Here is a 224,047-nt window from a genome sequence, read left to right as displayed (position 1 = left end):
GCAGCCAGCGGGTGAGAAGACCCCGTCTCAGGGGGTAGATCGGCGGCGGCGCCCCCTGAGACGGTCCCAACCCCACTGCTCGGGGCAGATCGGCGGCGGCGTCCCGAGCAGTGGCCCACCCCTTTCCGAGGGGGCATGACCGGCGGCGGCGCCTCCTCGGAAAGGCCCTACGACCCCCGCAGCGACCTCACGCGCCGAGGTCGCTGCGGGGGTTTTCCGCGTTCAGCGCATCAGGCGAAACATGAGTGGGCGAAACTGCCTGCCGAGAAGGCTTCACGGTCGTCGCGGCGACGCTCTCCCGCGGCGAGCCGGTCTCCGGGGTGACCACCGGGTTCGAATGGGCGGGCGGGCCACTTCCGCCGGCTCCGGGAACAGCCGAACCGGTCAGGGCCACGGCGGCCAGCACACCGGCTGTGACGAGCGCGACACCGAACGAAAGGAACGGAAGGGGCAAACCAGAACGCACCCGGCAGAAGGTAGCGATGGAAAACGACGAATCTCCCGGAACGCCTCCAGCTTCCCTCGATCGAGTGGTAAAAGAATCGTCACCCACTGCGACAAAACTTACGATGGCGTAACCGACGGTGGCGTAACCACGGGTTCGTTGTGCATGCTAACTAGTCGCCTTCGGACGGGAGCCCGAAGGCAGTGGTTGGAACACGTGAGTCGCACGAGAAGGGGGATGTTGTGCTGCTGCGATGGAACAGTCTCGTATCCCTGGGGGACAGCTTCACCGAGGGCATGGACGACCCCGGCCCCGGAGACACCTACCTGGGCTGGGCGGACCGCCTGGCCGGCATGATCGCGCAGAGGGCGCCGGAGTTCCGGTACGCCAACCTCGCGGTGCGCGGCAAGATGCTGCAGGAGATCATCGACGACCAGGTGCCGCTGGCGATCTCGTTGAAACCGGACCTGGTCACGTTCTGCGGCGGCGGCAACGACATCATGCTGCCGAACAGCGACCCGGACGCGTTGGCGGAGGTCTACGAGGTGGCGGTGGCCGACCTCAGGGCCGCCGGGTGCGACGTGGTGATCTTCACGGGCTTCGACACCAGGACGACCCCGCTGCTCAGGAGCCTGCGGGGCAAGATCGCCATCTACAACACGCACCTGTGGTCGATCGCCGAGCGCTACCACTGCCGCATGGTCGACCTGTGGGCCATGCACCCGCTGCACGACCGTCGCGCGTGGAGCGCGGACCGGCTGCACCTCTCGCCGGAAGGGCACCAGCGGGTCGCGCTGAAGGCCGCCGAGGTGCTCGGGCTGATCGACGACCACTCGTGGAACGCGCCGTGGCCCGAGTTGCAGCAGGCTGACTGGGTCACCCAGCGCAAAGCGGACCTGAAATGGGCGCGAGAGCACGTGGTGCCGTGGATCGGCCGCACTCTCCGCGGTGAGTCGATGGGTGACGGACTGGCGCCGAAGAGGCCGGAACTGCTGCCGATGGCGCGGTGCAGCGACGAGAGCCACGTCACCAATTAGATCGGACAGCGAAAGGCCCGACCGGCATTCTCCCCCGAGTGCCGGTCGGGCCCTCCAGAAGCAGGCGCGCCTTACCCCCTCGGTAATCCCCCACTCGGCGGCCTGCTAGTCCAACATCCCATGCTTTGGGACCAGCCGACTAAACGTCCGCTAAACCTCGGACGACAGCGAGTCCAAAGCGGCTCTGACCTCGACCGCACGCGCGGAGTTGACCTGCGCGTACAACCGCAGCGCCTCCGTCAATTCCGCTGCCGCAGCAATCCATTCCGCCCGACGGAGCAACACGCCTCCGAGCACGTGCCGCCCGAATCCCTCCAGGTACGTCACCTCGGCGACGGCGGCCTGGTCGACGACCTGGCGGGCCAGCGCCTCCGCCTGGTCCAGCGCGCCGGCCACCAGGTGCAGTTCGGCCAGGTTGGCGAGACCGCGGATCAACGCCACGTTGTCGCCTGAGCGCCGGTACACCTCGACGGCGTGGGCCTGGTGCTGCAGCGCCACCTCCACGTGACCGCGGGCCTGTTCGACCTGCGCCACGTTGTTCAGGCCGTGCGCCTCACCGACGACATCGCCGGACTGCTGTGCGAGCTGCACCGACTCCCAGAAGTGCAGCAGCGCCTCGTCGTGCTGCTCCATGCGGAACAGGACGTCGGCGAGTTGGGCGAGCGTCAGCACGAGGTACTGGCGCTCGCCCAGCTCGGTCGCGATCCGGTGCGCGCGGCGAGCGTCCGGCAGCAGGACGGGACGTCCCAGCCGGGCGTTCGTCGTGTAGGTCGTGTCCAGCATCAGGACCTGGCCGAGGCGGCTCCCCGTCACCTCGGCCGCGGCCAGACCGAACCCGACCAGCGCCACCCACTCGCCGGTGAGTGCGCGCACGGTCGCATAGGTGTGCAGCAGCCGAACGAGCTGCCACACCTGGTCGTGCAGGCCTCTTTCCGCGGACGCGTGCACGAGCGCGACGATGTTCGGCCATTCCTGGTCGAACCAGTCGATCGGGTCGTCGAACGCGGGTAACGCGGTAGAACCGTTGTCCCCCAACGCGAAGTCCAGGCCGTCACGGGCAGGGCGGATGGCGCGGCGGACGTGGTCGCACGCCACCAGGTAGTAGTTCACCAGGCGCCGCAACGAGTCCAGGTCCGAACGGCCCGCTCCCCGCACGTACAGGCGCACCAGCTCGTGCATGGTGAAGCCGTCTGGCCACGGTTCGACCAGCAGGTTCACCCCGACGAGCTGGGTCAGCCGCGACCGGGCCGACTCGACCTGGATGCGGGTGAGCGCGGCGACGGCGTGAGGCGACATCCAGCGGCCGGGCGCGAGGCCGACGGACTGGAAGACCTCACCCAGTTCGGACGGCAGGTCGCGGGTCGACAGGTCCAGCGCCCGTGACACCCCCACCCCCGCTTCCGGCAGGTCGAGGCCGCGCATCCGCTGCCCGTCGTCGGCCAGCTCCCCCACCAGCTCCTCGACCGTCCACTCCGGACTGATCACGAGCTTCGCTGCGGCCACCCGCAACGCGAGCGGCAGCCCTCCGCACAGTTCGGCGAGCTTCTGCGAGGCCGCGGGGTCCTCGGCCGACAGCGGCTTGCCCAGCACGTCGTCGACGAGCGCACGCGCGGCCTCGTCGTCCAGCGGGCCGAGCTTGCGCACGCGGGCGCTGTTGGTGACGACCAGGCGTTCCATCTGGGACCGCGAGGTCACCAGCACCACCGAGCCGGAACCCGGCGGCAGCAACGGCTGGACCTGGTCGAACGCCGTCGCGTCGTCCAGCACCACCAGCACGCGGCGGCGGTTGAGCAGCGAGCGGTACAACCCGACGCGGTCCTCCACGCCGACCGGCACACCGTCCGCCGGCACGCCCATCGCCACCAGGAACCGGGTCAGCACCTCGCCCGGCTCGGTGTCGCCCAGCGAGGCGAACAGCACGCCGTGCGGGAACAGCTCGGAGTTCTCGTGCCCCCACGTGATCGCGAGGGCGCTCTTGCCGACGCCGGGCGCGCCGGTCAGCACGGCCACCGTCGTCGCGAGCAGGTTCCTGGCGGCCACGACGTTGTCCAGCCACGCCCGGTCGTCGTCGCGGCCGAACAGCCTGGACGTGGACGCGGGCAGCAACGCCGGCGCGACGATCCCCGCGCGGGGCGCGACGGGACGCGACTCGACCGGGCCGACCACGCTCAACGACGGGTCGTCGCGCAGCACCTGCTCGTGCAGCGACCGCAGCTGCGGGCCGGGATCGATGCCCAACTCCTCGACCGCGCGGCGCTGAAAGCGTTGGTAGGCCTCAAGAGCGTCGGCCCGCTGCCCGGAGCGGTACAGGGCGCGCATGCTGTGGGCCACCAGGCGTTCCCGGAACGGGTACTCGGTGCACAGCCCGCGCAGCTCGCCCACCAGCTCCAGGTGGCGGCCGAGCTCGAGCTCGCTGTCGATGCGCTCTTCCAGCGCCGCCAGCCGCAGCTCCTCCAGATCGGACGTCATCGGGTCGCCCGGCACGTCCGCGAGCACCGGCCCGCGCCACAGTCCCAGGGCCTCGCGCAGCAGGCCGGCCCTGATGGCGGCGGGCTTGCCCCGCGCGGACGCCACGAGCTGCCGGGCGCGGTGCAGGTCGAGACGCCACGGGTCGACGGTCAGCTGGTACCCGGTCGGGGTGGTGCGGATGGTCGCCGAACCCGCTGGATCGGACTCCTCCAGCATCTTGCGCAACCGCGAGACGTAGCCGTGCACGATCGTCCGCGCCGTGGCCGGAGGCGTGTCCGTCCACAGCGCGTCCACGATCTGGTCGATCGAGACAGGTCGGTTCGCCTCGACGACCAGCATGGCGAGCAACCCGCGCATGCCACGACGGCCCAGCTGGACGAGCCTTCCGTCCGCGAGCACCTGGAGTGGACCGAGCACGCCGAACTCGAGTCCGGTTTTGCTCCGCATGCCCCTCCTCCGGTGCGCTGACCTCGTCACTTCAGAAGGTGTGCCGGCCGGAGTCTCAGATACAAGTACGACCCAAGTTCGCGGGGACGCTACTGTTCACACGTGCCGCGAGATCGAAATACCGTGGTTGACCGCGGCGCCGGGTGTCTCCTCGGCGGCGCTCTCGGTGATGCGCTCGGTGCGCCCGTGCAGTATCTCGGCTGGGCCGACATCCAGCGCGAACACGGACCCGAGGGCGTGCTGGGGCCACCCAAGCCCGCGTTGTTCACCGACGACACCCAGCTGACCCTGTTCACCGCCGACGGTTACCTGCGCGCCTGGGTGCGTGGGAAACGCACCGGCGACTGGGAACCGTCCCAGATGGTCTGGCACAGCTACCGGCGCTGGCTGATCACCCAGCAGCAACCGGCCCCCGAGCGGGGTGCCGTCGGGCTGCTCGCCGACGAACGCCTCTACGAGAGCCGCTCACCGGGCCTGACGTGCCTGCGCGCGCTCGCCGCCGAGACACCGTCCACTCCGGAGAACCCGCACAACGAGTCCTCCGGCTGCAACGGCGTCACGCGCACCGCACCGGCTGGCTTCGCCCCGTCCGCGGCGATCGCGTACGACCTGGGCTGCCGGTTCGCCGCGCTGACGCACGGCGGCACGGGCGGCTGGGTGTCCGGTGGCGCGCTGGCGCTGCTGGTCCACCTGCTCGCCGTGAAGGCCAGGCCGTTGCGCGAGGCGATCGACCAGGTGATCGGCCGCGTGCTGCGCGACGACACCTACACGGCCACGGTGCTCACTCGCGCCGTGGTGCTGGCGGACGAGCACGACGGTTCGTCGCCCGTGCGCGTCGACCGGCTCGGCAGCGGCTGGACCGGCCCGGAGGCGCTGGCGATCGCGGTCTACACCGTGCTCACGCACCCGAAGCCGGCGCAGTTCGTGGACGCGATGCGCGCCGCCGCCAACCACTCCGGCGGCAGCGATGCCACGGCGGCGTTGACGGGCAACGTGCTCGGCGCGCTGCACGGCACCGACGCGATCCCCCGCGACTGGCTGATGGGGCTCGAGATGGTGGACGTGCTGGACGCGATGGGCCGTGATCTGGGCATGTCCGCGGTGAACCTGGACTTCAACGAGGACCGCTACGCGTAGTCGAAACAGAGAAGGCCTGCCGCGGTGCGTCCCGAATTCGCGCCACAGCAGGCCTTCTCGCACGAGTAGTTGGTCGACAGCAGGCCGGGTCTTGCCCCGAGCGCGAGCTCCGATCCAGCTCTAGATCAACGAAATCATGCCCCGGAGTCAACGCTCCGTTGGGCGAGCATGTTAACAGATGTGTACGGGAAGTCCAGGGCTCGAGAAGACGCGACGATCTTCGTCGACGATGAAGACCTCGCAGTCCTCCTGCTCGGCCGCCCACTCGATTCCGTCCCTGCCCAGCGCAAACGCTGCTGTGGCAGTGGTATCCGCGATCGCGAGGTCGGCGGAGAAAACGGTGACCGAAAGAATTCCCGAGACCGGTTGACCGGTGCGGCCGTCGAGGATGTGCTGGCCGCGTTCGTACAACGCTGACGTGGCAACGGCTCCGTCGCGCACGCCGAGCACGACGCTGAGCTGGTCGGCGAGATCGGGATGCCGAACGCCGACGCGCCAAGGCTTTCCTGGCTCGGGCTCGCCTGCCGTCACCACGTCGCCGCCGGCGTTCACGCAGAACGTCGTGGCACCGCCCTCGCGCAGCAGGTCCGCCGCCCGTTGCACGGCCCAGCCCTTCACCACCGCGCACGGGTCGAGACCACGTCCCGGCACCCGTGCCGTGAACGCGCCGCCCGTCGACTCCTCGTACCAGTCGCACAACGACAGCACCTCGACCAGGTCCGGGGTGAGCTCTTCCCTGGTGAGCTCACCCCGGTCCAGCCGGGACACCTCGCTGTCGGGCTTGAACGGCGAGAACCGGGCGTCCGCCTCGCGCAGCCAGGAGAACGCCCGCTCGGCCAGCGCGGCGTCGCCGTCACGCAGGTCCACCGAGATCGGCAGCCCCATGATGTGCTCGACGCGCCGCACGGCCATCTTTACTGCGCCCCGTCGATGGCGGCCTGCAGCGACTGCTTGTAGCCGTCGGAGGTCGCGGTCGCGCCGGAGACCGTGTCGATGTCCGCGCTCTGCGCCTTCAGCGCCGACTGACGCAGCAGCGGCAGCGCCATCCTGGTCGGGTTGCTGTTGGGCGCCCGCAACGCCTTCACGTCGATGATCTTGGTGCCCTGGAACGTCACCTGCACCTGCACGGTGCCCTCGGACGTGTTGACCGCACGCCCGGACACGGTGCGGTTCTGGGCCTGCTGCTGCGTGGTCTGCTGTTGCTGCGTCGTGGTCTTGGGCGCGGCCCCGGTCGGCTTCGGCGCGGAGCCGGTGGTCTGCGGGGCGGTCTTCTGCTGGGTCTGCTGCTGTTGCGTCTGCTGCTGGGTCTGGGCAGGCGGCGCGGCGACCTCGCTGAGCTCGCCCTCGTGCGCGGCGCCCGGCGAGTAGACCCAGACCGGGACGAGGCCGGCCACGCTCAGTGCCAGAACGGGAATTGCCCTCTTCACGTCGTCGGACCCTCTCAGTTGGCCAGCGCGAAGCGCTCGGCGTGGATCTGGTTGCTGGGCACTCCCAGTTCGTCGAGGCTCTGGATCACCGTGTCGGTCATGCCGCCGGGGCCGCAGATGAAGACGTCGCGGTCCAGCACGTCGTGGACGAGCGCGGCGATGTTCTCCGGGCCGAGCAACGGGCCGTTCGCGGTGATGGTCTTCGAGGAACCGGTGACCAGGCGCAGCACCGCGCCCTTGGCCCGCACGAGGCCTTCGATCTCGCGCAGCAGCACCGCTTCGCGCGGGTCGCTGACCCGGTAGAGCACCACGACGTGGCCCTGGATCTCCTCCAGCAGCGCGCGGACCGGCGTGACGCCGACACCACCCGCGACGAGCAGCGCGTTGGGCTTGGTCTGGTGCATGGTCGTGAAGGCGCCGTACGGGCCCTCGGCGAACACGCGGGTGCCGACCTTGATGTTGCGGATGTCCGCGCTGCCCGTGCCCAGGGCCTTCGCGGTGAGCCGCAGGTACTTGCCGTTCGGCGCCGCGGACAGCGAGAACGGGTTGGCCTGCCACCAGCGGTCCTTGGTCAGGAAGCGCCACAGGAAGAACTGGCCCGCCTTGGCGCCGAGCTGGTCGAGGTCCTTGCCCTCGATGTAGACCGAGACGACGTTGTGCGCCTCGGGCACCACGGCGGCGACGTGGAACTGGTGCTTCCAGTTCCGGTAGAAGGGGAGCACCACGCGTCCGATCAGGACGGAGCCGAGCGCGAACGCCCAGAGGCCCCACCAGTAGCCGGTCGCGAGCGCGGACTTGCGGAACGTGCTGCCCACCGCGACCTGGTGCGAGAACGCGAGGAAGATCGCGACGTAGGTGTACAGGTGGATGAAGTGCCAGGTCTCGTAGGCCATCCGGCGCCGCGCGAAGCGAGCGGAGACGGTGCCGACGATCATGATGATGGCCCACGCCACCAGCGCGCGGAGGATGCCCTCGAGCTCGGTCGCCTGCCGGATGACCTCCGCGATCGGGCCGTCCGCGCCGGCGTTGCCGAACGCGATGAAGACCAGGTGCCCGATCAGCGTGAAGAAGATCGTGAATCCGACCCAGCGGTGCCACGAGGTGAGCTTGTCCATGCCCAGCCGCCGGTCGAGCCACGGCAGCCGCGCCACCAACAGCAGCTGGAACGCCATGGCGAGCGCGCCGTAGAGGCCGGCCAGCCGACCGAAGTTGACCAGCTTGTTCGAGCCGACACCCGCCGCGTTGAACAGGTACGTCACGAAGGCCGCGTTGGCCAGGAGGAACACGTACAGGCCGGCTTTGGCCAGCACCTTGTGCGGCGTCGCCCGGCCGGCCGGAGCCGGTCGCACGGGATGCTGCAGGGTGGTCGTCACGGCGGGCTCCTCGGTCAGGGCGGTCTCTGGCTGTCTACTTCGGTCGGTCTCGATCCTTGGCGTTCGAGCTGTGGCTCCGCTTTGCGCGCACTGTCGACTTCCTGTCGATCGAGCGCCGGAGCCACCGGGTGACGCACCATGAGCACGTGGACAAGGGGAACTCGGTTCGATTGCTCGTCGTAGATGACGAGCCGCACATCGCTGACCTGGTCGCGACGGTCGCCCGGTACGAGGGCTGGCAGGCCGCGACAGCGCTCAACGGTGAGGAGGCGCTGAGAGAGGCCGCCGAGTTCCAGCCGGACATCGTCGTGCTCGACCTCATGCTGCCTGACCTGGACGGATTCACCGTTCTTGATCGGATGCGGGCGGCCGGCGCGATGGTCCCTGTGGTCTTCTTGACGGCTCGTGACGGCACCGCGGACCGTGTGGCGGGACTCACCCGAGGCGGCGACGACTACCTCGTAAAACCTTTCTCGGTGGAGGAGCTGATGGCCCGTCTTCGGGCCGTGCTGCGCCGCTCGACGGGTCCGTCGTGGAAACGTTCGGTCCTGAAAGTGTCCGATCTGGTGATGGACGAGGACACGCGCGAGGTCCGCCGCGGCGGCAAGCTCGTGACGCTGACGCCGACCGAGTACGAGCTGCTGCGCTACCTGATGCGGCGCTCGCCGGCCGTGCTGACGAAGGCGCAGATCCTCGACCACGTGTGGGAGTACGACTTCGGCGGCCGTTCCAACGTGGTCGAACTGGTCATCTCCCACCTGCGCCGCAAGCTCGACGACGGCCGCGAGCCGTTGATCCACACCGTGCGCGGTGTGGGGTACGTGCTCCGCCGAGCAGCGGAGTGAGCCCCGCCGTGAAGCCCAAGCCCGTTCGCGACTGGCGGCTCGGCACCCGCCTCGCGCTGGGCCTCGGCGCGCTCGCGCTCACGGTGTTCGTGATCGTCGGCTGGGTCATGGTCACGTCCATGAAGGACTTCCTGGACCGCCGCCTGGACGACCAGATGGTGATCAGCCAGACGAGCGCGGTCAAGGAGATCGAGTACTACGGCAAGCTCACCAAGCTCCCGCCGGACTGGTTCGCGGTCGCGTACAAGGTCGAGAACGGCGAGCTGCGGCCCCAGCCGAGCGACCAGCAGCCGCCGGACAGCGAGGACCGCGAGGAGTTCGCCGCCCTCGCTCGGAAGGCGCTGACCGCCGACGAGTTCCAGACCGACTACCTGCGCGGCGAGGGCAAGTTCCGGGTGCGCGCCTGCCAGATCATCAAGAACGAGTGGGTGCTGGTCAGCGCGGCCCCGATGCACGACAGGGACGACACGATCTCGCAGCTCGTCACCGTGGGCGTGATCGCGTTCCTGGCTGCCCTGGTCACGTTGGTCGTGGGCGGCCAGGCGTTGATCCGCAAGGGCATGCAGCCGCTGTCGGACATGGCCGACACCGCGCACGACATCTCGTCGCACGACCTGACCGACTCCGGCGACCTCAGCGTGCGAGTGGACGGACGCGGCGGCGGCGTGGAGGTCGAGGAGCTGCGCGAGGCGTTCAACAAGATGCTCGCGCACATCGACACGTCACTGGCCGCGCGCACGGCCGCCGAACAACGCCTGCGCCGGTTCATCGCCGACGCCTCACACGAACTCCGCACACCGCTGACCTCGTTGCGCGGCTACGCGGACCTCTTCCGGTACGCGGCGGCCAACGAACCGGGCGAACGCGAGAAACACCTGGAGAAGCTGCGGTCGGAGGCGTCCCGCATGAGCGTGCTGCTCGACGACCTGTTGTTGTTGGCACGCCTGGACTCCGCGGCGACCGAACCACCGTTGCGCCCGGAGGAGCTGGACCTCTCGGTGATCGCGGAGGCGGCCGCGGACGCGTTCCGCGCGGGCAGGCCTTCGCAGCCGCTGGACGTGGACGCCGACACGGTGACCATGACCGCCGACCCGACGCGGTTGAGGCAGGTGCTCGACAACCTGCTGACCAACGCTGCCGTGCACACGCCCGCCGGCACCTCGGTGTCGTTGAAGGTGACGGCCGAGAACGGCTGGGCGGTGATCAGGGTGAGCGACACCGGCCCCGGCATCCCGGAGGCCGACCAGGCGCGGATCTTCGACAGGTTCTACCGCGTGGACGACTCGCGGACCCGCCAGCGCGGCGGCAGCGGCCTCGGACTGGCCGTGGTCCAGTCGCTGGTGGAGGCCCACGGCGGCACGATCGAGCTGACCAGCCGGCCGGGGTCGACGGTCTTCACGATCCGTCTCCCCCGCTACCCGCTCGGCTGAGCGCACGCGGGGCGCTTTCGTACTGACATGCAGTACGAAAGCGCCCCGCGTGCGGTGAGCGGCAGGCGTAGGCGGCGCTAGTCGGCCTGGGACGAGGGCGCCCACAGGTCGATGCCCGACTCGACGGCGTACTTGTCGATCTCCGCGAGCTCGTCGTCGGTCAGCGGCGCCGCCTGCAGTGCCGCGAGGTTCTGCTCCAGCTGCCCGACCGAGGACGCGCCGATCAACGCCGACGTGACCCGCGGGTCGCGGATCGTCCAGGTCAGCGCCAGCTGCGCCAGCGACTGCCCGCGCGACTTGGCGACCTCGTTGAGCGACCGGATGCGGCCGATGTTCTCCTCGGTCAGCAGGTCCGTAGACAACGACTTGCCCTGCGACGCGCGCGAGCCCTCGGGCACACCGTTGAGGTAGCGGTCGGTCAGCATGCCCTGAGCGAGCGGCGAGAACGCGATGCAGCCCGCGCCGACCTCCTCCAGCGTGTCCAGCAACTCCGGCTCGATCCAGCGGTTGAGCATCGAGTACGACGGCTGGTGGATCAGCAACGGCACACCGGCGCTCTTGAGCAGCTGCGCGGCCTCGCGGGTCTTGGCAGGCGAGTACGACGAGATGCCGACGTAGAGCGCCTTGCCCTGCTGCACCGCGGACACGAGCGCGCCCATCGTCTCTTCGAGCGGCGTCTCCGGGTCGAACCGGTGCGAGTAGAAGATGTCGACGTAGTCGAGCCCCATCCGCGTCAGCGACTGGTCGAGCGAGCTGAGCAGGTACTTGCGGCTGCCCCACTCCCCGTACGGCCCGGCCCACATGTCGTAGCCGGCCTTCGTCGAAATGACCAGCTCGTCCCGGTACGGCCTGAGATCATCCTTCAGGATCTGCCCGAACGTGATCTCCGCCGAGCCGTAGGGCGGACCGTAGTTGTTGGCGAGGTCGAAGTGCGTGACACCGAGGTCGAACGCCCTCCGCGCGATCCCGCGACCCGACTCGTAGGGCCGGTCGCCGCCGAAGTTGTGCCACAGGCCGAGCGAGATGGCGGGCAGCTTGAGCCCGCTGCGTCCCGTCCGCCGGTAAGTCATCTGGTCGTAGCGCGCGCTATCCGCGAGGTAGGACATGGTGCCCAGAATGTCACGTCCTAGTGGGACAGAGCAGGACATGATCCGCGCGGCCGAGGCCGGTGAGGTGCTGGACCTCTCACGGCGAGGGGACAACGTGGTGCCCGCCACGGCGATCCGCGACCTGGTGCGGTCGGGGGACGTCGACCCGCGCGGGCTCCTGCTGGTCGGAGCGCGCATCACCGGGGTGCTCGACCTCGACTTCGTCAACACCTCGACGGCCCTGCAACTGGACAACTGCCTCTTCGAGGAACCGCTCTCGCTCTACGACGCCGACCTGCCCGCCCTGTCGCTCGACGGGTCCACGCTTCCCGGGCTGAGGGCGGAGAACCTGCGCACCCGGCACCTCACGATGCGCGACACCCGCTGCACCGGGATGGTCGATCTCGAGAACGCGCGTGTCGACGGTTCGCTGCTCCTCGTCGGGGCCACCGCGAGACCGCTGCTGGCCTCCGGTCTGCACGTCAGCAGAAGGCTGATGGCCAGCCGGTTGCTCGCCGACCAGGTCTGGCTCAACGGCTGCGACATCGGTGGCGACCTGGTCCTCTTCGAGGCGGTGGTGGTCAACGAGTCGGGCACCGCCTTGTACGCCAACAACGCCAAGGTCGGCGGCGACGTCTACCTCGACGGCAGCTACGTGAGGTCAGGTGGCGACAGCGGCGCCGTGATGATGATCGACGCGACGGCCGGTTCCCTGTACATGAGGGGAGCGGTGCTGCGCACCGGCGACGACTGCGGGATCAGCCTCGACGGCAGCCGGTTCCAGGGCGACGTCTACCTCAGCGAGGGGTTCGACGCGCGGTCGAGGTTCTCCTCCGCCGCCACGGTCCAGGCGATCGACACCCGCATCGGTGGCAGCCTCGTCATCGAGGGCTCGGTGCGCAACGACGACGGACCGGCGTTGATCGTGCAGAAGACGGCGATCGCGGCCAGCCTGCTCGTCAGGAACGCGGTGATCGACGCGAACACCGCGCGGCCCGCGGTGGAGATCGACGACTGCGACGTCAGCGGCAACCTGACGTTCCGGCCGGAGAAGCTGGCCAACCGGGGCGACGGGTACGACCTCAGTCTGTCCAACACCAAGGTCGGCGACCTGCTCCAGTTCGACGTCGAGAGGCTGCTGAAGGCGGAGGTCTTCGCCGTCACGACGAGGGGCCTGACCTACCCGGAGCCTCCGGATGACACCGACGCGTGGCTGACCATGCTGCGGGAACACAACTTCCGGTACGAGGCCCAGCCTTACCAACAGCTCGCCGCCGTCCATCGCGCCGCCGGCCACGAGCACACCGCCCGCCGGGTCCTGATCGCCCAGCAACGGGACCTCCGCCGCCGCGGCGACCCCGGCAACAAGCTCTGGCACTGGTTCCTGGGCGTCACTCTCGGCTACGGCTACCGCCCCTCCAGGGCGGTGATTGGCCTACTCGTCACGTTCCTGCTGGCGCTTTGTCTCGTGTGGACAACCAACGCCTATAACGGCCTGACACCGGCCAAGGACCGCCCGGCCGACTCGTGTTCACCGGTGAACAGAATCAGTCTTGCGGCGGATCTCGCGATCCCTCTGGTGAAGCTCGGTGGCACACCGAGATGCGAACTGGCGAACGGACCAGCCGGGCAGTGGGCGACCGGAGCAGGCTGGGTCGTGCAGATCCTGGGTTGGTCGTTCGCCACGCTGAGTGTCGCGGGCTTTACCGGGCTCGTTCGCAAAAGCTGAGCGAGGCGCAGCCGAAATGAGACGAGGGTCCGCCCACCTGGGCGAACCCTCGTGTCCAATGGAGCCGGCGAGGGGAATCGAACCCCTAACCTTTCGCTTACAAGGCGTACGAGCACTAGCGCTGTACTTACCTGGTCAAACGCCAGCATACAGACAAGCGCAAGTGGCATGTGTGAGGGGTGAGATGTGGATCTTCAGAACCGCTGTTCACCCCCTGCGAGACAGGACCGAACAGACCGAGCCGTCCCTATGAAGACAACCGCACAGACCCGACCGTTTCGCAACTAAATTGCTCGACTGCCGATCTATCACCGCATATTGGTTAGCGATGACAACAATTATCTCCCTCACCCAAACGAGTTGCAGCACGCGAATCGTCAGACGTAAACGGATCTAGCCTGTGTTTTGCGTCACTAATTCGGGTCGATGTAGTCGCTACAAATGACCGTGATTCCAGATGAGGGTTGACTAACCGTGGCGTGCGCGCAAATAAGCACATCGTAGTCATTCGTATGCAGACGAAGCGAGCGCAGCACCCCGGATCTGAGTCATGGCCTCGGTCTTTTTGTTGCGTCACATGATCTTTGACGCTTCAACCACCTACGGCATCCACGATTACTCTGCGACAACCCGCCACCAGGCGGCGTCACATCAGCACAGCGTGTGGTGTCGACACTTCAACCCATTTGGCGTAGCCGCTGGCATGTGTGCGTGCGTCCACGGACCGTTTCGTCAGGTGTTCCCGTTAACGCAATCGTTGAACCGTGTCCAGATGCGGACGTAGTGTCGTGATCGTGAACGGGAACGTTCCGTGCACGAATCGACCTGGGGGGTTGAATGTCTGCGCACGTGCGTGTCCGCCCGGACGCGCTGGAGAGAATCGGGATCGCGCAAGGGCTCACGTCGCGGTACAAGCTCGCCAAGCGACTTGGCGTGTCTCCGTCAACCATTAGCCGAGTGCTGGACGGCGAACAGCTGCCCGGTAACGCGATGATCGCGCTCACCCTGGAGAAGCTCGAAGTCTCCTTTTACGACGTGTTCGAGATCGCGAGGACTAACAACGGGGCCGCAGCGTGAAGGCTTCAGCTGTACGCGTTGGCTCGTTTGAGCCTGGTTCTCGTGAATGGAATGCGGTTCGGTCAATGGGCCTGGGGGGCTCGGAGATCGCTGCGGTTATGAATCTCTCGCCGTATGAATCGGCGTTCTCTCTGTGGAATAGGAAACGCGGTCTGATCGCTCCGGCGCCGAGCAGTGACGCGATGCGCCGTGGTGACCGGCTCGAACCTGTGGTCGCCGAGTGGTTCGCCGAGCAGCATCCCGAGTACCGCGTGCGCCGTACGGGCATGTGGTCGAATCGTCAACGGCCGTGGCAGCTCGCGACGCCGGACCGGATGCTGACCGGGCTCCGCGAGCGCGCACTGCTGAAGGTCAAGACTGCGGCCGACCTGTTCGAGTGGGGCAGGCGCGGCACCGACGAGGTGCCCGGCTACGTCCGGTGTCAGGTCATGTGGCAGCTCGACGCGCTCGGCCTGGACCGGGCGCACGTCGCGGTGCTGACGACGCACCTGGAGTTCCGCGAGTACCTCGTCGAGTGGAACCTCACCGAGGCCGAGGCGCTGCGCGCCGCTGCCCGTGAGTTCCTCGACGCGGTCGACCGAGGTGTACGACCCGATATCGACGAGCACGCCGCGACGTACCGGGCTGTGCGGGAGCTGCACCCGGAGATCGACGACACCGAGGTCGAGATCGAGGCGGGGCTCGCCGAGCAGTACCGGGCTGCGGTCGCCGACTCCAAGCGTGCCGAGGCCGCGAAACTGCGAGTGACGTCCGAGGTGCTCGACGCGCTCGGACAGCACCGCCGGGCGCTGGTGAACGGTGAGTCGGTGGCGATCCGCGTACCGGGTCGCAACGGTGCGGCGCCCTCGCTGCGCCCCTCACCCGTGCGTGCGGGCGCCGCCGCGTGACCGCCGGCCTTGTTGCTGCGGGGGTGGTCGTCGCGTGCTGCGGCGACCACCTGCCCGCCGGCTGCTGCGCGGCCGTCGACTGCGTGCCCTGCTGCCCCGAGTGCCCGGCCTGTCCGACGCTCGCCCGGCTCGACCCCGCCGAGCGAGCCGTCGAGGTCGCCCGGCATCACCGCCTGCTCGCCGACCTCGGCGAGTGGGCTCGCTACCTCGACCACAACCCGCCGCCTTGGGAGGAACCTCGTGACTGATCAGCTTCAGCTCGGCCTCGCCGAACGGCACCGCGGGCAAGAGGCCAACCTCGCCGCCGCCGTGGCGGCGCACCGCCGCTACCGCGAGGCCGCCGAGGTCGTGCTCGACGAGTTGGTCGCCTCGGGTCAGCCGTTCACCGCCGAGGACATCCGGCGCGGCATCCCGAAGGGGATCGAGGCGCACTCGCCGAACGTGCTGCCGAGCCTGATCGGCACGTGGGCCGCCCGCCGGCGGATCGTGCCGTGCGGCGAGTACCGCAGCCGACGCCGTAGTCGGCGAGCGAGCCGTAACCGCGTCTGGGTCGCGAACCCGCAGTCGTCGGCCGCGTAGCCGCTCGCACCCCGCATCACCACGAAGTCCGTCGTCATCTTGCGGCGGGCGCGATGGCGCACGCCCGCGCTCGCCGCTTCCTGGGGGATTCACCGTGATCATCAGCTCTACCGGCGTGCCCGCCGAGCCGAGGCTGCTCGACGCGCTCGCCGTCGAGGCCGCTCTCGCCGCCCGCCGTCCGTTTGACCAGTTGGCGCCCGCCGAGGCCGCCGAGGTGGCGCGCATCCTGCGCCGCCGAGCAGCGGGCAACGGCATCGCTGCGCGGCACGTGCGAGGTGCGTCCGCATGAGCCGCGAACACGCGCGCATCCTCACGGCGATTTGGCGGGACGACGATTTCCGCGCCCTGTCGCCCGAGGCACAGCGGCTGTACTTCCTGCTGCTCTCGCAGCCGACGATCAATCAGGCCGGCGTCCTGGCACTCACGGTGAGCAGGTGGGCGCGCGGCTGCTCGGCGACCGACGTCGCCGACATCGAGGCCGCCCTCGCCGAGCTGGACCGCGCCCGGTTCGCCGTCGTCGACGCCGACACCGACGAGGTGCTCGTGCGCGCCTTCGTCCGGCGCGACGGCGTCGCCAAGCAACCGAACGTGCTCAAAGCCGCGTTCCGCCAGGCCCTCGCGGTCGAGTCACCGAAGCTGCGCGCCGTGCTTGCCGCCGAGCTGCGGCGCCTGGACCACGTGCACGCCGACGCGGTCGCCGACACCCTCGACGGAGGCACAGCCACCAACGCGGAACCCACGAGCTCACGTTCGAACCCACCCTCGACCACCCCCGATGAACACCCGTCGGAAGGGTTCGCCGAACCCTTCGCCGAAGGGTTCCCGTCAAACGCGGGGGTAGGGGGTAAGGGGAGTAGTCACCCAGACTTCCTACCAACTCAAGAAAAGCGTCACGCGCGCACGCGCACGCGAGGCGCCGGGGTCACTGCGGGCACCCTCGCCGCGACCGCCGTGCGTCCGGACGCCTACCGGCTCACCGCCGGGTGGCATCGCTCCGTCGGCACCCCGTACCCGACGAAAACGGTGCGGGCACTGGGAAAGCAGGTCGACGGGCTGCTCGCCGACCGCGCCGACCCGGACACCGTCACGGCCGCGCTCGACCTGTGGCACGGCCGCCCCGGCGCCGCGCCCGGTCTCCTGCCGCACCTGTACGCCGACGCGGTCAAGGTCCGGCACACCGACGCCCCGACCGCGCCCGCCGGACTGTCCAAGCGGGACGCCAAGGCCGCCGGGTGGTTCGCGCTCGCCGCCGAATTCGAGCACGAGGGCCAGGACGACGGGCACGTCGTCGACGGCACGCTGCTCATGCTCGACGGGCCTCGGCGATGACCCCCGCCGAGGTCGCCCGGCTGCTCGGCATCGCCTCGACGCTCGACAACAAGATCAGCGCCGGAAGCACGATGCAGGTCCGGACGTGGGCACACGTGCTCGACGACGTGCCGTACGCCGCCGCCGAGAACGCGCTGCGCGAGCACTACCGGCGCAGCACCGAGACCGTCATGCCGGCGGACATCGTCGAGTCGTGGCGCAACGCCCGGCGCGAGCACGCCGAGCGCGAGCACAGCGACGCACTGCGCGCCCGTGCCATCGAGCAGCGGCCCGAGGACCTCGTGCGCTCGATCCGCTCCGGCGTCGCCCGCGTCACCGCCGCGCTCGCCCTCACCCGTGGCGCCGACCCCGAGCACGTCGAGGCCGAGGCCGAGGCCCGTCGCGTGTACCTCGCCGTGGCCTGCCCGTGGTGCAAGGCCCATCCGGGCGCCCGCTGCACCGGGCCGAAAGGCAAGCCGCTCACCAAACAACCCGCACACGACGCCCGGCTCGCCGAGGCGTTCACGGCCGCGCGATGACTCACGACCTGGGGGACGACATGGACACGCACGGCGATTTCAGGGCGGCGGCGGCGACCGGTCGCGGGCCGCTCCGCGCGCACGCGCGAGACGACGCTCGGCCCGACGTCTGGCCGCCGCTAAAGCTCACTTATCGGGGGCCAGACGGAGCGGTTTCCGAGCCGCTCGACGAGGGGTTCGCGGGCGCCGAACTTGCCGACATAATCCGGCTTATCTCAGCGGGGTCCCCTGGTGACGGGCCGGCGATCGGCTCGTTGTTCTCCGGGTTCGGCGGGCTCGACCTCGGCGTGCAGTCCGTGCTCGGCGGCGCCCTGGCGTGGCACGCGGAGAACGATCCGGACGCCGCCGCCGTGCTGGCCCATCGCTGGCCCGGTGTGCCCAACCTCGGTGACATCACGGCCGTGGACTGGGAGCAGGTCGAGCGCGTCGCCGTTCTCCTCGGCGGGTGGCCCTGCCAGGACTTGAGCGTTGCGGGGATGCGCCTCGGCCTGCGCCCCGGCACCCGTTCGGGGCTGTGGTCCCAGATGGTCTACGCCGCGAGCGTCCTGCGCCCTCGGCTGATCGTCGCCGAGAACGTGCGAGGAGTCCTGAGTGCACGAGGTCATAGCCAGGTGGAACCCTGCCCGTGGTGCCTGGGAGACGACGCAGGCCCAGCTATGCGGGCACTCGGCGTTGTTCTCGCGGACCTGGCCGACCTCGGGTACGACGCGGCGTGGTGTGGCCTACGCGCTGCCGACGTGGGCGCCCCTCACGAGCGCTTCCGGGTCTTCGTCGTTGCTGCCGACGCCGACCTCGTCGGATCGCTTCGGACCGGGCCACCACGGGGACGGGAGCCCGAACCTGCGCACGATGGTGCAGCTCCTGCCGACCGCGAGCGCCACGCCCTACGGCACCAACCAGTCGCCGACGCCCGGCGCCGCGGTGCGCCCGTCGCTGGAGACGATCGCCCGCGAGTTCGCCGCGCCGACGCCGCTTCTGCCGACTCCGCGCACGGGGACCAAGCGCACCGGCCTGAGGTGGGCGCAGCGTCCGGCGGAGCAGGGCGGCGCCTCGGGGGCGAGCCTGGAACAGGCTCTCGAACTGGCCGTCGGGACGCTGCCGCACGAGTTCGCGAGCTGGGACGAGGTGCCGGCCGCGTGGATTTCGGCGGCTACGAACCGGCCATCAGGCGATGGGAACAGCACCTCGGACGAGTCGCCCCTGCGCCCACTGTGGACGGACGGCGAGCCGACCGGGTCCTGAACCCGGCGTTCGTCGAGTGGATGCAAGGCCTGCCGGCTGGGTGGGTGACCGATGTACCCGGCATCTCGCGCAGTGCCGCGCTGCGGATTCTCGGTAATGGCGTTGTGCCGCAACAGGTTTCTGCTGCGTTGCCGTGGCTGCTGACCGCGCTCGCCGAACCGGTGGGCGAGGCCGCGTGATGACCGACGAGACCCGCGACGCGCTCGCCGGCGTGGCCGAGACCCTCGACCGCGCGCTCACCCACCACCAGGCCCGCGACCGCCACGACGCCGAGGTCGCCCTCGCCCGCCTGGTCGCCTACTCCCCGATCACGCAAGCGCTCGACGACGCGCTCGACACCGTGCGGAGGCTGCTCGATGCTGCCCCGGCTGCCTGAGTGGCAGACCCGAGCGGCCTGCAAGGGCCGCGTTGACCTCGACTTCATCGAGCCGAAGTCGCCCGCCGAGGACACCGAATGTCGGACGCTGTGCGCCTCATGCCCGGTACGCGAGCAGTGCCTCGCGACCGCGTTCGCGACCGGCGAAGCCTGGGGGCTGTGGGGTGGACTCGACGCCGAGGAACGCCTGCGCATCGCCGAACGCGACGGGCACGAGCTGCCCGCAGTGCTCCCCGCACACGGCACGAACCCCCGCTACGCCAAGCACGGTTGCCGATGCGACCTATGCCGCAAGGCGCACACCGACTACGAGCGGGGACGCCGCAACCTGCGACGCCGCCGCGTGAGCGATCCGTGGGTGCACCCGATCGTCCTGGCCGAGCCGCTCCGTACGGGTCGTCGCTGGACCGGAGCGGATCAGTACGTGTTGCCGCTGCCCGGTCTTCCGCACCTCGGCCAGGTCGAGGCCGTCGCCGACGCGGTCGCCGTCGCGGCGTGAACGGTGATCTTGCGGTGCGCGATTGCCGCCGCCGCAGGCCGTTGATCGGCAACGTCGTTCGCTGGGGATGCACGAGGGGGAGCCATGAGCACGGACTACGAGCAGCGCGCCTACCACGCTCTTGTTCGGGGAGCGGCACAGTTCGCCGACCCGGTGAACTGCCGCGAGACCCACCCGCACGACGACGCGGTCGAGTGCACGCTGCGGCGGGCACACATGGAGATCGAGCGGACGCCGCACCGGGACGAGAACGGCGTCGAGTGGTTCGCGGCGTACTGCCGCTGTGCGTTCAACATCAACAGCGTTGAGCCGTGCACCGACTGCGGCGGCACTCGCCGGCTGCTGCTCGACCGCCTGCCCGACGACGACCCCGAGGACCATGTGCCGAACGCGACCAGCTCGTGAGCTTGCGCAACGACGCGCCCCGACCGCAGTATCGAACACATGGTCGACGCCCAAGCGGAGCGGCCCTCACCGCTGTGGCGCGTGTGTGAGCCGCCCGAACTGGTGTGGGTCGACGTTGCCGAGGTCCTCAAGCGAGTGTTGGGGCAGTCCGTCGGAACACCGACGAGCCTGATCGCACACCGGGGCGTCAGCCCGCGAGCATTGGCCGTGAGCAAGGGGCAGGGCTTCGCGACGGGCGAGGTGCACCGGTGGCTACGAGCCGCCAACAACTCGTGGTTGGGCTTGGTTGTGTACCAACCGGGTGTGCCGTTCTTCGGCGAGGAGTGGGTGCGCCACTGGGTCGCTCGTGACTTCCTTCGCCCCAGGGGCGAGGGCGACGACACGCCGCCGTTCTGATCGCTTCGCGGCTACCGATAGAGATGACTAAGTTGCCTGCCGATCAAGTTAGACAACTCCATCTCTAACCCCAATCTGCAAGTTAGCGGACAGACATCATGACGTCTGTCTAGCCTTCATAGCTGGTCAAATGCCGTGTAATAGTATCGCGGGTAACTTGACCTCATGACATCATGCCATTAATAGGTGCGGTAGTGTGATGACCACTCAGGCGGTTGCCCGTAACGTTTCCGCTCTGAGCAACAGGGGCAGCGACCGGGCATCTCTCGGCCGAGGTGTTGCATCACCTCGACCGTGACCGGTCACCGCCCCCGTCAGGAAAGCGCTCATGCTGCTAGGCCACCGGCGGGTAGCCGCCCTGTCCTAGCAGCATGAAGCCCTGCAATACCAGGGCGCCCGCCAGGACCAGCGCGAGCCGCACTGTTCGGTGCACCTCGGCGCACCGGCAACCCTTGCCCTTGCCTCCCATTCAACCTCCCTCCCTCTTCGTGATCTGACGACCGCAGATTAGTGACGTGGCCTCACAGCCGCGAACCCGGGGTCCCTTCCGGGGTTTCGTGCGCACGAAACCCCGGAACGTTTCGAGTTACGCGTAACTCGAAACTCTGGAGGTCCTCCTCTCAATTGACGCAGAGCAACGCAGGACAACGCAGGACAACGCAGAGCGCCCACTCTAAAGGCCTGGCCCAACCAGCGCGAATCTGCTGGAAAAAAGTTTCCCGGACTCCGAATACCGGACGTGAGCCCGGTGACATTGCCGGGCGACGGTCACAGAGTGATCACCTGTACCTCGCCGACCTGCGACCATCCGACCGACCCCGAGGCCTACGTGTGCGGGGTGTGCCTCGGCCGGCTCGACGGCGACCTCGCCGACGTGGCCGACCTCGCCGAGGAACTCGACACGACGATCGCCCGCCAGGCGCGAACCGGTATGCCGGTCGGTTCGCGCAGTGCCGAGGTGGGGCTGCCGTACAACGACGGCGCCGCCGAGGTCGGCCGCGACCTGCGCTCGGTGCTGTCGACCTGGGTTCGTGAGCTGTGGGAGACGCACGGGCCGCGCCGCGTGGTCATCACCGCGGACAAGAGCAGGACGACCGAGCTGGACCCGCTGGACCTCGACGACACCCTCGCGGAGATAGCCGCCTGGTTGCGGCGGCACCCGTCGTGGATCGAGTACCACCATGCCGGCGGCGAGCTGTTCGACGAGATCACCGACGCCGTCGAGCGCGTGCGCCGAGCGGTCGACCTGGCGCCGGCGCGGATCTACTGCGGGCCGTGTCCGGACTGCGAGGCCGATCTCTACGCGCGACCGGACCGCGAGACGGTGCGGTGCCGCGAGTGCGAGACCCGCCACGAGGTCGAGACGCTGCGGGGCGCGTTGCTCGACGCCGCGCGCGGGCACCTCGGCACGGCCGCCGAGATCGCCCGCGCGTTGCCGAGGCTGCTCGGCCGCGACCTGTCGGCGAACACGCTGCGCACGTGGGCGCGCAACGGCAAGCTCACCCGACGCGCGCCGGACGCGCAGGGCCGGCCCCGGTACCTGGTCGGCGAGGTGATCGACGTCGCGCTCGCTACGCCCGTGCGTTCGCGTGTCACCCGCGCCGAGCCCTCGTGTGCCTAAACTGCGAAACCGCAGCGGGTGAACTGTGCCCATCCCCCGGCACAACGGCCCCGAGACCCTCCTCCCCCGGTCTCGGGGCCGTCGCATGTCTGGCCGCAGGCGAGGTGATTTCCCTTGCCGCACAACCCGGTCACCGACGCCGACCGCGACCGCGTGCGCGAGCTGCACGGCGAGAGCAAGAGCCGCAACGACATCGCCCGCGTGACCGGGCGCTCGGCGTCGACGGTGACCGTGATTGCCCGCGAGCTGGGTCTGTCGTTCGACCGCAGCAAGACGGCCGCCGCGACGCAGGCCCGGCAGATCGACAACCGCGCCCGCCGCACGGAGATCACCAGCAGGCTCTACGGCCGCGCCGAGCAGGTGCTCGCCCGCCTGGAGTCCCCCGGCTACAAGTACACGGCGACCACGGTGCATGGCATCGAGACCAAGACGCTCGACCACGTGCCCGCGCAGGACGAGAAGTCACTAGCGAGCGCGTTGTCGACGCACCTTGCTGCTGCCGCACGGCTCGAAGCGATCGACGCTGAGAAGGGCAGCGAGGGCGCCAAGAGCATGTTGAGCGGGCTCGCTATCGCGTTGGGAATCCGTACCAGCTACTCCGAAGAGCAGTCTTGATCAGCTCCACGCAACGCCCTCTGTGCGATGCGGAACCTTTCGTCGAATGCTTCCGCCGACTCATGTCCCCTGAGGAGTTCGGACTGCGCTTCGCCTGAAAGCTCCATGATCACCTTCGCTGCGACGAGCGTGAAGGGCTCCGGATTACCCGAAGAGAACAGCAAGGCAATCGTCGTGTTGATCAGCGAGTTGAGCGCGAGGCTTGCCGGATCAGCTAGGCCCACACCTGCATATCCGGTCTCAAGGTAGAGCCTTCCGTCGCGATCTTCACTGTTGAGTCGCCACCCCTTCGAGTCGGCATGCACCTCGTGGCTAGCCCACTTGTAGTGACCACGAAGATGCGCCAGGTTAGCTATTTCTTCAAGTTCATGAAACTTGGGATTTCGATCACCAAACAGAACGGCCGCCCAGCCATTATCTCCGCAATACGCACTTCCGTAAAGATCACGGAGTTCGTTTCGTTCTCGTGTGATTTCGGCGACCTCTTCGTCGGCTAGCTTTTCCTCGCCGATCTGGTGCGCCTTTTCCTGAAAAACGATCATGTCCTTGTAGTTGATGACTACATCGTGCAGCAGGTAGCGCTCGGCGAGGTCCGCGTACTCCGGCCGGCCGCCGTAGTCTGCCAGCACCGCAGACGTCACTGCTAGTTCGTGGAGCGTCCGAGATCGCGCGAGCGCCCCCTGCGCAAGGCCGACCTTGCACAGATGAAATACCTCAAGCGCAGTTCGACAGGCTCGCGCGTGCAGGCCTGCCAGAGACTCGATGAGCGTGAGATTCAGTTCTTCGTCGTCTTCGTCCACTTCGGAGAGGTAGGTTCCGCCGGCTTCCTCTGCGGCGACCACCACTGCATAGTAGAGGTCGAGCCCTCGACCCCAATGCTTCCGTAGCTTGCGCTCGAACTTGCGGTGCCGCCGACGATGGGCACGCAGCATTGACGGAGTCGACTTGAATAGTCCATCAGTCCAAATCGGCGTAGTTGAGTCAATCGCAGCGCCCATCAACTCCGAGATGATCTTCTCGATTTCCTCACTACTGCGACCGGCTGCCCGTGCGCGCTCGATCCCCTCGGCGAGCGTCGCATAGACCGTCGAGTTGAAACCATCGCCCGCTCGTTCTCGCTGCACGCCAAAGAGCGTACGACCGGGACCGGTGATCAGCGAGGGAAATACTCCGACACGCCAGCGGGGGTGTGTCTGTGCACGACCTTCCGCTGTCACTCAAACAGCTTGAGTCGCTGCGGGAGTCTTCGACCCGCGTATCGATCTGGTCCGGCGCCATCCGCAGCGGCAAGACCATCGCGAGCCTGCTGCGCTGGTTGATCTACGTCGCGAACGCGCCGCGTGGTGGTCAGCTCGTGGTCGTCGGCCGCACGCGGGACAGCGTGGCGCGCAACGTGTTCGCGCCGCTGCAAGACCCGTCGCTGTTCGGTCCGATCGCCGATCTCGTGCACTACACGCCGGGGGCGCCTACCGCGCGCATCCTCGACCGCGTCGTGTACGTGCTCGGCGCGAGCGACTCGAAAGCCGAGAAGGTGCTGCGCGGCCTGACGTGCTGCGGCGCCTACGTCGACGAGCTGACCGTCATCTCCGAAGAGTTCTTCGTGCAGTTGCTCGGCCGGATGAGCGTCCCCGGCGCGCAGCTGTTCGCAACGACGAACCCCGATTCGCCGGCCCATTGGGTGCGACGCCGCTACCTCGACCGGCTCGGCTCCCTGCCTGACTGGCGGTCGTTCGCGTTCACCCTCGACGACAACCCGGCGCTGACCGAGGACTACAAGACGTCGATCCGCCGCGAGTACACGGGCCTGTGGTTCCGACGGTTCGTGCTCGGCGAGTGGGTCGCAGCAGAGGGCGCCGTGTTCGACATGTGGTCGCCGGCCGAGCACGTCGTGCCGTGGGCCGAGCTGCCCGACATGGCGCGGCTGCTCGCCGTCGGGATCGACTACGGCACCACGAACCCGACGTCGGCGATCCTGCTCGGCGAGGGCGTCGACGATCGGTTGTACCTGGTCGACGAGTGGCGCCACGACCCCGCGCACGCGCGCACACGGCTCACCGACGCGCAGCTGTCCGCCGGGTTGCGCGACTGGCTCACCGTGCCGCACCTGCCGCGCCCGAACGTGCTGCGTCCGCAGTGGATCGTCGCCGACCCGTCGGCCGCGTCGCTGCGGGTCCAGCTCCACAACGACGGCGTCACCACGGCCGCTGCCGACAACGACGTCGCATATGGCATTCGCGTCGTGTCGAGCCTGCTCGCCGAGAAGCGGCTGCGGGTCGCCGACCGGTGTACCGGGTTCATCGCCGAGGCACCCGGCTACGCCTGGGACGACAAGGCGACGACCAAGGGCGAGGACCGCCCGATCAAGGTCGCCGACCACAGCCTCGACGCCGGGCGCTACGCCATCACCACCACGGAAAACCTTTGGCGCGCAACGCTTGCGCTCGCCGCGTGACCAACCGAAAGGAGGTCACGCCATGCGCGACCAGTGGCCCCCGAAGCCGTTCGACATCGCCGCGAGCAAGATGCGCGAGTGGAACGCTTGGTACGTCGGCAAAGCCGAGGACCTCGCCGCCCACTACGGCAACGGCCCGGTTGTCCACTCGCGCCCGTCTCAGTACCGGGGCGGCCTGGTCGGCGCGGTGAGCCGCTTCTTTTGGGGGCGCCCGGTCTCACCGCGGGGCCAGCAGCGGACCCGCGTGCACATCCCGCTCGCCTCGGACCTCGCGACCATGTCGGCCGACCTGCTGTTCGCCGAGCCGCCGCGCGTGCGCGTCGAGAACTCCAGCGCGCAGGCACGGCTCGACCAGATCATCAACACCCCGAACACCCACAGCGCACTCCTGGAGGCCGCCGAGGTCGCCGCCGCGCTCGGCGGGGCGTACTTGCGGGTGGTGTGGGACGGCGACGTTCGCCCGCACGCGATGCTCGACGCGGTCGACGCCGACGCCGCAGTGCCCGAGTGGCGTTGGAAGACGCTGCACGCGGTCACGTTCTGGCAGACCGTCGCGCACTCCGACGGTGCCGAGGTGCTGCGCCACCTCGAACGGCACGAGGCCGGCCGGATCGTGCACGCCCTGCACCTCGGGACCGAGGATGAGCTCGGCCGGGCGATCCCGCTCACCGAGCACCCCTCGACGGAGTGGGCCGCCGAGCTGGTCGACGCCGACGGGGCGATCGAGACCGGTACCCGGCGGCTGACCGCGACGTACTGCCCGAACATCCGGCCGTCGCGCGAGTGGCGGTCGTTGCCGGCGCTGCGTCCGTTGGGGCGCAGCGATTTCGACGGCGTCGAGCCGCTGTTCGACGTGCTCGACGAGGTGTACTCGTCTTGGGTCCGCGACGTCCGGCTTGCCCGCGCGCGGCTGATCGTGCCGGCGGGGTTCCTGCAACCGCTCGGCCCCGGTCAGGGCGCGATGTTCGACGACGATCAGGAGATTTATAGCGAGTTGAACATGCTCACCGGCCGCAGCGAGTCCAAGCCGATCACGGCGACGCAGTTCGAGATCAGGGTCGCCGAGCACAAGGCCACGGCCGAGCAGATCACGCACGACATCCTGCGGGCCGCCGGCTACTCGCCGTCCAGCTTCGGCGAGACCAACGGCCGCGCGACCGGCGTCACCGCGACCGAGGTCGTCGACCGGCGCGAGCTGTCGGAGACCACCCGCGACAAGAAGTCGCGTTACTGGTCGGCCGCGCTCGCGCCGATCACCGCGGCCTTGCTCGACGTCGACCGGCACGTGTTCGGCACGCCCGGCGTCGCCCTCGACGAGGACCCGGTCGTGAGCTTCGGCGACCAGGCGCAAGCCGACGTCGGCGACCTCGCACGCACCGCGCAGGCGTTGCTCGCCGCCGAGGCCGCCTCGACCGACGTGCGGGTGCGGATCGTGCACCCCGACTGGGACGACGACCAGGTCGACGCCGAGGTCGCCCGGATCTTTACCGAGACCGGCCGCAATGTCCCCGACCCCGCCACTTGGCGCGGTCCGCAGGACGGGGGCGCTGATGGCCTGGGAACCGCCGCCTGACGCAGACCCGCGCGACGTCGTCGAGCAGCTCGCCCGCGACATCCTCGCCGTGTTCACCGAGGCCGAGGCACGGCTGCTCGCCGACATCGCCCGCCGCGCCCGCACTGCTGGTTCGGTAAATGACGAACTCCTGCAGAAGGGTTCGGCAGTGCGCGAGGTCCGTCTCGCCGTCGAGCGGATGCTCACCCAGCTACGCGCCGAGTCGGGCTCGGCCGCCGCCGAGGCGGTGCTCGCCGCCTGGAAGGCGGGCGCCGCCGCAGGCCTCGCGCAGCTCGCCGACGCTGGCGCGCTCGACCGCTCCCAGCTCGCCGCGCTGCGCGACGTCATCCCCGGAATGGACGCCGCCGTGCTGCTCGCGGCCGACCTGACGTCGCGCCTCGACGCCCTGTACCTGCGGGTGCTGCGGTGGGCGCAGGACGCCTACCAAGTCGCGGTAGCCGCAGCGGCGCCGTTGCAGTTGCTCGGCATGGCGACGACCCGCTCGGCGCAGCGCTCCGCCTGGGATCGCTTGGCCTCGCAGGGCGTGACCGGGTTCGTCGACCGGTCCGGCCGTGCGTGGAACCTGGCGAGCTACACCGAGATGGCTGTACGCACGGCGACCGCACGGGCGTGGAACGACGGGCACCTCGCGCGCATGGAGCAGCTCGGCGTCGAGCTGGTCACCGTCTCGAACACCACCGACGGGTGCGAGCTGTGCTCTGTGTGGCAAGGGAAAATCCTTGCCAGGGACGGCGACGCAGGCCCGCGCACCGTCGAGAACGAACTCACCGGCGAGCCCGTCGAGGTCGACGTCGCCGCCACCGTGGAGCAGGCCCGCGCCGCCGGCCTGTTCCACCCCAACTGTCGGCACACCCTGCTCCCGTACCTGCCCGGCGTGACCCGGCTCGCCGAACCGGCCGAGCACGACCAGGCCGCCGAGGACGAACGCGAGCACCTGCGCGAGCTGGAACGCAAGGTACGGCGCGAGAAGCGCAAGGAGGCCGGCGCGCTCGACGACACCGACGCGCGCAAGGCACAGGCCCGTATCCGCGAGCTGCAAGCCGAGATCCGCGAGCACGTCGACGCCACCGGGGTGAACCGCAAGCGCTACCGCGAGCAGACCAACCTCGGCCACGGCACCGCGGGCACCGCCCGCGCCCGCCGCAAGGCCGTCGATGAGCAGCTCGTCGAGGACACCGTCGAGCAGGCGCGCCTCGACGCGGTCGCGGCCGAGCAGGCACGGCGACGCGTGCAGGAACGCCTCGCCGCCGAACAGGCCGAGCAGCAGGCGCGCGAGCAGCTCGCCGCCGAACTGGCCGAACTTACCGACGACGATCTCGACGCCCGGCTCGCCGAGGTCGCCGACGACGAGACGGGCGTCGACGCGGTGCTCGCCGAGATGGACCGCCGCCAGGCCGAGGCCAACGCCGCGCAGGCCCGCCGTGAACGCGACCGGGAACGACGCGAGCAGCAGCGCGAGCAACGCCGCGCCGAGCAGCTCGCCGTGTACGAACGCCTTGTCGCCGACGGCATGGACGACGAACAGGCGTGGGCGCGGGCCACCGGCACGACGGTCGAGCGACTGCACCGTGAGGACGCAATCAGGCGGCTACGGGCCGACGGCTACACCGGTCGCGGGTTCGACGAGTTGGCCCGTGCTGCGTATCGCGACTACGTCGCCGAACAGTTCTGGCAGGCCGAGGCCGATACGAACGGCTACCTGCTCAACAACGCCGGCGAGGCCGCAGGCATCGACCCGCGCGAGCTGTTCACGGGACCCGTCGGCCGTGCGCGCAAGTGGGCATCCGATGAGCTGCTCGGCTGGTGGGACGACCACGGCCGCATGTCGTTCGACGAGTACGCCGCATGGCTGCTCGGCAACGCCGCCATCGCCCGCGACGCCGGGCGCCGCACTGGCGGGGAGGACTGGTTGCAGTGACCCGCGCCGCCGATGTCCTCGCCGCCTACGACGCCGGACGGCTCGCCGCCGAGCAACGCCGACCGGCCGCGAACCCCTACCGCACGGCCGAGGGGGCAACTCGAGCTCCCGCTCGATCGCTCGCAATCGCCTGGCGGGCTGGATTCCGACGAGTGACGGTGTCCTACCCGGTCGACTACTCGGCTTGATCGGGTTGTTCCAGCGCGTCGACCTTGTACGGGTCCTCGCCCGTATAGAACCGGATGGGCTTGCTCTGGATCGACTTCCCGTTGCCGAGGTCGACCACCACTCGGCACTGCATCTCGCTGCTACCGATTCGCTGAAGTGCGGTGTGCATCGCAACTTGGACCTTGTTCAGCGGCAACACCACGTTGTGCGGTGGAGCACCAACATCGAGGCGGGCAGGCAGTGCACCCTCCAGCGGCGCCGGCGGCACGTACTGCATCCCGCCAGGCCCCACGAATCGAAGACCGCTCAACCCGACTGCCAACCGCCCTTTGCTGTAGACGGTCACGATCAGCACAGGTTCGATGCCCCCGGTGCTTAGGGGCACGTCGTAGACGTTGATGCCTTCCTTCGCCTGATCTCGCGGCACGGGCAACGTCAGCGCTTCACGTCCGCTGCGGCTGTAGACACCAGTACCCACACGCACCGACACGCTGCTACCACTCATCCGCCAGGCAGCGACGTTCCACAGTAGCGAGGCGCCACCACTGGCGGCACCGAAGATCGCAAGGGTTTCTGTAAGAGCCACAACAAGAACGTAGACGTTCGCCGCTCTGGATTCGACGCTCCGTACCCATCCGGGTGAGCTGCTCACATCACGGAATTCCCTGCTGTGCAACGAAATGTGGGGGGTATACACACATACCCCCCACATTTCGTGGTGCGCAGGTGTTTCCGCGTCGCGGCGATCTCTCGTTCTGTCACCTGTTCAGGAGGTCTGCCCATGTCCGCACCCGTCTCAACCGAGACCAGCGAGGGTGCCCCGAGCGAAACGGCGTCGGAGTCCACCGCCGCCCCGACCACACCACCCGACGACGGCACCGGCTCGGCAACCGCGCCGCAGGAGCAGACCGCGCCCGACGTCGACGCGCTGCGCGCCGAGTTGGCCGACTGGCGTAGCAAGGCCGAGGGGCAGCAGGGCGTCGTCGACAAGATCGCCGCCGCGCTCGGTATCGGCACCGCGGGCACCCCGCCCACCGTCGAGCAGGTCACCGAGCAGCTCACCACGGCGCAGACCGAGGCGCGCGAGCGCGCGGTCGACCTGGCCGTGTTCCGTGCCGCGCCCGCCGCGAACGCCGACCCCGACGCGCTGCTCGACTCGACCGCGTTCCGACGCCGCGTCGCCGACCTCGACCCCACCGACGCGAAGTTCGGCGAGCAGGTCGCCGCCGCCATCGCCGACGCGGTGAAGGCAAACCCAAGGCTCGCAACAACTCCCGCCACACCGCAGCGCAGCGGCGGAGAGATCACCGGCGGCTCGCCGACCACATCCGACGACCTCGGCTCGCTCTCGGTCGAGGACTACATCACCCGCACCCGGAAGAGGGGTAACTGACCTTGCCCAACCAGCTTCTCACCGTGGACGTGATCGCCCGCGAAGCGATCGCGACCCTGTACGAACAGACCGTCATGGCCGGGCTCGTGCACCGCGACTACGAAAGCGACTTCACCGGTAACTCGGGCGACACGATCACGATCCGCAAGCCCGCCGTGTTCCAGGTCAACGAGTTCAACCGGCAGACCGGAATCCAGTTGCAGGAGGCCCGCGAGACCTCGACCACGCTCACCCTGGACAAGGTCCCTGACGTGTCGTTCGCGGTCACGTCCGAGGACTGGACGATGCGCATCACCGACTTCCGCGAGCAGTTCCTCGCGCCCGCGATGGAGGCCATTGCGCAGTACGCCGACCGGCTCGTGCTCGGTCTGCGCGCCGACATCACACAGACCGTCGAGTACAACGCGGCGGCACCGAACCCGTCGGATGTGCTCGTGGACGCCGGGCTGATCCTCAACAGCGCGAATGTGCCGACCGCCGAGCGTCGGGCGGTCGAAAGCCCCACCTTGACGGCACTGCTCCAGAAAGACCCGCTGTTCGTTCAGGCACAGCAGGTCGGCGACGACGGGACCGCGTTGCGCGAGGCCTCGATCGGCCGCAAGCGCGGTTTCGACAACTACATGAGCCAGAACATCAAGGACGACGTTTCGGTCGCGTTCCGGCGCGAGGCGTTCGCCCTGGCAACCCGCACGATGGCGCTGCCGCGAGGCATCGGCGCCGGGCAGGGCGCCGTCGTGAACTACAAGGGCCTCGGCCTGCGGGTGATCTACGGCTACGACATGAGCAAGAAGCAGGACGTCGTCAGCATCGACGCGCTCATGGGCGTCAAGACCCTGGACCCCAAGCGCGCCGTCCTGATCAAGCGCAAGGCGGGCGCCTGATGCTGTCCTACCGCAACCGCCGCACCGGCGAGGTGCACGTGCCCGAACCGGGCTCGTGGATGGCCGACCGGCTCGACGGGCTCCCCGAGGTGTGGGAGCCCGTCGAGTCCGTTGAGGGCACCCTGCCCCCGGCGAAACCGGCGCGCAGCGCCCGCAAGTCCGAATGGGTCGACTACGCCCTGACGCGCGGCTACACCCGCGAGGACGCCGAGAGCCTCTCGCGCGACGACCTCGCCCGGCTGCTCGACGACCCCGACGCCGAGGCGTAGACGCGGTGCGCGTGTACGCCACCGTGGACGAACTACGTGACTACGCCGGCGCCCGCGTAGTCACCGACGACTCGCCGCGTCTGCTCGCCCGCGCCTCGGAACTGGTCGACTTGCACCTGCTCGCCGCCGTGTACGCGGTCGACGCGCAGGGCTACCCGACCGACGCCGAGGAACGCGACGCACTGCGCCGGGCAACCTGCGCCGTCGTGGAATGGTGGGGTGAGACCGGCGACCCGGTCGGCGCCGCCGGGCAGTACAGCGAGTCGCAGATCGGCACCGTGCGGCTCAAGCGCGCCGACCCCTCCGTGCCGTCCGACATCGCCCCCAACGCGGTCCGCATCCTCACCACCGCGGGCCTGCTCACGCAGGCCCCGCACGCCCCGGACCGGTGGGTCACCGGCTACGGAAAACCGCAGTGACACAACAGATTGCGGGGTGATGCGTGCACATCCCCGCCGTGCTGCCCCCGCACACCGTCACCGTTCGCCCGTACCTCGGCACCGGCGCCTACGGCGACGTCTGGGGCGACCCGGTCGTCGTCCGCGAGGTGTTCGTCGAGGACCGGCGCCGCCTGGTCCGCAACCAGTCCGGCGAAGAGGTCGTGAGCGAGTCGACCGTGCGCACGCGACCGGGCGTGCGCATCCCGGTCGGCTCGAAAGTCACCGTCTGGCAAGGAACATCGCTCGAACGCACCGCCCGCGTGATCACCACGAACTCGTTCGACCACCCGGCGAGCTGGTCGCACATCGAGGTCGCACTCGCGTAACTGGGCGACACGCCGAGAAACTTACCTTCGGTAAGGGTCGATAATACGACAGTAACGGGTAATGTCATCGTCGGCTTAGTGTCTGCTCCACCTTCCAACTTCGGATGGGAGTCGCAGCCCGCAGGCTTTGGAGCAGAGCAGATGACAGTTTTGGACGCGAGCTATTACAAGAGTGGAGATCTCGTAACAGCCCCCTGGGGAAATACCCAAATCTCGGGGCGCGTAATCGGGTACGTTCCAGTTCTTGACCGTAAGCGCAACAGTAACATTTTTAACGAATGGCTGGAGTGGACCAGGAAGACCGGCAGGCCCATCGGGTCACCGCCGGAACATCTGTGCACCTTCCGCGTGAAAGTCACGTTGAACCGGCCAAGTCTCGCCATCCTTCCCCGTTATCGCATGGCCACACAGGGAATGCCGACCTTGCAGGCATTCTCTGCGGACGAACTGCACCTCGTGACCCACGATCCACAGTGGAACCCCTACGCCGTCAAGCCATACGCCATTGCAGAGCACCTGAAGGCGTGGGGCACATACTTGACCGGCCAGTACTACGATCCTGGCGATCCCGTGTGGGTATGGGAAGACCGAGACTGGCACGCCGCGTCTGTGGTCAACGTGAACCGATGGGTATCCGTTCGGTTCGAAAACGGTTTCGTCGACAGCAAGGGCAACCGATCCAAGAGCTACAGAACGTACCAAGTATGGCCCGTCATCAGTGAATCATCCGCACAGGCAAAAGCAACATTTGAGCGCAGTGCACTGAACGACTTCGGCACGCAGTCACCGATGTAGATAGACGCCCCTCGCTTTCACTTTGAAACGGGGGTGGGCGTGGCGGTCGAAATCAGCGGGAACGGTGGGGTCCGCGTCGAGTGGAACGGCGCGGCCGTCACCGAGCAGACCCGGCAGGGCGCCGCGCGCGGCCTGGCGCTCGGCGCCGAGCACGTGCGCGGTGTGTCGGTGGACCTGGCGCCGCTGGACACGGCTGCGCTGCGGAACTCGGCGACGGCGAGCCACGACCCCGACATGCTCACCGCCGCCGTTTCCTACGACACCCCTTACGCCGCAAGGCAGCACGAGGAACTCGATTACCACCACCGCACCGGCGGACCGAAGTACCTCGAACGCGCACTCGTGTCCGAGGCCGATCTCGTCGCCCGTCTGGTGCAGGCGCAGATACGCAAGGCGCTCGGCACGTGAGCTGGACGCGCACTCTCGCGCACGGGCTCGCCGAGCATCTCGCGGCCGCGGGCATCGCCGCCTACCGCCCGACCGGTATCTACCGCGACGACGAGGTCGGGATCGTCATCGGCACCGTTCCCGCCACGCCGGCGCGCGTCCTGGTGCTCTCCCCGTATCCCCTCGTCGACGACGTCGACCAGGCCGACAGTGTGCTCGGCCTGCAAGTCCGTGCCCGCAGCGGCGGAGCGGACCCGCGCGAGGTCCTCGACCGGCTCGATGACGTGTTCGACCTGCTGCACGGCGCGACGCACCTCGACCTCGGCGGCGCCCTGGTCCACTTCGCGATGCGCACCTCGTCGGTGCCGATGAGTCGCGACCAGTCCGGCCGTTACGAGCACGCCGACACCTACCAACTCACCGCCCACAGGCCCACACGACACCGTAGCTAGGAGGCCGCCTAGTGGCTCTACGTTCTTTGCTGGCAAAGGATTGGACGCTTGAAGTCGATACCCGCACCGCCGGTGCGACCGCGCCGCAGTGGACGCGCATCGGTGGCTTGACCAGCTTCACCGAGACCACCGACGACAACACCGAAGACGACGGCTCGTTCGACGATGACGGCTGGGGTAGTTCCGTTGTAACGCAACGAACCTGGTCGATCGAGGCCGAGGGCAAGCGCAAGCGCACCGACGCGCAGGTATTCACCCCGGACCCTGGACAGGAGGCCGTCCGCAAGGCCGCGCGCGTCGTCGGGTTCGCCGCGAACCTGCACGTTCGCTGGTACCGCAAGGACGGCTCACCCGACGCCAACGAGGGCACCGCCACAGTGTCCGGCTTCACCAAGGGCGGCGGCAAGACCGACCTTGAGCCGTTCAACTTCACGTTGAACGGCCAGGGTCCCCCGGTGGAGATCCCCAACCCCGCAACCAACCCGGCGGGCGCGAGCGTCGCCGAGTCAGGCAAGGAGGTCGCCTGATGGCGTTCGTTGATCTGTCCGAGGTGCTCGACGCTGATTTGTCGTTGCCCTACAAGGGAAAGACCTACGTCGTGCCGCCGGTGGACGCCGAGACCGGTCTGCGGTTTCAGCGGCTCGCCGCCGTGGCGGCGCAGGCCGCGAAAGCCGCCGAGGCGGGCGAGCCGTTCAACCCGAACGAGGTCGCTCTCAACGATGACGACGAGGCCGATCTGTTCGAGCGGGCGCTCGGCCCGGTCTACGAGGAGATGCTCGCCGACCGGGTGCCGTGGCCCGTGTTGAAGGTGGCCGGCATGACGGCGTGGCTCGATGCCGCGTTCAACCGGGAGACCGCAGAGGCGTACTGGAACGCGGCAGGCTCCCCAAACCAGACGGCCGGGAATCGGGCGACGCGTCGAGCGGCGGACCGATCGACCCGGCGACAGGGCTCCGCGAGTGGTACGACCCGGACCCGCTCGACCACGACGAAGGCGACGGCCACACGTGGGCGGAAGTCCTAGAACGCTGGCAGCTCGTCGAGGCTGACCTGCACGAGGTCTACGGCGTCGACGTCGAGTCCGGCATTCTCGCCGCCCGGTCGTGGCGGTGGCTGCGTGTCCGCGTTGCCGGGCTGCTGTCCTGCGAGTCGAGGCTCGCCCGCGCGTTCGCACCCCCTGAACGACAGCCGCGCCACCGGTAGGCGCTGATCAGCCGTCGGGGGTGATGCCCCCTGGCGCTCACCATCGGCGAGTTGGTCGGGTTCCTCAAGATCGACGGAAGCGGCTGGAACCGGGGCCTGGCCCAGAGCCGAGGCGACCTCGACAAGTTCAGCCGCGACGCCAACGGCAGGTTGCGCGACCTGCGCGGGCGGTTCGTCGCCGAGGGCGAGGCCTCGGGCAAGGGGTTCGGTGCCGGCCTGGGCCGGTTGCGCGAGTACGCCGACAAGGTTGAGGACGTTGGCAACCGGGCGGGCGCCTCGTTCGGGCGCCTCGCGCTGTCCATGTCCAACGTGGCGACGGCGTCGTCGGTCGTGCACGGGGTCGTGCCGATCGTGGCCTCGCTCGGCGGTGCCCTGGCGCTTCTGCCGGCGGTCGGTGTCGCGGTCGGTGTCGGCATGTTCGCCGCCAAGGTCGGTATGGACGGGTTCGGCGACGCCATGTCGTCGATGGACGACCCGGAGAAGTTCGCGCAGAGCCTCGACAAGCTCTCGCCGGCGGCACGCTCGACCGCGCTCGCCGTGCGCGACCTCGCGCCGGCGTGGAAGGCCGTCAAGCAGGAGACGCAAGAGAACCTGTTCGACGGCCTGGCCGACGACGTGCGGGCGCTCGGCGGCGGCTACCTGCCGGTGCTGAAATCCGGGCTCTCGGGCATCACCGCGGAGTTCAACACCGCCGCGCGCGGGACGGCCGGGTTCCTCGCCGAGGCCAACCAGGTTCAGACCGTCTCGGGGATCTTCGGGCAGGTCCGGACGTCGATCGGCAACACCACGACCGTGGTGCAGCCGCTCGTGTCGATCCTGCTCGACCTGGTCGCCGTCGGTACGACGTTCCTGCCGGGCATGACCGAAGGGTTCGGCTCGGCCACGCAGTCGGCCGCCGAATTCGTCAGCGCGGCAAGGGAAAGCGGGCGGCTCGGCGAGTGGATCGGCGCCGGTATGTCCACTTTGGATCAGCTCGGCGACGTGTTCGGCAACCTGTTCGGCATCGTGCGGGCCGTCTACGGCGCGTTGGACACCGGCGGGGCGAGCCTGCTCGACACTCTGACGCGGGTCACGGGCATGGTGCGCGGGTTTCTGGAGTCGTTCGAGGGGCAGCAGGCGCTCGCGTCTCTCGCGTCGCTGCTGGGCACCGTGTCGGGCGTAGTCACCGGCGTGGTGATGACCGCGCTGCGGCAGTTGGCGCCGGTGGTCGTCGCGCTGGTGCCCGGTTTCGCGCAGCTCGCGACGCAGCTCGGTTCGGTGCTGACCGCAGCGCTGATCGTCGCTACGCCGTTGCTGCTGGACCTGGCGACGTTCCTCTCGGAAAACATGGTGTGGCTCGGACCGCTGGCAATCGGGCTTTACGCTGCGGCACAAGCGTTTCAGGTCGTCGGCGTCGCCGTGCGCGTGCTGAACGTGCTCATGATGATCAACCCGTGGGCGCTGCTGGTCGCGGCCACGATCGCTCTGGTCGTGCTGATCGTGACCAACTGGGACACGATCGTGCAGGCCGTCGGTGTCGCCTGGGACTGGCTGGTGTCCGCCGGACGCACCGCGTGGGAATGGATCGTCAACGCGGTACAGACGGCCGTCGACTACCTGCTGTGGCTGTTCCTCAACTGGAGCCTTCCGGGCCTGATCATCAAGCACTGGGACACCATCGTTGCCGGGGTCCGGCTCGCGGTGCAGTGGGTGCTCGACGCGGTCGGCTGGCTGGGTTCGTTGCCCGGCAAGGTGGGTGCGTGGTTCGGGCAGGTCAAGGACTGGATCGTTCAGAAGTGGTCCGAGGCGGTCGACTGGCTGCGGGGCATCCCGCAGCGCGTCCTCGGCGCGCTCGGCGATCTTGGTCGGCTGCTGCACGACACCGGCGTGAACATCATCCGAGGCCTGCTCGGCGGCTTCTCGTCGATGGCGGGCGCCATCCGCGACAAGCTGCTCGGGATGGTCAAATCGGCGTGGGGGTCGGTGCTGGACTTCTTCGGCATCCGCTCGCCGTCGCGCCTGGCCGCCGAGGCAGGCGTGCACGTCGGCGAGGGACTCGTCGTTGGTCTGGCCCGCATGTCGAGTGCGGTGGACCGCGCTTTCCTTGACATGGCGGCACTTCCGCCGATTCCCAAGGTCGTCATCCCGGCGCCTCGGCTCGCGACGCCCACCGGTCCGGGCTCGGGGTCGCTGGACCCGTTCGACGGCCGCCGCGCCGCCGGTCCGGTGGTGCACGTGACCAACCACTACCCGCAGGCCGAACCGACCTCGACCACGGTCAACCGGTCATTGCAGTACGCGGGTGCGCTGGGGGTGATCTGACCTGGCGACGTACACAGTGGACGGCGTCCCGCTCGATCACCCCGCTGGCTGTTGGAAGCTGCTCACCGGGACGCAGGTCCGCCCGCTGCCCGGTGTGCGGGCCGCGTCCGTGGCCGTGCCCGGTCGTCCGGGTGTCCTGCCGATCCTCGGCGAGGACGTCGAGGCGACCACGATCGGCCTGCACCTTGGCGTGCACGGTGTCGGCCCGGACGGCGTCGACCGTGGCGCCGCCGGCCTCGACGCCAACCTGCAAGCCCTGTATGCGCTGTTCGGGGTGCGGCACCGGTTGCTCGACGTCCGGTATCGCGCTGCGCCGGGCGTGGCCGAGGTCGCCGCCGAGGCCGCGGTGCTCACCGCGTCCGAACCGCAGGTGTGGATCGGCGCCGCTCGCGCCCGGCTCGCCGTGGTGCTGCGCGTGCCCGGCGTGTACTGGCGCGATTCGACGGCGTCCGCCTGGACCACGCGCACGATCGGCGCAGTTCAACGCGTGGACATCCTCGACGGAGCGACCGCGCCTGTCCTCGACGCCGTCCTGCGGATCATCGGCCCCATCACCGACCTGCGCCTCACCGACACCGCCACCGGCGGATGGGTCGGCTACCCCGGCGCCCTGCCGACCGGCCGGGCGCTGCGGGTGCACTGCGGACGGATGGACGCGCACGAAGCACCGTCGGTGTCCTTCGACGGCACCGAAGCGAACGCGACCGGACGCGTCGTCACCGGTGGCCCCGGCTCCAGCTCGCGGTTCCTCGCGCTCACGCCTCGGCCGGTGACATCGGCACACGACCGTGGTGTGCAGGTGCTCATCGAGGGCACAGGCACCACCGAGGCAACGCTCGTCGAGCTGCGAGCGAGGAAGGCGTACCTGTGAGCTTCGACGTGCGGCTTGTTGCGCACACGCCGAACGGTCCGCGTCTCGGCGTGCTGCCGACGCCTCTCTCGCTCGATGTGGCCGTGCCGCTCGACGACGTCGGCTCGCTGCGGCTGTCCTACGCGCTCGGCGCACCCGGCGCCGCCCTGCTCGCGAACCCAATCGAGGTCGCCGTCGAGGCCTACGACCCTTCTGCAGGAGGTTGGTCGGAGATCCTCGGCGGGCGATTCCTGCGCATCAAACGCACGGGCAACGCGGTCGATCCGACCGGGACGCGGTCGTTCGAGCTGCCCGCCTACGCGTGGATGCTGCGCAAGGCCCGGTTGTTCCCCTCCCAGCACGACAACGCCGAGGGCAAGCGCCCGTTTGCCTCCGCCACGGCGGGCGCCGTCGTCGCGACGCTGCTCGCCGAGGCCAAGGCCCGTGGCGTGCTGCCCGGTCTCGCGGTCGACTTCACGCCGAGCACCGACAGCGCCGGGCAGCCGTGGGCGAAGGTGCTCACCATCGCCTACGAGCCTGGTATCGACGTGCTCGCCGTGCTGGACAACCTGGCCGAGCAGGGCGTCGTCGACTGGGTCATGAACGGCCGCACGCTGCGGATGTTCAACGCCGACACCGTGCTCGCCCGCGACCTCGCCGCCGGCGACGCCCCGGTCGACCTGCGCCTCGGCCGCGACGTCACCGACGCACCCGACGAGGGCACGTTCGAGGGCCTCGCGAGCGCCGTCTACGTCAAAGGCGAGGGCACCGCCCGGCTCGAACTCACCAACCCCAATGCCCCAACCCCTTGGGGCCGTTGGGAAAGCTTCATTACCCAAGGCGGTGTGCGCGACGAGGGCACCATGCGGCTGCTCGCGCAGGCCGAACTCGACCGCACCGGCCGCGAACGCGTGCAGATCACCCGCGCCGTGTCGTTCGACGCCGCGAAGTGGTTGCCACTGCGGGATTACCGGCCCGGCGACTATGTGCTCGCGCCCGGCGACGGCGGCTCGCTCGCGTCGCTGCGGGTCCGGCAGATCACCCTCACCCGCGACCAGGCGGGCACGCTCGGCGGCAACCTCGTCTTGAACGACCGGTTCCTCGAACGTGAGCTCAGGCTCGCCAAGCGCACCGCGGGCATCGTCGGAGGCTCGACCGCGAGCGGCGGCTCGGGCACCCGACCAGCGCCGGAAGGCCCGGACCCGCGCGACCCCGCCGCACCGGCCGGGCTGATCGTCTCGACCTCGGCCTACCTCGATTCCGACGGCGCCGCGCGCGGCCAGATCACCGCCACGTGGGGCACCGTCGACAAGGCCACCGACGGCACGGCGATCGAGGTCGCCGGCTACGAGCTGTACCAGCGCCCGAACGTCGCCGGGCTCACCTGGTCCAAGCTCACCGACACCCAGCACCCCGACAACACGGCGACCAGCTCGCCCTACGACGTCGACACCGAATGGGCGTTCAAGGTCCGCGCTGTCAGCCGCGCCGGCGTCATCGGCCCGTGGTCGAACACCTACGCCGTCACCATCGCCGCCGACGCCGAGGCACCACCTCGGCCGTCGGTACCACGCCTGTCGACCAGGCTCGGCGTGATCCATGTCGACTGGGACGGCAAGGGCGCCGCCGGCGAGGTCATGCCGCCCGACTTCGCGCACGTCGACGTGTGGATGCAGCCGAGCAGCGACGCCCCACTGTGGACGGACACCTGGTCCTACAGCGACAACAAGCTCGACCCCGCGTTGTGGACGGTCCTGCAATCGTCGAGCGGTGGCACTCCCGGATACTCGTTGGCGGGCAACAGGTTGACCGTCACCGGCGGCTCGGACCTGGTGGCCACGCGCGACACCGGCGCCCGTGACTACACGGTCACCGCCGCTGATCTCCGCCTGGGACCGGAGTACCGCGCCGGGGTCTACGCCCGGTACGCGCCCGGACCTTCGCAGGAGTGGCCGTACAGGGAACGCGCCGTGTACGTGCTGGGGCGCCGCAACAGTGACACCGCGCTCATGCTCTACATCGACGCCGCGACCAGCAACCGCGAGGTGCCGCTGACGCTGCCCGCCGGGACGACGCTCGACTCGCTCACGCTCGCCCTGGCGGTGCGCGGCCGTGCCGTTGAGGTGTTCGTCAACGGTGCCTCCGTGCACACCGCCACGCTCACCGAGTCCGAGGTCGCCGAGCTGGACGGCACGGCCGCCGGGGTCTACCTGGAGTGGCGGCAGTCCTCCGTCGGGCAGCTCACCGTCACCCCGCCGGCCGTCACCGCCCCGGTGAGGGTCGGGCAGTTGGAAGGTGCCGGCGGCATCGTCGTCACCGACCAGCCGTACAACCAGGGCCGCCGCTTCCACCTCATCGCCGCCGACCGCAGCGGCAACACCTCGGCCGCGTCCGACCCGGCGACGATCAGCACGCGCCCGCTCGTGCCGCCCGACCTCGTCGGCAAACCGATCTACGGCGACAAGATCGTCGCCAACAGCATCACCGCCGATCAGCTCGCCGTCGGCTCGATCACCGCCGGAGCCATCCGCGCCGGGGCCATCACCGCCGGCAAGCTCGCCGCCGACGCTATCGACGGCAAGACCATCACCGGCGCCACGATCCGCACCTCGGACGACGACCCGCGCGTGCAGCTCGACGAGGACGGCATTCACGCATGGAACTCCGCGGGCACTCGCACCGTCGAGATTTCCGGGGCCACCGGCGCCGCCGACATCGCCGGCACCCTGCGCACCGGAACGAGCGGTGTCCGGGCGATCGTCACGTCGAGCGCGTTCGGCGGCTACCCCGGCATCCACTTCACCGGCCTGTCCGGGACGCCGGGGTTCGAGCCCACCGTGCACGCACGTGAAGACGGCACCCTGTGGGCGCTGTCCGCCGAGCAGACCGGCAACAGCTCGGGCCGCGTCGACCTGATCATGCGCAAGGGCGGCTCTTGGTTCCTGGGCAAGCAGTTCGGCGACGCGAACGCCTCGGCGAGCCTGAACGCCGAGGGCGGCGGAAAGCTGTTCATCGACGGCGTGATGCCCCGAGGCATGTCCGCCACGCGCATGATCGGCGTCGGTCTCCTCCACATCGCGCCCGGCGCGTTCTCCGTGCGGATCGACTACGGCGCAACGATCACCCTCGGCAGCCCAGTCCCGCACTGCTCGCTGATCACCGGCGCGCCGCAGGACGGCGTCACCTGGGGAGTCAGCCGCTACGACAACCGGGGCTTTCAGTTCAACTGGTCTCGCGGCGCCGAGATCGACATCCATTGGCTAGCCGTGAGGAGTGCCTGAATGCGCGTCGAGATCATCGGCACCGAGATCACCGACGAACCGGGCCTCGGCCCGTCCTACCGGATCACACAGCGAACCGACCTCGGGATCGAGCTGTACGTGCTGCCCCGCTCGGCCATCGCCGCCGACCTGGAGCTGTACGGCGTCGACGACCCGCTGCTCGTGCTCGACTGGCGCCTGCACGGCTACCGGGGCGAGCCGCTCCCGCCGGGCACGATCGAGGCCTCGCTCTACACAGCCGCCGAGGCGCAGCAGGCCCGCGTGTTCGCCCTGTACGCGCGAGCGCACCTCGGCGGCGCCACCGTCGGCACCGACACCGAGATCACCGACGACCTGCGAGCCAAGATCACGCAAGAGATCGAGCAGGCCGAGACCGACGTCGACGACCTCACCGCCAAGGCCCGCCGGATGCGCGCCGACGAGATCGACGCCATTCGCGCCACCGTGACCATCGTCGACGACCTCGGCCTCGCCGAGCTGCGCGTCCGCGTGCTCGCCGACGCCGCACACATCGACGTCGACCGCGACATCGTGCGCCGGCAGCTCGCGCCGAGCCTGCACACCGCCACCTAACCCGAACCCGCCGACCAACCGCCGCACATCCGTGCGCCGGCCGATGTCGCGCGCCCATCCGCAGTCCCGACCGGAGAGGAACGCATGACCGCACCGACCCCCGACACCGGCGACGTCGTCGGCCCCGACGCCCCCGACCTCACGCCCGACCCGATCACCGACCCGACGCACCCCGACTACGTCGAGCCGTTCGCCGACGCCACCCCCGCCACCGAGGAGGCCTGAGCATGGGCATCTACGTCGGATACGAGGGAGCGAAGTCCTGCACCGGCGGACCCACCAGCGGCGCACAGGCGCTCATGTCGTGGTTCCTCGGCGCCTACCGCGCACAGGGCGGCTACAACCTCGGCATCTACAACTGCGCGACCATCCCCGGCAGCAACACGACCAGCCTGCACGGCGAGGGCCGTGCGACCGACCTCGGCGTGCCCGTCGGCGCCGGATGGGCGCAGGTGCTCGCCGACAAGCTGATCAACAGCTCGGCCGAGCTGGGCGTGCAGTGCGTCATCTACAACCGGCGCATCTGGTCCGGCTCCTACCCCAACGCCGGGTGGCGCCCGTACAACGGCACGCACCCGCACCACGATCACCTGCACGTCGAACTCTCGTGGAACTCCGCGCGCACCCTCACCGCGCAGCGCGTACAGCAGGTCCTCGGCGGTGGCGGTAGTGCTCCGACGCCGCCGGCACCCGGTCAGCGTCCGACGATCCGCCGAGGCTCGACCGGTCCCGCCGTGAGCGAAGTGCAGCGCATCCTCAACGCCTGGTACCCGACCCTGCCCGCGCTCGGCGTCGACGGCGATTTCGGGCCGCTCACCGACGCTCGCGTGCGCTACATGCAGGGCCGCGCCGGCCTCGCTGTCGACGGTGTCGTCGGGCCGGCGACCTGGCGCCGCCTGCTCGGCGGATGACCGCCATGCGCACCGCGGCCTTCGCCGCGCTCGGCTTGGCCCTCGTACTGCTCGGCGCGCACGCCTGGCGCCGCGTCGGCGAGATCGAGGAACTGATCCGCGCCGCCGAGGAAGAACTCGCACACCGCGACTGACCCGAAACCACCGAGCTCACGTTCGCGCTCGGCAAACCCCACCCCCTACAGGAGGACCATGTCCGACACCGTCATCGCCTGGCTTCGCACCGTCGTCCCCGGCGCCTGGGCCGCGCTCATCACCGGCCTGGTGAGCATCGGCGCACCGGCCTACCTCAGCAACGCACTCGGCAACGCGACCAACCTCGTCGTCCTGCCGATCGTCCTCGGCGTCGTGTACCCGTTACTGCGGAAGATCGAGGCGAGCCTGCCCGACTGGCTGACCCGCATCCTGCTCGGCTCCGCACAGCCACCGAGCTACCACGGGAAGCACGAGACCCCGTAACGACGAACGCCCCGCGCCTTCACAGGCGCGGGGCGTTCTTCTCGTAGGTGGGGTCAGGCCGAGGCGAGCAGTCCGTCTGCCCACTGGCGAGCCGCGTCTGCCATCTGCTGTTTCCACGGCTGCGGGTCGCTGGTCGCGATGTCCGTCCACATGTCGACGTTGGCGCGAGCGAACACGCCGACCGCAGTGCGGGGCGCAGACGCCCACGCGCGCGTGCGGCTCACGAGCTGCTCGGCCTGCGCGGCGGTGTGCCCGGCAGCGATCAGCCGAAGGGCGAGACAGCACGGGTCGATCCATGCGGCGCCACGCGTCGGCCAGGCCCAATCGACCATCCGGGCTGTGCCGTCAGCGGTGATCAGGATGTTGTCCGGGTTGTAGTCGGTGTGCAGCAACGTCTCGCCGCCGAGCAGCTCGGCCTCGGCGTCGTCGAGGTAGCCGCGCCACCGTTGGCGCGCGTCCTTCAGCGGGAGGTCCGGCACCGGAAGCGCGGCCAGGGTGTCCACCGCCGCTAGGACGGCAAGGAGGTCCGTCGAGCCAGGGGAGTAGTTCGGGTGATGGCCCTCGACGAACTCGAACGCGAGCACGTCCCAGCCCTCGGCGTCATCGAGTCGCCACAACAGGGCGGGGGCCAGTGGCTGAACGTACGGGTTGATCGTCGCTTCCCGTTGCTGCGCAACGACTCCGGAATGATCGGTCCGGATTCCCTTCACGAACACCTGCCCGCTAGAGGTCTCCAGCACTGCGGCGAGAGCGGAATTCATCCCCTGTGACAGTGTCCGTGCCGCCGTGATCTGCCCGACCTGCTCGCCGATCGCGTCGCGCAGACCGGCGGCCAGGCTGTCCCACTCGATGCGTTCTTGCATGATCCTCAACCATCGTCGTCCGCCCCTGAACGGGAGCGAGGCTAGCCGACATGACAAAGGTGGCCGGACGCGATGCGCGTCCGGCCACCCGATTTGGCGACTACCCGATCAGTACGGGTTGTCGTCCGATGCCTCGCAGTTGCAGCGCGCGAAGGCGCCGAGCGCCTCGACGTCGTCGAGCATCACGACAGCGTCGGGTGCGATGCGTGGCGCGACGGTCATCTGCGCCGCCGCGTCCGTCTCCTCCTGCGTCTCGTCGACCTCTCGGTCGGGAGCAGCCGAGGGAGGCAGCAGTTCCAGCATCACCACGGACATGTGAAATCACCTCCCCCCGTGTTGGCAGTAGCGCTCAAGGGGGGCGTTCGCCTTCTGGTACAGCTTTGCCAGAGGGCGGCACGTGAAGCAGCTCCCCGACAACTTGCACCCCGAGCAGCCACCTGTACGCCCCATCAGCGAATCGGCGACCCCGGCAAGTTGGCGCAGCGCATCGAGGCCGTGCTCGACGAGCGAGAACTGTGCGTCGCGGCCGACCTTGCAAATGCTCGCCCGGCCGAACGGGTCCACGTGGAAATGCGTGTGTCCAGCACCGCATCCGGTGAACGGCTTGCGAGTGCGCAGAAACTCGGATGACTGCGACGGCAACGTTTCCGCGCCCCCGTAGATAGTGGGCGAGATGTTCGAGTACACGTGATAGGGCACGCCGAGGTCCTCGGCGAACGCCTTCATCTCGTCGAGTTCGTGCGCGTTCCGATCCGTCATCACGAGGTTGAATCGCAACGGCAGCCCGTGCGCGCGTGCCGCCTCGATGCCCTTCGTGAACTTCGCGTGCGAACCGGACCGTTGAGTGACGTCGTCGTACACACTGGCGCTCGCGCCGTAGACGCTGACGGTGATCCGGTAGGGACGCCTTTCGGTGAGCAGATCGAGGATCGGCGAGGCGTGCAGAGCAGAACCATTCGTCGACAGGGTGATCATCATCCCGAAGTCCCATGCGGTCTTGTAGACCTGCGGGAACAGCTTGTCGACCGTCGGCTCGCCGCCGGTGATCTGGAACCACAGCGCCCCGGAGTCACGGACCGTGTGCAGCATCTGCTCACGCTCCGGCCAGGCAAGCCCCTCGAATGTCTTCGTTCCGAGGTAGCAGTGCGGGCACTCGTAGTTGCACCCGAGATTCACCTCGTAAGAGGCACGGCCGTACCCGAGCGGCGACGGCTCACGCACCTTGACCACCTGCGGGAGCGGCTCGTTGGTGAGATCGAGGTCCCAGCGCTTACGTGCGGCGTCGACGAGCCACTGCGGACACGAGGCGTCCGGACGCGCCGACTCGACGAGCAGCTGGTCGAACAGTTCGGAGCCGATTTGGACGGCCCCCTGGTCGTCCGGTTTCACCACAACGAAGTCAGTCAGAAACGGACTCGCGATGAGCGTGTGCATCAACGTCCCCCATCGTGGGCGTCAGGAGTCCCATGCGCCTCAATCACGTTGAGCTGCAACGCAGTCGGGACACGCATGTTCTGGATCGGTCGGCACTTTCGGCGAGACGGTTGGTACGAATGGCTCGCGATCACACAACGGGGTGACCACTCGACCAGCGATCGACCGTGCTCGGTGCAGATCACCGGTGCGAATTGACGCGCTATGCCAGCGATCGTCAGCAGCGCGGAGCTTGGCAGCCATGCTCTACGCCGCAACCAGTTCAGGCAGCGTCCACACCGACGCCGGAGGTTCTCGCGGCGGCTCAGGCAGCCTCGGGAACGGCCGCTCTGGAGAGATCGGCCGAGTCGTATCGACCAACACCTGTACCTCGGCCCTCATCCGGTCTTCCAGGGCTCCGACCGAAACAGTCCCTTTGCTTGCCCCGGCATGTCGCCCGTACGCCCCGGTGACGACCCACCAAAGAACGAGTGCAGCCACCGACAACACGCCGAGCACGTACACAGCGGTAAAGAGCAGAGCATCACCGAACACGTCGAATCTCCTTGCGTAGTTGGGGTTTCATCTCTGCCGCTACCTCAGGCGATCGGCTGGAGGGGTCCACAGGAAGCGCTGTTCGAACGCAGCGACGAGCGGTTCGAATGGCGTAGGGCGGACAGGCCCCCCGCCTGTCGGCATAAAGGGGTTGTCCCACACCCGCTGTGGAGGCAGGCGCGTCGCAACCGCGTAGTCATCGTGAAAGACGGCCACAACGTCGAGGTACTGCCGGTTCGGGTCCCAGCGCCAGAACTGCAACGCGTGGTCGACACCGTCGCGATCAAGCATGGGCAAGACGTCGAAGCCGACAGCCCGGAGGCGTCCGACACTTCCGTTCGAAGTCACCGCGATTTCCTTCGCTTGGCGTGCGTCACTGCCGGCGCAGGCCACTGCGTCGGTGGAAGCGGAACCGGCGACCGCGTCCGTGTTCCCGTCGCCGGTTCCGCTTGCTCACCATCCCGAACCTGACGGCCGAGTGCAAGCAATCCGAGCAATCTTGCGCATACTTGCCCCGGTTGGCTTACCCGTCGACTACAGAGAGCAGCAACCAAAGCACGAGGTCACTCGGTGTGGCGTTGACTCTGGGAGAGATTGCGCAACAAGATGCAAGCAAGCGCGCAATCTCTGGAGGAAGCATGAAACTGGAGTTCCTCGGCACGACCAGCAACAGCGGGTCCTGCCCGACCTTGTTCCTGACTGACCGCGGTACTGCCGTCGTGCAGGGGTACGTCGTCACTGACCCCGAGGCCATCGCGATGGCTCAAGCACGCGAGGGCGGGCTGCCTGACGGGGAGATGCTCGTCGAGATCCCGGTCGAGTTGCTGAAGTTCGCCCCTCAGGGTGTGTGATGCCTGACCTGATCAGCGGCGAGGCGTTCAGCGCCCTGTTTCGCGAGTTCAACAGTTCGGCGTGGCGTTGGGAGGCGCAGGGGACCTACAACCAGCCTGATGAAGTCGAGCCCTGGCAGCGGTGGCGGGACGGTGTCCCTGTTCTCGAAGACCTCGACTGGCTGCGCCCCTGGCTCAACGACATCCGGGCTGCAACCGAGAGCGGCAAGGTGTTCCAACGGGTCCGGATGCTCACGGAGCCGTTGACGGAGTACCTGCGTTGGCAGATGGAGGTGACTCCGGCCAACCTCGCGGCTGGAGAAGAAATCTGGCTGCTCACGCAGGCTGCGGCGTCGCGCCTCGGGCTGCCTACGCACGACTTTTGGATCTTCGATCGGGTGAAGGTCGCAGTACTCCACTACGGGGCACAAGGCCTCGTAGGCGCGGAGATCGTGACCGAACCCGCTACGGTGGCGCGGTACGAGCAATGGCGCAAGATTGCTTGCGCCGAGGCAGTCTCGTACGAGGATTTCGTCAAGACCTAGCCACCCACGAGGAGCCCGTGAGCACGCCAGAGGAGCGCCGCGCCGAGTTCGCCGACGAACTTAAGCGAGTGCGGGTTGAAGTCGCCAAGCTGAACGGCAAGGACTTCGCCGCTCGGCTCGGTTGGGGTGCGACAAAGGTCTCGAAGATCGAGAACAAGCGGCAACCTCCCACTGACGCCGATGTCCTCACCTGGATGACCGGGGCGGGGGCATCGGCTTCTGAGGTCGAGCACATGCGCTCGTGGCTGCGCGGCATCGTCATGGACGAGGCGTCATGGAAAACCCAGCTTCGTAAGGGACACAGCGCCAGGCAGACCTACAGCAAGCACGTCGAGGCGTCGGCGAGGCGCATCCGAGTGTTCGAGTTGGTCATCGTGCCGGGACTCGTGCAGATCGCCGAATATGCGCGCCACGTTTTCGACACCGCCGCCGCGTTCCAGCAAGTGCCGATCGACACTGAAGAGGCACTCAGCATCCGCATGGAACGGCAGCACGCTCTGTACGACAACGCGAAAGAGATCGAGCTACTCATCTGCGAGTCGGCTCTGCTCTACTACGTTTGCCCACCGACCGTGATGGTCGCGCAGATCGACCGATTGCTCGCGTTGCTCGGTCTTCGTCCACGGTTCGGGATCATCCCGTTGGGTACTCGCCTTCCGGTCGTGCCGCCTAATGGCTTCTGGATCGTCGGCGAGCGGGTGCTGATCGAGACCGTCGACACGGAGATCAACACCGAGACACCCTCCGACATCGAGACCTACAACCGTCTTATGGATGAGTTGTGGACCGTGGCGGCGGAAGGCGACGAGGCTCGCAAGATCCTCGTTCGTTGCTCGGAAGCCGCAGCAGCCGCCGCCACGGCTGTCAGCGTCTCGCCACAGGAGGTAACCAGCTAAATGGACCGTGTGCAGTACAAAAAGTCGAGCTACAGCGGCGGGAGCCCTGAGGCGTGCGTCGAGGTCGGGTTCGGTTCCTCAGGTGTGTTCGTGCGTGACTCGACGGCCCCAGAGTCGGGCCGGGTGCCGTTCAGTCGTTCTGCCTGGGCCGGCTTCCTCGCATCCCCCAGCGTCGCGGAGCACGAAGTCACCACCATCTGATGCGTCCGCCGAGTTCGTCGAGGCTCGGCGGTTCGCTTCATCGACCAAACGTCATCACGGGTCGGTCCGAGAGCCCCTCTGGCGCGATTTCGCGCTGAGGAAGGCCATCCGGGTGTAGTGCTCGCGTTCAAGAGCCTGTGCGCGCTCCTCGACCATCTCAGGCGGCAGCACGCCGTCAGGGTCCGCCAGGACCCGAAACCGGTTCTTAGCCGCCTTCCGGGCTGCGTCGGTACGGGCCGTACGGTTTGTCGTGTTGGCCCATGACGCGTATGCGCCGAGCTTGGCGCGCAAAGTGCGCTGCGCTGGTGTCAGTTCATCACTCACTGCACCAGCACAGCGCACCTGTGTCACCTGGGTAGCTCACTACTTTCGGCTAGACCCGATCGCCGAGCCCCATCGAGCGGTGCGACGAGTGCGCCCGCTCGTCTGCCGCACTGGCTCCGTAGCGTCGCAGCATTTGATCCGACTTCCACCCCATAATCCTCATGAGGTCCGTTTCGTTTCCGCCCTTGAGCTGCCAAGTGTGCGCGAACGTGTGCCGCAGCCGATGCGCGAACATGTTCTCGACTCCAGCCTGCTGACCGCGCCGTTTGATCATTTGTTTGATCCCGTCCGCAGTCATCGGCCCGCGCAAGCCGAGCCAAAGTTCCGGCTTGCCCGCGTGCTTGTGCTTGGCTCGTGCCTTCAGGTAGCGGGTGATCGCTGTGCCGGTCTTGGGACCGAACGGGATCGAACGCTGCCTACGTCCCTTGCCGAGCACGCGAATCACGTCGACATCGAGGTCGAGGTCGTCGAGGTTGATCACCGCTTCGGAAAGGCGGGCCGCCGTATCGAAGTACAGGCGGATGATTGCGGTATCTCGGACCGATTCGAAGTCCTTGCCCTTGCAGACGTCGAGCAGCTTCGTCACGCCTCCGTCGGTGACGATCGGCACGGGCTTCTCAGGCAGGTCAGGCGCCTTCGTGCGATCCATCGGCGAACGGTCCATCTCCTCTTCGGAGTCGACCATCCACTTGAAGAAGGTCCGCAGGGCTCGGTAGTTGGTGTGCCCGTTCGGCGCCGACGTCTTCTCGATCAGGGCCGCGATGAATTGGTTGATGTGGTCCGGCGTGGTCTCGTCAGCCTCGAACGGCTCGCCTTGCGAGTAGGCCCACTCCGCAAGCTGACGCACCGCGTAGATGTAGATACGGATCGTGTTGTCCGACTTGTTCTGAGCCTTCAGTGCACGGTGCCACCCACGCGCGTGCAGTCCCCAGCCACCAGCGGGGAAGACGATCGACTTAGCCACGCTCAAAGCCTCCAAGCGGAGTGTCACTGAGCGCTGTGCTTGGAACCGCCTTGAGCGAGGGTGCTCCCTGACCAGCCGTCGTTGCTGGTCAGGGAGCAAGAAGAGCCGGCGAGGGGAATCGAACCCCTAACCTTTCGCTTACAAGGCGAGTGCTCTGCCAATTGAGCTACGCCGGCCGGCTCGTGTTCGCGAACATCGTAAGCGCCCGTTGCGGGTGCTACCTGCGGCGAACGGTCTGCTCTCAGTGTGATCGGATTGCTCCGACCGGAGTCAGACCAACCAACCGAGTGGATCAATGCGTCGGAGTGACCGCCTTGACCAGGTCAGGAGGGTAACCAACGGACAGTGATCATGTCCTCCTTTTCGGGTCGCCCGATCGGAGGTGGCAGACGACACAGCAACAGTCGAAGAGCCTGTCACGATCACACGACGGAGGTGCCTGAGATTTCCACGAACAGCCTGCACGGCCCCGCTCTTCCCGATGACACCACGGTTCACCTGGTACTCGATCTCGCCCTGAAGATCGGTGAGGTCCAAATGGCCAGCGGGGCCGGTGCGGCCGATGTGACAGCCACGATTCTCTCGGTCACCGAGAGCTACGGACTTCCGCACACCGAAGTCGACGTGATCTACACCTCTATCAGCGTGTCCTGTCACCGCGGCACAGAGGCGTTGCCGATCACCTCGATCCGCGTCGTCCGGCAGCGCGGTCTCGACTACACGCGACTCGCGGACGTCGAACACCTCGTGCGCAATCTCGGGCCTATCGAGGAAGCGCACGCACGGCTCGAAGACATCACGAACGCAAAGCACCCATATCCCCGTTGGGTCGCCACTGCCGCGTGGGGCGGAATGGCCGCCGCGGTCGCGTTCCTCGTAGGCGGCGGACTGGTTCTCGCACTCACCGCCGCGGTCATCACCGCCGTGGTCGACCGGGTCGGGCGGTTGCTCAACCGCCGGAACCTGCCGTTCTTCTTCCAGCAACTCGTCGGCGGTGCGCTCGGCACGGGTGCGGCGCTGGCCATCTACTCGACCGGGTTGCTGCCCGTGCGGCCGAGCCTGCTCGTCGCCGTCGGGATCGTCGTGCTGCTGTCCGGGCTCGCGCTGGTGAGCACCGTGCAGGACGCGATCTCCGGCTACAACGTCACCGCCGCGGGCCGCACGGTCGAGACGGTGCTGCTCAGCGCGGGCCTGATCGCGGGTGTAGCGCTGGCGATCCGCGCGGCCGTCCACTTCGGACTGGACATCCGGCTCAGCGACCCGTTGCCCGCGCTGATCTCCGCGGTGCCGATGCAGTTCGCGGCCGGCGCGGCGACGAGCGCGTTCTTCGCGCTCGCCTGTTACGCCCGGCCCCGCGCGCTCGTCGCCGCCGCCATCTCCGGCGCGATCGGCACGGCCGCCTACGGCCTCATGACGAGCCTCGGGCTGGACGCGCTGCTCAGTTCCGCCGTGGCCGCCGCGATCACCGGGTTCGGCGGCGCGACGATGACCCGCCGGCTGCGCATCCCGACGCTCGTCGTCGTGCAGGCAGGCGTCGTCCCGCTGCTGCCCGGCTGGACCACCTACCGGGGCCTGTTCCAGCTCACCGCCGAGGGCGATCCGGCCGGTTTGAGCACTCTCGTGTTCGCGAGTGGTATTGCTCTCGCTCTGGCCGGAGGTGTCGTGTTCGGCGAGTACCTGGCCCAGCCCGTGCGCACCGGACTGGGCCGTCTGGAGCGCAAGTTCGCAGGTCCACGCATGTCCGGGCCGCTCAAACCCACCAAGCGTCGTTTGGAGTGAAACTCGCTGTGACGGGGGTTACACGGCACGCCGACAGCACGCGTCCGCACTAGCCTCAGATCCGTGAGTATGGACATTGGCGAGAACGGGGCGGAATTCGTAGTCGTGGCCAACCGGCTGCCGGTTGACCTGGAGCGCTTGCCCGACGGAACCGAGCGGTGGAAACACAGCCCTGGCGGTCTCGTCAGCGCGCTCGAACCGTTCCTCCGCTCACACAGCGGCGCCTGGGTCGGCTGGCCCGGCGTCGCGGACACCGAGGTGCCGCCGTTCGAGGACGACGGCCTGCTGCTGCACCCCGTGGAGCTGTCGGCCAAGGAGGTCGAGGACTACTACGAGGGCTTCTCCAACGGCACGCTCTGGCCGCTCTACCACGACGTCGTGGCGCAGCCCGCGTTCCACCGGCACTGGTGGAACGCCTACGTGAAGGTCAACCAGCGCTTCGCCGACGCGACGGCGAAGGTCGCCGCCCAGGGCGCGACGGTGTGGGTGCAGGACTACCAGTTGCAGCTCGTCCCGGCGATGCTGCGCGAGCAGCGGCCCGACCTCAAGATCGGCTTCTTCCTGCACATCCCGTTCCCGCCGGTCGAGCTGTTCATGCAGCTCCCGTGGCGCACGGAGATCATCCGCGGCCTGCTCGGCGCCGACCTGGTGGGCTTCCACCGGCCCGGCGGCGCGCAGAACTTCCTCTGGCTGGCCCGCCGACTCGTCGGCCTGGAGCCGAGCCGCGGCACCGTGGGTGTCAGGACCCGGCCAGGTGTCGTGCAGGTCGGCGACCGCACCGTGCGCGTCGGCGCGTTCCCCATCTCGATCGACAGCGCGGGGCTCGACGCGGTCGCCCGGCGCAAGGAGACGCAGGCCCGCGCGAAGCAGATTCGAGCGGACCTGGGCAACCCCAAGCGCATCCTGCTGGGCGTGGACCGTCTCGACTACACGAAGGGCATCGACGTCAGGATCCGCGCTCTGTACGAGCTGATCGCGGACGGGCGCCTGGACCCGGAGGACGTCGCGATGGTGCAGCTCGCGACCCCCAGCCGGGAGCGCGTGGACCACTACGTGACGATGCGCAAGGACATCGAGCAGTCCGTCGGCCGGATCAACGGCGAGTTCGGGCGGGTCGGCAAACCCGTCGTGCACTACCTGCACCAGTCGGTGAACCGCGAGGAGCTCGTCGCGTTCATGAGCGCGGCGGACGTCATGGTCGTCACGCCCGTTCGGGACGGAATGAACCTCGTGTGCAAGGAGTACGTGGCCTGCCGATATGATCTTGGTGGAGCTCTGGTGCTCAGCGAGTTCGCCGGCGCTGCCGCAGAACTGACCAGTGCGTTCCTGGTGAACCCCCATGATCTGGACGGTGTCAAGAACGCTCTGCAGGCCGCCCTCGACATCGATCCTGCTGAAGGCCGCCGTAGGATGCGCGCGCTGCGCCGCCAAGTCCTCACCCACGACGTTGATCGCTGGGCAAGGTCGTTCCTGGAGGCGTTGGGCACGCAGACCTCGGTCTGAATCCTTTCAGATCCCACTGACCCATCGAGTGCTCCAGGAGGGGCGTTGACCGCCGAGGCCCTCCCCGCCGAACTGCGCCGCGCGATCGTGCAGCTGGCCAGGACCCCACGACTGCTGGTCGCCAGCGACTACGACGGAACACTCGCGCCGATCGTGGCCGACCCGGAGGCGGCTCGCCCGCTTCCGGAGTCGGTGAACGCACTGCGTTCGCTCGCGAGCCTGCACGAGACCACGTCCGCTGTGATCTCCGGTCGCGCGCTGCGCGACCTTGCCACCCTTTCCCGCCTGCCTGGCGAGGTCCACCTGGTGGGCTCGCACGGCTCCGAGTTCGACGTCGGCTTCGTCCACGCGCTGGACGCGAACGCCAAGGCGTTGCTGCGGCGCATCGAAGCCGAGCTCGAAGAGATCGCCGACGGCCAAGAAGGCGTCCAGCTCGAGGTCAAGCCCGCCTCCGTCGCGGTGCACGTGCGCCGCGCCGCGAGCGAGGCCATCGGGGAGGCCGTGCTCACCGCGGTCCGCTCCGGCCCGTGCACCTGGGAAGGTGTGCAGGTCACCGAGGGCAAGGCCGTCATCGAGCTCGCCGTCGTCGAGACCGACAAGGGCCACGCCCTCGACATCCTGCGCCACCAGGTCGGCGCCACCGCGGCGATCTTCCTGGGCGACGACGTGACGGACGAGAAGGCGTTCGCGCGCCTGTCCGGTCCCGACCTCGGCATCCGCGTGGGTCCCGGCGAGTCGCTGGCCCAGCACTACGTGAGCGACCCGTCCGACGTGGCGACGGTGCTGGCGTTCCTCCTGGAGGAGCGCCGCGCGTGGCTGCACGGCGACCAGGCCGTGCCGATCGAGCGCCTGACCATGCTCGCGAACGAGCGTTCGGTGGCGCTGGTGACGCCGGACGCCAAGGTCAACTGGCTGTGCCACCCCGAACCGGACTCCGCGGCGATCTTCGCGGACCTGCTCGGTGGCCCCGCCGCCGGCCACTTCTCGATCAAGCCGGAGCACGGGTCGCTGCCACTGGGCCAGCGCTACCTGCCGGGCACGATGATCGTGGAGACCCGGTGGTCGCGGCTCCTGGTGACGGACTACCTGGAGCACGACCTCGCCTCGCACCGCACGGACCTCGTCCGCCGGATCTCCGGCTCGACGAACGCGGTGATCACGTTCGCGCCGCGCCCGGAGTTCGGGCAGGTGCCGGTGCGGCTGCTGCGCGAGCGCGACGGCCTGCGCGTCGTCGGCACGTCGGACCCGATGGTGCTGCGCTCCCCCGGTGTCGACTGGGAGATCACCTCGGACGGCGTGCAGGAAACGGCACGCGCCGTCGTCCGGCCGCGTGAGGGCGCGCCGGTGTTGCTGGAGCTGCGCTGCGGCACCGACGACATCTCCGAGCACGCCCAGGCCGAGTCGGTGCGGCGTGACCGCGCCGCCGGCTACTGGTCGGACTGGGCGGCGGGGCTGCACCTGCCGAAGGTGCAGACCGACCTGGTGCTGCGTTCGGCGTTGACGCTGCGCGGCCTGGTGCACAAGGACTCCGGCTCGATCATGGCCGCGGCCACGACGTCGCTGCCGGAAGAGCTCGGCGGCGTCCGCAACTGGGACTACCGCTACTGCTGGCTGCGCGACGGCGCGATGACCGCCGCCGCGCTGGTGTCGGTGGGCTCCTACGCGGAGGCCGACGGCTTCCTGGCGTGGCTGCACGGCGTCCTGGAGACCATCCCGGGCCCGGAGCGGCTGCACCCGCTGTACACGCTGCACGGCACCCAGCTGGGCGCCGAGGCCGTCATCGAGTCGCTGCCCGGCTACGCGGGCTCCCGTCCGGTCCGCGTGGGCAACCTCGCGAACCAGCAGGTGCAGCTCGACGTGTTCGGCCCGGTCGTCGACCTGGTCGTGCAACTGGCCACCGCGCGCGGTTCACTCTCGGACGCCGACTGGTCGATGGCAGGGGCGATGGCCGAGGCCGTCTCGCGGCGCTGGCACGAACCCGACCACGGCATCTGGGAGGAGCGGCACGCGCCGCGCCACCACGTGTACTCGAAGGTCATGTGCTGGCTGACGATCGACCGCGCGATCAAGCTCGGCGAACAGTTCGGCCGTGAGCTCGACCCGTCGTGGGTGACGCTGCGCGACACCATCGCCACCGACGTGCTCAAGAACGGCTGGAACGACGAGGTCCAGTCCTTCACCACGGCCTACGACGGCGACGACCTCGACGCCGCCTCGCTGTTCGTGGGTCTGTCGGGCCTGATCGACCCGACCGACGAGCGCTTCCAGTCGACCGTCACGGCCATCGAGGCGGAGCTTCGGTCCGGTTCCACCGTGTACCGCTACCGCCGCGACGACGGCCTGCCGGGCGACGAGGGCGGCTTCCACCTGTGCGCCGCATGGATGATCGAGTCGTACCTGCTCACCGGCCGTCGCACCGAGGCCGAGGAGCTGTTCGGCCAGATCGTCGCGGCCGCGGGCCCCACCGGCCTGCTGCCGGAGGAGTACGACCCGATCGCGGAACGCTCGCTGGGCAACCACCCGCAGGCGTACTCGCACCTGGGCCTGATCCGCTGCGCCCAGCTGCTCTCGCAGTGATCTCGTAGTTCTGGTGCCGCCGCGGTCCTCCTAGGGCCGCGGCGGTGTCATTTCCAGGATCTCTGCTGTGCCCTGGTCCTCGCCGTACTGCTGGTGGGTGATCCGGTCACCCGCGTTGAGGTGGTCCCAGCCGCTCATCAGGAACGGCCGCAACCGCACGCGCGCGGTCTGCCCCGCCTCCAGCCTCGGCCGGCCCTCGATCCACATGGCCGCGACACCTCGGTGTCCGCCGAGGACCCACACTGGCCTCGTCCCCTGCTGCGGCACGGTCTCCGCCGTGGGGTAGAGCGTCAACTCGGCCAGCACGCCCCCGCTCAACGCCTCCCCGCGCCGCCAGTGGAACCAGGCGGGGTCGCACCCGATCTGCACGGCGGCTTCGGCCAGCAGGTCCCAGTAGCGAGCCGTCTGCCAGACGTGGCCCTCGAAGTCACCGAGAGCGTCGAACGCCGGCTGCACCCTGCCGCGCGCAACGTGCTCGTCGATGTCTTCACGCGTGACCCCGGCAGCAGTGCGCAGGCCCGGCGGCACCTCGGCGATGGCGAGCCGCAGGACGTCGTCCAGCTCGTCGATGTCGCCGTCGGACAGCATCTCGAGACCCCGCATGAGGTCGTACTGGACGTTGTCCGCGTGCCCATTCCGCATGAGCCGGTCCGCCTCGTCCCGCGACACCTCGAACGCCAGCACCACCGCGCTGAGGATGTCCTCCTTCGACATCTCGCTCTCGAGAAGCCGCCGGACGATGACCCGCTCCTCGACACCGTCCAGGTGCCAGGCCCGCAGCTGATAAAAGTTGATCACTCATGCCTCCCCTGAGGCGTGAGTATTCAGGGCCGAGGCGGCACCTTCTCGATGATTTTCGCCGTCCCCGGCGAGCTGCCGAGCAACGCGATCGTGTCGCCGCGGATGAGATGCGCCCACGCAGGCGGCACGAACGGCCTCAACCTCGCCGTCGCCCGTTCACCCGGCCCCAGCACGGGCTTGGACTCGATCCACAGCGCGGCCACCCGCTGATGCTTGCCCGTGACGTCCCACATCGGGCGTTCTCCCCTGGCCTGCAACGGTTCCGCGTCGACGTCCAGCACCAGCTCCACCCGTAACAGGCCCTGGATCGACTCCACGCAACGCCACTGGAACCAGGCCTCGTCCTGGTCCATCTGGGTCGCGGCCTCGGCCAGCAGGGCCCAGTAGCGCGGTGTCTGCCAGGTGTGGCCGTCGAAGTCGCCCAGGAGTTGGAGCACCAGCTCCCACTCTTCGAGGTCCAGGTAGTCGGGCAGATCTGCGCTCTGCACCTCCGGGGGCACCATGGCCGCCGCGAACCGCAGTAACTCGCCGATCTCGCTGTCGTGTCTCCCCAACACCCGCGTATTCGATCACGGGCCGTGGAGGCGGATGCGTTGGGCCGCTCGGGAGGTCTGGGGGCGCGGCCGGTGGGGTCGTTCCGAGTGGGGGTAGGGCCGCTCTGGGTGGGGTGAGGCCGCTCTGGGTGTGTGGGGGCGCTCCGCAGGTGTGTGGGGCGGCTCCGCGCCACTGCAGGCATCATCGCGCACGACGACACGTCGCACGCCACCCCGGACGACCGCGCGCCACCGCGCTCACCCCGCGCGGACACCACGCGTCGCCCGCGCCACCGGCAACACCACATCCCTTGGCGCGGCAGCGACTCGGCCGGCGTCTCCCGCGTCACCGCACTCGCCCCAGTGCCACCGCGTCCCCTGACGCGGCAGCGGCTCAGTCGTCCTCGCCCTCCCCGGCCCCGCCCTTGTCGCCACCCTTGCTGCTGCCCCTGCGGTTCAGCCCCAGCAACTCCAGCGCCGACACCAGGTCGTTCGCCACCAGCGCCCGCACCCCGTCCGGCAGCGGCCCGTGGTCCGGCGGCACCAGTGCCTTCTTGAAGCCGAGCCGCGCCGCCTCGCTGAGGCGTTTGCCGACCCCATTGACGCGCCGGATCTCGCCGGCGAGGCCGACCTCGCCCAGCACCACCAGGTCGGCGGGGAGCGCGATCTCGCGTTCCGCCGAGGCCACGGCCAGCACCACGGCGAGGTCCGCGGCCGGCTCGATCAGGCGCATGCCGCCCACGGTGGCGGTGAAGACGTCCTTCTGGAACAGGTTGACCTTGCCTCGCTTCTCCAGCACCGCCAGCGCCATCGAGATCCGGGCCGAGTCGAGGCCGCTCACCGCGCGGCGGGGAGCGGGCAGGTTCGTCTTGGCCACCAACGCCTGCACCTCGCCGAGCATCGGCCGCTTGCCCTCGACGATCACCGTGACGCAGGTGCCCTCGACGGCCTTCTCGCGCCGCGTGAGGAACAGGCCGGACGGGTCCGGGACGCACGCGATGCCGTCGTCGCGCAGCTCGAAGCACCCCACCTCGTCGGCTGCGCCGTAGCGGTTCTTGATGCCGCGCAGCAGCCTCAGGCTGGAGTGACGATCGCCCTCGAACTGCAGCACCACGTCCACCAGGTGCTCCAGAACCCTGGGCCCCGCAACGGATCCGTCCTTCGTGACGTGTCCTACCAGGACAACCGGTAGGCCGCGTTCCTTGGCCATCGCGATCAGTCCTGATGCGACGGTCCGGACCTGAGTGACGCCGCCGGGCACGCCCTCGACGCTCACCGTCGACATGGTCTGGATGGAGTCGACGATCAACATCGACGGCTTCACCTGGTCCACCTGACCGAGCAGCGCGCTGAGCTCGCTCTCGGCCGCCAGGTACATCTCGCCGTGGAGGTTGCCGGTGCGTTCGGCGCGCAGGCGCACCTGGCCCGCGGACTCCTCGCCCGTCACGTAGAGGCAACGGCCGTGCGACTCGGCCCAGCGGTGCGCCGTCTCCAGCAGCAGCGTCGACTTGCCGACGCCTGGCTCGCCGGCGAGCAGCACGACGGCACCCGGCACCAGGCCGCCGCCCAGCACCCGGTCGAACTCGCTGACACCCGTCGAGAGCGCCCGTGCCGACTCGATGTCGACCTCGCCGATCGGCCGGGCGGCCGAGGTCGGCGCGCCCGCCACCACGCGCGTCACGGACGCGGTGCCTCGTTCCTCGATGCTGCCCCACGCCTGGCACTCGGGGCAGCGGCCGAACCACTTCGCCACCTCGTGCCCGCACTCGGCACAACGGAAGATCGGCCGCGCTGTCTTCGCCACGGACCGAACGTTAGAGCACGGCACCGACAGAAACGTGCGCCGCAGGTCAGAGCCCATCCGACAGAAACTTCAAGATTTTTCGGGCCGGTTTGTCGATCCGCGGGGAGGCCCGTTCGACGCATTAGTGGAAGGACACACAAACCTGGAGGACACCGTGAGCACCGCAACCGTTTCCGCGACGCAGACCCGCAAGTTCGCCCTCGGCCGCTACGCCACCGTCGTCACCCGCGTGCTGACCGGCCTGCTGTTCGCCACGACCGGTCTGAACGGCTTCATCATGTTCATGCCCGCCCCGGATCCGAGCACGATGGCACCCGCCGGCGTGGCGTTCAACACCGCGCTCTACGCGACCGGGTACATGGTCCAGCTGTTGTCCGGCGTCCAGCTCGTCTCGGGACTCCTGCTGATCGCCGGCCGGTTCGTGCCGCTGGCGCTGGCCCTGCTCGCCCCGGTGGTCGTGAACATCTTCCTGTTCCACGTCTTCCTGGAGCCGAGCGGCCTGGTCATGGGACTGCTCGTCGTCGCAGCCGAGATCGGCCTGGCGTGGGCCTACCGCGACAAGTTCGCCCCGATGCTCAAGGCCTCCTGACCGAACCCGGCCTGAGAACGCAGAACGCCGCCCCCGGCAAGCCGGGGGCGGCGTTCTGCACGTCTCAGAGGCTCAGTGGCCCGAGTCGTGGCCTTCGCTCACGCGCTTGTGCTCGGAGGGCCCCACGGGCACCTCCAGCGTCACCGAGCCGGCCTTCTCGAAGAGGAACGTGACCTTGATGGTCTGGGCCGCCACCACTTCGCGGTTCAGCTTCTTGAGGGTGCAGCGGATCTCCAGCACCTCGAGGTCCGGGTCCACCGCGGCCGACGACGAGGTCGGTGCGACGGACGAACCCGACGGCCGGCCGCTCGACGACGCGCCCGAGGACGGGGCCACCGAGGAGGACGACACGCCCGACGACGGGGCACCGGATGACGGCGGCACCGACGAGGACGGGTTCGACGACGGCGCGCCCGAGGTCGGCACGACCGAGGACGAGGCGGACGACGACGGCGCGGAGCTCTTCGTCGGCGCCTTCGAGGCGTCGTACTCGGCCCGCAGCGCGTAGCGCGCCGGGATCTCCTTCGAGCCGACGACCTCCGCTTCGGACTCCGAGGCCTCCGACTTGACCGACAGCAGCTTGTCCGGGGTCGCCCCCGTGTTCGCGATGACGAACGTCAGCGGCGCGTCGGCACCATCCGCGTACCTGTTGCCGTCCGACGGGAAGGCGAGCATCACGTTGCGCACCGCGATCGGGCCCGCGTTGCCGCTCGCACCGTCGACGGCGGCGACCTGGGTGTCGGTCTGGGTGACCTGACCGGCGCTGCAGCCGACCGCCACCAGGCCGAGGCCTGCGGCCAGCGCTGCCGTCACGATCATCCGGCGAGACACTCCTGAGTTCACGGCTCCAGCGTCCTTCCTAGGGAACAACCACCAGGCAAGGAGCCTAACCGGGACCCGAATCGAGGACGCGACGGGATGCCAGTCGATCTTCGATGGGACGTACCTTGCACGCGAACAGGTGGTTTGTCAACCCCCCGCATGGCCCTGACCAGCACTAACGGATCATCGAGCAGCGATCGAAGGGTTGCTGGACGTGTTAGGATGGAGGCATCGAAAGGGGCAGAGGACACATGGTTTTCAAGGTCGGAGAGACCGTCGTCTACCCGCACCACGGTGCCGCTCTCATCGAAGCAATCGAGACCCGCGTGATCAAGGGCGAGGAGAAGAAGTACCTCGTTCTCAAGGTAGCGCAGGGCGACCTCACCGTTCGGGTTCCCGCTGACAACGCCGAAATCGTAGGCGTGCGTGACGTTGTCGGCCAGGAAGGGCTCGACAAGGTTTTCGAGGTCTTGCGTGCTCCCCACACCGAGGAGCCGACCAACTGGTCTCGGCGGTACAAGGCCAACCTTGAGAAGCTCGCCTCCGGCGACGTGAACAAGGTTGCGGAAGTGGTGCGCGACCTCTGGCGGCGCGAAAAGGATCGCGGGCTTTCCGCCGGCGAGAAGCGGATGCTGGCGAAGGCGCGGCAGATACTGGTCAGCGAGCTGGCGCTGGCCGAGGGCACCGACGAGGACAAGGCCGAGGTTCTCCTCGACGAAGTTCTCGCCACTGCCTCGTAGTTCTCAAAAGACAAACAACTGAGCATCGGATCTAGTCGCGAACATGAGTGTTGTCGCGCTCGTGCCCGCGGCGGGGCGCGGTGAGCGTCTGGGCTACGGGATGCCCAAGGCGCTCGTGCCGGTCAACGGTGTCCCGCTGTTGACCCGTGCCGTGCGTGGCCTGTTCGAGTCAGGCCAGGTGCAGCACGTAGTCATCGCCGCCCCACCGTCCGATGTGGACCAAGTGCACAACGCAACCGCCTCGCTGGCTCCGGCCGGCGGGGCGGTGCACGTGCTTTCAGGGGGTGCCGAGCGCACCGACTCGGTACGACTCGCCCTCGAACACGCGCTCCGCGTGATTCCGGACACCTCGATCGTGCTGGTCCACGACGCTGCTCGTGCCTTCACCCCTCCCGAGGTCATCGCCGCCGTCGTGGCCGCTGTGCGCGGTGGGCACGACGCCGTCATCCCGGTGCTTCCGGTCGCCGACACGATCAAGCAGGTGGACGAGGTCGGAGTGGTCGTCTCCACACCTGATCGAGCAGCGCTGCGGGTCGTGCAGACCCCGCAGGGTTTTCGCGCCGAGACTCTCAAAGCCGCCTATTGCTCCGGTATTGCCGCAACTGACGACGCTGGTCTCGTTGAGAAGAACGGCGTCGCGGTCCACACGGTTCCCGGCCACGCGCACGCCATGAAGATCACCACGCCGTTCGACCTCGCGGTCGCGGAAGCACTGTTCAGCGGAGGCCAGTAGTGAGGATCGGCCAAGGGGTCGACGTCCACCCGATCGAGTCAGGCCGGGAGTGCTGGATCGCTGGTCTGCTGTGGGAGGGCGTCGACGGTTGCGCCGGCCACTCCGACGGTGACGTGGCCTCGCACGCCCTGTGCGACGCGCTGCTGTCCGCGGCGGGCCTGGGTGACCTGGGAGCCGTCTTCGGCACGTCGGATCCGCGCTGGTCGGGCGCGCACGGCGTGGTCCTGCTCACGGAGGTGCGCCGCCTGGTCGAGGAGGCCGGCTTCCGTGTGGGGAATGCCACAGTGCAGGTCATCGGCAACGAGCCGCGCATCGGCAAGCGCCGCGAAGAGGCCCAGAAAACGCTTTCCGACGCCGTCGGCGGCCCCGTCTCGGTCGCCGGCACCACCACGGACGGCCTCGGTCTCACAGGGCGAAACGAGGGCATCGCAGCGATCGCGACAGCTCTGCTCCTCCCCGTAGCCTGACGAACATGGCCACGCTTTCAGATTCACAGCGCGAACTGCTGGACAGCCCGAACTACGCCACGGTGGCGACGCTGACCAAGGACGGCAGCCCGCAGACCTCGGTCGTCTGGATCAAGCGCGACGGCGACGACGTCCTGTTCTCCACGGTCGTCGGCCGCGCGAAGGAACGCCACCTGCAGAACGACCCGCGGGTGAGCATCACCGTCATCAACAAGGACAACCCGTACCAGTACAGCGAGTTCCGCGGTGACGCGTCGCTGACCACCGAGGGCGGTCCCGAGCTCATCAACGAGCTCTCGCACAAGTACCTCGGCAAGGACTACCCGGGCGACGCCGGCACGGACAACGTCCGCGTCATCGTCCGCGTGAAGGTCGCCAAGACCACGGGCAACGCCTAACTGGGCTGCCTCTGCGCAGGCACCCTGAGCACGGCACGTCCGCCGTCGAGGTCCACGAGGCTTCGCGGCGGCGCGCCGTCCCCCTCCTCGTCGCGCAGCTGCCGTTCCTCCTTGCGGAACTCGAGCTCCTCGCGCTTGCCCGCCTCGAACGTCGCACCGAGCTCGCCGATGCCCGCGGTGGCCATCGGGGTGCCCTTCTTCTTGTTCCGCACGAACCGTTCGACCACGGCGAGCAGGAACAGGCCGGCCACCAACGCGGGCAACGACATCGCGAACAGGAACCCCAGGCTCATACCGGGACAACTCCCCGCACAGCGGTGTGGTTCCCGCCACTAACATGCGCCTCGTGCCCAAGTACGACGTGTGCCTCTCCTTCGCCGGCGAAGACCGCCCCTACGTCGACGAGGTGGCCCGCCACCTCACCGAGCTGGGCGTGACCCGCTTCTACGACACCGACGAGCAAGCCGATCTGTGGGGCAAGAACCTGGTCGAGCACCTCGACCAGATCTACCGCCACGACTCGCGCTACTGCGTGATGTTCGTGTCGGAGTCCTACGCCAGGAAGATGTGGACCAAGCACGAGCGGCAGTCCGCGTTCGACCGCGCGCTGATCTCCGACACGGAGTACGTGCTGCCCGTCCGGTTCGACGACACCGAGCTGCCCGCGCTGCGGGCCGGTACCGGTTACCTCGACCTGCGCCGCCTCACCCCGCGCGAGCTGGCCGAGATGATCGCGAAGAAGGTCGGGACCGCGGTCAGCGCGCCGGCGGCGGGCTGGGAGTACCAGCTGTTCTCGGACACCGTGGCGCTGCACATGCGCAACCTCACGGACAAGCGGAACAGCCACGAGATGGGCTTCGCCTCGTCCGGCCGCACGATCACCTCGGACACCGACGCGCTGGACTACTTCACGGCGCGTTCGCGGACGTTCGACGGGATCATCAACGGCATCGCGGAGCTGCTCTCGCCCGGCAAGCAGCAGTGGGCGTTCGGCCCGGCGGGTCGGCCCGGTGACAAGGACAAGATCCGCCTGCTGGCGAACCGCTTCGTGGAGGAGTACGAGAACCTGCTCGACTGGTCGGCCGACCTGCGCGGCACGACGACGCCGGACGCGTTCACCACCCTCTACGCCACCGCCGCGCAGCTCGCCGACCAGCCGCTCAAGCAGATCGAGCAGTTCGTCGAGGAGTTCACGACGGCCAGCGAACGCGGGGCCGGCAACCTCCACCTCAACCTGTCCTACGACATGTCGCCGGTCGAGGCGGAGCTCAAAAAGGTCCAGACCACCTAGCCGTCCGGCACGTAGAGTCGGGAGCGTGACGACCCACGCCGCGCTCTTCGACTTCTCCGGCACGCTGTTCCGGCTCGAACACCCCGAGCTGGAGTCCAACGGTGACCTGATGCGTGCACTCACCGCGCCGGTCGGCATCGCCGACGGCATGGACCCCGAGCTCGTCGACGGCTGGCTGCGCCGCGACCTCGACCCCGACGTGCACCGCTGGGTCCACGTGAAGGTGCTGAAGGACGCACTCGTGCCCGACGCCGAGGCGCTCTACGACCAGCTGCTGCACCCTGGGTCCTGGATGCCCTACCCGGACACCAAGGCGACGCTGGAGCACCTGAAGGACGTCCCCGTCGCGGTCGTCAGCAACATCGGCTGGGACATCCGCACCGTGTTCGAGCTGCACGGCCTGACGCACCTCGTGGACGAGTTCGTGCTCTCCTACGAGGAGGGCGTCATCAAGCCGGACCCGAAGATCTTCACCACCGCGTGCGAACGGCTGGGCGTCGATCCCCGCAATGCCGTAATGGTCGGCGACAGCGCGGAGGCGGACGGCGGCGCGGAGGCGATCGGTTGCTCCTTCCGGCTCGTCAACCCGGTTCCGACGAGTGACCGGCCCAATGCTCTTTTGGATGTGGCCCGTACCATTCCCGTGTGAGCCTCCACATCTACGACACCGCGAGCCGGTCCATGCGGGAGTTCCACCCGCAGGTCAACGGAACGGCGTCGATCTACGTGTGTGGGGCGACCGTGCAGGGCGTGCCGCACATCGGGCACGTCCGCAGCGGCCTGAACTTCGACGTCCTGCGCCGCTGGCTCGCCCGTGACGGTGCCGACGTCACGCTGGTCCGCAACGTCACCGACATCGACGACAAGATCCTCACCAAGGCCGCCGACCACGGCAGGCCCTGGTGGGAGTGGGCGTACACGCACGAGCGCGCCTTCGAGGACGCCTACGACGCGCTCGGCTGCCTGCCGCCGTCGTACGCGCCGCGCGCCACCGGCCACGTCACGCAGATGGTCGAGCTGATGCAGCGGCTGATCGACAAGGGCCACGCCTACGACGTCGACGGCGACGTCTACTTCGACGTGCGCTCGTTCCCCGAGTACGGCGCGCTGTCCGGGCAGAAGCTCGACGGCGTGGAGCAGGGTGAGACGGCGGTGCGCGGCAAGCGCGACCCGCGCGACTTCACGCTGTGGAAGGCCGCGAAGCCCGGTGAGCCGTCCTGGCCGACCCCGTGGGGCGACGGCAGGCCCGGCTGGCACCTGGAGTGCTCGGCGATGGCCACGACGTACCTCGGCAGCACGTTCGACATCCACGGCGGCGGGCTCGACCTGATCTTCCCGCACCACGAGAACGAGCAGGCCCAGTCCCGCGCGGCCGGCGACGGCTTCGCGAACTACTGGATGCACAACTACTGGGTGACGCTGGCCGGCGAGAAGATGGCCAAGTCGCTCGGCAACACCGTCTCCATCCCCGCGATGCTGGAACTGGTCCGCGCTCAGGAGCTGCGGTACTACCTGGTCTCGCCGCACTACCGGTCGCACATCGAGTACTCGGAAGAGGCGTTGCAGGAGGCGGTGACGTCCTACGGGCGCATCGAGTCGTTCCTGCGCCGCGTCGCGGAACGCGTGGGCCCGATCGAGCTGCGCGGCGACATGTGTCCGGACTTCGTGGTCGCGATGGACAACGACCTGAACACGCCCCAAGCCGTGGCGGCGCTGCACAACAAGGTGCGCCAGGGCAACACGGCACTCGCCGACGGCGACCACGAGACGGCCCGTGCGGCCGCCGAGTGCGTGCGCCGGATGGCTGACATCCTCGGCGTCGACCCGTTGTCGCCGAAGTGGAACGACGCGTCGTCTGCCGATCTCGGCATGCGCCAGGCGTTGACCACCCTGGTGGATCGACTTCTCGTCGAACGCCAAGAAGCCCGCAAGAGCAGGGATTTCGCGCGCTCTGACGCGTTGCGCGACCAGCTGCACGACGCGGGCATCGCCGTCGAGGACACCCCCGACGGTCCGCAGTGGACTTTGAAGGACGACTGACTTCCGTGGCTGGCAATTCCAAGCGCAAGGGCGCGATGCGCAATCCGGGCTCCAAGAAGGGCGCGGTCGTCGGCTCCGGCGGGCAGAAGTCCAAGGGCCTGCAGGGCAAGGGCCCGACCCCGAAGGCCAACGAGCGCCCGAACCACCCCGCGTACAAGCGGGCCAAGGTCGCGGCGAAGACCGACGCGGTCAGGACCCAGCGCCGGCAGACGAAGGAGAAGGCCACCGCGGAGACCGTGGCGGGCCGCAACCCCGTCGTCGAGTGTCTGCGCGCGGGTACTCCCGCGACGGCGCTGTACGTGGCTCTGGGCATCGACGCGGACGACCGCGTGGCCGAGGCCGTGCGCCTGGCGGCCGACCGGGGCATCTCCGTGCTGGAGGTGGCCCGCGGCGAGCTCGACCGGATCACCGGCGGTGCGATGCACCAGGGCCTCGGCCTGCAGGTGCCGCCGTTCGAGTACGCGACCCCGAACGAGCTGCTCGAGCTGGCCCAGCGAGCCACCACGCCGCCGTTGCTGGTGGCGCTGGACGGCGTGACGGACCCGCGCAACCTGGGTGCCGTCGTGCGCTCCGCCGCCGCGTTCGGCGCGCAGGGCGTCGTGGTGCCGCAGCGGCGCAGCGCGTCGATGACGGCGGTCGCCTGGCGCACCAGCGCCGGCACGGCCGCCAAGATCCCGATCGCGATGGCCACGAACCTCACCCGCACGCTGCGCGACTGGGCCGAGGCCGGGCTGATGATCGTGGGCCTCGACGCGGACGGTGACGTCGACGTCGACGGTCTGGAACTCGCGACGGGCCCGCTCGTCGTCGTGGTGGGCTCTGAGGGCCGCGGGCTCGGCCGTCTGGTCAAGGAGACGTGCGACCAGACCGTGTCGATCCCGATGGCCAAGGGCGTCGAGTCGCTCAACGCGTCCGTCGCGTCCGGTGTCGTGCTCGCCGAGATCGCGCGCCGCCGCCGCATCGACGCCAAGGGCTGAGCCGACTGACCGTCTTGTCTGACGGTTGCCTGACGTTATCGGCTAGTTCGCGACGCTAAGCGCGGCCATAACCGACGTTAGTGATCGTTTTCCTCGCCTGCGAAACCGGTTTCGTTACGCGGGCGAGGAAACAGGATCTCCACACTTGCCAGAACTTCGCGACTGATCGGGATGACAAACGGCGTGGCCTATTCCGCGCCACTCCCGAGCGCGGGTACCTTCGTCCCGGATCGCATTTCGCCTGTTCCGAGGCGCAGGAGTCGGACCAGGTTGCACCGGTTGGCGGAGCAGAGGGCGCCCGTTTGGCACCAGCTGACACACAACGTGACCATTTGGGATCCAATCAGGCGAACCCGAGGTCAACTGTGAAGAAGATCAGCTCTACGTTTCGCTATTGTAACTACTTTAGGTAACCGCTCTGCTCCGTTTAGGTACACACTGTGGTAGGACAGACGTTGAACGGTCAGGCAGCTTCTACCGTGATTGTCGATAGGAATTGATTACCACCGGCGGGGGCGACGTGACTCGGCGTAGAGCGAATCGAGACGTGCCGATTCGCCACGCCCCGGGAGCGACTCGCCGGGGCACCGCATGACCGCCCGCGGTAGCCTCCGCGAGCTCGTCGGTTTGCGTGAGTTCCGCGCCATGTGGATCGGTTCGACCGTTTCGACCGCCGGTGACCAACTCGCCGCGGTCGCATTATCACTGCTGGTATTCGAGCGAACACGATCCGTCGCCGCGACGGCCCTCACCTGGTCGCTGACCCTGTTCCCGCCACTGATTTCGGGCCCGTTGCTCGGCTGGGTCGCCGACCGGTTCCCCCGGCGCACGGTAATGGTGACGACGGCCTGGTTGCAGGCCGCGCTCATGGCCGCGATGGCCATTCCCGGCATGCCGCTGTGGGCCATGATCGTGCTGCTCGTGGTGGTCCTGGCGATCTCCTCGCCGTACCTCGCGGCCCAGGAGGCGAGCCTCCCGCACGTGCTGCCGCCGAACCGTTACGACGACGGTGTGGCGCTCTTCGGCACGTCCGTCGACATAGCCCAGATGGCCGGTCTCGCCGCCGCCGGCTTCCTCGTCGCCCACACCAGCCCCGGCCTCGCGCTCGCGGTCAACGCGGGCACGTTCGTCGTCCTGGCGATCCTGGTGCAGACGTCCGTGAAGCACCGTCCCGCCGCGGACCCGCTGGGCCGCAAGAAGAAGGACGACGAAGAACCACGCGGCGTGCTGACCCTGATGGTGGCGGAACCGCGCCTGAGGACCCTGCTGGGCGTCCGTCTGCTGGCCGGCCTCGCGATGGTCCCGGAAGGCCTCGCGGTCCCGCTGGCGGCAAGCCTGAACGCCGTCTGGGCGGTCGGCCTGATCCTCGCCATCGAACCCGCCGCGAACGTGCTGGGCGTGGCACTGCTCTTCCGTCTCGTCCGGGATCCGGCGAAGCGGGAACGGCTGATCGGCCCGCTGGCGATCCTGTCGCTGGCGCCGTTGATCATGTTCGCTTTCAACCCGAACCTGACCTGGACGATCGTTTTGCTGGTGATTGCCGGTATAGGCGGGGCTTATCACACACCCGCTCGTTCGGCCTGGATGCGGCTGCTACCGGACCAGTACCGCGGAAGGGCCTATGGCATTGGGCGTGCGGCGTTGCGCTCGAGCCAGGGCGGCGGAATGGCGCTGGCCGGTGTCGTCGCCCATTCGATCGGTTCGGTGACGGCCACGATCGCCGGAGCGGGCGGCATCGGCCTGCTGCTGGCGACACAAGCTACCTTCGCCTGGCGACGTGCTCGAGGTCGCAACGACACGAAGGCGGTGGCAATCTGAAACAGAACGGTCACCAATAGCGATATCCGTCGTAGAGGCACCATGATGATCCAGGTGCACGATTGAAGCCGGGTAGAGGAAGGGTGGCGTTCAGAAGTCTCGGTTGCACATGGAAGGACACCTCCTCGTTGCGACGAGCGGCAGCGTGGTGGTCTACGACCTGGTCAGCGGCGGCTTAGCTCATGAAGTGCCATGAGCGTAGGGGGTCGTGGTGAAGAACAGTTTGACTGATCGCAGGCGATCGCGGGCACTCGGCTTGACTCCGATTCGCAACTGGGACCTTTGGACCGTTGCGCCCAGTGCGATCGCGTACTTTTTCGTGCTCGAAGCGGCCGTAGCCGTAGCCGCCATCTGGCTCCTGACGAGACTCACGAACGTCTCGGAGACGGACTGGCTCCGCTTCGCCGCGCTCATCGCCGCCATCACGATCCACCTGACCGTGGTGCGCAGAGCGGAAGAGGCGCGCCGCAACGAGGCCTCCGGCCCCCACATCGACCTGACCTCGGTCTGGACCTTCGCGGCAGCGGTGGCGCTCCCAGGCGGCCTGGCGGTGATCGCCACGATCTGGATGCGCATCCTGATCCAGCCGATCGCCCGCCGCCAGCCGTACCGCTTCGTCTTCGGCACCGCCTCCATGCTCGCCTCCACCCTGCTGTCGTGGGCACTGGTCCACCTTTCAGGTGTCTCCCTGGCGGCCACCGGAAACATCCCAACAGACCTGAGCCTCGTTCTGATCCTCGCGATAGCAGCCGTCGTCTACTGGCTCGTCCAGGTGATGACGGTCGCCGCGGCTTTCAAGATCGTCACTCCGAACTCGAAGGTCCTCGACTTCCTGGGCTCCAAAGTCGACAACATGCTCGAAATGAGCACCCTCGGCGCAGGCGTCATGCTCGGCATGCTGATGACGAGCCACTGGGTCGGCCCACTCCTGCTCGCAGTACCGGTGATCCTCGTCAACGCCCTCCTCTCCCGCGCAGGCGAACGCCGAACCCACCTGGAACGCCTTCTGCGGGAGCAGGAACAGCTCCACCAGCGCCTGGCAGCGGACGCCCACACCGACTACCGGACGGGCCTGCTCAACACCAACGGCCTCACCGAGTACGCGGGCCGCCTGGCAGAACGCTGCCGCCTGGACGGCGAACCGATGACCGTCCTGGTCATCGACCTCGACCACTTCAAGCGCATCAACGACACCTGGGGCCACCCGGCGGGCAACGCGGTCCTGGCAGAGGTCGGCCGAATCCTGCGCGAGAAGCTCCGCCCCGGTGACGTGGCGGGCCGCGACGGCGGCGAGGAGTTCGTGGTGGCGTTGAAGGACACCCCGGTGGCACAAGGCGTGACGATCGCCGAACGCATCCGCGAGGCCATCGGCTCCCTGGCCGTCCCCACCACGGACAAGCACCGCAACGTGGTCACCCTCTACGGCCGCGAGATCCAGCCCCCGGAACCGGAAGGCGAGTCGCTGCAGGCGATCTCGGCCTCCATCGGCGTGGCGGTGATCCCGGACAACGGCCCGGACATGGCCACCGCACAACACTCGGCGGACGCGGCGCTCTACAAGGCCAAGGAGAACGGCCGCAACCAGGTCCGGGTGGCGGGCCTGGACATCCCGCCGCGCCTGATGCCGGCACCACGCCAGGACGACGTGACCAAGCCGATCAGCTCGCGCACCGCCTGATCGAACGCGACACCGAAGGCGAGGCCGTCCTCAGCGCGCGGTCAGGTCGATGTGGGGTCCGTCAAACAGCCCGGCTCCGAACAGCCCCGACCCCACGACAAACCAGATAGATCACAAAACTCACAGCCGTGACCAGCGCAGAAACCGGCAACCCTGGCTGCAGCGACAACAAGATCCCACCAACAGCGGCAATCTCGGCAAAAACCACGGCCAAAACCGTGGCCCGCACCGGAGAAGCGGTGATCCGCATGGCCGCGGCAGCAGGCGTGATCATCAACGCCAGCACCAGCAAGGCCCCCACGACCTGCACGGACAGCGCGGTGGCCACGCCGACCAACACAGCGAACACCACGGACAACGCCCGAACCGGCACCCCACGGGACACAGCCACATCAGGGTCCACCGAAGCGAAGAACAACGGCCGATAAATAACGGCCAACACCACCAACACCACCACAGACGAGCCGACCAACAGCTTCAAATCCGTGGAGTCGACCCCGACGATCTGCCCGGTCAACAACCCGAACTTGTTGGAAGCACGCCCTTTGTAGAGCGCGAGCATCAAGATGCCCATCCCCAGCCCGAAAGCCAGGATGGCCCCGATGACGGAGTCCCGATCGCTCTCCCGCCGGGACAACACCCCGAGCAGCACAGCAGCGATGATCGACCCGGCCAGCGCGCCGTACCCAACGCTGACCCCGAGCAACAACGCCGCAGCACCACCGGTGAAGGCCAGCTCACTGGTCCCGTGCACCGCGAACGCCATCTTGCGGGTGACCACGAGCGGCCCGAGGACCCCGGCCACCAGCCCCAGCACAGCTGCAGCGATCAACGCGGTCTGAACGAAGTCCAGCTCGAGCAGGTCGAAGAAGCTCACGACGCGGCCTCCGCAGACAGGTGGTGCGTCTGCTCCTCACAAGCCCCGGCCCCGACGACCAGGATCTGGTCCCGCACCCGCACGACCTCGACCGGCGTTCGATACAACTCGGACAACGTCCGCGAGTTCATGACCTCCTCGGGAGTCCCGACCCGGAACCGCCCGCCAACGAGGTACAGCACCCGATCCACCAACGGCAGCACGGGATTCAGCTCGTGCGTCACGAAGAGCACAGCCGTGTCAGCCCCACGCCGCCGCTTGTCGATCAACTCCGACACGACCCGCTGGTTGGCGAGGTCCAACGACAGCAACGGCTCGTCACAGAGCAGCACCCCAGGATCGCCCACGAGCGCCTGCGCCACGCGCAACCGCTGCTGCTCCCCGCCGGACAACAGCCCAACAGGCGAGTCCGCATACCGAGTACCACCAACGGACTCGATCGCCGCGTCGACGCGGACACGGCGTTCCCGGCGCCCCCGGAACCCGATCCCCCACCGGTGCCCGTCCAGCCCCAGCCCGACGAGATCGCGGCCGCGCAACGTCATGGACTGGTCGAGCGCTCGCTGCTGCGGGACGTACCCGATGGCGTGGTTGCCGCCGGCGATCGTGACCGTGCCGGACGACAACGGCTGCAGACCGAGCAGCACGCGCATCAGGCTGGTCTTGCCGGAGCCGTTGGGCCCCAGGACCGCCAGGAACTCACCGGGCTCGACGTCGAGGTCGAGCCCGTCCCACAGCACTCTGTCCCCGTAGGACAGCCGGGCCCCGCGCAGCGAGATCGCGGTCATGCCTTGAGCGCCTGCGTGAGCGCGTCAACCTGCTTGCTCATCCAGTCAAGGTAGCCGGTCACGCCCTCGGGCAACGTCTCGGTGACCGCGACGACGGGAACACCGGCCGCGCGGGCCTTCTCGACCACGCCCTTGGTGACCTGGTTCTCGGTCTGGGTGTTCTCCACCAGCACGTTGACCTGCTTGCCCTCGACCAGCTGGTTCATCTCCGCGAGTGCGGCGGCCGGCACGTCCGCCTCCTCCTCGATGGCCTTGCTGAACGCCTCGGGCGTCACGTCCGCGGCGCCGGTCTCGTCGATCAGGTAGTGCGCGATCGGCTCGGTCGAGACGACCTTGCGGTCCTTGCCGATGCCGGCGACCTTCTTCTCCAGCTCCTCGAGCTTGGCGGTGAAGCCGGCGGTGTTGCTCTCGAACGTCTGCTTCTTGTCCGGCGCGATCGCGGCGAGCTCGTTCGCCGCGGCCTCGGCCACCGCCTGGACGGTGTGCAGGTCGTACCAGACGTGCTCGTTCACGCTGTGGTCGTGACCGTCGGCGTCGGGCGCCCCGGTCTGCGGCTCGGCGTGGTTGTCGCGCAGCGGGAAGGCCTCGATCTTCTTGGTGGCGTCGCTGGTGATCAGCTTCGCGAAGAAGTCGTCGTAGCCGCCGCCGTTGAACACGACCAGCTTGGCGTCCTTGACCAGCGCGGCGTCCGCGGGCTTGCTCTCGTACGAGTGCGGGTCGGCGCTCGGGTCGTCCAGCAGGGCCTTGACCTCGACCGCGTCGCCGCCGACGGCCTTGATGACGCTGCCCCACACGTTCGTGGAGGCGACGACCTGGATCTTGCCGTTGTCGGCGGACGGCGTGGTCGTGCCGCAGGCGGCCAGGCTCACGACGGCGAGCGCGCCGACCAGAGCGTTGCGGAGAGTCATCACGCCGTCCCTCGATCAGGTAATGGAAACCGTTGTCGAGTTCATCTTACGACACGAAAAAACCCCCGGCGTGACGGCCGGGGGCTTTTCGGGGTGTGACTCACGCCTCCAGGCGCTCGCCCGACTCGGGGTGGAACAGGTGGATCTCGGTGGTGTCGCGGACGGCCACCTTGACGTGCTGGCCCAGGGTCGGCGGCGTGCGGCCGTCGACGCGGACGACGAAGCGCTGCGAGGCGTCGCCGATCTTCACCGCACCGTGCACGAGCGCGTCGGCACCGAGCTCCTCGACCAGCTCGACGGTCATGTCCATGCCCTCCTCGCTCGACGGCACGATGCCGAGCGCCTCGGGACGGATGCCGAAGGTGACCTCGTCCAGACCACCGGCGGCGTCGAGCGCGGACCGGGTCAGCGGCACGATGATGCCGTCGAGCTTCGCGCCCTCCGACGTGATCGGCACGGTCTTGAGGTTCATGGCCGGCGAGCCGATGAAGCCCGCGACGAACGCGTTGGCCGGGCGGTCGTACAGCGCGCGAGGCGTGTCGCACTGCTGCAGCAGGCCGTCCTTGAGCACCGCGACGCGGTGACCCATCGTCATGGCCTCGACCTGGTCGTGCGTGACGTAGATCGTGGTGGTGCCGAGGCGCTGCTGGAGGGCGGCGATGTTCGCACGCGTCTCGACGCGCAGCTTGGCGTCCAGGTTGGACAGCGGCTCGTCCATGAGGAACACGGAGGGCTCGCGCACGATGGCGCGACCCATGGCGACACGCTGACGCTGACCACCGGAGAGCGCCTTCGGCTTGCGCTCCAGGTACTTCTGCAGGTCGAGCATCTTGGCGGCCTCTTCGACCTTCGCCTTGATCTCGGTCTTCGGCACACCGCGCAGCTTGAGCGCGAAGCCCATGTTCTCCGCGACGGTCATGTGCGGGTACAGCGCGTACGACTGGAACACCATGGCGATGTCCCGGCCCTTCGGCGGCACGTTCGTCACGTCCTTGCCGCCGATGTGGATGGCGCCCTCGTCGATGTCTTCAAGGCCCGCGAGCATGCGCAGCGCCGTCGACTTGCCGGAACCGGACGGGCCGACCAGCACCAGGAACTCGCCGTCGCTCACCTCGAGGGAGAGCTCGTCGACGGCCCGCACCGGCGGGTTGCCGGAGAAGATCCGCGAAGCCTTGACGTAGGACACCTCTGCCATGTGACGCACCTTTCACCGCTTGTCTGGGCGCGACGTTATGCATTGCAAGCGCTTACGGGAACAGACGTAAGCGCTTACGTTTCGCGGCGGCACAACGTAAGCGCTTGCGTTCCGGAGGGACCGATGAGTTCTCCGCGGCGCCCCGGTCCACCTCTGCACACACCGAACGCTGGAGGGGACCGATGGGCAACGTGCGAGCGCACTTCTCGATGTCACTGGACGGCTTCGTCGCCGATGTGGACAACGGTTTCGGCTGGCTGGCCCACACGACCGACCAGCCGGAGCTGGTCAACTCCTACGCCGAGCGCACGGGCGCCATCCTCGGCGGCCGCAACGGCTGGGACCAGATCCCCGACCCCGGTGCCGCGTACGGCGGCCAGTTCGTGGGGAAGCTCTTCATCCTGACCCACCACCCGGAGGACGCGACGCCCCACGACGGGGTCACGTTCCTGACGTGCGACGTGGCCGAGGCGGTGCAGATCGGGCTGGAGGCCGCGGACGGCAAGGACCTCGAGGTGTTCTCGCCGACCATCGCCCGTCAGCTGTTAGAGCGCGGGCTGCTCGACGAGATCGCCCTGCACATCGCCCCCGTGCTGCTGGGCGACGGCCTCAGGCTCTACGACAACCCCGGTGGGGCGCCGATCCACCTGCACCGGCTCGACACCGCGGACCCCCACTCGGAGGTGGACGTGCGGTATCGGCCGGTGCGGTAGACCGTCAGCCCTTCACGGCGCCGGACGCGAGGCCCTGCACCAGGAACTTCTGCACCAGGTAGAACACGATGATCGCGGGAATGGCGACCAGGATGGAGGCGGCGGCCAGGTGGCCCCACTCCGTCCTGTTCTGCTGCACGAACACCTGCAGCCCGACCGCCAGCGTCTTCGACTCGTCGGCGGCGGACAGGAAGGCGGACGCGAACGCCACCTCGCCCCAGGCCGTCAGGAACGCGTAGAACGACGTGACGGCGAGGCCCGGCTTGGCCAGCGGCAGGATCAGCCGCCAGAACACGCCGAACGGCGACAGCCCGTCCACGCGCCCGGCCTCGTCGATGTCCGCCGGCACCGTGTCGAAGTAGCCCTTCAACATGTAGGTGCAGAACGGGACCGCGGTCGTGCAGTAGACCAGCACGAGGCCGAACGAGGTTCCGTTGAGCCCCAAGGCGATCAGGATGTTGTACAGCGGCACGATCAGCACCGCGAACGGGAACATCTGCACCAGCAGGAACGACATCATCAGGCCGCGCTTGCCGGGGAACCGGAACCGCGACGCCGCGTACCCGGCGGTGGCCGAGATGAAGACGCCGATCACGGTCGTCATCAGCGCGATCAGCACGGAGTTGCCGAACCAGGCGAGGAAGTCGCCCTTCTCACCGGACAGCACGCGGGTGTAGTTGTCCAAAGAGGACTCGTTGAACAGCTTCGGGGTCGGCTCGACCGCGCGGGCGTCCGGCTTCAGAGAGGTGACGAACACCCAGAAGACCGGGAACACCGCGACGACCGACGCGACGATCAGCGTGGCGTGCAACGCGATCGAGGCACCGCGAGAGCGATCGGAACGACGGCGGACCGGACCTGCGGCCTGCACCATCTTCAAAGATGAAGCGTCGAGCGTCATCACCACACCTCGCCCTGCTTGCGCAGTGCACGCCGGTAGATCGTGGCGAACACCAACAGCACCGAAAGGATCAGCACGCCGTAGGTCGACGCGATGGCGTAGTCACGGGACGCGCCGGAGAAGAAGCGCTCGAACGCGTAGGTGACCAGGATCCGGGCGTTCGGGTTCGGGCCGGCGATCAGGTAGATCACCGGGAACATGTTGAACGTCCAGATGACGCCCAGCAGGACCACCGTCGACGACACGGAACGCAGGCCCGGCAACGTGACGTGCCGGAACCGTTGCCACGGCGTGGCGCCGTCGATCTCGGCGGCCTCGTAGAGATCGCCGGGAATCGACTGCAGGCCACCGAGAAGCGCCACCATCATGAACGGCACGCCGAGCCAGACGTTCACGATGATCACCGACACCAGCGCCCAGTTGGACTGGCCGAGCCACACCGGGTCCGGCAGGCCGACCGAGCGCAGGAGCTGGTTGATGATCCCGTACTGCGCGTTGAACATGTACTTCCACGCGAACGCGCTGATGAACCCAGGCACGGCCCACGGCAGGATCAGCAGCACGCGGTAGAACGTGCGGCCCTTCACCTGACGGTTCAGCAGCATCGCCAGGCCGAGACCGAGCGTGTAATGGAAGAACACGCACGAGAACGTCCAGATCAGCGTGCGGACCAGCGTGCTCCAGAACGCGCCGTACGACTCTCCGCCGGACAGCACGTTGAGGTAGTTCTTGAAGCCCACCACGTCATAGGTGGCCGGCCGCTCGAGGATCGGGTTGGCGATGTTGCCTTCGTTGATGTTCGTGAAGGTGAAGAACACGCCCTGTGCGAGCGGGTAGAGCACCAACACCGCGATGACCACCACGACCGGCAGCACCATCGCATACGCGTACCAGTACCTGTCCAGGAACCGACGCACCGAGACTCCCCTTCCGGCGAACGGCCGGGGTCGTGAAACCCCGGCCGCTCAACACGATCAGCCGATCGAGTACTCGGTGACGACCTTCTCCTTGTACGCCTTCGCGACGTCGTCAAGGGCGGTCTTGGCGTCCTTCTTGCCGGCCAGGAAGTCCGCGTAGCCGACCTTGAGCGGGTCGAAGAGCTCGCCGCCCTCGGGGATCCACGGACGCTCGTGCGCGACCTTGGTGACCGGCTCGAACGCGGCAACGACGGCGTTGCTCTTGACGTCGGCGTTCTGGTAGGCCGACTTGCGGGTCGGCAGCAGGCCCAGTTCCTTGGCGATGGTCGCCTGCGACTCGACCGACGCCATGCAGGTGATGAACTTGATCGACGACTGCTTCGCCTTGGTGCCCTGGCGGATCACGTAGTCGTGGCCACCCACCGGAGCGCTGCCCTTGCCCGCGGACGGGCCGGGGACGGCGGCGATGCCGAGGTTCGCCGGGTCGGTGAACGCGGCGCCCTTGAGGTAGTCGGCGACGGCCCACGGACCGTTGATGACCATGGCGGCCTCACCGGACGAGAACGCGGCCTGCATGTTCGAGTACGAGTTCGTCGCGTCGAGCGCCGTGGTGGCGGCCTTGGCGTCGAGCAGGCCCTTCGCGGTCTCCAACGCCTTCACGTTGGCGGCGGAGTTCACGACGATCTTCTTGGCGGACGCGTCGACCAGGTCGCCGCCCTCGCCGTAGATGAACGGCAGCGCGTAGTACGCGTCGTTGTTGAGGAAGAACGACTTCTCGCCACCCAGCTTGGCGGCGGCGGCCTTGAGCTCGTCCCACGTCTTCGGTGCCTCGACACCGGCGTCGGCGAGCTTCTTCTTGTTGTAGAGCAGCGCGAGCGAGTCGGTCACCTGCGGCACCGCGTAGGTCTTGCCCTCGTACTTCGTGGAGCCGAGCGGGGCCTCCAGGAAGTCCGACGTGTCCTTCGCGAGGTCGGTGTCGGACAGGTCGGCGACGTAGCTCAGCTTCGCGAGCTGCGGCACCCACGCGACCTCCGAGCGGAAGACGTCCGGGCCCTGACCACCCTGAGCTGCGGTCTTGTAGTTGTTGAGCGCGCCGTCGAACGCCTGCGTCTCAACCTTGACCTTGTAGCCGTCCTTGGTGGCGCAGCCTTCGGCGATCTTCTTGAAGACCGGGCTCTCGTTGGGACCACTGGTGTCCCAGAAGGTCACTTCGCCCGAGTCGGATCCGCTGTTGCTGCTCGATCCGCCGCTTCCGCAGGCGGTGAGCACGAGGGCGACACCCGTCGCCATGGCGGTCACGAGGGTTGTCCGTCGCATCGTTGCTGCCGTTCCCTCCAGCTGGGCCCCATCTCCCAGTGAGATGAGGGGTCTTGCAAGTTTTTGCGAGAATGTTGCGGGCGATTTCACTACCAGAACCATGGTCAGGTCAAGACGTCGACCGTAACCAAGCCGTAACGGCCCTGTCTTGCAAACGCGCGTTGCAAAATTTTTCCGAACGCGGCAGGCTTGCGCCGAACCCGATCTGAGCTGGGAGGCAACGTGTCCGGACTGTCCGAGATCGCGAGGGCAGCCGGGGTGTCCATCTCGACCGTGAGCCGTGTTCTCAACAGGCGCGCCGGTGTGAACGAGGAGACCCGGCAGCGCGTGCTGTCGGTACTCGCGGAGATGCCGTACACCCCGCGCGGCCTCGGTGCGTTGCAACGCACCGGCGTGATCGGCCTGCTCGTGCCGGAGCTCTCGAACCCGGTGTTCCCCGCGTTCGCCGAGGCGCTGGAGACGCGGGCCGCCCGCCTGGGCTACTCGTCGCTGCTGTGCAACACCCGCAGCGGTGCCCCGATGGGCGAGGAGGAGTACGTGCGGATGCTCCTGGCCCGCGGGGTCGAGGGCATGGTGTTCGTGTCACCGGAGATCACCAACGTCGAGGTGCCGCTCGGTCAGGCGCCGCGCCCGAGCTACTACGCGAAGCTCCTGGCGGACGGTGTCCACATGGTCTTCCTGAACGGTGCCACGCCCGCGCTGGACGTGCCCGACGTGACCGTGGACGAGCAGCTCGCGGGCTACATGGCGACCCGGCACCTGATCGAGCTGGGCCATCAACGGATCGGGTTCGTCTCCGGTCCTGCGCGCTCGTTGCCGTCCCGTCTGAAGCGCGCCGGCTGGGCCGCTGCCCTCGAAGAAGACCACCTGCCGGCGGGCTCGGAGTACGTCGCGCACGCGCCGTTCAGCGCGGAGGGTGGCGGTCAGGCCGTGGCACAGCTGCTCGACACGGTGCACCCGACGGCGGTGATCTGCTCGTCCGACCACATGGCGCTCGGCGTCATGCGCGAGGCACACCAGCGGGGGATCTCCGTACCCGGTGAACTCTCGGTCGTCGGGTTCGACGACATCCCGTTGGCTGCCTACTCCTCGCCCGCTTTGACGACGCTCGCCCAGCCGATCGAGGAGATGGCGGCGGCCGCGATCGACGAGCTCGTGCTGCGCCTGGACCCGGATCGCCGCAGGCAGGGGACCGACAACTACACCCGCGTCTTCCGGCCGCGGCTCGTCGCGAGGGAATCGTCTGCGCCTCCGAAATGAGATGGCCGATTGACCTAATTGGTCTGGACCAACTTCTGAACAAGGCAGATGGGTCAACCTGCGCGGATGCGTCATTTGAGGGACGCAGGTCACCCTGACTTCACGAATTGGTTCTGAACCGTTACGGTCCTTTCATGGCGCGGTCGATGCATGTGCGACGTCCGGCAACGTTGGCCTCTCTGGCCGCTGAGCTGGGCGTTTCCCGGACAACGGTGTCCAACGCGTACAACCGGCCCGACCAGCTCTCGCCCGAGCTGCGTCGGCGGGTGTTGGACACGGCCCGAAGGCTGGGTTATCCCGGCCCGGATCCTGTGGCGCGCTCGTTGCGCACGCGCAAGGCCGGTGCGGTGGGCCTGTTGCTCACCGAGAACCTCTCCTACGCGTTTCGCGACCCTGCCGCGATCGGGTTCCTGGAGGGCCTCGCGCTCGCGTGCGAGGACGCCGGGACCGGTCTGCTGCTGGTGCCCGCGAACCCCGAACGCGAGGACGTCGCGTCGGTCCACCGTGCCGGTGTCGACGGCTTCGTCGTCTACTCGGTGCCGGACGACGACCCGCACCTCGCCGCCGTGCTGGAACGCCCGGTGCCCACCGTCGTCTGCGACCAGCCGGACCTCGGCACCGTGGACCGCGTCGGCATCGACGACCGCGCCGCGATGTACGAGCTCGCGAAGCACCTCATCGGGCTGGGCCACCGGCGCATCGGCGTCGTGTGCATGCGTCTGGCGCGTGACCGCAACGACGGTTTCGTGACGCCGGACCGCCAGCACGCCGCGCACTTCCACGTGCAGCGCAACCGCCTGTCCGGTCTGGCGGAGGCCTTCAGCGAGGCCGGCGTCGACTGGTCGCAGGTGCCCGTGGTCGAGCGCTTCGACCACAACACGGCCTCCGGCGCGTCCGGCGCGGCCCAGGTCCTCGACCGCGACCCGCAGATCACCGCCCTGATCTGCACCTCGGACGTGCTGGCGCTGGGTGCGATGACCGAGGCGGGCCGCCGCGGCCTGCGCGTGCCGCACGACATCACGGTCACCGGGTTCGACGGCATCCGCGCCGGCGAGGAGGCCGGGCTCACGACCGTGCGTCAGCCGGTGCTGGAGAAGGGCAGGGCGGCGGGCAAGCTGCTGCTCGACACGAACGAGCGCACCCGGCCGCGGTCGGTGAACCTCGCGACCGAGCTGATCATCGGCAAGACGTCGGCGGCGCCGCGCGGTGGTGCCGAAGAGCGCTGGTTCGGGCCGTGAGGCCTAGTACTCGAGCCTGAAGACGACGGGTGAGCTGGCCTTCCCGGCCAGCTTCGCCACCAGCAGGTAGTCGCCGGGCCCGACCTTGGTGTGGGCCCCGCACCCCGGCTGCGAAGTGGACCCCGCCCACTTCGTGCCGTAGTTGAAGACCTCCTTGGGCTGCATCACGCGCGTCTCGTTGCCCGTGGCCGCGAGGCAGTGGTTGCTCGACCACAGCACCGTCGCTCCGTCGGCGGTCAACACGTTCAGCTCGCGGTGCTGGCGCCCGATGTCCTTGATGCACGGCACAGGTCCGGTGTTCAGCACGTCCATCGACAGTTCCGGCTGGTCACCGACCGTGTAGAACGGCTTGTTCGCCTTGGCCACAACCCCGATCACGTCGTCGGGGCAGGGCTGCGGCGGCCCGGGAGGCGGGGGCGGCGGGGCTTCCGGCGTCGGCGCGGGCGGCGGGGTCGTGGAGGAGGACGACGCGGCGGCCGGGCTCTCGGACATGCTCGGCGGCGGGTTCGAGGCGGACGCCGCGGCCGCGTTCGTGGGCTGGGCGGTCTCGGCGTCGGAGCCGAACATGCCGACGATCCAGATCACCAGCAGAAGTGTGACCAGGGCTGCCCCGATCGCGGCGAGGCGGCGGCGCCAGTACACCGTGGACGGCAGCGGACCTGTGGGCTCGATCACGAGCCCGAACGTAGCCCGACCAGGCCAGATCCAGCGGTAGGCGAGCATAGCTCGATCCGGTGAACGTGATATTGAGCGGAAACCCCTTGTGAACGTGCGCTAACTCCGGTTCCAATCGACGCGGGGTCCGCCGGTAGGCCATGGAGGTGTGTCACATGACCGCGATCGACGAACTGCTCAAGCGGAACTACGAGCTCGGGAACGTCGTTCCCGGAGATCGTTCTTCCGCCAAGCCGTCCCTGCAGGTGGCGATTCTGACCTGCATGGACTCGCGCATCCGGGTGTTCGAGATCTTCGGGTTGAAGCAGGGCGAGGCGCACGTGCTGCGCAACGCCGGTGGTGTCGTCACCGACGACGCCATCCGTTCGCTCGCGCTCAGCCAGCGCAAGCTCGGCACGCGCGAGGTGCTGCTCGTGCACCACACGAACTGCGGCCTGGAGATGGTGACCGAGGACGACTTCAAGGACGAGCTGGAGGCCGACACCGGTCTTCGCCCGACCTGGGCCGTCGAGGCGTTCAAGGTCGTCGAGCAGAGCGTGCGCGGGTCGATGGCGCGGCTGCGACGCAGCCCCTTCATCCCCTACACCGACAAGATCCGCGGGTTCGTCTACGACGTCCACACCGGCGAACTGCGCGAGGTGGACGCCGCAGCCACCGCCGCCGCCTGACCTTCTCCGCACGCGGGGACCTTTCGTACTGCATGAGAGTACGAAAGGTCCCCGCGTGCGTTTGCGACAATGGCGGGCGATGAATCACGAGTTGCTGCTGGGCTGGTGGGACACCGCGGCCCGCGATCTGCCGTGGCGCCGTCCCGACTGCACCGCCTGGGGTGTGCTGATCAGCGAGATCATGCTGCAGCAGACGCCGGTGTCCCGCGTCGAACCGATCTGGCACGAGTGGCTGGCGCGCTGGCCCGTGCCGTCCGCGATGGCCGCGTCCTCGCAGGGTGAGGTGCTGCGGATGTGGGGCAAGCTCGGCTACCCCCGCCGCGCGATGAGGCTGCACGAGGCCGCCACCGCCATCGCCCGCGACCACGGCGACGTGGTGCCGTCGGACATCGAGACGCTGGAGTCGTTGCCGGGCATCGGCAGTTACACGGCTCGTGCGGTGGCCACGTTCGCGTATGGGCAGAAGTGCGCTGTGGTCGATACGAACGTCCGGCGCGTGGTTGCGCGCGCGGTGCACGGCGCTGGTGACGCCGGGCCGCCGTCGACCAAGCGCGACCTGCGTGACGTCGAGGCGATCCTGCCCGAGTCGCAGGAGGACGCCGCGGTGTTCTCGGCGGCGTTGATGGAGCTCGGGGCGTTGATCTGCACGGCCAAGAACCAGAAGTGCGCCGACTGCCCGTTGTTCACCGAGTGCGCGTGGCAGCGCAACGGCCGGCCTGCCTACGCGGGGCCGGAGAAGAAGGTGCAGAAGTTCGCGGGCACCGACCGGCAGGTGCGCGGCAGACTGCTGGACGTCCTGCGGGGCGCGCCGGGCCCGGTGCCCAAGATCCAGCTCGACCTCGCCTGGAACGACGTCACGCAACGCGAGAAGTGCCTGGTCTCGCTGCTGGACGACGGCCTGGTCGAGCAGACGCGCGACGGCCTGTTCGCACTACCCGGGGAGCACTGAATGCACGCGCTGGTGGCGTTCTTCGACGGCGAGGCGGACAAGAAGGTCCGTGAGCTGCAGCAACGCGTCGGCGCGAAGCACAAGTACCCGCCGCACCTCACCTATGCCGTCGCGGGCACCATCGGCCAGAAGGTCCGCAAGGAGCTGCGCGAGGACCTCGAACGGCTGTGGATGCCCGACCTCTACCTGCACACCCTCAGCACGTTCTCGACCTCCGAGAACGTGCTGATGCTGGGCGCGGTGGTCGACACCGAATTGCTCGCGGTCCACTCCGCCATCCACGACGTGCTGGCGAGCAACGTGAAGAACCCGAGCGCCTACTACCTGCCGGGCAACTGGGTGCCGCACTGCACGCTCGTCCACGACATCGACGACGAGGCGATGAAGGCCGCGTTCGCCGCGATCTTCCCGGTCGAGCCGATCCGCGCGAAGGTCCGCGAGGTGTCGGTCGTCGACACTCAGACCGGCGAGATCGACGTGCTCAAGAAGGCCTCCACCGCGCCCCGGTAGACCCACGGCGCGCTGTCGTGCACGACGTGGCCGGCCTCCTCCACGTAGAGGTACTGGCCTCGGGATCGCCGGGCTGCTTCGGCCATCTGCCCTGGTAGCTGGCCGCCCTTGCCCGCCTCGATGACGAGCGACGGGCACTTCACCGCGTCGATGAAGTCCCAGTACGCCCGCGTGCCCCAGTGGCCTGCGATCTCGTAGAGGTCGTCCAGCTCGGCGATCAGGTGCCAGCCGTCCTCGCGTTCCTCGAAGTACTCGGCGAACAGCGGCGCGCCGAAGTACGACGTCACGTGACCGAGCGACTGGAAGGGCACCGGCCAGGCGTCGAAGAGCCACTTCCACTCGTCGATCGTCCTGCCCCTGTTGTCCGGGGCGAAGTCCTCGACCACAATCGCGCTGACCAGGTCCGGCCGGGTTGCCGCGAGACACCACGCGTGCAGCCCTCCCATGGAGTGCCCGATCACGACGGCGGGCCCGAGGTCCAGCTCCTCGATCGCCGCGGCGGCGTCGGCGACGAAGTCCTCGGTGCGGAACGGCCCCCGCCGCGGGTTTCGGCCGTGCCCGCGCTGGTCGATCCCGACGACGCGCCCGAACGGCCGCAGCCACTGCGCGACCGGCCACCAGGCGGTGGCCCTGCTCATCAGGCCGTGCAGGAGCAGAACCCCTTGACCCGTTCCGCCGAACTCCACGACCGACACAGGGATGATTAACGCATGAAGGCCCGCCCGTACCTGATCGCCCTGGTGTTGATCGTGCTCGTCGCAGGTCTGCTCGTCGTGTTCAGAACGCCGAGCAACGACCCGGCGAAGCAGCAGGAGACGTCACCGCAGGCAGCGGTGGAGGCCGGTGCGGGCGCGGGCGACGCGTACTACCCGACGGACGGCAACAGCGGCTACGACGTCACGCTCTACGACCTGGCGATCACCTACGACCCCGGCTCCAAGCGGCTCGACGGCGTCGCCTCCGTGACCGCGACGGCCTCCGCCGACCTGTCCCGGTTCAACCTCGACCTCGAGGGCCTGAAGGTCAGCGACGTGAAGGTCGGCGGCCAGCCGGCGAAGTTCACCCAGGAGGGCGACCACGAGCTGGTGATCACGCCGTCCGCGCCGCTCGCGAAGGGCAAGCCGTTCACCGCCATCGTCACCTACGGCGGCGTGCCCACCACGATCGACGACGCCTCGCTGGGCCGCAGCGGCTGGCAGATCTCGTCGACCGGCGGAGCGTTCGCCGCAGGTCAGCCCCACTCCGCGACGACGTGGTTCCCGGCCAACGACACCCCGCGCGACAAGGCGGCGCTGAAGGTCGCCGCCCGCGTCCCCGACGGCTGGACGGCGATCTCGAACGGCCTCGAGGGCCAGGTGACCCGCGACGGCGGCTGGACGACGTTCACCTGGTCGGAGGAGACGCCGCTCGCGACCTACCTGGCCACCGTCGCCATCGACAAGTTCGAGGTGGTGCGCTCCAAGCTGCCCAACGGCACGCCGGTCGTCGACGCGTACGCCCCCGGCACGTCCGCCGCCAAGAAGCCGATCCAGTCCCAGGGCCCGGAGGTCCTCGCGTACCTGGAGACGAAGTTCGGCCCGTACCCGCAGCGGGCGGCGGGCAGCATCTGGGTCGCCGACCAGATCGGGTTCTCGCTGGAGACCCAGACCAGGCCGATCTACGCCGCCTGGGCCGACCTGGAGACGGTCGTGCACGAGAACGCCCACCAGTGGTTCGGCGACTCGGTGTCGATCGAGAACTGGGCCGACATCTGCCTCAACGAGTGCCTCGCCTCCTACGCCCAGTGGCTGTGGCTGGAGAAGGAGGGCACCGACCTCGACCAGCGCTACCGCGACCAGATCGAGCAGCGGCGCGAACGGTCGGCGTTCTGGGCGCCGAAGCTCTACGACATGGGCAAGGGCAACGAGTTCCGCGGCGTCTACGACAAGGGCCTGCTGGGGATGCACGCGTTGCGCAAGCAGGTCGGCGACGAGGTGTTCTTCAAGGCGCTGCAGTCGTGGATGGCCGAGCACCGCGACGGGAACGCCTCGTGGCCGGAGTTCGAGGAGCACTTCAAGAAGGCCTCCGGACAGCCCCTGGACGGGTTCTTCAAGGCGTGGTTCCGCGAGTCGGGCATTCCCGACGATCAGTACCTCCTGCCTGTCGGTGTTCGTCGCTAGGCTGGTTGACATGGCAGTCGTGAAGATCAACGCGATCAAGGTTCCCGAGGGCAGTGGCCCCGAGCTGGAGAAGCGGTTCGCCGCCCGTCTGGGCGCGGTCGACAACCAGCCCGGCTTCCTCGGCTTCGAGCTCCTGCGCCCCGTCGCGGGCGAGGACCGCTACTTCGTCGTCACGCACTGGGAGACCGACGAGGCCTTCACCGCGTGGCGCGACGGCGAGGCCGGTGCGGCCGCTCACTCGGGTGAGCGCGCACGGCCCGTGTCGAGCGGTGCCGACCTGCTGGAGTTCGAGGTCGTGCTCGGGAGCAAGCCCAAGCAGTGATCGAGCAGTCCTACGATCGAGCCGCCGAGCTGATCACCGGCGCGGACGCCGTGCTCGTCTGCGCCGGTGCCGGCATGGGGGTGGACTCAGGCCTTCCCGACTTCCGCGGCACCGAGGGCTTCTGGCGGGCGTACCCGCCCTACGAGCGGCTCGGGCTGAAGTTCGAGGAGATCGCCGACCCGGTGCACTTCGCCGACGATCCCGCGCTGGCGTGGGGTTTCTACGGCCACCGGCTCGGCCTGTACCGCGCGACGGTGCCGCACGAGGGTTTCGCCGTGCTGCGGTCGTGGGGTGCGCGCGTCTTCACGTCCAATGTGGACGGTCAGTTCCAGAAGGCGGGCTTCGAGGACGTCGCGGAGGTCCACGGGTCGATCCACCACGCGCAGTGCGTGGAGCCGTGCACCGACGAGATCTGGGAGTGCACGTTCGACGTCACCGTCGACCCGTCGACGATGCGCGCGGTCGGTGCGCTGCCGTCGTGCCCGAACTGCGGCGGGCTGGCGCGGCCCAACATCCTGATGTTCGGCGACTGGGGCTGGGTGCCGCACCGCAGCCAGCAGCAACTGGATGCGCTGACCGAGTGGCGTCGTTCGCACCGCAGGCTCGCCGTGATCGAGATCGGAGCCGGCACCGCCGTGCCGACCGTGCGGCGTCAGGCCGAGCTGGCGAGCGCGGCCTCGGGTGCGTTGATCCGGATCAACACCCGCGAGCCCGACGTGCGGCACGGCCGCGGTGTGTCGCTTCCCGTGGGCGCCCTGGAGGCTCTCACAGCCTTGGCACGACGAACTGCGTGACGACGGCCCGGTGATCGCTGCCGGGCACGTCGAACACGTCCACGGTGTCCACCAGGACCTTCGAGTCCACCAGCACGTGGTCGATCGTGACGGGCAGCGGCCAGAACCCGCTGTTGGACGGCCAGGTGTGGATCAGGCCCTTGCCGACCTGGTCGGCGGCGTCGACGTAGCCCTTGTTCAGCAGCCGCGTGAGGCCGACGTGGTCGAGCGTGGCGTTGAAGTCGCCCGCGAGCACCCTGATCGCGCCGGTCGAGTCGGGCGCGGGCATCCCGGCGAGCTCACGCTGCCACGCCTCGGGTCCGTCGGTGACGACCGGCGGCAGCGGGTGCACCGAGACGACCTCGATGTCCTTGCCCGGCAGGTCCACGAGCGCCCCTGCCTGCCGCAACGTGGCCGGCGGCGTCAGGTTCCGCCGCGAGAGCGGGAACCTCGAGGCGAGCCCGCTGCCGGAACCGCCCGGCTCGTCCAGGAAGACCCGGTTGGGCAGCACCTGGTTCAGCCCGGCCCGGTCGAGATCGCTCACCATGTCGGGCGTCAGTTCCTGCATGGCGAGGATGTCGACACCGCGCCTCTTGACCTCCTGCACGATGAACTGGGCGTCCGCGATGCCGGTGAGCAGGTTCGCGGTCATCAGCCTGACCTGCTGGCCGACCCCGTTGGCCCGCGCGTCGGGGAACGCCCGCGGCGCCACGTTCGCGACCAGCACGATCCCCACCAGCGTCATCGTCAGCCCGATGACCCACCTCTTGCGGAACAGCGCCACCAACCCGATGAGCAGCCCCAGGACGGTGACGTACGGGGTCAGCGCCGTGGCGGCGATCATGTACCGCGACCCGTCGATGCCGAGCAGCCTGACCAGCGCCGCCGCGACGAACGCCATCGCGCACACGACCAGCAAGAACGTGGCGATACCGCTCCTGGCCGGCTTCACCTCGGTGATGGCCACGTCGTGCAGTGTGCCTGAGCGCGCGTCGGTCTCCGGTGTGGTGCCCACAGCTACAGGGACGGTCAGAGGTCCACTCCCGTTGCCTGCCGAAAATTGTCAGACCCCTCCGCCATGCTGAACCAGACCGACTCGGAGGGGAGCTCATGGGAGCGAAGGACTGGATGCTGTTCTACGCATCCGACGACGTCAGCAAGGTGCTGCGGTCGTCACCGAAGATCGACCGCGAGGCCACGGCTGCGTTCGTCGCGCGCCTGTACCCGTCCCACGACATTCGCCCGATCGAGGACGGCACCCTCGACTACGGCAACCCGCCGGAGGGAAAGGTCTACGCCGCCGTCTTCCCCGGTCTGTCGGTCATCTGCACCTGGGACGCCGCCGGCGACTCCTACACCGACCTGCCGGAGCACTTCGTCACCGAGGCCGCCGGCCGCACCCTCTACCTGCACGCGATGCACAGCGTCGTGGACTTCTTCTCCTACGCCATCTGGGAGCCGGACGGCACGCTGCGCCGCGCGTACAGCCTCTCGCCGGACTGCGGCGTGATCGCCGACGTCGGCACGCCCCTCCCGTTCGAGGAGCGCTACCGCGCCGGCGATCGAGAGTTCCTGGCGTCCCTCGACTCCGAGGACGAGTACCCGTTCCGCTTCCACCCGCTCGACCTGGCGGAGGCCGCCCTGCGCGAGCTGTTCGGCTTCAACTACGAGGGCGCGTACGAGGACGACGACCCGGAACTGGAGGAGGTCGTCCTGGCGGGTTATGCCGTGACGCCGCGCTGACTCAGGCCGTCGCTGCCGGATGCCTCGGCCGTGCCCCTGGCATCCGCTCCAGCAGTCCGACGATCGTGTCGGTCAGGTTCACGACGTGCCCCAGGTCGACGGGTCCGCTGAACACCGCGTAGACGAACCCCGCCTCGAACGTCAGCCGCATGTGCTGGCCGGCGAGGGGAAGCTTCGGCTGCTGGTTCGACAGCCACTTGAGGGCTTCGGGATCGAGCAGGCGTTCCGCGGCAACAGGGTCTGTGCTGTTCGCCCAGAACTCCTCGTCCATCGGCGGGAGCAGCATCACCGGTTGCCACTCACGCTGCTCACGTTCCGCCGTCACCGGGCTCTGCGCGACCCAGCCCTGAAACCGCTGTTCCTGCAGGAAAGCGGACGACTGAGGACGCCCGGACATGCCGAACCTCAACGGTCGCAGAAACTTCGTGGGAGGCAGTCGAACAGTCGCGACCTCGATCCTGTGCTCCTGCTCCCAACGCACACCGGTGCCATTCACGACAGCCTTGCGCACGGAGGCCTCGGTCACCCGGACGTGCCAAGGTCCGCGTGGGAAGTCCAAGGCCACGTCGAACTGAGGTGTGGACCTTTGGAAGAGCTTGTTCCAGACACCGTCGACCTCGCTCGACAGAGGACCGCACAGGTCGGCGGACCATGCGGTCGCTCCCTCCGGCCCGGTGACGGTGCCACCGAGGTCACGGGCCACGGGGGCCAGCGCGGCGATCTGTTCTTCGCGCGCTTTCTGGTGCTTGCGGATCTGCCACCAGCGCCGCACGACGAGAGCCAGAACGATAAAACCGATCCAGCCCAGGAACCAGGGCGTCAGGATCACTTCAGTGAGAATTGCTCGCAGGGCGTCCATTGTCAGATGTCCAGGTATCCCTCGATGCGCTGCTTCTGCTGAGCAGTGCCCTCGTAGTCGCCGCCGATGCCGTCGTGGTCGTTCGCCTTCTGCACGGCTGCGCCGTTCCGGATCGCCTTGTCCTTGAACAGCTGTGCTTTCGCTTCATCGACGAGCGCACCGCCCATGGACTTCGTGAAGCCGTGCTGGACCCGCTCTCCGATCATCCCGTCCTTGCTCCACAGCTTGACGCCCCAGGACTTGTCGCCACCTGCCTTCAGCCCGTCGGCGACCACGCTGCCGACCTGCTTGTTCGCCATGGACCTCTTGAACGCCGTACCAACGTTCTTGAACCTGCTGCCCAGGTTGCGCAGGAATTCCATGATCTTGCTCAGCAACTGCCGCAACCTCGCGACGATGCGGGACACCCTGCTTCCCGTGGTGGCGACCCGGACGCCGGTCGCGGCACCGGCCGCCGCCGTCGACGACCCGAAGCTCGGCACTGCCGCTGCGAGGGCGGGAATCCAGATCATGATCAGCCAGGTGATCAGTTCGGTCAGAATCGCCTTGATCACGTCCTCGACGATCGTCATGACCATGCTGGACAGCTGCAGCAGCTGTGCCATCTCCCCAGCCTGACCCGCGACGCCCTCGATACCGTTGCCGAACTCGCCGAGCTTCGTGCTGGCGACCTCGGCCGCGTCGCCACCCCAGGTCTTGACGGTGTTCTGCAGTTCCTCGTCGAACTTCGTGCGCAGTTCCGCGACCCCCTTGGCGATGGCACCGAAGTTCTCCGAAGCCTGCTGGAGCGCGGGACCGTCGCCGCTGACCATGTGGATCGCGTCTTCGAGCGGCTGCACCACACTGATCAGGAAGTTCAGCCCTTGCCCGACGAGAAACCCGATCGGGTCGGTCGCGAAGCTGCTCGCCGCCGAGCCGATCGAACCGAGAAACGCCACTCCCTCCGAGGTGAGTGACGTCCACTCCCCGCCGCCGTCCTCGTTCGCCTTCTTCAGCGCATCGGACGTCTTCAGGTAACCGCCGTAGAACGGGGCCGCCTCGGCCATCTTCTGGCCGGTCGTCTTCTCCCCGACGGTGATCTTGACACCCCCGGCGCTGGTCTCCTTCTCCGCCACGTCGCCTCTACCGTCGTCCGTCGATCTCGATCTGGATGCCGTTGAAGATCGCCTTCAGGGCGTCTTCCTGATCCTGGTAACCCTGCGCGGTGCCGCGGAACTTGCCGGCACCGGAGTCGAGTCCGTTCTCCAGGTCCTTGAAGAGGTCTTTCAGGTCGTTCAACGTCTCCGTGTACGTCTGCTTGACGAAGAGGCCCACCACGCCCCACGACTTGTCGCCGACATCCGCCTGACCGACGAGACCCGCGATTCCACTCGCGGTGCCCTTGAAGCCGTCGAGCTTGCCCGCGAACTCCCGGAGCTCTTCCGGGTTGACGTCGAAGCCGCTCATCGGTCGTCCTCGTCGTACAGGTTCAGGAAACGGTCGCCCTTGGTGGACCGAGGACCTGCCTGCGGTCGCTGCTCCTGCTGCCAGGACTCACCGCGAAGGACGTTGCGGTCGGAGAAGTCCTCCTCCTGCTGCTCAGGTTCGGGCCTGCGCGGCGGTGCCGGCGGCCGGCCCCGGTTCGTTTCCGGTGTCTGCGGGATCGGGCGGACCGGCGGTGGCGGCACAGGCTGGGCAGGCGGCGCCGGGAGGGGTGGCTGCTGGGCGGAAGAGGGTTGCGGCGCGGTCTCTTCGGCGGTCAGCGTGCGAAGTTCCTCTTTGGACATGCCGAACAACTGCGCCTGGGTCTCGAGGACCTGTTCGGTCAGGTGCATGTCATCGCCCATCGCACCTTCGACGATTCCCGCCTGACGACGCGCCGCCTCGGCGACGGCTTTCTGCAACGTCGACAACAGCTCTGCCGCCAGCGCGTGCGGCGGTCTGCGCATCGCCAGGTCGGTCAACCTGATGTCCTTGACAGTGCCCGACGGCCCCGCGACCACCGTCACAGCACGATCAGCGGACGTGGCAACAGCTTCCAGCTCGGTCAACTGCTGCTGCATCTCGCCGATGTTGGCGAACTGCTGGTCGACACGCTGCATCTGAGACTGGAACCGCTCGAACTGAGCGATGAGCTGATCGAACTCGACCGACACCGCAATCCTCCCCACAAGATCCACGTTCGCCACGCCCAAGATCGGAGTGGTCAGCCAATATTGGCAGCGGCCAGGACATCAGGCGGCGAAACAGGCAAATCCACTCGACGGGGTGAGTCACAAGACGACAACGGCCCCCAGGCCGGAGCCTGGGGGCCGTTCTCACCTACTGCCTAGATCACTCCGACTCGGTCGCCGGGGCGTCCTGCGGCTCGGCGGCAGCCGCCGGGGCCGCGAGGTCGACGGGCGGGGAGTCCGGCACGCGGTTGGGCTTGGCCTCGCCGCGGAACACGAACTGCGCCTTGTCGTGCTGGTCGGACTCGCCGTCCCAGCCCTCGACGTCGGTGATGATGATCTGGCCCGGCTGGAGTTCGCCGAACAGGATCTTCTCCGACAGGGTGTCCTCGATCTCGCGCTGGATCGTCCGGCGCAGCGGGCGGGCGCCCAGCACCGGGTCGAAGCCGCGCTTCGCGAGCAGCATCTTCGCGCGATCCGTGAGCTCGATCGCCATGTCCTTGTTCTTCAGCTGCTGCTCGACGCGGGCGATCATCAGGTCCACCATCCGGATGATCTCGTCCTGAGTCAGCTGGTGGAAGACGATGATGTCGTCGATGCGGTTGAGGAACTCGGGCCGGAAGTGCTTCTTCAGCTCGTCGTTGACCTTGTTCTTCATGCGCTCGTAGTTGGACGCGCCGTCCTGACCCGAGGTGAAGCCGAGGCCGACGGCCTTGCTGATGTCCGACGTGCCGAGGTTCGACGTGAAGATGATGACGGTGTTCTTGAAGTCCACCGTCCGGCCCTGACCGTCGGTCAGGCGGCCGTCCTCCAACACCTGGAGCAGCGTGTTGTAGACCTCCTGGTGGGCCTTCTCGATCTCGTCGAAGAGCACGACGGAGAACGGCTTGCGGCGCACCTTCTCGGTGAGCTGGCCGCCCTCTTCGTACCCGACGTAACCGGGAGGGGCACCGAAGAGCCGCGACGCGGTGTACCGGTCGTGGAACTCGCCCATGTCGATCTGGATGAGCGCGTCGTCGTCGCCGAACAGGAAGTTCGCCAGCGCCTTCGAGAGCTCGGTCTTACCGACACCGGACGGGCCGGCGAAGATGAACGAGCCGGAGGGGCGCTTCGGGTCCTTCAGGCCGGCGCGGGTGCGGCGGATCGCCTTCGACACGGCCTTGACCGCGTCGACCTGGCCGATGATCCGCTTGTGCAGCTCGTCCTCCATGCGGAGCAGACGCGTGGTCTCCTCCTCGGTGAGCTTGAACACCGGGATGCCGGTCCAGTTGGCGAGGACCTCGGCGATCTGCTCGTCGTCGACCTCCGCGACGACGTCCAGGTCACCGTCCTTCCACTGCTTCTCCCGCTCGGCCTTCTGGCCCAGGAGCGTCTTCTCCGCGTCACGGAGCTTCGCCGCGCGCTCGAAGTCCTGCGCGTCGATCGCGGACTCCTTGTCGCGACGGACGTCCGCGATCTTCTCGTCGAACTCGCGCAGGTCTGGCGGCGCGGTCATCCGGCGGATGCGCATGCGAGCGCCCGCCTCGTCGATGAGGTCGATCGCCTTGTCCGGCAGGAACCGGTCGTTGATGTACCGGTCCGCCAGCGTGGCGGCGGCGACCAGCGCGGAGTCGGTGATCGAGACGCGGTGGTGCGCCTCGTACCGGTCGCGCAGGCCCTTGAGGATCTCGATCGTGTGCTCGAGCGACGGCTCGCCCACCTGGATCGGCTGGAAGCGGCGCTCCAGCGCGGGGTCCTTCTCGACGTGCTTGCGGTACTCGTCGAGGGTGGTGGCACCGATCGTCTGCAGCTCGCCACGAGCCAGCATCGGCTTGAGGATCGACGCGGCGTCGATCGCGCCCTCGGCGGCACCCGCACCGACGAGCGTGTGGATCTCGTCGATGAACAGGATGATGTCGCCGCGCGTGCGGATCTCCTTGAGGACCTTCTTCAGGCGCTCTTCGAAGTCACCGCGGTAGCGCGAGCCCGCGACCAGCGAGCCGAGGTCGAGCGTGTAGAGCTGCTTGTCCTTGAGCGTCTCGGGCACCTCGCCCTTGACGACCATCTGCGCCAGCCCCTCGACGACGGCGGTCTTGCCGACGCCGGGCTCGCCGATGAGGACGGGGTTGTTCTTGGTGCGGCGGGACAGCACCTGCATGACCCGCTCGATCTCCTTGGCGCGCCCGATCACCGGGTCGAGCTTGCCTTCACGGGCAGAGGCCGTGAGGTTGCGCCCGAACTGGTCGAGGACCAAGGAGGAGGACGGCGTGCCCTCGCCGCGACCGGTCGACTCGGTGGAACCCTTCTCCGTCGAGTAGCCGGACAGCAGCTGCAGCACCTGCTGCCGCACCCTGTTGAGGTCGGCCCCGAGCTTCACGAGGACCTGGGCTGCGACGCCCTCGCCCTCGCGGATCAGGCCGAGCAGGATGTGCTCGGTGCCGATGTAGTTGTGGCCGAGCTGAAGCGCCTCGCGCAGCGAGAGCTCCAGGACCTTCTTCGCACGGGGGGTGAAGGGGATGTGTCCACTCGGAGCCTGCTGGCCCTGGCCGATGATCTCTTCGACCTGCTGGCGGACGCCCTCCAGCGCAATCCCCAACGACTCGAGCGCCTTGGCGGCGACACCTTCACCCTCGTGGATCAGACCCAGGAGGATGTGCTCGGTGCCGATGTAGTTGTGGTTGAGCATCCGTGCCTCTTCTTGGGCAAGGACAACCACCCGCCTCGCGCGGTCGGTGAACCTTTCGAACATTCGCACTCCCTGACTGCTGCGTCGGCGGTCCTCGGCTCCCCCGATCTACCCTGGTGAGCGCGGCACCGTGGCTCCACTGTAGTGGGCGGTTCCGAGGCCTGTGGTTCCCATCAGCGGCCAGCCGCGTCCGGAGAACATTGACATCGGCATCAACGCAGGTCGGGACCAACGGATTCCACAGATCGGGCGATGTCCGCTGAACGCGAACAACCGACCATTGAGCGATACTCCTGTGATCGGGCCCACGTGCGGAGGCGACTGAGAGAGATCTTGGGTAAGGTTAGGCAAGCCTCATACGCATGAGATTGGACTTGCGCGTTGACCGTACCTGCGAGGGTCTCACAGCAGAACCCGCGTGCGCTCACGCCACTGGCCGAATCCATCGCCCGCCTGCAGACCGGTACCGAGATCGTGTTCGGCACGCCTGCCGGTGACTGGACGATCTGTTCGGACCTGCTGGCGGAGCCCACGCGCTTCGACCTGTGGCGCAAGGACCTCGCGGAGTGGATGGTCGAGCAGTACGGCGAGTCCGACGACAGGGCCACCGCCGGCTACGTCATGGGCTGGTACCTGCACGTGCCCGGCTACCTGGCGGGCCTGCTGTTCCACACCGCCCGCCGCGTCCCGACGCTCAGGCCGTCCGACATGGCGTTCCGCCTCAACACCGCGGGCCGCCCGCACCCGGACGGCACGGCCGTCCTGTCCGACGAGTTCGCCTGCCTGCCCGACGACCCGGCCTCGAACCACCCGGCCGCCACGGTCGTCGCCGACGAGGCGGCACTGGCCGCGATCCTGCGGGCCCGCTACGCCGCGCACGCCGCCCAGTTCGTCGCGTCGTTCGGCCAGGTGGTCCGCTTCGGCCGCCGCCAGCTCTGGGCCGCCGCGACCGACATGCTGGAGTACGGCCCGTGGGCCGCCGGCCGTCAGTTCGGCGACGAGAACGCGGGCGTCACGGACGCGGCGATGATCCTGCCGGAGAAGCTGGAGCCGTTCGTCTCCGCTTCGACGCTGCACTTCACCGACGAGGGCTGGAAGCGCAAGCGGAACAGCTGCTGCTTCCACTACGTGCTGCCCGACGCGGAGCCGTGCACGGCCTGCCCGCGCACCTGCTCCTGACGGGGACCAGTCCCGGGTCCGCTCCTGCGGATCGGGGGCGCGCTGGGGGCGATCTGCGGGACCGCGCTGGTGCTGCCGGGGCTGGTCGGCGTGGCGACCGTCCTGACCCCGATCGCCGCGCCGGCACTCGTGCTCCCCGCGGCCGCCTTCCCCGCGCTGAGACTGAGCCAGGGCGAGAGCGGACCGGTCCTCTGGTTCTTCGAACGCTCTACCTGGTGACCCCGCCACTGCTGGTCGCCTGGGGCCGGCTCGGTCCCTGTCCGCTCTGGCTACGGCAGCCGGTGGCGCGACCCCACCGGCACCACCAGCGGCGTCCCGGAGACCGGGTCCTCGACGACACGGGCGTCCAGCCCGAACACGTCCAGCAGCATCTGCTCGGTGAGCACCTCGGCCGGCGTCCCCTGCGACACGATCCGCCCGTCCCGCATGGCCACGATGGTGTCGGCGTACCGGGCAGCCAGGTTCAGGTCGTGCAGCACCATCACGATGGTGCGCCCCATCGAGGAGTGCAGTTCCTGCACCAGGTCCAGCACGTCGATCTGATGGGCCAGGTCCAGATAGGTCGTCGGCTCGTCCAACAGCAACAGGTCGGTGCCCTGCGCCAGCGCCATGGAGATCCAGGCCCGCTGCCGCTGCCCGCCGGACAGCTCGTCCACGGTCCGCTCGGCCAGGTCCAGGATCCCGGTCATCTCCAGCGCGGCGTCGACAGCGGCTGCGTCGTCCGACGACCACTGCCGGTACCAGGACTGGTGCGGATGCCGTCCCCGAGCAACCAGGTCGGCCACGGTCAGCCCCTCGGGAGCCGACGGGGCCTGGGGCAGCATCCCCAGCACCCGAGCGACGTCGCGGGTGGACATCCGGTCGATCTGCTTGCCGTCCAGCAACACCGCGCCGGACCGGGCGGGCAGCAACCGTCCGAGAGCCTTCAACAGGGTGGACTTGCCACACCCGTTCGGCCCGATCACCGCGGTCACCGTGCCACCGATGATCGACAGGTCGAGGGTGTCGACGACCTGCCGTTCCCCGTAGCCCACGCACAACGACGAAGCCTCAAGACGCACACTCATACCCGCGCCTCCCGGCGGCTTCGGATCAGCAGGAACATCAGATAGGGCGCGCCCAGCACCGCGGTCACGACGCCGACCGGCAGCTCCGTGCGGTAGATCGTCCGCGCGACCAGGTCCGACAGCATCACCAGTGCGCCGCCGATGACGACGGAGCCGAACAGCGGCGGTTGCGCGGTGCCGGACAGGCGCAGTGCGATCTGCGGTGACGCCAGCGCGACGAACGTGATCGGCCCGGCCGCGGCGGTGGCCACGGAGGCCAGCACGATCGCCACGATGATCAGGAACGACCGCGCGACGTTCACCCGCACGCCGAGGCCGCGCGAGGTCTGGTCGTCGAACTGCAGCGCGCCCAGCACGTGGCCGCCGATCAACGCCACGGGAACCAGCACCACCAGCGCCAACGCGACCGGCACGACGTGTTCCCAGCCGCGGCCGTTCAGGGATCCGGTGATCCACACCATCGCGCGGCCCGCGTCCTGCACGTCGCCGACGGTCAGCAGGTAGTGCGTGAAGTTGCCGGCCACGGCGGTGATGCCGATGCCGACCAGCACCATCCGGAAGCCCTCGATGCCCTGCCGCCACGCCAGCGCGTAGACCAGCAGGCCCGCGAACAGGCCACCCGCCAGACCCGCGAGCGGCACACCGATCGACGCCGCGCTGCCGGTCACCACGCCCAGCGAGCCCGCGAAGGTGATCACCGAGACCGCACCGGCACCGGCTCCCCAGGTCACGCCCAGGATGTCCGGCGAGGCCAGCGGGTTGCGGACGATGGCCTGGAAGATCGCGCCGGAGAGCCCCAGGGCACCGCCGACCAGCAGACCCGTCAGCGCTCGCGGCATCCGCAGCTCCATCACCACGAACTGGTCGCGGCGCGTGCCGCCGCCCAGCAGCGTGTCGACGACCTGGGCCACGGTCAGCGGGAAGTCGCCGATCATGATGTCGGCGACCAGCAGCGCGGCCAGCACGACCAGCGACGCCGCCACGACCAGCAACGGCCGGCGGCGCAGTTTGAACGAGGTCGCGCCGAGCCTCAGCGCGGGCGCCTCGGCGGCGGGGGTCCTCACCTCGGTCGTCAAATCTTCACCAGCTTCTTGCGCCGCACCAGGAAGATGAAGAACGGGGCGCCGATCAGGGCCAGCATCACGCCGACCTCCACTTCGGACGGCCGGGCGACCACCCTGCCGACGATGTCGGCGAACAGGATCAGGATCGCCCCGAGCAGCGCCGAGTACGGCAGGATCCAGCGGTAGTCAGGGCCGGTGAACGCGCGGGCGACGTGCGGCACCACGAGTCCCAGGAACCCGATCGGCCCGCACGCGGCGACGGCACCGCCCACCAGCAGCGTGATGGCGAAGATGCCCAGCGACCGCGTCCTGCTGACGTTGACGCCCAGCGACTTGGCCACGTCCTCGCCCAGCGACATGGCGTTGAGCCCCGGTGCGTTGAACGCCGCGATCGCCAGTCCGGCGAGCAGGAACGGCGCCACCTGCGCCAGCACCGTCAGGTCACGGCCGGCGATCGCGCCGACCTGCCAGAACCGGAACGCGTCGAGCGACTGCTGGTCGAGCAGCACGATCGCCGACACCAGGCCGTTCATCAACGCGCTCACCGCTGCGCCGGCCAGCGCCAGCGTCACCGGCGACGGGCCTCCCCTGCCGGCTGCCCCGAGCAGGAACACCACGACGCTCGCGATCATCGCCCCGGCGAACGCGAACCAGATGTAGCCGACCAGCGAACTGACGCCGAGCAGGAAGATCGAGAGCACTACCGCCAGCGCCGCGCCGTGCGTGACGCCGAGGATGCCGGGGTCCGCCAGCGGGTTGCGCGTGTGGCCCTGCATGAGCGCGCCACCGACGCCGAGCGCGATGCCCACCGCGATGCCGAGCAACGTCCGCGGGATCCGCAGCTCGCGGACCACCACGTCGTCCTCGACGCCGGTCGGCGTGAAGAGACCGTGCCACACCCCGGAAAGCGGGATCTCCTTCGAGCCGATCGCGATGCTCGCCAGACACACGGCGACCAGCACGACCAGCAGGAAGAGCAGGCCGAACGACCTACGACCCAAGGCCCACCCTCCTCGACACAGACAGGAGAGGTAAGCCTAACCGAACCCCCTGGTCGGACCGAGGTGCAGGGATACGGTTCTGGTCACATCAGCGGTCTCATCAGGAGAAGAACGACCGCGCGAGATCGTGAAAAAACATTCAGCAAACCCGTTGTCGGATCAACTAAAAAGTCAGCAGCAAGAGTGTTCGCGATCTCGTTTGGATCGCACCGTTCCACCTTCCGGACGCCTGCCGGTAGCCGATCAGTCACCCGAATAGCACGAAGGGGTTCCGGGAAGATTCCCCGGAACCCCTTCGTGTTTTACCGAATTTCAGCCCTGCTGGTGGTAGGCGTCGAGCACCTCGGCCGGGATGCGACCCCGGTCCGACACCTTCATGCCCTGCTTGCGGGCCCACTCGCGAATGGCCTGGTTCTGCTCACGATCCGCCGAAGCGGGGCGCGCCTTCACGCTGCCGGCCGGACGACCGGGACCAAGGCGCTTGCGACCACCCGCACGACGTGCACTTCCCACGAAGTCGGCAAGAGCGTCACGCAGTTTGCCCGCATTGCCCGAGGAAAGGTCGATGGTGTAGCTGACACCATCCAGTCCGAACTCGACGGTCTCCTCCGCGGTGGAACCGTCCAGATCGTCGACGAGGGTCACCGTGACCTTCTGCGCCATGCGTATCCTCCTGGACCCCGAATGCGCGGTCACCCGCGTCGCCAACTAAAGCCTTCTGCGACGCAGGTTAGCGCACAGGTGCGACATTGCACCTATCGACATCCGGAAAGTTACTCATTCAGGGCGAACGAGCGGGAACAAGATGGTCTCCCGGATACCCAGACCCGTGAGGGCCATCAGCAGCCGATCGATACCCATTCCGACGCCACCACTCGGTGGCATTCCGTACTCCAGTGATCGCAGAAAGTCTTCGTCGATCGGCATCGCCTCGTGGTCACCGGCCGCGCCAAGACGGGCCTGCGCTTCCAGGCGTTCGCGCTCGATGACCGGGTCCACCAGTTCGGAGTAACCGGTTCCGAGTTCGAATCCGCGCACGTACAGATCCCACTTTTCGGCCACACCCGGCTTGCTGCGGTGCTGCCTGGTCAGCGGGGACGTCTCCACCGGGTAGTCGCGCACGAACGTCGGCGCGTAGAGCGAGTCGCACACCAGGTGCTCCCACAGCTCCTCGACCAGCTTGCCGTGCCCGAACTTCGGGTTGACCTCGAGTTCGTGCCGGTCACAAAGCTTGCGCAGCGTCTCGGCCGGCGTCTCGGGGGTGATTTCCTCACCAACAGCTTCGGACAACGACTCGTAGATGCTCAGAGTCGTCCATTCACCCGAGAGGTCGTACTCGGTGCCGTCCGCCAGCGTGACGATCTGAGAACCGGTCACGGCTTCCGCCGCTTCCTGGATCAGCTCGCGGGTCAGTACGGCGTTCGAGTCGTACGTGGCGTACGCCTCGTAGTACTCCAGCATCGAAAACTCGGGCGAATGCGACGAGTCCACGCCCTCGTTGCGGAAGTTGCGGTTGATCTCGAAGACCTTCTCGATGCCACCGACGACGCAGCGCTTCAAGTACAGCTCCGGCGCGATGCGCAGGAACAGGTCGATGTCGAGCGCGTTCGAGTGCGTGATGAACGGACGCGCGCTGGCACCACCCTGCAGCGTCTGCAACATCGGCGTCTCGACTTCGAGGAATCCGCGCCGGTGGAACGAGTCGCGCAGTGAACGCACGACGTTCGCACGGGTCCGAACAGTATCGCGCGCCATCGGCCTGAGGATCAGGTCGACGTATCGCTGACGAATACGGGTTTCCTCGCCGAGTTCCTTGTGCGCGACCGGCAACGGACGCAGCGACTTCGACGTCAGCTGCCACCCGTCCGCCATCACGGAAAGCTCACCGCGACGCGAGCTGATGACCTCACCGCTCACGAAAACGTGGTCGCCGAGGTCGACGTCGGTCTTCCACTCGGAAAGCGCTTCTTCACCCACACCGGCGAGGCTCAGCATCGCCTGCAGTTCGGTGCCGTCGCCTTCGCGCAACGTCGCGAAGCACAGCTTTCCGGTGTTGCGCATGAACATCACGCGCCCGGTGACGCCGACCTGCTGACCGGTCTGGGTGTCGGGTTCGAGTTCGGGATGCGCGTCGCGAATCTCGCGCAGCGTGTGCGTGCGCGGAACTTCGACGGGATACGGCTCCTTACCGGAAGCGAGCAGCCGCGCACGCTTCTCCCGGCGCACGCGCATCTGCTCTGGCAGGTCTTCTTCGCTGGTCACGAGGTTTTGCTTCGGCTGCTCACTCACGCCGAGAAGGGTACGGAAGACCGTGAGCGCAAAGCGAACCGGATACCACTAAAACGCACGAAGATCCGCACGCGGCTCCGACCGGACCAACCCGCACAGCGGTCCCACTCACTAAGTTGGTGTGATGGATCTACACGCGAGGCGAGCGGACTCGTTCGGCGCGCAGGCGGAGGCCTACGCCGAACACCGGCCTGACTATCCCGTGGCGGCGATCCGGTGGGCACTGGAGCCACTGGGCACGACCGAGCAGCTCGACGTGCTCGACCTGGCCGCCGGCACCGGCAAGCTGACTGCGGGCCTGGTCTCGGAAGGCCACCGCGTGACCGCCGTCGAGCCCAACGAGCAGATGTTGTCCGAGCTCGTGCGCCGTGTGCACGGCGTGCGCGCGCTGCCCGGTCATGCCGAGCACATCCCCGTTCCGGACCAGACTCTCGACGCCGTGTTCGTCGGCACCGCGTTCCACTGGTTCGACCAGGAGAAGGCGCTGCCGGAGATCGCCCGCGTGCTGCGGCCCGGCGGCGTGCTGGCGGCCATGTGGGCCGAACCCGTCACGGACGTCGAGTGGGTCCGCGAACTGGAGCAGGTGTCGCTGAGCAGCGTCGAGTCCCAGCGGCACGACCCCGTCGCGGTCACGGCCCACCCGTCGTTCGCGCTGGAGGAGCGCGCCACCTTCCCGCACACCCACCGCCGGGACTCCCCGGAAGCAGCGGTCGCGTGGATCAACACGCACTCGCGCCTGCTCGTCATCGACGACGACGAACGGGCGGCGATCAACGACAAGATGCTGGCGTTCCTCCGCGAACGCCCGGAGACGTCGAACGGGCCGTTCGACGTCCCCCTGCGCGCGGAGGTCTTCCGGATGGTCCGCCTCAGCGAGTAGCGGACATGTTGCGCTCGAACACCATGCGCAACCCCAGCAGCGTCAGGTCGGGCACGTGGTGCGCGATCGTCGAGGACTCCGACACGACCAGCGGCGCGAGGCCACCGGTGGCGATCACCGTCACCGGTCCGGGGTCGGTCTGCTGGAGCTCCTCGGTGATCTTGCGGACGAGCCCGTCCACCTGGCCGACGAACCCGTAGACGATGCCGGACTGCAGGCACTCCACGGTGTTCTTGCCGATCACGTTGCGCGGCCTGACGAGCTCGACCTTGCGCAGCTGGGCGGCGCGGGAGGCGAGGGCGTCGACCGAGATCTCGATGCCCGGTGCCAGCGCGCCGCCGAGGAACTCGCCGCGCGACGAGATGACGTCGAGGTTCGTGGACGTGCCGAAGTCGACGACGATGCACGAGGTCGCGTAGAGGTGGTGCGCGGCCAGCGTGTTGATCACGCGGTCCGAGCCCACCTCCTTCGGGTTGTCGACGAGCAGCGGCACGCCGGTCTTCACGCCCGGCTCGACCAGGATCTTCGGCACCGCGTCGTAGTAGCGGCCGAGCATGACCCGCAGCTCGCGCAGCACCGCGGGCACGGTGGACAGCGCGGAGATGCCGGTGATCTTGTCGGCGTACTCGCCGAGCAGGCCGCGCATCGTCAGCGCGAGCTCGTCGGCGGTCATCCTGGCGTCGGTGCGCATCCGCCAGTCGCGCACGAGCGGGGCCGTGTCGCCGACCCCGTCGTACAGACCGAGCACGATGTTGGTGTTGCCGACGTCGATGGCGAGCAGCACGGGGCGATTCCTTAGTTCTCGGCCTGGATCAACGCGTCCAGCGCGGTCGCTTCAACGGTCTCAGAAGACGGCGCGCTCGTGGAGCCGTTCACCAGACCGGACCCCTCGGGGGCGTGCGCAGGGTCCGCACCGAGGTCGACGACCTTGTTGTCGGCGTCCACGAACACGACGCGCGGCTTGTAGGTGCGCGACTCGGCGTCGTCCATCTGCCCGTACGCGATCAGGATCACGATGTCGCCGGGGTGCACGAGGTGCGCCGCCGCGCCGTTGATGCCCAGCACGCCGGTACCGCGCTCGCCGGGGATGACGTAGGTCTCCAGCCGGGAGCCGTTGGTGACGTCGACGATGGCGACCTGCTCGCCCGCCAGCAGGTCGGCGGCCTCCATCAGGTCCTCGTCCACCGTCACCGAGCCGACGTAGTGCAGGTCCGCCTGCGTCACGGTGGCGCGGTGGATCTTGGACTTCAGCATCGTGCGGAACATGTCATTCCCCCTACTCGTCGCCTTCGCCGAGCAACACACCGATGTTGTCGATCAGGCGGGTCGAACCGACGCGGGCCGCGACCAGCAGCCTGGCGTCACCGTTCTCCGGCGCGGCACCGAGGTCGGTCCCGCGCAGCTCCAGGTAGTCCACCTCGACCTCGGGCGTCTGCGCCAGCACGTCGTGCGCGGCCTTGAGCACCGCGTCCGCGCCCTTCGACGACACGTGCGCGCCGGCGGTGAGCGCGGCGGACAGCGTCACGGCGTGATGGCGCTGTTCCGGGGTCAGGTAGGAGTTTCGCGACGACAACGCGAGGCCGTCGTACTCGCGGACGGTCGGCACGCCGACGACGTCGAGCGGGAAGTTGAGGTCCCGCGCCATTTTGTGGATGAGCTGCAGCTGCTGGTAGTCCTTCTGCCCGAACACCGCGTACGTGGGCTGCACGATGTTGAACAGCTTCGAGACGACCGTGAGCACGCCCGCGAAGTGGCCTGGCCGGACCGCTCCCTCGAGCTCGTCGCCCAGCGGGCCGGGGTGCACGGTCACCTGCGCGCCGGCCGGGTACATGTCCTCGACGGACGGCGCGAAGACGATGCCGACCCGTTCCTCGCGGCAGATGTCCACATCGGACTCGAACTGGCGCGGGTACTTCGCGAGGTCCTCGTTCGGCCCGAACTGCAACGGGTTCACGAAGATCGACACGACGACCACCGTGTTCTGCATGACCTGCGCCTCGCGGATCAGCTGCCGGTGGCCCGCGTGCAGGGCGCCCATCGTGGGCACCAGCGCGACGTTGCGGCCGGCGCTCCGCAGCGCCCTGATGACCCGGTTGAGCCGGGCCGGGTCGCGGTGCACCGTGACGTCGTCCGGGCGGTAGTCGTCCTTGGTCAGTGGCTTCGTCACGTCAGTCCTCAAGAGTGGTGCGAACGTCGTTGGCCGCGTCGGGCTTGAGCAGCCCGGAGTGTTCGGCCCGGTCGGCGGTGCGCCGGGCGAGCACGCGGTAGCTGGGCAGGGTTTCGGGTGCCTGCCCGGCGAGCACGTCGAGGTGCTTGCGCAAGGTACCCGTGTCGCCGCGGGCGACCGGACCGGTGAGGGCGCGGTCACCGTGGCGCAGCGCGTTGTCGAGCGCGGCGGACAGCAGGGGGCCGAGCAGGCGCTCGGCGTTGGCGACACCGGCGTTCGTGAGCAGGTCGGCTGCGTCGCGGACCAGCGTGATCAGGTGGTTCGCGCCGTGGGCCAGTGCCGCGTGGTAGAGCGGGCGGACGGCCTCGGGGACCCTGACCGGGTCGGCGTCCATCTCGACGACCAGGGCCTCGCCGACGCTCCAGGCCACCTCGTCGCCGTCCGCCGCCGTCACGCCGACGCACGCGGACGTCATCCGCAGCAGGTCTTCCGACCGGCCGGTGAACGTCATGACGGGGTGCAGCGCGAGCGTCAGGGCGCCCAGCTCGGCGGCGGGTTCGAGGACCTTCACGCCCTGCGCGCCACTGGTGTGCACGACGATCTGGCCCGCCCGCAGCGACTCGGTGGCGACGAGGCCCTTGACCAGGCCTTCCAGCTCGTCGTCCGGCACGGCCAGCAGCACCAGGTCGGCACGTGCGGCGACCTCGGTGGGATCGGCGATCGGAACGCCGGGCAGCAGCTCCTCCGCGCGGTTGAGGGAGGCCTGGGAGACGGCGGAGACGCCGGTCACCACGTGGCCCGTCCTGGCCAGCGCGGCGCCCAGCACGGAGCCGACGCGACCGGCCGAGATGACACCTACGGCAAGCCTCGCCGGACGTGGGGTCGCGTCCATGCGACTAACTCCTTCTGACGTTCCAGTCCCTGGTGCGGGTACCGGACGACGTCGCCGAGGGTAGTCCCGCGCTGGTTGGCATGTACCCGGTCGGTGACCGGACTCACCGGCGTGCGGCGGCCCTGGCGGCGTGCAGGCTGTCGAGCAGCACCCCGTGGCGCTGCTCCGCGCTCTGACCGGCGGTTCCCTGCTCGATGCGGTGCCGCAGGAAGGCCAGTTCGGTCACCGCGATCTGGTAGCTCTTCACGGCCTTGACCGACGCCTCGCCCGACTTGCGCTTCACCGCCCGCAGCCAGTTCCTGCGGCCGTTGAGGCTGGCCAGCAGGGCGACCTCGCTGTTGGCGATCCACTTGTTCTGCGCCATCGCCGCGAGCTGCCCCGCCACGATCCGCTGCTCCCTGCGCCGCTGCCACACCACGATCGCGACGGCGCCGGCGAACACCGGCACCATGATCAGGAAGTACAGGTTGATGAACTCGGCGCCGGTGCCGACGGTGGTCGAGAAGTTCCACAGCGAGTGCAGGCCGACGGCCGTGAGGTAGCCGCCGATCGGCGCGAGGATGCGCACGGTGGCGTTGCTCGTGGTCGCCGCGATGCCGACACCGATGCCCGTCATGGCCGTGAACAGCGGATGCGCGAACGGCGAGAGCACCCCGCGCAGCACGAACAGCGCGATCACGCCACCGCCCATGTTGCCGAGACCGTCCTCCAGGAAGACCCGGCCGAAGTACCAGATGTTCTCGGTGAACGCGAAGCCCGCGGCCGTGATGCCCGCGTAGACCATGCCGTCGACGACACCGTCGAACTCGTGGCGGCGCCGGACGAACACGGCGATGAGGAACACCGCCTTGGTCGCCTCCTCGACGATCGGGGCGCCCACGACGGCCGTGAACGTCGTGCCGTCGTTGGTGAGCAGGTCGCCGAGCACCCTGCTCGTCTGGTTGAACGCGAGCGAGCTGATCGTCGCTCCGCACGCGCCCCAGACGAACGCGAAGAGCAGCATCTTCGCCGGTTCCGGTTCCCAGCGGTCGATCCACAGGAACGCGGTCACCACGAAGGCGACGGGGATCAGTGCCGCTGCGGCACCGACCAGCAGCGGTTCGATGCCGATGCTCGACGTGCCCAGAGCGAACAGCACGAGGCCCGCCGCGGCGAGCGCGATCAGCGCCACGACGGGGAACAGGACGGTCCAGCGGCGCTGCTCGATGCGCTTCTTCGTCGGCGTCGGCGTGAGGTCGGCGTCGGTCACGGGAAATGACCTTAGATGCACACTTGTCCGATGTTCGACTGGGAAGCCGCTTGGCACGCCGCGTTGTACGGCCCCGGTGGCTTCTTCGCGCGCGGCGAGAAGCCGTCGTCGCACTTCCGGACGTCTCCCCTGGTCGGTCCGGAGCTGGCGACCGCGCTGCTGGAGCTGCTGTCGCGGGTGGACGCCGCGCTCGGATTTCCCCCGGTCGTGGACTTCGTGGACGTCGGGGCGGGCGGGGGTGAGCTGGCGTTCGCGGTGCGGTCGCTGGCGTCCGGTTCGCTCGGGGAACGGCTCCGGGTGACCGCGGTCGAGGTCGGTCCGCCCGTGGACCTGCCGGGGGTGCGGTGGACCACGTCCGTGCCGTCGTGCGCCGGCCTGCTGGTCGGGCACGAGTGGCTCGACGCGATCCCCTGCCCGGTGGTGCGAGGGCCTTCGTCCGATCCGTGGATCACGCGGTGGTGGCCGTCGCTGGAGGACGACGCGCTGGCCGAGGTCGGCGCGCCTCGTGACGCGGCGTGGGCCGCCGCGGTGGCGTCGGTGCGCGGGGCGGCGCTGGCGATCGACTACGGGCATCTGGTGTCCTCGCGGCACTTCTCGCTGACCGGCTACCGGGACGGGCGTCAGGTCGAGCCGGTCTTCGACGGCTCCTGCGACATCACCGCGCACGTCGCGCTGGACGCCTGTGCTGCCGCTGCCGGCGGGGACTTCGTGCTGGTGTCGCAGCGCGATGCGTTGGCGGCCTTGGGTTTGACGGCTGACGTGTCCGGCTCCGGCTGGGACTGGCTGGAGTCCGCCGCACGGGCAGGGCGGATCGCGGAGCTGCGTGCGCCCACCGGGTTGGGCGGGTTCGGGTGGCTGCTGCACGGGTGCGGGATCGCGGTATCGGACCTGCTGCCGGCGCTGCCGCCCTGGCGTCCGAATCCCGCCAGCTTTTCGGCAGGCTGACGACGATCGTTGGCGTCATGCGAATCCACTCCGTGTCGCCGTCCGCCTCGTTCTCCGATCCCGGCCGCGAGTACCGCGCCTCCGAGCCCGGCGTGCCGTTGCGCTGCTGCCTGCGGAAGTCGCTGGCCTCCGAGCCGGTGTGGCTGTTCCGCTACTCGCCCGAGTCCGGGAAGGGCCCGTACGCCGAGACCGGCCCGATCTTCACGCACGTCGACTGCCCCGGCGGCGCTGTGCCGGACCGTCTCCCTCTCGAGTTGCTGAGCAGTCCCCGGATCCTGCGTTCCTACAACGCCGCAGGTCAGATCCACGACGGCGAGGTCGTCGAGCCCGGCTCGTTCGACCGGGTCCTGGCCGGACTGCTGAACGATCCCGAGATCGAGTCGGTGCAGGTCCGCAGCGTGTCGCACGGCTGCTTCTTCTTCGCGGTCACCAGGTCCTGAGCCGCGTCCGTCCGCGTGAAACCATGCTCCGGTGAGCGAGCAGATCACCGTCGGCGTGGGTGCGGGCGCCCAGTACCTGGGCGTGGACCGCGTGATCGACCTGGGACCGCTGCACCCGTCGGCCCACGGCGCGTACCGCCTGCGCCTGACCGTCACACCGGACCTCGTGATCACCGCGGCCGAACCGCTCGTCGGCCACCTGCACCGCGGCGCCGAGAAGCTGTTCGAGGTGCGCGACTACCGCCAGGTCCTCACGCTCGCCAACCGCCACGACTGGCTCTCGGCCTTCTGCAACGAGCTCGCCGTGGCACTGGCCGTGGAACGCATGACGGGCATGGACGTCCCTGCCCGCGCCCAGTGGCTGCGCGCCCTGCTCTGCGAGCTGAACCGCCTGATGGCGCACATGGTCTTCCTGACCCCGTTGTCCCCCAACGCCTCCACGTACCGCGAGGGCGTGCAGTCCCTGATGGAGGAGGCGTCGGGCGGGCGCATCCACTTCATGTTCAACAGGATCGGCGGCCTGCGCGAGGACGTGCCGGCCGGCTGGACCGCACGGGTCGCCGAATTCCTGTCCACTGTGGATCTCGAACGGCTGCCGATCGACTTCGAACGGTTGCAGGGCCTCGGTGTGCTGCCGCACGAGGACGCGCTGGCGTACGGCGTGACCGGCCCGATCGGCCGGGCCAGCGGCGTGGACTTCGACCTGCGCCGCGACGACCCGCTGCCCGCCTACCGGGCGCTGGGCTTCACGCCCGTGGTCCGCACCGAGGGTGACGCGGCCGCGCGGGTGCGGTGCCTGCTCGACGAGGTCCGGAAGTCTGTGGAGCTGGCCTCGGCGTGCCTGGAGCAGCTGCCTCGGGGGCCGGTGAACCTGCGGCTGCCCAAGGCGGTCAAGGCTCCTGAGGGCTCGGTCTACACGCGGGTCGAGGCGCCGCTCGGCACCTCGGGCGTGCACCTGTCGTCGCGGGGCGAGAAGACACCGTGGCGGTTGAAGCTCCGCACGCCGTCGTTCAACAACGTTCAGGCGTTGTCGGCGTTGCTGCCCGGGACCGCGGTGGACGACCTGCCGGCGGTGCTGAGCTCGTTCGCCGTGATCGTCGGGGACATCGACAAGTAGCCGGTCCCGCGACTAGTCGTCGCGCCGACGCCGGCGACGAGGCGCGTCGCCCCCGCCGAGCGATGCCAGCAGCTCACTCACCGACTTGCCGTCCGCGTGCGCACCCGACGGGTCCTCCGGCGCGGCACGGCGGCCGGTGGAGACCGCGGGCAGCCGCGTCGAGGAGTCCTCGGCGACCCTGCGACCGGAGACCGGGGTCTCCTCGGCAGGGGAACGCCGTCCGGGCGTGACCGCGGGCAGCCGGGCCGAGGACTGCTCGGAGGCGGAGCGGCGGCCCACCGGGGGCAGCGACACCAGCGAGTCCTCGGAGGCAGTGCGGCGGGACGGCTCGGCGGAGCGGCGGCTGGGGGCCGGGGCGTCCGGCTTCAGCGTCTCCCACGAGCCGCTGTCCTGGACCGGAGCCGGGCGGTCGTCTGCCCGGCGGCGGCCACCGCCGGTCGACTGCAGTGACTTCGGGTCGATCATCTCGGTGCGCTCGGCCACGCGGGAGCGCGGTTCCGGCTTGCGGGCCTCCGCGGCCTTCGCGACGGCGGCAGGGGCCTTCGGGGGCTGTTCGGTGCGCGACAACGCCTCGGACCGCGAGAGCGCCTCGGTGCGCGACAACGCCTCCGTGCGCGACGGCGGCGTCTGGGCCGGGCGGGGCACTCGTTCGGTGCGGTGGACCTGCGCCTGCACCGGCTGGGCCTTCACGGTGGGCGGCGGGGCCTTCTGCGGCACGGGGGGTGCGGGGGTGGCGCCGCCGAGCCTGGCCGAGACGGCGGCCGCGGCGGACGGGCGGGGCTGCGGCCTGACCGGTTCCTGCTTCGCGGCCTTCACGGGCTCGCGGCGGACGACGGCGGGCTGCGGGCGCGGCGAGTTCCTGGCCGGCTCCGGGCGCACGGGCTCGGGGCGCAGCGGCTCGCGGCGCTGGGGCTGCATCTTGGCGTCGTGGGCGACGCGCTCGATCAGCTCGGTGCGCTCGGACGGCTTCTCCACCGAGCTGGACGACGTCACGGACGCGGTGATCGCGGGCTTGGCGTTGATGATCCGGTTGTCCTGGCCGGCGGCCAGCCTGGCGGCCTCTCCGCCCAACGAACGCAGGCGGGTCGACTCGGCGCGCAGGGCCACGCGTTCGACGAGGACGTCACCGCCCAGCAACGCCTGCAGGTTGTCGCGCAGCGCGTGGAGATCGGCGCGCAGGGCCTCGATGTCCGCGCGGGACTCCTCTTCGATGCGCTTGCGGGTCTCCGACTCGATCTCGAGCTCGTACTCCCGCCGAGCGGCCACCTCGCGCTCGAGTTCCAGCTCGTAAACGGACTGGAGATCGGCCACCTCGTCGTCGCGCTCCGTGACCTGTTTGCGGTACTTCGCGGCGAGGAAAGCTCCCACCAGAGCCGCCCACAAGGCGGCTACCACGGCCAGACGCAGCATGCGGGCCTCGTCGCTCAACACGAGCACAGCCGCGGCCACGAGGGCGAGCGCCAATGCCGCTACTAAGAGCAACCGCCCGGAGCCACGACCGTGATCATCCTGCTCGTCGTCGATCGACGCGCCTCGCCCGGTCATGGGCACTACGGTACCGCGTAGTTATGCGACTGAGACCTACGGCCGGGTATCTATTCGTTCCCGGAACTCTCTTTCGGCGTCTTGCAGCAGTGCTCGAGCCACAGCGCGGCCGCCGTCAGCGCGACCGCCGCGATCAACCCCACGACGGCCGCGACCAGGTCGTTCGAGGCCGCGGGAAACGAGTCGCGGACGGGGATGACGAAGATCAGCAACCCGGCCCAGGCACCGAACATCAAAGCGCCCAGAACGGACGAGGCCTTCGCCAGCGCGACCGCTCGGGCAGCCGTCAGCGGCTGCACCGGACGGGCCCCTTCGCGGCGCAGGATCCTGGCCCGCAACGAGAACGCGAACACGACCTCCACGACCGCGATGACGAACAGCGTCGAACCGGCCAGCACGGGCAACGGCGGCAACGAGTCGTACGTGAGCCGCAGCAGCAGATGCGCCAGCAGACCGCCGACGATCGCGACGGCCGCCAGGTCGCGGGGACTGGTGAACTTCACGATTCCATCCAACCCGAAAGCACGAGATCGTCGCGCCGATGCACGCCGTCAGCCGAGAAGTCCAGGCCCGCAACGGGTCCGTGGCCCGCGAGCACCGCGTCCGGTTCGACGTCGAGCCACGGGATGAGGACTGTTGCGCGCTCAAACGCCCCAGGATGCGGCAGAAGCAGTTCGGGGTGCCCGGAGGTCACCCCGTCCACCGAAACCACGTCCACGTCCAACGTGCGCGGTCCCCAGCGCTGCTCCCGCACGCGCCCGGCGGCGTTCTCCAGCGCCTGACCGCGGCGCAGCCAGCCCCACTCGTCCACTTCGTCCGAAGAGACGATCACGATGGCGTTCAAGAAGTCCGGCTGGTCCTCGACGCCCCACGCCGCCGTCTCGTACACCGGCGAAACGGCGACCACGTACGGCCGCAACCCGTCCACGACGGACTGCAGGAACCCCAGCCGGTCACCGAGGTTCGAGCCGATCGAGAGCACCGCGCGGGTCAACGGGCTTCCTTCGGCAGTGGTGCGGCGAGGCGGCGGGAACGGCGGATCGTCACCGACACGTCGTCGAAGCTCAGCGGGATCGGCGCGGACGGCTTGTGCACCGTCACCTCGACCGCGTGCAGCCGCGAGTCGGTCATCGCGGCGTCGGCGATCTTGCCCGCCACCGTCTCGATGAGGTCGTACGGCTCGCCACCGACGATCGCCGCGGCCATCTCGGCCAGTTCGCCGTAGTGGTAGGTCTCCTTGAGATCGTCCGTGCGGGACGCGGACGAGAGGTCCAGCCACAGCGTGACGTCCACGACGAACTCCTGGCCGTCGCGCTTCTCGTGCTCGAACACCCCGTGGTGGCCCCGCACCCGCAGGCCCGTCAACGCGATCCGGTCAGCCATGTCCCCGCCTCCACGCACCGGCGACGGCGACCGCGTCCAGCGTCCGGTCGACGTCGTGCACCCGCACACCCCACGCTCCGTTGAACGCGGCCAGAGCGGACACCGCCGCGGTCGCGTCCTCCCTGCCGTCCGGTGGACGGTTGCCGAGCAACGTGCCGAGGAAGCGTTTGCGCGACGCCCCCACCAGCACCGGGAAACCCAGGTCGACCAGTTCGTCCAGGCGCTGCAACAGCTCCCAGTTGTGGTCGCCGAGCTTCGCGAAGCCCAGTCCGGGGTCGAGCACGATCGACGACTCCGCGACGCCGGCGGCCAGCGCGGCCTCGACGCGTTCCAGCAGTTCCGAACGAACGTCCGTCACCACGTCGTCGTACGTCGCCAGCGCGTCCATCTCCGTGCTGTGCCCACGCCAGTGCATCAGCACGTACGGCACACCAGCGGCAGCGACGACCGCGGCCATCTCGGGATCGGCGAGGCCACCGGACACGTCGTTCACGATCGACGCGCCCGCCTCCAACGCCGCCGCGGCAACGGAAGCACGCATCGTGTCCACGCTGACGGGCACGCCCTCGCCGGTCAGCGCGCGGATCACCGGCACGATGCGGGCGATCTCCTCGGCGGGCTCGACGCGCCCGGCGCCCGGCCGGGTCGACTCACCGCCGACGTCGATCACGTCCGCACCGCGCTCGAACATCTCGACGCCGTGCGCCACCGCGTCACGCCGGTCGATGTAGCGGCCGCCGTCGGAGAACGAGTCGGGCGTCACGTTCAGCACGCCCATCACGACGCACCGGCCGGGCCGGGGCAGACCACTCACCGGATCCGGCCCCTGATCAGCTCGATGGCCTCCGCCCGCGACGAGGCGGACGTGCGCAACAACCCCCGCACCGCGGATGTCGTCGTGCGCGAACCGGGCTTGCGCACACCGCGCATGCCCATGCACAGGTGTTCGGCCTCCACGACCACGATCACGCCGCGCGGCTCCAGCCTGCGCACCAGCGCGTCCGCGACCTGGGACGTCAGCCGCTCCTGGACCTGCGGGCGCTTGGCGTACAGGTCGACGAGCCTGGCGAGCTTCGACAGCCCCGTCACGCGGCCGTGCTCGTTCGGGATGTACCCGACGTGCGCGACGCCGTGGAACGGCAGCAGGTGGTGCTCGCAGAAGCTGAACATCGGGATGTCCGTGACGAGGACGAGCTCCTCGTGGCTCTCGTCGAACGTCTTCGCGAGAACGCTGTCCGGGTCGGTGTAGAGACCGGCGAACAACTCCCGGTAAGCGCGCGCCACCCGTGCGGGTGTCTCGCGCAGGCCCTCCCGCTCCGGGTCCTCACCGCACGCGATCAGAAGTTCGCGCACCGCTGCCTCTGCCCGCGGCTGGTCGAAGACCCGCCGCGCGGAGACGCCGGCCTCCCCGTGGTGGGTGAGGCCGGCGTCTCCGTCGAGCTGATGGTGCTCGGTCACTGCCGCTCGTCCTGGTCCGGCTGCGCCTTCTTCGGCTCCCAGACGTTGTGCGGCTTGCCGCCGGGCACCGTCGCCGGGGTCCATCCGGGCGGGGCGCCGTAGTTCGGCGGACCCGCCTGGTTCGAGGGCTGGGCCGGCTGGTGCGACCCGTTCGAGCCGTTCGGCGACGGCAGGGCCTCCGTGGCCGGTTCCGCCGCGGCGGGCTCCGCCTGCTGCGGTTCCGGGTCGTCGTCGAGGGTGTCCTCGACGATCGGGGGCCACGGCTCGCCGCGTTCCCTGGCGAGCTCGCCAGGGGTCTTGATCGGCGGGATGTCGGACGGCTGGCGGTCACCGAAGTCGTTGAACTGGGTGATGCGCGGCCGCTTCTCGACGCGGGCGAAGATCCGCTCCAGTTCCTTCTGGTGCAGGGTCTCCTTCTCGATGAGCTCGAGCGTGAGGTCGTCGAGGACGTCGCGGTAGGTGACGAGCACCTCGTACGCCTCGGTGTGCGCGGCCTCGATGAGCTTGCGCACCTCCTCGTCGATCTCGTGCGCGACCTCCAGCGAGTAGTCCGCCTGGCGACCGGCCGAGCGACCGAGGAACGGCTCGCCCTGCTCCTGCCCGTACTTCACGGCGCCGAGCTTCGCGCTCATGCCGTACTCGGTGACCATCGCGCGGGCGATCTTCGTCGCCTGCTCGATGTCGTTGGACGCACCCGTCGTGGGCTCGTGGAAGACGAGCTCCTCCGCGGAACGGCCACCCAGTGCGAACACCAGTCGCGCGATCATCTCGGACCTGGTCATCAGGTCCTTGTCCTCTTCCGGCACCGACAGGGTGTGACCACCCGTGCGGCCGCGGGCGAGGATCGTGACCTTGTAGACCGGGTCGATGTCCGGCATCGCCCACGCGGCCAGGGCGTGCCCTGCCTCGTGGTACGCGGTGATCTTCTTCTCCTTCTCGGAGATGATCCGGCTCTTGCGGGCCGGACCGCCGATCACGCGGTCCACCGACTCCTCGAGGGCGGCTCCGTCGATCGTGTGACCGTTGTGCCGCGCCGTGAGCAGCGCCGCCTCGTTGATGACGTTCGCGAGGTCGGCACCGGAGAAACCGACGGTGCGCTTCGCGAGGCCGTCGAGGTCCGCGTCCGCGGCCAGCGGCTTGCCCTTCGAGTGCACCCGCAGGATCTGCTTGCGGCCCTTCAGGTCCGGTGCGGACACCGGGATCTGACGGTCGAAGCGGCCGGGACGCAGCAGGGCCGGGTCGAGGATGTCGGGACGGTTCGTCGCCGCGATCAGGATGATCCCGCCGCGCGAGTCGAAGCCGTCCATCTCGACGAGCAGCTGGTTCAGCGTCTGCTCGCGCTCGTCGTGACCGCCGCCGAGACCGGCGCCGCGGTGACGACCGACCGCGTCGATCTCGTCGACGAAGATGATGCACGGCGCGTTCTGCTTGGCCTGCTCGAACAGGTCGCGCACACGCGAGGCACCGACACCGACGAACATCTCGACGAAGTCCGAACCGGAGATCGAGTAGAACGGCACGCCCGCCTCGCCGGCGACGGCTCTGGCGAGCAGCGTCTTGCCGGTTCCCGGCGGGCCGTAGAGCAGCACGCCCTTCGGGATCTTCGCGCCGAGCGCCTGGTAGCGGCCGGGGTTCTGGAGGAAGTCCTTGATCTCTTCCAGTTCCTCCACGGCCTCTTCGGCACCGGCGACGTCGGCGAACGTCGTCTTGGGCATGTCCTTGGACAACTGCTTGGCCTTGGACTTGCCGAAGTTCAGAACGCGGTTACCGCCGCCCTGAGCGTTGTTCATCATCCACATGAGCAGCAGCAACAGCAGGCCGAGCGGCACGAGGTAGATCAAGATCTGCATCAGGATGGACTCCTGGCTGACCTTGGTCTCGACGGTCGGCTTGTTGCCGGCCTGGTCGAGGACGTTGAAGATCTCGTCCGTCGAGCTGGCCGGGAACTGCGTGATCAGGCGGTTGCTGCCCTCGAAGGTCGTGCCATCGGTGAGGGTGAGCCGGAGACGCTGCTCCTTGTCCTCGATCGTGGCTTCCTTGACCTTGCCGTCCCTCACCTGTTGCAGTGCTTGGGACGTCTTGACCGGGTGGTACCCCCGTGAGTCGTCGAAGAGCACGGTGAAGACGAAATAGAGCAGCAACACCGCAGCGATCCACAGCAGCGGGTTGCGAAGCAGGCGCTTGCGGTCCATGCACTTACGGCCGGGGGCGGCCTCGACCCTCCCTGACTTGCGCGTCGGGCAGTGGAAGACCCACATACCGCGTCCGACCAGCCTACCGCTCGCTGGCCGGGTACTGAGCAACCAACGGGTGAGGGCGGTTCGTGGTTCCCGCGGGTGACCCCCACCACGCATGTTCACGCAGTTTGGTTCATCCGGAACAAATACGGCCGTCCAGACGAGTGACGCAGGTCACGCTGTCTCATTACGTTTGGGGGTCACATGTCATCCTCATTCATCCCCTGAGTGTTCCCCCGCCACTCGAAAGAGTGAACACGTGACCGAAGGTAAGTAACTGTATGTCAGCACGTCATACGTCCCCCGGATTGTTCCGGCGGGTTGCCCTCCCCGTGGGGGCCCTGCTCGGAGTGGTCGCGGCGGCAGGCGTCACGGTCGTGGCACTGCGTGTCACCAGCGGCGCCGACTGCTCCGGCGCGCTGCCGTTGAAGGTCGCCGTCACACCAGCCGCGCTCGACGTGGTGAACGCGGCAGCACAGGACTACCAGCGGTCACAACCTGTCGTGAACGGCCGCTGCGTCCAGGTCCAGGTCGAGTCGCGCAACGCGGCCGACGTGGCGAACGAGCTGCCGACCGCGCAGATCAACCCCCACTCCCTCTGGATCCCCGACTCCTCGATGTGGGCCGCGGAGGCCCAGCGCCAGGCCGCTGAGACCGGCCCGGAGGCCCCGAAACTGGACATCAAGCCCTCGCTGGCGTCCAGCCCGCTCGTGATGGCCGGTTCCGAGCAGGCGATGTCCAAGATCGGCTTCCCGGTCACGCCCGTCTCGTGGGCCAAGGTCGTCGACCCGAAGGTCCAGATCTCGATGAGCGACCCGACGATGACGTCGGAGGGCCTCGCCTCGCTGTTCGTGATCCGCACCCTGCTGGGCAACCCGGACGGAACGCCCAAGCCCGAGCTCGTCGGCACACTGCTGCGCGTCGGCCGCAGCGCCGTGCCGTCGGTCCGCGACTCGTTCGGCAAGGTCACGACGGACGCGGACAAGGCGCCGCTGTTCGCCGCCACCGAGCAGTCCGTCGTGGCGAACAACCGCTCGGTCAAGGACAACGCCGTCCTGGGCGCCCCGCCCAAGGAGGGCACGCTGTCCTTCGACTACCCGCTCGTCAGGGTCTCCCGCCCGAACGAGCCGCAGGGCATCGGCGAGGCGGCCGCGGAGTTCGAGAAGATGCTGCGCTCCGGCGAGACCTCGAAGCGCTTCGGCGAGGCGGGCTTCCGCACCGCCGGCGGCGCCGCCCCCGCGAAGTGGTCGACCGACGTCGAGGGCGTGCAGGCGGGCGACGTGAAGCTGATCGAGACCCCCGGCGCAGACCAGGTCTCCGAGCTCCTGCGCACCTGGGGCGCCATCAGCCTCGACATGCGCATGCTGACCGTCATCGACGTCTCCGGCTCGATGATCGAGAAGAGCGGCAACGGCAAGACCCGCGTCGAAGCCGCCACCGAGGCGTCCATGACCGCGCTCTCGATGCTCCCGGACACGACCGCGATCGGCCTGTGGGCGTTCTCCACCGACAAGAAGCCGCCGAACGACTGGATCGAGCTCGTCCCGATCGGCCCGCTCGGCGAACCCCTGGCGGGCGTGACCCGCCGCAAGCGCCTGGAGGCGGGCGCCTCGCAGCTGCCCGGCCTGGTGGGCGGCGGCACGGCCCTGAACGACACGACCCTGGCGGCCTACCGCCACGTGCTGCAGGGCTACGACGCCTCGAAGGTCAACTCGGTCGTCCTCATGACCGACGGCCGCAACGACGACATCTCGTCGATCGACACGGGCGCGCTGATCGAGACCCTGAAGCGGGAGTCCGACCCCGCGAAGCCGGTGCCGATCATCATGGTCGGGCTCGGCGACGAGGTCGACATGGACGCTCTGCGGGCGATCTCCGCGGCCACCGGCGGCAAGGCGTACCAGGCGCCGAACCCCGAGGACATCCGCGGCGTGCTGCTGGACGCGGTGTCGCAGCGGCGGTGCCGTCCGAACTGCTGACCGCACAACGCACGCGGGGCGCTTTCGTACTCTCATGCAGTACGAAAGCGCCCCGCGTGCGTTTGGGAGACAGGTCGATCAGAAGGTCAGTTCGAGTAGACCTTCGGGTCCAGCGTGCCGATGTAGGGCAGGTCGCGGTACCGCTCCGCGTAGTCCAGCCCGTACCCGACGACGAACTCGTTGGGAATGTCGAAACCGATGTACTTCACCGGCACCTCGACCTTCACCGCGTCGGGCTTGCGCAGCAGCGTGCACACCTGCAGCGACTTGGGCTTGCGCGACTGCAGGTTCTTGAGCAGCCACGACAGCGTCAGCCCAGAGTCGATGATGTCCTCGACGATCACCACGTTGCGGTCGGCGATGTCTCGGTCCAGGTCCTTCAGGATCCGCACCACGCCCGAGGACGAGGTCGAGGATCCGTAGGACGAAACGGCCATGAATTCGAGCTGCACCGGAACGGGCAGCGCGCGGGCAAGGTCGGCCATGAACATCACGGCGCCCTTGAGCACAGTGATCAGCACGAGGTCGGAGTCACCTTCTGGGTGATCAGCCGCGACCTGCTTGGCGAGTTCGGTGACCTTGTCGCTGATCTCCTGCTCGGTGATGAGCACGGATGCGATGTCGCCGTCGTACACGGACAGGTCCCCTCTGCTTAAGACTGTGGTTCCACAACGAGCCTGCCATGCGCGCGCCGCACGACAAAGCCGCCAGGTAGCCAGACACCGCCCTGACCGCGCCATTCACTCACCAGTGCGTCAACACGTCGCAGGTGCGAATCGGACAGTTCAGGCACGCCTTCGTCGATCAGCCACGCCCTGAGCACTCTGCGCCTCAACGCGACCGGCAGCTCGGAGATGTCGTCAACGGCACAGCAGTCGCCGGCGAACGCCTCCGCGAGCGCGTCGAGTGCGTCACAGTCCTCGCGCAGCTGGGCGGCCGTGCGCGCCAGCGACGACGCGACGCCGCCCTGCAGCACGGACTCCAGCAACGGCAGCACCTCGGTGCGCAGCCGCACACGCGTGAACGACGGGTCGGCGTTGTGCGGGTCCTCCCACGCCTCGATGCCCTGCTCCGCGCAGGCGGCACGGGTGACCGCCCGCGACACGCCGAGCAGCGGACGCCCCCACGGCGCGTCGAACACGCGCATCCCGGCGATCGAACGCGGACCGGACCCGCGGCCCAGGCCCAGCAGCACCGTCTCGGCCTGGTCGTCGAGCGTGTGGCCGAGCAGCACGACGCCGGACGACGGCCTGAGAGCCGCGTAGCGGGCGTTGCGGGCCGCTGCCTCGGGACCACCGGGCCCCTGCACCTGCACGGCCTCCACGCGAGCTACAAGCCCGAACGACGAGCACTGCCGAGCCGCCCGCGCGGCGACGTCAGCAGAACCCGGCTGGAGCTGGTGGTCGACGACGACCGCGGACGCGCCGGGCACCAGCCGTCCCACGCAGGCGGCCAGCGCCAGCGAGTCGGCACCGCCCGAGACGGCGACGGTCACGGCGTCCGGCCGCACCTCGTCCAGGAAACGGCGGACGGCCACCCTGATCTCGGCGACCGGTCCGTTCACGGCGACACGCGACGCAGCCAGCTCATGGGCTCGGCGATCTCGGCGCGGGTCGGCAACGTCTCGGCGGAGGTCCAGATCGAGTTGAAGCCGTCCATCCCGACCCGCTCCACGACGTACGAGGTGAACTCCGCGCCCTCCTCGTACTGGCGCACCTTCGCCTCGACGCCGAGCACCGTGCGCAGGATCCGGTCGAGCAGACCGCCGCCCTTGCGTCGTGCGCTGAAGCGGCTGCGGATCGTGGAGACGGTCGGCACGACCGAGGGACCGACGGCGTCCATCACGTGGTCGGCGTGGCCTTCGAGCAAAGTGGACAGTGCGATCAGCCGGTCCAGCACGGCCTTCTGCTGCGGCGACTGGATGAGCTCGATCAGCCCCATCGGGCCGTCGCCCGCACGCAGCTTGTTCCGGAAGTCGCGGATGAGGTCCGGCAGGGGTGCGCGCTCTTCGTCCATTGAGGACAGCAGCGCGGTGACCTGGTCGGAGAAGTACCTGCGCAGCCACGGCACGCCGGTGAACTGCAGGCGGTGCGTGCACTCGTGCAGGCACACCCACATGCGGAAGTCGTCGCCCGGCACGTCCAGGGCCTGTTGCGCGCCAACGATGTTCGGCGCCACCAGCAGCAAACGGCCGGCGAGCTGGTCGTTCGGACTGAACGGGTCGTACTGGCCGAGGACGCGTGAGGACAGGAACGCCAGCACGACGCCCGCCTGCACACCGGCCGTGCCGGCCAGGATCCCCGCCATCGGGCCGGTCGGACGCGGCATCGCGGGCCCCGTCAGCGCGGCGAGACCCTGTGCCGCGGCCGCGACCCACGCCGGTCTGTCGACGACCTCGCCCGGCAGCAGCGGCAGGCCCTGACCGAGCCCGGTCAGCTCGCGGACGTGCACCTCCGCCTGCGGCGCGAGCTCGCGAAGCCTGCCGACGACGTGGTCAGCCTCGTCCTTGCCGATCACCGGTCCCGGCCGGACGAGCCGCGTGGCGGTCGAGACCGCCAGCTCCCAGTCCACCGGGCCGAGCTCTGCCTCCGTCGCCCCGTTCACAGTTCCGACGCTACCTGCGCACGGGCGGCTACGAACAGCCACAACCCCGCAACGCAGCGGCCAGCACGTCCAGCGCGGGCCGGACCTCGCTCTCCGCTGGACGGCTGCTCGCGGACATGAACGAGAACACGAGCACCCGTCCGTCCACGTCGACGACCATGCCGGCGAGCGCGTTGACCCCGGTGAGCGTGCCGGTCTTGGCCCGCACCCAGCCCTTGCCCGGCGCCGCGGTCCCGCCGTACCGACCGGCGAGGGTGCCGCTGCCGCCCGCGACCGGCAGCGCGGTCAGCAACGGCCGCAGCTTCGCGGTGCGGGCGTCGTCCAAAGTGGGCTTGGCCGCCGCGCTGAGCACGTCGGTGAGCAGCTTGGCCGGGATCTTGTTCGTCGCGGACAACCCGCTGCCGTCGACGAAGGTCGCGGTCGTGAGGTCGAACCCGTTCTTGGTCAGCACGTCCCGCACGGCCTTCACGCCGCCCGCGAACGAGGGCTCGTTGCCGGTCTTGATCGCGATCTCGCGCGCGACCGCCTCGGTCAGCACGTTGTCCGAGATCTGCATCATGTTGTCGACGAGCTGCTCGATCGGCGCCGACTTGATCTCGCCGAGCACCGCCGCGCCCGCGGGGGCCGAGCCCGCCGTGGCTCCAGGGGCCCCGATGCGCTGGGCGAACGCGTCCGCCGCCGCCTGGGCAGGGCTGCCGGTGCGCACGCCGTTGACGTTGGACTGGTCGACCCGGCCGCCGTCGAGCATGAACGGCACGATCGGCGCGACCGAGCCGCCCGCGATGTCCGCGGACTCCCACTGCGGCCCGAGCGCCTCACCGGTGTACCGGCTGAGGTCGAACTGGACCTTGGTGACCGGTCCCTTCGCCTTGACCTGGCCGACCAGGTCGTCGAGCGTCGCGGCGCCGGGGTAGACCGACTTGCCGGGTGTGCCGGAGATCGTCGGGTCACCACCGCCGACGATCACCACGGTGCCGGGCTCCGCGCCCTGGACGACCTTGGTGCTCAGCTGGTCGGTCCGCTCGAGGCTGAGCAGGGCCGCGGCGGCCGTGAGGATCTTGAGGCTCGACGCGGGGGTCGCGGGCGTGGTGTCGCCCTGCTGCCACAGCGCCGTGCCGCTGGCCGGGTCGATGACGCTGCCGGTGAGCGTGCCCAGCACGCCGTTGGCCGCCGGTCCGGCCAGCGCCTGCTTCACGCCGGCGGCGGTCGGTGCCGGTGCTCCCGCAGTGACGGGTTTGACCAGCGGCTGGACGTTCGCGGGAGCGGCGGGCGGCTTGGTCTCGATCGCCTTGGTGCCGCCGAACTCCTGGACCGCGTAGAGCGTGGCGCCGGCCAGCGCCGCGACGACGAGCAGGCTCAGCACCGCGAAGAGCGGCTTGCGGCTCCTGCGCGGCTCGTCGGTGGCGAGACGGTCCTCCGGTTCCTCCTCGTAGCCGGTGACGGGGAGGTCCTGGCGCTGCGGCTGCGGCTCCGGCCGGGCAGGCGGGGGCGGCGGCACGGGACGAGGCTGCTCCTGGCGCGGTTGCTCCTGGCGCGGCGGTTCCTGGCGCTGGAGCTGGTCGACGCGCTTGCTCTGCTCTGGCCGCGCCTGTTCCGGACGCGCCTGCGGCTGACGCTGCTCAGGCCGCGCGGGCTGCTGGTCCGGCCGCCCCTTCTGGTCGAACCAGGACGGCTCGGAGTGCGGCAGCTGGTCGACGCGCGCGGTCTTGGCGTTCGGGACCGAGAGCTCCGAGGTGCGCTGGTCCGGCCGCGGCACGACGCGGGTCTGCTCGCCCTTCGGCTCGATCCGCACCGGGACCGCCCGAGGTTGGCCGACTTCTGGACCAATCGCCCCGTGAGACTTCCCACCACCGCTCCCGCCGGAAGGGCCGCCGGAACCGCCGGAAGCGGTCGTTGGCACACCCGACGGGGAATGTCCGGCGCCCGCACCGTTCGGGGCGGAACGGACCGGCGACGAGCGCAGCGGCTCCTGAGTGGACGGTGCCGACAGCACGGCGGCGAGCGGGAAACGCATCGTCGGCTGGTCGACGCTCGGGCGGTTGACCTGCACCGTTGACTGCGAGGCAGCGGCGACCGACTCGGCGTCGTCGTCCTCGGTCGGCCACTGGGGGTCGTCCGGCAAGAGAGCCTCCGTCAGCTCGGTACGGGCAATCTCACACCCACCAACCACCGCTCCGATGAGGGTTGACAAGGCGTTGTGGTCCACACTAGTGGGCATCACGAATGGGCTACATGAGCGAGGACCAGTGGAATTCGACGTCCTGATCGAGATCCCCAAGGGCGTGCGCAACAAGTACGAGGTGGACCACAAGAGTGGCCGCATCCGCCTCGACCGCACGTTGTTCACGTCGACGCAGTACCCGGCCGACTACGGGTTCATCGAGAACACCCTGGGTGAGGACGGCGACCCGCTGGACGCCCTCGTCCTCGTCCAGGAGCCGACGTTCCCCGGCTGCCTGATCGCGGCCCGCGCGATCGGCATGTTCCGCATGACCGACGAGAAGGGCGGCGACGACAAGGTTCTGTGCGTCCCGGCCTACGACCCGCGTCACGAGCACCTGCGGGACATCCACCACCTGGCGGAGTTCGACCGCCTGGAGATCCAGCACTTCTTCGAGGTCTACAAGGACCTGGAGCCCGGCAAGAGCGTCGAGGGCGCGAGCTGGGTGGGCCGCACCGAGGCCGAGGCCGAGGTCAAGCGCTCCTACCAGCGTCTGAAGGACGCCGAGGCGCGCGGCGAGACGTTCCACTGAGAACGCACCGCTGAGAACGACGAAAAGAGGGGCCGCGCTGAGCGGCCCCTCTTTCTCGCTACCTGTGGAGACTCAGACCGCGATGGCCTCGGCGTCGGCCACGCGCTCCAGGCCGGACCTGGTCGACAGCGGCTTCTCGCGCAGGAACCACACGAGGACGAACGCCGCGATCATCACGATGCCGCCGGTCAGGAAGACCGTGTCGATCGCGCTGGAGAACCCGTCGAGGAACGGCTTCGCCAGCACCGGGTCGAGGCCGTTGAGGAACTCGGTGTTGTTGATGTCCACACCGGCCCCGCCGCCGCCCTGCAGCATCTTCGCGAACTCCGGGTTCTGCCCCAGAGCGATCTTGAACGCGTCGGTCTGCGCCGCGGCCCGCAGGCCTTCCGCGATCTTGTCGCCGACCGTGGTGAACAGGATCGACAGGAACACCGCGGTACCGACGGTGCCACCGATCTGGCGGAAGAACGTCGCGGAGGCGGTCGCCACACCCATGTCACGCGGCTCGGCGTCGTTCTGGATCGCCAGCAGCAGCGTCTGCATGCACTGGCCGAGGCCCGCACCCATGATGAACATGTAGATCATGACCAGCCAGCTCGGCGTGTCCGTGCCGATGGTGCTGAGCAGGAACAGCGCGACCGCCATCAGTCCGGCGCCGATGATCGGGAACACCTTGTAGCGCCCGGTCTTCGACGTGACCTTGCCGGCGATCGCGGTGGCCGACATGATGCCGAACGTCATCGGCAGCAGCATCAGGCCCGACACGGTCGGCGTGACGCCCTTGACGATCTGCAGGTACAGCGGGATGGAGACCATGCCGCCGAACATGCCGATGCCGAGCACGAAGTTGATCGTGTTGCCCAGCGAGAACGTCTGGTTGCGGAACATCCGGATCGGCAGCAACGCCTCGTCGCCCATGCGGTTCTCGACCCACACGAACGCCACCAGGCCCAGCACACCGATCACGTACATGGCGATCGACGTCACGGACGCCCAGCCCCACTCGCGGCCCTGTTCGGCCACGATCAGCAGCGGCACCAGGCCGACGGTCAGCGCGATGGCGCCACCGAAGTCGATGCGGTGGTTGACCCGCTGGTGCGGGATGTTCAGCACGCGGGCGACGACGAACAGCGCGAGCAGCGCGATCGGCACGTTCACGAGGAACACCCAGCGCCATCCGGTGACACCGAGGAACGAGCTCATCCCGGCGAACACGCCGCCGATGACCGGCCCGAGCACGCTGGCCGAACCGAACACGGCCATGAAGTAGGCGGAGTACTTGCTGCGCTCACGCGGCGAGATGATGTCCGCCATGATCGCGAACGCGAGCGACATCAGACCGCCGGCGCCGAGACCCTGCACCGCGCGGAACGCGGCCAGCTCGTACATCGACGTCGCGATGCCCGAGAGCAGCGAACCCACCAGGAACAGCGAGATCGCCGCGAGGTACATCGGCTTGCGCCCGTAGATGTCCGACAGCTTGCCGTACAACGGGGTCGTGATGGTCGCGGTGATCAGGTAGGCGGTGGTCGCCCACGCCTGCAACGTCTGTCCGTGCAACTGGTCCGCGATGGTCTTCATGGCGCTGGCGACGATCATCTGGTCCAGCGCCGCGAGGAACATGCCCAGCAGCAGGCCGGACAGGATCGTCATGATCTGGCGATGCGTCAGGGAGACCCCTGGCGTGGGTGTCGCATCGGTCGTGGTTGACATTTCTAGACTTCCCCTCCTGCGCGGGTCCCCGTCCCGCGTTCGGTCAAAAGCGCCGGAATCGTGCGCTCGTAGTCCTGGACGAAGCGTTCGAACAGGTCCGCGAAGCCCTTGAGGTCTTCATCGGCCCAGTCCGCGAACACCTGCTGGATCGCCTCGTTGCGTTGCCGGCGTCGGTTCAGGATCAGCTCGCGGCCCGCTTCGGTGACCGCGAGAACGCTGGCCCGGCCGTCCGCCGGATCAGCACGCCTCTCGACGAGCCCGTCCTTCACCAGTCCGGCCACCTGCCGGCTGATCGTGGACGGGTCGGAGAGCACCGCCTCCGCGAGCGCACTCGAGCGGCACTCTCCGAGTCCGGAGAGCGTCGCGAGGAGCACGAAGGCGGACTTGTCCATGCCCTGCTTCGCCATCTGGTGGGCGACCTGGGCGTGCATCTTGTTCATGCGCACCATCGCCATCCCGACTCGGTCCGCGAGCTCGTGCTCGGGATCGATGCCGGCTCCGAGGCACCTGCCCGGATCGACCATCTGACACCTCGTTGCTTGTATCACCCAACTAGTTGCTCGGTACAAGCATCCATCTCGGTCCACCGAAACGCAAGTGAGTTCCGAGTCTCACTCCACAGTGGAGTGGTACGGGCGCGCCGAGTAGTTGTTACCGATGGGTAGCCGCCTGGGTTACTCGCCGGTAGCATCCGTCTCATGAGCCAAGACGTGTCTTTCATCGCCGACGCCATGAAGCAGGCGGTGCCCTACGTGAAGACCACGGGCATCGAGTTCGAGGAGGTCTCGGCCAGCCGCATCGTCGCGTCGCTGCCGGACACCCCGGAGCTGCACAACCACATCGGCGGCCCGCACGCCGCGATGATGTTCGGCCTCGGCGAGTCCGCGTCCGGCGCCGTCGTGATGGCCGCGTTCGCCGCGCACCTCGGCAAGGCCACGCCGCTCGCCGTCCGCGCGGAGATCGCCTACAAGAAGATCGCGATGGGCCCGCTGCGCGCGGAGGCCGTGCTGGGACGCTCCGCGGACGAGGTGCTGGCCGAACTGGAGGCCGGTACGCGGCCCGAGTTCCCGGTCACCATCACGATCACCAACGCCGAGGGCGTGACCACCGGCGAGATGACCGTCGTCTGGACTTTGAAGCCCGTGCGCTGAACTGGGCGTCTCCGTATTTCAGTTCGGAATCCCGGTGAACCGATCCGATCGAAATACGTAACCTTGGCCACACCGCGTCGCGGGTGCAGTATGCGGGGTTATGTCGGGGTGGAGAAGTGTGGGCGGGGTCGTGCTGGTCCTGCTCACCGCGGGTTGCGCCGCGCAGGTACAGCAGTCGAGGCCCGTCGCCGTGGAGAAACCTGCCGACGACGTGCCGGTGACGGCGTCCTCGTCGTCGGCGGCGATCCCACCGGCCCAGCTGGGCATCAGCGTGGCGTCGATCGTCGACGGCCGTTCGGTGATGCTCTCCGACGGCTCGAAAGCCGAGGTCAGCGGCCTCGCGCAGCCGGGACCGTGCTGGGCTGAGGCCTCCGGCGCGTTCGCGAAGGCGATGCTGCTGGGCCAGCAGGTGCGCTTCGACCGCACGACCGGCGCGCTCAGCCTCGCGGACGGCACCGACTACGCGTTGCTGGCGCTGGGCAACGGTGCCGGACGCACCGCGGGCGCCCCGACGCCGGGACAGCGTGAGGCCGAGGGGGCCGCGCAGCGCGTTCCGATGGGGCTGTGGGGAGCGCCGTGCGGGGGCAAGGACACCCTCGAGACCTCCACTCCCCCGCCGCCTCCGCCTCCACCGCCGCCCGTGACGACCACGACGACGAAGCCGCCGGCCCCGCCCAAGCCGAAGCCCGTCTTCTTCGCGAGCTGCGACGAGGCCCGCAGGGCAGGCGCGGCACCGCTCTACTGGGGCCAGCCCGGCTACCGCGTCGAGCTCGACGAGAACCGCAACGGCATCGCCTGCGAGTCGCGCTACCGCTGACCGGCGGGCAATAACCTCTACGGCATGAAGCTGGACAGCGCTGCCGTCGTCTACACCCCCGGCGAGGCCGGGGCCATCGCGAAGCGGGCGGAAGACCGGGGCTACGACGGGTTCTGGCTCGCCGAGACCAAGCACGACCCGTTCCTCGCGCTGGCCGGTGCCGCCGCGGCGACCGAGCGGATCGAGCTCGGCACGGCGATCGCGGTGGCGTTCGCGCGCAACCCGATGACCGTCGCCACCACGGCGAACGACCTGCGGCTGCTGTCGAACGGCCGCTTCAACCTCGGCCTTGGCTCGCAGGTCGAGGCCCACATCACCAAGCGCTTCTCGATGCCGTGGAGCAAGCCGGCCGCGCGCATGCGCGAGTTCGTGCTGGCGATCCGCGCGATCTGGCACGCCTGGGAGACCGGTGAACGGCTGGCGTTCCGCGGCGAGTTCTACAAGCACACGCTGATGACGCCGTTCTTCGACCCAGGCCCGAACCCGCACGGCACCGCGCCGATCTACCTCGCCGGCGTCGGCGGGCTGATGACCGAGGTGGCGGGCGAGGTCGCGGACGGCTTCCTGTGCCACAACTTCACGACCGAGCGGTACCTGCGCGAGGTGACGCTGCCCGCGTTGGAACGCGGCCGCGCGAAGGCCGGGAAGACGCTGGAGGGCTTCGAGATCAGCGGCCCGGTGTTCGCCGCGACGAACGACGAGGAGGTCGCGGACGTCAAGCGGCAGATCGCGTTCTACGGGTCGACGCCCGCGTACCGGCCGGTGCTGGAGCTGCACGGCTGGGGCGCGCTGCACGAGGAGCTGCACCGCATGTCACGGCGGCAGCAGTGGGCGGAGATGAGCGAACTGATCACGGACGAGGTGCTGGCCGAGTTCTGCGTCCTCGGCACACCGGAGACCGTCACGGACGCGCTCCTGGCGCGCTACGGCGACGTCGTCACCCGGATCTCGCCGTCAGGGGACGTGGTTCAGCGACCCGGGAAGTGACTCAGGCCGTGGCGGGCCAGCTCGGCGTGGAAACCGTCGAGCTCGGCGCGCACCCTGGCGACACCCCTCTTGCGGATCCACCTGCGTCTGCCGACGTTGGCGGCGGTCAAAGCGAACGGTAGGGCCAGCACGGTCAGGACCAGCATCCAGATCACGTCGTCTCCTCAGGGGGTTGCGAACAAGCAACGACCAATCGAGACGTTGCTTACGGTACCGGCTCGAACGCCACCCAGGTGGAGCAAAGTCACCGACAGCAACCCGGTTCTTGACTAATTTTGTTTTCGGTGTGACGCTGGCGCCATGTTCGAAGTGGCGGTGATCGAGGATCCTTCCGCGGCCGAGGTGTCGCTGGACCCGGTGCGGGCGCGGCTGCTCGCGGAGCTGGTGGAGCCCGGATCGGCGACGATGCTCGCCGCGAAGGTCGGGCTGCCCAGGCAGAAGGTGAACTACCACCTGCGCACGCTGGAGCAGCACGGCCTGGTGGAGCTCGTCGAGGAACGGCGCAAGGGCAACGTGAACGAGCGCCTCATGCAGGCGACCGCCGCGTCCTACGTCATCTCCCCGACGGCGCTCGCGGCCGTGCAGCCCGACCCGGCGCGCTCGCCCGATCGGTTGTCCGCGCGGTGGCTGCTGGCCGTCTCGGCCAGGCTGGTGCGCGACGTCGGCACGTTGCTCACGGGCGCGACGAAGGCGAAGAAACGGCTCGCGACCTTCGCGCTGGACGGCGAGGTCCGCTTCGCCACCGCGGCGGACCGCGCGGCGTTCGCCGAGGAGCTCGCGGGGTTCATGACGCAGCTGGTCGCCAAGTACCACGACGAACAGGCAGAAGGAGGGCGTCCGCACCGAGTCGTCGTCGCCCTGCACCCGAGCGTGATCGCGTCCAAGGAGGAAGAGTCGTGACCCACGAGTTCGAGATCAGCAAGGAAGTCGAGGTCGACGGGACCCCGGAACAGGTCTGGGAGGCCATCGCCACCGGACCGGGCATCGACTCGTGGTTCATGGGCCCGCACACCGTCGACGGGCGCGTGGGCGGCCGCATGACGCTCGACCTGGGCTTCTTCCAGGAGTCCTCGACGATCACCGCGTGGGAGCCCGGCAAGCACCTCGCCTACTCGAGCGACAAGGGCGAGGACGGCACGTTCCACGCGATGGAGTACCTGATCGAGGCCCGTGACCAGGGCACGACCGTGCTGCGGTTCGTGCACACCGGCATCCTCGCCGACGGCTGGGGCGACGAGTTCGTCGACCAGCAGTCGAAGGGCTGGGACATGTACCTGTTCACGATGGCCGAGTACGTCAAGCACTTCGCGGGCAGGCCGGGGACCTACGTGTTCGGCCAGTGGCCGGAACAGCCCGAAGGCGCGAACAACTGGCCGGTGCTGTTGAAGGCGCTCGGCATCCCGGCGGACGCGAAGGTCGGTGACGAGGTGACCATGGAGCCGTTCGGCATCACCGGCGTCGTCGACTACGTCGTCCACCACGACCTGCACAACTTCCTCGGCGTGCGCGGCCCCGAAGGCATCTACCGCTTCCACGGCACCAACGCCATCGGTCACCACGTCTTCGGTGACGCGACCGGCCAGGCCGAGAAGTGGCAGGCGTTCCTGACTCAGACGCTGGGCGGGCAGACCTCGTAGACGTAGTCCGTGTGCCCGTACGGCACCACGTTCCGGTCGCGGCGGATCACCGAGACTCGTCCGCCGCGATCGGCGCAGGACTTCTGGAAACCCTCGTCGGTGTACTCGATCTGGAAGAAGTCGTTGCCGAACGCCTCCGCGTAGGACCCGCACTGGTTCTGGGCCTGGCAGTCCTCGGTGATCGCGAAGTCGAAGCCGATCTCCTTCTTGCCGGCGCTGCCCAGTTCGGCGGTGTTCTTCTGCGCGACGGCGAGACCCTGTTCGTGCGCGAACCTGACGAACGCCTTCATGAACTCCTTGGTGGCGTTGAGGTCGAACGCACCCTCGACCTTCGTGTAGGAGTCGAGGTTGTCCGGCTCGACGCCCTTGAACATGGACGTCTTGCAGTCCTTGATCCACTTCTTCTGGATCTCGAGGATCCTGGCGCGCTTCTCACCGGTGGAGATGTCGAGGATGCCCTCCTCCCACTCCGGGTCGATCGCGACCTCGCCGTTCGCCTTCTTGACCAGCAGGTCGGCGTGGTTCTTCCGCCACCAGTCCAGGCCGCCCTCGGCCTCGTTCGGCTGCGTCTGCAGGGCGTTGAGGTAGCAGATGTTGTAGCGCCGGCCGTCGATGATCTTGCTGCGGTCGCGCACGACGATCTTGACCGGCACGTCCGGCTGGTAGGCGCCGCCGAGCTGGTAGTCGAGCTGCCCTCCGGCGGGCGGTAACTCACGTGGCGGCAGGTCCGGCTCGCTCGAGCAGGAGGTGACCAGCAGGAGCAGGGCGGCCACCGCCGCGGCGGTTTTCATGCGCGGCAGTCTGTCACTCGCGGAATAGCGCAGGCGTAACACCCAGGAGACTCCATCGCTCATAAATGAGATTTAGCTTCCGGCATGTGAAAAATCGGTCGCTCTTCCTGCAACTCCTCGTGGCCGTGGTCGCCGGCGTGCTGGTCGGCCACTTCTTCCGGGCGTTCGGCGCCGACCTGAAGCCGATCGGCGACGGCTTCATCAAACTGATCAAGATGGTGATCGCACCACTGATCTTCTGCGTGGTGGCCACGGGCATCGCGAAGGTCGGGGACCTGCGCGCGGTAGGCCGCATCGGCCTGAAGGCGCTGATCTACTTCGAGGTCGTGTCGACGGCCGCGCTCGCGTTCGGCCTGCTCGTCGGCAACGTCGTGCGGCCCGGCGACGGCATGGACGTCGATCCGTCCACATTGGACGCCTCCGCGGTGGACGCGAAGACGCAGGGCGGTCACCTCCCGGGCGTCGTCCAGTTCCTGCTCGACCTCATCCCCTCCAGTGTGGTGGACGCGCTGGCGCGCAACGCGTTGCTTCAGGTGCTGCTGTTCTCGGTGCTGTTCGGCTGCGCGCTCGCCCAGCTCGGCGAACGCGGCAAACCCGTGGTGGACCTGATCGAACGCGTCAACCTGGTGTTCTTCGCCGTCCTGGGCTACATCATGAAACTGGCGCCCCTCGGCGCGTTCGGCGCGATGGCGTTCCTCGTCGGCCAGTACGGACTCGGCTCGCTGCGCACGTACGCGTGGCTGATCCTGGCGTCCTACGGCGCCGCACTGCTGTTCTGCGCTTTGCTCGGCGTGATCGCGTGGGTGTTCGCACGCGTCAACATCCTGCAGTTCCTGCGCTACGCCAAGGAAGAGTTCCTGCTGGCACTCGGCACCGCGTCGTCGGAAGCCGTGCTGCCGCGGATGATGGTGAAGCTGCAACGCGCGGGCTGCGCCCCCACGTCCGTAGGCCTCGTGCTGCCGACCGGGTACTCGTTCAACCTCGACGGCGCCTCGATCTATCTGTCCCTGGCCACGGTGTTCTTGGCGCAGGCACTCAACATCCCGCTCGACCTCGGCGACCAGCTCACGATCGTGCTGGTGCTCGTGCTGACCTCCAAGGGCATGGCGGGCGTACCCGGCTCGGCGTTCCTGGCCCTCTCCGCCACCGTCGCCGCGGTCGGCTCGATCCCCGCCGCCGCGGTCGCGTTGCTGCTGGGCGCCGACCGGATCATGGACTCGATGCGGGTCTTCACGAACCTGCTGGGCAACTGCGTGGCGACGTTCGTGGTGTCGCGCTGGGAAGGCATGCTCGACTCCGAACAGATGCGCGCGGTCCTCAGCGGCCAGGAAGTGGTGGAGGACGCCGAAAGCCGGGTCTAGTTACGCCGTTGGGCGGCCATCACCTGTTGCCACGCGGGTATGCAGTTCTCATGCGGTGGCTATTGCTGATCATCCTGCTGACCGGCTGTTCCGCGCTCCCCCTGGCACCCCCCGGCCCGCAGGTGGACCGGGTCCCGGCGGGCACCCTCGACGCCGTCACCGCGCGCACGTCGCTCGCGGCCCTGCCCGTCGCCGCCCCAGGCCGCCTGGACGGTTACGTGCGCGACTGCTCGGACGGCAAGGCGTGCGTGTTCGGCCAGCCCTGGTTCGACACCGACGGCGACGGCTGCGACCAGCGAAGCCAGGTCCTGGCCCGCGACCTGACCGAGGTGGAGCGCAAACCGGGCCGCTGCGGTGTCCAGGCGGGCAACCTCGACGACCCGTACACGGGCACGCGGGTCAGCGGTACGTCGAAGATCCAGATCGACCACGTGGTGCCGCTGGCCGAGATGTGGCGCAGCGGTGCCGCGGCGTGGGCTCCCGAGCAACGCCTGGCCGCGGCCAACGACCTGCGCAACCTCGTGGCGGTGTCGGGGAAGGTGAACCAGTCGAAGAGCGACAAGACGCCCGACGAGTGGATGCCGCCCAATGCCGGGTACGCGTGTTCGTACGGGCGGATCTATGTGACGGTGAAGGCCGCTTATGCGCTTTCCGTGGCGCCGGCGGAACGTGCGGCGCTGGAGCAGGCACTCACCACGTGCGGTTAGCGGCCCTCGGGACGCTGATGCGCGAGTTCGAGGACATTGCCGTTCTGGTCGGTGACCTCGGCGTGGAAACTGCAGTTCTCGACGTAGACGACCAGGTTCTCCACCCCTTCCGCCCGATCCGCGTCGGTCGCGTGGGTGGAAACGTGGAAGGCGAGCTCGTCACCGACGTAATCGGTGCGGATGCGGAGCCCTTCCCCGCGCCGCAGCCAGTAGTCGTAAGCGAGCGGTTCCAGCCAGACGACGAGCCACTCCGTGGAGTCGTTCTGCACTTCCATGACGGCCATGGCACCAGCGTAGATATGCGGAAGGGCCAGGTCAGCGAATGACCTGGCCCTTCCGTCTCACCGAGCCGCCTATCGGAATCGAACCGATGACCTGCTCATTACGAGTTTCCCAGTGTTCGTGTTGAGTGCTGACGGGTAGTACCGCACCGGTCTGATTGATCCTGTTCAGGCCGGTGCGACTGCCGTCCGGTGCCGTTGACGATCAGCTCGTTTCGGAGCGTTCGGGCACACAATGGGCACACTTTGCGAGCCCCTATCTCGTCCCCGCTGACCAGCACGGATGCCGCCCCGCAGACGGCGAACCAGAGTGCGATTCCTCGGAAGTCGATCGGTCGTACCGTTGTCTCGACCGCGTGCAGCAACGACCGGAAGACACCGGCTGCCGGTCTGACTACGGCGTCCACAGGATCGGCCCGGTCGCCTTCACGAGCCGAGGCGCGAGGCGATCGCCAGGAGCAGGAACGCCCAGCAGCTCTTGAACCACATGCGCCAGTGAACCTGTGCGCTCCCACACGATGCCGGGCGGCTCATCCCCATCGGTGCGCAACGCCATCGCGTCGTCCTCATCGCGAACGCGGACGGCGTCGATCCATCCGCCTGGCCAGACTCGGTAGCCGTCGACCTGTGTTGGCACGCCCTCGACCTCGTCGCGGTGGACGAAGGTCCAGCCCGCATCTCTGATCGCAATGAGCGCAGCAAGTGTCGGAAAGGCGCGGATCGCCGCGTCGTCGCTCATGCGGCATCACTCGACGCCCGGACGCGAACACCCGTCGCCACAACCAGTTCGGGCAATGGGTCGCCGTTCACGCGGTGGACCACGCGCTGCCCGGTGAATGCTCGTCGACCGTGCAACCAGCGGTGGTTGTCCAGGACGTAGCCCTGCCCGGCAGTCAGCCTGATCTCGAACGCGTGGCGGTCGATCACGTTCCGCAGCACTGGAATCCAGCGGTCGACCTCGGGCGCGAACTGAGCAAGCTCGTCGAGCCGAAGTCTGACAGCGATCCGGCCGCCGCCGTTGTCGCTGAAGATCGAGCTGAGGTACCCAGCCGCGCCGCCGAACAAGACGGAGCGCGGAGTACTCAAGGCGGTGAGCGCTTCAGGCTCCGACTCGGCGAGATCGTCGTACACGGCCTGACCGTCGATGAGCACGCACTCGCCGCCGGCCGTCGCAGCCTGCGAGCAGCTCATCATCAGCAGCGCGGGCGGATGCGGAACGCCTGAGCGATCGGTGTGCGGGTTGAGCGCACAAGCGCTGAAGCCTGCGAATCCGCTGCGCACGATCGACTCACCAAGGTCAGCGATCGTGGTGACGCCATCAGGTCCGCTGTCCCGGTGCGGCACGACGATGGCGATCGACTGCGCGAGCCTGAGCAGGTCCTGGGGGCCGTCGAGACCGTCGACTACAGCGAGTCCCTGCTCAGCGATCAGCTCGACCAGGTTGGCGGAGTCCGCGTTGACGCGATACGGCTCGATCATGGCGTCTACCTCCCGAAACGACTCGTCTACGGGATCAGCAGAACGCTGTTCTGTCCATCACGTCCAGTGACAGGTTGTCAACACCGCGTCGCCTCGGCATGGTGGGTTCCGGTGCTACTTTGCCGTTGAGCAGCCTGCCCGCGAATCACGGAGGACACCTCGATGAGCCAGCTTGCCTACCCCGTCTCGATCAAGGGCGTGGTGGTCCGCGACGGCAAGGTGTTGCTGCTGAAGAACGAGCGGGAGGAGTGGGAGTTGCCGGGCGGCCGTATCGAGCCCGGAGAGACGCCGGAAGAGTGCGTTGCCCGCGAGATCACCGAAGAGACGCAGTGGAAGGTGACGACCGGGCCGATCCTCGACACGTGGATGTACTACATCAACGTTGCCGAGAAGAACGTGTTCATCGTGACCTACGGATGCCACCCGGTCGGCGACAGCGAACCCGTGCTTTCCCACGAGCACAAGGAAATCGGCTTGTTCACGGAGGACGAGGTGCCGGGCTTGAACATGCCAGAGGGCTACAAGCGCTCGATTGCGACGTGGTTTGAGCGGCTGCGCGCGGACGCGGTCAGGTAAGCCATGACGAGCAGGCGGTGCGATGCGTGCGGAGCCGGGTTGAGTCGGCTCGCCGTCGAACCGATCTGCCCAACGTGTCACGCGAGCGCGCGCCACGCCGCACCGTCCGCGCCCGCTCGTCAACTCATGCCCGCGGTGTGGCTGTGGTCAGCTCCCGAAGCGACGGCTGCACTCAGAAGTCGTGATCTGCCAACGATCCTGCGCGTGTACCGCAGTTTGAACAAGCTGAGTCAGGAACGGCTCGCCGCTCTGCTCGGTTACGACAAGACCTACGTGTCGATGATCGAGACCGGTCGCCGGAACATCAGCGACGTGGCCACTCGGCGGCACATCGCGCGGACGCTCGGGCTGCCGATGCACGCGCTCGGCGTGACCGACAACGACGATGCCGACTTCGCCGCGATGATCCAGTTCGGTGACTCGACCATCCGCCTTGCCGAGATCGCACGCCAGTCAGGCAGGGCCGTCGATGCCGTCAACGAACTGTGGCCGCTGGTCGCACGGCTTGAGGCACGAGCCGCCGAGGGACGGGCCGAACGGGACACGATGATCCTGCTCGGGCAGGGCCGTGCCGCACTCGGCGTCTCGCTCGGCACGGTGCTGCCGGAGGAACGGCTGACGGCTGCCGCCCGCTGGACGGGCAAGGCCTTGGTAATCGCTGAGTACCTCGGCGACCGGGCATTCCTCGCTCATGCGCTGCGGATGCACGGGAACGAGCTGCGCAAGGCTGACCACATCGGCGCAGCCATCGCGCGACTCGGTCGAGCTGTTGCCATGTCCGAGGATCGGGAGGGACAGGGAGCCGCGTTCGCGCTTCTCGCTCGTGCCGCAGGCGAACACGGTGACCCGGACCTGTTCGACCTAGCGATCAACGGGTACCGCGAACGACTCGACGACGGTGGCGGCCGAAGCATGCTGTTCAACCCGTTCACCTTCCGGGAGATCGAGTTGCGCGGCCTGATCTCGACTGGCAGAACCGCCAACGCGGTCCGGATCATGCAGACGCATATGCCGAATGCGGCACCAGTCGCCCCGCAATGGCACATCATCGAGCGAGTCACCGCCGGACAGGTTCTGCTTGCAGCCCGACAGCGAGACGGCGCAGAAGACGCCTTGCGCACCGCGCTCCTTGCCGCTGAGACCTACCGCCTGCCGCACCAGATACAGCGGACAATCCGCGCTGCCGACGATGGTGGACTCATCGAAATCAGCACGAGTGGGCAACTGGCACTACAACGCCTCAACGCCCTTCTTACACCGGGCTGATGAGCTTCGGCCGAGTCGATCTCAGCGGATGACGGTCAGTAACGCGTTGCTGGTCTCACACCGATACAGGGCATGCCTGGCAGCCAGATGTGACACCACTTGCGACTGCGAAAAGAGTTCCGCATGCGCCGATTCACGCTGCCCTTCATCGCGCTAGGCGCAGTAGCCGCTCTGTCCGCCTGCGGCGCTGCAAGCCCTTCGTCTGAACCGTCCCGATCATCAACGGCGGTAACGACCACGACGACTTCCGCTGCACCGCTTCCACCAGTGATCGACACCGCCAAGTACGTAGGCGTCACTGCGAACACAGCGGTCGCCGAGATCCAAAACTCGGCTACTACGTCTACGTGACGCATGCGACCAAGAAGTCGAACCTCTTCCAGATTTCGACTACTGGGACGCTCCCCGAGTCCCTGAACAAGTGGGTCGTGAGTTCGATCGAGGCCAACCGCAGCGCCCAATCGACTGCGACCGTCTGGGTCAAACCTGGAGAACTCACACCAGCGGAGAAGGTCGATGACGCAGTGGAGATTGCGGGACTCAGCTCTGCTGTAGGCAGCACGTACCGAACAGCATCCGCATGGGTGCTCGACGTGTGCAAGAGCATGACTACCCCGGCCCAGTACGTGACCGCGTCGGAGTTCCTCCAGGGACAGATCAACGAGGACGCGAAGAGTCTGGAGATCTTCAAGATCGGCATTCCCCTTTTGTGTCCTGAACACCAAGGCGCACTGAACGACGTGCTCGAAGGGAATGTGCCGTTCGGCAGTGGAACGTACGAGATCGGCACTGGCAAGGGAAAGATCAAGCCCGGTAAGTACCGCACCACTCGCAGTGTCGATGACTGCTACTGGGAGCGGACGCAACCGGACGGCGAGATCATCGACAACAACTTCGTCACCCACGCGCAGTCGATCACAGTCACAGTCGCACCCTCGGACGGCAGTTTCACGACACAACGATGTGGAACATGGCAGCTGGTGAGGTAGGGCTCGCAGCCATCGACACCACCCCCACGCCAAGAAAGGCCGGAAACGGTGCACGCGGGGCCTCTGCCGACCGGTCGGGTCCGGTCGCGTTCGGATCACCATTCAGCTCATCCAGATCAGCTCTCGGCACCTGATCCGAACGGTTTCAACGGTGATCCGGATGGCGCGGGCTGCAAGGCGAACGTCCACACCGAGCCCTGCCCGAAGCCCTGCCGGGTGGTCGCGATGCCCGCGCGCTTGCGAGCATGCTTGAGCGTCGCCTCTGCGATCCCGTCGGGCGCGGGCGGCCTTGACAATGTCGGAGGTCTACGAGCAGCGCTGAACGACGCGATCGCGCAGCAGATCATCACGTTCAACCCGGCCGCTCACGTCGAGATCGAGCCAGGCAAGCGTCCCAAGGCTCTGGTGTGAACTGCTGAACGCGTCGAGTAGTGGCAACGAAGGACTAGAAGCCGTCACCGGTCATGGTCTGGACGCCGGAGCAGACGGGCGAGTTCCTCGACCTGGTGCACGAGGACAGGCTGTACGGGCTGTATCACCTGATCGCATTCCGAGGACTGCGTCGAGGCGAGGGGTGCGGGCTGCGCTGGTCAGACGTCGACCTCGACGCGAAGACGGCGACGGTCGCGACTCAGGTTCGTGCTCGACAGGTGGAACGTCGAGGAGGGAGACCCGAAGGCGTTCAGCAGTGCGCGAGTCGTCGCGCTGGACGCTGAGACGGTCAAGGTCCTGCGGATGCATAGGGCGCAGCAGGCAGCCGAGCGGTTGGAGTGGGGCGAGGCCTGGGCCAACACGGGCCGTGGGTTCACCGAGGCCAACGGGACGCTGCTGTACCCGGCAAGGTGCCCAGACGTTCGAGAAGAACGTGCGGACGTCGAGCCTGCCGCCGATCCGGCTGCACGACCTGCGGCACGGTGCCGCGACGCTCGCGCTCGCAGGCAGTGCGGACATGAAGACCGTGTAGGAGACACTCGTCCATCAGCATCACGTCGGACATTTACACGAGCGTTCTTCCCAGGGGCGCTCACCGCGCCGCCGAAGCAGCGGCCAAGCTCGTCTCGCGTAGATCCACCGGAACCGATGGGCACACTTCGGCCACACGAGGCCCAGAGCAGCGCAGCTCTACAACTCGTCACGAACCTGGGAACAAAGAAAGACCCAGGTCAGGAAGCCTGACCTGGGTCTTATCTCACCGAGCCGCCTATCGGAATCGAACCGATGACCTGCTCATTACGAGTGAGCTGCTCTGGCCGACTGAGCTAAGGCGGCGAGATGCGATAACTATAACCGACCCGCAACCGCGTTACTCACGGGGGTCGGCTTCGTTGTACGGACCGTGACCGATGTCACGACCTCCCCACCGCCGAGGAGTGGTCAATGCGCCGATCGTTGTCCGTGCCGCTGGCTGGCCTGTTGCTCGCGCTCGTCGCGGCACCCGCGCTCGCGCAGCCTCCGACCACTCCGGTGCCGGGGCCACGCGATCCGAACCAGCCTCCGGCATCGGCGCCGAACGGGCCTCAGCCCCTCGCGCACGCGGTAGGTGATGCCGGTACCGGGCTCAGCGTCATCCGGCTCGGGCCGCAGGGGGTGCCCACGAACACGATCCTGCCCGGGCTCGGCGAGCAGTTGCCGAAGCAGTCGGTCACCGAGTTCGGGGTGGGGCTGGCGAGCGCGCAGGTCAACACCGAGGCGTTCCTGAGCACGGAGCGGGTGGTCACGCAGGCCAACCCGTTCGGGTTCGCGGTGGCCGGGCGGTCGCCGCAGTCGCCGGGGACGCTGGTGCAGACGGCGATTCCGGACAACCCGCAGCCGACGAACGGTGGGCTGCCGATTCCGGAGACGCCGCTCGCGAAGCTCAAGCTGCTCAACGGCAGTGTGCACGCGCGGTGGGACGAGAAGCTCGGGCCGTGCATCAGTCCGCTGGCCACGGCGCGGACGTCGCTGGCCGGGCTCGAAGTGCTGAGCGCGTTGCCGGCCGAGGTGCCGTTGCCGGTGAAGACCAGCCTGATCAGCATCCCGGACACGTTCGAGGCGAGCTCGGTGGTCAAGCTCGTGGACCTGCCCGGCAGCAAGAACAAGGCGGTCGAGTCCACCTCGACGATGCGGGCGGTCAGCGTGGAGCTGGCCGGGGGCATCAAGATCGACGTCGCCAGCCCGCCGACGCTGAAGGCCATGGCCACAGGGGACGAGAAGACGTCCACGATCACGTACACCGCGCCGGTGCTCAAGGTCAGCCAGAACGGCAAGGAGCTCGGCACGCTGGACGCCGCTCACCCGACGCTGGACATCCCGTTGTTGCTGGACCTGGTCGTGATCAAGCTGCAGATCGCGGGGCTGAGCGAGAAGAAGGCGGCCTTCACGGGCAACGGGTTCAGCGGCTTCCAGCTCGGGGCCACGGCCAGGATGCTCGACGTGCAGGTGCTGCCGACGGACAAGCTGAAGCTGCCGAACCTGCCCACGGCGCTCGCGCAGATCTCGCTGGGCGAGCAGATCGTGCGGGCCGCGGCGCCGCAGGGTGGCGTGATCTGCGGAACCAGTCAGCCGCCGACGACCGTGCCGCAGCAGCCCGGCGCGCCGGCGGCGCCACCCCGCGGGGCGCCGCCGCTGGCCTACACGAACGCCGCGTACCAGTCGATCCCGCTGTTCTGGACCGGCACGGCGTTGCTGCTCGCGGGCGTGGTGATCTTCGCCGCGCTGCCCGCTAGGGCACCATCCAGCCGAGCACAGGGGTCGACCCGGTCGCCGTGACGGAGCTGCGGTGAGCTTCTCTCTAGAAGGCAAGACGGCGCTGGTGACCGGTGCTCGCACGGGCATCGGCGCGGCGATCGCCCGCGGCCTGCACGACGCGGGCGCCCAGTTGATCCTCGTCGGCCGCGGCGACCTCTCCGACGTGGCACCGGCCCTGGCCACGGTCTCCGTGGACCTGGCGCTACCGGAGTCGGTCGAACCCGCGCTGGCACCGGTACTGGCCGAGCACCGCGTCGACGTCCTCGTGAACAACGCCGGCACCATCCACCGGGGCGCCGCCGTGGACGTGTCGCTGTCCGACTGGCAGCGGATCATGGCGGTCAACCTCGACTCGGCGTTCGAGATCTCGAAGCTCTGCGGCCGGCAGATGATCGCCAACGGCGGCGGCAAGGTCGTGAACATCGCGTCGCTGCTGTCCTTCCAGGGCGGGATCCTCGTCTCGGCCTACACCGCCTCCAAGCACGCGCTGGTCGGCATGACCAAGCTGCTCGCGAACGAGTGGGCGGGGTCGAACGTGCAGGTCAACGCCATCGCCCCCGGCTACATCGAGACGAACAACACCGCACCCCTGCGCGCGGACCCCGACCGCGAACCGGCGATCCGCGAGCGGATCCCGGCAGGCCGCTGGGGCACGCCGGAAGATCTGGTGGGCCCGGCGGTGTTCCTTTCGTCCGCCGCGTCCGATTATGTGACCGGACACGTTCTGGTCGTGGATGGAGGCTGGCTGGCGAGATGACCGATACCGCCGTCGAAAAAACGCTCGCCGTGCTGGAGGCCCTGGCCGACCACACGCGCATCACGGACATCGCGCGGGTGACCGGCCTGCCGAAGTCGACGGTCCACCGCCTGCTGCAGGCGATGGTGGACCGCGGCTTCGCGACCATGGGATCGGACGGGTACCTGACCGGCCCGCGGGTCCTGGCCCTGGCAGGCAAGGTCCTCCGCCCCCTCGACACGGTGGAGCGGGCACGGCCGGCCCTGCGCGCGCTGCAGGAGTCGACAGGCTGCACAGTGCACCTGGCCGTGCTGTTCGGCGACGAACTGGTCTACGTGGACAAGATCGAGGCCGACAAGCCGTACCGCATGGCGTCCCGCCTGGGCATGTCACTTCCTGCCCACGGCACCGCCATCGGCAAGGCCGTGCTGGCCTCGCTCTCCACGTCCGAGCTGGACGCCTTCCTCACCCGCACCGGCCTGCCGGGCAGGACACCGCACACGATCACCTCGGCGCCGCGGCTGAATGCCCAGCTCACGCGGGTCCGCCGCTCCCGGTTCGCCCTCGACGACGAGGAGAACGAGGTGGGTGTGCGTTGTGTGGGTTCGGCGATCCGGGACCACTCGGGAACCGTGATCGGCGGGCTGTCGGCGTCCTCACTGGCGATGGAGCACTCGCTGCCGGAGCTGATCGCGCTCGGACCGCGGGTGCTGCGGGCGGCGGACGAGGTGTCGGCGGCGCTCGGCTGGCTCTAGGCCTGGTGCAGGTCGAGCAGGCGGGCGATGTCGTGGAACCCGGCCGGGCACGCGGACAGCACGGCCTCGTGCCCTCCGGCGGTCCGCGCGTACTCCAGCAGGAAGCCGGGATCGATCAGGTCCGGGCTGTAGATGTGCGCCTCCACGACCACCCCTGCATCGCTCTCGCACCGGAAGTGCGGGTCGTGCCAGTGGATCCACCACGTCCGGCCGCCGGCCTCCACCACGTCCGGCCGCCGGCCTCCACCTCGTCCGGGGTGTCGTCGTCCACGTCAGGATTCGGCAGTGCGCCGACCACGGCACGTGCCACCGCGCGGAACTCCGCGATCAGTCGGTCCAGCTCGGGCCTGAGTCGCACCGCCGTCTCCGCGGTGACGGTCACACCGAAGTCACCCACGGTGCAGCGTCGTCACCATCGCCTCGACGGCGATCCGCGGCTTCACGTTGACCTCGATGGCCTCCCGGCACGCCAGCACGGCCTCGAGCCGTCGCAGGATCGACTCGGAGGACCAGGTGGCGGCCGCGGTCTTGGAGTCGCTGGCCCGATCCGGGTGCATCAACGCCACCTCGGACCCGGTCTTGGTCACCAGCGCGTCCCGGTAGAACCCGGCCAGGTCGACCAGTGCCATGTCGAGCGAGTCGCGCTGGGTCCGGGTGGCGCGGGACTTCTGCCGCTTCTCCAGGTCCTTCAACGCACCCTTGGCGCCGCGGGAGGCGGCCGCGGTGCCCTTGCCGGTGCCTCCGGCGCCCATCGCGGTCTCCAGGGCCTCGCGCTCCGACTCGTTGCGCGACTCGTTGGCGGTGGACGCGTCGTCCTCCGCCGCCTTGATCAGCTCGTCCGCGCAGGTGAAGACGTCGGCCGGCTTGCGCAGCGCCAGCGGGATCCGCAGCACGGCCTCGCGCCGGGCACGCGACAGCTCGTCGGCGGCCAGGCGCCGGGCGCGTCCCACGTGGCCGCCGCACACCGAGGCCGCCCACTGGGCCATCTCCGGCGAGACCCCGTCGACGGCCTCCAGTGCCGAGGCGATGGCGGAGGGCTTGGGCGACCCCAGCGACACGAGCCGGCAGCGGGAGCGGATGGTCACCGACACGTCGTCGGGGTGATCGGACGGTGCGCACAGCAGGAACACCGTGCGCTCCGGGGGTTCCTCGACGGCCTTCAGCAGGGCGTTGGCCGCGCCCTCGGTCAGGCGGTCGGCGTCCTCGATGATCACCACCTGCCACCGGCCGGAGGTGGGGCGGCGGGCGGAGATCTGGACCAGCGAACGCATCTCGGCGACGGAGATCGACAGACCCTCGGGCGCCACGACGCGGACGTCGGCGTGCGTGCCGTGCAACGTCGTGCGGCAGCCGTTGCACTCGCCGCAGCCCGGGCGGTCGTCCGTCACGCTGCACTGCAGCGCGCCGGCGAAGGCACGGGCGGTGGACGAACGGCCGGAGCCGGGCGGGCCGGTGAAGAGCCAGGCGTGGGTCATCACGCCGGGAGCCGGGGTGCCGCCCGCGACGATCATGGCCGCTGCCTCCGCGGACGCCGACAGGGTCGCCACCGCGTCGGGCTGGCCGACCACCTCGTCCCACACGCTCATGGGTGCAGTCTTCCAGCGGGCGGTCAGACCGCGGCTTCGGGGACCCGGCGGCTCCGGGTGGCGAGCAGGGGGATCACGGCGGAACGGACCCGGTCAGCCACCACGTCGGTGTCGCCCTCCGCCTCGACCACGACGTAGCGGTCGGGGTCTGCGGCGGCCATCTCGCTGAGCAGCCTCTGCACGCGCCAGTGGTGTTCGGGACCGATGCTCTTGCCGTCCGGCGTGGGGCGGTCCAGCAGGATCGTCAGGTCCGGGCGCAACCGGCCGGTGGCCCAGTCGACCAGGCCTTCGAGCTCCTGGTGTTCCAGCGAGCTGGTGGCGCTGAAGTGCGCGAGCGGCGAGTCGACGTAGCGCTCCATCACCACGATGGAGCCGCTGTCCAGAGCGGGGCGCACCTGCCGTTCGACGACATCGGCACGGACGGCGGCGGCTACGAGAGCTTGTGCACGCACGCCGGCCAACTCGACGGACGACAGCATCGTGCGCAGGCGGCGTTCGTCGTGTTCTGGGTCGGCGGCCAGCAGCACTTCGAGGCCCTCGGCGCGCAACGCGGCGGCCAGGCGGCGGGCCTGCACCGACGTGTCCTCGCGGGTGTCGCCCTCGACCGCGATCAGCATGCCCTTGGAGTGCCGGCGGCCGCGGATCGCCGCGAACAGCGACGACAGCACCGGCTCCTCACGCCGGTCGTCCATCTGCCGGTACGCGACGAGGCCCAGCACGATCGCGATCACGGCCCCGCCGACCATCACCGGACGGCTCGCGTCGACCTCCATCGGGTGGCCGAACACGCTGATCTGCCGCTTCTGCAGCAACGTGAGCAGCAGCGGCGCGCCGGCCGAGGCACCGAACAGCACGACCTTCAGCAACGTCTGGATCAGCGCGACCGTGCGGCCGCGCATGTCGTCCTCGACCTGCGAGCCCACGATCGTCAGACCCGTCAGGAACGCCACGCCCGCGCACGCGCCGACCAGCGCCACCGTCAGCAGCGCGATCCACAGGTGCGGAGCGAACGCGACCAGCGCGAGCGAGATGCCGGCGAGCACGATCGTGACGCCGAACAGGCGGTTGTAGGCGAGGCGCTGGGCGAGCCGCGGTGCCGTCGCCATGCCGACCGCGAGCCCGAGGAACACGGCCACGAACAGCAGGCCGAACGTCGAGGCGCCGCCCAGCAGCGACAACGCGTAGAGCTTGGCCGTGCCGATCACGACACCGGCCGCGGCGAACGCGCCGATCATGCCGATGAGCAGGCCGCGGACCAGCGGCGTCTTGCCGGCGAACCTCAGTCCGTCGCGGAACATCGCGATGAAGCCGAGCTTGTCCTCGTCGTCCTTCTTGCGGGTCGAGGAGACACGGCCGGAGAGCTCCGGCAGCCGGGTCGCGACCAGGATCGCCGAGGTGAAGTACAGCAGGCCGTTGATCACCACCGCGATCGTCGCGATGCTGAACTCCAGGTTCCCGCCCTGCAGGTTCAGGTACGCGGGGATGCCCGAGATCAGCGAGTAGAGGCCGAACCCGCTGATCGTGGAGATGCCGTAGGTCATCACCAGGCCGAGCTGGTTCGCCGACTCCACCTGGTCAGGGCGGCGCAGCAGGTTCGGGACCGCCGACTCCTTGGCCGGGATCCACAGCATCGCGCAGCAGCCGACCAGGAAGTTCGCGACGAAGAGCCAGATCGGCGAGCCGACCAGCGCGATCGAGATGAACAGCGAGCCGCGCAGGACGTCGCAGATGACCATGACCTTGCGGCGGTCGAACTTGTCCGCGAGCACACCACCGATGGGCGCGAAGAGGATGCCGGGCAGCAGCTGGGTGAGCACGACGAGCGGCAGCGCGAACGACTGCCACTCGTAGCTCTTCATCATCGTGGAGACCAGACCGGTCAACGCGAGCAGTGACAGCCAGTCACCAACGCTGCACAGGTAGGTGACGAGCCAGAGCCTCCGGAACGGCCTGATGGCGAGTACCGATCGAAGCCGGTGAACCGTGGACACGCTGGACTGGGCCTGCCCTGCCTGGCCTGCCTCGGTCACCGGTGTGTCCGCGTCCGAAATTTCAGTCACCCCTAAGTCGCCACTCCCGTGCGGTCAGCGTAACCGGATGTGGTGAGCCGGCACGCCGGACTCACAACACGGCTAGCTGAAGATCGCTCCGAGGATGCCGAGCAGGACGAGGACGAAGAACCCGATGACGAGCAGGCAGCCGATGAACGCGGCCACCCCGCTCGTCTGCGTTGCGGGCTGCTGCTGTTGCTGTTGCTGTTGCGGCGCAGACATTTGGTACGTCGGGGCGAACTGCTGGACCGCGTACTGATGTGCCGGCTGGGGCGCCCGCTGCGCCCGTCCACGCGGCCGCCGCTGTTCCTGCTGCATCTGCGACCAGACGGCCTGGCGCGCTTCCTCGGTGGGTGCCGGGGGTGTCGGCACCGCCACACGTGAGCTGAGTGACGTCCATTGAGGAGCGACGAAACTGTCAGCCGTCACCAGCCCCGCGAGGGGGTCGGGGTACAGCTTGGGAGGCGGCGGGGCCTGAGTCCCGTCCGGTCCGAACTCGTTGATCGGCACCGCCACCCCCTGCTCAGCTCTTGGACTTGGCCGGAGCCTTCTTGGCCGCGGGCTTCTTCGCCGCCGCCGGCTTCTTGGCAGGAGCCTTCTTCTTGACCGGCCCCTTGGCGCGCTTCTCCGCCAGCAGCTCGGCCGCGCGCTCGTCGGTGATCGACTCGACGCTGTCGGTCTTGCGCAGCGACGCGTTGGCCTCGCCGTCGGTGACGTACGGGCCGAAGCGGCCTTCCTTGATCACCATCGGCTTGCCGGACACCGGGTCGTTGCCCATCTCGCGCAACGGCGGCGCGGCGGCGGCACGGCCGCGCTTCTTCGGCTCGGAGTAGATCTTCAGCGCCTCTTCGAGCGTGACGGTGAAGATCTGCGACTCGTCGACCAGCGACCGCGAGTCCGTGCCCTTCTTCAGGTACGGGCCGTAGCGGCCGTTCTGCGCGGTGATCTCGGCACCCGTCTCCGGGTCCTTGCCGACCACGCGCGGCAGCGAGAGCAGCTTCAGCGCGTCGTCGATCGTGACCGTGTCCAGCGACATCGACTTGAACAGCGAGCCGGTGCGCGGCTTCGGGGCCTTCGCCTTCGACGACGTGCCGTTCTCCGCGGCCTCGGGCAGCACCTCGGTCACGTACGGGCCGAAGCGGCCTTCCTTGGCCACGATCTCGTTGCCCGAGACCGGGTCGGTGCCGAGCGAACGGCCCTCCTGCGGCGTCGAGAAGAGCTTCTCGGCGATCTCCGCGGACAGCTCGTCCGGCGCCAGGTCGTCCTGCACGTTCGCGCGCTGCGCGGCGCCGTCGACCTCGCGCTCGAGGTACGGCCCGAAGCGGCCGACGCGCACGACGACCGTGCGGCCCTCGGCGTCGCTGAACAGCGGGATCGAGTTGACCTCGCGCGGGTCGATGTCCTCGACACCCGTGCCGACCAGCTTCTTCAGACCGCCGGAACGGCCGATCGAGCCGTCGGGACCGACGCTGCCGCCGAAGTAGAAGCCGGACAGCCAGTTCGTGCGGCCCTGACGACCTGCGGCGATGCCGTCCAGCTCGTCTTCCAGCGCGGCGGTGAAGTCGTAGTCGACCAGGCGGCCGAAGTGGTTCTCCAGCAGCCCGACCACGGCGAACGCGACCCACGACGGGACGAGGGCGGCGCCCTTCTTCCACACGTAGCCGCGGTCCTGGATGGTGCTGATGATCGACGAGTAGGTGGAGGGACGGCCGATGCCGAGCTCCTCCATCGTCTTGATCAGCGACGGCTCGGTGTAGCGCGAGGGCGGCGAGGTGGTGTGACCGTCCGCGGACAGCTCCGCGATCGTCAGGTCCTGGTCCTTGACCAGCAGCGGCAGGCGCGACTCCGCGTCGTCCGACTCGCCACCGGCCTCGGCGTCGACGGTCTCGACGTAGGCCTTGAGGAAGCCGGCGAACGTGATCGTGCGACCGGACGCGGCGAACGTGACCTCCTGGCCAGTGCCCGCGCGGCCCTGGATGCGGATGCTGGTCGTGTTGCCCCGCGCGTCCGACATCTGGGAGGCGATCGTGCGCTGCCAGATCATCTCGTAGAGCTTGAACTCGTCCGAGTCGAGCTCGGCGGCCACCTGGCCAGGCGTGCGGAAGACCTCTCCCGCCGGCCTGATCGCCTCGTGGGCCTCCTGCGCGTTCTTGACCTTGCGCGTGTACTGGCGGGGCTGCGGCGAGACGTACTGGGCGCCGTAGAGGTCCGTGGCCTGCGTGCGGGCCGCGTTGATCGCGGTCTCCGACAGCGTCGTGCTGTCGGTACGCATGTAGGTGATGTAGCCGTTCTCGTACAGCTTCTGCGCCGTGCGCATCGTGCGGTCGGCGGAGAAGCGGAGCTTGCGGCCCGCCTCCTGCTGCAGCGTCGAGGTCATGAACGGCGCGTACGGCTTGCGCGTGTACGGCTTCTCCTCGACGGAGGCGACCTTGACCGGAGCGTTCTGCAGCCCGGCCGCGATGGCGCGTGCCTGCGCCTCGTCCAGCACGGTGACGTCGGCCTTGCCGGTGAGCTTGCCGTCCGAGCCGAAGTCGCGGCCCGTCGCGAGACGCGTGCCGTCGACGGCCACGAGACGCGCGCCGAACTGACGCGGCGTGGCGCTCTCACCGGCGTCCATCTGCGCGGAGATGTCCCAGTAGCTCGCGGAGACGAACTTCATCCGCTCGCGTTCGCGCTCCACGACCAGACGGGTCGCCACGGACTGCACGCGGCCTGCCGAGAGCTTCGGCATGACCTTCTTCCACAGCACCGGGCTGACCTCGTAGCCGTAGAGACGGTCGAGGATGCGGCGGGTCTCCTGCGCGTCGACCAGGTCCTGGTCGAGGTCGCGGGGGTTGGCCGCGGCGGCCTGGATCGCGGACTCGGTGATCTCGTGGAACACCATCCGGCGGACGGGGACCTTCGGCTTCAGCGTCTCCAGCAGGTGCCACGCGATGGCTTCACCTTCGCGGTCACCGTCTGTCGCGAGGTAGAGCTCGTCAACGTCCTTCAACGCTTCCTTGAGCTCGGTGACCAGCGACTTCTTGTCGGCGGAGATCACGTAGAGGGGCTCGAAGTCGTGGTCGACGTCCACGCCGAGCCTCGCCCAGGCCTGGCCCTTGAACTTCGCCGGAACGTCGGCGGCACCGCGCGGCAGGTCCCGGATGTGTCCCCTGGAGGACTCCACGACGAAGTTGCTGCCGAGGTAGGACGCGATCTTGCGCGCCTTGGTGGGCGACTCGACGATCACAAGCCGTCGAATGTTGCCGCCCTCTCCTCCGCTGCTCTTTTTCGTCCGTGTCGATCCAGCCACTCGCCGTCCCGCTCTCTTCCAAACCCGGTTCCCAGGCCCGCCAGTGTTGCCCAGCGTCGGCCGAAAAGCACACCATCCGTCATGTCTCCGCGACGCCCGTACGACGAGACAGAGTGACACAACCATGCCGGACGGCCCGCTCAGGCCGCCGGCCAGGTGCTCATCGCCACTCCCTGAGGAGGGCTTCCGACCAGCTCAGCGAGCCGTGCCAGCCGTCGTCGGCCGGTCACCCGCAACGCCGGAGCCCCTACCAGGGTGCACGGAAGTCCCGACGCGAGCAGCGCATTTTGCAATGGTGCGTGTGTCTGCGGTGCGTTGGGGTCCAAACCGAGCAGATAGGCGGACTCCATCCAGCTGCCCGCGGCCAGCGCCCAGACGCGCAGCACTGCTCCGTTCAGCTCGAAGTCCGGCGGCACGGTTTTGACAGATCCGTCCAGCCAGCGGGCAGCCAGTGGGGTGAGATCGGTGCGGAACGGCGTGCGGACGAAGTGCGTTCCGGCCTCGTTGACGCACAGTTCCGTGGTCACCCCGCGCTCGGCGCAGGCCTGCTTGAGGGGGCGCAGTCGCCAGTCGTCGAGCAGCTCGGTGTACACGCGGGCGGCTGTACCGCGCGCGAAGCTGACGGCCTGACCCGGCCCGCAGAGGAAGCCGGCTAGGTCCGCCTTGGCCGGGGTGCGTGCCTCGGCCGAGAAGAAGGACAGCTGCCCAACCACGGCCCACAGGGTAGAACAGACGTTCGACTGTTGCTAGTGGGACCAGTGTTTTGAACTGTGCTTTGAACGAGTAGGCAGCACAGGCAGGGTGTTGCCCATACGAGCGCCGGGGCGCCTACTGCTGGCCAAGGCCCGAGGCGCCTACGGCAGGCTGAACGCGGGACGCGCCTACTGCTGGCCGAGCTCCTGGCCCTTCGACTTGATCTCCGTGCACGGTCGCGACTTGCCCAGCTCCGCTGCGTACTTCGGCCGCTTCTGCAGTTCCTGGAAGGTCGCGCGGAGGTCCTCCGGCGTGGTCACCACGTTGGTGTCGGCCAGCACCTTCTCGGCGCCTTCGAGGAACTGGGCGTTGGGCTCCAGCGCCTGCACGGGAGCCTGCGCGGCGCCGTACGACCTCGCCGACTCCGCCACGAACTTGACCAGCTGCTCGTGCACGTTCTCCAGGTCGTCCTCGGGCGCGCCGAGCTCCTTCAGCTTCTTCTCCGCCGCGGCGAACGCGGTGGCGTTCGAGGTGACGAGTTTGACGTAGGCCGTCTTGACCGCGCTGACGTCCGCAGGGTCCTGTTTGCGCAGCTCCAGGCCCGCTTCCATGCCCGGGAGGACGCCGCCGCAGAACGCGTCCACCCACTGCCGCTGCGCGTCCGTGATCGGCTTGTCCTCGGCGGAACCACAGGCGGTCAGCACGACGGCACCGGTCAGCACAGCGAGCAGGCGTGTCCTCATCGACCTAGTTTCCCGGACCGCCGAACTGTACCCGTTCGGGCGATCCGGGAATCCCTATCTCTGCTGGTCAGGACGCAGGAGGCGAGGTCTGCAGGCTCTTGCAGCCGTCGGCCTTGCGCGCCACCTCGCCGAGGCCCGAGTCGTCGAACTTCTTCTGCACGGCGGCACCGGCCGCGTCCAGTTCGTTCGCCCTGGCGACCATCTCGGTGAAGGCGGTGACGGCCTGGGTCGCGTCGGCAGAGGAGTCCAGCTTCGACCTGGTGTCGGCGAGCAGCGTCTTGATCTGCCCCATGCCGTCCTGCGCGGCGGTGGCCAGCTCCTTCGACTTCGGGTGCGGGCCGTTCTCGAGCGCCTTGAGGTCCGCGATCGACTTGTCGACCGCGGTGACCTTGGTGCCGAGCCAGTCCGACAGGCCCGCCTTGAGCTTCGACGGGTCGTTCATGTCGATCGGCGGCTCGTCGGACATGATCTTCACAGTGCTGTCGACGGCGCCGCAGACCTTGTCCATCCACGCCACGACCTCGGCCTCGCTGGGTGCAGGAGGCGTGGACGAACCTTCGCTGCTGCACGCGGTGACCACGAGCAGACAGCACGACACGGCTGCGAGGACTGTGCGGCGCATGGACCGGAAGCTACTCCGGATGGCCCCGCTCAACTCGTCGGCGTGACGTTGAGGCGCTGCATCTCCTGGCACTTCTGCGCCGTCTGCGTGGCCTTCTGCAGCTCGGGGACGTCCTTGAGGTCCCGCAGCGGGTCAGCGAGCTCGGAGAGCTTGGCGATGGCCTCTCCGGCGGCCTGGAGGCCTCCGGTGGCGTTGTTGGCGTCGGCCTGCTCGACCTTGACCTTGGCGTCGGCGAACACGGCGCTGAGCGAGGTGAACGTCTCGGCCATCCTGGTGACGGCAGCCTCACCGCCCGCGACGGGCGACGGGCCGACGTTCTTGAGGCCCTCGGCCGACTTCGCGAACGCGTCGGCGAGCTGGCCCATGTACGCGGCCATCTCGGCCTTGAGCTTGGTGGAGTCGCCCGCGTCGAGCTTGGGGGCCGTCTTCTCGATCTTGGCGAACTCGGATGCCGCTCCGCACACCTTGTCCATGTAGGCGACGGCCTGGGGGTTGGCCGCTCCACTGGTGGGCGTTGATGAGGTGCCGGAGTTGCCGCCGGTGGTGCACCCGGCCAGCGCAAGGGCGGCAACAGCGGCAGTGGCGACGAGGCTGCGCCTCATGTCGGAACTCCTCGGTCGGGGTACGTCGGGGGGAGACCCGAACGTACCCCGGCCCGAGGGGGAACTACGCGGCGCCGTTGCTCACGGACTCCGCAGGGGTGTCCGTGATCGCGGTGCCGCGACGCTTGGACACGACCACCGCACCGACGATGATCAGGGTCGCGACCAGGGCGATCGCGATCCGGATCGGGTCGGACGCGCTGTCACCGATGGAGAAGGTGACGATGGCCGGCGCGATCAGCACCGAGACCAGGTTCATGACCTTGATCAGCGGGTTGATGGCGGGGCCGGCGGTGTCCTTGAACGGGTCACCGACCGTGTCACCGATCACCGTGGCGGCGTGGGCGTCGGAGCCCTTGCCACCGTGGTTGCCGTCCTCTACCAGCTTCTTCGCGTTGTCCCAGGCACCACCGGAGTTGGCCAGGAACACCGCCATCAGCGTGCCGGTCGCGATCGCACCGGCGAGGTAACCGGCCAGCGGGCCGACGCCGAGGCCGAATCCGACGGCGACCGGGGCGAGCACCGCCATCAGACCAGGAGTCGCCAGCTCACGCAGCGAGTCCCTGGTGCAGATGTCGACGACGCGGCCGTACTCCGGCTTCACCGAGTAGTCCATGATGCCCGGGTTCTCGCGGAACTGACGGCGCACCTCGAACACGATGGCACCGGCGGCACGCGTCACGGCGTTGACCGCGAGGCCCGAGAACATGAAGACGACAGCCGCGCCGATGGTGATGCCGACGAGGATGTTCGGGCTGAACACCAGGTTGGTGAACGACACGGGCAGGTCGCCCGCGACGTTGCCGACCTTGGCGATGGCCTGCTCGATCGCGTCGCGGTAGGAACCGAACAACGCGGTCGCGGCGAGCACCGCCGTCGCGATCGCGATGCCCTTGGTGATGGCCTTGGTGGTGTTGCCGACGGCGTCGAGCTCGGTGAGGATCTGCGCGCCCTCGCCGTGCACGTCACCGGACATCTCGGCGATGCCCTGCGCGTTGTCGGAGACCGGGCCGAACGTGTCCATCGCGACGATGACACCGACCGTCGTGAGCAGACCACAACCGGCGAGCGCGATCGCGAACAGCGAGACGACGACCGAACCGGACAGCAGGAACGCGCCGTACACGGCGGCACCGATGACCAGCGCGGTGTAGACGGCCGACTCGAAACCGACCGAGATACCGGACAGGATCACCGTGGCCGCACCGGTCAGCGAGGTCTTGCCGACCTCCTGCACCGGCTTGTGCTCGGTGCCGGTGTAGTAGCCGGTCAGCCAGAGGATGACGCCGGCCAGCACGATGCCGATGATCACCGCGACGGACGCGATCAGCGCCGGGTTGGCGCCGCCGGCTTCGAGCTTGACCGCGTCGCTGATGCCGTTGAGGTCGGCGAAGGAGCTCGGCAGGTACGCGAACGCCGCGATGGTGCACAGCACCGCGGAGATGACCGCGGAGATGTAGAAGGAGCGGTTGATGGCGGCCAGGCCGTTCTCGCCCGCCTTCGCCTTCGTCGTGTACACGCCGATGACCGCGGTCAGCACGCCGATCGCGGGAACGATCAGCGGGAACAGCAGGCCCTGCACGCCGAACGCGGCGGTGCCGAGGATCAGCGACGCGACGAGCGTCACGGCGTAGGACTCGAAGAGGTCCGCGGCCATGCCGGCGCAGTCACCGACGTTGTCGCCCACGTTGTCCGCGATGGTGGCGGCGTTGCGGGGGTCGTCCTCGGGGATGCCCTGCTCGACCTTGCCGACGAGGTCGGCACCGACGTCGGCGGCCTTGGTGAAGATGCCGCCACCGACACGCATGAACATCGCGAGCAGCGCGGCACCGAAACCGAAGCCCTCCAGGACCTTCGGGGCCTGACCCGCGTACACGAGCACGACCAGCGCGGCTCCGAAGAGACCGAGACCGACCGTCGTCATGCCGACCACACCACCGGTGCGGAACGCGATGCGCGTCGCCTTCTCGCGACCGCCTTCTTCGTTCGCGGCGGCGGCGACACGCACGTTGGCGCGCGTGGACAACCACATGCCCAGGTAGCCGATAGTCGCCGAGAACGCGGCACCGACGAGGAAGAACAAAGATCGGCCGATTCGTTCGGCCAAATCATCTGCCGGTAGCGCGAACAGCAGAACGAACACGATCACGACAAAGATGCCGAGCGTGCGGAACTGCCGGTTGAGGTAGGCCGCTGCGCCCTCCTGAACCGCCTTGGCGATGTCCTGCATCTTGGGGGTGCCCTGGCCGGCGGCCAGCACCTCCTTGAGCAGCACGTACCCGACGGCGAGAGCAGCCAGGGCGACCACGGCGACCACGGCTACGACGCCGCGATCACCCCCGGAGAGCTCAAGGCCCTCCGCGAGGAATTGCCGGGACATCCGTCCTCCTGGTGAGTTGCCATGTGCAGCGCCAAGGCAGACCAGCCGCCCAGCGCGACGTGACGCATCCCTCATTGGATGCGATGAGCGGGGAGTCTAGGGGTTGGTTGCAACGAGGCAACGAAACGTCCCGATCCGTGCACACACCGTTATCTGCGCAGGAAGTCGAGTACGGCCCGGCCTGGACTGTCGGTGGTGTATGCGAAGCTCGATCCCGTGGTGGATCAGGGACGCCGGCTGCTGGACCGCGTGCTGGCGGGTGTGCCCGCCGGGGAGTCACCCCTCACGCACGCGCGGGATCTGCCGTTGCGGCAGGCAGATCACGTGGAGTGGCCTGCGTGGACGGCTCTCCCGGTCGTCGAGGCGTTCGTCGAGACCGGTGTGCGCGAGCCGTGGCGGCACCAGGCCGAGGCCGCTTCGCTCGCGTGGTCGGGGCAGCACGTGGTCCTCGCCACGGGCACGGCGTCGGGCAAGTCACTTGCCTACCAGTTGCCCGTGCTTTCCACTCTTTTGGCGGACACGAAGGCCACCGCGCTGTACCTGTCACCGACCAAAGCCCTTGGGGCGGACCAGCTCCGGTCGCTCGAGGAGCTGGGGATCAAGGGGGTGCGCGCGTCGGCCTACGACGGTGACACCCCGATGGCCGAACGCGACTGGGTCAAGGCGCACGCGAACTGGGTCTTCACCAACCCGGACATGCTGCACCGCGGAATCCTTCCGCAGCACCCGAAATGGCTGCGGTTCTTCCGCAGGCTGAAGTACGTGGTGATCGACGAGTGCCATTCCTATCGCGGCGTTTTCGGCTCGCACGTGGCGTTGTTGATGCGGCGCCTGCGGAGGGTCGCGCGCAAATACGGCGCGGATCCGATCTTCGTTCTGGCATCGGCCACAGTGGCTGATCCTTCTGGTTCGGCGGAGCGTTTGCTCGGCGTCCCCGTTTCCGCTGTCGTGGACGACTTCTCGCCGCGTGCGTCGCGCACCGTGGCGTTGTGGGAACCCCCGCTGACCTCTCTGGAGGGCGAGAACGGCGCACCGATCCGGCGGTCGGCGGGCGCGGAGACGTCGCGGATCCTGGCCGATCTCGTCGTCGAGGGCGCACGGTCGCTCGCCTTCGTGCGCTCGCGCCGAGGTGCGGAGCTGACGGCGATGGGCACCCAGCGGATCCTGTCCGAAGTGGACGCCGAGCTGCCCGGCAGGGTCGCCGCGTACCGGGGCGGGTTCCTGCCGGAGGAACGACGGGCGCTGGAGAAGTCGCTGTCCACGGGCGACCTGCTCGGCGTCGCGACGACGAACGCGCTGGAGCTCGGCGTCGACATCGCCGGCCTGGACGCCGTGGTGGTGGCCGGCTTCCCCGGCACGTTGGCGTCGTTCTGGCAGCAGGCGGGCCGTGCGGGCAGGTCGGGCGACAGCGCGCTGGTGGTGTTCGTGGCGCGCGACGACCCGTTGGACACGTACCTGGTGCACAACCCGGCCGCGGTGCTGGACAGGCCGGTCGAGGCGACGGTGCTGGACCCGCTGAACCCGTACGTGCTGGGACCGCAGCTGGCGTGCGCGGCGTCCGAGATGCCGCTGACGCCGGCCTGCCTGGACGACTTCGGCGGCCCGCTCGCCGAGGCGGTGCTCGCCGACCTGGTGGCGGAGAAGCTGCTGCGCAAACGGCCGGCCGGGTGGTACTGGGCGTCGCACGACCGGCCGCACGCCGGGGTGGACATCCGCGGCTCCGGCGGCGACCAGGTGGCCGTCGTGGAGTCGGACTCCGGCCGGATGCTCGGCACGGTCGACCCGGGATCCGCCTGCTGGCAGGTGCATCCCGGCGCCGTGTACCTGCACCAGGGCCGGTCGTACGTCGTCGACGAGCTCGACCTGGAGAGCGGCCTCGCGATGGTGCACCGCGAAGACCCGGAGTGGACGACGCAGCCGCGCGACTGCGTGGACATCACCGTGGTCCGCGGGATCGAACGCACCGACTTCGGCGGCGTCTCGGTCTGCCTGGGCGAGGTGGAAGTGACGACGCAGGTCGTCGGCTACCTGCGGCGGCTGCCGTCCGGCGTGGTCCTCGACCAGATCCCGCTGGACCTGCCGGAGCAGACGCTGCAGACCCGCGCGGTCTGGTACACGGTCGACGAGTCGCTGCTGTTCGCCGCAGGTGTCGAGGCGAAGCGGATCCCCGGCGCCCTGCACGCGGCCGAACACGCGGCCATCGGCCTGTTACCGCTGTTCGCGACGTGCGACAGGTGGGACATCGGCGGGGTGTCGACGGCCGTGCACCCGGACACGGGCATGCCGACGGTGTTCGTGCACGACGGCCACCCCGGCGGCGCGGGCTTCGCGGACCGAGGCCATTCGGCGTTGCGGGCGTGGCTTTCGGCGACGCGGGCGGCGATCAGCGCCTGCGGGTGCCCGATGGGCTGCCCGTCGTGCGTGCAGTCACCCAAGTGCGGCAACGGCAACGAGCCGCTGGACAAGGCCGGTGCCGTGCTGGTGCTGGACGTGGTGCTGGGCAAAATCGCCTGACCGGGTGGCCGCCGCCCGGTTACCTTGGCGGTGTGACCGCAAGCAGCTGCAACGCCACCGACCGGACCCGTCGCGCCCAGCGCGGCTGAGCCCGGACACCGCCGTGCCTCCGCGCGGCTGATCGCCCCGACACACCACGTCGCAGGGCCTGATCGCCTGACGCGCCACGTCGCAGGGGCGTCCCGGTGCTCCGCCGTGCCCGTTCCCCTCTCCGGCCACGGGTTCATTGGAGTCTGCCTTGTTCACGCCCTTCGCTGATCTGAACGCACTTCTCGCCGACCTCGTCTCGTCCGTGCGCGAGATCCTCGGCCCCACCTACGTCGGCGCGTACCTCCAGGGCTCGTTCGCCCTGGGCGCCGGTGATCTCCACAGCGACTGCGACTTCATCGTCGCCTGCACCGAACTGCCGTCCGGCGACCGCGAAGCCGGCCTCCGCGCCCTGCACGACGAGATCCCGACCCGTCCTGGCCACTGGTCGACGGAGATCGAGGGCTCGTACGCCGACGTCGAGTCGCTGCGGTCGGTGGCGGGCCTCGGGGTTCCGTGGCTGTTCAACGACCACGGCACACGGACTTTGGTGTGGGACCAGCACTGCAACAGTCCGCACGCCCGCTGGATCCTGCGCCACCACGGCATCGTGCTGGACGGACCGCCGATCACGTCGCTGGTCGACGAGGTGCCGGCGTCCGTGCTGCGTTCGTCGATGCGTGCCGAGCTCCCGCACGTGCTGGAAGGCATCCGGGAGTGGGCTCCGATGGGCAACGCCTGGGCGCAGCGCTACATCGTCTCGGCGTACTGCCGCACGCTCTACACCATCCACACGGGAGAGGTGGAGTCCAAGCGCGGCGCCCTGGTGTGGGCGAAGAAAATGCTCGATCAGCGGTGGCACCCGCTGATCGAGCAGGTCCTGCAGGACCGGGACCTCGGCTGGGACGCCGATGCGGTGCCGCGGCCCGGATCCATGGAGGAGACCTTCGCTTTCGCGTCGTACGCGGAAGGGCTCCACCTCTAGCTTTCGTGGGCGCGGCGGGGGCTCACGGGTACCCCCGCCGCGCTCTCCACGTGCCGAACACTGTGTTCCCGCCTGCTACCGCTTCGTGACCGGATCCCTTGGAACATCGGTGGAATCTGGTTCGTTCGTCTCGACAGGACACGCGGGAGGCGACGGTGTCGACTGTCTGCTGACGAACTCCGGGGAGGAGCCGGCTTCACCGACCGCGGCAGAGCTGGCGCCCTGCCACTAACGTCCTCGGTCCGGTCACTGTTGCGGGAGGCTGTCCTTCGGGGTGCGTGTTCGGCTTTTCGCCCGTTCCTCTGCAGACCCCCGACGTGCGGGGTGCGGAGGCCGATCAGTGGACCGGGCTTGGTGGAACGGCCGTGCAGGGCATCGCCTTCGGGGTTGTCGGGGAGAGTCCACGACGACACCCAACACGGCCGGGCTTGGATTCAGTTGTAGGTCAGACGGTTTCGAGCTCGAAGCGCGCCGGGGCGTGCACGGCCTCGACGAGTGCGTCCTGCACGACGTGGGCTTCCGGCAGGTTCCAGCCGCAGACCTGCGGCTTGACCCGCCAGTGCACGACACCGTGCGCCATGGTGGTGGGAGGCAGCGGGATGTACTCGCCCTTGCCGTACAGGTGCACGTCCGCGTTGTTGGCCAGCTCGGCGTTGAGCTTCGAGCCGGACTTCACGAGGAACATCCACCGGCCGGACGGCGTCGCGGCGATCGGCACGGGAACGCCGATCTGCCGCAGTGCGACGGCCGCGCGGTGACCGAGGCCGGCGCCGACCTCGATGGCGTCCACCACGTGACCGGTGGCGACGAGAAGGCTGTAGGAGCGACCCGCCCACCACGTGGCGACCTGGTCGGGACGGGTCCCGATGCGGTCGACCCAGTCGCGGTGCACGGGGATGGGGCCGTGCAGTTCGAGGCCACTGCGGCCGGCCCACTGCGTGACGCCGTTCTCCGTACCGGCCGGATAGGTGCCTGGCAGTACGGGCCAACCGCGGTACGCGAGGCTCACGGCCTCGGCACGCAGTTCGATGCGGAAGGCCCCGCGCCAGCTATCCGACCAATCCATCTTCCGTCGCCTTCTTTCCAGGCTATGACTCGACATCGACAAGGTGTCGGTTTTCGTAGGACACCGCGTCGGTGCCGCCACTACAACTAACGACACCGGCACCGGCCTCCGTAACCCCCGCTCGACAACTGGTAGCTACGGAACGGCGAACGTCCTTTGCCAGACCGAGCAACTGAACTGTCCACGTTTGGTTCGATCACCGTTCAGCATGTCCCGGCGCCGGTGTGAGTCCGCTCACCGCTGTGAGCCGACCGCTCGTCGTGCTCCAAACGCTCTGATCTTCGGCCGGACCTGCTTTGGCGCGAGCGTTCACCGGGCCGAACGGCGTAATCGCCTCCACCTCCACCACCACCTCCCACCCGTTCACCGCGCAGCCCGTCAGCGCGGCCCGGCTTTCCGAAGCCACGAGTTTTGCCTGTTCACAAGCACTTTCCGCGCCTTCGGTGAGACGAGCGGCAGCGGCGAGCGCCGCCAGGTCGGCGGCACCGGTCACCCGGTGGCGTGCGACGACCGCCGAACCGACCTGCGCACCGGCCACCACGACGATGATCAGCGACAACATCGCCACCACACCGCTCACCGCAGCCGAACCCCGCTCGCAGCCGGACCGCTCGCCGTTCATCGCGGCTCCGGCACGGCGAACGCCCGCGCGCTGAGCGGCAAGCCCAGCGGTCCGCGTGTGCTGACGACGACCTCGATCGCGTCAACTTGGCTGTTGATCAAGACATTGGCACCGGACACGATCCGCCCGGCCGCCTCTTCACCGCGCTGCCGTTCACCGCGGGCCGTGAGCCGCGCCGCTTCTCTCGCGGCGTCGGCGCACCGCATCTGCTCGGTGACCGCCACCAGCCCGTTCGCTCCCAGCCACAGGGCCACCAGCAACGCACTGACGGCGATCGCGGCCTCGACCGTGACCATGCCCCGGTCGTCAGACCGAAGACAGCGCACGCTGTATCAGCCCTTGCATCAGGTCCCGCATGAAGTCGCTGGTGAGGAGCACGTACAGCAGGCCGCCGAACGCGGCCGCCGCCAACGTCCCGATCGCGTACTCCACCGTGCTCATGCCGCTGTCGTCGTCGAGCAGGTCCATCTGCTTCTCCTATCTGAGAATCTGGTCGGCCAGGCCCAGCACCACCGGCGCGACGCCGAGGCACAGGAACGCCGGCAGGAAACACAGTGCGAGCGGCGCCGCCACCGCCACCGCGGCCTGCTGTGCCTTCGCCTCCGCGGCGTCGGCGGCCTCTGACCTGGTCCGCTCGGCGAGCTCGGCGGTCTGCCGAGCCAGCGCGGCACCGGACCGCGCGGTCCGCCTCGCGGCCCTGGCCAGCAGCGCCGTCGCGGGCTGGTCGAGCGCGGACGCCCACGCCGTCACCGGGTCGGCGCCGAGCCTGAGCAGTTCGGCGACCTGGCTCAGTTCTTCGATCTCAACGGCCTGGATCGCGGTCGGCACCGGTAGCCCGGCCTTGAGGCAAGCGGCCAACAGATCCCAGGCCGCAGCGCGTTCGAACGGACCGTCCGGTTCTGCCTTGTCGTGCGGCGGATCGTGAGCCTGGGGCGCGAACCGGTCAATCGATCGTCGTGGGGCCGGCGCCACGAGCACCGCCAGCGCCAGCAGGAGGAACGTCACGGCTCCACCTCCGTGATCCGCTGCGTCCACCACACCCCGGCCGCCACGAGCACCGCTCCCAGTGCCAGGAGGAACTGCCCTGCCGTGGTGCTCGTGAGGACGTGAAACGGCCTGGCGCCGCTCAACTCGCCCAACAACACGCCCATCACCGGCAACACCGCCAAGACAGCGGCACTGGCCCGCGGCCCGGCCATCCGCGCGTGCACCTGCCGTGCGAACGCCGCCCGCTGATCGAGATCCCGGCGCGTGGCATCCAGCACGTCCGCCAACGCCACACCGTGCTTCGCCGACACGCGCCACGCCTTGGCCAGCTGATCCACCGCCTTGCCGAGCAACGGCTGCTTCATCTCACTCAATGTCCGCTCGACATCACCACCGAGCCTCGACGTGGCCGCCGCCGCTCTCAGCACTTCCTTCGCGGGAGCCGGCGTGTCCTCCGCCGCACCCTCGGCCGCCTGCGCCGGGTGGGCACCCGCTCGCAGTTCGTCGATCACGCCGCCCAAGCCGTCGCTCAAGGCTTCCGTGGCCTGGCTTTGTGCTCTGTTCTGCTTGTGCTGCCTGAGGATTCTTCGTCCGGTCGCCGCCAGGACCGCTCCCGCGACCAGTCCACCGACACCCGCCACGAGGTAGGTGCCCGTCGCCGCGGCCGCCAGCCAGATATACGGCGGCACAACGATCTCTCTCTTGTTCGCCGGCCTGAGCCTTCGGATCGCCTTGATCTGAGGCCAGACGATGAGTGCCGTTGCCAGCAGCAGAAGGCTCAACACAGCAACTCCTTCGCGAGCCACCCGTGCTCCCGCGTCCAGACAGGACGGACCACGAGCCCGTCGTCCCGTTCGAACACCCCGATCTCGTTGAGGTACCTGGTGTTCTCGTCCCGGCGCATGTGCAACACGACCCTCACGGCCGCCCCAACCTGACTGTGCAACGCCTGCGAGGAAAGCCCACCCAACGCACCCAAGGCTTCAAGCCGCGCGGGCACCTCGGCCGGCGAGTTGGCGTGCAACGTCCCGGCGCCACCTTCGTGCCCGGTGTTCAACGAGGTGAGCAACTCCCGCACCTCGGCGCCACGCACCTCCCCGACCACGATCCGGTCGGGCCGCATCCGCAACGCCTCCCGCACCAACGCCCTGGTCGTCACCTCGCCGGCACCCTCGACGTTCGCGGGCCGCGCCGTGAGCCGCACGAACTGCGGATGGTCGGGATTCAGCTCGCTCGCGTCCTCCACGCACACGATGCGTTCCGTCGGCGGCACGCACCCCAGCAACGCCGACAACAGCGACGTCTTGCCAGACCCGGTCCCGCCGACCACCAGGAACGCCTTGCGCCGCAGCACGATCCCGCGCAACGCCTCCGCGATCTCGCCGTCGAACGTGCCGAGCCCCTGCAGTGCTCGGAGATCGTGCGTGGCCGGTCTGAGGATGCGCAGCGACAGGCAGGTGCGGTCCGCGATGGGCGGTAGCACCGCGTGCAACCTGACCCCGCTGCCCGGCAACCACCCGTCGACGCACGGCGAGGCGTCGTCGAGCCGCCGCCCCGCCGCCACCGCCAGCCGTTGCGCGAGACGCCGGACCGCGTCCTCGTCCGGGAAGGTGATGTCGGTGCGGCGCAGGCCCGTTGTGCCGTCGACCCACACCTGGTCCGGCGCGGTGACCAGGACGTCGGTGGTGCCGGGGTCGTCCAGCAGCGGATCGAGGGGGCCGGTGCCGCTGAACTCCTGGCGGAGCACCTGGAGTGCTTCCAGGACGTCCGAGTCGGCCAGGACGCCGCCGGCTTCGGAGCGGACCGCGTGGGCCACCACGGCCGCCGTCATCTCGGTGTCGGCGCCGGCTAGGCGGTGACGGACCCGGTCTATCAGCGCGGAGGTCATGTCACGCACCTCGCGGGGCCTGGGCTTGCCGGTGGGGGCTCGCTGGGTCGGGACGGGTTGCTGTGCAAGGGATGTGGGGTGGTCACGGTGTGGACTCCCGGGGATTCGGCGGGCAAGGGCGGAGCGGCCGACCACGTTCGGAATACGTTGCCGCGCAAGGGACGTGCGGTGGCCATGCTGCGGACTCCGAGGAGCTCGGCGGGCATGCCAGGGACTCGGCGGCCGTGAGCCGGGCAGTGGTGCCTGCCGGGGCTGCACTCGCTGGTGACTCGGCGGGGGCGGGCTGGACGGCGGCCCTCACTGGATTCCCGCTCCCCTGGGCGGGTGCAGCCTGTCCGGCTCCCACGTTCGGGAATCCCACCGCGCAACGGATGCGGCGCGGCCGCGGGCGATACGGCGGTGCCCGCGGGCCGCCTGGGCTGGGCGGCGGTCACGTCGCCGGCTCCGGGCGGCGGGCGTGGCGGCCGTAGGTGACCTCGCGGCCCGTGAGGCGGAGCCAGGTTTCCTGGCACCAGATGAGGAAGCGGTTCATTTCGGCTCCTCCTTGAAGATGAAGGGCGGTGGGTAGAGGCGGCGGTAGACGACGAGGTTGCGCAGCATCCCGCCGAGGATGCGGAGACAGAGACGGATCACGGTGGGAGTGCCTTCCGCGGAGGTGATCAGCCCGGCAGAGGCACGTCGGCCCGGCTCGGAGGCCCTTCTGCTGCAACGAGTTGCCCTGGCGAGCGGGGCTGTGGCACCTCCGCCGATGGCCCGTGGAAGAGCGGAACGCACCCACACCCAGGGTGATCCACAGGCGCCGGTTCCTCGCGCGCCTGGCAGAGCGCGAGGTACTCGGCCTCGTCGGCAGCCGACACGGCTTCTTCGGCGACTCCCGGGGTGGTCATGGGCGCAGCTCCTTCAGCACCGCGCGGGCGGCCGTGGCCAGCGGGCCCTTGGGGTTGCGGGGGAAGCGGCCGCGTTCCAGCACGTCGGCCAGGCCCGGCTCTGGGCGCATCGAGGTCAGCAGCGGGACGCCGATCACCTCGGCCATCTCGGACGGTTGGAGGTTGCCAGGGGACGGGCCGCGGACGACCAGGCGGACGTTGCGGCCGTTCGTCAGGAGGTGGGAGGCGACCCTGCTGGCTGCCGCTGTGGCCCTGACCTCCGCTGGGACGACCAGGATCGTGAGGTCTGTGCGGTCCAGGGCCGCTGAGGCGGAGGCCGTGGGGAAGCGCGGTAGGTCGCAGAGGACGGTGCAGCCTGCTCGGCGGCCCGCGTCCAGGACGGCTGCCACCGCTGCCGGTTCTGGGTCTGGCGCCGCGCGGTCGCAGGCCAGGACGCTCAGGTTGCCCGTGGTCGGGAGGGCCGCTCGCAGGGCCGACATCGGGACTCGGCCGCCGGTGGCGTGCACGCCTGGCCAGCGGGCGCCCTTGTCGGACTCCGTGCCCAGGGCCAGGTCTATGCCGCCGCCCAGCGGATCGCAGTCGACCAGCATCGCCTCGCCGCCGGAGACCACCGCCTCGCGGCCGCAGGCTATGGCCAGGGTCGAAGCGCCGGCTCCTCCCCTGCCGCCGATGAACGACACCACCCTGCCGCGGTCCGAGGGTGGGCCCTCGCCCAGGTCGGTCAGCGCCGTCACCAGGGAGCGGCCCTCCACCGGGAGCTCCAGGACGCCGTCGGCGCCCAGGGCCACGGCCGGGGCCCAGGGCGGGTCGCCTCCGTGGACCACCAGGACGCCGGTGCGACGCGGGAAGCCCGCGTCGAGGCAGGCGGAGACCGCTGCGGGGTCCAGGAGGACCAAGGGGGCGTTGTGCCACTGCGAGCGCAGCGAGGTGACGTCGGGGGCGCACGAGAGCGGGCAGTCGGCCGCGGCGGCGACGCGGAGGACCTCGTCGAGGAGGTCCTGGTCCGTGAGCAGGGCGATGGGGTGGGTCATGGGGTTCACGCTGGCCGGTCGTGATGAACGACACAACGGGCGTAGATCCACATGTGGACAGGTCGGCGGGTGTGGACAAGTCGCGATCTTGAAAGCCCTGTGCGGCCGGAACTGTCGGGGGTGTGTGCGACGCTGGAGGGTTGGGCGCACAGCAGCCGGACAAGAGCGGCAGAGGTCCAGTCGCACCCGCGCGGAAACGGGGTCCGGATATGGGACGACCCCCGCCAGGGGGGAGGGACGGGGGTCGTCAATGGTTCAGTCCCGGGGGGTCGGACTGAACCCGTCCGTCGAACCGGACTCTCCTACTGTATCCCCATGCGCCAGTGCCGCGCGCAACTTCCACAACAGCTGCGGGGCAAGTTTCGGTAACCGTGCAGCACAACGGTTTCGTACACGAACGAAATGCCGCCCGAACGGCCTACTGACGAGTACACCTAAGCTGAGCCACATGAGCCGGATCGCCGCCTTCTTCGACCTCGACAAAACCGTGATCGCGAAGTCGAGCACGCTGGCGTTCAGCCGACCCTTCTTCCAGGAGGGGTTGATCAACCGCCGCGCGGTGCTGAAGAGCGCCTATGCGCAGTTCGTATTCATGCTCGCCGGCGCAGATGCGGATCAGATGGACCGCATGCGGGCGCACATCACGGCGCTCGCCGCGGGCTGGGACGTCGAGCAGATCCGCAGCATCGTCAACGAGACGCTGCACGACATCGTCGATCCACTCGTCTACAAAGAAGCGACACAGTTGATCGCCGACCACAAGGCGGAGGGCCACGACGTCGTCATCGTGAGCGCGTCCGGCGAGGAACTGGTCGCCCCCATCGCCCAGATGATCGGTGCCGACCACAGCGTCGGCACGAAGATGGTGATCCAGGACGGCCGCTACACCGGCGACGTCGACTTCTACTGCGCCGCCGACAACAAGGCGGTCGCGATCAAGCAGCTCGCCGCGGAGCACGGGTACGACCTCGCCAAGAGCTATGCCTACTCGGACAGCGTCACGGACCTGCCGATGCTGGAGGTCGTCGGCCACCCGACGGTCGTGAACCCCGACCGGGGCCTGCGCCGGATCGCGCTCGAGAAGGACTGGCCGGTGCAGCAGTTCGTCGACCCGGTGAGCCTGCGCTCCCGCATCCCCACCCCGTCGGGCAAGGCCGTCGCGGTCACGGCCATCAGCCTCGGCGCCGTCGCGGCGGCCGGTGCGGCCTGGTACGGCCTGCGCCGCAAGCGGTCCCGCGACTGAAGTCAAGGTCGCGCAACAAAAAATCACCAAAGGTGACCGGTACCGGCGAGTAGCGGCAACGCGCCGCACTCGTGGTGCCCTGGTGAGTGCACGGCACCGCCCTCCCGGCGGTACCCGAATGCGAACAGAACCTCACAAATCCAGAAACGCCAGTACTTTCACTACTGAACGTGGCTTGAACGGTGCACCCGTCCGAGCCCTTGCTGTGACCGGGCCCACGCACTTAAATGGGTGGTGCGGACCTCGGGTCGGCCAGGGACCAGACGAAGAGAAGTCAGGATCCACCCCGGCCAAGCTCCGTGCGCGGACTTCGAGTACCCACGCGCAGCACGCCGCGGGAGGCTTGTCGTCTAGGGCCTGCGTACCGGGACGCCGGACGCCGAGGCCAGGGTTGTACGACTGGAGTTGCACGCTTGGTAACTCGCAAGCCCGCGCTGAAGACGGGGCACCCTTTCGAGGGTGCCCCGTCTGCTTGTTAGGCCGACTTTTGCCGACGACCGGCAGAATGTGCGCCCGTTGACCCACCACGCAGTCGTGAGTAACTTGCGAAATACGCCAGTTACCTGTGGGAACATCACCGGGAGGCACGGACAAGTGCGGAAGTTCGCCGCGTTGACGCTGGTCACAGCCATGGTCGCCCTCACGCCGGTGGCGAGAGCGGACGCCTCCGTGACCACACTGCGCGGGATGTCGCTGGAACAGAAGGTCGGCCAGCTCTTCGTCACGTACGTCAACGGCCAGGCCGCCGACGTCCCGCACCCCAAGAACCAGACCGACTTCGGAGTGGCGACGGCCGCGGAGATGGTGCGCAAGTACCAGCCCGGCGGCGTCATCTACTTCAACAACTCGAGCCGCGACAACATCGACACCCCCAGGCAGATCGCGCAGCTCTCCAACGGCCTGCAGAAGGCGAGCAAGATCCCGCTGCTCATCTCGACCGACCAGGAGATGGGCCTCGTCACGCGGATCGGCCCGCCGGCCACCCAGCTGCCGGGCAACATGGCCCTCGGCGCTGGCCGCAGCACCAAGGACGCCGAAGAGGCCGCCCGCATCACCGGCCAAGAGCTCCGCGCGATGGGCATCAACCAGAACTTCGCGCCGGACGCCGACGTGAACTCCAACCCGGCGAACCCGATCATCGGTGTGCGCAGCTTCAGCAGCGACCCGAAGCTCGCGGCAGACATGGTCGGAGCCCAGGTCCAGGGCTACGAGGGCCGCCGCTGGTTCGACATGAGCTCGGTGACCTCGACCGCCAAGCACTTCCCCGGCCACGGCGACACGTCCGAGGACAGCCACACCGCCCTGCCGGTCTCGAACCGCAGCCTCGACCAGTGGCGCCAGATCGACGCGCCGCCGTTCAAGGCCGCCATCGCCGCCAAGATCGACTCGATCATGACCGCGCACATCCAGGTGCCGCAGATCGACCCGTCGGGCAACCCTGCCACGCTCAGCCCGAAGATCATCACCGGCCTGCTGCGCGACGAGCTGAAGTACGACGGCGTCGTCATCACCGACTCGCTGGAGATGGCGGGCGTCCGCAAGCTGCACTCCGACGCCGAGATCCCGGTGCTGGCCATCAAGGCCGGCGTCGACCAGCTGCTGATGCCGCCGAACCTCGGCCTCGCGATCGACAGCGTCATCAAGGCCGTCCGCAGCGGCGAGCTCACCGAGCAGCGCATCGACCAGAGCGTCCTGCGCATCCTCAAGATGAAGCTCCTGCGCGGCGTCATGCTCACCGCCGAGGTCGACCTGAACAAGGTCGACCAGGTCGTCGGGTCCAACAACCAGAGCGCCCAGGCGATCGCCGACCGCACCATCACGGTCGTCCGCAACGACGCCCAGGCGATCCCGCTGAACGCCACCGCTCCCCTGGTCGTCGGCACCAGCGACGCGATCACCACGGCCCTCGCCACCAGGCTCAAGGGCACCAAGTTCGTCACCGCGACGAGCCCGACGCCGGCCCAGATCCAGCAGGCGGTGGCCGCGGCGGCGAAGGCGGACAAGATCGTCGTGCTGACCAACAACGCGAGCACGAGGCCCGCCCAGGTCGACCTCATCAACCAGCTCGCCGCCACCGGCAAGCCCGTGATCGCGGCCGCCACGGGCAACCCGTACGACGTCGCCCACGGCAACGCCAAGGCGTGGCTCGCCACCTACTCGACCACGACCGTCTCGATGGAGGCGCTGGCCAGGATCCTGCTCGGCGAGGCCAAGCCGCAGGGCAAGCTCCCGGTCGACGTGCCCGGCCCGACCCCCTACCCGTTCGGACACGGAGTCACCTGGTGAGAAGGCGGAGCTTCCTCGCGGCAAGCGCCCTGTCCGTCCCCCTCGTCAGCACCGCCACCGCCAACGCGACCCCGCAGCTCGCCACCGCCGCCGAACAACTGGCGCAGGACGGCTGGCGCAAGCTCAAGGGCCGCAAGGTCGGGGTGCTCACGAACCCGACGGGCATCCTCGAGGACCAGACCCACATCGTCGACTCGATGGTCGCCCACGACGCCAAACCGACTGCCGTCTTCGGCCCGGAACACGGCTTCCGCGGCACGGCACAGGCAGGCGGCTCCGAAGGCGACTACGCGGACCCGCGCACCGGCATCCCGATCTACGACACGTACCAGGCCACCCCCGCGAAGATCCAGGCGATGTTCACCAAGGCCGGCATCGACACGGTCGTGTTCGACATCGCGGACGTGGGCGCGCGCTTCTACACCTACATCTGGTCGCTCTACCAGGCGATGGAGGCGGCCAAGGACCTGGACTTCATCGTCCTCGACCGCCCGAACCCCATCGGTGGCAACGCGAACGGCCCCCAGCTAGACCCGGCCTACGCGACCTTCGTGGGCCTGAAGCCGATCGTCCAGCAACACGGCATGACGGTCGGCGAACTGGCCCGCCTCTTCAAGGGCGAGTTCGACCTGACCACGAGACTCGAAGTGGTCAACGTCAGGAACTGGCGGCGCAACCAGCTCGACACCGGCCTGCCGTGGGTCCCGCCGAGCCCGAACATGCCCACCCAGGACACCGCGCTGGTCTACCCCGGCACGTGCCTGTTCGAGGGCACGGTGTTGTCCGAGGGCCGCGGCACCACCCGCCCGTTCGAGACGGTCGGCGCACCTGGGATCGACTGGCGCTGGGCCGAGGCGCTGAACGCCCTGGACCTCAGGGGGATCCGGTTCCGCGAGACCTACTTCTCGCCGACGTTCAACAAGTTCCAGGGCAAGACCTGCGGTGGTGTCACCCTGCACGTCACCGACGCGTCCCGGTTCGACGCCATCAAGGCCGCCGTCGCCATGCTGATCACCGCGAAGTCGTTGTACCCCGGCGTGTTCGCGTGGCGTCCCGACAACTGGATCGACAAGCTCAGCGGCTCCGACCGGCTGCGCAGGATGATCGACGCCCAGGCTCCACTGGACGAGGTCACCGGCGCGTGGCGCCACGAGCTCCAGCAGTTCCGCCGCACCCGCCTGCCCTACCTGCGCTACCGGTGAGGACGCCATGCTCATCCCTGCCCTGGCCGTCGCACTCGTGACGACGGCAGTACCCGGTCACTTCGACCAGCCCCAGGACGGCTTCGCGAACCGCTGGACGACCCTGCGCGAGTCGAACCCGTTCTGGGCCGGCCTCGACCCGGAGCCGATCAACGCGGCACTGCGCCAGCTCCGCGAGTTCCAGAAACCCCAGGCCAACGGCAAGCCGCTGTACGCGGGCGCCGTCACGATGCACGTGCACGACGGCAAGATCGTCACGCACGACCGCACGGGCTACGCGGTCCTCTACAAGGACCAGCAGACCCAGCTGCCGGAAGAAGAACGCGTCCCGATGCAGAAGGACACGATCTTCGACTTCGCCTCGATCTCCAAGCTCTTCACGTCGATCGCCGTGATCCAGCAGGTCGAACAGGGCCGCGTCGCCATCGATGAACGCGTCGCCACCTACCTGCCCGAGTTCGGCGTGAACGGCAAAGAGAACATCACCGTCAAGCAGCTCCTCACACACACGAGCGGCCTCGAACCGTTCATCCCGTTGTGGCAGAGGTACCCGGACATCCCGTCGCGCATCAAAGCCGTGATGGACGTGAAGCCGAAGTCCACGCCCGGCACCACGTACGTCTACTCCGACCTGAACCTGATCACGCTCGGCGAGCTGGTCTTCAAGGTCAGCGGCAAGAAGCTCGACCAGGCGGTCAGGGACGGCATCACCAGGCCGCTCGACATGAAGGACACCGGTTACAACCCGAAAGCCAAGGACCGCACGGCCGCGACGGAGTTCCAGACGGCACCACCACGCGGCATCGTCCGGGGTGAGGTGCACGACGAGAACGCGTGGTCCCTCGGAGGAGTGGCAGGTCACGCCGGTGTCTTCGGAACGGCCAAGGACCTCGCCGTCCTCGGTCAGACGATCCTCAACGGCGGCACGTACAGCGGCCGCCGGATCCTGTCCGAGCACTCCGTCGAGCTGATGCTCACGAACTTCAACCAGCAGTTCCCCGACAACGCCCACGGCCTCGGCTTCGAGCTCGACCAGCGCTGGTACATGGGTGGGCTGAGCGGTCCAGGAACGGCAGGCCACACCGGCTACACCGGCACGTCGTTCGTGATCGACAAGGCTTCGCGCTCGATCGCGATCCTGCTGACCAACCGGGTGCACCCGAGCCGGGACTGGGGCAGCGTGAACCCGGCCCGCCGCGTGGCCGCCGACGGCCTGGCCAACGCGCTCGCCGTGAAGTCGCACGGAAAGCAGTGGCGTGCAACGACTTCCGGCGGCACCCTCACCGCGGAACGCCCGGTCGAGGTCTTCGTCGACGTCGACAAGGGCGACAAGCTGACGATCCAGCACTGGAACGGCACGGACTGGCAGGACGCACGCACCATCACGACGACCGAACGCCGTTGGGTGCCAACGGAATCCGTGAAGTCCAGGTTCGTCTACACCAAGGCGGGTCAGTACAACGGCCGTGGCGTCTACGTGCACGCACGCGGCGACGTCACGGCCGAGGGCTGGTCAGTGGCACGCCGCTAGCACCTCGGTGAACAGCGGGAGCGCCCGTGGGAACGCGGGCGCTCCGAAGCTCACCACGATCCCCTTGCGGTCGTCGTCGCTCAGCTCGTGCCGGAACCACGAGAGAGGGCTGACCTCGATCCCACGTTCGCGCGCGGTCTGCACGATCTCCGCTTCCCGTGGCGTCTCAAGCACTGCATGCATCCCAGCCGCGATGCCGGACACCGACGCGTACGGCGAAACAGCCTCCACGAGCCGGTCACGACGCCGTTGGTACGTCAACCTCATCCGCCGCACGTGGCTGTCATAGGCGCCGGACTCCAGGAAGTCCGCCAACGTCAGCTGGTCGAGCATGCTGATGTACTGCTCACGATCGGTCTTCAACGCCAGAACCGGGTCCACGAACCGGTCCGGCAGCACCATCCACGCGATCCGCAACGCCGGCGACAGCGCCTTGCTCGACGTCCCCAGATAGGCGACGTGCTCGGGATCCAGCCCCTGCACCGCGCCCACGGGTTGCCTGTCGTAGCGGAACTCGCCGTCGTAGTCGTCCTCCAGCACAAGCCCGCCAACGCGCCGTGCCCACGACACGGCCGCCGCACGCCGACGCGGGTGCAACGGACCGCCCAACGGGAACTGGTGCGCGGGAGTCAACACACACGCGCGACGGTCATCGGGTAGCTGCTCGGTGTTCGCACCGTGGTCGTCCACGGCCAGTGGCACGGTCGACGACCACAACGAGCGGTGAAAACCCAGCCCGTATTCCTCGACGACGACCGGTCCCTTCAGCAGCCGGTCGAACATCTGCACGGCGTGCGCGAACCCCGAGCAGACCACGATCCGTTCGGGATCGGCCCGCACACCCCGCGCCCTCGCCAGGTACTCGGCCAGCGCCGTCCGCAGCTCGATCCGGCCCTGTGGGTCGCCCGGCCCGAACGCCTCCGAGGGCGCCGCGGTCAACGCCCTGCGCGTCGACCGGATCCACTCCGTGCGCGGGAACTCGGTGATGTCCGGAGTCGACACCGTCAGATCGAACTGGACGCCATCGGCGGGGCCACGGCGTTTCAGCGGAGGTGGCGGCGCGACCCGTTGGGCGACAACGGTCCCCGACCCCTGACGTGCGGTCAGCCATCCCTCCGCCACGAGCTCCGCGTACGCCTCGGCCACGGTGTTCCGCGCGATCCCGAGATCGAGCGCGAGCGACCGCGAGGCGGGCAGCCGGGTGCCCGGAGGCAGCCGTGCGGTCCGCACCGCCTCCCGCAGCGACGCCGTCAACCGCTGCCGCAGACCACCCGGACCGGACAGGTCCAGGTGGAAGTCGAGATTGGCCCACGATTCCACGTGAAGATTGCACCATGACCAGGGCCAATCCGGGCCATAAATTTCTACACATGACGAACCGCATCGACTTCCCCAAGAAGGCCCCGAAGGTCTACCGCGCCATGATCGCGCTGGACGCCGCCGCGCGGGAGGGCCTCGACGAGCAGCTGGCCGAACTGGTCCGCATCCGCGCGTCGCAGCTCAACCACTGCGCCCACTGCATCGCCATGCACACCGCCGACGCCCGCAAGCTCGGCGAGTCCGAGGCCCGCATCTACCTCTTCAACGCGTGGGAGGAGGCCGGTGACATCTACACGGAGAAGGAGCAGGCCGCGTTGCGCCTCACCGAGGCCATCACGGTTATGAGCAGCCATGAGTACGTGAGCGACGATGTCTACGCACAGGCTGCGAAGCACTTCGAGGAAGAGGAGCTCGCGCAGCTCATCGCCCTCATCTTCACCATCAACGCGTGGAACCGGATCGCCGTGTCCACTCGGATGAAGCCTGATGTCCACTAGGAACCTGCCGAGAGAGTGACTTTCGGACACACTCCGTTGACCCTGGGAAGGGCGGTTAGTAAGTTTCCCACGTGTCCACTGAGAGCAGTGCCGAGTCCAGTCCTCTGGTGAAGATCCGGTCGTTGCTGCCGGGTCTCGCGCGCGCGGAGCAGCGCGTCGCGAAGGTGGTGCTGGAGAACCCCGGAACTGTCGCGCACCGCAGCATCACCGAGGTCGCCGAGCAGGCGGGCACGAGTGAGACGACGGTGACGCGGTTCTGCAAGGCCATCGGCGTCGGCGGGTACCCGGAGCTGCGCATCGCGCTCGCCGCCGACACGGCCCGCAGCCAGGCCAGGGCCAACCACGACATGGGTGGCGACATCGGACCGGGCGACGACCTCAAGCAGGTCGTCGGCAAGGTCGCGTTCGCCGACGCCCGCGCCGTCGAGGAGACCGCGGAGCAGCTCGACATCGAGTCGCTCGACAAGGTCGTCCAAGCGGTCGCGGGCGCCCGCCGGGTCGACGTCTACGGCTTCGGCGCGAGCGCGTTCGTCGCGTTCGACATGCAGCAGAAGCTGCACCGCATAGGACTCACCTGCTTCGCGTGGAACGACACGCACATCGCGCTGACCTCGGCCGCCGTGCTGACCCCCGCGGACGTCGCCGTGGGCATCTCCCACACCGGCTCGACCTCGGAGACCGTCGAGGCGCTGCGCGTCGCCCGCGAGACCGGCGCCACCACCGTCGCGCTGACGAACTTCCCGCGTTCGCCGATCACCGAGGTCGCCGACCACGTGCTGACCACAGCCGCGCGGGAGACCACGTTCCGCTCCGGCGCGATGGCGAGCCGCATCGCCCAGCTCACGGTGATCGACTGCCTGTTCATCGGAGTCGCCCAGCACCACGTCGACTCCGCGAAGACGGCGCTGGAGGCGACCTACGAGGCGGTGTCCGGTCACCGGCTCGGTGCCAGACCAGACGGCCGGCGGCGGCCGCGGGAGACGACTAAATGATCTCCCCCCGGAACGGTGTGGTGGTGCGCGTGGAATCTCCGACCGAGCAACGGAACCCGCGCACCGCGGACATCGACCGGGTCCCCACGATCGACGTCCTGCGCATGATCAACGACGAGGACCGCACGGTCCCGGCCGCGGTCGCGCAGGCACTTCCCGACCTGGCCCGCGCCGTCGACCTCGGCGTCGCGGCGATCATGTCCGGCGGCCGCGTGCACTACGTGGGCGCGGGCACGTCGGGCCGCCTGGCGACGCTGGACGCCGCGGAGCTGGTGCCCACGTTCAACGTCCCGCCCGACTGGTTCGTCGCCCACCACGCTGGCGGTCCGGAAGCCCTCGTCCGTGCCGTCGAAGAGGTGGAAGACCACTCGGGCGCCGCCCAGATCCGCCGCCACGCCACCGGAAAAGACCTGGTCGTGGGCGTGACGGCGTCCGGGCGCACGCCGTTCGTGATCGGGGCCCTGCAGGAGGCGCAAGCGCTTGGCGCCCAGACCGTGCTGGTCTCGAACAACGCGTCGGTGCCGTTCACGCCGGACGTCCTCGTCACGCTGAACACCGGTCCCGAGGCCATCGCCGGCTCCACGCGGATGAAGGCGGGATCGGCCCAGAAGCTCGTCCTGACATCGTTCTCCACGGCGGTGATGGTCAAGCTCGGCCGCACCTACTCGAACCTGATGGTCAGCATGCGAGCGACCAACGCGAAGCTGCGCGGCAGGACGATCCGGATCCTGCACGAGGCCACCGGCCAGCCGGAGACGGCGTGCGAGCAGGCGCTGGCCGACGCGTCCGGTGACCTCAAGGTGGCGCTGGTGCACCTGCTCTCGGGTGCGCCGACCGAACGTGCGGCCGCTGCCCTGGAGGACACCAAAGGCCACGTCCGCAACGCGCTGGACCGGCTAGCGGGCTAGGTCCGGCCCGAAGATCTCGTAGTGGATGTCCGTCACGCCCGCTTCGAGCAGCTGGGCCCGCATCGCGCGCAGGAACGGCACCGGTCCGCACAGGTAGGCGGTGGTGTCCTCCGGAACGGGGATGCCGGCGAGGTCCACGTACCCGGTCCGCTCGACCGGCCACTCGCCGATCGGCCGTTCGTAGAACACGTGCGACTGCGCGTCCCCGAGCTTGGCGACGAGCTGGCCGAGCTCCGCGCGCAACGGGTGCGAGAGCTGGTCGCGGTCGCCGTGGAGCGCGATCACCGGCCGCGGTGAGTCGACGGCCACGAGCTCGGCGAGCATCGAGACCAGCGGCGTGCAGCCGATTCCCGCCGACGCGAGCAGCACCGGCCCCTCACCCGGCAGCAGCGTCACGTCCCCGGACGGCTGGCTGACCAGCACCGTGGTGCCCTCCACCGCGAGGTCGTGCAGGTGGTTCGACACCTCGCCGTCGCGCTTCACCGAGAACCGCAGTGCCTCGTCCGAGCGGCCGGAGAGGCTGTACTGACGGATCTGCTGAGCACCGTCGGGCAGCGTGACCTGCACCGACACGTACTGCCCCGGCAGGCTGGCAGGCACCCGGCCGTCCAGCGGCGCGACGACGAACGTCACCACGTCCTCGGTCTCCTGGAAGCGGGCGATCACCCGGTGCTCCTGCCAGCCCTGCGGCAGGAACCGCTCCATCCCGATCAACGTGTCGGCCATCAGCCAGTAGACCTCGCTCCAGGCCTGGGCGACCTCGGCCGAGACGTCCAGGACCTCGGCCACGGCACCGAGAAGATGCTTGTGCACCACGGCGTACTGGCCCGGTGTGACGCCGACGGACACGTGCTTGTGAGCGATGCGCCTGAGCATCGCGTCGGGCGTCCGACCGGCGAGCAGGCCGGAGGCGAAGGCGGCGATCGAGCCGGCCAGCGCCTGGGGCTGCGTGCCGTTGGCCTGGTTGCCGCGGTTGAAGAGGTTGCGTTGCAGCACCGGGTGCTCGTCGAACATGCGCGCGTAGAACAGCCGGCTGATCTCGCCGATGGCCGCACCGACGGCGGGCAGGGTGGCTTCGACGAGTTCGGCGGACTTCGGGGACAGCATCGATTCCCTCACTTCAGCTGCAGGCTCAGCAGCACGGGGCCGGTGGGATCAGCGACGAGGTCCTCGACGCTCAGCGAATCGAGCGAGGCGTAGAACGCTTCCTGGGCCTGGCGCAGCGCACGCCGCAACCGGCACGCCGCGGCCAGCGGGCACGGCACGTCGCCTTCGCAGTCGACGACGTCCCCTTCGCCCTCCAGCCGGCGGACGAGCCACCCGACCGAGACGGGTCGTCCCGTCTCGGCGAGCGCCAGACCGCCGCCCCTGCCGCGTCGTGCCACCACGACGCCGAGGTGCTGGAGCTGCGCCACGACCTTGGCCGCGTGGGTGTACTGCACGCCCATGACCTCGGCGACTTCGCGCGTGGTCGGGTTCGCCGAGTCGTCGGCGACAGCCAGCCGCATCACGATCCGCAGCGCGATGTCGGTGCTCTTGGTCAGCCTCACGAGAGCGAGGTTAGCTTAATTGGAATTTCAGATGCATGTTATCCGCGCAACAGTTCGGCGGTCGCCTCCCACAGCCGTTCCTCGCGGGCGCGGTCGCGGGCCACCGGTCGCACCTCCCTCACCTTGGTCTTCACGACGAACGCACCGTCGCGCAACCCGGCCCACCTGGCATCGAGCGCCATCGAGGCGAGCAACGGCCCTGAGCGCTCCGGCGTCGACACGCCGGGCATCCGGCCGAGAACCCTGCCGACCGCCTGAGCCGCCGCCGGTGCGGTGCGGCCGAGAGCGGTGCCGGGCATCCAGCCGGGCTCGAACACCGACACGGTGATCCCGGAGCCGACGCGCCTCTGCAGTTCGTGGGCGTAGTAGAGGATCGCCAGCTTGGCGTTGGAGTAGGCGGTCATGCTGTTCTCACCGGCGTCGGGACGGGCCAGTTCGACGGGGTCCGCCCACTTCGCCTCCGGCACGCCGAGGAGCTTGCGCCAGATGTTGGCGTGGTAGGTGTTCGAGCCGATCAGCACGATCCGGGCGGGTGCGGTGAACGACTCGGCCAGGTCGCCGATGAGCTGGGCGTGGGCCAGGTAGTTGACGGCGAACGTCATCTCGTAGCCGTCGGGCGAGGTGCCGGTCGCGATGGTGCCCGCGTTGGCGACCAACGCCTGCAACGGCCGCACGGCACCACTGGCGAGCAACGAGCGTGCACTGGCCGCAGCAGCACGCACGTCGGCCAGGCTCGACAGGTCGCAACCGATCTCGTGCACGGTGGCGCCCAACGCGCGGGCCTCGTCGGCGACCGCCTTCAGGTCCGGCCCGGCACGGCCGACCAGCAGCAGGTCGGGACGGTCGGCACGGGAGGCCATGGCGAGCACGGCGTGCCGGCCGAGGTTGCGGGTGGGGCCGGTGATCAGCACTGTTCCAGTCATGACGCCAGCCTGCGAGGACGGGCGGGCGCCAGCCAGCAGTCCGGTTTTCGTAGGACTGACATGCCCAGGACAACCTCCGCCTGCTCGCGCACACTGCATCTCGTGGAGACGTGGGAGTTCGGGCGGACGGTGCGGCGCTGGCGCGACCGGGTGGCACCCGAGACCGCCGGTGTGCCCGCGGGCCGGCGCAGGCGTGCGGCCGGGTTGCGCCGCGAGGAACTGGCCGCGCTCGCCGGCATCTCCGCCGACTACCTGACCCGCCTCGAACAGGGCCGCGCGACGGCACCCTCGGCGCAGGTGGTCGAGGCGCTGGCGAGGGCCCTGCGCCTGGCCGACACCGAACGCGACCTCCTCTACCGGCTGGCAGGGCACGCCGCGCCCGGTCCCGACGTCGTGCCGTCGCGGGTCACCCCGAGCGTGCGGCGGTTGCTCGACCGGCTGTCGCACACCCCTGTCGTCGTCTACGACGCCACCTGGACGCTGGTGCTGGCCAACGCGCCGTACGACGCGCTCATGGGCGACACGACCGCGTGGAACGGCCTGGAGCGCAACGCCGTGTGGCGCAACGTGACCCACCAGCCTTCACGGGTCGTGCACACCCCGCGGGAACAGTCCGAGCACGAAGCCCGGCTCGTCGCCGACCTCCGGCTCACCGCCTCGCGCTACCCCGCCGACCTGGGGCTGCGACGGCTGATCGCCGACCTGACCGCCGGCGAGCGCTTCGCCGAGCTCTGGGACGCCGAAGCACCGCCACCCCTCACCGACCCGTCACGGCACAAGACGATCGACCACCCGGCGGCCGGGCTGATCACGCTCGACTGCGACACGCTGATCGTCGCCCAGGACGACCTGCGGATCACCGTCTACACCGCGGAGCCGGGCACCGAGGACGCCGAACGCCTGGCGCTCGCCCTGGTCCTGGGGACCCAGTCGATGATCGGTTAGCCGGGCAGCACCGGACGCCACGGGATCGGCGTCGACAGCACCATCGCGCTCGACGTCTCCCCGTGCGACGCCAGCCGCACCAGCAGCCGCTCCAGCTCCAGGATCGACGTCGTCACGACCTTCACGACCGAGCAGATGTCGCCGGTCAGCCGCACGACCTCGACCACCTCCGGGCAGTCGTCGAGCAGCTGCGGGTGCACGGTGATGCACCGCGGGCCGTAGCACTTCATGCGCACCAACGCGACGACCGGACGTCCGACGACGGTGGGGTCGACCACGGCGCGATAGCCGGTGATCGCGCCCATGTTCTCCAACCGGCGGACCCGTTGCGCGACCGTCGGCGGGGAGACGTGGACTCGGCGGGCGAGTTCGTTGTACGACAGGCGCGCATCCTCTTGGAGTGCCTCCAACAGGGCCTTGTCCACCTCGTCCAACATGAACGCAAAGCTACCCGGCGAAACATTTGACGATCGGAAGAAGTTCGGCGCGAACGCCTTTCGTCGCCCATTCAGGTGACGAGGCCCAGGCAGGACGATTGGGGCCATGAGCTGCCCCGTGTCCCCCAAGCTGGATTTCGGCGGCACCACGCCGTACGAGGACTACGTGCACGCGTCGGTGTTGCACACCCTTCAACAGCAGTGGTCCAAAGATCCCCGCGAGATGTCGTTTCTGGTCATCACGCAGGTGATGGAGCTGTACTTCGGCCTGCTCTGCTTCGAGTGGCGGCAGGCCCAGACCGAGCTCCGCGCGGACGACGTCAGGGCGGCCGTGCGCACGCTCCGGCGTTCTGACCTGCACCTGCAGGCGCTGTCGGCGGCGTGGCGGCCGATCGCGCGGATGACGCCGACCGAGTTCAACTCGTTCCGCGACGCGCTCGGCGAGGGCTCCGGGTTCCAGTCGGGCATGTACCGCGAGATGGAGTTCCTGCTCGGCGAGAAGTCCGCGTCGATGCTCGTGCCGCACCGGGCGGTGCCGGCGATGCACGACCAGCTGGAGAAGTCGCTCGGCCTGCCGTCGCTCTACGACGACGTGCTGGCCGCGTTGAAGCGCAAGGGGTTCGACGTCCCGCAGGCCGTGCTCGACCGCGACCTGACCAAGGCCTACGAACCGTCCGCCGAGGTCGAGCAGGTCTGGGCGGCGATCTACCGCGGCGACGACCGCGACCTGCTGGAGCTGGGTGAGGCGCTGACCGACATCGCGGAGGAGTTCGCGCGCTGGCGCTACGACCACCTGCTCGCGACGCGGCGTTCGATGGGCGCCAAGGTCGGCACCGGTGGCTCCGCTGGTGTTGCATGGCTGGAGAAGCGCACCCAACGAGCGGTGTTCCCGGAGCTGTGGACCGCGAGGAGCTACGTGTGAGGCGCGAGCTGTTCGACCTGCCGGAAGGCGTCATCTACCTCGACGGCAACTCCCTCGGCGCGCCACCGAAGCACGTCGCCGCGCGCATGCAGGAGGTGATCGGTCACCAGTGGGGCACGCGGCTGATCCGGTCGTGGAGCGAGGGCTGGTGGGAGGCGCCACAACGGGTCGGCGACCGCGTCGGCCGGCTGATCGGGGCCGCCGAGGGACAGGTCGTCGTCGGCGACTCGACGTCGGTCAACGTCTACAAGGCGTTGATGGGCGCGGTGAAGGGCACCAGCCGCACCGAGATCGTGTGCGACGAGTCGACGTTCCCGACCGACGGCTACATCGCGCAGTCGGTGGCCTCGTTGACCGGCATGAAGATCCGCGCCGCGCATCCGTCCTCTTTGGACCTCACCGAGGACACGGCCGTGGTGCTGCTCAACCAGGTCGACTACCGGACCGGCGCGCTGCACGACATGAAGGCGCTCACCGCGCAGGCACATGCCGTTGGTGCGCAGGTGGTCTGGGACCTCTGCCACAGCGCGGGAGTGCTGCCGATCGAGCTGGACGCCCTCCGGGTCGACTTCGCGATCGGCTGCACCTACAAGTTCCTCAACGGCGGACCGGGCTCACCGGCGTTCATCTACGTGCCGAAGCACAGGCAGGCGAGCTTCGAGAACCCGCTGTCGGGCTGGAACGGCCACCGCGAACCGTTCGGCATGAAGCCGTCCTACGAACCGGACGCCGGCATCGCCAGGGCACGGGTCGGCACGCCGGACATCCTGTCGATGCTCGCGCTCGACGCCGCGCTGGACGTGTGGGACGACGTCGACCTGGCCGAGCTTCGGCAGCGCGGCCTGGCGCTGACGGCGTTGTTCCGCGAGCACGTCGAGAAGCTCACGAACCTCGAGGTGATCACGCCCGACCAGCGGGGCAACCAGATCTCGGTCCGCTGCCAGGACGCCAAGGCCGTCATGGACGAGCTGATCGCGCGCGGGGTCATCGGCGACCACCGGCCGCCGGACATCCTGCGGTTCGGCTTCGCCCCGCTCTACGTGACGGACGAGGACGCGGTCAAGGCTGCGGAGACCCTCGCCGACATCACCCGGTGAGCGCGGCGTCCGCGATGCTCTTCGCCTCGCGGGCGCCCGCCTCCAGGGCGGAGCAGACGAACAGGATCCACTGGGTCAGGCCCTCGAGTTCCCCGGACGCGAACGCGACCGAGGCGGCCTCGTACTCGGACGACCGGCGCAGGCACGCCACCTCGGGCACGCCGAGCCCCTTGGGGTCGAGGCCGGTGGAGATCGACGTCATCCGAGCCGCGGCACGAGCGATCACGCCGTTGGCGACGTCGAACGGCGCCAGCCCGAGCAACTCGCCGTGCACGACGGCGACCACGATCGGCGCCGGCACGGACGTTCCGCCGGTGACCAGCGACCCGAGCATGTCGAGCCGAGCCGACACGTCCGCGGAGACGCGCGGCCGTCCGACCTCGGCGCTCAGGTCCGCGGCGGCGAGCACGTGCAACCGCGCGAGGGCCTGCAACGGCGCGCGCTGCCAGGTGCCGACGAGTCCGCCCAGCGCCTCGGCGATCCGCAGGGACCCCGCCAGCACGGGGTCGGAGACCTCGCCGGACTCGGGGATCTCGGTCGGGCCGCCCTCCAGGGCCGCCGACGCACGGGCCGCGCGCACGGACGCCTCCGCCGCCGTCGTGGCCCAGCCACGCAGGTTCACCCGATGGCGGTGCACCTGGAAGACGGCGTCCTTGGCGGCGTTGGCGGCGTCGGCCACGCCGGGCAAGGAAAGCAGCGGAGCGAGAGGATCGGTCACGGTCGCGCAGAGTACCTGACCAGGTGAAACGCGTGACCCAGCTCACTGAGCCAACCGCTGAGCGCGCAACTGCGCCCGTTCAACGCGCCACACGTGCCTGGACCAGACGAAACGGGTTACACAATGACAGCCGTGTTACCCACCTCCCCAGATTGGTCTGAACCTTTTGAGGGAGGAGCCTGTTGGAAGTGAGCTGGCTCGCACTACGGTCAGTACCCGCATCCCCAACCGGTCTGGACATTCCAGGAGGTCTCGCACCATGACGCAGTCGCCAGGCCAGGGCAACGCTCTGGACAACCTGCTCACGGAGAGCAGGACGTTCCCGCCTTCCGACGAGTTCGCGGCACAGGCGAACGCACAGCCCGCGCTGTACGAGGAGGCGAAGGCCGACCGCGAGGCGTTCTGGGCGAAGCAGGCCGAGAGGCTGCACTGGGAAACCAAGTGGGACCAGGTCCTCGACTGGTCCGGCGCGCCGTTCGCCAAGTGGTTCGTGGGCGGCAAGCTCAACGTTGCCTACAACTGCGTGGACCGCCACGTCGAGTCCGGCCACGGTGACCAGGTCGCCATCCACTGGGAGGGCGAGCCCGGCGACTCCCGCGCCATCACCTACGCCGAGCTGCAGCGCGAGGTCTCCAAGGCCGCGAACGCGTTGACGTCGCTGGGAATCGGTGCCGAGGACCGCGTCGCGATCTACATGCCGATGGTCCCCGAGGCGATCTTCTCGATGCTCGCCTGCGCCCGTGTCGGCGCGTTGCACAACGTCGTGTTCGGCGGCTTCTCCGCCGAGGCGCTGCGCACCCGCATCCAGGACTCCGAGGCCCGCCTCGTGATCACGACCGACGGCCAGTACCGCCGCGGCAACCCGGCACCGCTCAAGCCCGCCGTGGACGAGGCCGTCGCCGGCGCGCCGTCGGTGGAGAAGGTCATCGTCGTCAAGCGCACCGACACCGAGGTCGCGTGGACGGACAAGGACGTGTGGTGGCACGAGCTGGTGGACTCGCAGTCCGACCAGCACACCCCCGAGGCGTTCGACGCGGAGCACCCGCTCTTCATCCTCTACACCTCGGGCACCACGGGTAAGCCGAAGGGCATCCTGCACACGTCCGGTGGCTACCTGACGCAGGCGTCGTACACGCACCAGAACGTGTTCGACCTCAAGCCGGACACCGACGTGTACTGGTGCACCGCGGACATCGGCTGGGTCACCGGCCACAGCTACATCGTCTACGGCCCGCTGTCGAACCGCGTGACGCAGGTCGTCTACGAGGGCACGCCGAACACCCCGCACGAGGGCCGCCACTGGGAGATCGTGCAGAAGTACGGCGTCTCGATCTACTACACGGCGCCGACGCTGATCCGCACCTTCATGAAGTGGGGCGCGGACATCCCGGCCAAGTACGACCTGTCCTCGTTGCGCGTGCTGGGTTCGGTCGGCGAGCCGATCAACCCCGAGGCGTGGATCTGGTACCGCGAGAACGTCGGCGGCGGCAAGGCCCCCATCGTCGACACGTGGTGGCAGACCGAGACCGGCGCGATCATGATCTCGCCGCTGCCCGGCGTCATCTCGACCAAGCCCGGCTCCGCACAGCGCCCGCTGCCCGGCATCGGCGCGAAGGTCGTCAACGACGAGGGCGTCGAGGTCCCCGCCGGTGGCGGTGGCTACCTGGTGCTGGACGAGCCGTGGCCGTCGATGCTGCGCGGCATCTGGGGCGACGAGGAGCGCTACCGCGACACGTACTGGTCGAGGTTCGGAGAGCAGGGCTTCTACTTCGCCGGTGACGGCGCGAAGTACGACGCCGACGGCGACATCTGGCTGCTCGGCCGGGTCGACGACGTGATGAACGTGTCCGGTCACCGCATCTCGACCACCGAGGTCGAGTCGGCGCTCGTGTCGCACCCGACCGTGGCCGAGGCGGCCGTCGTCGGCGCGTCCGACGACACCACCGGCCAGGGCATCGTGGCGTTCGTGATCCTGCGCGGTGGCGCGGGTGCGGACGCCGGTGGCGCCGAGGCGATCAAGGCGCTGCGCGACCACGTGGCCAAGGAGATCGGCCCGATCGCGAAGCCGCGCCAGATCATGGTCGTGCCGGAGCTGCCGAAGACGCGCTCGGGCAAGATCATGCGCCGCCTGCTGCGCGACGTGGCCGAGAACCGCACGGTCGGCGACGTGACGACGCTGGCCGACTCGTCGGTCATGGACCTGATCTCGGCGGGTCTGCAGTCGGGCAAGGCCGAGGACTGATTTCTGCTCCAAACGTGACGGGCGCCCTCATGCGAGGGCGCCCGTTCGCGTTAAGATCGCATCTAGGTGAGCCGGGAAGTCTGGTCGGCACGAGTATTCGTGTACCTGTCGACCGCCCTGGGAGCCCTGTGCCTCGCAAGATCGCTGACTTCGCCCGTTACCTGCGCACGGAGACCGTGGGCGGCACCGTGCTGCTCGCGGCCACGGCGGTCGCGCTGGTGTGGGCCAACTCGCCGCTCTCCCCCGCCTACTTCGGACTGCGCGACCTCCACCTCGGACCGTTGTCGGTCGGCGACTGGGCCAAGGACGGTCTGCTGGCGGTCTTCTTCTTCGTGGCGGGGCTGGAGCTGAAGCGCGAGCTCGTCGTCGGCGAACTGTCCAATGTGAAGGCGGCGATCCTGCCGATCATCGCGGCCGTCGGCGGGATGGTCGTGCCGGCGCTGATCGCGTTGACGATCGGCTGGGGGCAGCCGGGGATCGAACGGGCGTGGGCGATCCCGGTCGCGACGGACATCGCGTTCGCGCTCGGGGTGCTGGCGCTGACGGCGTCCGGGCTGCCGTCGAGTCTGCGGGTGTTCCTGCTGTCGCTGGCCGTCGTGGACGACCTGGGCGCGATCGTGCTGATCGCGATCCTGTTCACCGCGAAGTTCAACCTGCTCGCGGCGGGCGCGGTCGTGCTGCTGCTGGCGCTGTACTGGTTCCTGCAGCACAAGAGGATCACCAGTGCCTGGGTCTACGTGCCGATCGCGCTCGCGACCTGGTGGTTCATGCACGAGTCGGGCGTCCACGCCACGATCGCGGGCGTCGCGCTGGCGTTGCTGACGCGGGTGCGGCGCGACCCGTACGAGCAGGAGGCGCCGGCGGTCCGGCTGGAGCACCGGCTGCAGCCGTTCTCGGCCGGGGTGGCCGTGCCGGTGTTCGCGCTGTTCGCGGCAGGTGTGCCGGTGGGCGCGGAGGCGTTGGGCAAGCTCTTCTCGGACAAGATCGCTATCGGCGTGATGGCCGGGCTCATCGTCGGCAAGGTGATCGGGATCGTGGGGGCTTCGGCGCTCGCGGTGTGGTTCAAGATGGCGGTCTGGCCGTCCGGTGCGGGGCCGCGCGACATCGTGGCCGTGGCGACGCTGGGCGGGGTCGGGTTCACCGTCAGCCTGCTGATCGCGGAGCTGTCGCTGGCGGAACCCGAGACCGCGAAGGCCGCTGTGTTGCTCGCCTCGATGATCGCGTCGCTGCTCGCCGCGGTGTTGCTCATTCGTCGCAGCCGGGCTCATGGCACCATGTCCGGGTGACCACCAGGGAGCACATCGCGTCGATTCCGCTGACCGCAGACGACCCGACGGCCGAGGCGTCGATCGGCGGTCTTGTCCGTGATGCGACGGCCCACGTGTCGACCTTGGTCAGAGCAGAGGTCGAGCTCGCCAAGGGCGAGATCACTGCCGAGATCAAGAAGGGCGTGAAGGGCAGCGTCTTCTTCATCGTCGCGCTGACGATCCTCTGCTTCAGCCTGTTCTTCTTCTTCATGTTCCTCGGGTACGGGTTCTCCTCGTGGTTCGGCTGGTCCACGTGGCTGGGCTTCCTGCTCGTGTTCGCACTGATGATCGTGACGGCCGTCACCTTCGCGTTCCTCGGCTACCGCAAGGTCCGCAAGATCAGGGCGCCCGAGAAGTCGATCGCCGCCGCGAAGGACACCGTCGCGGCACTGACGCGCAGGGGCGACGACAACTGAGCCGCAAACCCGACCCGTCCGTCGTGCGGGTCGCGGGTCCGTGGACGCACCGCGACGTGTCGGCCAACGGCATCCGCCTGCACGTCGCCGAGCTCGGTGAGGGCCCGCTAGTACTGCTGCTGCACGGCTTCCCGGAGTTCTGGTGGTCGTGGCGGCACCAGCTGACCGCACTCGCCGAAGCCGGCTATCGCGCCGTGGCCGTCGACCTGCGCGGCTACGGCGACTCGGACAAGCCCCCGCGCGGCTACGACGGATTCACACTCGCGGGTGACATCGCGGGCCTGATCAAGGCGCTCGGCGCCCAACGCGCACACCTGGTGGGTCACGCGTGGGGCGGCGCGACGGCGTGGACGGTCGGCGCCATGCACCCGCGCGTGGTCTCGTCGATCTCCGTGCTGTCCGCACCGCACCCCCTGGTGACGCGACGGACGTTCCGCAGGCATCCCCGGACGAACTCGCACGTGCTGCGCTTCCAGCTGCCGATCTACCCGGAACGCTGGCTGACCGGCGAGAACGGCCTGCAGGTCGCCAAGCTGCTGTCGGCCTGGTCAGGGCCGAAGTGGCGGACGGCGCCGGAGTTCGACGAGGTCATCCGCCGCTGCAGGCAGGCCATGACGGTGCCGGGCGTCGCGCACAGCGCGCTGGAGTACTACCGCTGGGCGGTGCGTTCGCAGCTGCGCAGCGACGGTCGCCGGTTCGCCGAGGCCGTCGACAAGCCGATCCAGGTGCCGGTGCTGCAGATCCACGGCGCGCTGGACCCGATCGTCCTGGAGTCCTCCGCGCACGACTCGCGGCCGTGGCTCGGCGCGGGCTCGGAGTTCCGGAGCCTGCCCGAGGTGGGGCACTTCCCGAACCAGGAAGCCCCCCACGCCACGAGCAGGCTGATCACCGAGTTCCTGCAGAAGACGAGCTGAACGCGGCTTCCAAGGTGTCGGCAGGGTCGTCCGGCAGGTCCGTCGAACGCCAGGCGACGTAACCGTCCGGCCTGATCAGCGAGGCACCCTTCGCGGACAGGCCGAAGATCTCCAGCTGCTCGACCCGTTCGTACGTGACGCCCAGCGGGGCCGCCGCCTCCTCCCACTGCGGGTGGTCGGCGACGAGGACCCAGCCGCGCTGGAACAGGTCCAAGGTGGACTTGCCGGGCTCGGTCCACGCATGCGGGGCGCGGGTGCCCGGCTGGCCGTTCCACTGCTCCGGCAGTTGCGCGGGCGGCAGTTCAGGGCCCGCGCCGAGCACCGCGTCCGAGCGGTAGAGGACGCCGAAGTGCATGGCGTTGTTGTCGTACAACGGTGCGTCGTCCGGCTCGCCGTCGCGGTTGTGGCCGTCGTTGCGCGCGAAGATCTGCTGGTGGCAGAGGGTCGCGACCGGGCGCCGTTCCGCGTCGTAGGTGTCCAGCAGGGACGGTCGTGACTCGCCGTTCAGCACGGCGGCGAGCTTCCACGCGAGGTTGTGCGCGTCCTCGATGCCGACGTTCGCCCCGAACCCGCCCCTGCTCGGCGGCAACGTGTGCGCGGCGTCCCCCGCCAGGAAGATCCGGCCCTGCGAGAACCGGTCGGCGACCGACGCGCTGATCGTCCAGCGGCCCGTCGTGAGGATCTCGATCTCCAGGTCGTCGCGGCCGATGGCCTGGACGATCTTCTCCCGCAGCTCGGCCTCGGTGTACTCGCGGTCGTCGAGCATCAGCACCCAGCGGCCGTCGCCGTAGGTGGTCAGGAAGCCGACGTCGTCGATCACGAACTGGCCGATCCCGTCCTTCAGGTACTCCTGCAGCGGCGCGCGGAACAGCACGCTGCGGGAGGTGTGCATGTAACCGCGGCCGGTCCTCGTGATGCCGAGGCCTTCCCGGATCGGGCTGCGGTGGCCGTCGGCCGCGACCAGGTAGTCGGCGCGGATCTCGTACGGCTCGCCGTCGCCCTGCACGATCGCGGTCACGCCCTCGTCGTCCTGCGAGAACTCCAGCATCCGCGTGCTCATGCGGATGTCCGCGCCCAGCTCACGGGCCTTGGCCCGCAGCAGCGGCTCCATCTTGTCCTGAGCCACCCCCACGCCTCTGGCCGGCGAGTACTCGACGTCGGAGAGCTCGGCCGGCGGCGTCCAGAAGGTCTCGTCGAACTTCTTCCCGACCAGGCTCTCCGCCCGGACGCGCCGGACGCCGAAGCCCTTGCTCATCCTGCTCGCCGGCAGCTCGCCCTCCAGGCCGACCGCGCGCAGCAGCTCACCCACCCGAGCGTTGAAGCCGACCGCCCGCGGGTGCTCCGAGCTGCCCGGATGCTTCTCGACGAGCACCACGTCCACGCCCCGCCACGCCAGGAACAGCGCCGCCGACGTCCCCGCCAGTCCCCCGCCGACAACCAACACCGAAGTCTTCATCGCATCCTCCCGATACGCTGTATCACTCAATACACTGTATCGCGATGAGACGCTGTATTGTCCAGTCCGATGTCGAACGAAGCCGTGTGGGACCGCCCAGAGCCGCCCAGCAAGCCGTCACCGACCCCGCTGAGCAGGGAGCTGATCGTGAACGCCGCGATCAGGCTCGCCGACGGGGGCGGGCTCGACGAGGTGTCGTTCCGCAAGGTCGCCGCCGCCCTGAAAGCCGGCCCGATGCGCCTCTACGGCTACGTCGAGACCAAAGCCGAGCTGCTGGACCTGATGGTCGACGAGGTCTACGGCGAGATCACGCCGCCCTCACCGGCGACGGACTGGCGGGAGGGCCTGCGGCACGTCGCGCACGGCATCCGCGACGCGGCGAAGCGGCACGAGTGGTTCATCGACCTGCTCAGCAACCGCCCGCACCAAGGCCCCAATGCGCTCACGCACATGGAGACCACGCTCGCCACGGTCCGGTTCGAGGACATCGACGAGGTGCTCGGCGTGGTCGGCGCGGTGATGGCGTACGTCTTCGGGGCCGTCCGCGGCGAGATCACCGAACTGCGCGCGGAACGGACGTCGGGCATGACCGAGGAGCAGTGGCAGCGGGCCTCCGGTCCGTACATGCAGCGGATGCTCGCCACCGGCAGGTTCCCGACGCTGGCCAGGGTCATGCACGAGTCCAGCGACAGCGACCCCGCGCGCAGGTTCGAGATCGGCCTCGACTACGTGCTCGACGGCATCGCTACGAGGCACAACCTTGCGTCGAGGCCCGCTTCGTCAAGGTCGGCGCCTTCTGCACCATCGACTGCACCTGCTGTGCCGTGAGCACGAACCCGGTCTCCGGGTCGTCGACCGCCGCACCGAACACCACGCCCATCACCCGGCCGTTCGGGTCGACCAGCGGGCCGCCCGAGTTGCCGGAGCGGACCTCGGCGCGAACCGTGTAGACGTCGCGCGTGACCGTCTGGGCGTCGTAGATGTCCGGGCCGCGCAGCAGCGGGATCCGCTCGCGGACGCGGGCAGGCGAGGACTTGTACGGGCCGTCGAGCGGGTAGCCGAGCACGATGCCGTCCTCGCCCGGCTGCACCTCGTCGCTGCGGAACTGCAACGGCGTGGCCTCCAGGTCCGGCACCGCGAGCACGGCGATGTCCGTGCGCGGGTCGTAGGAGACGACGGTCGCGTCGAACTGGCCGCGGCCGACCTCGACCGTCACCTCGTTCGTGCCGGCGACGACGTGCGCGTTCGTCATGACCCGCTCGGGCGCGATGACGAACCCGGTGCCTTCCAGCGCACGGGAGCACGACGGCGCACGGCCGCGGACCTTGAGCACGCTCGCCTGGAGCCGTTTCGCGACCGGGGAGTCCGCGAGCTGGCTGTTCGGCGGCTCGACCTCCTTGAGCGGCGTGCGGTTGAACGGGTCCATCGCCTGCGGGAAGCCCGAGACGTCGAAGAGCTTCTGCAGGTCGCCGGACAGCACGCGGGCGGCCTGCGGCATGGTCTCGTCGACCTTGCCGAGGATCACCGACTGCTTGAGCGACGACGTCAGGTCCGGCAGGCCGACGACCGAGGTCAGCGGCAGCGCGATCATCCACGCCACGATGAAGACGACGAAGCCCTGCACGATCGCGCCCAGCGCGTTGTCCGCGCCCTTCAACGGCGACGCGTTGACCCGTGCCTTGATCGTCCGCCCGATGTAGACGCCGATCGTCTCGCCCAGCGCCACGAGCAGCACCACGATGCCGACCGCGAACACGACCTTGGTGACGACGTTCTCGAACTGGGAGACCAGCAGCGGAGCGATCTGTGTGCCGAGGATCAGGCCGACGAGCACGCCGACGAACGCGGGCAGCGCGACGACCATGCCTTGCCTGGCCCCGGAGACCGCGGCGATCGCGGCGAGGCCCAGCACGAGCAGGTCAACCCAGTTCAAACCCAAACCTCCGCCTCACTGTGTAGCGCGCAACGCTAGTTCAAGGTCACGCACATCGGTCGCATCCCACGGCTGTTCCCAGCCGCCGAGTGCGATCAGGCCGTTGATCAACCCCGCGGTGAATCCCCAGACCAGCATGCCCGGCGCGGAGAAGGCCGCCGCGACGTAGCCGGAAGGGTGGCGCACCCTGAACCTGTTCGCGGGATCGGCCAGGTGCGCGAGCGGCACCCGAGCGACCGCGGCGGTCTCCGCCGGGTCGACAGGTGCGACGGGGCTCGGCTGTTCCCAGTGGGCGAGCACAGGGGTGACCACGAACCCGGACACCGGCACGTACAGCTCCGGCAGCAAGGCAAGTGGTCTCACTCCTGCCTCAAGTACACCGGTCTCCTCGTAAGCCTCGCGTAATGCCGTGCCCACCGGCCCGTCATCGGTGTCGTCGCAGGCGCCGCCGGGAAAGGCGACCTGGCCTGGATGCGAGCCGAGCGTGTCCGAACGGCGCAACAGCAGGACGTCGGGCCCGTGCTCCTCGGACTCCCCGAACAGCATGAGCACGGCGGCCTTGCGGTACGCCCTCGCCGGAGCGCGCGGGTCCCGCATGAACGTTCGTGCGTCGATCTCCTGCGTGGCCTTCACCAGGCGTTGCATCCAGTCGGGTGGCTCTGTCGCCTCCGTCATCGAACCGCCTTCTCCACCTGTTCCGGTGCCTTGAAGTACGGCGGATCGGTGATCTGCCGGACCTGACCGTCCGCTGCTACGTAATACGTGGCGGGGAGCGTCATCGGCGCCTTGAGTCTCTTGCGGAGTTCATCCGACCCGTCGTGGACGGACGGCAGCCGCACGCCGAGCCGGGCCAGCAGCTCCAGGCCGTCCGACTCCCTGCTCTCCACGAGAACTGGGACGACCGGCACGGCACCTGGTTGCTTCGCATAGGTTTCCAGCACGGGCAGCTCCTCCTGGCACGGCTGGCACCAGGTCGCCCAGAAGTTGATCAGGAGCGGGCCCTTCAGCGCGAGGTCCGTCCGGGTGCCATCCCCGAGGCACGTCACGCCGACGCCACCCTCCGCACCCGGCACGCACGGCCGGAGCTGAGCCTGCGCGCGCAACGCGGCCATGTCCTGCGTCGGCCGGCTGGAGGTGGGCGGTGGCGGCGGTGACTCGTCGCGCGGCCACAGCGCCACGACCCCCGCCAGGCCGAGGACGAGCGCGACGACGAGCCAGCGCGTGCGGTTGTTCACCCCACGAGTTTCTCACCGGCCCGGACCCGCTCGGCGAGCTCGATCAGGTGTGGCTTCTCGTCACCCTTCACGAGCTTGGCCGCCTTGTCCGGATCCTCCGGCCCGAGGCCGTACGACGGGCAGTCCTTCATCAGCAGACAGGCCCCGCACGCTGGGGTTTTGGCGTGGCAGACGCGGCGGCCGTGGAAGACGATCCAGTGCGAGGCCATCGTCCAGTCGCGCTTCTCGATCAGCTCACCGACGGCGTGCTCGACCTTCACGGCGTCTTCGAGATCGGTCCAGCCCCAGCGGCGCACCAGGCGGCCGAAGTGGGTGTCGACTGTGAGCCCGGGCACATCGAAGGCGTTGCCGAGAACCACGTTGGCCGTCTTGCGTCCTACACCAGGGAGCTTGACCAGCTCCTCCATGTTCCCCGGCACCACCCCGTCGTGCTGCTCCACAAGAGCGGCACCGAGACCCAGCAGAGACGTCGCCTTGTTCCGGAAGAAACCGGTGGGGCGGAGCATCTCTTCGAGTTCGGTCCGGTCGGCACCGGCGTAGTCGGCGGCCGTCGGATACTTCTTGAAGAGCGCGGGAGTGACCTCGTTGACCTTCTTGTCGGTGCACTGCGCGGACAGGATGACCGCCACGACCAACTCGAGCGGCGTGGTGAAGTCCAGCTCGCAGTGCGCGTCCGGGTATCCCTCGGACAGCACGCGCACCATCCGGCGGGCCCTGCGGGTCAGGCCGAGTTTGGTTTCCGGTTTCTTGGTTGCGGGCACTGATCCAGAGTAGTCAACACGCCGGAACCCACCCCTAGATCCGCACTCGAATCCCTCATGCGCCACACTTCGGAGCATCATGACTGCCTGGCTTGTGATCGTCGTTCCGATCGTGATCATGTTCTTCGCGCTCTTCATGGAGCGCGTCGAAGCGAAGCTCCGGCACGTTGCCGTGCAGGAGAACGAGGTCGAGGAGTTCCTGGAGTCCGCCAGGCCAGAAGAGGTCAAGGCGCTCTACGGACACGGCATCGGTCGCGCGCTCGACATGTTCCGCCTTCGTCGTCGTGGCCGCGGTGGTGCGCGCAAGCGCGTCCGCTGATGGCCCCGCGTTAGCGGCCACCCAAATGGCGTAGACTGGCTCGTTGGGCTCTGGATCGAGTCAGTCGGGTTGTTCCTAGTAAGACGGCGAGCCGAGCGGCGATCCACAAGAGAGCCCTTAGACTGCAACGCAGTGATCGGCGGCACGGCGCTGACTCCACCAAAGATGGTGGTAGGCGTGCCGTCGCGTCGATTAGGAGGGACGAGGTGGACGAGACCCTGGCGCGAGCGGGCATCTTCCAGGGGGTGGACCCAGCAGCTGCGGAGGCGCTGGCGACGACCCTGGAGACGGTGGAGTTCCCGCGTGGCCATGTCATCTTCGCGGAGGGTGAGCCGGGCGATCGCCTGTACATCATCCAGTCCGGCAAGGTGAAGATCGGCCGCAAGTCGCCGGACGGTCGCGAGAACCTGTTGGGGATCTTCGGACCTTCCGACATGTTCGGCGAACTGTCCATTTTCGATCCTGGCCCCCGCACGTCGACTGCGACGACGGTGACCGAGGTGCGCGCGGTGTCCATGGACCGCCCCGCGCTCCGGCAGTGGATCACCAACCGGCCGGAGATCGCGGAGCAGCTGCTGAGGGCCCTGGCCCGCAGGCTGCGCCGGACGAACTCGATGCTGGCCGACCTGATCTTCACGGACGTGCCCGGCCGCGTCGCCAAGGCGTTGTTGCAGCTCGCACAGCGCTTCGGCTCGCAGGAGGCCGGCCTGCTCCGCGTCACGCACGACCTGACGCAGGAGGAGATCGCCCAGTTCGTCGGCGCGTCCCGCGAGACCGTGAACAAGGCCCTGGCCGACTTCGCGCACCGCGGCTGGCTGCGACTCGAAGGCAAGAGCGTGCTGATCCTGGACCCGGAGCGCCTCGCGCGCCGCGCCCGCTAGCCAGCACGCAGAGCACCAACGCAACGGAGCCCCGGGCAGTCGACGGGGCTCCGAGCGCTTTGCAGACCACGGGCACGCAACCGGGCACCGCAGGTGGCGGACCGCCGGCGGCAAGATGCGGGCGACGACGGCTGACGACTGGCGGCCAGCGGCGGACGCATACGGCGGCCAACGGCTGGTGGCTCGTGGCCGGCGGCGAAACGCGAGCGACGGCCAACGGCTATTGGCCTGCGGCAGGACGCGGGCGATAGCGCTGCTTACTGATAGCCAGCGGCTGATGGCCAGCGGCGGGACGCGGGACGCGGGCGGGGCCACGGGCCACGGGCCACGGGCCACGACCAAGCTATGCGCACCTCAGACCACGAGCTTCGCGAGCGGTCCAAGCCCCCACGCGCACCACGGACCTCCCGGCGACCACGCCAGGCATCCGCGAATTCGCGCTGGTCATCCGTTCGCCTCTTCGTCTCGATTCGGCGAAGCCCAATCGGGGCGAAGCGGCGGGCGGATGACCAGCTCCTCGGCGAACTCGCGCGGAGTCTGCGGAGCAGCGACCAAAAACACAGCGACCAACACAAAAGACCGGGCGCCACCCCCGACGTGGCGCACCGGTCCTTTGTGTTGCACGGCCCATCCCCCGACGAACCGTGCCTTCCATCCCTCCGGCGCGTAGGCCCCGACCCTCAAGCCAGAGGTTGGTCTCGGTTGGTGAGTCAACTTTCGCATGTCGGCACCCCGACTGCTCAAGCCCTTTCACCCTCAAGGACCTCGTGTGTGGCCGATTCGTTGCATGTTTCACCCGGTCATCCCATTCCCGTGACCCGATCGTTACCACCGTGACCCTGGGCACCCGATCTGGTACATCCGTACCAACTTTGGCATACTGGTACACATGTCCCACTCTGCCCGCCTCTCCGACTACCGCGCTGCCCTGACGACCCCCGGCATGCGCGGCCCTGTGGTCGCGTCTCTGCTCGCCCGCCTGCCCATCGCGATGGTCGGGCTCTCGCTGCTGCTCTACGTCGAGCGCGCGACGGGATCGTTCGCGGTCGCCGGCATGGTCTCGGCGGCGGCGCTGACGGGTGTGGCACTCGGTTCTGTCGTTCAGGGCCGGCTGATGGACCGCTTCGGACCCACCCGCCCGCTGCTCGCGGTGACCGGGTTCTTCGCCTTCTTCGTGACCGTCTCCGTGCTCGCCGTCGAGGCGGGCGCGTCGGTGTTCGTGCTGGTCCCGCTGGCTCTCGGCGTCGGCGCTACCGAGCCGATGGTGGGCTCGGCCTCGCGTGCGCTGTGGGAGCGGATGGTTCCCGCCGGCCCGACGCGGATGGCCGGCTACGCCTACGAGGCGATCAGCATGGAGGTCTTCTTCATCCTCGGACCGGGTCTCGCCGGTCTGCTGCTGGCCGCGCCGTGGGCGGGCACCGGTGTCGTCGTCGGCTCCGTGCTGATGGTCGTGGGCGCCCTGTGGTTCGCGTTCAACCCCGTCGTGCGCGCCTGGGGTCCTGTCGTGCAGGCCCCGCGGCCGCTGCTCGGTGCGTTCGCCTACCCCGGCATGCGCACGGTGGCGCTGGCCGCGCTGGGCTTCGGCGTGACGATCGGTTTCGTCGAGGTGGCCGTGCCGGCGTTCGCCAAGGCCGCTGGTCAGGCGTCCATGGGTGGCCTGATGCTGTCGCTGTGGTCGATCAGCTCGGTGGTCTTCGGCGTGCTCTACGGCATGCGCCCGTGGCCGCGTCCGATGCACCTGCGCCTGCCGGTGCTGCTGGGTGGCTTCGCGCTGCTGGCGTTCCTGCTGGCGATCCCGGCCACGCTGGTCGGACTCGCCGTGGCGCTGTTCCTGGTCGGCACGCTGATCACGCCGCAGTCGACCGCGCACTCCGCCGCGATCGAGCAGGTCACGCCCAACGGCATGGCCGCGGAGGCGTTCGGCTGGGTGATCACCTCGGTGACCGTCGGCCTCGCCATCGGGCAGGGCCTGTCCGGGCAGCTGATCGAGCACTTCGGCACGCGGCCGGCGTTCATCGCGTCGGGTGTCGCCGGGTTGCTGATCGCGCTGGCGGTCTGGCTGCTGCGCGGCACCGTCCAGCGCGGCGTGCCGGCCGAGGTGCCGGCCCGTTCCGAGATGGAACTCGCCGCCCGCTAGACCGTTGTTCGTCCGGGAAGGGCTCGGGGGCTTTCGCCTCCGGGCCCTTCCGCTGTCCAAGCACCTGGCCAGAAGTCTTGTCCGAAACCCTCATGTCCTTGTTGATGCCGAGACGTGGGCAAGTACCACCAACTCTTGATCGAATCGCCGTCAACCACATCCAACCTGTTCGTCGTCTGACGAACAGGCGCCGTGCTCTCAGGCCACGCAAGCCTGTTGGTGGCAGGTAAGTGCCTGTTGATGTTGAGTTGGTGGTACTTGCAGACGCCATCAGGGCCAGGCGCAGGGCCGCTCGGGCGAGTAACGGACACAACTTCTGGCAACAGGCTCAGGCCACCGAACGCATCGGCACCACGAGGTAGGTGAGCTCTACGCCGTCCTCGCCCGGCGTCGACGTGAGCACCGTCGAGCGCAGGCCGCCCTGGATCTTCAGCTCGATCCGGCGGCCGGCGAACGCCTTCAGCGCGTCCGCGAGGTAGCGGGACTGGAACGTCTTGGTCAGCCGGTCGCCCTCGACCGTGGCCTTGACGAACTCCTCCGATTCGCCCTGCTGCGGGTCGCTGCCCTTGACCCTGATCTCGGAGTCCTCGACCTGGATCGTCACGGCCTGGTGCGGGCCGCCGTAGGGCGTGGCTCTGCGGACGGCGCGAGCGAGCGCGTCCGCGTCCACGAGCACCGTGCTGTCGATGACTGCCTCCAGGAGTCGGCGCGCCCGGTCGTCCGGGAACGGAGCGGCCAGAAGTGCGGTGGAGATCGAGTTGGTGTCCCAGGCGAGACCGATGCGGTCCTCGTTCGCGTGCAGGGCGACCTCGTTCGTCGCTTGCCGGGCCGCTTCGACGATGGCCTTCGCAGGTACCAACAGGTCGAGTTGACCATGTTGTTCCCACGGAACTGTGGCGTAGGCCATGCGATAGCGGTCCGTGGCCATGAAGTGCAGCTTGTGGGCGTCCGACTGGATCCGGATGCCGGTGAAGATCGGCAACGCGTCGTCCTTGCTCGCCGCGCCCGCGACCGCCGCGACAGCCTTGAGCCGTGCGGCGTCCACGTGCCCCTGCAGAGGCGGCAGTGCCGGCACACCGGGGTGGTGGCCGAGGTCGAGCAGCGGGATCGCGAACCGCGAGGTGGGCGTGCGGATGGCCAGCCGCTGCCCTTCGACCTTGAGCCTCACCTGCGGGTCGTCGAGCGCCTGCAGCGTCGCCGCCAGCGGTTTCGCCGGCACGAGCACCTCGCCCTCGGTGTGCACGGTGGCGTTCACGATCAGGCGGACGCCGTGCTCCTGGTCGCTGCCCGCGACCTCCACGTCCGTGCCGGCCTTCAGGCGGAGGCCGGCCAGCACCGGGTCGAGCACACGGGTCGGCAGCAGCCGCGCCACCTCGGCGGCGGCACCGGCGAGCGCGGCTGTGGTGGCGGTGAGGTCCATGCTCAGGACGCTAGCGGGCACCCCTGACAATTTTGGGCGCCCGCGTCCCGAGGCAGGAACTCAGGCGCCCGCCTTGCGCCGCGCCAGGTCGATGATCCGCTGCAGGTGCAGCCCGCGCCGCACGTCGCACTCATGGGCGGTGGTCCCGCTGTCCGCCATCGCCACGAAGTCGTCGAGCAGGTTCGTGAAGCACTCCAGCGCGGGCGTGTCCCGGTTCGTCAGGGTGCGGTGGCCCTCGGTGCCGAAGACGGTGAAGTCCGCGAACGGCGGCTGCATCGGCAGCGACAGGCACAGCGAGACGGTGCTGGTGGCGCCACCGGCGTGCTGCAGGATCAGCTGCCACAGCCCGGTGTCATTGACGTTCGCCGCGAGCACGTCGGTGATCTCGCCGAGAGCCGCGTCCAGCAGGTCGAACGCGTGCGGGCCCACGTCGTCCAGAGCGCCCTTGTCGTGGCGCCACGGGGAGTTCGAGAACGGGCCGTCCAGCAGCGCGCCAGAGATCCAGCGGCTGTCGGCACCGGTCCAGCCGCCCGTGCGGTGCAGCTGGGCCAGCATCTCCTTCGTCTCCGGGGCGTAGCGACGGGTCAGCACGACCAGCGACGCCACGCCGGCCTCGGCGACCGCGGCGGCCAGCTCCTCCGCCACCTCGACGGATTCCGCGATCGGCTTCTCCAGCACCAGGTGCTTGCCGGCACGGGCGGCCTCGATCGCCATCGGACCCTGCACGCCCGGCGGCACGCAGAACGCCACAGCGTCCACAGTGGACAGCATCGCGGTGTAGTCCTCGAACGGCTCCGCGCCGAAGGAGCCCGCCAGCGAGGCGGCGGCCTCTGGGCGTCGCGCCCACACGCCGGTCAGCCTCGTTCCGGGGTGGTTCGCGATGCCGGGTGCGTGGATCATCTCGGCCCACGGGCCCGCACCGACAAGTCCTACGCGCAGCTGTTCGTCCACTCGCACATCCTGCCTCAGGAGTAACTGGCCTTGGGGACGAAGATCTCGCCGCCCTTGTCGAACTTCAGGCGCATGCCGTCCTCGCTGGGCTCCCGCCTGGGGTCGTGACCCCAGCCGCCGGGCACCGTCACGACGTAGCCGCGGTCCGGTGTCGGGCCGAGCCAGATCTCGTAGTGGGTGCCCCCGACGAGCCGCTCGACCTTCTTCACGTACACGCCGGGCGAGGTCGGCGTCGGGTCGACGCTGATCACGGTCGTGCTGTCCGGCAGGAACATCACCACGCCCGCCACCGCGGTGAGGCCTGTCCCCATCACCGCGCCCAGCAGGAACAGCAGGATCTTCACCAAGCAGCCGGAGACGTTCGTCGCCATCACACCATCCTCGAGTCAGCGCGGTCGTACGCTCGGAGGATGCCCGACGACATGACCTTGCCGGGGAACCTGGTACCCGCATCGCCGGTTTCCCAACCCGCACAGGCACGGGACGCCGTCACCGTGGTGCTGCTCCGCGACGGCGCCGAGGGCTTGGAGGCCTTCCTGCTGCGCCGCGTGAAGGGCATGGCGTTCGCGGGCGGCATGACCGTCTTCCCTGGTGGGGGCGTCGACCAGCGCGACGCCGACACGTCCGTCGCCTGGGCCGGTCCGCCGCCGCAGTGGTGGGCGGAGATCTTCGACGTCGACGCGGCGACGGCCCGTGCGTTCGTGTGCGCGGCCGTGCGGGAGATGTTCGAGGAGTCCGGTGTCCTGCTCGCGGGGCCCGACGCCACCTCGGTCGTCGCGGACACGACGGACTTCGCGCAGGCCCGGCAGCAACTGGTCGACCGCGAGATCTCCCTGGCCCAGTTCCTCGCGGCCAACAACCTCGTCCTGCGCGCGGATCTCCTGCGGCCGTGGGCGAACTGGGTCACCCCGTACGAGGAGCCCCGCCGCTACGACACCCGCTTCTTCGTCGCCGCGCTGCCGTCGGGTCAGAAGGCGGACGGCGAGACGACCGAGGCGTCGGACGCGGCCTGGCAGACGCCGGAAGCGGCGATCCAGGACGCGCAGGAGGGCCGTCGGATGCTCATGCCGCCCACCTGGCGCACCCTCGACGAGGTGGGCGCCCTGGGCAGCGTCGAGAAGGTCATGGCGGAGGAACGCAGCGTCGAGAAGATCATCCCGAAGCTGATCCGCGACGGCGACGTGATCCGGGTGGTGTTCCAGTGAGCGGCTCCCCGCTGGTCGGCGCCCGAGCCGCGCACCCGCTCTACGGCGAGCTCCGGCAGGTGACGACGCACGCCGCCGTGCTGCTGGCCGACAACCCGTCGCCGATGACGCTCGACGGCACCAACACGTGGCTGCTCAAGGCCCCGGACGCGACGTCGTACGTCGTCGTCGACCCCGGCCCGCTCGACGACGCGCACCTGAAGCGCATCGCGGCCGTCGGCCCGATCGCCGAGATCCTGCTGACCCACGGCCACCCGGACCACTCCGAGGGCGCCCGTCAGTTCGGGGAACTCGTCAAGGCACCGGTGCGCGCGCTCGACCCGTCGTTCACCCACGGCTCGGAAGGCCTCACGAACGGCGACGTGATCACCAGCGCCGGCCTGGAGCTCCGCGTCCTGGGCACGCCAGGCCACACCAGCGACTCGCTGTGCTTCGTGATCGACGGGGAGGCCGTGCTGACCGGCGACACGGTCCTGGGTCGCGGCACGACGATCGTGGCCCACCCGGACGGCAGGCTCGGCGACTACTTCGAGTCGCTGAAGCTGCTCGCCGAACTACCGGAAGACACCGCGGTGCTGCCCGGCCACGGCCCCGAGCTCGCAGACGCGGGAGAGGCCGCGCGGATGTACCTCGCCCACCGCACGCAACGCCTGGAACAGGTACGCAAGGCCGTGGAGGCCCTGGGCGGCGCCCCGACCCCGCGACAGGTCGTCGAGGTCGTCTACGCGGACGTGGACAGGGTGCTGTGGCCCGCCGCCGAGTGGTCGGTGCGGGCCCAGCTGGAGTACCTGCGGACCGGTTACTGAGGCTGGTGGCCGTTGTTCGTGGCCCCGAACGCCGACTGACGCGACGAGGACCTGTCGATCTGCCAGCGACCGCTGTCGGGCCCCTTCACCCCGGTCTGCTCGCGCTGCGCCAGCTCCTCGTGCAGCTGCTGCAGCAACGCCCGCTCGCGCTCACTGAGGTTCGCGTCCACGGAGGACGGCTCGGCGGGCTCGGCGAGAGCGGCCTGCAGAGCCGCTAACTCGTCGGGCTTGAGCTCGGTGGTGATCTCGGCCCGGTTGATCGGGACGGGTTCGGGAAGCGTCTCGATCTCGGGCTCCACCGAGGCCTTCGGGATGCGCTTCACCGGCTTGGGCGGGAAGGGCTGCGAGCCCTCCAGCACCGCCGGGGTGGAACGTGTGCGTCGTGAGCCGGTCTCTTCCAGCTGCTCCGGCGCCGGTGTCGGCTCGGCCACCGGCGCCGGAGCGGGAAGCTCCTCGACAGGCTGGTCGAACCAGGCTTGCTGCTGCTGCGAGACGTGGTCGGTCATCATCTGAGACGGGGCGCCGGAGATCGGCACCGCCACCGACGACGTGATGGCCGACGCGTGGTACTCGCTGAGCTGCACACCGGTGGTCAGCACCTCGACCGCGGCGCGGACGCCGGCCTTGCGCAGCACCGAGTCGACCCGGTAGGCGGTCGCGGGCGCGAAGCCCTGCGGACCGATGTCCACCAGCACGACCCGCTGCGGCAACGGACCCGGCGTGGAACCCGTCGGCGAGGACCGCCACACGCACCGCACCGAACGGATGTCCGGCAGCACCGACACCGCACGGGTCAGGTCCGCGGCGATGTCCGAGGCCGGGTCGGTCGCGGAGGTGAAGCGGTGCCGGACGAACGGCAGCATCTCGGCCACCGGCAGGCGGTCGGTCAGCGACGCGTCCGAGCGGACCTCGTGGAGGATCCACGTGATCGCGGCACGCTCGTCGGGCAGCACCGGGATGGTGCCCGCGAGGAGCGTGCCGACGAGCAGTTCGATCGAGCGGTCCAGTTCTCCGACCGCGAGGAACTCGCGGGCCTGCGACAGGGCTGCGTCGTCCACGCGCCCGGCCATCGACAGCAGGAGATCGTGGAGACGGACCGGCAGGCCGACACCGTCGTTCGTCACGTCAACTCTCCTTAGCTGAGCACCAGGTGCTCCTCGGACTCGGCGCCGGCACACACCAGCTCCGATGCCGCCAGCGCCGCCCGGTGGTAGGGCGGCAGGTCCAGGCCGGACGGCACGACCTCGACGCACGGGTCGTGCTCGCCCAACGCCCGCAGAACACGCTGCAACTCACCGGTCAGCCGGGCGTGGCCGGTCGTGGCCGCCACCAGCAGGACGCGGTTGATCCCGGTGGGACCGATGCGCCAGCAGGAGCGAACCTCACCGACCCCGTGCCGGCCTCGCAGCGTGGCACCGAGAACTACGGTCGCGGAATCTCCCATCGGCACCCGATCAGGTGATTCCGGGGAAAAGGTGTAGTCGGTGGCAGGCAGTTCGTCCAGTCCTTTGACCGAACTGACAGCACCGGGTTCCGCCCCGTAGGGCACCAGCGCGTCCAGCAAAAGGCGGAGTTCATGATCCGTCAAAGGGATGCGTCCGTGCAGCAGGGTGCGCGGCAGCGAGCGCGCGAGCACCGCGTACGCGTCCGAGGCCGCCCAGTCCCGGTACCGCCACAGCAGGTCGTCCGGAAGGCGTCCGGCGAGCCTCAGCAGCAGTTCGTGGCACGTGTCCGACATGTCACACCTCGACGATCAGTTCGATCTCCACTGGAGCGCCGATCGGCAGCTCTGCGACCCCCACGGCCGACCGGGCGTGCTTGCCCTCGTCCCCGAAGATCTCGCCGAGCAGCTCGGAAGCGCCGTTCACGACACCGGGCTGCCCCGTGAAGCCCTCGGCGGAGGCCACGAACCCGACAACTTTCACGACTCTCTTGATCGAGTCAATCCCCACGAGCGCGTGCACGGCCGCCAGCGCGTTGAGGATGCAGGTCGCGGCGTACTGCTTGGCCTCCTCGGGGGAGACCTCCGCGCCGACCTTGCCGGTCGCGGGGAGCTTGCCCTCGACGAACGGCAGCTGGCCGGAGGTGAACACCCACGAACCGCTCTGCGTCGCGGGCACGTAGGCGGCGAGCGGGGCCGCGACGCCGGGGAGCTCGATGCCGAGCTCCTTCAGGCGGCTGCTCCAGGTGCTCATGCCTTCGCCCTCTTCAGGTACGCGACGTGCTGCTCACCCGTCGGGTTCGTCAGCACGGTGACCAGCTCCCAGCCGTCGTCGCCCCACTGGTCGAGGATCTGCTTCGTGGCGTGGATCAACAACGGCACGGTCGCGTACTCCCACTTCGTCATGCGCGGAGCCTAACTTGCCACCGGGGCGGAGCCTGCGCGGTCGCCGAGGTTGGAGCTACCTTGATCACATGGAGACCTGGCGGATCGTCGCCACCTGCCTGTTCGCGGGCGGTGGGCTGGTGATGGTGCTCGTCGCCATGGCGCAGGTGCGTGACCGCAAGCACAGCGAGCGCAGGGCCGTCCGGCAGGCCGGTCTGATCGGACTCGTGGTCGTGGCGATCGTCACGGCGAGCATCGCGTTGTGGCTGCCGTCGGTCGTGGCCTGGGCGCTGGTCGCCGCCACGCTCTTCGCCGTTCTCTTCCTCACCATGGTGGATTGACCGACCGATCCACCTTCGACCGATTTCACACATAGTCTGGACGTGTGACGTCGTGGACCGAGGAGCTGACCCGAGCCCGTCTGCACGTGGTCTCCGGCAAGGGCGGCACGGGCAAGACGACGGTCTCGGCCGCGCTGGCCCTCGCCCTCGCCACCGGTGGCCGCCGGGTGCTGCTGATCGAGGTCGAGGGCAGGCAGGGCATCGCCCAGCTCTTCGACCGCGCCCCGCTGCCCTACTCCGAGGAGCGCATCGCGTCCGCGCCGGGCGGCGGTGAGGTGCACGCGCTCGCGATCGACGCCGAGGCCGCGCTGCTCGAGTACCTGGCGATGTTCTACAACCTCGGCTTCGCGGGCCGCACGCTGCGCAAGATGGGCGCGATCGAGTTCGCGACCACGCTCGCGCCCGGCCTGCGCGACGTCCTGCTGACCGGCAAGGTCAAGGAGTGCGTGAACCGCACAGGGCCGGACGGCCGCCACCTCTACGACGCCGTCGTGCTGGACGCGCCGCCCACCGGGCGCGTGGTCAAGTTCCTCGACGTCACCAAGGCCATGGCCGACCTCGCCAAGGTCGGGCCGATCAAGGGGCAGAGCGACGGCGTCGTGCGGCTGCTGCACTCCGGTGACACGGCGGTGCACCTGGTGGCGCTGCTGGAGGAGATGCCCGTGCGCGAGACCCTGGACGCCGTCGCCGAACTGGACGGCGCGGACCTGCGGCCGGGCGCGGTGCTGGTGAACCGGGTCCAGCCGGTCCGGCTGCCCGCGCGTTCGCTGCCGGTCGCGGCCGAGGGCAGGCTCGACGAGTCACGGGTGCGGGCCGGCTTGACCACCGCCGGCCTCGATCTGGACGAGTTCACGCTCGAAGGTTTGGTCGACGAGACGGTGGAGCACGCCATCCGGGTGCAGTCGCAGCAGGAGGCCAAGGAGCTGCTCTCCGAGGCGGACCTGCCGACGCTGGAACTGCCGGACCTGACGGACGGGGTGGACGTGGCCGCGCTGTACGAACTGGCCGAGGCGCTGGTCTCGGCGGGGGTGCGATGACCAGGCTCGAGTTCGACCCGCTGCTGGACGACCTGACCACGCGCGTCCTCGTGTGCTGCGGCTCCGGCGGCGTGGGCAAGACGACGACCGCGGCGGCACTGGCGTTGCGCGCGGCCGAACGCGGCAGGCGCGTGGTCGTGCTGACGATCGACCCGGCGCGCCGCCTCGCGCAGTCGCTGGGCCTGCGGGAACTGGACAACCACCCGCGCGAGGTCGTCGTGGACGGCTTCGAGCCCAAGGGCGAGCTGTTCGCGATGATGCTCGACATGCGGCGCACGTTCGACGACATGGTGCTGACCCACGCGGGCCGCGACCGGGCGGACCAGATCCTGTCGAACCCCTTCTACCAGACCATTTCCTCGTCGTTCTCCGGCACGCAGGAGTACATGGCGATGGAGAAGCTGGGCCAGCTGGTGGCGCAGGACGAGTGGGACCTGATCATCGTCGACACCCCGCCGTCGCGGTCGGCGCTCGACTTCCTGGACGCGCCGCAGCGGTTGTCGACGGTGCTCGACGGCAAGTTCATCAGGATGCTGTCGGCGCCGGCACGAGCGAGCGGCCGCGGGCTGCTCAAGATCGTTGGAACCGGTTTCAGCCTTTTCACGCGCGCCGTGTCGACGATCGTCGGCGGCCAGCTGTTGCAGGACGCGTCAACTTTTGTTCAGGCGTTCGACAGCATGTTCGGAGGATTCCGCGAACGCGCGCAGCGCACGTACGAACTGCTCCGCTCTCCCGGAACCGGTTTCGTGGTGGTCGCGGCGGCGGAACCGGACGCATTGCGCGAAGCGAGCTATTTCGTGGAACGGCTCAGCGCCGAGAACATGCCGTTGTGCGGACTCGTCGCGAACAGGACCCATCCCGTGCTCGCGGCGGACCTGCCCGCGGCGAAGGCGCTGGCCGCAGCGGATGACCTGGACCGCTCCGGTGACGCGCCGCTCGCCGCGGCAGTGCTCCGGCTGCACGCGGACCGGGTGGCAGTGGCCGATCGTGAGAAGCGGCTGCTGGCCCGGTTCACGCGTGCTCACCCCGGCGTCGCGCTGGTCGGCGTGCCCGCATTGCCTGCTGACGTGCACGACCTCGACGGCCTTCGGGAGATAGGTCGTCGACTCGCCGGCGAATAGACGCTCAGCGCCTAGCTGACGACCCTCGTGTCCTCGACGTGCTCCTGACGAGCGTTGTCGAGAAGCTCGAACCACGAGTCCACGTCCGGGCGGCGGCGCAGCAGAGCACGGCGTTCGCGCTCGGTCATGCCTCCCCAGACACCGAATTCGATCTTGTTGTCGAGCGCTTCGGCCAGGCATTCCATGCGCACCGGGCATCCCAGGCACACGAGCTTCGCCTTGCGCTGCTCCGCACCTCGAACGAAGAGCTGGTCCGGCTCTTCGTCACGGCACGAAGCGTTGATACGCCAATCCCCCTGGTTCATATCCCCCACTCCTCAGTGCTGTCCAAATGTGGAAATCCGCCACACCCCTGCCACGGATGCCGTAGCGTTCGAGCTACGGCTGCATTCCTTGGACGTTGACGGACTGTAGTGCTGTTCGGTTCCCTGTCCAACCCTGGGTCACCCGACTGTTACCTGTCTTGCGTATCTCTACTCATGCTGAGTAACGGCACTTACTGATCACCTTCACCCGTTCGTGTACGGCGTACGCTGACCTGCGTGCGAGTCAGGAATGGCGTGCTCAAGATGCTCGGCCTGTGCCTGCTGGCTGGGGTTCTCCTCGCCGGCATGCTGTTCCCCGTCGTGGGTGCGACAGGCCTCGTCTCGAACAGGGCCAGCGACACCGTGGACAGCATCTCGGCAGACCTCGTGACGACGGATCCCCCGTTGATCACGACGGTCACGGACAAGGACGGGGCACCGATCGCCTACCTGTTCGACCAGTACAGGGTGCTGACACCGCCGGAGAAGATCTCGCCGACGATGAAGGCGGCGCTGATCTCGGTCGAGGACCGGCGGTTCTACGAGCACCAGGGCGTCGACTGGAAGGGCACGATCCGTGCCGGTCTGACGAACCAGGTCAGCGGCTCGGTGTCGCAGGGCGCCTCGACGCTGACCCAGCAGTACGTCAAGAACTACCTGGTCCACGTGGTGGCGCGGAACAACAAGCTGGAGCAGGCCAAGGCCCAGGAGCAGACCATCGCGCGCAAGATGCGCGAGGCCCGGATCTCGCTGCAGCTGGAGCGCAAGCTGGGCAAGGAGGAGATCCTCGCCCGCTACCTCAACGTCGTTCCATTCGGTTCGACCATTTACGGGATCGCGGCGGCCGCGCAGGCTTACTTCAACACGACTCCGGACAAGTTGACGGTTCCCCAGGCCGCGATGCTCGCGGGAATGGTGAACAGTCCGTCAGCGCTCGACCCCGAAGCGTATCCGGACAAAGCTTTGGACCGGCGCAACAAAGTGATCGACCGGATGGTCGAGAACGACAAGCTGTCGCGCGACGCGGGTGAGGCGGCGAAGAAGGAAGGCCTGGGTCTCGCGACTCCGGTGCGCACTCCGCCGAACGGTTGTGTGGGTGCCGGACCGGAAAACGGCTTCTTCTGCTCGTACGTCGTGAACTACTTGCAGCGCGCGGGTTTCAGCGAGGAACAGCTGCGCACCGGCGGCTACACCATTCAGACCACTTTGGACCGAACCGTCACCCAGCAGGCGAAGGCGGCGGCCGAGGCGGGCGTCGGCAAGGGCACCGACGGCATCGCGAACACGATGGCGATCGTGAAGCCCGGCAAGGAACGCCACGACGTGCTCGCGCTGGTCGCGAACCGCGACTACGGCCTGAAGTCCGACCTGCGCCAGACGACGTACGACCTGCCCAGCGGCGTGGAGAACAAGTTCGGCGCCGGTTCGGTCTACAAGGTCTTCACGGCCGCGGCGGCGCTGGAGAAGGGTCTCGGCATCGAGAACGTCATCCCGACGCCGACCTCGCACACCTCGCGCGTGTTCAAGGGTGGCGCCCAGCGCTGCCCGAGCACCGGTGAGCCCGGCACGCGCTGGTACTGCCTGTCGAACTTCGACTCGAGCTACCCGTCGTCCATGACGCTGCAGCAGGCTCTCGCGACCTCGCCGAACACCGGTTTCGTGATCCTCGAGGAGCAGACCGGCATGGACGCGGTCGTGGACATGGCCTCGCGCCTGGGGATGCGCGAGACGATGGCGACGAACCTGCAGGGCACGCGGCCGGACCCGAAGGCCAAGGACAAGCAGAACCGCGTCTCGCAGACCGAGTTCTACAAGCAGAACGGCGGCAACGCGTCGTTCACGCTGTCGCCCGCGCCGGTGTCCACCCTGGAGCTCGCGAACGTGGCCGCGACCATCGTGAGCGGCGGCAAGTGGTGCCCGCCCACGCCGATCGCGAAGGTGCTGGACCGCAACGGCAAGGCGATCCCGGTGAACGAGGCGCCGTGCGAGCAGGTCGTCGCCGAGGGCCTCGCGAACGGTCTCGCCGTCGGCATGAGCAAGGACGACGTCGGCAACGGCACCGCCGCGGCCGCGGCCCGTGCCGCCAAGTGGACCCGTCCGATGATCGCCAAGACGGGCACCACCGAGGAGTACAAGTCGGCGGCGTTCATCGGCGCGACCCCGGACTTCGCGGGCGCCGTGCAGACGTTCAACGACGGCATCACGCCCCGCCCGATCTGCGTGAGCGGCGCGCCCCGGTTGTGCGGCAACGGCAACATCTTCGGCGGCACGATCCCGGCCAAGACGTGGTTCGAGACGATGTCGAAGATGCACGCCCCGCTGCCGGTGTCGCAGCTGGCGCCGGTGGAGCCGCGGTACCTCAAGGGAGGCCGCGAGATCCAGGTGCCGGACGTGGTGGGCAAGCAGGCCAACGACGCCGTGCGGATCCTGAACCAGGCCGGCTACAAGACGAGCCAGCAGACGGTGAACTCCGAGCAGCCCAAGGGCACCGTCGTCAGCCAGTCGCCGCGCGGCAACGCGTTGCGCGGCACGGTGATCACGCTGTCGGTGAGCTCGGGGTACGTGCCACCGCCGGTCGCGTCGGAACCACCGGCACAGCCGCCGCCCAACCCCGGCAACCCGAACCAGCCACCACCGATCACCCTGCCGACCGAACCAGGCCGGTAGCCCTCAGGCGAGCATGGCCTTGAGGCGCTCGACGCTCGCGTCGACGTGCGTCCGGATCTCGGCGACCGCCCTGTCGCGGTCGCCGAGCCGGATGGCGTCCAGGATCGCCTCGTGCTCGGCGACGACCTCCTCCGGCGTCTCCGACCTGGTCAGGACCGTGAGGTAGAAGCGCAGCTCCTGGGTCAGCGAGGCGAAGAACTCGTCCAGCCTCGTGCTGTCGAGCAGCGCGACGATCGTCTGGTGGAACGCGAGGTCGCGGTCGACGATCGCGCGGACGTCGCCGGTCCGCGTGGCCTCGACGAGCGCGTCGAACGCCTCGGTGATCGCGTCCAGCTGCTCCGGGCGCGGGGTGCGGGCCAGCGCGGCGGTCTCCAGGCGTTCGCGGGCGGTGTAGAGCGCCTCGATCTTCTCCGGCGTGGGCGCGATGACGACGGCGCCCCGGTTGACCTCGTAGCGGACCAGGCCGGTCAGCTCCAGGATCCGGACGGCCTCGCGGATGGTGTTGCGCGCGACGCCGAGCTCGGCCGCGATCGCGCTTTCCCTGAGCCTGTCACCAGGGCCGAAAGCGCCGGCCATGATCCGTTCGGAGAGGCCGTCGGCCAGCTGCTGGGCCGTGGTGGTGCGGCGCACTTCGAGGCCGTCGAGGGCTGACATGCAGCCAGTTTAACCAGTTGCCCTACAGTTGAACTGTACTACAGTTTGGCGTCATGGACCTGACAGCGTTCAAGGCGCTCAGCTTCGACTGCTACGGCACGCTCATCGACTGGGAGACCGGGATCGCGGCGGTGCTCTCGCCGTGGGCACGGGAGCAGGGACTCTCGCTGCCGGACGAGGAACTGCTGCTCGCGTACGGCAAGCAGGAGGCGGCCGCACAGGCGGCGACGCCGTCCGCGCTGTACCCGGACCTGCTGGCGTCCGCGTTCCGGCTCATGGGCTCCGCCCTGGGGCGCGAGGTGAGCGACGAGTGGGCGCGGCGGCTGGGCTCGTCCGTTCCGGACTGGCCGGCGTTCCCCGACTCCGCGGACGCGTTGGCGCGCCTGGCCACCCACTATCAGTTGATAATCCTGTCCAACGTGCACCGCGCCGGGTTCGCGGGCAGCAACAGGCAGCTGCGCGGGGACTTCGCGGCGATCATCACGGCGGAGGACGTCGGCGCCTACAAGCCCGCCGAGAACCACTTCCGGGCACTGGATCGCGTGCTGCCTTCGCTCGGCGTGGAACGTTCGGAGCTGCTGCACGTGGCACAGAGCCTGTTCCACGACCACGTGCCCGCCAAGCGCGAGGGTCTGCCGTCCGTGTGGATCAACCGGCGGCACGACAGGCCGGGCTGGGGCGCGACGCCGGAGCCGTCCGGTGACTACAGCTACGACCTGGAGTTCGGGTCGATGGGCGAGTTCGCGGACGCGGTCGACAAGGCGTTCTGAACGGGGTGCCGCAGCGGTTGTGCGCCGCTGCGGCACGTTCACTAGCTCGTGAGCTTGGACTTCACCGCGGCGGCCACCCGGCCACCCTCGGCGCGACCGGCGACCTCGGCGTTGACGGCCTTCATGACCTGGCCCATCTGCTTCTGCCCCGGCGCCTCACCGAGCTGAGCGGCAACGGCGTCGTACGCCTTGTCCACAATGGACGCCAGCTCGTCGTCGCCGAGCTGCGCGGGCAGGTAGGCCTCCAGCACGGCCAGCTCCTGGCGCTCCAGGTCGGCCTTCTCGGCCCGCCCGGCACCGTCGAAGGCCTCAGCGGCCTCCTTGCGCTTCTTCGCCTCGCGCGAGAGGACCTTCACGACCTCGTCGTCGGAGAGCTCACGGGCCTGCTTGCCCGAGACCTCCTCGTTCGTGACGGCCGTGAGCGCCATCCGCAACGCACCGGCCGTGACGGTCTCCCGTGCCTTCATCGCGACAGTCAGGTCGTTCTTCAGCCGCGTCTTCAAGTCCGCCATGGCGCAGAACGGTACCGCCCCCCGGATGCCGCGCCGATCGAGTTAACGGCCTTCCGTACCCTTGACGCGTGAACAAGCTCGGCCGCGCACTCCTCGCCACGACCGCTCTCGGTGCCGCGACCGTCGCGTACGCGGCGGGAATCGAGAGAAGGCACTGGACCCTGCGCACCGCCACGGTGCCCGTGCTGTCCCCCGGCGCCAAGCCGATCCGCGTGTTGCACATCTCAGACCTGCACATGACGCCGAACCAGGTGTCCAAGCAGCGCTGGGTGGCCGCGCTGGCCGACCTGAACCCGGACTTCGTCGTCAACACGGGCGACAACCTGGCGCACAAGGACGCCGTCCCCGGCACCCTGCGCGCACTCGGCCCGCTGCTCGACAAGCCGGGCGTCTTCGTCTTCGGCAGCAACGACTACTACGCGCCCAGGCTCAAGAACCCGGCGCGCTACCTGCTGCCGTCCGCCAAGACCAAGCGCATCCACGGCGTGACGCTCCCGTGGCGCGACCTGCGGGCCGGCATGATCGAGCGGGGCTGGGAAGACCTCACCCACCTGCGCAAGACCATCATGGTCAACGGCCAGGCCATCTTCTGCGCAGGCCTCGACGACCCGCACCTGAAGCGCGACCGCTACGCCGACATCGCGGGCACCCCGGACCCGTCGGCGGCGCTGAGGCTCGGCGTCACGCACTCCCCGGAACCGCGCGTGCTGGACCCGTTCGCCGCGGACGGCTACGACTTCGTGATGGCCGGCCACACCCACGGCGGCCAGCTGCGCATCCCGTTCTACGGCGCCGTTGTGACGAACTGCGAATTGGACCGCGGCCGCGCCCGTGGAGTTTCGCGCTGGGGTTCGCACATGTGGATGAACGTGTCCGCCGGCATGGGCACTTCGCCGTACGCGCCGGTGCGGTTCTGCTGCCCTCCGGAGGCATCCCTGCTGACCTTGGTTCCGCGGCCCGTTACGCCTGGTCAGGGGCGAAATGAGGGGGTCCGATTCGGAGCTGGCGCGGACATGATGTAGAGTTCTACATGTTCCCAGCCGGGGTGTGGCGCAGCTTGGTAGCGCGCTTCGTTCGGGACGAAGAGGTCGCAGGTTCAAATCCTGTCACCCCGATTGAATAACACAAATCAGCTCCTGTTCGCAGAAATGCGGATGGGAGCTGATTTGTTTTTCTAGCCGTTCCGCGGGAAATCGCCCTCGAGCCACTCCACCACGGCGTCGAGCATCGCGTCGACGCTCTCCCAGTACGGCCCTTCGTCCGCGCCCTCGACGTTGTCGAACAGCATCACGCACCCGTGCAGCGGTCCCTCGCGGAGATCGACGAAGAGGTGGCTGCCGGACGCGCTGACCGCGACCGGGACGAAGAGCGGCAGCCACAGGTCTCCGATGAGCGACCCTGCCGGTTCGGCCAGCTTGCGCGACTCGTGGCCGTTGACGTCCTCGATCTGCAAGTCGACGGCGACCTCGCGCCGGATCTGCATCATCATCTCGCGGGCCTCCAGCGCATGGCCGACGCTGATCGGGCTGTAGAACCTGGGGACGACCGGGGCGTAGTCCACGTTGGCCAGCCCTCCGCACGCCGTCCACCACGCCGTCAGGCCGGCGGGCAGCGGCACGCCGATCGCCTCTTCGACCGCGTCCAGGTCGGCGGCGGTGGCCGGCGGAAGGAACTTGGCGTGCAACCCGGGCGCTTCGGAGCGGAGCCAGGCGTCCGCTCGGGACCAGTTCATGCGCCAGATCATCTCCCGCTGACGCGGGCCGCTCGCTCAGGTCCCCGCGATTCCTTCTGTCATGAATTTGTCTCGTCTTTTGTTCGCCGACACGGTGATCGAAAGGCCCTCGCCACCACAGGGTCTTAGGTCCTTCTGGACACGGAAAAGGACATCAACGTTCCCGATAAGCCACTCGATCGTGTGACGCGTCTCGACACGAGCAGCCGTAGACGTCACCGTGTTTGTATGACACTGCGCCACCGTTCTGGACCAAATAATGCGGAACGCGCACGTAGCGTTAATCCCTACGAGTGAACGTTGACGGTTCAACTCACGGTGCGTAACGGCAGTCTTGATCCAAACGACGAAGCCTGTGGTTCAGCCGTCGTTGAATATGTCGGGAGATGCTTGTGATGGACTCCGCCTCCGCCGCCAATGCCTCACAAAGGTCGTGGATCGTCGTAGCGGCCAAAGCAATTGTTGTTCTGCAGGCCCTGGGGATCGTTTACATGCTCACTTCGGTATGGGTGACGGTCGCCGTGGCGGCCGGTTTCGCGCTGGTCCTCCTCGCCGTCAAGACGCTGTCGAGGGCCTCGCAGCAGGTCGACCGGATCTTCGACGAGGAGCTCGGCCGGCAATAGGCTCGGCACCATGCTGACGCGGGTGTCCGAGGCCCTGGTGAAGCCGGGGCGGGAGCAGGAGTTCGTCGCACGGGTCCTGGAGCTCGTCGGGACGTTTCCCGAGCTCTACGACGGACTCGTGGGGCACGAGGTGCTCGTCGACCTCGACGACCCGCGGCGCGTGCAGTACGTGAGCAGGTGGCGCGACGAGCAGGCGCTCGAGAACTACGCGGGGCCAGGGTGGCGCACCGACCCGGTGACGTTCCCGGACGAGGACGAGTACCTGGAACGGCCGTTGGCCCTGCGGCACTTCCGGCACATCAGCTGATGAAGCCCCTTGCGGGCAGGCCTTCCGGGAAGCGGTCGAGTGCCTCGCCGGCGGCCAGGGCCAGCGACTCCAGCGTCTCGATCTCGGCAGGGGTCGCCGCGTGCGGGACGGCCCAGTAGCAGCCGATGGCGCCGATCGGTTCCGGACGCAGGATCGGGGCCATCAGCAGGCTTCGCACAAATGTCGGCCGATACGCTTCCTGAGGAATCCTCGAATCGAAGCGGATGTCCTTGATCGCCACGGACTGCCGATTCAACATCGCCCATCCGCTGATGCAGTTCACCGCGGGGAAGCGCTGCCCCTTCCACAGCGGACTCATCGAGTCCTCGTCCGCGTAGTAGCAGAGGTCGCCGTCGAGCAGCACCAACGTCGCACCGTGCGCTACCAGCGACGACCTGGCTTTGGTGCGCACGACCCGTTGCACTTCCTCCAACGAGGTGGCCCCGGCAAGGCGTTCCATCGTATCGGGCATGCAACAACGTTAACTCGCGCACGAGCCCACACCAAGAATTTCCGACTCGATCAACGAATCGACACCGGTTCGCAGTGTGTGACCCTGCAACAAATACTGCTGGCGCTTTGCGAGAATCCACCGCTGCACGGTCGGAAGCGAGGCACCCTGCCGGGCGGCTGACCCGTCTAATGTTGAACCGTGACCACGCACCCTTCTCCCGACATCCCGGACCAGCTCTTCGAGGACCCGGCCGCCGAGACCCGGTGGCGTGAGCGGTTCACCGCTCCCCGGATGAGCCTGCCCGGCTGGGCCGACGACGCACCGGACCGCACCCTGTACGTCTCGAACGCGAGCGGCGTGTGGGAGATCTACTCCTGGGACCGCGAGACGGACGAGCACCGCAAGGTCACCGACCGCCCGAACGGCACGTCGCACGCCACGCTCAACCCGGACGGCACCGAGATCTGGTGGTTCGACGACCACGACGGCGACGAGTTCGGCGTGTGGGTCCGCGAACCGTTCAAGGCCGACGGCAGCAAGGCGGAGCCCGCGGTCGCCGACGTCACGCCCGGCTACCCGGCGGGCCTGGAGATCGGCCGCACCGTCACGGCCGTGGCAGCGTCGACCGACGACGGCACCACGGTGTGGCTGACGCGCAACGGCAAGAGCGAGGTGCTCTACCAGCACGTCAACGACGCCGGTGTCACCGCGCTGGCCAAGGACGAGTCGATCGTCGTGATCGCGCACTCCGAGCACGGCGACAACCGGCACATGGCCCTGCGCGCACTCGACGCCGAGACCGGCGGCACGCTCGGCGAGAAGTGGGACGGCAAGGGCAAGGGCCTCGACGCCATCTCGTTCAGCCCGGTGCGCGGCGACCAGCGACTGCTGGTGCTGCACGAGCGCCGCGGCCGCGAAGAGCTGCTGATCTGGGACGTCGCCGCCGACACCGAGCGCGAGATCGTGCTGGACCTGCCGGGCGAGGTCTCCGCAGACTGGTACCCGGACGCGTCCGCGCTGCTGATCGTGCACACCCACCACGCCCGCAACACCGTGCACCGCTACGACCTCACCACCGGCGAACTGTCCACTCTGGACACCGCGCCGGGCGTCGTCGGCTCCGCGGGCGTGCGCCCTGACGGCACGATCGAGTACTCCTGGTCGTCCGCCGAGAGGTCCACGGTCATCCGCGCGCTGGCCACCGACGGCACCGAGAGCGTGCTGGTAGAGCCCGCCGGCGCCAAGCCGGCGACGTCGTTCAAGCTCGAAGACGTCTTCGTGGGCGACGTGCACGCGCTCGTCTCGAAGCCGGAGGGCGAGGGCCCGTTCCCGACCGTCTTCCTGATCCACGGCGGCCCGCACTCCTCCGACGAGGACCGCTTCTCGGCCTACCGCGCGGTCTGGCTGGACGCCGGGTTCGCCACCGTGCACGTCAACTACCGCGGCTCCAGCGGCTACGGCTCGAAGTGGCGTGACGCCATCGAGGGCAGGCCGGGTATCACCGAGCTCGAGGACATCGCCGCCGTGCACGACTGGGCGGTCGAGTCGGGACTCACCGACCCGTCGAAGTCGGTGCTCAACGGCGCCTCGTGGGGCGGCTACCTGACCCTGCTCGGCATCGGCACCCAGCCGGAACGCTGGACCGTCGGCGTCGCGGGCGTCCCGGTGGCGGACTACTTCGCCGCCTACGAGGACGAGATGGAACCGCTGCGGGCGTTCGACCGCGCGCTGTTCGGCGGCTCGCCCGAGGAACTGCCCGAGCTGTACAAGGAGTGCTCGCCGCTCACGTACGTCGACCAGGTCACCGCGCCGGTGCTGATCCTCGCGGGCGAGAACGACCCTCGGTGCCCGATCCGGCAGATCGACAACTACCTCGATGCGCTTGCTGCGCGCGGTCATGCCTATGAGATGTACCGGTATGACGCGGGTCATGGCTCGTTGGTGGTCGCGGAGACCATCCGGCAGACGGCGGCTGAGGTGGACTTCGCTCGGCGGCACCTGGCTTCGAAGTAGTTTCACGATTCGGTTGGCGGCTGGTCTGGCTGGTGCGACGCTCCCAGGGCAGCCGCCGAACGCTCGTCGTACAGCGACGCGCGAAGTAGCATGGGTGACGGCGCTGCCGAGCGCCTCACCTCCTGATCGGTCACCCACGCTGGCCGGCGTCGCGGGGGCAAAGGGGACTCCTGTCCTCCCGGCACCGGTCGGTCGTGTGCAGGTACGCAGCCCGGACGAGCAGAGCTTGGCGTGGGGAACGGCTCCGGCACGTCCGCGAGAGGCAACGCCATGACCGAGCAGAAGTCGTTCAAGCGCCTGGTTCGCGTCCGGATGGAACGCACCGGCGAGTCGTACACCACCGCCCGCAGGCATGTGTTGAAAGACGCGCGGCCTACCGGTCAGATGCATGACTCCTGGCTGTTGCGGGAGATGCTCGACGACGAGTGGTCCGAGGCGATGCTGGCCGGGCTCGCCGGCGGTATCGGGTTCATGTACTTCGTGTTCGAGTACAAGGGGCACGCGCCCACGATGACGATCGTCGCGCGGCACCACCCGGCGCCGTTCATCCCGACTGCGCTCGTGCACGCCAACATTGCGCACGAGGTCACCAGCACCACGTCGGCGCGCAAGGCCGAGCAGCGGTTGCGGGCGGCTGACGGGCCGGTGATCTGCTTGCTGGGCAAGGAGAAGCACCCGGTCGGGGTGTTGGGGGCCGATGGTGACGAGGTCACCGTGCACAACCGCGGGACGCACGTTCAGCCGCTCGCCGAGTTCATGGCCGGCTGGGGGCTGGGCAGGCACGAGATGATCAGCATCGGTGAACGGCTGGGCGAGCCGGATGTCGCCGCGGCCGTGCGGATGACGTGCGAGCACCTCACCGGGCCGGTGCTGGGCAACAACTTCGACGTGAACTTCGGCTTCTCCGGGATGCGCAAGCTCGCGGAACAGTTGCGCGACAAGGGGAAGAAGGGCTGGGCCCAGCGGTGGGCCGGCGATCCCGCGTCAGTCGGGAAGCGGCTGCACGACTGCCTGGAGGTCGAGTACACGGCCAGGGGTGGGACGCGGCCGCTCTACGCGGAGTTCCTGCAGGAGGCGGGACTTCCTGGTGTGCGGGAGTTCCGGGAGTCCGGCCGGCTCTGGTCGGAGATCGCCAACGGCGGCGACTACGACGAACTCGCCGACAAAGTGGACGAGGCCCGTTCCATCGAGGAACGGGCCATCCGTCAGCTGATGCTCTGAGCCGGAAGCGTCCGGACTCGAAGCGTCGGCTCGAAAGCGGTCAGGCTGCCTGCGCCTGCCACATCCAGTGCGCCTGCTCCAGGTCCTGCGTGATGCCGATCAGCAGGTCCTGGGTGACGAGGTCCGGCTTGTCGGTCTCGTCGATGCGGGTGCGCATGCGGGTGATCAGCGAGGCCAGTGAAGCCGTGATCGACGTGACGACCTGGTCCTCCTTCAGCCAGCCGGACGCGATCTCGGGCACGCCGGACGACGCGGCGATGGTCTTCGCCGTGCCGTTCGGCGTGACGCCGATCGCGGCCGCTCGCTCGGCCACCTGGTCGGCGGCGTTGCGCGCCAGGACGACCAGTTCGTCGAGCTGGAGGTGGACGCTGCGGAAGTTCTTGCCGATCACGTTCCAGTGCGCCTGCTTCCCGATCAGGGAGAGATCGACCAGGTCGACCAGGGTCGCTTGGAGGATCGCGCCGACTGCGTCGCGGTCGGCGTCTGCCAGTGGGCTGGTGATCGGGTTCTTGGCCATGGTGAAACGCGCCTCCTAGACGGTGACGGTGAGCGCCACCTCGATGTTGCCGCGCGTCGCGTTGGAGTACGGGCAGACCTGGTGGGCCTGCTCGACGAGCTTCTCCGCGACCGCCTGGTCGAGTCCGGGGATCTTCACCGCGAGCTCGACGGCGAGCTGGAAGCCGCCTGCGCCGTTGGAGCCGATCCCCACCTTGGCGGTTACCTCGGAAGAAGCGACCTGAATCTTCCCGGCGCGCGCGACTGCTGCGATGGCGGAGTTGAAGCACGCCGAGTACCCGGCCGCGAAGAGCTGCTCCGGGTTGGTGGCCTCGCCGCCGGGGCCGCCCATCTCCTTCGGGACCGACAGGACCTCGTCGATCACACCATCGGATGAACGCACCTCGCCGTTGCGGCCTTCGCCGTAAGCAGTCGCCTCAGCCGTGTACAGCGCTTCCATTCCGCTCTCCCTTGAGTCAGTGGGGCTTCAAAGCCTTTCACTGAGGGAGAACGCATCGTGCACGACTTAAATGCCCGATGGTGACTCAGTTCACGTCCAGCTGAGACGCCTGCCGCAGGGCGAACTCGGCCACCTGACGGCCGATGACCCGCAGGTTCCGGTCCACGTCGACGTCCGAGCAGGCACCGTCGCCGTCGAACTTGACCTGCGCGGAGTTGATCGCGGCGCCCAGAGGGGTCGGCCAGCCGCGCAGTGCGTGCACGATCGAGCGAACGGCCGCGAGCGTGTTCACCGCGGCCTGCCAGCCGTACGCGGCGGTGATCGTGCCGACCGCGCGGCCGTCGAGGTACGGGCGGTCGTCGTCGCGCAGGTCCTCGATGTAGTCGAGGGCGTTCTTGACCAGGCCGGACACGGTGCCGTGGTAACCGGGCGACACGACGATCACGCCGTCGCACCTGCGCAGGTCCTCGACCATCCGCATGGCGATGTCCGTGCGGTCCGGCACCGACGGGTCGTAGAAGGGAAGCACCAGGTCAGGGCCGCTGTACTGGATCGTCTGCGCACCAAGTTCGCGAGCACCCTCCAGAGCCACCCGCAGCGCCCGTTCGGACTGCGAGTCGGACCTGATCGAGCCCCCGATGCCCACCACCGTCACCGTCATGCCAACGATCCTTCCACCTCCAGATACCTGGAGATCCAGCCGTACTGGCGAGTAACCTGCAACACATGTCGAACTTCCAGGCGGCCGCGCTGGCCGGTGCTCTGCGCTTCGCGTTCGGTCTTCCCGGCCCTGTGCGCCGCCTCATCGCCGGCAGCCCGATCCGTCTGGACGGCCAGGACCTGCACCCCGAGGCGCAGCTGCTGCTCAGGCTCCAGCAGCTGTCCGGGACGGATTGGCGCACGAGGACAGCATCCGAGAGCCGACTGGACCTGGAGTTGAGTTCGAAGCTCGTCTCCGGTCCGAAGATCACCGGGATCGGCTCGCGGGACCTCACGATCGGCGAGTTCGCCGGGCGCCTCTACACGCCGGACGGTCTCGCGGCGGGCTCCCCGCTGTTGATCTTCTACCACGGTGGCGGCTGGGTGACCGGCAGTCTGGAGAGCCACGACAACCTCTGCCGGTTCCTCGCGAAGGAGGCCGGCGTCCGCGTGCTCGCGGCCGACTACCGCCTCGCACCGGAGGCGCCGTTCCCCGCCGCGGCCGACGACGCCGCCGAGGTGCTGCGCTACGCCGTCGCGAAGGCGGAGGACCTGGGCATCGACCCGGCCAGGATCGCGCTGGGCGGCGACAGCGCCGGCGGCAACCTGGCCGCGGTGACCGCGCACGCCGCCGAGATCGACCTGGCGTTCTTGCTGCTCTTCTACCCCGGCGTGGACGCGTCGGTGCGCCGCCGGTCGCGCGAGATCTTCGGCAACGGGTTCTTCCTCACCGACGAGAAGATGGACTGGTTCCTCGACCAGTACACGTCGGGCGGCAAGGACCGGCACGACCCACGTCTGTCGATCATGCTGGCCGAGGACCTCTCGAACCTGCCCCCGACCTATATCGCGACCGCGGGCTACGACCCGTTGCGCGACGAGGGCGAGGCTTTCGCGGAACGCCTGGCCGCCGAGGGTGTGCCGGTGGTGCTGCGCAGGCACGAGGGCCTGTTCCACGGGTTCGCGAACGTGCTCGGCATCGGCGGGATCTTCCGCGAGGCCGTGTCCGAGGCCGTGGGTGCGCTGCGGACCGGTTTCGCGCTGGCCAACTCCGCTCAGGACGTGAGCGAGACCGCCTGACGCTGCCTCGACAGCACCCAGCCGACGCCGGCGACGAGCAGTCCGGCGACACCGGCGACGACGAAGCCGAGCGGGGGTCCGCTGTGGTCCACCGCGACCCCCGCGAGCGGCTGACCAGCGGCGACGCCGAACGTGAACGCGGAGCCCTGCAGTCCCAGCGCCAGTCCGCGCGCCGTGGGTGGTGCGTTCTTGGCGATCAGCTCGGACGAGGCCGTGATCGTCGGCGCGCAGGCGAGGTTCATCGGGATCAACGCGAGCGCCAGCAGCCACACGTTGCCGTCGCCTAGACCGACCGGTATCTCCAGCAACGCCATGCACGCCAGCAGGACCACGCCGGTCGGCACGCGGCGCAGGCTGCCGTAGAAGAGCCCGCCCAGTGCCGAGGCCGCGCACATCACGAAGAAGATCAACCCGAGCCAGCTCTGCTGACCCGTGCGCTCCAGTGAGGCGATGGCCGAGATCTCCATGCCGGACAACACCATCGTGGCACCGAACGGGATGATCAACGCGGCGATCATCGGCCCGCGCAGCCACTCCCGCAGCCGGGGCGCCGGCCCGTCGATGACGTCTTCCTCGTTCAGCAGCACCGGGTTCACGGCGAACAGCACCGCGCTCGCGGTCAGGATCGCCACACCGATCGTGACGAGCGCCGTGCCTGTCGAGAACTTCGTGGCGATCAGCACGCCCGCCGCGGGCCCGACCATGAACGACAACTCGACGGAGATCGAGTCCAGTGAGAACGCGGGCCTGCGCTGCGGTTCGGGCACGATCGCGGTGAGCGCCTGCCGTCCGATCGACATGACCGGCACCGCCACGAGCCCGTTCGCGAACGCCAGCACGAGCAGCACGTAGTAGTCCATCAGCGGCGCCGTCAGCCAGAACGCGCCTTCGAGCAGGCTGAGCGCCAGCACGAACCGCAGCCCCTTGCCGTCGACCAGCCTGCCCATCAACGGCGAGCCGAGGCCGAGTCCGATCATGGTCGCGAAGCCGACCGTGCCGGCCGCCGCGTAGCCCTTGTCGAGCGTGGTGACGACGTGCAGCGTCACCGTGACGCCCGCCGCGGTCGGAGGGATCCTGGCGAACAGCATCAGCAGCATCAGGGGACGAACCCCCGGTAGCGCCAGGACCGACTTGAACGGGGCGAGGTTCACGAGGACATCGTCACCCCGGTGGCAACCGGTTTGCTCTGCCGGGCGAGCAGCCAGGCGACACCCGCGACCAGCAGCCCGATCACGCCGACGATCGCGAACCCGGCAGGCGCTCCCCCGCGGTCGATCGCGACACCGGCGATCGGCGCACCGATCGCGTTGCCCACGGTGAACGCCGACCCCTGCAGGCCGAGCGCCAGGCCACGGGCGGTGGGCGGCGCAAGCCTGCTGATGTGCTCACCGGACGCCGCGATCAACGGCGCGCACATGAGGTTCATCGGCACGAGGAGCAGGCACAGCAGCAGCACGTTGCCGTCACCCAGGCCCACCGGAATCTCCAGCAAAGCCATGAGCACCAGCAACACCAGCACGCTGGGCACCCTCTTCACTCCGCCGTAGACCAGGCCGCCCACGATCGACGCCGCGCACATCGCGAAGAACACCGCGCCGAGCCAGCTCTGCTTGCCGATGTGCTCCAGCGACGCGATCGCCGATACCTCCATGCCCGCGAGGCACACCGTCGCTCCGACGCACACCACCAGCACGCCGACGATCCGTCCGCGCATCCACTCGAGCACGCGGGGCTGCGGCCCGTCGACGGCCTCGTCCTCGTGCACCATCGGCGGGTTCGCCCAGTACAGCAGCACTCCGGCGACCAGGATCGAGACGCCGATGAACATCAGCGCCGCGTTCGTGGAGAACTTCGTCGCGACGAACACGCCGAGCGCGGGCCCGCCCATGAACGACAGCTCGACGGAGATCGAGTCGATCGACAGCGCGACCCGGCGCCGGCTCTCCGGCACGAGCGCGGTGATGACCTGCCGTCCGATCGACATCATCGGCACGCCGAGCAGCCCGACGCAGAACGACGTCACCAGCAACGTCCAGTAGCCCATCAGCGGCGCCGTCAGCCAGAACGCCGCCGACGCCGTGACGCTCAGTGCCAGCATCGACCGCAGCCCGCGCGCGTCGATCAGCCTGCCCATCAGCGGCGCGCCCAGCCCCATGCCGATCGTGCCGGCCGCCCCGACCAGGCCCGCCGCGCCGTAACCCCTGTCCAGCGTGACCGCGACGTGCAGCGTCAGGATCACGCCGGTCGCCGCCGGAGGCATCCTCGCGAAGAACATCAGCAGTGCGAACGGACGGACTCTGGGCAGCATCAGCACGTGCTTGAAGGGGGCGAGGTCCACACCGCCATCCTCACGCGGATGGCAAAAGGTTTTCTTTGCTAACGATGTGATTCGCCGTACAGCTCTTCCAGTGCCCGGTAGGCCTTCACGACGAACGGCCGCGCGTGCGCGTACCTCTCGATGGCGGCCTCGTCCGGCGTGATCGTCTGCGTCGGCCGCACGAGGTCGACGGTCAGCGACTCGATCTCGTCCAGCGCCCGCCACGCCAGCAGCGCGGCGCCCACGGCAGAGCCGCCGCTGTCCTCGGTGAGGTGCAACGGCATGCCGAGCGTGTTCGCCAGCGTCTGGGCCCAGATCGGGGCGCGGAACGCACCGCCGGTGATCCTCAGCGAGTCGACCTGCGGCACGGCGTCCAGCACGAGCGCCAGCTGCTGACACACCCCCTCGACCAACGCCTTGGTGATCTGCGCAGGGGTGTGTTCGCGCCTGAGCCCCAGCAACGCGGCGTGCGCGGTCGGGTCCCACCACGGTGCACGTTCGCCCAGCAGGTACGGCAGCGCGACGAGCCCGTCGGAGTCGACGCCCGCTGCCTGCTCCAGCAGCTCACCGACCGGGACGTTGAACGTCTCCGCGGCCCACTGCGCGACCACACCACCGTTGCTGATCGCCCCGCCGCGAACCCAGAGGCCCTCGCCGATCGCGTAGCTGAACGTGCGGCCCTCCTCGTCGACGCCAGGTCCCTGCTGGGCCACGCGGAGTGCGCCCGAGGTGCCGAGCGAGACCGCGCCGGCTCCCGGGGTGGCCGCGCCGACGCCGAGGTTGCCCAACGGCCCGTCGCCACCGCCGACGATCACCGGAATGCCGCGGGGCAGCCCGGGGATCTCGGCCGTCAGGGGCGTCGAGTGGGTCGGCTCGACCAACGGCGGCAACTGGTCCGCGGTGACGCCCGCGAACTCCAGCGACGGCTCGTGCCACTGCAGGGTGTGGATGTTCATGAGACCCGTGCCGGACCCGGACGAGTGCTCGTTGATCAACGAGCCGGTCAGGTGCAGGTGCACGAAGTCCTTGATCTCGCACCACTTCGCGGCGCGGACGCCGTTCTCGTGGAACCAGGCGAGCTTCATCAGCGGTGTGAAGGAGTGGATCGGCGCACCGGTCTGCTGGTGCAGCTCACGACCCTCCGCCGTGCCGCGCAGCCGTTCGGTCTGCTCGACCGCGCGGTTGTCCGCCCAGCTCAGGGCGTCCGTGACGGGCTTCAGGTCCGCGTCCAGGCCCATGATCGAGTGCATGGCGCCGGTCAGCGCGATTGCCCGCACGTCCTCCGAGGCCAGCTCGCGCAGGGCGTCGAACGCCGCGTCGAGCACCTGCATGGGGTCGTGCGTGGCTTCGAGACCGCTGGTGCGCATGGGATAGGCGCGTTCGGTCGAGGCGACGACACGGGCCTGCGCGTCGACCGCGACGACCTTGGTCGCCGTCGTGCCGAGGTCCACCGCGAGAACGATCATGACTCGGCTCGCACGGCCGGCAGCGTGGCGCGCTCGGCCAGTCCGGTCGGGATGTGTTGGGCACGCTCGTAGATCGCACCCAGCGCGTCGTACAGCTCGTCGTTCTCCGCCATGCACGTCACCCTAAGGGCTTCAGGACGGCGGATACCGGACGAACCACTCCTGTCCCACCGGCGCGGCAGCGCTCTTCTCCCACTCCCAGTCCGCCACCATCCGGTCGACGACCTCGCGGAACTGCACGCGCTCGACCCAGTCGGGGCGGATCTTCTCGACGCCGTGCAACGCGCCGGCGAGGTTGCCGCACATGGACGCCGTCGAGTCGTTGTCGCCGCCGTGGTTGACCGAGAGCAGCAGCGCCTCGTTCGGGTCATCGGTGGCCAGCACCGAGTACAACGCGATCGCCAGCGCCGTGTCGCCGACGCCGCCGCGCCCGAGCTCCTCGACGCGCGCCACGCTCGGGTTGCCGAGCGAGGCGAGTTCGAGGGCGTGCTCGATGCCCGCGACGACCTCCTCGTGGCCTTCGCGCCGGACCAGCGAGTCGACGGCGACGTCCAGCGCGTCCGTCAGTTCCTTGCCCCGCAGCAGTTGGTGCACCAGTACGGCGAACACCCCCGCCGACAGGTATCCGCTCGGGTGGCCGTGCGTCAGCGCCGCGTTGGCCGCCGCCAGCGCGAACACGACGGCCGGGTCCTCGTCCGCGAGCGCGACAGGCGCGACCCGCATGACGCCGCCGCAGCCCTTGGAGTTGTTGACGGGCTTGGTGATCGTGGCCTGCTCGCCGGTGCGGGCATACTCCTGCAACGCGCTCGTGCACGTGAGTCCCGGCGCCCGCATGCGGAAGAGCTCCTGGTGCGAGACGAGCCAGCCATCGGGTTCATCCACAGTGGAATGAACGCCACGAGCCTTGTCCCACGGCGTTTTCTGCGTGTGCAGCCAACGCTGGTACGCGTTCTGGGTGACGGCGGTGAGCTCGCGCTCGCCGGTGATCCGCTCCCGCACGTGCGCCCGGATGACCGCCTCGAACGTGAACAGCGTCATCTGGGTGTCGTCGGTGATGTCCGGCTTCTCCGGCAGGTCCGTGATGCCGTCCGGACCGTGGCGTTCGTAGACGACCTCCATCGGCAGGTTCTCGGTGTTCGCGCCGAGCGCGTCACCGATCGCACCGCCGATCAGGCACCCGCGCAGCCGCGAGCCGTCGTGCGGCACCACGAAGAACCGGCGGCCATCGGGATCGACCCAGCGGCTGGCCTCCCGCGTGGCGAACGGCCGCTCGCCGCACCCGCAGATCCGCATGTGCTGAGACGCGGCGTCGGCCAGTTCCACGAAGTCGAACTCGGCCTCGAACGGCAGGCCGGGGTTGACGTGCAGCCGCGGCTTCGAGGAGACCAGCCTGCTCAGGATCGTGTGCAACGGGACGCGGATCCACTGCTCGACCCCCGCCGGCAGCCGCGACTCGTCGGTGTAGACGCGGAGGACCTCGTCCTCGCTCATCAGGACTTCGCCGGGAATGAGCAGCTCACCGTGCGTGGCGTGGTGGCCGAAGCCGTTCACGTCTCCCTCGTAGTCGTGCAGGAGCTGCTCCATCGGAGCCAGAGCTCTCACCACGACCTCCGGTACAGCTCTTCGGCGACGAGCCGCACGTCGTGCTCGGGCCCGCCCTCCAGCGCACCCGCGACGGCCCGCGCGACACCACGGCCCTCACCGCGAACGGCCTGCGCCAACGCACCCGCGGCGGTGAACGCGTCCGCGTCCGGCGGGTCGAGCGCGGCAGGCGTGAAGAGGTGCGTGGCCAGCATGATCACGGCATCGGCGGCCGGAGAGTCGGGGCCGTGGGTGAGTGCGACGAGCTCGCGGATCCGGTCCGCGTCGAGCCGTTGCACCGCGGCGGGCAGCGCCCAGATCAACGCGCCGGGCCCCTGCGACGTGATCTTGCCGCGGTGGCTGTCCTCGGCCAGGGCGCTCTGCCGCGACACCAGGTCGGGCAGCACGCCGGGCTTCGCGGCCCAGTCGGCCAGCGCCTTCGCCGGGTCCTCCGCCGAACACGCGACCAGCTGGTCGACGAGTCCTGTTCGGACACCCGCGCCGAAAGCGAAACCCTGATAGGCGGCCACGACCTCGGTGAGGCGCGGCGGCCTGATCCACTCGATCTCCCCCATCGCCGCCAGACCTTACCGGCCCGGCGGCGACCGGGGTGATGATCAGAGGCGCTTCGCGAGCTCTTCCGCGACCTCGTAGGTGTTCAGCGCCGCACCCTTGCGCAGGTTGTCACCGCACACGAAGAAGTCCAGCGTGTTCGGGAAGTCCAGCGCCTGGCGCACGCGGCCCACGTACGTCGGGTCCTCGCCCACGGTGTCCGCGGGCGTCGGGAACTTCTGCGCGGCCGGGTCGTCCACGAGCACGATCGTCGACTGCGACTCGAAGATCTTGTGCGCGGCCTCGACCGTGATCTCGCGGGCGAACGTCGCGTGGACGGACAGCGAGTGGGTCGTGACGACCGGCACGCGGACGCAGGTCGCGGAGACCTTCAGGTCCGGGATGCCGAGGATCTTGCGGGCCTCGTTGCGGACCTTGAGCTCCTCGGACGACCAGCCGCCGTCCTTGAGCGAACCGGCCCACGGCACCACGTTCAGCACCAGCGGAGCCGGGAACGGCGAGTCCTCTGCGGACAGACCGGCCGCGGCCAGCGCCTCGGCCACGTCGCCCGCCGACACGCCGGCCTCCTTGCCCGCGAGCGCCGCGATCTCGGCGTACAGGCGGTCGATGCCGGACTGGCCGGCACCGGAAGCGGCCTGGTAGGAGGCCACGACGAGTTCCTTGAGCTCGAACTCGCGGTGCAACGCGCCCAGCGACGCCATCATCGACAGCGTCGTGCAGTTCGGGTTCGAGATGATGCCGCGCGGACGATCGTTGATCTTGTCCGCGTTCACCTCCGGCACGACCAGCGGCACGTCGGCGTCCATCCGGAACGCACCGGAGTTGTCGATCGCGACCGCGCCGCGCTCGACGGCGATCGGCGCCCACTCGGCCGAGATCTCGTCCGGCACGTCGAACATCGCGATGTCCACGCCGTCGAACGCCTCGGGCGAGAGCGCGACGACCGTGAGGTCCTGGCCGCGCACGTTGATCTTCTTGCCCGCCGAGCGCGCCGACGCGACCAGCCGGATCTCGCCCCACGGCACGGAGGAGCGGGTGTTCATGATGTCGATCATCACGGTGCCGACGGCACCGGTCGCGCCCACCAGCGCGAGTACAGGCCCAGTCATCGTCCAGTCCCTGCGTAAACGACGGCCTCTTCGTCGGTGCCCAGGTCGAACGCGTCGTGCAGGGCACGGACGGCGTCGTCGAGCTGGGTGTCGCGGCAGATGACCGAGATGCGGATCTCCGAGGTGGAGATGATGTCGATGTTGACGCCGGCGGTGGCCAGCGCCTCGCAGAACGTCGCCGTGACGCCGGGGTGCGAACGCATGCCCGCGCCGATCAGCGACACCTTGCCGACGTGCTCGTCGTAGAGGACCTGGTCGAACCCGATCTCGCCACGGGACTTCTCCAGGGCCGCCACCGCGCGCGGGCCGTCGACCTTGGCCAGCGTGAACGTGATGTCCGTGCGGCCGGACGCGGCCTGGGACACGTTCTGCACGACCATGTCGATGTCGAGCTCGGCCTGCGCGACGACGCGGAAGATCTTGGCCGCGATGCCGGGGTGGTCGGGGACGGCGGTAACGGTGATTTTGGCTTCGGACCGGTCGTGCGCGACGCCGGTGATCATCGCCTGTTCCACGTGAAGGTCCTCCACTGAACCGGACACGATGGTTCCGGTCTTGTTGCTGAACGACGAACGGACATGCACGGGCACGTTGTAGCGGCGGGCGTACTCCACACAGCGGAGCATCAGCACCTTGGCGCCACACGCGGCCATCTCGAGCATTTCCTCATACGTGATCGTGTCGAGCTTCTTCGCGTTCGGCACGATGCGCGGGTCGGCGGTGTAGACGCCGTCCACGTCGGTGTAGATCTCGCACACGTCGGCTTTGGTCGCGGCCGCGAGCGCCACCGCGGTGGTGTCGCTGCCGCCACGGCCGAGCGTCGTGATCTCCTTCGAGTCCTGGGAGACGCCCTGGAAGCCCGCGACGATCGCGATGGCCCCCTCGGACGTCGCGTCCTGGATCCGGCTCGGTGTCACGTCGATGATCCGCGCTTTGCCGTGTGCCGATGTCGTGATCACGCCGGCCTGCGAGCCCGTGTAGGAGCGCGCCTCGGCACCGAGCGAGTTGATCGCCATCGCGAGCAGTGACATCGAGATGCGCTCACCGGAGGTGAGGAGCATGTCGAGCTCACGCGCGGGCGGCACCGGCGAGACCTGGCGG

Annotated in this window: 237 protein-coding genes, 4 tRNA genes and 1 pseudogene (2 of these 242 cut by a window edge); 126 read left to right on the top strand and 116 right to left on the bottom strand. The window is 68.8% G+C overall.

Annotation, left to right across the window (positions count from 1 at the left end):
- Positions 1-15, top strand: the end of a protein-coding gene (locus ACSHWB_RS16425) for an N-acetylglucosamine kinase (RefSeq protein ID WP_439662888.1). 999 nt of this gene lie to the left of the window's left edge; 15 of the gene's 1,014 nt are visible here — the last part of the coding sequence; the start codon falls outside the window, past its left edge; its stop codon occupies positions 13-15.
- A gap of 675 nt (positions 16-690) precedes the next feature.
- On the top strand, positions 691-1,482 hold the full coding sequence (locus ACSHWB_RS16420; protein ID WP_439664609.1) for an SGNH/GDSL hydrolase family protein: 792 nt from the start codon (positions 691-693) through the stop codon (positions 1,480-1,482).
- 150 nt (positions 1,483-1,632) lie between these two features.
- Here ACSHWB_RS16420 and ACSHWB_RS16415 read toward each other — a convergent pair whose 3' ends face one another.
- Positions 1,633-4,398, bottom strand: coding sequence for a BTAD domain-containing putative transcriptional regulator (locus ACSHWB_RS16415; protein WP_439662887.1), 2,766 nt, complete (start codon positions 4,396-4,398; stop codon positions 1,633-1,635).
- Positions 4,399-4,521: 123 nt separating this feature from the next.
- Here ACSHWB_RS16415 and ACSHWB_RS16410 point away from each other — a divergent pair, with 123 nt between their 5' ends.
- Complete coding sequence (locus ACSHWB_RS16410; protein ID WP_439662886.1) at positions 4,522-5,535, top strand: ADP-ribosylglycohydrolase family protein; 1,014 nt, start codon at positions 4,522-4,524, stop codon at positions 5,533-5,535.
- Positions 5,536-5,706: 171 nt separating this feature from the next.
- On the opposite strand, the gene ACSHWB_RS16405 is transcribed toward ACSHWB_RS16410, so the two are convergent.
- The 3 genes from ACSHWB_RS16405 to ACSHWB_RS16395 are packed head-to-tail and all read right to left on the bottom strand — an operon-like array spanning position 5,707 to position 8,335.
- Positions 5,707-6,447 (bottom strand): FAD:protein FMN transferase, encoded by a 741-nt coding sequence (locus ACSHWB_RS16405; RefSeq protein ID WP_439662885.1) that lies wholly within the window; start codon positions 6,445-6,447, stop codon positions 5,707-5,709.
- Positions 6,448-6,449: 2 nt separating this feature from the next.
- Positions 6,450-6,962: an FMN-binding protein gene (locus ACSHWB_RS16400; protein WP_439662884.1), complete on the bottom strand. Its 513-nt coding sequence runs from the start codon at positions 6,960-6,962 to the stop codon at positions 6,450-6,452.
- Positions 6,963-6,976: 14 nt separating this feature from the next.
- Positions 6,977-8,335, bottom strand: a complete 1,359-nt coding sequence (locus tag ACSHWB_RS16395; protein WP_439662883.1) for a ferredoxin reductase family protein — start codon at positions 8,333-8,335, stop codon at positions 6,977-6,979.
- A 146-nt stretch (positions 8,336-8,481) separates the two neighbouring features.
- Here ACSHWB_RS16395 and ACSHWB_RS16390 point away from each other — a divergent pair, with 146 nt between their 5' ends.
- On the top strand, positions 8,482-9,180 hold the full coding sequence (locus ACSHWB_RS16390) for a response regulator transcription factor (RefSeq protein WP_211335635.1): 699 nt from the start codon (positions 8,482-8,484) through the stop codon (positions 9,178-9,180).
- Positions 9,177-10,610, top strand: coding sequence for a sensor histidine kinase (locus tag ACSHWB_RS16385; RefSeq protein ID WP_439662882.1), 1,434 nt, complete (start codon positions 9,177-9,179; stop codon positions 10,608-10,610). The genes ACSHWB_RS16390 and ACSHWB_RS16385 overlap by 4 nt, the downstream gene beginning before the upstream one ends.
- A gap of 77 nt (positions 10,611-10,687) precedes the next feature.
- Here ACSHWB_RS16385 and mgrA read toward each other — a convergent pair whose 3' ends face one another.
- Complete coding sequence (mgrA, locus tag ACSHWB_RS16380) at positions 10,688-11,716, bottom strand: L-glyceraldehyde 3-phosphate reductase (RefSeq protein ID WP_439662881.1); 1,029 nt, start codon at positions 11,714-11,716, stop codon at positions 10,688-10,690.
- 10 nt (positions 11,717-11,726) lie between these two features.
- Between mgrA and ACSHWB_RS16375 the strand changes: the two genes are divergently transcribed.
- Complete coding sequence (locus tag ACSHWB_RS16375; RefSeq protein WP_439662880.1) at positions 11,727-13,427, top strand: hypothetical protein; 1,701 nt, start codon at positions 11,727-11,729, stop codon at positions 13,425-13,427.
- Between the two features lie 59 nt (positions 13,428-13,486).
- Here ACSHWB_RS16375 and ACSHWB_RS16370 read toward each other — a convergent pair.
- Positions 13,487-13,574: transfer RNA gene (locus ACSHWB_RS16370), tRNA-Thr, on the bottom strand.
- 690 nt (positions 13,575-14,264) lie between these two features.
- Here ACSHWB_RS16370 and ACSHWB_RS16365 point away from each other — a divergent pair.
- The 13 genes and pseudogenes from ACSHWB_RS16365 to ACSHWB_RS16305 all read left to right on the top strand — a co-directional run bounded on the left by ACSHWB_RS16365 (position 14,265) and on the right by ACSHWB_RS16305 (position 20,735).
- A complete protein-coding gene (locus ACSHWB_RS16365; RefSeq protein WP_439662879.1) occupies positions 14,265-14,504 on the top strand; it encodes a helix-turn-helix domain-containing protein in 240 nt (79 codons plus the stop codon).
- Positions 14,501-15,391 (top strand): YqaJ viral recombinase family protein, encoded by an 891-nt coding sequence (locus tag ACSHWB_RS16360; protein WP_439662878.1) that lies wholly within the window; start codon positions 14,501-14,503, stop codon positions 15,389-15,391. Before ACSHWB_RS16365 ends, ACSHWB_RS16360 begins: the two co-directional genes overlap by 4 nt.
- The gene (locus ACSHWB_RS16355; RefSeq protein WP_439662877.1) at positions 15,388-15,639 is read left to right on the top strand and encodes a hypothetical protein; all 252 of its coding nucleotides are present in this window, start codon (positions 15,388-15,390) and stop codon (positions 15,637-15,639) included. The genes ACSHWB_RS16360 and ACSHWB_RS16355 overlap by 4 nt, the downstream gene beginning before the upstream one ends.
- Complete coding sequence (locus tag ACSHWB_RS16350) at positions 15,632-15,970, top strand: hypothetical protein (RefSeq protein WP_439662876.1); 339 nt, start codon at positions 15,632-15,634, stop codon at positions 15,968-15,970. The genes ACSHWB_RS16355 and ACSHWB_RS16350 overlap by 8 nt, the downstream gene beginning before the upstream one ends.
- A gap of 94 nt (positions 15,971-16,064) precedes the next feature.
- Positions 16,065-16,259 (top strand): hypothetical protein, encoded by a 195-nt coding sequence (locus ACSHWB_RS16345; protein ID WP_439662875.1) that lies wholly within the window; start codon positions 16,065-16,067, stop codon positions 16,257-16,259.
- Positions 16,256-17,299 carry a hypothetical protein gene (locus ACSHWB_RS16340; protein WP_439662874.1) on the top strand — a complete coding sequence of 348 codons (1,044 nt, stop codon included), beginning with the start codon at positions 16,256-16,258 and terminating at the stop codon, positions 17,297-17,299. Before ACSHWB_RS16345 ends, ACSHWB_RS16340 begins: the two co-directional genes overlap by 4 nt.
- On the top strand, positions 17,296-17,817 hold the full coding sequence (locus tag ACSHWB_RS16335; protein ID WP_439662873.1) for a zinc finger domain-containing protein: 522 nt from the start codon (positions 17,296-17,298) through the stop codon (positions 17,815-17,817). The genes ACSHWB_RS16340 and ACSHWB_RS16335 overlap by 4 nt, the downstream gene beginning before the upstream one ends.
- Positions 17,814-18,554, top strand: a pseudogene (locus tag ACSHWB_RS16330) (DNA cytosine methyltransferase); the annotation flags it as partial. The gene ACSHWB_RS16335 and the pseudogene ACSHWB_RS16330, both read left to right, overlap by 4 nt.
- Positions 18,555-19,103: 549 nt before the next feature.
- Positions 19,104-19,238: a hypothetical protein gene (locus ACSHWB_RS16325; RefSeq protein ID WP_439664809.1), complete on the top strand. Its 135-nt coding sequence runs from the start codon at positions 19,104-19,106 to the stop codon at positions 19,236-19,238.
- Positions 19,238-19,435: a hypothetical protein gene (locus ACSHWB_RS16320; protein ID WP_439662872.1), complete on the top strand. Its 198-nt coding sequence runs from the start codon at positions 19,238-19,240 to the stop codon at positions 19,433-19,435. Before ACSHWB_RS16325 ends, ACSHWB_RS16320 begins: the two co-directional genes overlap by 1 nt.
- Positions 19,416-19,934, top strand: coding sequence for a WhiB family transcriptional regulator (locus tag ACSHWB_RS16315; RefSeq protein ID WP_439662871.1), 519 nt, complete (start codon positions 19,416-19,418; stop codon positions 19,932-19,934). The genes ACSHWB_RS16320 and ACSHWB_RS16315 overlap by 20 nt, the downstream gene beginning before the upstream one ends.
- 84 nt (positions 19,935-20,018) lie before the next feature.
- Complete coding sequence (locus tag ACSHWB_RS16310) at positions 20,019-20,339, top strand: hypothetical protein (protein ID WP_439662870.1); 321 nt, start codon at positions 20,019-20,021, stop codon at positions 20,337-20,339.
- A gap of 39 nt (positions 20,340-20,378) precedes the next feature.
- The gene (locus ACSHWB_RS16305; protein ID WP_439662869.1) at positions 20,379-20,735 is read left to right on the top strand and encodes a hypothetical protein; all 357 of its coding nucleotides are present in this window, start codon (positions 20,379-20,381) and stop codon (positions 20,733-20,735) included.
- 334 nt (positions 20,736-21,069) lie between these two features.
- On the opposite strand, the gene ACSHWB_RS16300 is transcribed toward ACSHWB_RS16305, so the two are convergent.
- Positions 21,070-21,204, bottom strand: coding sequence for a hypothetical protein (locus ACSHWB_RS16300; protein ID WP_439662868.1), 135 nt, complete (start codon positions 21,202-21,204; stop codon positions 21,070-21,072).
- Positions 21,205-21,510: 306 nt separating this feature from the next.
- Here ACSHWB_RS16300 and ACSHWB_RS16295 point away from each other — a divergent pair, with 306 nt between their 5' ends.
- Positions 21,511-22,356, top strand: coding sequence for a hypothetical protein (locus tag ACSHWB_RS16295; RefSeq protein ID WP_439662867.1), 846 nt, complete (start codon positions 21,511-21,513; stop codon positions 22,354-22,356).
- Between the two features lie 114 nt (positions 22,357-22,470).
- Entirely contained in the window at positions 22,471-22,971 is a 501-nt protein-coding gene (locus ACSHWB_RS16290) for a hypothetical protein (protein WP_439662866.1), read from the top strand.
- Here ACSHWB_RS16290 and ACSHWB_RS16285 read toward each other — a convergent pair.
- The gene (locus tag ACSHWB_RS16285; RefSeq protein WP_439662865.1) at positions 22,950-24,095 is read right to left on the bottom strand and encodes a DUF5677 domain-containing protein; all 1,146 of its coding nucleotides are present in this window, start codon (positions 24,093-24,095) and stop codon (positions 22,950-22,952) included. The two genes, ACSHWB_RS16290 and ACSHWB_RS16285, sit on opposite strands and share 22 nt — an antisense overlap.
- A 71-nt stretch (positions 24,096-24,166) precedes the next feature.
- Between ACSHWB_RS16285 and ACSHWB_RS16280 the strand changes: the two genes are divergently transcribed.
- From ACSHWB_RS16280 to ACSHWB_RS16270, 3 genes are read left to right on the top strand one after another with little or no spacing between them, the layout of a single operon-like run.
- Positions 24,167-25,423, top strand: coding sequence for a PBSX family phage terminase large subunit (locus ACSHWB_RS16280; protein WP_439662864.1), 1,257 nt, complete (start codon positions 24,167-24,169; stop codon positions 25,421-25,423).
- Positions 25,424-25,445: 22 nt separating this feature from the next.
- Positions 25,446-26,996: a hypothetical protein gene (locus tag ACSHWB_RS16275; protein ID WP_439662863.1), complete on the top strand. Its 1,551-nt coding sequence runs from the start codon at positions 25,446-25,448 to the stop codon at positions 26,994-26,996.
- Entirely contained in the window at positions 26,974-28,914 is a 1,941-nt protein-coding gene (locus tag ACSHWB_RS16270) for a phage minor capsid protein (RefSeq protein ID WP_439662862.1), read from the top strand. The genes ACSHWB_RS16275 and ACSHWB_RS16270 overlap by 23 nt, the downstream gene beginning before the upstream one ends.
- A gap of 175 nt (positions 28,915-29,089) precedes the next feature.
- Here ACSHWB_RS16270 and ACSHWB_RS16265 read toward each other — a convergent pair whose 3' ends face one another.
- Complete coding sequence (locus ACSHWB_RS16265) at positions 29,090-29,668, bottom strand: hypothetical protein (protein WP_439662861.1); 579 nt, start codon at positions 29,666-29,668, stop codon at positions 29,090-29,092.
- Positions 29,669-29,863: 195 nt separating this feature from the next.
- Between ACSHWB_RS16265 and ACSHWB_RS16260 the strand changes: the two genes are divergently transcribed.
- The 10 genes from ACSHWB_RS16260 (at position 29,864) to ACSHWB_RS16215 (ending at position 35,049) form a co-directional block, all read left to right on the top strand.
- Positions 29,864-30,475, top strand: coding sequence for a hypothetical protein (locus ACSHWB_RS16260; protein WP_439662860.1), 612 nt, complete (start codon positions 29,864-29,866; stop codon positions 30,473-30,475).
- Between the two features lie 2 nt (positions 30,476-30,477).
- The gene (locus ACSHWB_RS16255) at positions 30,478-31,356 is read left to right on the top strand and encodes a P22 phage major capsid protein family protein (protein WP_439662859.1); all 879 of its coding nucleotides are present in this window, start codon (positions 30,478-30,480) and stop codon (positions 31,354-31,356) included.
- Positions 31,356-31,625, top strand: coding sequence for a hypothetical protein (locus tag ACSHWB_RS16250; protein ID WP_439662858.1), 270 nt, complete (start codon positions 31,356-31,358; stop codon positions 31,623-31,625). Before ACSHWB_RS16255 ends, ACSHWB_RS16250 begins: the two co-directional genes overlap by 1 nt.
- An 11-nt stretch (positions 31,626-31,636) precedes the next feature.
- Positions 31,637-32,044, top strand: coding sequence for a hypothetical protein (locus ACSHWB_RS16245; RefSeq protein ID WP_439662857.1), 408 nt, complete (start codon positions 31,637-31,639; stop codon positions 32,042-32,044).
- Between the two features lie 23 nt (positions 32,045-32,067).
- Positions 32,068-32,391 carry a hypothetical protein gene (locus tag ACSHWB_RS16240; protein WP_439662856.1) on the top strand — a complete coding sequence of 108 codons (324 nt, stop codon included), beginning with the start codon at positions 32,068-32,070 and terminating at the stop codon, positions 32,389-32,391.
- Positions 32,392-32,532: 141 nt separating this feature from the next.
- The gene (locus ACSHWB_RS16235; RefSeq protein WP_439662855.1) at positions 32,533-33,186 is read left to right on the top strand and encodes a hypothetical protein; all 654 of its coding nucleotides are present in this window, start codon (positions 32,533-32,535) and stop codon (positions 33,184-33,186) included.
- 39 nt (positions 33,187-33,225) lie between these two features.
- A complete protein-coding gene (locus ACSHWB_RS16230) occupies positions 33,226-33,594 on the top strand; it encodes a hypothetical protein (protein WP_439662854.1) in 369 nt (122 codons plus the stop codon).
- Positions 33,591-34,025: a minor capsid protein gene (locus ACSHWB_RS16225; protein WP_439662853.1), complete on the top strand. Its 435-nt coding sequence runs from the start codon at positions 33,591-33,593 to the stop codon at positions 34,023-34,025. The genes ACSHWB_RS16230 and ACSHWB_RS16225 overlap by 4 nt, the downstream gene beginning before the upstream one ends.
- 11 nt (positions 34,026-34,036) lie before the next feature.
- Positions 34,037-34,552: a phage tail tube protein gene (locus ACSHWB_RS16220; protein WP_439662852.1), complete on the top strand. Its 516-nt coding sequence runs from the start codon at positions 34,037-34,039 to the stop codon at positions 34,550-34,552.
- Entirely contained in the window at positions 34,552-35,049 is a 498-nt protein-coding gene (locus ACSHWB_RS16215) for a DUF7426 family protein (RefSeq protein WP_439662851.1), read from the top strand. Before ACSHWB_RS16220 ends, ACSHWB_RS16215 begins: the two co-directional genes overlap by 1 nt.
- Here ACSHWB_RS16215 and ACSHWB_RS16210 read toward each other — a convergent pair.
- Complete coding sequence (locus ACSHWB_RS16210) at positions 35,046-35,222, bottom strand: hypothetical protein (RefSeq protein WP_439662850.1); 177 nt, start codon at positions 35,220-35,222, stop codon at positions 35,046-35,048. The genes ACSHWB_RS16215 and ACSHWB_RS16210 overlap by 4 nt on opposite strands.
- A gap of 57 nt (positions 35,223-35,279) precedes the next feature.
- Here ACSHWB_RS16210 and ACSHWB_RS16205 point away from each other — a divergent pair, with 57 nt between their 5' ends.
- The 8 genes from ACSHWB_RS16205 to ACSHWB_RS16170 all read left to right on the top strand — a co-directional run bounded on the left by ACSHWB_RS16205 (position 35,280) and on the right by ACSHWB_RS16170 (position 43,603).
- Positions 35,280-37,529, top strand: a complete 2,250-nt coding sequence (locus ACSHWB_RS16205) for a phage tail protein (RefSeq protein WP_439662849.1) — start codon at positions 35,280-35,282, stop codon at positions 37,527-37,529.
- Between the two features lie 16 nt (positions 37,530-37,545).
- Positions 37,546-38,400 carry a hypothetical protein gene (locus ACSHWB_RS16200; protein ID WP_439662848.1) on the top strand — a complete coding sequence of 285 codons (855 nt, stop codon included), beginning with the start codon at positions 37,546-37,548 and terminating at the stop codon, positions 38,398-38,400.
- The gene (locus ACSHWB_RS16195) at positions 38,397-41,660 is read left to right on the top strand and encodes a hypothetical protein (RefSeq protein ID WP_439662847.1); all 3,264 of its coding nucleotides are present in this window, start codon (positions 38,397-38,399) and stop codon (positions 41,658-41,660) included. The genes ACSHWB_RS16200 and ACSHWB_RS16195 overlap by 4 nt, the downstream gene beginning before the upstream one ends.
- Entirely contained in the window at positions 41,661-42,233 is a 573-nt protein-coding gene (locus ACSHWB_RS16190) for a hypothetical protein (RefSeq protein ID WP_439662846.1), read from the top strand.
- An 84-nt stretch (positions 42,234-42,317) separates the two neighbouring features.
- A complete protein-coding gene (locus ACSHWB_RS16185; RefSeq protein ID WP_439662845.1) occupies positions 42,318-42,458 on the top strand; it encodes a hypothetical protein in 141 nt (46 codons plus the stop codon).
- A gap of 2 nt (positions 42,459-42,460) precedes the next feature.
- Positions 42,461-43,144, top strand: a complete 684-nt coding sequence (locus ACSHWB_RS16180) for a peptidoglycan-binding domain-containing protein (protein ID WP_439662844.1) — start codon at positions 42,461-42,463, stop codon at positions 43,142-43,144.
- Positions 43,141-43,278: a hypothetical protein gene (locus ACSHWB_RS16175; RefSeq protein WP_439662843.1), complete on the top strand. Its 138-nt coding sequence runs from the start codon at positions 43,141-43,143 to the stop codon at positions 43,276-43,278. The genes ACSHWB_RS16180 and ACSHWB_RS16175 overlap by 4 nt, the downstream gene beginning before the upstream one ends.
- A gap of 58 nt (positions 43,279-43,336) precedes the next feature.
- Positions 43,337-43,603 carry a hypothetical protein gene (locus ACSHWB_RS16170; protein ID WP_439662842.1) on the top strand — a complete coding sequence of 89 codons (267 nt, stop codon included), beginning with the start codon at positions 43,337-43,339 and terminating at the stop codon, positions 43,601-43,603.
- Between the two features lie 53 nt (positions 43,604-43,656).
- On the opposite strand, the gene ACSHWB_RS16165 is transcribed toward ACSHWB_RS16170, so the two are convergent.
- From ACSHWB_RS16165 to ACSHWB_RS16155, 3 genes are all read right to left on the bottom strand, one after another.
- A complete protein-coding gene (locus ACSHWB_RS16165) occupies positions 43,657-44,466 on the bottom strand; it encodes a phosphotransferase family protein (RefSeq protein ID WP_439662841.1) in 810 nt (269 codons plus the stop codon).
- Positions 44,467-44,574: 108 nt separating this feature from the next.
- Positions 44,575-44,781, bottom strand: a complete 207-nt coding sequence (locus ACSHWB_RS16160; protein WP_439662840.1) for a hypothetical protein — start codon at positions 44,779-44,781, stop codon at positions 44,575-44,577.
- Positions 44,782-44,787: 6 nt separating this feature from the next.
- Positions 44,788-45,900, bottom strand: coding sequence for a radical SAM protein (locus ACSHWB_RS16155; RefSeq protein ID WP_439662839.1), 1,113 nt, complete (start codon positions 45,898-45,900; stop codon positions 44,788-44,790).
- A 1,172-nt stretch (positions 45,901-47,072) separates the two neighbouring features.
- Between ACSHWB_RS16155 and ACSHWB_RS16150 the strand changes: the two genes are divergently transcribed.
- Genes ACSHWB_RS16150 through ACSHWB_RS16135 form a run of 4 tightly spaced genes read left to right on the top strand, consistent with a single transcriptional unit; the run spans position 47,073 to position 48,906 of the window.
- Positions 47,073-47,285, top strand: coding sequence for a hypothetical protein (locus tag ACSHWB_RS16150; RefSeq protein ID WP_439662838.1), 213 nt, complete (start codon positions 47,073-47,075; stop codon positions 47,283-47,285).
- Positions 47,285-47,809, top strand: a complete 525-nt coding sequence (locus ACSHWB_RS16145; RefSeq protein WP_439662837.1) for a DUF6879 family protein — start codon at positions 47,285-47,287, stop codon at positions 47,807-47,809. Before ACSHWB_RS16150 ends, ACSHWB_RS16145 begins: the two co-directional genes overlap by 1 nt.
- Before the next feature lie 17 nt (positions 47,810-47,826).
- Entirely contained in the window at positions 47,827-48,705 is an 879-nt protein-coding gene (locus ACSHWB_RS16140) for a helix-turn-helix domain-containing protein (protein ID WP_439662836.1), read from the top strand.
- Positions 48,706-48,906: a DUF397 domain-containing protein gene (locus tag ACSHWB_RS16135; protein ID WP_439662835.1), complete on the top strand. Its 201-nt coding sequence runs from the start codon at positions 48,706-48,708 to the stop codon at positions 48,904-48,906.
- Positions 48,907-48,960: 54 nt separating this feature from the next.
- Here ACSHWB_RS16135 and ACSHWB_RS16130 read toward each other — a convergent pair whose 3' ends face one another.
- The 3 genes from ACSHWB_RS16130 to ACSHWB_RS16120 all read right to left on the bottom strand — a co-directional run bounded on the left by ACSHWB_RS16130 (position 48,961) and on the right by ACSHWB_RS16120 (position 50,370).
- A complete protein-coding gene (locus ACSHWB_RS16130; protein ID WP_439662834.1) occupies positions 48,961-49,230 on the bottom strand; it encodes a hypothetical protein in 270 nt (89 codons plus the stop codon).
- Between the two features lie 49 nt (positions 49,231-49,279).
- On the bottom strand, positions 49,280-50,194 hold the full coding sequence (locus tag ACSHWB_RS16125) for a tyrosine-type recombinase/integrase (RefSeq protein ID WP_439662833.1): 915 nt from the start codon (positions 50,192-50,194) through the stop codon (positions 49,280-49,282).
- A gap of 103 nt (positions 50,195-50,297) precedes the next feature.
- A tRNA-Thr gene (locus ACSHWB_RS16120) sits at positions 50,298-50,370 on the bottom strand.
- A gap of 175 nt (positions 50,371-50,545) precedes the next feature.
- Between ACSHWB_RS16120 and ACSHWB_RS16115 the strand changes: the two genes are divergently transcribed.
- The 3 genes from ACSHWB_RS16115 (at position 50,546) to otsB (ending at position 56,053) form a co-directional block, all read left to right on the top strand.
- Positions 50,546-51,973, top strand: a complete 1,428-nt coding sequence (locus ACSHWB_RS16115; protein ID WP_439662832.1) for a threonine/serine ThrE exporter family protein — start codon at positions 50,546-50,548, stop codon at positions 51,971-51,973.
- 69 nt (positions 51,974-52,042) lie between these two features.
- Positions 52,043-53,476 (top strand): alpha,alpha-trehalose-phosphate synthase (UDP-forming), encoded by a 1,434-nt coding sequence (locus ACSHWB_RS16110; RefSeq protein ID WP_360048692.1) that lies wholly within the window; start codon positions 52,043-52,045, stop codon positions 53,474-53,476.
- A gap of 45 nt (positions 53,477-53,521) precedes the next feature.
- Complete coding sequence (gene otsB / locus ACSHWB_RS16105) at positions 53,522-56,053, top strand: trehalose-phosphatase (RefSeq protein ID WP_439662831.1); 2,532 nt, start codon at positions 53,522-53,524, stop codon at positions 56,051-56,053.
- Between the two features lie 30 nt (positions 56,054-56,083).
- Here the strand turns inward: otsB and ACSHWB_RS16100 are convergent, their stop codons facing one another.
- From ACSHWB_RS16100 to radA, 3 genes are all read right to left on the bottom strand, one after another.
- A complete protein-coding gene (locus ACSHWB_RS16100; protein ID WP_439662830.1) occupies positions 56,084-56,851 on the bottom strand; it encodes a hypothetical protein in 768 nt (255 codons plus the stop codon).
- Between the two features lie 26 nt (positions 56,852-56,877).
- On the bottom strand, positions 56,878-57,411 hold the full coding sequence (locus ACSHWB_RS16095; RefSeq protein WP_439662829.1) for a hypothetical protein: 534 nt from the start codon (positions 57,409-57,411) through the stop codon (positions 56,878-56,880).
- Between the two features lie 370 nt (positions 57,412-57,781).
- Positions 57,782-59,191, bottom strand: a complete 1,410-nt coding sequence (radA, locus tag ACSHWB_RS16090) for a DNA repair protein RadA (RefSeq protein ID WP_439662828.1) — start codon at positions 59,189-59,191, stop codon at positions 57,782-57,784.
- 154 nt (positions 59,192-59,345) lie between these two features.
- On the opposite strand from radA, the gene ACSHWB_RS16085 reads away from it, so the two are divergent.
- The gene (locus tag ACSHWB_RS16085) at positions 59,346-59,780 is read left to right on the top strand and encodes a hypothetical protein (protein WP_439662827.1); all 435 of its coding nucleotides are present in this window, start codon (positions 59,346-59,348) and stop codon (positions 59,778-59,780) included.
- 72 nt (positions 59,781-59,852) lie between these two features.
- Here ACSHWB_RS16085 and ACSHWB_RS16080 read toward each other — a convergent pair whose 3' ends face one another.
- Positions 59,853-60,599 carry a hypothetical protein gene (locus ACSHWB_RS16080; RefSeq protein ID WP_439662826.1) on the bottom strand — a complete coding sequence of 249 codons (747 nt, stop codon included), beginning with the start codon at positions 60,597-60,599 and terminating at the stop codon, positions 59,853-59,855.
- Between the two features lie 254 nt (positions 60,600-60,853).
- On the opposite strand from ACSHWB_RS16080, the gene ACSHWB_RS16075 reads away from it, so the two are divergent.
- From ACSHWB_RS16075 to ACSHWB_RS16060, 4 genes are read left to right on the top strand one after another with little or no spacing between them, the layout of a single operon-like run.
- Positions 60,854-61,342: a CarD family transcriptional regulator gene (locus tag ACSHWB_RS16075; RefSeq protein WP_012782996.1), complete on the top strand. Its 489-nt coding sequence runs from the start codon at positions 60,854-60,856 to the stop codon at positions 61,340-61,342.
- 43 nt (positions 61,343-61,385) lie between these two features.
- Entirely contained in the window at positions 61,386-62,075 is a 690-nt protein-coding gene (gene ispD, locus ACSHWB_RS16070; RefSeq protein WP_439662825.1) for a 2-C-methyl-D-erythritol 4-phosphate cytidylyltransferase, read from the top strand.
- Positions 62,075-62,542, top strand: a complete 468-nt coding sequence (ispF, locus tag ACSHWB_RS16065) for a 2-C-methyl-D-erythritol 2,4-cyclodiphosphate synthase (protein ID WP_439662824.1) — start codon at positions 62,075-62,077, stop codon at positions 62,540-62,542. Before ispD ends, ispF begins: the two co-directional genes overlap by 1 nt.
- A gap of 5 nt (positions 62,543-62,547) precedes the next feature.
- Positions 62,548-62,940 carry a PPOX class F420-dependent oxidoreductase gene (locus ACSHWB_RS16060; RefSeq protein WP_439662823.1) on the top strand — a complete coding sequence of 131 codons (393 nt, stop codon included), beginning with the start codon at positions 62,548-62,550 and terminating at the stop codon, positions 62,938-62,940.
- Here ACSHWB_RS16060 and ACSHWB_RS16055 read toward each other — a convergent pair.
- The gene (locus ACSHWB_RS16055; RefSeq protein WP_439662822.1) at positions 62,937-63,233 is read right to left on the bottom strand and encodes a DUF6191 domain-containing protein; all 297 of its coding nucleotides are present in this window, start codon (positions 63,231-63,233) and stop codon (positions 62,937-62,939) included. The genes ACSHWB_RS16060 and ACSHWB_RS16055 overlap by 4 nt on opposite strands.
- 53 nt (positions 63,234-63,286) lie before the next feature.
- Between ACSHWB_RS16055 and ACSHWB_RS16050 the strand changes: the two genes are divergently transcribed.
- The 6 genes from ACSHWB_RS16050 to ACSHWB_RS16025 all read left to right on the top strand — a co-directional run bounded on the left by ACSHWB_RS16050 (position 63,287) and on the right by ACSHWB_RS16025 (position 70,744).
- Positions 63,287-64,231: a toll/interleukin-1 receptor domain-containing protein gene (locus ACSHWB_RS16050; RefSeq protein WP_439662821.1), complete on the top strand. Its 945-nt coding sequence runs from the start codon at positions 63,287-63,289 to the stop codon at positions 64,229-64,231.
- 25 nt (positions 64,232-64,256) lie between these two features.
- Positions 64,257-64,880 carry an HAD family hydrolase gene (locus tag ACSHWB_RS16045; RefSeq protein ID WP_439662820.1) on the top strand — a complete coding sequence of 208 codons (624 nt, stop codon included), beginning with the start codon at positions 64,257-64,259 and terminating at the stop codon, positions 64,878-64,880.
- Positions 64,877-66,271 carry a cysteine--tRNA ligase gene (cysS, locus tag ACSHWB_RS16040; RefSeq protein WP_439662819.1) on the top strand — a complete coding sequence of 465 codons (1,395 nt, stop codon included), beginning with the start codon at positions 64,877-64,879 and terminating at the stop codon, positions 66,269-66,271. Before ACSHWB_RS16045 ends, cysS begins: the two co-directional genes overlap by 4 nt.
- A 5-nt stretch (positions 66,272-66,276) precedes the next feature.
- A complete protein-coding gene (gene rlmB / locus ACSHWB_RS16035; RefSeq protein ID WP_439662818.1) occupies positions 66,277-67,248 on the top strand; it encodes a 23S rRNA (guanosine(2251)-2'-O)-methyltransferase RlmB in 972 nt (323 codons plus the stop codon).
- A gap of 591 nt (positions 67,249-67,839) precedes the next feature.
- The gene (locus ACSHWB_RS16030; protein ID WP_439662817.1) at positions 67,840-69,066 is read left to right on the top strand and encodes an MFS transporter; all 1,227 of its coding nucleotides are present in this window, start codon (positions 67,840-67,842) and stop codon (positions 69,064-69,066) included.
- A gap of 319 nt (positions 69,067-69,385) precedes the next feature.
- The gene (locus ACSHWB_RS16025) at positions 69,386-70,744 is read left to right on the top strand and encodes a GGDEF domain-containing protein (protein WP_439662816.1); all 1,359 of its coding nucleotides are present in this window, start codon (positions 69,386-69,388) and stop codon (positions 70,742-70,744) included.
- Positions 70,745-70,805: 61 nt separating this feature from the next.
- On the opposite strand, the gene ACSHWB_RS16020 is transcribed toward ACSHWB_RS16025, so the two are convergent.
- The 4 genes from ACSHWB_RS16020 to ACSHWB_RS16005 form a co-directional block, all read right to left on the bottom strand.
- Positions 70,806-71,621, bottom strand: coding sequence for a metal ABC transporter permease (locus ACSHWB_RS16020; protein WP_439662815.1), 816 nt, complete (start codon positions 71,619-71,621; stop codon positions 70,806-70,808).
- On the bottom strand, positions 71,618-72,409 hold the full coding sequence (locus ACSHWB_RS16015) for a metal ABC transporter ATP-binding protein (RefSeq protein ID WP_439662814.1): 792 nt from the start codon (positions 72,407-72,409) through the stop codon (positions 71,618-71,620). The genes ACSHWB_RS16020 and ACSHWB_RS16015 overlap by 4 nt, the downstream gene beginning before the upstream one ends.
- Positions 72,406-73,317 carry a metal ABC transporter solute-binding protein, Zn/Mn family gene (locus tag ACSHWB_RS16010; protein ID WP_439662813.1) on the bottom strand — a complete coding sequence of 304 codons (912 nt, stop codon included), beginning with the start codon at positions 73,315-73,317 and terminating at the stop codon, positions 72,406-72,408. Before ACSHWB_RS16010 ends, ACSHWB_RS16015 begins: the two co-directional genes overlap by 4 nt.
- 100 nt (positions 73,318-73,417) lie before the next feature.
- Entirely contained in the window at positions 73,418-74,512 is a 1,095-nt protein-coding gene (locus ACSHWB_RS16005) for an ABC transporter ATP-binding protein (protein ID WP_439662812.1), read from the bottom strand.
- Positions 74,513-74,694: 182 nt separating this feature from the next.
- Between ACSHWB_RS16005 and ACSHWB_RS16000 the strand changes: the two genes are divergently transcribed.
- A complete protein-coding gene (locus ACSHWB_RS16000; protein WP_439662811.1) occupies positions 74,695-75,225 on the top strand; it encodes a dihydrofolate reductase family protein in 531 nt (176 codons plus the stop codon).
- Positions 75,226-75,229: 4 nt separating this feature from the next.
- On the opposite strand, the gene ACSHWB_RS15995 is transcribed toward ACSHWB_RS16000, so the two are convergent.
- Genes ACSHWB_RS15995 through ACSHWB_RS15985 form a run of 3 tightly spaced genes read right to left on the bottom strand, consistent with a single transcriptional unit; the run spans position 75,230 to position 78,360 of the window.
- Positions 75,230-76,126 carry a sugar ABC transporter permease gene (locus ACSHWB_RS15995; protein ID WP_439662810.1) on the bottom strand — a complete coding sequence of 299 codons (897 nt, stop codon included), beginning with the start codon at positions 76,124-76,126 and terminating at the stop codon, positions 75,230-75,232.
- Positions 76,126-77,043: a carbohydrate ABC transporter permease gene (locus ACSHWB_RS15990; protein ID WP_439662809.1), complete on the bottom strand. Its 918-nt coding sequence runs from the start codon at positions 77,041-77,043 to the stop codon at positions 76,126-76,128. The genes ACSHWB_RS15995 and ACSHWB_RS15990 overlap by 1 nt, the downstream gene beginning before the upstream one ends.
- 57 nt (positions 77,044-77,100) lie before the next feature.
- Positions 77,101-78,360, bottom strand: a complete 1,260-nt coding sequence (locus ACSHWB_RS15985) for an extracellular solute-binding protein (RefSeq protein ID WP_439662808.1) — start codon at positions 78,358-78,360, stop codon at positions 77,101-77,103.
- A 222-nt stretch (positions 78,361-78,582) separates the two neighbouring features.
- Here ACSHWB_RS15985 and ACSHWB_RS15980 point away from each other — a divergent pair, with 222 nt between their 5' ends.
- Positions 78,583-79,620 carry a LacI family DNA-binding transcriptional regulator gene (locus ACSHWB_RS15980; protein ID WP_439662807.1) on the top strand — a complete coding sequence of 346 codons (1,038 nt, stop codon included), beginning with the start codon at positions 78,583-78,585 and terminating at the stop codon, positions 79,618-79,620.
- A 134-nt stretch (positions 79,621-79,754) separates the two neighbouring features.
- A complete protein-coding gene (locus ACSHWB_RS15975; RefSeq protein WP_439662806.1) occupies positions 79,755-80,858 on the top strand; it encodes a LacI family DNA-binding transcriptional regulator in 1,104 nt (367 codons plus the stop codon).
- 3 nt (positions 80,859-80,861) lie between these two features.
- On the opposite strand, the gene ACSHWB_RS15970 is transcribed toward ACSHWB_RS15975, so the two are convergent.
- Positions 80,862-81,533, bottom strand: a complete 672-nt coding sequence (locus ACSHWB_RS15970) for a hypothetical protein (protein WP_439662805.1) — start codon at positions 81,531-81,533, stop codon at positions 80,862-80,864.
- A gap of 155 nt (positions 81,534-81,688) precedes the next feature.
- Here ACSHWB_RS15970 and ACSHWB_RS15965 point away from each other — a divergent pair, with 155 nt between their 5' ends.
- From ACSHWB_RS15965 to ACSHWB_RS15955, 3 genes are all read left to right on the top strand, one after another.
- Positions 81,689-82,201: a beta-class carbonic anhydrase gene (locus ACSHWB_RS15965; protein WP_439662804.1), complete on the top strand. Its 513-nt coding sequence runs from the start codon at positions 81,689-81,691 to the stop codon at positions 82,199-82,201.
- 79 nt (positions 82,202-82,280) lie between these two features.
- On the top strand, positions 82,281-83,150 hold the full coding sequence (locus ACSHWB_RS15960) for an A/G-specific adenine glycosylase (protein WP_439662803.1): 870 nt from the start codon (positions 82,281-82,283) through the stop codon (positions 83,148-83,150).
- Positions 83,151-83,660 carry a 2'-5' RNA ligase family protein gene (locus ACSHWB_RS15955; RefSeq protein WP_439662802.1) on the top strand — a complete coding sequence of 170 codons (510 nt, stop codon included), beginning with the start codon at positions 83,151-83,153 and terminating at the stop codon, positions 83,658-83,660.
- On the opposite strand, the gene ACSHWB_RS15950 is transcribed toward ACSHWB_RS15955, so the two are convergent.
- A complete protein-coding gene (locus tag ACSHWB_RS15950; protein ID WP_439662801.1) occupies positions 83,609-84,355 on the bottom strand; it encodes an alpha/beta fold hydrolase in 747 nt (248 codons plus the stop codon). The two genes, ACSHWB_RS15955 and ACSHWB_RS15950, sit on opposite strands and share 52 nt — an antisense overlap.
- A gap of 15 nt (positions 84,356-84,370) precedes the next feature.
- On the opposite strand from ACSHWB_RS15950, the gene ACSHWB_RS15945 reads away from it, so the two are divergent.
- Genes ACSHWB_RS15945 through ACSHWB_RS15935 form a run of 3 tightly spaced genes read left to right on the top strand, consistent with a single transcriptional unit; the run spans position 84,371 to position 86,935 of the window.
- The gene (locus ACSHWB_RS15945; protein WP_439662800.1) at positions 84,371-85,819 is read left to right on the top strand and encodes a M1 family metallopeptidase; all 1,449 of its coding nucleotides are present in this window, start codon (positions 84,371-84,373) and stop codon (positions 85,817-85,819) included.
- 10 nt (positions 85,820-85,829) lie between these two features.
- Positions 85,830-86,141, top strand: a complete 312-nt coding sequence (locus ACSHWB_RS15940) for an antibiotic biosynthesis monooxygenase family protein (protein WP_402912542.1) — start codon at positions 85,830-85,832, stop codon at positions 86,139-86,141.
- On the top strand, positions 86,141-86,935 hold the full coding sequence (locus tag ACSHWB_RS15935) for an SIR2 family NAD-dependent protein deacylase (protein WP_439664608.1): 795 nt from the start codon (positions 86,141-86,143) through the stop codon (positions 86,933-86,935). The genes ACSHWB_RS15940 and ACSHWB_RS15935 overlap by 1 nt, the downstream gene beginning before the upstream one ends.
- Here the strand turns inward: ACSHWB_RS15935 and ACSHWB_RS15930 are convergent.
- Complete coding sequence (locus ACSHWB_RS15930; protein WP_439662799.1) at positions 86,907-87,881, bottom strand: endonuclease/exonuclease/phosphatase family protein; 975 nt, start codon at positions 87,879-87,881, stop codon at positions 86,907-86,909. The genes ACSHWB_RS15935 and ACSHWB_RS15930 overlap by 29 nt on opposite strands.
- Before the next feature lie 143 nt (positions 87,882-88,024).
- Between ACSHWB_RS15930 and ACSHWB_RS15925 the strand changes: the two genes are divergently transcribed.
- Positions 88,025-88,657 (top strand): DUF6928 family protein, encoded by a 633-nt coding sequence (locus tag ACSHWB_RS15925; RefSeq protein ID WP_439662798.1) that lies wholly within the window; start codon positions 88,025-88,027, stop codon positions 88,655-88,657.
- A gap of 1 nt (position 88,658) precedes the next feature.
- Here ACSHWB_RS15925 and ACSHWB_RS15920 read toward each other — a convergent pair whose 3' ends face one another.
- The 5 genes from ACSHWB_RS15920 to ACSHWB_RS15900 all read right to left on the bottom strand — a co-directional run bounded on the left by ACSHWB_RS15920 (position 88,659) and on the right by ACSHWB_RS15900 (position 94,394).
- Positions 88,659-89,486 carry a hypothetical protein gene (locus tag ACSHWB_RS15920; protein ID WP_439662797.1) on the bottom strand — a complete coding sequence of 276 codons (828 nt, stop codon included), beginning with the start codon at positions 89,484-89,486 and terminating at the stop codon, positions 88,659-88,661.
- Positions 89,487-89,518: 32 nt separating this feature from the next.
- Entirely contained in the window at positions 89,519-90,631 is a 1,113-nt protein-coding gene (locus ACSHWB_RS15915; protein ID WP_439662796.1) for a WXG100 family type VII secretion target, read from the bottom strand.
- Between the two features lie 7 nt (positions 90,632-90,638).
- On the bottom strand, positions 90,639-90,962 hold the full coding sequence (locus ACSHWB_RS15910) for a WXG100 family type VII secretion target (protein ID WP_439662795.1): 324 nt from the start codon (positions 90,960-90,962) through the stop codon (positions 90,639-90,641).
- The gene (locus ACSHWB_RS15905) at positions 90,959-91,684 is read right to left on the bottom strand and encodes a YbaB/EbfC family nucleoid-associated protein (protein WP_439662794.1); all 726 of its coding nucleotides are present in this window, start codon (positions 91,682-91,684) and stop codon (positions 90,959-90,961) included. Before ACSHWB_RS15905 ends, ACSHWB_RS15910 begins: the two co-directional genes overlap by 4 nt.
- 145 nt (positions 91,685-91,829) lie before the next feature.
- Positions 91,830-94,394, bottom strand: coding sequence for an ATP-dependent Clp protease ATP-binding subunit (locus ACSHWB_RS15900; RefSeq protein WP_439662793.1), 2,565 nt, complete (start codon positions 94,392-94,394; stop codon positions 91,830-91,832).
- A 318-nt stretch (positions 94,395-94,712) separates the two neighbouring features.
- Here ACSHWB_RS15900 and ACSHWB_RS15895 point away from each other — a divergent pair, with 318 nt between their 5' ends.
- Positions 94,713-95,510: a (2Fe-2S)-binding protein gene (locus tag ACSHWB_RS15895; RefSeq protein ID WP_439662792.1), complete on the top strand. Its 798-nt coding sequence runs from the start codon at positions 94,713-94,715 to the stop codon at positions 95,508-95,510.
- A 69-nt stretch (positions 95,511-95,579) separates the two neighbouring features.
- Complete coding sequence (locus ACSHWB_RS15890) at positions 95,580-95,729, top strand: hypothetical protein (protein ID WP_439662791.1); 150 nt, start codon at positions 95,580-95,582, stop codon at positions 95,727-95,729.
- Positions 95,730-95,779: 50 nt separating this feature from the next.
- Here ACSHWB_RS15890 and ACSHWB_RS15885 read toward each other — a convergent pair whose 3' ends face one another.
- The 5 genes from ACSHWB_RS15885 to lysS form a co-directional block, all read right to left on the bottom strand.
- The gene (locus tag ACSHWB_RS15885; RefSeq protein WP_439662790.1) at positions 95,780-96,577 is read right to left on the bottom strand and encodes an ABC transporter ATP-binding protein; all 798 of its coding nucleotides are present in this window, start codon (positions 96,575-96,577) and stop codon (positions 95,780-95,782) included.
- Entirely contained in the window at positions 96,574-97,653 is a 1,080-nt protein-coding gene (locus tag ACSHWB_RS15880; RefSeq protein ID WP_439662789.1) for a FecCD family ABC transporter permease, read from the bottom strand. The genes ACSHWB_RS15885 and ACSHWB_RS15880 overlap by 4 nt, the downstream gene beginning before the upstream one ends.
- The gene (locus tag ACSHWB_RS15875; protein ID WP_439662788.1) at positions 97,650-98,642 is read right to left on the bottom strand and encodes a FecCD family ABC transporter permease; all 993 of its coding nucleotides are present in this window, start codon (positions 98,640-98,642) and stop codon (positions 97,650-97,652) included. The genes ACSHWB_RS15880 and ACSHWB_RS15875 overlap by 4 nt, the downstream gene beginning before the upstream one ends.
- A 312-nt stretch (positions 98,643-98,954) precedes the next feature.
- Complete coding sequence (locus ACSHWB_RS15870; protein WP_030477509.1) at positions 98,955-99,305, bottom strand: histone-like nucleoid-structuring protein Lsr2; 351 nt, start codon at positions 99,303-99,305, stop codon at positions 98,955-98,957.
- Positions 99,306-99,419: 114 nt separating this feature from the next.
- Positions 99,420-100,874 carry a lysine--tRNA ligase gene (lysS, locus tag ACSHWB_RS15865; RefSeq protein WP_439664607.1) on the bottom strand — a complete coding sequence of 485 codons (1,455 nt, stop codon included), beginning with the start codon at positions 100,872-100,874 and terminating at the stop codon, positions 99,420-99,422.
- 181 nt (positions 100,875-101,055) lie between these two features.
- On the opposite strand from lysS, the gene ACSHWB_RS15860 reads away from it, so the two are divergent.
- On the top strand, positions 101,056-101,811 hold the full coding sequence (locus tag ACSHWB_RS15860) for a class I SAM-dependent methyltransferase (protein ID WP_439662787.1): 756 nt from the start codon (positions 101,056-101,058) through the stop codon (positions 101,809-101,811).
- Here the strand turns inward: ACSHWB_RS15860 and ACSHWB_RS15855 are convergent.
- The 5 genes from ACSHWB_RS15855 to ACSHWB_RS15835 all read right to left on the bottom strand — a co-directional run bounded on the left by ACSHWB_RS15855 (position 101,801) and on the right by ACSHWB_RS15835 (position 106,119).
- Positions 101,801-102,595 (bottom strand): type III pantothenate kinase, encoded by a 795-nt coding sequence (locus ACSHWB_RS15855; protein ID WP_439662786.1) that lies wholly within the window; start codon positions 102,593-102,595, stop codon positions 101,801-101,803. The two genes, ACSHWB_RS15860 and ACSHWB_RS15855, sit on opposite strands and share 11 nt — an antisense overlap.
- An 11-nt stretch (positions 102,596-102,606) precedes the next feature.
- Entirely contained in the window at positions 102,607-103,077 is a 471-nt protein-coding gene (panD, locus tag ACSHWB_RS15850; RefSeq protein ID WP_439662785.1) for an aspartate 1-decarboxylase, read from the bottom strand.
- A 10-nt stretch (positions 103,078-103,087) separates the two neighbouring features.
- Positions 103,088-103,978: a pantoate--beta-alanine ligase gene (gene panC, locus ACSHWB_RS15845; RefSeq protein WP_439662784.1), complete on the bottom strand. Its 891-nt coding sequence runs from the start codon at positions 103,976-103,978 to the stop codon at positions 103,088-103,090.
- Position 103,979: 1 nt separating this feature from the next.
- Positions 103,980-104,870, bottom strand: a complete 891-nt coding sequence (locus ACSHWB_RS15840; RefSeq protein ID WP_439662783.1) for a Rossmann-like and DUF2520 domain-containing protein — start codon at positions 104,868-104,870, stop codon at positions 103,980-103,982.
- A 103-nt stretch (positions 104,871-104,973) separates the two neighbouring features.
- Positions 104,974-106,119 (bottom strand): PrsW family intramembrane metalloprotease, encoded by a 1,146-nt coding sequence (locus ACSHWB_RS15835; protein ID WP_439662782.1) that lies wholly within the window; start codon positions 106,117-106,119, stop codon positions 104,974-104,976.
- Positions 106,120-106,149: 30 nt separating this feature from the next.
- Here ACSHWB_RS15835 and ACSHWB_RS15830 point away from each other — a divergent pair, with 30 nt between their 5' ends.
- The 3 genes from ACSHWB_RS15830 to ACSHWB_RS15820 are packed head-to-tail and all read left to right on the top strand — an operon-like array spanning position 106,150 to position 108,621.
- Positions 106,150-107,064, top strand: a complete 915-nt coding sequence (locus tag ACSHWB_RS15830) for an SAM-dependent methyltransferase (protein WP_439662781.1) — start codon at positions 106,150-106,152, stop codon at positions 107,062-107,064.
- A gap of 17 nt (positions 107,065-107,081) precedes the next feature.
- Positions 107,082-107,504, top strand: coding sequence for a DUF1203 domain-containing protein (locus tag ACSHWB_RS15825; RefSeq protein ID WP_439662780.1), 423 nt, complete (start codon positions 107,082-107,084; stop codon positions 107,502-107,504).
- A gap of 31 nt (positions 107,505-107,535) precedes the next feature.
- On the top strand, positions 107,536-108,621 hold the full coding sequence (locus tag ACSHWB_RS15820; RefSeq protein ID WP_439662779.1) for an NADH-quinone oxidoreductase subunit D: 1,086 nt from the start codon (positions 107,536-107,538) through the stop codon (positions 108,619-108,621).
- Positions 108,622-108,633: 12 nt separating this feature from the next.
- Here ACSHWB_RS15820 and ACSHWB_RS15815 read toward each other — a convergent pair whose 3' ends face one another.
- From ACSHWB_RS15815 to ftsH, 7 genes are read right to left on the bottom strand one after another with little or no spacing between them, the layout of a single operon-like run.
- Positions 108,634-110,166, bottom strand: a complete 1,533-nt coding sequence (locus ACSHWB_RS15815) for a DUF6779 domain-containing protein (RefSeq protein ID WP_439662778.1) — start codon at positions 110,164-110,166, stop codon at positions 108,634-108,636.
- Between the two features lie 50 nt (positions 110,167-110,216).
- Positions 110,217-110,669 (bottom strand): DUF3180 domain-containing protein, encoded by a 453-nt coding sequence (locus tag ACSHWB_RS15810; RefSeq protein WP_439662777.1) that lies wholly within the window; start codon positions 110,667-110,669, stop codon positions 110,217-110,219.
- Positions 110,666-111,160, bottom strand: coding sequence for a 2-amino-4-hydroxy-6-hydroxymethyldihydropteridine diphosphokinase (gene folK / locus ACSHWB_RS15805; protein ID WP_439662776.1), 495 nt, complete (start codon positions 111,158-111,160; stop codon positions 110,666-110,668). Before folK ends, ACSHWB_RS15810 begins: the two co-directional genes overlap by 4 nt.
- Positions 111,157-111,549, bottom strand: coding sequence for a dihydroneopterin aldolase (folB, locus tag ACSHWB_RS15800; RefSeq protein ID WP_439662775.1), 393 nt, complete (start codon positions 111,547-111,549; stop codon positions 111,157-111,159). The genes folK and folB overlap by 4 nt, the downstream gene beginning before the upstream one ends.
- Positions 111,542-112,327 (bottom strand): dihydropteroate synthase, encoded by a 786-nt coding sequence (gene folP, locus ACSHWB_RS15795; protein WP_439664606.1) that lies wholly within the window; start codon positions 112,325-112,327, stop codon positions 111,542-111,544. The genes folB and folP overlap by 8 nt, the downstream gene beginning before the upstream one ends.
- 32 nt (positions 112,328-112,359) lie before the next feature.
- Positions 112,360-113,007, bottom strand: coding sequence for a GTP cyclohydrolase I FolE (gene folE, locus ACSHWB_RS15790; RefSeq protein ID WP_439662774.1), 648 nt, complete (start codon positions 113,005-113,007; stop codon positions 112,360-112,362).
- Positions 113,004-115,199 (bottom strand): ATP-dependent zinc metalloprotease FtsH, encoded by a 2,196-nt coding sequence (gene ftsH / locus ACSHWB_RS15785; protein ID WP_439662773.1) that lies wholly within the window; start codon positions 115,197-115,199, stop codon positions 113,004-113,006. The genes folE and ftsH overlap by 4 nt, the downstream gene beginning before the upstream one ends.
- 377 nt (positions 115,200-115,576) lie before the next feature.
- Between ftsH and ACSHWB_RS15780 the strand changes: the two genes are divergently transcribed.
- Positions 115,577-117,223 (top strand): substrate-binding domain-containing protein, encoded by a 1,647-nt coding sequence (locus tag ACSHWB_RS15780; protein ID WP_439662772.1) that lies wholly within the window; start codon positions 115,577-115,579, stop codon positions 117,221-117,223.
- Positions 117,224-117,309: 86 nt separating this feature from the next.
- Here ACSHWB_RS15780 and hpt read toward each other — a convergent pair whose 3' ends face one another.
- From hpt to dacB, 4 genes are read right to left on the bottom strand one after another with little or no spacing between them, the layout of a single operon-like run.
- Entirely contained in the window at positions 117,310-117,858 is a 549-nt protein-coding gene (gene hpt, locus ACSHWB_RS15775; RefSeq protein ID WP_439662771.1) for a hypoxanthine phosphoribosyltransferase, read from the bottom strand.
- Positions 117,859-117,875: 17 nt separating this feature from the next.
- Positions 117,876-118,787, bottom strand: coding sequence for a tRNA lysidine(34) synthetase TilS (gene tilS, locus ACSHWB_RS15770; protein ID WP_439662770.1), 912 nt, complete (start codon positions 118,785-118,787; stop codon positions 117,876-117,878).
- Positions 118,784-119,827: a zinc-dependent metalloprotease gene (locus ACSHWB_RS15765; RefSeq protein ID WP_439662769.1), complete on the bottom strand. Its 1,044-nt coding sequence runs from the start codon at positions 119,825-119,827 to the stop codon at positions 118,784-118,786. Before ACSHWB_RS15765 ends, tilS begins: the two co-directional genes overlap by 4 nt.
- A gap of 28 nt (positions 119,828-119,855) precedes the next feature.
- A complete protein-coding gene (gene dacB, locus ACSHWB_RS15760; protein ID WP_439662768.1) occupies positions 119,856-121,949 on the bottom strand; it encodes a D-alanyl-D-alanine carboxypeptidase/D-alanyl-D-alanine endopeptidase in 2,094 nt (697 codons plus the stop codon).
- A 124-nt stretch (positions 121,950-122,073) separates the two neighbouring features.
- Between dacB and ACSHWB_RS15755 the strand changes: the two genes are divergently transcribed.
- Positions 122,074-122,580, top strand: coding sequence for an inorganic diphosphatase (locus ACSHWB_RS15755; RefSeq protein WP_439662767.1), 507 nt, complete (start codon positions 122,074-122,076; stop codon positions 122,578-122,580).
- A gap of 72 nt (positions 122,581-122,652) precedes the next feature.
- Here the strand turns inward: ACSHWB_RS15755 and ACSHWB_RS15750 are convergent, their stop codons facing one another.
- Together ACSHWB_RS15750 and ACSHWB_RS15745 are read right to left on the bottom strand one after the other, a co-directional pair.
- Positions 122,653-124,293 (bottom strand): MDR family MFS transporter, encoded by a 1,641-nt coding sequence (locus ACSHWB_RS15750; RefSeq protein ID WP_439662766.1) that lies wholly within the window; start codon positions 124,291-124,293, stop codon positions 122,653-122,655.
- 2 nt (positions 124,294-124,295) lie between these two features.
- Positions 124,296-124,817, bottom strand: a complete 522-nt coding sequence (locus ACSHWB_RS15745; RefSeq protein WP_439662765.1) for a MarR family winged helix-turn-helix transcriptional regulator — start codon at positions 124,815-124,817, stop codon at positions 124,296-124,298.
- A gap of 174 nt (positions 124,818-124,991) precedes the next feature.
- Here ACSHWB_RS15745 and ACSHWB_RS15740 point away from each other — a divergent pair, with 174 nt between their 5' ends.
- From ACSHWB_RS15740 to ACSHWB_RS15730, 3 genes are all read left to right on the top strand, one after another.
- Positions 124,992-125,444, top strand: a complete 453-nt coding sequence (locus ACSHWB_RS15740) for a DUF4442 domain-containing protein (RefSeq protein ID WP_439662764.1) — start codon at positions 124,992-124,994, stop codon at positions 125,442-125,444.
- Positions 125,445-125,562: 118 nt separating this feature from the next.
- A complete protein-coding gene (locus ACSHWB_RS15735) occupies positions 125,563-126,261 on the top strand; it encodes an excalibur calcium-binding domain-containing protein (RefSeq protein ID WP_439662763.1) in 699 nt (232 codons plus the stop codon).
- A gap of 24 nt (positions 126,262-126,285) precedes the next feature.
- Entirely contained in the window at positions 126,286-127,248 is a 963-nt protein-coding gene (locus ACSHWB_RS15730; RefSeq protein ID WP_439662762.1) for a TIGR03617 family F420-dependent LLM class oxidoreductase, read from the top strand.
- Here the strand turns inward: ACSHWB_RS15730 and ACSHWB_RS15725 are convergent.
- Entirely contained in the window at positions 127,230-127,403 is a 174-nt protein-coding gene (locus ACSHWB_RS15725) for a hypothetical protein (RefSeq protein WP_439662761.1), read from the bottom strand. The genes ACSHWB_RS15730 and ACSHWB_RS15725 overlap by 19 nt on opposite strands.
- A 145-nt stretch (positions 127,404-127,548) precedes the next feature.
- Between ACSHWB_RS15725 and ACSHWB_RS15720 the strand changes: the two genes are divergently transcribed.
- Entirely contained in the window at positions 127,549-128,148 is a 600-nt protein-coding gene (locus ACSHWB_RS15720) for an ArsR/SmtB family transcription factor (protein ID WP_439662760.1), read from the top strand.
- On the top strand, positions 128,145-128,885 hold the full coding sequence (locus ACSHWB_RS15715; RefSeq protein ID WP_439662759.1) for an SRPBCC family protein: 741 nt from the start codon (positions 128,145-128,147) through the stop codon (positions 128,883-128,885). The genes ACSHWB_RS15720 and ACSHWB_RS15715 overlap by 4 nt, the downstream gene beginning before the upstream one ends.
- Here ACSHWB_RS15715 and ACSHWB_RS15710 read toward each other — a convergent pair.
- The gene (locus ACSHWB_RS15710) at positions 128,858-129,676 is read right to left on the bottom strand and encodes an endo alpha-1,4 polygalactosaminidase (RefSeq protein WP_439662758.1); all 819 of its coding nucleotides are present in this window, start codon (positions 129,674-129,676) and stop codon (positions 128,858-128,860) included. The genes ACSHWB_RS15715 and ACSHWB_RS15710 overlap by 28 nt on opposite strands.
- 86 nt (positions 129,677-129,762) lie before the next feature.
- Between ACSHWB_RS15710 and dctA the strand changes: the two genes are divergently transcribed.
- Both dctA and ACSHWB_RS15700 read left to right on the top strand, forming a co-directional pair.
- Positions 129,763-131,037, top strand: a complete 1,275-nt coding sequence (gene dctA, locus ACSHWB_RS15705; RefSeq protein ID WP_439662757.1) for a C4-dicarboxylate transporter DctA — start codon at positions 129,763-129,765, stop codon at positions 131,035-131,037.
- A gap of 50 nt (positions 131,038-131,087) precedes the next feature.
- Complete coding sequence (locus ACSHWB_RS15700) at positions 131,088-131,744, top strand: HNH endonuclease family protein (RefSeq protein WP_439662756.1); 657 nt, start codon at positions 131,088-131,090, stop codon at positions 131,742-131,744.
- Here the strand turns inward: ACSHWB_RS15700 and ACSHWB_RS15695 are convergent.
- From ACSHWB_RS15695 to ACSHWB_RS15685, 3 genes are all read right to left on the bottom strand, one after another.
- A complete protein-coding gene (locus ACSHWB_RS15695) occupies positions 131,741-132,028 on the bottom strand; it encodes a hypothetical protein (RefSeq protein ID WP_439662755.1) in 288 nt (95 codons plus the stop codon). The two genes, ACSHWB_RS15700 and ACSHWB_RS15695, sit on opposite strands and share 4 nt — an antisense overlap.
- 391 nt (positions 132,029-132,419) lie before the next feature.
- Entirely contained in the window at positions 132,420-132,764 is a 345-nt protein-coding gene (locus ACSHWB_RS15690) for a hypothetical protein (protein WP_439662754.1), read from the bottom strand.
- On the bottom strand, positions 132,761-133,504 hold the full coding sequence (locus ACSHWB_RS15685) for a TauD/TfdA family dioxygenase (RefSeq protein WP_439662753.1): 744 nt from the start codon (positions 133,502-133,504) through the stop codon (positions 132,761-132,763). Before ACSHWB_RS15685 ends, ACSHWB_RS15690 begins: the two co-directional genes overlap by 4 nt.
- A 162-nt stretch (positions 133,505-133,666) precedes the next feature.
- Between ACSHWB_RS15685 and ACSHWB_RS15680 the strand changes: the two genes are divergently transcribed.
- The 4 genes from ACSHWB_RS15680 (at position 133,667) to ACSHWB_RS15665 (ending at position 136,746) form a co-directional block, all read left to right on the top strand.
- Entirely contained in the window at positions 133,667-134,080 is a 414-nt protein-coding gene (locus ACSHWB_RS15680; protein ID WP_319985338.1) for an NUDIX hydrolase, read from the top strand.
- 204 nt (positions 134,081-134,284) lie between these two features.
- Positions 134,285-135,346 carry a helix-turn-helix transcriptional regulator gene (locus ACSHWB_RS15675; RefSeq protein WP_439662752.1) on the top strand — a complete coding sequence of 354 codons (1,062 nt, stop codon included), beginning with the start codon at positions 134,285-134,287 and terminating at the stop codon, positions 135,344-135,346.
- Between the two features lie 347 nt (positions 135,347-135,693).
- Positions 135,694-136,335, top strand: a complete 642-nt coding sequence (locus tag ACSHWB_RS15670) for a hypothetical protein (RefSeq protein WP_439662751.1) — start codon at positions 135,694-135,696, stop codon at positions 136,333-136,335.
- Positions 136,336-136,584: 249 nt separating this feature from the next.
- Positions 136,585-136,746: a hypothetical protein gene (locus ACSHWB_RS15665; protein WP_439662750.1), complete on the top strand. Its 162-nt coding sequence runs from the start codon at positions 136,585-136,587 to the stop codon at positions 136,744-136,746.
- Between the two features lie 784 nt (positions 136,747-137,530).
- Here ACSHWB_RS15665 and ACSHWB_RS15660 read toward each other — a convergent pair.
- Positions 137,531-137,604, bottom strand: a tRNA-Thr gene (locus tag ACSHWB_RS15660).
- Positions 137,605-137,712: 108 nt separating this feature from the next.
- Between ACSHWB_RS15660 and ACSHWB_RS15655 the strand changes: the two genes are divergently transcribed.
- Genes ACSHWB_RS15655 through ACSHWB_RS15645 form a run of 3 tightly spaced genes read left to right on the top strand, consistent with a single transcriptional unit; the run spans position 137,713 to position 140,553 of the window.
- Positions 137,713-139,083, top strand: coding sequence for a hypothetical protein (locus ACSHWB_RS15655; protein WP_439662749.1), 1,371 nt, complete (start codon positions 137,713-137,715; stop codon positions 139,081-139,083).
- A gap of 10 nt (positions 139,084-139,093) precedes the next feature.
- On the top strand, positions 139,094-139,819 hold the full coding sequence (locus ACSHWB_RS15650) for an SDR family oxidoreductase (protein WP_439662748.1): 726 nt from the start codon (positions 139,094-139,096) through the stop codon (positions 139,817-139,819).
- Positions 139,816-140,553, top strand: coding sequence for an IclR family transcriptional regulator (locus ACSHWB_RS15645; protein WP_439662747.1), 738 nt, complete (start codon positions 139,816-139,818; stop codon positions 140,551-140,553). The genes ACSHWB_RS15650 and ACSHWB_RS15645 overlap by 4 nt, the downstream gene beginning before the upstream one ends.
- On the opposite strand, the gene ACSHWB_RS15640 is transcribed toward ACSHWB_RS15645, so the two are convergent.
- The 10 genes from ACSHWB_RS15640 to ACSHWB_RS15595 all read right to left on the bottom strand — a co-directional run bounded on the left by ACSHWB_RS15640 (position 140,550) and on the right by ACSHWB_RS15595 (position 152,522).
- Positions 140,550-140,780, bottom strand: a complete 231-nt coding sequence (locus tag ACSHWB_RS15640; RefSeq protein ID WP_439662746.1) for a hypothetical protein — start codon at positions 140,778-140,780, stop codon at positions 140,550-140,552. The genes ACSHWB_RS15645 and ACSHWB_RS15640 overlap by 4 nt on opposite strands.
- 162 nt (positions 140,781-140,942) lie before the next feature.
- A complete protein-coding gene (locus ACSHWB_RS15635; RefSeq protein WP_439662745.1) occupies positions 140,943-142,139 on the bottom strand; it encodes a DNA polymerase III subunit delta' in 1,197 nt (398 codons plus the stop codon).
- A 23-nt stretch (positions 142,140-142,162) separates the two neighbouring features.
- The gene (locus ACSHWB_RS15630; protein ID WP_439662744.1) at positions 142,163-144,199 is read right to left on the bottom strand and encodes a bifunctional MFS transporter/dTMP kinase; all 2,037 of its coding nucleotides are present in this window, start codon (positions 144,197-144,199) and stop codon (positions 142,163-142,165) included.
- A 72-nt stretch (positions 144,200-144,271) separates the two neighbouring features.
- Positions 144,272-144,700 (bottom strand): hypothetical protein, encoded by a 429-nt coding sequence (locus ACSHWB_RS15625; RefSeq protein WP_439662743.1) that lies wholly within the window; start codon positions 144,698-144,700, stop codon positions 144,272-144,274.
- Between the two features lie 13 nt (positions 144,701-144,713).
- Positions 144,714-147,482 carry a type I DNA topoisomerase gene (gene topA / locus ACSHWB_RS15620; protein ID WP_439662742.1) on the bottom strand — a complete coding sequence of 923 codons (2,769 nt, stop codon included), beginning with the start codon at positions 147,480-147,482 and terminating at the stop codon, positions 144,714-144,716.
- Between the two features lie 140 nt (positions 147,483-147,622).
- Complete coding sequence (locus ACSHWB_RS15615) at positions 147,623-148,195, bottom strand: hypothetical protein (protein WP_439662741.1); 573 nt, start codon at positions 148,193-148,195, stop codon at positions 147,623-147,625.
- 168 nt (positions 148,196-148,363) lie between these two features.
- Positions 148,364-148,918 carry a hypothetical protein gene (locus tag ACSHWB_RS15610; RefSeq protein WP_439662740.1) on the bottom strand — a complete coding sequence of 185 codons (555 nt, stop codon included), beginning with the start codon at positions 148,916-148,918 and terminating at the stop codon, positions 148,364-148,366.
- Positions 148,919-148,985: 67 nt separating this feature from the next.
- The gene (locus ACSHWB_RS15605; protein WP_439662739.1) at positions 148,986-149,540 is read right to left on the bottom strand and encodes a hypothetical protein; all 555 of its coding nucleotides are present in this window, start codon (positions 149,538-149,540) and stop codon (positions 148,986-148,988) included.
- Positions 149,541-149,569: 29 nt separating this feature from the next.
- The gene (locus ACSHWB_RS15600) at positions 149,570-150,142 is read right to left on the bottom strand and encodes a hypothetical protein (RefSeq protein WP_439662738.1); all 573 of its coding nucleotides are present in this window, start codon (positions 150,140-150,142) and stop codon (positions 149,570-149,572) included.
- 64 nt (positions 150,143-150,206) lie between these two features.
- Entirely contained in the window at positions 150,207-152,522 is a 2,316-nt protein-coding gene (locus ACSHWB_RS15595) for a sodium-translocating pyrophosphatase (RefSeq protein WP_439662737.1), read from the bottom strand.
- 216 nt (positions 152,523-152,738) lie between these two features.
- On the opposite strand from ACSHWB_RS15595, the gene ACSHWB_RS15590 reads away from it, so the two are divergent.
- Positions 152,739-155,036, top strand: coding sequence for a DEAD/DEAH box helicase (locus ACSHWB_RS15590; RefSeq protein WP_439662736.1), 2,298 nt, complete (start codon positions 152,739-152,741; stop codon positions 155,034-155,036).
- A 238-nt stretch (positions 155,037-155,274) separates the two neighbouring features.
- The gene (locus ACSHWB_RS15585) at positions 155,275-156,048 is read left to right on the top strand and encodes an aminoglycoside adenylyltransferase domain-containing protein (RefSeq protein ID WP_439662735.1); all 774 of its coding nucleotides are present in this window, start codon (positions 155,275-155,277) and stop codon (positions 156,046-156,048) included.
- A gap of 445 nt (positions 156,049-156,493) precedes the next feature.
- Here ACSHWB_RS15585 and ACSHWB_RS15580 read toward each other — a convergent pair whose 3' ends face one another.
- The 8 genes from ACSHWB_RS15580 to ssd form a co-directional block, all read right to left on the bottom strand.
- Positions 156,494-157,114 (bottom strand): bifunctional DNA primase/polymerase, encoded by a 621-nt coding sequence (locus tag ACSHWB_RS15580; protein ID WP_360045821.1) that lies wholly within the window; start codon positions 157,112-157,114, stop codon positions 156,494-156,496.
- A 196-nt stretch (positions 157,115-157,310) separates the two neighbouring features.
- Positions 157,311-157,736 carry an Rv3654c family TadE-like protein gene (locus tag ACSHWB_RS15575; protein WP_439662734.1) on the bottom strand — a complete coding sequence of 142 codons (426 nt, stop codon included), beginning with the start codon at positions 157,734-157,736 and terminating at the stop codon, positions 157,311-157,313.
- A complete protein-coding gene (locus tag ACSHWB_RS15570; protein WP_439662733.1) occupies positions 157,733-158,032 on the bottom strand; it encodes a TadE family type IV pilus minor pilin in 300 nt (99 codons plus the stop codon). Before ACSHWB_RS15570 ends, ACSHWB_RS15575 begins: the two co-directional genes overlap by 4 nt.
- A gap of 10 nt (positions 158,033-158,042) precedes the next feature.
- Positions 158,043-158,204: a DUF4244 domain-containing protein gene (locus tag ACSHWB_RS15565; RefSeq protein ID WP_439662732.1), complete on the bottom strand. Its 162-nt coding sequence runs from the start codon at positions 158,202-158,204 to the stop codon at positions 158,043-158,045.
- A gap of 9 nt (positions 158,205-158,213) precedes the next feature.
- Complete coding sequence (locus ACSHWB_RS15560) at positions 158,214-158,741, bottom strand: type II secretion system F family protein (RefSeq protein WP_439662731.1); 528 nt, start codon at positions 158,739-158,741, stop codon at positions 158,214-158,216.
- A complete protein-coding gene (locus tag ACSHWB_RS15555; RefSeq protein ID WP_439662730.1) occupies positions 158,738-159,508 on the bottom strand; it encodes a type II secretion system F family protein in 771 nt (256 codons plus the stop codon). Before ACSHWB_RS15555 ends, ACSHWB_RS15560 begins: the two co-directional genes overlap by 4 nt.
- Positions 159,502-160,611 (bottom strand): TadA family conjugal transfer-associated ATPase, encoded by a 1,110-nt coding sequence (locus tag ACSHWB_RS15550; protein ID WP_439662729.1) that lies wholly within the window; start codon positions 160,609-160,611, stop codon positions 159,502-159,504. The genes ACSHWB_RS15555 and ACSHWB_RS15550 overlap by 7 nt, the downstream gene beginning before the upstream one ends.
- An 883-nt stretch (positions 160,612-161,494) precedes the next feature.
- On the bottom strand, positions 161,495-162,529 hold the full coding sequence (gene ssd, locus ACSHWB_RS15545; RefSeq protein ID WP_439662728.1) for a septum site-determining protein Ssd: 1,035 nt from the start codon (positions 162,527-162,529) through the stop codon (positions 161,495-161,497).
- 448 nt (positions 162,530-162,977) lie between these two features.
- Here ssd and ACSHWB_RS15540 point away from each other — a divergent pair, with 448 nt between their 5' ends.
- The 4 genes from ACSHWB_RS15540 (at position 162,978) to ACSHWB_RS15525 (ending at position 168,791) form a co-directional block, all read left to right on the top strand.
- Positions 162,978-163,772 carry an HAD-IB family hydrolase gene (locus tag ACSHWB_RS15540; protein WP_439662727.1) on the top strand — a complete coding sequence of 265 codons (795 nt, stop codon included), beginning with the start codon at positions 162,978-162,980 and terminating at the stop codon, positions 163,770-163,772.
- A 594-nt stretch (positions 163,773-164,366) separates the two neighbouring features.
- Complete coding sequence (locus ACSHWB_RS15535) at positions 164,367-166,058, top strand: glycoside hydrolase family 3 N-terminal domain-containing protein (protein ID WP_439662726.1); 1,692 nt, start codon at positions 164,367-164,369, stop codon at positions 166,056-166,058.
- Positions 166,055-167,260 carry an exo-beta-N-acetylmuramidase NamZ family protein gene (locus ACSHWB_RS15530; protein ID WP_439662725.1) on the top strand — a complete coding sequence of 402 codons (1,206 nt, stop codon included), beginning with the start codon at positions 166,055-166,057 and terminating at the stop codon, positions 167,258-167,260. The genes ACSHWB_RS15535 and ACSHWB_RS15530 overlap by 4 nt, the downstream gene beginning before the upstream one ends.
- Before the next feature lie 7 nt (positions 167,261-167,267).
- Positions 167,268-168,791: a serine hydrolase domain-containing protein gene (locus tag ACSHWB_RS15525; protein ID WP_439662724.1), complete on the top strand. Its 1,524-nt coding sequence runs from the start codon at positions 167,268-167,270 to the stop codon at positions 168,789-168,791.
- On the opposite strand, the gene ACSHWB_RS15520 is transcribed toward ACSHWB_RS15525, so the two are convergent.
- Positions 168,774-170,111 (bottom strand): PLP-dependent aminotransferase family protein, encoded by a 1,338-nt coding sequence (locus tag ACSHWB_RS15520; RefSeq protein WP_439662723.1) that lies wholly within the window; start codon positions 170,109-170,111, stop codon positions 168,774-168,776. The two genes, ACSHWB_RS15525 and ACSHWB_RS15520, sit on opposite strands and share 18 nt — an antisense overlap.
- Before the next feature lie 50 nt (positions 170,112-170,161).
- Between ACSHWB_RS15520 and ACSHWB_RS15515 the strand changes: the two genes are divergently transcribed.
- The 3 genes from ACSHWB_RS15515 (at position 170,162) to murQ (ending at position 172,508) form a co-directional block, all read left to right on the top strand.
- Positions 170,162-170,608, top strand: a complete 447-nt coding sequence (locus ACSHWB_RS15515; protein ID WP_439662722.1) for a carboxymuconolactone decarboxylase family protein — start codon at positions 170,162-170,164, stop codon at positions 170,606-170,608.
- A gap of 71 nt (positions 170,609-170,679) precedes the next feature.
- The gene (locus tag ACSHWB_RS15510) at positions 170,680-171,600 is read left to right on the top strand and encodes a MurR/RpiR family transcriptional regulator (RefSeq protein WP_439662721.1); all 921 of its coding nucleotides are present in this window, start codon (positions 170,680-170,682) and stop codon (positions 171,598-171,600) included.
- Positions 171,597-172,508, top strand: a complete 912-nt coding sequence (gene murQ / locus ACSHWB_RS15505) for an N-acetylmuramic acid 6-phosphate etherase (protein ID WP_439662720.1) — start codon at positions 171,597-171,599, stop codon at positions 172,506-172,508. Before ACSHWB_RS15510 ends, murQ begins: the two co-directional genes overlap by 4 nt.
- On the opposite strand, the gene ACSHWB_RS15500 is transcribed toward murQ, so the two are convergent.
- The 3 genes from ACSHWB_RS15500 to ACSHWB_RS15490 are packed head-to-tail and all read right to left on the bottom strand — an operon-like array spanning position 172,497 to position 174,981.
- Positions 172,497-173,615 carry a globin domain-containing protein gene (locus tag ACSHWB_RS15500; RefSeq protein WP_439662719.1) on the bottom strand — a complete coding sequence of 373 codons (1,119 nt, stop codon included), beginning with the start codon at positions 173,613-173,615 and terminating at the stop codon, positions 172,497-172,499. The genes murQ and ACSHWB_RS15500 overlap by 12 nt on opposite strands.
- Positions 173,616-173,623: 8 nt before the next feature.
- Entirely contained in the window at positions 173,624-174,058 is a 435-nt protein-coding gene (locus ACSHWB_RS15495; RefSeq protein ID WP_439662718.1) for an RrF2 family transcriptional regulator, read from the bottom strand.
- Between the two features lie 38 nt (positions 174,059-174,096).
- Positions 174,097-174,981 carry an SDR family NAD(P)-dependent oxidoreductase gene (locus tag ACSHWB_RS15490; RefSeq protein ID WP_439662717.1) on the bottom strand — a complete coding sequence of 295 codons (885 nt, stop codon included), beginning with the start codon at positions 174,979-174,981 and terminating at the stop codon, positions 174,097-174,099.
- Between the two features lie 102 nt (positions 174,982-175,083).
- Between ACSHWB_RS15490 and ACSHWB_RS15485 the strand changes: the two genes are divergently transcribed.
- Positions 175,084-175,926, top strand: coding sequence for a helix-turn-helix transcriptional regulator (locus ACSHWB_RS15485; RefSeq protein WP_439662716.1), 843 nt, complete (start codon positions 175,084-175,086; stop codon positions 175,924-175,926).
- On the opposite strand, the gene ACSHWB_RS15480 is transcribed toward ACSHWB_RS15485, so the two are convergent.
- Positions 175,923-176,363 carry an Lrp/AsnC family transcriptional regulator gene (locus ACSHWB_RS15480; protein ID WP_218164492.1) on the bottom strand — a complete coding sequence of 147 codons (441 nt, stop codon included), beginning with the start codon at positions 176,361-176,363 and terminating at the stop codon, positions 175,923-175,925. The two genes, ACSHWB_RS15485 and ACSHWB_RS15480, sit on opposite strands and share 4 nt — an antisense overlap.
- 106 nt (positions 176,364-176,469) lie before the next feature.
- Between ACSHWB_RS15480 and ACSHWB_RS15475 the strand changes: the two genes are divergently transcribed.
- A complete protein-coding gene (locus tag ACSHWB_RS15475; protein WP_439662715.1) occupies positions 176,470-177,285 on the top strand; it encodes a tryptophan 2,3-dioxygenase in 816 nt (271 codons plus the stop codon).
- Positions 177,282-178,382 (top strand): kynureninase, encoded by a 1,101-nt coding sequence (gene kynU / locus ACSHWB_RS15470; RefSeq protein WP_439662714.1) that lies wholly within the window; start codon positions 177,282-177,284, stop codon positions 178,380-178,382. The genes ACSHWB_RS15475 and kynU overlap by 4 nt, the downstream gene beginning before the upstream one ends.
- Here kynU and ACSHWB_RS15465 read toward each other — a convergent pair.
- Entirely contained in the window at positions 178,372-179,100 is a 729-nt protein-coding gene (locus tag ACSHWB_RS15465) for an oxidoreductase (RefSeq protein ID WP_439662713.1), read from the bottom strand. The two genes, kynU and ACSHWB_RS15465, sit on opposite strands and share 11 nt — an antisense overlap.
- A gap of 259 nt (positions 179,101-179,359) precedes the next feature.
- On the opposite strand from ACSHWB_RS15465, the gene acs reads away from it, so the two are divergent.
- From acs to ACSHWB_RS15445, 4 genes are all read left to right on the top strand, one after another.
- Complete coding sequence (gene acs, locus ACSHWB_RS15460) at positions 179,360-181,342, top strand: acetate--CoA ligase (RefSeq protein ID WP_439662712.1); 1,983 nt, start codon at positions 179,360-179,362, stop codon at positions 181,340-181,342.
- A gap of 128 nt (positions 181,343-181,470) precedes the next feature.
- Entirely contained in the window at positions 181,471-182,628 is a 1,158-nt protein-coding gene (gene nhaA, locus ACSHWB_RS15455) for a Na+/H+ antiporter NhaA (protein ID WP_439662711.1), read from the top strand.
- Positions 182,625-183,065 (top strand): phage holin family protein, encoded by a 441-nt coding sequence (locus ACSHWB_RS15450; RefSeq protein ID WP_439662710.1) that lies wholly within the window; start codon positions 182,625-182,627, stop codon positions 183,063-183,065. The genes nhaA and ACSHWB_RS15450 overlap by 4 nt, the downstream gene beginning before the upstream one ends.
- Positions 183,062-183,979, top strand: a complete 918-nt coding sequence (locus ACSHWB_RS15445; protein ID WP_439664605.1) for an alpha/beta fold hydrolase — start codon at positions 183,062-183,064, stop codon at positions 183,977-183,979. Before ACSHWB_RS15450 ends, ACSHWB_RS15445 begins: the two co-directional genes overlap by 4 nt.
- Here the strand turns inward: ACSHWB_RS15445 and ACSHWB_RS15440 are convergent.
- Positions 183,951-185,435 carry an FAD-dependent oxidoreductase gene (locus tag ACSHWB_RS15440; protein WP_439662709.1) on the bottom strand — a complete coding sequence of 495 codons (1,485 nt, stop codon included), beginning with the start codon at positions 185,433-185,435 and terminating at the stop codon, positions 183,951-183,953. The two genes, ACSHWB_RS15445 and ACSHWB_RS15440, sit on opposite strands and share 29 nt — an antisense overlap.
- 69 nt (positions 185,436-185,504) lie before the next feature.
- Here ACSHWB_RS15440 and ACSHWB_RS15435 point away from each other — a divergent pair, with 69 nt between their 5' ends.
- Entirely contained in the window at positions 185,505-186,263 is a 759-nt protein-coding gene (locus ACSHWB_RS15435) for a TetR/AcrR family transcriptional regulator (protein WP_439662708.1), read from the top strand.
- Here ACSHWB_RS15435 and ACSHWB_RS15430 read toward each other — a convergent pair.
- Genes ACSHWB_RS15430 through nth form a run of 4 tightly spaced genes read right to left on the bottom strand, consistent with a single transcriptional unit; the run spans position 186,181 to position 189,307 of the window.
- Complete coding sequence (locus ACSHWB_RS15430; protein WP_439662707.1) at positions 186,181-187,368, bottom strand: MarP family serine protease; 1,188 nt, start codon at positions 187,366-187,368, stop codon at positions 186,181-186,183. The two genes, ACSHWB_RS15435 and ACSHWB_RS15430, sit on opposite strands and share 83 nt — an antisense overlap.
- Before the next feature lie 15 nt (positions 187,369-187,383).
- The gene (locus tag ACSHWB_RS15425) at positions 187,384-188,043 is read right to left on the bottom strand and encodes an NUDIX hydrolase (protein ID WP_439662706.1); all 660 of its coding nucleotides are present in this window, start codon (positions 188,041-188,043) and stop codon (positions 187,384-187,386) included.
- Positions 188,040-188,603 carry a TlpA family protein disulfide reductase gene (locus ACSHWB_RS15420; RefSeq protein ID WP_439662705.1) on the bottom strand — a complete coding sequence of 188 codons (564 nt, stop codon included), beginning with the start codon at positions 188,601-188,603 and terminating at the stop codon, positions 188,040-188,042. The genes ACSHWB_RS15425 and ACSHWB_RS15420 overlap by 4 nt, the downstream gene beginning before the upstream one ends.
- Complete coding sequence (gene nth / locus ACSHWB_RS15415) at positions 188,600-189,307, bottom strand: endonuclease III (protein WP_439664604.1); 708 nt, start codon at positions 189,305-189,307, stop codon at positions 188,600-188,602. The genes ACSHWB_RS15420 and nth overlap by 4 nt, the downstream gene beginning before the upstream one ends.
- 136 nt (positions 189,308-189,443) lie before the next feature.
- Between nth and ACSHWB_RS15410 the strand changes: the two genes are divergently transcribed.
- From ACSHWB_RS15410 to ACSHWB_RS15400, 3 genes are all read left to right on the top strand, one after another.
- Positions 189,444-189,683: a hypothetical protein gene (locus ACSHWB_RS15410; RefSeq protein WP_030477588.1), complete on the top strand. Its 240-nt coding sequence runs from the start codon at positions 189,444-189,446 to the stop codon at positions 189,681-189,683.
- A 206-nt stretch (positions 189,684-189,889) separates the two neighbouring features.
- On the top strand, positions 189,890-190,564 hold the full coding sequence (locus ACSHWB_RS15405; RefSeq protein ID WP_030477589.1) for a Crp/Fnr family transcriptional regulator: 675 nt from the start codon (positions 189,890-189,892) through the stop codon (positions 190,562-190,564).
- Between the two features lie 889 nt (positions 190,565-191,453).
- Positions 191,454-192,701: an MFS transporter gene (locus ACSHWB_RS15400; protein WP_439662704.1), complete on the top strand. Its 1,248-nt coding sequence runs from the start codon at positions 191,454-191,456 to the stop codon at positions 192,699-192,701.
- A gap of 328 nt (positions 192,702-193,029) precedes the next feature.
- On the opposite strand, the gene dnaN is transcribed toward ACSHWB_RS15400, so the two are convergent.
- From dnaN to ACSHWB_RS15385, 3 genes are read right to left on the bottom strand one after another with little or no spacing between them, the layout of a single operon-like run.
- Positions 193,030-194,121 carry a DNA polymerase III subunit beta gene (gene dnaN / locus ACSHWB_RS15395; RefSeq protein ID WP_439662703.1) on the bottom strand — a complete coding sequence of 364 codons (1,092 nt, stop codon included), beginning with the start codon at positions 194,119-194,121 and terminating at the stop codon, positions 193,030-193,032.
- 60 nt (positions 194,122-194,181) lie between these two features.
- Positions 194,182-195,072, bottom strand: a complete 891-nt coding sequence (locus ACSHWB_RS15390; RefSeq protein ID WP_439662702.1) for a Gfo/Idh/MocA family protein — start codon at positions 195,070-195,072, stop codon at positions 194,182-194,184.
- 14 nt (positions 195,073-195,086) lie between these two features.
- Entirely contained in the window at positions 195,087-195,443 is a 357-nt protein-coding gene (locus tag ACSHWB_RS15385; RefSeq protein WP_439662701.1) for a hypothetical protein, read from the bottom strand.
- A gap of 39 nt (positions 195,444-195,482) precedes the next feature.
- Between ACSHWB_RS15385 and ACSHWB_RS15380 the strand changes: the two genes are divergently transcribed.
- A complete protein-coding gene (locus ACSHWB_RS15380; protein WP_439662700.1) occupies positions 195,483-196,277 on the top strand; it encodes an NUDIX hydrolase in 795 nt (264 codons plus the stop codon).
- Entirely contained in the window at positions 196,274-197,083 is an 810-nt protein-coding gene (locus ACSHWB_RS15375) for an MBL fold metallo-hydrolase (RefSeq protein WP_439662699.1), read from the top strand. The genes ACSHWB_RS15380 and ACSHWB_RS15375 overlap by 4 nt, the downstream gene beginning before the upstream one ends.
- Here the strand turns inward: ACSHWB_RS15375 and ACSHWB_RS15370 are convergent.
- From ACSHWB_RS15370 to ACSHWB_RS15355, 4 genes are read right to left on the bottom strand one after another with little or no spacing between them, the layout of a single operon-like run.
- A complete protein-coding gene (locus ACSHWB_RS15370; protein ID WP_439662698.1) occupies positions 197,077-198,207 on the bottom strand; it encodes a hypothetical protein in 1,131 nt (376 codons plus the stop codon). The two genes, ACSHWB_RS15375 and ACSHWB_RS15370, sit on opposite strands and share 7 nt — an antisense overlap.
- An 11-nt stretch (positions 198,208-198,218) precedes the next feature.
- The gene (locus ACSHWB_RS15365; protein WP_439662697.1) at positions 198,219-198,821 is read right to left on the bottom strand and encodes a hypothetical protein; all 603 of its coding nucleotides are present in this window, start codon (positions 198,819-198,821) and stop codon (positions 198,219-198,221) included.
- Between the two features lies 1 nt (position 198,822).
- Positions 198,823-199,278, bottom strand: coding sequence for a RidA family protein (locus ACSHWB_RS15360; protein WP_439662696.1), 456 nt, complete (start codon positions 199,276-199,278; stop codon positions 198,823-198,825).
- Positions 199,275-199,430, bottom strand: coding sequence for a DUF4177 domain-containing protein (locus ACSHWB_RS15355; RefSeq protein ID WP_089950120.1), 156 nt, complete (start codon positions 199,428-199,430; stop codon positions 199,275-199,277). The genes ACSHWB_RS15360 and ACSHWB_RS15355 overlap by 4 nt, the downstream gene beginning before the upstream one ends.
- Positions 199,431-199,498: 68 nt before the next feature.
- On the opposite strand from ACSHWB_RS15355, the gene ACSHWB_RS15350 reads away from it, so the two are divergent.
- Genes ACSHWB_RS15350 through ACSHWB_RS15340 form a run of 3 tightly spaced genes read left to right on the top strand, consistent with a single transcriptional unit; the run spans position 199,499 to position 201,908 of the window.
- Positions 199,499-199,750, top strand: coding sequence for a hypothetical protein (locus ACSHWB_RS15350; protein ID WP_439662695.1), 252 nt, complete (start codon positions 199,499-199,501; stop codon positions 199,748-199,750).
- A gap of 44 nt (positions 199,751-199,794) precedes the next feature.
- Positions 199,795-200,787: an ArsA-related P-loop ATPase gene (locus ACSHWB_RS15345; RefSeq protein ID WP_439662694.1), complete on the top strand. Its 993-nt coding sequence runs from the start codon at positions 199,795-199,797 to the stop codon at positions 200,785-200,787.
- On the top strand, positions 200,784-201,908 hold the full coding sequence (locus ACSHWB_RS15340; RefSeq protein WP_439662693.1) for an ArsA family ATPase: 1,125 nt from the start codon (positions 200,784-200,786) through the stop codon (positions 201,906-201,908). The genes ACSHWB_RS15345 and ACSHWB_RS15340 overlap by 4 nt, the downstream gene beginning before the upstream one ends.
- A gap of 11 nt (positions 201,909-201,919) precedes the next feature.
- Here the strand turns inward: ACSHWB_RS15340 and ACSHWB_RS15335 are convergent, their stop codons facing one another.
- Complete coding sequence (locus tag ACSHWB_RS15335; protein WP_439662692.1) at positions 201,920-202,213, bottom strand: WhiB family transcriptional regulator; 294 nt, start codon at positions 202,211-202,213, stop codon at positions 201,920-201,922.
- Between the two features lie 237 nt (positions 202,214-202,450).
- On the opposite strand from ACSHWB_RS15335, the gene ACSHWB_RS15330 reads away from it, so the two are divergent.
- Positions 202,451-204,880 carry a penicillin-binding protein gene (locus tag ACSHWB_RS15330; RefSeq protein WP_439662691.1) on the top strand — a complete coding sequence of 810 codons (2,430 nt, stop codon included), beginning with the start codon at positions 202,451-202,453 and terminating at the stop codon, positions 204,878-204,880.
- A gap of 3 nt (positions 204,881-204,883) precedes the next feature.
- Here ACSHWB_RS15330 and ACSHWB_RS15325 read toward each other — a convergent pair whose 3' ends face one another.
- Complete coding sequence (locus ACSHWB_RS15325; protein WP_439662690.1) at positions 204,884-205,534, bottom strand: GntR family transcriptional regulator; 651 nt, start codon at positions 205,532-205,534, stop codon at positions 204,884-204,886.
- 53 nt (positions 205,535-205,587) lie between these two features.
- Here ACSHWB_RS15325 and ACSHWB_RS15320 point away from each other — a divergent pair, with 53 nt between their 5' ends.
- Entirely contained in the window at positions 205,588-206,304 is a 717-nt protein-coding gene (locus ACSHWB_RS15320) for an HAD-IA family hydrolase (RefSeq protein ID WP_439662689.1), read from the top strand.
- 41 nt (positions 206,305-206,345) lie between these two features.
- Here ACSHWB_RS15320 and ACSHWB_RS15315 read toward each other — a convergent pair whose 3' ends face one another.
- Positions 206,346-206,816 (bottom strand): GatB/YqeY domain-containing protein, encoded by a 471-nt coding sequence (locus ACSHWB_RS15315; RefSeq protein WP_439662688.1) that lies wholly within the window; start codon positions 206,814-206,816, stop codon positions 206,346-206,348.
- A gap of 68 nt (positions 206,817-206,884) precedes the next feature.
- Between ACSHWB_RS15315 and ACSHWB_RS15310 the strand changes: the two genes are divergently transcribed.
- Together ACSHWB_RS15310 and ACSHWB_RS15305 are read left to right on the top strand one after the other, a co-directional pair.
- A complete protein-coding gene (locus ACSHWB_RS15310) occupies positions 206,885-207,838 on the top strand; it encodes a metallophosphoesterase (protein WP_439662687.1) in 954 nt (317 codons plus the stop codon).
- Positions 207,839-207,857: 19 nt separating this feature from the next.
- Positions 207,858-207,931 (top strand) — tRNA-Pro (locus tag ACSHWB_RS15305).
- A gap of 59 nt (positions 207,932-207,990) precedes the next feature.
- Here the strand turns inward: ACSHWB_RS15305 and ACSHWB_RS15300 are convergent.
- Positions 207,991-208,548, bottom strand: a complete 558-nt coding sequence (locus ACSHWB_RS15300; protein ID WP_439662686.1) for an SMI1/KNR4 family protein — start codon at positions 208,546-208,548, stop codon at positions 207,991-207,993.
- Positions 208,549-209,039: 491 nt separating this feature from the next.
- On the opposite strand from ACSHWB_RS15300, the gene ACSHWB_RS15295 reads away from it, so the two are divergent.
- Together ACSHWB_RS15295 and ACSHWB_RS15290 are read left to right on the top strand one after the other, a co-directional pair.
- Complete coding sequence (locus ACSHWB_RS15295) at positions 209,040-209,171, top strand: hypothetical protein (RefSeq protein WP_439662685.1); 132 nt, start codon at positions 209,040-209,042, stop codon at positions 209,169-209,171.
- A 10-nt stretch (positions 209,172-209,181) separates the two neighbouring features.
- On the top strand, positions 209,182-209,478 hold the full coding sequence (locus ACSHWB_RS15290; protein ID WP_439662684.1) for an antibiotic biosynthesis monooxygenase family protein: 297 nt from the start codon (positions 209,182-209,184) through the stop codon (positions 209,476-209,478).
- Here the strand turns inward: ACSHWB_RS15290 and ACSHWB_RS15285 are convergent.
- A complete protein-coding gene (locus ACSHWB_RS15285) occupies positions 209,471-209,950 on the bottom strand; it encodes a GAF domain-containing protein (RefSeq protein ID WP_439662683.1) in 480 nt (159 codons plus the stop codon). The genes ACSHWB_RS15290 and ACSHWB_RS15285 overlap by 8 nt on opposite strands.
- Positions 209,951-210,130: 180 nt before the next feature.
- On the opposite strand from ACSHWB_RS15285, the gene ACSHWB_RS15280 reads away from it, so the two are divergent.
- Together ACSHWB_RS15280 and ACSHWB_RS15275 are read left to right on the top strand one after the other, a co-directional pair.
- Positions 210,131-211,945 carry a prolyl oligopeptidase family serine peptidase gene (locus ACSHWB_RS15280; protein WP_439662682.1) on the top strand — a complete coding sequence of 605 codons (1,815 nt, stop codon included), beginning with the start codon at positions 210,131-210,133 and terminating at the stop codon, positions 211,943-211,945.
- Positions 211,946-212,176: 231 nt separating this feature from the next.
- Positions 212,177-213,166 (top strand): DUF4872 domain-containing protein, encoded by a 990-nt coding sequence (locus ACSHWB_RS15275; RefSeq protein ID WP_439662681.1) that lies wholly within the window; start codon positions 212,177-212,179, stop codon positions 213,164-213,166.
- A 40-nt stretch (positions 213,167-213,206) separates the two neighbouring features.
- On the opposite strand, the gene ACSHWB_RS15270 is transcribed toward ACSHWB_RS15275, so the two are convergent.
- The 3 genes from ACSHWB_RS15270 to ACSHWB_RS15260 all read right to left on the bottom strand — a co-directional run bounded on the left by ACSHWB_RS15270 (position 213,207) and on the right by ACSHWB_RS15260 (position 214,782).
- Positions 213,207-213,683, bottom strand: coding sequence for a Dps family protein (locus ACSHWB_RS15270; RefSeq protein WP_439662680.1), 477 nt, complete (start codon positions 213,681-213,683; stop codon positions 213,207-213,209).
- Between the two features lie 15 nt (positions 213,684-213,698).
- Positions 213,699-214,121, bottom strand: a complete 423-nt coding sequence (locus ACSHWB_RS15265) for an organic hydroperoxide resistance protein (RefSeq protein WP_191302418.1) — start codon at positions 214,119-214,121, stop codon at positions 213,699-213,701.
- Positions 214,122-214,206: 85 nt separating this feature from the next.
- Entirely contained in the window at positions 214,207-214,782 is a 576-nt protein-coding gene (locus ACSHWB_RS15260) for an NADPH-dependent FMN reductase (protein WP_439662679.1), read from the bottom strand.
- 65 nt (positions 214,783-214,847) lie between these two features.
- Between ACSHWB_RS15260 and ACSHWB_RS15255 the strand changes: the two genes are divergently transcribed.
- On the top strand, positions 214,848-215,900 hold the full coding sequence (locus tag ACSHWB_RS15255) for an alpha/beta hydrolase (RefSeq protein WP_439662678.1): 1,053 nt from the start codon (positions 214,848-214,850) through the stop codon (positions 215,898-215,900).
- Here ACSHWB_RS15255 and ACSHWB_RS15250 read toward each other — a convergent pair.
- The 7 genes from ACSHWB_RS15250 to ACSHWB_RS15220 form a co-directional block, all read right to left on the bottom strand.
- A complete protein-coding gene (locus ACSHWB_RS15250) occupies positions 215,876-217,051 on the bottom strand; it encodes an MFS transporter (RefSeq protein ID WP_439662677.1) in 1,176 nt (391 codons plus the stop codon). The two genes, ACSHWB_RS15255 and ACSHWB_RS15250, sit on opposite strands and share 25 nt — an antisense overlap.
- Complete coding sequence (locus ACSHWB_RS15245) at positions 217,048-218,238, bottom strand: MFS transporter (RefSeq protein WP_439662676.1); 1,191 nt, start codon at positions 218,236-218,238, stop codon at positions 217,048-217,050. The genes ACSHWB_RS15250 and ACSHWB_RS15245 overlap by 4 nt, the downstream gene beginning before the upstream one ends.
- A gap of 38 nt (positions 218,239-218,276) precedes the next feature.
- Positions 218,277-219,683, bottom strand: coding sequence for a gluconokinase (locus ACSHWB_RS15240; RefSeq protein ID WP_439662675.1), 1,407 nt, complete (start codon positions 219,681-219,683; stop codon positions 218,277-218,279).
- A 132-nt stretch (positions 219,684-219,815) separates the two neighbouring features.
- Positions 219,816-221,285 carry an ADP-ribosylglycohydrolase family protein gene (locus ACSHWB_RS15235; RefSeq protein ID WP_439662674.1) on the bottom strand — a complete coding sequence of 490 codons (1,470 nt, stop codon included), beginning with the start codon at positions 221,283-221,285 and terminating at the stop codon, positions 219,816-219,818.
- The gene (locus ACSHWB_RS15230) at positions 221,282-221,839 is read right to left on the bottom strand and encodes a hypothetical protein (protein WP_439662673.1); all 558 of its coding nucleotides are present in this window, start codon (positions 221,837-221,839) and stop codon (positions 221,282-221,284) included. The genes ACSHWB_RS15235 and ACSHWB_RS15230 overlap by 4 nt, the downstream gene beginning before the upstream one ends.
- A 42-nt stretch (positions 221,840-221,881) precedes the next feature.
- Positions 221,882-222,946: an aspartate-semialdehyde dehydrogenase gene (locus tag ACSHWB_RS15225; protein ID WP_439662672.1), complete on the bottom strand. Its 1,065-nt coding sequence runs from the start codon at positions 222,944-222,946 to the stop codon at positions 221,882-221,884.
- On the bottom strand, positions 222,943-224,047 hold the 3' portion of the coding sequence (locus ACSHWB_RS15220; protein ID WP_439662671.1) for an aspartate kinase. 161 nt of this gene lie beyond the right edge of the window; 1,105 of the gene's 1,266 nt are visible here — the last part of the coding sequence; its start codon lies beyond the right edge, outside the window — the gene reads right to left on this strand; it ends in the stop codon at positions 222,943-222,945. The genes ACSHWB_RS15225 and ACSHWB_RS15220 overlap by 4 nt, the downstream gene beginning before the upstream one ends.

This window comes from Lentzea sp. HUAS TT2 (genome assembly GCF_051853195.1).
Taxonomy (GTDB): domain Bacteria; phylum Actinomycetota; class Actinomycetes; order Mycobacteriales; family Pseudonocardiaceae; genus Lentzea.
Note: the sequence above shows the minus strand (reverse complement) of the source record. Positions and strands in the feature narration are given on the sequence as shown.

Coding starts and splice junctions, on each gene's coding strand:
- ACSHWB_RS16415 (WP_439662887.1), bottom strand. CDS start 4,398: ATGCGGAGCAAAACCGGACTCGAGTTCGGCGTGCTCGGTCCACTCCAG.
- ACSHWB_RS16405 (WP_439662885.1), bottom strand. CDS start 6,447: ATGGCCGTGCGGCGCGTCGAGCACATCATGGGGCTGCCGATCTCGGTG.
- mgrA (WP_439662881.1), bottom strand. CDS start 11,716: ATGTCCTACCTCGCGGATAGCGCGCGCTACGACCAGATGACTTACCGG.
- ACSHWB_RS16375 (WP_439662880.1), top strand. CDS start 11,727: ATGTCACGTCCTAGTGGGACAGAGCAGGACATGATCCGCGCGGCCGAG.
- ACSHWB_RS16365 (WP_439662879.1), top strand. CDS start 14,265: ATGTCTGCGCACGTGCGTGTCCGCCCGGACGCGCTGGAGAGAATCGGG.
- ACSHWB_RS16340 (WP_439662874.1), top strand. CDS start 16,256: ATGAGCCGCGAACACGCGCGCATCCTCACGGCGATTTGGCGGGACGAC.
- ACSHWB_RS16335 (WP_439662873.1), top strand. CDS start 17,296: ATGACCCCCGCCGAGGTCGCCCGGCTGCTCGGCATCGCCTCGACGCTC.
- ACSHWB_RS16320 (WP_439662872.1), top strand. CDS start 19,238: ATGACCGACGAGACCCGCGACGCGCTCGCCGGCGTGGCCGAGACCCTC.
- ACSHWB_RS16315 (WP_439662871.1), top strand. CDS start 19,416: ATGCTGCCCCGGCTGCCTGAGTGGCAGACCCGAGCGGCCTGCAAGGGC.
- ACSHWB_RS16310 (WP_439662870.1), top strand. CDS start 20,019: ATGAGCACGGACTACGAGCAGCGCGCCTACCACGCTCTTGTTCGGGGA.
- ACSHWB_RS16305 (WP_439662869.1), top strand. CDS start 20,379: ATGGTCGACGCCCAAGCGGAGCGGCCCTCACCGCTGTGGCGCGTGTGT.
- ACSHWB_RS16300 (WP_439662868.1), bottom strand. CDS start 21,204: ATGGGAGGCAAGGGCAAGGGTTGCCGGTGCGCCGAGGTGCACCGAACA.
- ACSHWB_RS16275 (WP_439662863.1), top strand. CDS start 25,446: ATGCGCGACCAGTGGCCCCCGAAGCCGTTCGACATCGCCGCGAGCAAG.
- ACSHWB_RS16270 (WP_439662862.1), top strand. CDS start 26,974: ATGGCCTGGGAACCGCCGCCTGACGCAGACCCGCGCGACGTCGTCGAG.
- ACSHWB_RS16260 (WP_439662860.1), top strand. CDS start 29,864: ATGTCCGCACCCGTCTCAACCGAGACCAGCGAGGGTGCCCCGAGCGAA.
- ACSHWB_RS16250 (WP_439662858.1), top strand. CDS start 31,356: ATGCTGTCCTACCGCAACCGCCGCACCGGCGAGGTGCACGTGCCCGAA.
- ACSHWB_RS16235 (WP_439662855.1), top strand. CDS start 32,533: ATGACAGTTTTGGACGCGAGCTATTACAAGAGTGGAGATCTCGTAACA.
- ACSHWB_RS16215 (WP_439662851.1), top strand. CDS start 34,552: ATGGCGTTCGTTGATCTGTCCGAGGTGCTCGACGCTGATTTGTCGTTG.
- ACSHWB_RS16190 (WP_439662846.1), top strand. CDS start 41,661: ATGCGCGTCGAGATCATCGGCACCGAGATCACCGACGAACCGGGCCTC.
- ACSHWB_RS16185 (WP_439662845.1), top strand. CDS start 42,318: ATGACCGCACCGACCCCCGACACCGGCGACGTCGTCGGCCCCGACGCC.
- ACSHWB_RS16180 (WP_439662844.1), top strand. CDS start 42,461: ATGGGCATCTACGTCGGATACGAGGGAGCGAAGTCCTGCACCGGCGGA.
- ACSHWB_RS16175 (WP_439662843.1), top strand. CDS start 43,141: ATGACCGCCATGCGCACCGCGGCCTTCGCCGCGCTCGGCTTGGCCCTC.
- ACSHWB_RS16170 (WP_439662842.1), top strand. CDS start 43,337: ATGTCCGACACCGTCATCGCCTGGCTTCGCACCGTCGTCCCCGGCGCC.
- ACSHWB_RS16165 (WP_439662841.1), bottom strand. CDS start 44,466: ATGCAAGAACGCATCGAGTGGGACAGCCTGGCCGCCGGTCTGCGCGAC.
- ACSHWB_RS16160 (WP_439662840.1), bottom strand. CDS start 44,781: ATGTCCGTGGTGATGCTGGAACTGCTGCCTCCCTCGGCTGCTCCCGAC.
- ACSHWB_RS16155 (WP_439662839.1), bottom strand. CDS start 45,900: ATGCACACGCTCATCGCGAGTCCGTTTCTGACTGACTTCGTTGTGGTG.
- ACSHWB_RS16150 (WP_439662838.1), top strand. CDS start 47,073: ATGAAACTGGAGTTCCTCGGCACGACCAGCAACAGCGGGTCCTGCCCG.
- ACSHWB_RS16145 (WP_439662837.1), top strand. CDS start 47,285: ATGCCTGACCTGATCAGCGGCGAGGCGTTCAGCGCCCTGTTTCGCGAG.
- ACSHWB_RS16135 (WP_439662835.1), top strand. CDS start 48,706: ATGGACCGTGTGCAGTACAAAAAGTCGAGCTACAGCGGCGGGAGCCCT.
- ACSHWB_RS16115 (WP_439662832.1), top strand. CDS start 50,546: ATGTCCTCCTTTTCGGGTCGCCCGATCGGAGGTGGCAGACGACACAGC.
- ACSHWB_RS16110 (WP_360048692.1), top strand. CDS start 52,043: ATGGACATTGGCGAGAACGGGGCGGAATTCGTAGTCGTGGCCAACCGG.
- ACSHWB_RS16080 (WP_439662826.1), bottom strand. CDS start 60,599: ATGATCGTGACGGCAGCGCTGGCCGCAGGCCTCGGCCTGGTGGCGGTC.
- ACSHWB_RS16075 (WP_012782996.1), top strand. CDS start 60,854: ATGGTTTTCAAGGTCGGAGAGACCGTCGTCTACCCGCACCACGGTGCC.
- ispD (WP_439662825.1), top strand. CDS start 61,386: ATGAGTGTTGTCGCGCTCGTGCCCGCGGCGGGGCGCGGTGAGCGTCTG.
- ACSHWB_RS16060 (WP_439662823.1), top strand. CDS start 62,548: ATGGCCACGCTTTCAGATTCACAGCGCGAACTGCTGGACAGCCCGAAC.
- ACSHWB_RS16055 (WP_439662822.1), bottom strand. CDS start 63,233: ATGAGCCTGGGGTTCCTGTTCGCGATGTCGTTGCCCGCGTTGGTGGCC.
- ACSHWB_RS16030 (WP_439662817.1), top strand. CDS start 67,840: ATGACCGCCCGCGGTAGCCTCCGCGAGCTCGTCGGTTTGCGTGAGTTC.
- ACSHWB_RS16015 (WP_439662814.1), bottom strand. CDS start 72,409: ATGACCGCGATCTCGCTGCGCGGGGCCCGGCTGTCCTACGGGGACAGA.
- ACSHWB_RS16010 (WP_439662813.1), bottom strand. CDS start 73,317: ATGACTCTCCGCAACGCTCTGGTCGGCGCGCTCGCCGTCGTGAGCCTG.
- ACSHWB_RS16005 (WP_439662812.1), bottom strand. CDS start 74,512: ATGGCAGAGGTGTCCTACGTCAAGGCTTCGCGGATCTTCTCCGGCAAC.
- ACSHWB_RS16000 (WP_439662811.1), top strand. CDS start 74,695: ATGGGCAACGTGCGAGCGCACTTCTCGATGTCACTGGACGGCTTCGTC.
- ACSHWB_RS15995 (WP_439662810.1), bottom strand. CDS start 76,126: ATGACGCTCGACGCTTCATCTTTGAAGATGGTGCAGGCCGCAGGTCCG.
- ACSHWB_RS15985 (WP_439662808.1), bottom strand. CDS start 78,360: ATGCGACGGACAACCCTCGTGACCGCCATGGCGACGGGTGTCGCCCTC.
- ACSHWB_RS15975 (WP_439662806.1), top strand. CDS start 79,755: ATGGCGCGGTCGATGCATGTGCGACGTCCGGCAACGTTGGCCTCTCTG.
- ACSHWB_RS15965 (WP_439662804.1), top strand. CDS start 81,689: ATGACCGCGATCGACGAACTGCTCAAGCGGAACTACGAGCTCGGGAAC.
- ACSHWB_RS15960 (WP_439662803.1), top strand. CDS start 82,281: ATGAATCACGAGTTGCTGCTGGGCTGGTGGGACACCGCGGCCCGCGAT.
- ACSHWB_RS15955 (WP_439662802.1), top strand. CDS start 83,151: ATGCACGCGCTGGTGGCGTTCTTCGACGGCGAGGCGGACAAGAAGGTC.
- ACSHWB_RS15945 (WP_439662800.1), top strand. CDS start 84,371: ATGAAGGCCCGCCCGTACCTGATCGCCCTGGTGTTGATCGTGCTCGTC.
- ACSHWB_RS15940 (WP_402912542.1), top strand. CDS start 85,830: ATGGCAGTCGTGAAGATCAACGCGATCAAGGTTCCCGAGGGCAGTGGC.
- ACSHWB_RS15925 (WP_439662798.1), top strand. CDS start 88,025: ATGGGAGCGAAGGACTGGATGCTGTTCTACGCATCCGACGACGTCAGC.
- ACSHWB_RS15910 (WP_439662795.1), bottom strand. CDS start 90,962: ATGAGCGGCTTCGACGTCAACCCGGAAGAGCTCCGGGAGTTCGCGGGC.
- ACSHWB_RS15900 (WP_439662793.1), bottom strand. CDS start 94,394: ATGTTCGAAAGGTTCACCGACCGCGCGAGGCGGGTGGTTGTCCTTGCC.
- ACSHWB_RS15885 (WP_439662790.1), bottom strand. CDS start 96,577: ATGAGTGTGCGTCTTGAGGCTTCGTCGTTGTGCGTGGGCTACGGGGAA.
- ACSHWB_RS15870 (WP_030477509.1), bottom strand. CDS start 99,305: ATGGCGCAGAAGGTCACGGTGACCCTCGTCGACGATCTGGACGGTTCC.
- lysS (WP_439664607.1), bottom strand. CDS start 100,874: ATGCGCGTGCGCCGGGAGAAGCGTGCGCGGCTGCTCGCTTCCGGTAAG.
- ACSHWB_RS15860 (WP_439662787.1), top strand. CDS start 101,056: ATGGATCTACACGCGAGGCGAGCGGACTCGTTCGGCGCGCAGGCGGAG.
- panD (WP_439662785.1), bottom strand. CDS start 103,077: ATGTTCCGCACGATGCTGAAGTCCAAGATCCACCGCGCCACCGTGACG.
- ACSHWB_RS15840 (WP_439662783.1), bottom strand. CDS start 104,870: ATGGACGCGACCCCACGTCCGGCGAGGCTTGCCGTAGGTGTCATCTCG.
- ACSHWB_RS15830 (WP_439662781.1), top strand. CDS start 106,150: ATGTTCGACTGGGAAGCCGCTTGGCACGCCGCGTTGTACGGCCCCGGT.
- ACSHWB_RS15825 (WP_439662780.1), top strand. CDS start 107,082: ATGCGAATCCACTCCGTGTCGCCGTCCGCCTCGTTCTCCGATCCCGGC.
- ACSHWB_RS15815 (WP_439662778.1), bottom strand. CDS start 110,166: ATGACCGGGCGAGGCGCGTCGATCGACGACGAGCAGGATGATCACGGT.
- folB (WP_439662775.1), bottom strand. CDS start 111,549: ATGGCTGACCGGATCGCGTTGACGGGCCTGCGGGTGCGGGGCCACCAC.
- folP (WP_439664606.1), bottom strand. CDS start 112,327: ATGGGCGTGCTGAACGTGACGCCCGACTCGTTCTCCGACGGCGGCCGC.
- ftsH (WP_439662773.1), bottom strand. CDS start 115,199: ATGGACCGCAAGCGCCTGCTTCGCAACCCGCTGCTGTGGATCGCTGCG.
- ACSHWB_RS15750 (WP_439662766.1), bottom strand. CDS start 124,293: ATGTCAACCACGACCGATGCGACACCCACGCCAGGGGTCTCCCTGACG.
- ACSHWB_RS15745 (WP_439662765.1), bottom strand. CDS start 124,817: ATGGTCGATCCGGGCAGGTGCCTCGGAGCCGGCATCGATCCCGAGCAC.
- ACSHWB_RS15740 (WP_439662764.1), top strand. CDS start 124,992: ATGAGCCAAGACGTGTCTTTCATCGCCGACGCCATGAAGCAGGCGGTG.
- ACSHWB_RS15730 (WP_439662762.1), top strand. CDS start 126,286: ATGAAGCTGGACAGCGCTGCCGTCGTCTACACCCCCGGCGAGGCCGGG.
- ACSHWB_RS15720 (WP_439662760.1), top strand. CDS start 127,549: ATGTTCGAAGTGGCGGTGATCGAGGATCCTTCCGCGGCCGAGGTGTCG.
- ACSHWB_RS15710 (WP_439662758.1), bottom strand. CDS start 129,676: ATGAAAACCGCCGCGGCGGTGGCCGCCCTGCTCCTGCTGGTCACCTCC.
- ACSHWB_RS15700 (WP_439662756.1), top strand. CDS start 131,088: ATGCGGTGGCTATTGCTGATCATCCTGCTGACCGGCTGTTCCGCGCTC.
- ACSHWB_RS15695 (WP_439662755.1), bottom strand. CDS start 132,028: ATGGCCGTCATGGAAGTGCAGAACGACTCCACGGAGTGGCTCGTCGTC.
- ACSHWB_RS15690 (WP_439662754.1), bottom strand. CDS start 132,764: ATGAGCGACGACGCGGCGATCCGCGCCTTTCCGACACTTGCTGCGCTC.
- ACSHWB_RS15685 (WP_439662753.1), bottom strand. CDS start 133,504: ATGATCGAGCCGTATCGCGTCAACGCGGACTCCGCCAACCTGGTCGAG.
- ACSHWB_RS15680 (WP_319985338.1), top strand. CDS start 133,667: ATGAGCCAGCTTGCCTACCCCGTCTCGATCAAGGGCGTGGTGGTCCGC.
- ACSHWB_RS15655 (WP_439662749.1), top strand. CDS start 137,713: ATGCGCCGATCGTTGTCCGTGCCGCTGGCTGGCCTGTTGCTCGCGCTC.
- ACSHWB_RS15645 (WP_439662747.1), top strand. CDS start 139,816: ATGACCGATACCGCCGTCGAAAAAACGCTCGCCGTGCTGGAGGCCCTG.
- ACSHWB_RS15635 (WP_439662745.1), bottom strand. CDS start 142,139: ATGAGCGTGTGGGACGAGGTGGTCGGCCAGCCCGACGCGGTGGCGACC.
- ACSHWB_RS15610 (WP_439662740.1), bottom strand. CDS start 148,918: ATGAGGACACGCCTGCTCGCTGTGCTGACCGGTGCCGTCGTGCTGACC.
- ACSHWB_RS15605 (WP_439662739.1), bottom strand. CDS start 149,540: ATGCGCCGCACAGTCCTCGCAGCCGTGTCGTGCTGTCTGCTCGTGGTC.
- ACSHWB_RS15600 (WP_439662738.1), bottom strand. CDS start 150,142: ATGAGGCGCAGCCTCGTCGCCACTGCCGCTGTTGCCGCCCTTGCGCTG.
- ACSHWB_RS15595 (WP_439662737.1), bottom strand. CDS start 152,522: ATGTCCCGGCAATTCCTCGCGGAGGGCCTTGAGCTCTCCGGGGGTGAT.
- ACSHWB_RS15580 (WP_360045821.1), bottom strand. CDS start 157,114: ATGGATTGGTCGGATAGCTGGCGCGGGGCCTTCCGCATCGAACTGCGT.
- ACSHWB_RS15575 (WP_439662734.1), bottom strand. CDS start 157,736: ATGAACGGCGAGCGGTCCGGCTGCGAGCGGGGTTCGGCTGCGGTGAGC.
- ACSHWB_RS15570 (WP_439662733.1), bottom strand. CDS start 158,032: ATGGTCACGGTCGAGGCCGCGATCGCCGTCAGTGCGTTGCTGGTGGCC.
- ACSHWB_RS15565 (WP_439662732.1), bottom strand. CDS start 158,204: ATGGACCTGCTCGACGACGACAGCGGCATGAGCACGGTGGAGTACGCG.
- ACSHWB_RS15550 (WP_439662729.1), bottom strand. CDS start 160,611: ATGACCTCCGCGCTGATAGACCGGGTCCGTCACCGCCTAGCCGGCGCC.
- ssd (WP_439662728.1), bottom strand. CDS start 162,529: ATGACCCACCCCATCGCCCTGCTCACGGACCAGGACCTCCTCGACGAG.
- ACSHWB_RS15540 (WP_439662727.1), top strand. CDS start 162,978: ATGAGCCGGATCGCCGCCTTCTTCGACCTCGACAAAACCGTGATCGCG.
- ACSHWB_RS15525 (WP_439662724.1), top strand. CDS start 167,268: ATGCTCATCCCTGCCCTGGCCGTCGCACTCGTGACGACGGCAGTACCC.
- ACSHWB_RS15515 (WP_439662722.1), top strand. CDS start 170,162: ATGACGAACCGCATCGACTTCCCCAAGAAGGCCCCGAAGGTCTACCGC.
- murQ (WP_439662720.1), top strand. CDS start 171,597: ATGATCTCCCCCCGGAACGGTGTGGTGGTGCGCGTGGAATCTCCGACC.
- ACSHWB_RS15500 (WP_439662719.1), bottom strand. CDS start 173,615: ATGCTGTCCCCGAAGTCCGCCGAACTCGTCGAAGCCACCCTGCCCGCC.
- ACSHWB_RS15490 (WP_439662717.1), bottom strand. CDS start 174,981: ATGACTGGAACAGTGCTGATCACCGGCCCCACCCGCAACCTCGGCCGG.
- ACSHWB_RS15480 (WP_218164492.1), bottom strand. CDS start 176,363: ATGTTGGACGAGGTGGACAAGGCCCTGTTGGAGGCACTCCAAGAGGAT.
- ACSHWB_RS15475 (WP_439662715.1), top strand. CDS start 176,470: ATGAGCTGCCCCGTGTCCCCCAAGCTGGATTTCGGCGGCACCACGCCG.
- acs (WP_439662712.1), top strand. CDS start 179,360: ATGACGCAGTCGCCAGGCCAGGGCAACGCTCTGGACAACCTGCTCACG.
- ACSHWB_RS15440 (WP_439662709.1), bottom strand. CDS start 185,435: ATGAAGACTTCGGTGTTGGTTGTCGGCGGGGGACTGGCGGGGACGTCG.
- ACSHWB_RS15435 (WP_439662708.1), top strand. CDS start 185,505: ATGTCGAACGAAGCCGTGTGGGACCGCCCAGAGCCGCCCAGCAAGCCG.
- ACSHWB_RS15425 (WP_439662706.1), bottom strand. CDS start 188,043: ATGACGGAGGCGACAGAGCCACCCGACTGGATGCAACGCCTGGTGAAG.
- nth (WP_439664604.1), bottom strand. CDS start 189,307: ATGGTGCGCGTGCTGTCCGAGGGATACCCGGACGCGCACTGCGAGCTG.
- ACSHWB_RS15410 (WP_030477588.1), top strand. CDS start 189,444: ATGACTGCCTGGCTTGTGATCGTCGTTCCGATCGTGATCATGTTCTTC.
- ACSHWB_RS15400 (WP_439662704.1), top strand. CDS start 191,454: ATGTCCCACTCTGCCCGCCTCTCCGACTACCGCGCTGCCCTGACGACC.
- dnaN (WP_439662703.1), bottom strand. CDS start 194,121: ATGGACCTCACCGCCACCACAGCCGCGCTCGCCGGTGCCGCCGCCGAG.
- ACSHWB_RS15385 (WP_439662701.1), bottom strand. CDS start 195,443: ATGGCGACGAACGTCTCCGGCTGCTTGGTGAAGATCCTGCTGTTCCTG.
- ACSHWB_RS15380 (WP_439662700.1), top strand. CDS start 195,483: ATGCCCGACGACATGACCTTGCCGGGGAACCTGGTACCCGCATCGCCG.
- ACSHWB_RS15365 (WP_439662697.1), bottom strand. CDS start 198,821: ATGTCGGACACGTGCCACGAACTGCTGCTGAGGCTCGCCGGACGCCTT.
- ACSHWB_RS15360 (WP_439662696.1), bottom strand. CDS start 199,278: ATGAGCACCTGGAGCAGCCGCCTGAAGGAGCTCGGCATCGAGCTCCCC.
- ACSHWB_RS15355 (WP_089950120.1), bottom strand. CDS start 199,430: ATGACGAAGTGGGAGTACGCGACCGTGCCGTTGTTGATCCACGCCACG.
- ACSHWB_RS15350 (WP_439662695.1), top strand. CDS start 199,499: ATGGAGACCTGGCGGATCGTCGCCACCTGCCTGTTCGCGGGCGGTGGG.
- ACSHWB_RS15340 (WP_439662693.1), top strand. CDS start 200,784: ATGACCAGGCTCGAGTTCGACCCGCTGCTGGACGACCTGACCACGCGC.
- ACSHWB_RS15335 (WP_439662692.1), bottom strand. CDS start 202,213: ATGAACCAGGGGGATTGGCGTATCAACGCTTCGTGCCGTGACGAAGAG.
- ACSHWB_RS15325 (WP_439662690.1), bottom strand. CDS start 205,534: ATGTCAGCCCTCGACGGCCTCGAAGTGCGCCGCACCACCACGGCCCAG.
- ACSHWB_RS15320 (WP_439662689.1), top strand. CDS start 205,588: ATGGACCTGACAGCGTTCAAGGCGCTCAGCTTCGACTGCTACGGCACG.
- ACSHWB_RS15315 (WP_439662688.1), bottom strand. CDS start 206,816: ATGGCGGACTTGAAGACGCGGCTGAAGAACGACCTGACTGTCGCGATG.
- ACSHWB_RS15300 (WP_439662686.1), bottom strand. CDS start 208,548: ATGAACTGGTCCCGAGCGGACGCCTGGCTCCGCTCCGAAGCGCCCGGG.
- ACSHWB_RS15295 (WP_439662685.1), top strand. CDS start 209,040: ATGCTCACTTCGGTATGGGTGACGGTCGCCGTGGCGGCCGGTTTCGCG.
- ACSHWB_RS15290 (WP_439662684.1), top strand. CDS start 209,182: ATGCTGACGCGGGTGTCCGAGGCCCTGGTGAAGCCGGGGCGGGAGCAG.
- ACSHWB_RS15285 (WP_439662683.1), bottom strand. CDS start 209,950: ATGCCCGATACGATGGAACGCCTTGCCGGGGCCACCTCGTTGGAGGAA.
- ACSHWB_RS15270 (WP_439662680.1), bottom strand. CDS start 213,683: ATGGCCAAGAACCCGATCACCAGCCCACTGGCAGACGCCGACCGCGAC.
- ACSHWB_RS15265 (WP_191302418.1), bottom strand. CDS start 214,121: ATGGAAGCGCTGTACACGGCTGAGGCGACTGCTTACGGCGAAGGCCGC.
- ACSHWB_RS15260 (WP_439662679.1), bottom strand. CDS start 214,782: ATGACGGTGACGGTGGTGGGCATCGGGGGCTCGATCAGGTCCGACTCG.
- ACSHWB_RS15255 (WP_439662678.1), top strand. CDS start 214,848: ATGTCGAACTTCCAGGCGGCCGCGCTGGCCGGTGCTCTGCGCTTCGCG.
- ACSHWB_RS15240 (WP_439662675.1), bottom strand. CDS start 219,683: ATGATCGTTCTCGCGGTGGACCTCGGCACGACGGCGACCAAGGTCGTC.
- ACSHWB_RS15230 (WP_439662673.1), bottom strand. CDS start 221,839: ATGGGGGAGATCGAGTGGATCAGGCCGCCGCGCCTCACCGAGGTCGTG.
- ACSHWB_RS15225 (WP_439662672.1), bottom strand. CDS start 222,946: ATGACTGGGCCTGTACTCGCGCTGGTGGGCGCGACCGGTGCCGTCGGC.